We start from the raw sequence: 222969 nt of genomic DNA, 5'->3' as shown, positions 1-222969 counted from the left end.
TGCCCAGGGGCCGGCGCTTGCCCACTTCCACGGTCAGCACCTGGATCGGAAAGCTGCCGGACTGGCGGTCCAGGCAGAACGAATCCGCCCCGCTGCGCACCACCAGGAAGGCGGTGTCCCCCGTCTCGGCGCTGATGCGTGCGAGGAAGGGCGCGCACTGGTCGCGCAAATTGAAGTGGGTGGACGCCACCAGCCCGAGTTCGTAGGCGAAGTGGCCCAGCCGGTAGCGGCGCCGGGCGTCCTGCATCACCAGCCCGCCTTCGACCAGTTGCTTGAGCAGCCGGTGCACCGTGGGCTGCGCCAGGCCGCTGGCCGCCACCAGCGTGGACAGGCGGGCGCCGGACTTGTGCTCGGAGGAAATCAGCCGCAGCAGCCCGATGGCCCGGTCCAGGCTTTGAACGGTGGTCATGTCATCAAATTCACTGTAAATCCATATTGTGGACTTATTTGCTTTGGCGTCCGGCCGTGCAAAGGAATAATTCAATGAGAAATTTATTTCACTGACGACGATTTAACAATAAAAGTCCGTATTGCGGAATGTTTGCATGTACCCCATCGATTTCTTCTACCGCGCTGCCCGGATGTATCCGCAGCGGGAAGCCCTGGCCGGCGGCGGCCAGGTGCTGACCTATGCCGCGCTGGCCGCGCGCGTGGACGCCGCCGCCTGCGCGCTGCAGCAGCTGGACGCCGAACCCGGCTCGCGCGTCGGCATCTGCGCCGGCAACACCGTGGACCACGTCGTGGCGCTGCTGGCCGTGCTGGCGGCGGGCAAGGTGTGGGTGCCGCTGAACTGGCGCAACCCGGCGGCGGAGCTCAACCGCATCATCGCGTTCACCGAACCCACCATCGTGGTGGCCGAGCCCGCGCACCTGGGCACGCTCGACCTGGCCGGCGTGAAGGCCGTGCTGGCGCTGGGCGAGGGCGGTGAAGCCCGCGCCACGCTGCAGGCCGCCGAGGCTGCGCACGCGGGCCAGCGGCCCCGGCCGCACGGCCGCTCGCGCGACGAGGCCCAGGCCATCAAGTTCACGGGCGGCTCCACCGGCGTGCCCAAGGGCGTGATGCAGCCCTACCGCGCGTGGGTGGCCACGCTGGTCAACCAGATCCAGGCGTTCGGTTTCGACGCGGACGACCGCTACCTCATCTCGGCGCCCGTCACGCACGGCACCTCCACCTACCTGCTGCCCATCCTGGCGCAGGGCGGCTGCCACGTGCTGCCCGCCAGCAACAAGCCGGCCGAGCTGCTGCGCAGCTTCCGCGAGGATGGCATCACCACCAGCTTCATGCCGCCCACGCTGCTGTACATGCTGGTGGCCGAGGCGCATGGCGAGCGCCTTCGGCTGCCCCGCCTCAGGCACCTGATCTACGGCGGCGCGCCCATGCCGCCCGAGAAGATCCGCGTGGTGCGCGAATGCTTCGGCCCCGTGCTGGAGACCACCTACGGCCAGACCGAGGCGCCGCAGGTGGTCAGCGTGATGCGCGCCGAAGACTTCGCCGACGAGGCCAACTGGCGCTCCGTGGGCCGCCAGGGCCTGGTGACCGACATGGCCATCATGAGCCCGGAAGGCGCCCTGCTGCCCACGGGCGAGGCGGGCGAGATCGTGGTGCGCGGCGACCTCATCATGAACGGCTACTGGAAGATGCCGGAGAAGACCGCCGAGACCATCGTGGACGGCTGGCTGCACACGGGCGACCGGGGCTACGTGGACGAGCGCGGCTACCTGTTCCTCAAGGACCGGCTGCGCGAGGTGGTCATCACCGGCGGCTTCAACGTCTACCCCATCGATGTGGAGAGCGTGCTCGACCAGCACCCCGCCGTGCACGAGTCCGCCGTGTTTGGCATCGAGGACGACAAGTGGGGCGAGGCCGTGCACGCGGCCGTGCAGCTCAAGCCCGGCGCGCAGGTGAGCGCGCAGGAGCTCATCGCCTTCGCCAAGGAGCACCTGGGCTCCGTGAAGACCCCCAAGGCCGTGCACTTCTACGCCGACCTGCCGCGCAGCGTGGCCGGCAAGGTGCACAAGGTCACGCTCAAGGCCGACATCACGCGCCTGGTGCGCCAGGAGCAGCCCGCATGAACAAGCCCGTGGAACGCCCCTACACCGAGCTGTGCACGCACTCGGCAACGTCGATCCACTACCGGGGCGACAACCTGGCCGAGGACGTGCTGGGCCAGCGCGGCTTCACCGACGTGCTGTTCTCGCAGATCCTCAACCGCCGGCCTGACGCAGACGACCTGCGCGTGCTGGACGCCGCGCTCATCGCCATCATGGAACACGGCCTCACGCCGAGCGCCATCGCCACGCGCATGGTCTACATGAGCTCGCCCGAGAACATCCAGAGCGGCGTGGCCGCGGGCCTGCTGGCCGTGGGCAGCCAGTTCGTGGGCACGGTGGAAAATTCGGCCATCCTGCTGCGCCAGATCATCGATGCGCCCGAAGGCGTGGAGGCCGCGGCGCGCGCCACGGTGCAGCGCCACCGCGCCGAGCGCAAGCCCATCCCCGGCTTCGGCCAGCACATGCACAAGCCGGACGACCCACGCGCCGCCAGGCTGCTGGCCATCGGCCGCGAGCATCCGCGCTTCGAGGGGCGCTACCTGCAGGCCATCGAGGTCCTCTCGCGCGAGGTGGATGGCGCCTTCGGCAAGCACATCACCATCAACGCCACGGGCGCGGTGGGCACGCTGCTGGGCGAGCTGGGCGTGCCCCCGGCGATGATGCGCGGCTTTGCCGTCATCTCGCGCGCGGCGGGGCTGGTGGCGCACATCGCGGAAGAGCAGCGCATTCCGTCCGCCCGTTTCGTGTGGGACCTGGTGGACCACGAGGTGCCCTACCGTGGCACGGGCGAGGGCCACAACAAGGACCGGAGCGGCGAATGACCGGCACCACCCCTTCGCGCGACATCCTGGTCTGCGATTCGGTCACCCGCATGGGGCAGGACGTGCGGGGCCGCGTGGCCGTCGCCGCCTCGCATGGCGGCGTGTTCGCGGTGCACCTGGCGCTGCAGGAGGGCGTGGCCGGCCTGGTAGTGTGTGATGCGGGCGTGGGGCTGGAGCGCGCGGGCATCGCGGGCCTGGACCATGCCAACAGCCTGGGCGTGCCGTGCGCCGCCCTCCACCACCGCTCGGCGCGCATCGGCGACGGGGCCGACTGCGCGCGGCGCGGCCTGGTCTCGTACGCCAACGCGCGTGCCGTGCAGCTGGGCGTGCGCGTGGGCATGCCCGCCCTGCAGGCCGCGCAGTGCATGGCCGCTGCGGACCTGCAGGCCGTGGACCCGGGACCCTCGCCCGGCGAGGCGCGCAAGGTGCTGCCGGGACTGCATGGGCACCGCACAGTCGTGCTCATCGACTCGGCCTCGCTGGTGGCCGAGGAGGACCGCGACTGCGTGGTGATCACCGCCTCGCACGGCGGCTTGCTGGGTGGCCGGTTCGAGACCGCCATCAAGCTGCCCGTGTTCGCCGCGCTCTACAACGATGCGGGCATCGGCTGCGACGGCGCGGGCGTCTCGCGCCTGCCGGCGCTCGATGCGCGGGGCATCCCGGCTGCCACGGTGGCTGCCAGCAGCGCGCGCATTGGCGACGCCCGCTCCGCATGGGAGACCGGCGTGATCAGCCGCGTGAACCAGGCGGCCTATGCCCTGGGGGCGCGCGAAGGGCAGGGCGCACGCGACTGGGCCGAACTCATGGCGGCCGTGCACTGAGGCTGAAGGCCCGGCACAACCCACAAAGAAAGAGACATTCATGGCGACCACAGCATATGCAAGCAGCCCGGCAACGTCGGCCGCGTACTTCCCGCCGCTCGATGCGCTGCCCGGCCGGGGCCGTGTGGCGGGCAAGGTGGCGCTGGTGTTCGGTGGCGGTTCGGCTGGCCCCGGCTGGGGCAACGGCAAGGCCGCCGCCATGGTCTACGCCCGCGAAGGCGCGCGCGTGGCGGTGGTGGACATCCGCCGCGAGGCGGCCGAGGAAACCCGTGCCCAGCTGTACGCCGAGGGCTTCGACGCCGAGGCCTATGCCGCCGACGTCACGGACTCCGCCGCCGTGGCCGAGGTGGCGCGGCGCGTGCACGCGCGCTTTGGCGCCATCGACATCCTTCACAACAACGTGGGCATCACGCGCATGGGCAGCGTGATCGACATGGACGAAGCCACCTGGCAGCAGGTGATCGACACCAACCTGACCGGCGTGTTCCTCACCTGCAAGCACGTGGTGCCGGTGATGCTGGCGCAGGGGCGCGGCGCCATCGTCAACATCTCGTCGCTGGCCTCGCAGCAGATCAACAGCTACCCGTACATGCCGTACTACGCGGCCAAGGCCGGGCTCAACCACTTCACGCGGGCGCTGGCCGTGCAGTACGCGGCCCAGGGCATCCGCGCCAACGCGGTGCTGCCGGGCGTCATCGACACACCGCTCATCCACCAGCAGATCGCCGGCCAGTTCGCCAGCACCGAGGAGATGCTGCGCACCCGCAACGCCGCCAGCCCCATGGGCCGCATGGGCCAGGCCTGGGACGTGGCCTACACGGCGCTGTTCCTGGCGAGCGACGAGGCGCGCTACGTGACGGGCGTGTGCATTCCGGTGGATGGCGGCAAGGGCTGCACGGGCAAGTAGGCCCTTCACGTTCCAGCGTTTCAAAGTTCCATTGATTTTTTCATTCCCACATTCGCAGGAGACAACACCCATGAACAAGCACCGAATGAACCGCCGCACGGCCGCTGGCGTCGCACTGGCACTGCTGGGGGCCGCGGCGGCGCTGCCCGCCGCCGCGCAGGGCGCCTTCCCTGACAAACCCGTCAAGCTGGTGGTGCCGTTTCCGCCGGGCGGCACGTCGGACATCAGTGGCCGCGTGCTGGCCGACGCCTTGTCCAAGGAACTGGGCCAGCCGGTGATCGTGGAGAACAAGGCGGGCGCGGGCGGCTCGGTGGGCGCGCGCTTCGTGGCCGAATCCAAGGCCGACGGCTACACGCTGCTGCTGGGCACCACCAGCACCAACGGCACGAATTCGGCGGTGTACAAGAACCTGAGCTTCGATGCGCTCAAGAGCTTCACGCCCATCACCCGCATCCTGTCGGTGCCGGGGGTGCTGGCCATCAACAAGAGCTTCCCCGCCAAGAACTATGCGGAGTTCGCCAAGCTCGTGGGCCAGTCGCCCGGCAAGTATTCGTATGCCTCCTCGGGCAACGGCGGCGCCACCCACATGGCGATGGAGTACTACAAGTCGCTCAGCGGCCTGCGCGTGGTGCATGTTCCCTACCGGGGCACGGGCCCGGCGCTCAATGATGTGATCGGCGGCCAGGTCGAGATGATCTACGACACGCTCGCATCGTCCATGCCGCATATCAAGGCCGGCAACCTGGTGCCCATGGCCCTGGCCACGCCCCGGCGCCTGAAGGAATTGCCCGAGGTGCCCACCTTCGCGGAGCTGGGCCTCAAGAGCGCCAACGAAGGCTTCTGGAACGGCGTGCTGGCGCCCGCCGGCCTGCCCGCCGATGTGCTGGAGAAGCTGCACGGCGCCATCGTGCGTGCGCTGCGCACGCCGATGGTGCAGGAGAAGTTCGCCGCCGCCGGTGCCATCACGGTCGAGGACACGCCCGCGGCCTTCGCCAAGATCATTGCCGACGACATCGTGAAGTGGAAGAAGGTGGCCGAGACCAGCCACATCACGGCGGACTGACCGTCTGGCCGTCTGACTGACCGGGCCGCTGACGTGGGGGCGCACCGCGCCCTCGCGCCCCTGCATGGCCGCATTGCCCATTGGCGTCGGGCGGCGCGCCATGGGGCCGCTATAACCCCTGCATGACTCTTTCCTGGATCGCCTGGGCGTGGATACCGCTGACGCTGTGGGCCGCATTGGCACAGACCGCGCGCAACGCGGCGCAGCGCTCGCTCACCGCCGGGCTGGGCACGCTGGCGGCCACGCTGGTGCGCTTTCTGTACGGCCTGCCGCTGGCCACGGCCTGGGTGGCGGGGCTGACCTGGGCAGGGGCGGGCGGCATTCCTCAGTTCAACGGGATGTATGCCGCGTGGCTTGCCATGGGCGCGCTCACGCAGGTGGGGGCCACGGCCTTCCTGCTGCTGGCGATGAAGGAGCGCAACTTCGTGCTCGCCGTGGCGTATTCCAAGACCGAGGTGCTGCAGGTGGCCCTGTTCTCGGCCGTGCTGCTGCACGAACTGCCGGGCCCGCTGGCGCTGGGCGCCATGGCGGCGGCCACGGTGGGCGTGGTGCTGCTGTCGCTGCCGCCGGGCGGCTGGCGCGCGCTGCGCGCGGGGCCAGGGGCCGTGGACGGCCAGGGCAGCGGCCGGCTCGTGGTCTACGGGCTGGCATCGGGCGCCTGCTTCGCGCTGGCCAGCGTGGGATTTCGCGGTGCGTCGCTGGCGCTGGCAGAGGCCAATGCGGGCGTGGCGCCCTGGGTGGCCGGTGCCTGGGGCGTGTTCTGGGCGCAGCTGCTGCAGTCGGTGGTGCTGGGCGGCTGGCTGCTGGCACGCCAGCCCGGCGTGGCGGGCGCCATCGCGCGGGCCTGGCGCATGTCGGTGGTGGCGGGATCGATGGGCGCGGTCGCGTCCATCGCGTGGTTCACGGCCTACGCCATGCGGCCCGCGTCCGACGTGCGCACGCTGGGCCTGGTGGAGGTGCTTTTCAGCTACCTCGTCTCGCGCCGCGTGTTCCGCGAGAGCCTGACGCGCACCGAGGGCGTGGGGCTGGCGCTGGTGGTGGCGGGGCTCGTGGGGGTCTGCGCGCAGTGGTAGCGGTCGCAGCCGCAGCAGCGCCGCCCGGGGCGGCTTGAACGCGGCCGCCGCGCGCTGCACTCTTCGGGCCGGGCGATGAATCCAAAGCGCCCGCTGTGGCGTATTCACCCACAGAAGATCCCATTGCACCGTGAACAGAGACCAATCCCAGAGAATGGGCGCATGAGCACCCTCCACACAGACCGTGAACTGATGGACCTCCTCGACCGCATCGCCGCGCAGGACGACACCGCGCTGAAAAGCCTGTACGAGAGCACCTCGTCGCGGCTTTTTGGCCTGGCGCTGCGCGTGGTGCGCAACCGTGATGCGGCCGAGGACGTGCTGCAGGAGTCGTTCCTGACCATCTGGCGGTCGGCCGCCAGCTACCGTGCATCGCTCAGCCCGCCCATGGCGTGGCTGGGGCTCATCGTGCGCAGCCGCGCGCTCGATGCGCTGCGCAAGCGCACCAGCGACCGCGCGGACCTCATGAACGAACTGGACGATGCCCTGGCGGAAACGCTGCCGGGCGAGGGCGCCAACCCCATGGACGCCACCGAGGCGAGCGAGCAGGCCTTCGCGTTGCACCAATGCCTGGGCAAGCTGGAGACGCGGCAGCGCGAGGTGGTGAGCCTGGCCTACCTGCGCGACCTGAGCCACGGCGAGCTGGCCGAGCAGCTCAAGCTGCCGCTGGGCACCGTCAAGACCTGGATCCGGCGCGGGCTGGAACAGCTGCGCGCCTGCATGGCACGCTATGCCTGAGCCAGGAACCTCCCCATGAACCTTTCCCGACACCCCGAACTGCTGGACCGCCTGGCGGCCAGCTATGCGCTGGGCACGCTGCGGGGCGGCGCGCGCCGCCGCTTCGAAACCCTGGCCCGCGAGCAGGCCCCCGTGCGGGCTGCCGCGCTGGTGTGGCAAGGCCGCTGGTCCGGCCTGACCGAACTGCAGGAACTGGCCGAGCCGTCCTCGCATGTCTGGACCCGCATCCACAACCTGGTCGAGGCGGACAAGGCCGCGCGGGCCCTGCAGGCCGCCCATCGGCCCGCGGACCGGGTGCCGGGCGGCGGCTGGTGGCACAGCCTCTTGGTGTGGCGCGGCGCGGCCGCCGCCGGCGCGCTGGCCACCGTGGCGGCGGTGGCGATCGGCGTGCAGGTGCACGGCGCGCTCAAGGCCACGTCGGGCCGGCAGATTGCCACGCTGCAGCAGCAACTGCAGGCCGCGCCGCAGATCCAGTACGTGGCCGTGCTGTCCGACGACAAGGAGGCCGCGTCGATGCTGGTCACCTTCGACCCCAGGAACAACCAGCTGGTGCTGCAGCGCGTGGGCGGCTTCCAGGAAGGGGCCGACAAGTCGCTGCAGCTGTGGGCGCTGCCGCCCTCGGGCGGGCCGCGTTCGCTGGGGGTGCTGGGGCAGGACAGGCTGCTCACCCTGGTGGCGGGCGAGGCCGATGTGAAGCAGGTGCCAGCCCTGGCGATCAGCCTGGAGCCCAAGGGTGGCGTGCCCAGCGCGACCGGACCTACCGGGCCGGTGCTGTTCAAGGGCGCGCTGATCGAGCGCATGCTGTAAGGGGCGCCGGGGTGGAGGGCTGGCGCAGGCGCCCGTCAAAAAAAATTTATCTGTCGTTTTTGAATCCACCGGGTGCCGGGGTTCGTAAGTTGGGAGCAACATCCACTTACAACCGCGACACCGCCCTTTGGGAGAGATCACGATGGAATACAGGCTTCACTGCACGCTGCTCGCGGCACTGGCGATGGGCGCCGCCGGGCTGGCCCAGGCCGGGACGGGCAAGCTGCTGCTCACCGGCGGCGTCAGCAGCATCGGCGGGTCGGCCGGCGGCGGGCTCACGCCCTGGGCCGTGATCGGCACGAACGCCACGGCGGGCGAGACCGGCTTCAGCGGCTACGCCACGCGAGCGGCCACGCAGGACTACGGCCTCACGGGCTATGGCGTGGCGCTGGGCCTGCACGACCGGGTGGAGCTGTCGCTGGCCCGGCAGGATCTTGATGCCTCGCCTGCGCTGGCGCTCAACGGCATCGCGCCCTTTGGCGTGGCGCCCGGCCAGCACATCCGGATGGATGTGGTGGGCATCAAGGTGAAGGTGGCGGGCGATGCCGTGCTGGATGCCGACAGCCTCATGCCGCAGATCGCCGTGGGCCTGGAGCACAAGCGCACGCACGCGGGCTCCATCCGGTCGGTGCTCGACTTCCTCGGTACAAGAACCAGCGGCACCGATGTGTATGTGAGCGCCACCAAGCTGCTGCTGGCGCAGAGCCTGCTCGTCAACGGCACCCTGCGCTACACCAATGCCAACCAGAACGGCCTGCTGGGCTTTGGCTCGGCCGCGCCGGGCAGGAACAGCCGCAGCCTGCAGCCCGAGTTCTCGATGGCCTACCTGCTGAGCAAGAACCTGGCGGTCGGCGCCGAGTACCGCTTCAAGCCCAACAACCTGCAGGCGCTGGGGGCGGCGGCCGGCCTGGGCGCCGCGCTGCGCGAGGACGACTGGAAGGACATCTTCATCGCCTGGGCACCCACCAAGAACGTGTCGCTCACGCTGGCGTATGTGGACCTGGGGCGCATCGTGCCGGGCATCACCAACAACCGCCGCCAGACGGGCTACTACCTGTCGGCCCAGGTCGCTTTCTGAGCCCGCTTCGGAGACCCCCATGATGATCAAACGCAACACCTTCTCTGCCCTGGCCCTGGCCGCCGCCTGCCTGTGGGCTCCAGCTGCCCTGTCGCAGCCTGCCCCGGCCACCTCCCCGGCGGCGCCCGCGGGCCTGTACCAGGCGCTGGGCGAAAAGCCCGGCATCACCCGCCTCATGGACGACTTCGTGGACCGTGTCGTGAGAGACCCGCGCATCGGCGGCCACTTCAAGGAGGCGAAGCCCCAGGCCCTCAAGGAAAGCCTGACCGACCAGGTCTGCCAGCTCAGCGGGGGGCCTTGCAAATATGAAGGCGCTGACATGAAATCGGCCCATGCCGACATGGACATCCACAAGGGCCACTTCCATGCCCTCGTGGAGGTGCTGCAAAGCGCCATGGATGCCCAGGGCATACCCTTCGCCCAGCAAAACCGGTTGCTGGCCCTGCTCGCACCCATGCACCGGGACGTGATCACCATCCACTGACGCCATGATGAAAAATACTATTATTTTGATAGCTATCAGCGCTTTATGGGTAAGCGCTAGCGCCGGAAATGTTCAAATCCAGGTGCTGGACCGCGAGGGCCGGCCCGTGCCCGATGCGGTGGTGGTGGTGTACCCCGGCGCCACGGCCGGCACGCCCCCGAGCCTGCTGCAGGCCAGCCCCACCATCGAACAGGAGAAGATGCGCTTCGTGCCCGCCTTGACGGTGGTGGCCCCCGGCACCACCGTGCGCTTCACCAACCAGGACCGGTGGGACCACCATGTGCGCGGCAACCCCGCCACGGTCGCGGCCGCCGCGGCGCCGGGCGGCACCAACCCCGGCTTCGAGCTGCGCCTGGCGGGCAAGACCGATGGCAAGCCCTCCAACTTCGCCGACGTGAAGCTCGACACGCCCGGCGTGGTGCTGCTGGGCTGCCATCTGCACGGCTCCATGCGCGGCCATGTGTTCGTGACCGATTCGGCCTGGGCCCTCAAGACCGACGGCGACGGCATTGCCCGCTTTCCCGCCGTGCCCGAAGGTGCCGCCCAGGTCCGCGTATGGCATGCGGAGCAGCTGGTGGACCTGCCGCGCAAGGCCCTGAACGTGGCGCCCGGCCCGGTGCTCGACACCGTGCAGCTCAGCGTGGTGCCGCGCGTGCGCCGCGCCCCGCCCGCCGCGCCCCCGGGAGGCCCCATGGGTTCGTACAGCCAGGCGCCCGCGGGCGGCGCCCACCTGCACCCCGGCAGCTGACCCGCCACCACGGCGGGTGGTCCACCGGATGGCGGGCCAGCGGGCAGGCCGGCGCCCCGTGGGCCGTGCCGGCCCTTCGCTTCCTCAGCCCGGCAGCTTCAGGCCGCCCGGTCCCGAGGGAATGGTGTTGGCGCTGCTCTTGTTGCCCGCGGCCGGCGCGCCCACGTTGTCCACCTTCACGCTCCCGGCGGGGGCATTGAGGTACAGGTAGAGCGCCTGTGCATCCACATCGCTGAGCTGGCCCAGCGACTCGAACGGCATGACCTGGATGGGCGTGCCGTCCGGCCGTTTGCCGGTGCGCAGCATGGCTACGAAGCTCGCCGCCGTGGGGTAGCGCGCCAGGGCGCTGTCGGCGCCGGGGCGGATGTCGGCGGCAGCGGGCCAGTCGGGCGGTCCGCCCGGAATCTTGCCGCCCTCCAGCGTGGCGCCGTGGCAGCCGATGCACATGTTGGCCACGTACTGGCCGTTGGCCAGTGTCACGCCGGCTGGCACGGGGCGTGACGGAGCGAGCTGGTGGTCGATGCGCGCCGCCGCGTCGGGGATGGCGCCCAGGCCGTACAGCACCCAGGCGGGGCGGGGCAGCTCCACCACCGCCTGCGTGCCCTCCTGGGGCTTGAGCTGGCGCACATACGACACCAGGGCATTCAGGTCGTCGTTGGTGAAGCGGTTGTAGTCCTCGCTGGGCATCACCAGCACGGGGCGGCCGTTGGGCTTCACGCCATGGCGGATCACGCTGTTCCAGTCCTCGGGCTGGTAGCGCGCCACCACGCCGGCGGGCGTGATGTTGGGCCCGATGATGCGCGTGCCCTTGCCGTCGTTGACGAATTCGCGGCCCGTGCCCTGCGCGCCGTGGCAGTCGGTGCAGCCGCGCGATGCATACAGGTAGCGCCCGCGCTCGATGGTCTGCGCATCGGTGGTGTAGGCCACGGGCCGGGGCTTGATGTCGATGTAGCGGTTGCGCTTTTGCTCGGCCAGATACAGGCCGCTGGCCGCCGTGGCGGCAACGATGGCGCTCAGCAGCAGCGCGCCGCCGGCGGTCCATTTGATCCAGCGTTTCATGGGGGGTCCCTCTTCTTCGAATGAATGATTGGCGTGTCCAGGCGCCGGATTCTGAATTCGAAGAAGCGGTTTGTGCCACCCGCCGCCGCAAGGCGTGGCGGGGCCGGTGACATTTGTCACAAACGGCCCGCCGGTGTGGGGGGCCGCGAAGGTTCAGCGCTCGATGGTTTTGTTCCAGCGCGTGTTCCAGGCCGGGCGGTTGGCGTTCACGCTGTCCCAGTCCAGCGTCACGGCGTTCTTCATCCACTGGCTGATCTGCGCCACTTGCGCCGCGCCTTCGCCCACGGCCGGGGCCTTGGGGTTGGTGGGGATCTGCGCGCCGAACTGCAGCACGTTGGCCTGCGCCAGCGGGCTCAGCAGGAACTCGGCCAGCTTCTGCGCCAGCTCGGGCTCGCTGTTCCTGGCGATCACGCACTGGCCGGTCATCAGCACCACCGAGCCCTCCTTGGGCTGTGCGTATTCCACGGGAATGCCCTTGGACTTGAGCGCGGCCACGGCCGTGGGCGTGAGCGGGAACAGCGCGGCCTCGCCGGTCTGCACCATCTCGGAGATCTTGGCCGAGCTCGGGATGTATTCGAGCACATTGGGGCCGATGGTCTTGGCCCAGTTGTTGAAGCCCGGTTCCACGTTCTTGTCGTTGCCGCCCTGGATGCGGTTGAACATCAGGAAGCCGTGCAGCCCGAACGACGACGACGGCATGGACTGGAACACCACCTTGCCCTTGTACTTGGGGTCCGCAAAGTCCATCCACGAGGTGGGCGCAGCCCAGCCCTTTTCGGTGAACATCTTGGTGTTGTAGGCGATGCCGGTCATGCCCAGGCTCACGCCGCTGGCCAGGTCGTCCTTGAAGCGGGCGGCCGGGTATATGTCGTTCAGGTGCGGGTTGGGGCGCTGCTTCTCGCACAGGCCCATGCCCATGGCGCGCACCATGATGCCGTCATCTAGGAACATCACGTGCATCTGCGGCTTGTCCTTGTTGGCCTGGGCCTTGGCCAATATGTCCGAGGACGTGCCCGGCACCACCACGACCTTCACGCCGTGCAGCTTCTCGAATGCCGGGAACACGTACTGGGTGTACGCCTTCTCCATGGTGCCGCCGTTCATGCCGATGTACAGCGTCTTGGGGGTCTGTGCCACGGCTGCGCCGCTGGCGGCCAGGGCCGTGGCAGCGGCCGCAGCCAGCAGGCCGCGGCGCAGGGAAACGTTCGGGCGGAAAGCGAAGTTCATGGTGATTGCCTTTCGGGTGGGAGGGGGTGGGGAGAGGTCGGCGGGCTCAGTGGGCCTGCGCTGTGGTTGTTGTGGGCGTGGCGCCCGCGGCGGGCGCTGGCGGCGTGTCAAAGCGAGCCAGGGAAAACGCGTCGATCGGCGTGCTGGTGTGCCCGTCGCGCGCCAGTTCGGCCAGCACTTCGCCCACGGCGGGGCCGATCTGAAAGCCCGCGCCCGCAAAGCCGAAGCCGTGGATCAGGCCGGGCGTGGTGCGGCTCTTGCACAGCACGGGCTGGCGGTCGGGCAGGTAGCCCTCGGTGCCGCTCCAGGTGCGGATGAAGTGCGCGTGTTTCAGCGCGGGCAGCAGCTCGACCGCCTGCACGGTGAGCGACGCGATGGCACTGCGCTCCGAGCGCGCGCGGTCGCCGTCGAGCCAGAAGCCCGACCCGCCGCCCAGCACCAGGTTGCCGCGCGCCACCTGGCGGCAGTAGATGCCGCCGCCTTCCACGCCCAGGCTCCATTGCATGAAATAGGGCAGGGGCTCGGTGACCATCATCGCGGGGTGGCCGGAGCGCAGCGGCACCGGTTCGCCAAACTGCTCCGCCATCGCACCGGCCCAGGCACCCGCGCAGTTGAGCACCACCGGGGCACTGACCTCCAGTGCCGTGCCCGAGTGCAGCGTGAACAACTGCCGGCCGTCGTGTTCGATGCGTGTGAGCGGCGAGCGCTCGAAGATCTGCGCGCCGGCGCGTTGGGCTGCCAGCGCGAACGCGGGCGACACCAGGCGCGGGTTGGCCTGCCCATCGTCCACGCACAGCGAGCCGCCCACCGCCTTGCCGCCCAGCCAGGGGCACTGCGCCCGCAGGCGCTCGCCGCTGATCAGCTCGATGCCCAGGTCGAAGTCCCGGCTCAGGTGGGCGTAGTGCTCCAGCGCGGCCATGTCCGCCTCGCTGCGCGCGATCTTGAAGTGCCCGGTGCGCTGGTACTCGCCGTCGGTGCCGATGAGCGCGGGCAGCCGCGCCCAGATCTCGTGCGCGCGCTGCGCGAGCGGCAACTGGCTCAACGGCCGCCCCTGGCGGCGCACGCCGCCGTAGTTCACGCCGCTCGAGCGCGAGCCGCACAGGTCGCGCTCCAGCAGCACCACGTCCACGCCCTGGCGGCGCAGGGCCAGCGCGGCCGATGCACCCACGATGCCGCCGCCCACGATGGCGACGTCGGTCTTGATGGTTCGAGGCGTGCTGCTGCTCATGCGCTGGCTCCCGCGTCCGTGGCCTGCCGTGCCTGCAGGTGGATCGGTACCGGTTTGATCGGCGCCTGCCCGCGCAGCCGGCCCACCCGCTCCACGGGCTGGCCGGTGGCCTGCGCCAGGATCTCGGCCGCTGCCACGCCACAGCTGCGGCCCTGGCAGCGGCCCATGCCCACGCGGGTGAGCGCCTTCAGGCGGTTCATTTCATCGGCACCGGTCTCGCGCACGCAGGCGCGCAGATCGCCGGCCGTGATGTTCTCGCAGCGGCACACCACCAGCGCGTCGGGCGCGTGCGCGGCCCAGTCGGTGGGGAAGGGAAAGGCGCGTTCCAGCCCCTGGCGAAACCGCATCAGGCGGTGAAGCTGCCCCTGCAGCGCCTGCATGCGCGCCGCATCCACGGCCGTCCCGTGGTCCTGCAGCAGCGCCAGCGCGGCCAGCTCGCCGGCCCACTCGGCCGCGTCGGCGCCCAGGATGCCCGCGCCGTCGCCCGCCAGGTACACGCCTCGCACGCTGCTGCGGCCCGCGGCATCGCGCTCGGGTAGGTGGGCGCGGTGCATCGGTGCCCAGGCAAAGCGGCAGCCCAGCAGGTCGGCCAGCTGTGTTTCGGAGCGCAGCGCGTAGCCAAAACCCACGGCGTCGCAGCTGAGCGTGTGTTCGCGCCCGGCACCATCGGCCCACACCACGCCCGCCACGCGGCCGTCGCCCAGCACGCGCACGGGGCGGATGCCGCTGTGGATGGGCACGCCGTGCGCGCGCAGCCAGCCCACGTAGTAGACGCCCTTGGCGAACACCGCAGGCTGCGTGAGCATGGCGGGCACGGCGGCCAGCTGGTCGGCAAAGCGCGCGGTGTCGAGCACCGCAGCGACCATGGCGCCGGCCTTGGCGTACTGGTAGGCCACCAGGTACAGCAGCGGGCCCGTGCCCATCAGCACCACACGGCTGCCGATGGCGCAGCCCTGGAACTTGAGCGCCACCTGCGCGCCGCCCAGCGTGTAGACACCCGGCAGCGTCCAGCCCGGCACGGGCAGCACGCGGTCGGTGGCGCCGCTGGCCACGATGAGCTGGCCGTAGGGCACGGTGCGCGTGGTCTGCGTGGGGCCGTGCAACACATCCAGCAGGCCGCCCTGTGCGTTCCACACCAGGCTGTCGGGCTGGTAGTCGATCTGTGCGTGCAGGCCGTCCAGCGTGCCGTGCAATGCGGTGGCACGCGCGGCCTCGGTGCCGTACAGCGTGGCGGGGGTGCGCTTGAAGTGGGCAGGCGGGCGGCGGTAGATCTGCCCGCCGCCGCGCGCGGCTTCGTCGATCAGCACAGGGCACACGCCGTGGGCCGCCAGCGTCTGCGCGGCGCGGATGCCGGCCGGGCCCGCGCCCACGATCACGGGTTGCAAAGGGGGCGCCGCCGTCATGGCTGGCCTCCGCGCGCAAAAACCTCGGCATCCACGGGCTCGGTGCGCAGCGCCATGCCGGGTGTGACGAAGGTGCTGCAGGCGCGCAGGCGCTCGCCGCTGTCGGTCAGCACCCAGCAGTCCTGGCAGGCACCCATCAAACAGAAGCCCGCGCGCGGCTCGTGGCTGAACTCGTTGCGGCGCAGTTGCGCATGCTGCGTGAGGATGGCCGTCAGCACCGTATCGCCCTGAAGAGCGGTGGCGGATTGGCCGTTGATGGTGAAGTGCACGGGCGCACGGCTCTTCTCGGCCACGCGGTGCAGCAAGGCAGGGCTGGAACTCATGTTTTCGGTGCTCATCTACTTCCGGCCCACGAGGACGCGGTCCAGTCCATACACACGGTCCAGCAGCACCATGGCGCACGCCGTCACGGCCACCATCAGCGCCGACACGGCCGCCATCAGCGGGTCGATGGATTCGGTGGCGTACATGTACATGCGCACCGGCAGCGTCACCGTGCTGGGCGAGGTGACGAAGATCGACATGGTCACTTCGTCAAAGCTGTTGATGAAGGCCAGCATCCACCCGCCCGTCACGCCCGGCAAAATCATGGGCAGCGTGATGCGCGTGAACACCGTGGCCTGGCTGGCGCCCAGCGACAGGGCTGCGTGCTCCGCGCTGCGGTCGAACCCCACCAGCGCCGCCACCACCAGGCGCAGCGTGTACGGCGTGACGATGAGCGCGTGCGCCACCACCAGCCAGCCAAAGCTGCCCGTGCCGCCGATCAGCGCGAACAGGCGCAGCAGGGCCACGCCCAGCACCAGGTGCGGAATGATCAATGGCGACAAAAACAGGCCGTTGAGAAAGCCGCGCCCGGGAAAGTCGTAGCGCGTGATCGCAATGCCCGCGGGCACTGCCAGCACCGTGGCCAGCGTGGCCGACGCCAGGGCCAGCCACAGGCTGTTCCAGAACGACTGCATGAAGTCCGGGTGGTCGAACACCGCCTTGAACCAGCGCAGCGAGAACTCAGTGGTGGGCAGCGTCAGCGTGTTGTGCGGCGTGAAGGCGACGATGCACACCACCAGAAGCGGGGCCAGCATGAAGGAGATGACGAGCGCGTTGAACGCGAGGGCGATGGGGCCGTTTTTTTGCATGGATCAGGACTCCCGCCGGGCCGCCCCAAGGGAGGCCTGCGCCCCCTTGGGGGGCAGCGAATACACGAAGTGATGGAGCGTGGGGGTGGTCATACTTACCCGAGAGATTTCTTATAGCGGCCTTCAACCAGGCGGTTGTAGCTCAGCATCACCACCAGGTTGGCCACCAGCAAGGTCAGCGCAATGGCGGCGCCCAGCGGCCAGTTCAGCTCGTGCAGGTACTCGTCGTACACCACCGTGGCCACCATCTTCAGCCGCCGCCCGCCCAGCAGGCCGGGAATGGCGAACGAGCTGGCGGCCAGGCCGAACACGATCAGGCTGCCCGACAAGATGCCCGGCAGCACCTGCGGCAGCACGATGCGCCGCAGCGTGGTGAAGGGCGAGGCCCGCAGCGACAGCGCGGCGTTCTCCACGCCCGGGTCCAGCTTCTGCAGCGATGTCCACACGGGGATCACCATGAAGGGCAGCATCACGTGCACCAGCGCCACCACCACGGCGATCTCGGTGTAGAGCATCTTCACCGGGCCGATGCCGACCAGGCTGAAGGCAGCGTTCACCAGCCCCTCGGGGCCGAGCAGCATGCTCCAGCCAAAGGCCCGCACCACCACCGACACCAGCAAGGGCGCCAGCACCACCAGCAGCAGGATGGAGCGCCACGGGTTGCGCATGCGGCTGAGCACATAGGCCTCTGGCGCGCCGATGGCCACGCAGATCAGCGTGACCAGCCCGGCGATCCAGAACGTGCGCCAGAAGATCGCGTGGTAGTACGAATCGGCAAACACATGGCGGTAGTGCTCCAGCGTGAACTCGCCCGCCTTCACCCCCGTGGCCGGGTCGAACGCGTTGAAAGACAGCACCGCCGTGAGCGCCAGCGGCACCAGCAGCAGCACGGTGAACAGCAACAGCGCCGGCCCGGACAGCCACCAGGGCATGGCCTTCTTGCCCAGAAGTGGGTGGGGCGCCGCGGACAGGGGTGATGGAGTGGCTGTCATGGCCTGGCCTCTGCGGTGGCTTCATCGGCAGGCAGCAGGCGCATGCAGTGATCGGGCCAGTCCAGGCCCGTGCGTTCGCCTTCATCGAGAGCGCTGCGGCCGTCATTGGGTGCGAGCACCATCAGGTCGCCCATGGGGGTGCCCACGCGGTACAGCCACTGGCTGCCCAGAAAGAAGCGTTCGCGCACCTCGCCGCCGATGCGGCCCTGCACCGCAGGCACCAGCTGCAGTTTTTCGGGCCGCACGCTCAGCAGCACGGCCGCGCCGGGGCGAAACTGCGCGCCGTCCACCCGCACCTCGATGGGCCCCGCGCCCACGTGGGTGTGCGTGCCGGTCGCCGACGTCACCTTGCCGGGCACCAGGTTGGCCTTGCCCACGAAGGTGGAGATGAAGCGGGTGCGCGGGTGTTCGTACACGCGGTGCGGGTGGTCGATCTGCGTGGCGCGGCCGGCCTCCATCACCACCACGCGGTCGCTGATGGACATGGCCTCGCTCTGGTCGTGCGTGACCATCACCGTGGTGGTGCCCACCTTGCGCTGGATCTGGCGCAGCTCGAACTGCATCTCCTCGCGCAGCTTGGCGTCCAGGTTGGACAGGGGCTCGTCCAGCAGCAGCACGGGGGGCTCGATGACCAGTGCGCGCGCCAGGGCCACGCGCTGGCGCTGGCCGCCCGACAGTTCGCGCGGGTAGCGCGTGGCGTGCGCCTCCAGGTGCACGAGGCCCAGGGCCTGGGCCACGCGGTCCTTGCGCTCGGCCTTGGGCACCTTGCGCATCTCCAGGCCAAAGCTCACGTTGTCGGCCACCGTCATGTGCGGAAAAAGCGCATAGCTCTGGAACACGATGCCCAGCCCGCGCGTGTTGGCCTTGGCGTGGGTGATGTCGCGCCCGTCCAGCTGGATGCGGCCGCTGCTGACCGCCTCGAAGCCCGCCACCATCTGCAAGGTAGTGGTCTTGCCGCAGCCCGAGGGGCCGAGCAGGGAGACGAATTCGCCTTTTTCCACCGTGAGGTTCATGGACTGCACCGCGCAGGTGCTGCCGTAGAACTTGGTCACATCGCTGAGCTTCAGGAAGGACATGGGGGCCTTTCTTCGGATTCCGGTTTCCTGCCATGCGCGTGCTCCGAGCGGCGCGCGCATGGATGTCTTTGTGCCGGGCTGCCTCTGCTGAACAAGGTGGCTTGCCACTGCTGCACCGCCGTGGTGCATGGGGCCGTTCAGGATGGAGAGCCTTGGCGTTTTCAGTTCACTCTATTGCAACAACCGAACCAGATCGCACCGGGTATTCCATTAATCAGAATTTTTCTTTAAATTATTCCGATAGTTGGAATGTGATAGATAGAATGAAGCCCATCTATTCCGCAGGAGCGATGCATGGAAGCAGCAACCGCAGGCACGGGCGGCGTACCCCGGGTCTTTGCCCTCATCCGCGCCCTGGTGGCCGTGCAGGCCGAGGGCGGCCGGGTCACCCAATTGGCGCATGCCATCGGTCTCACGCAGGGCACCACGCACCGTTTGCTGCAATCGCTGGTGGCAGAAGGCATGGTCGAGCAGGATGAGCGCAGCAAGCTCTACCGCCTCAGCATGGACTTCTTCGCGCTGGCGGCCCGCGCCGGCAACCCGGGCGACCTGCGCAGCCTGTGCCGCCCGGCGCTGCTGCGTCTGTGCGGCAGCCTGGGTGACAGCATCTTTTTGCTGGCGCGCAGCGGCTTCGACGCCATCTGCCTGGACCGCAGCGAGGGGCCCTTCCCGATCCGTTCGTTCACCGGCGACATCGGTGGCCGCGTGGCGCTGGGGGTGGGGCAGGGCGCGCTGGCCATCCTCGCGTTTCTGCCCGAGGCCGAGCGCGAAGAGGTCATCCGCTTCAACCTGTCGCGCGTGCGCGAGTACGGCGTGTACGACGAGGTGTATTTGCGCACCGAGATCGAGCGCGTGCGCCAGCAGGGCTACGCGGGCCGCAACACCGGCCTGCTCGAAGGCATGGCCGGTGTGGCCGTGCCCATCTGTGACCGCGAAGGCCGCGCCGTGGCGGCGCTGAGCGTGGGCACCATCGCCGACCGCCTGAACGCCGACCGCATGCCCACCGTGGTGGAGCTGCTCAAGCGCGAGGCGGCTGCCATCGGGCCCCGGATCAACCCCTTTGACGCCACCCTGCGCCGGCCTGCACAAAGCCTGGCGGGTTCGCCGCCAGCGCAGCGGGTGGTGCCCGGCGCGGACCGGGCGAGCGCATCCGACCCCCTGGGCTGAGGTGCTGGCCTGGCGGCGCGCGGCCCGTGCTCGGCAAGTCCCGGCCGCCATCCGCGTGGCCCGCAGAAAAATGCGCTGGACAGCGTGGTGGCAGTCCGCCCCGCTATAGTCCGCGCTCCCCCTGGCGGTTTGCGTGCCGGCGATGCACGCCGTGTTGACCGACCCGCCTCTTCAAGACAAGAAAAAAACGAACACCATGGGCCTGCAGCAGACCACCCCCGAATACCTCGACCAATGCCGCGCCGCGCAGCGGGCTGAGCAGGAGCAATCCCTGGCGGCCACCAACGACTGGGCGCATGTGGACAAGCCTCAAGTGCATGCCGACTTCGCTGCGTTCTACCAGGAGCTGGGACCGCTGATCGATGCGCACGCCCCTGAATCCGAGGCCATCCAGGCCCTGATGGAAAAGCACTTTTCCATCGTCGCGCGTTTTTACGTGCCATCGCGCGACGCTTATGTGGGCACCGTGCTGTTCTATGCCGACAATGCCGACATGAAGGCGTTTCACAATGCCTACCACCCGCGCATGGTGGAGTTCCTGGGCGACGCCGCGTTCGTCTACGCGCTGCAGAACCTGCAATAGCGCTCCCTGGAGGCCCATGCAACCCCATGCCACGCCGGCGCAGCCACCCGCGAGCGGCGCACTGGAACCCTTTGCTCCCGTGTGCGGCGCCCTGGCCGAAGCGCTGCGGGACGATGCGTTCTATCAGGCCGTCACCATCGACCACGCGGCCGACCCCGCCCTGCGGCACCGTGTGCTGGCCCACTACTTCGCGCTGGCCCTGGACGAGGCCCGCGCCGTGGGCGAGGTGCATGTGTCGGGCGCCGACGGCGCCGCCCTCTGGCTGACCCAGGAGGCCACGGCCAGCGCGCAGGCCCTGCACGGCGAGCGCCGCACCCAGGGGCTTTCCCGGCTGCTCGGGCCCGCAGGTTTCGCCAACTATGTGCGCATCGCCGCCGCCATGGAGGAGCAGGTGCCCGGCGACCTGCGGGGTGCGTGGTACCTGTCCATCCTGGGCGTGCGCCCTGCTGCGCAGGGCCAGGGGCTGGCGCAGGGACTGCTGCGGCTGACGCTGGCCCGCGCAGACCTGGCGCGCGCCCTCTGCTTTCTGGAAACCTTCAACCCGCTCAGCCTGCCGTTCTACCGGCGCCTGGGGTTCACGCGCACGGTGGAGTGCGTGGAACCGGTTTCTGGCCGCACTTACTGGCTGATGGTGCGCGAGGCCGCGCGGCGCCCCTGAAGGCGCGCAAGCCCAGGCACGCACGCACGCCACCGCCCGCGCGGCGGGTTTCTGAAAGGTGGGGTTTCATCCCAGTAGCAAAGCCACCACCAATCACTTAGTATGGTCCGCAGAGGGGTAGAGGCCAGCCAGGCCGCCGATCTGTCCTGACGTTTGCTGGGTGTGCTGGTGGGTGGAAATGAATCGATGAAGCGTGATGTTCGCCTGGCAGTGCTGCTGCTGACCGTTGTGTACCTCTCGGTGTCTGCCGCCACCGCCTGGCAGATGTGGTCGGCGCGGGAGCGCTCGCTGGCCGAAATCGACACCCAGAACCTCAACCTGGCGCAGACCCTCAACACCTACACCGAAGGCGTCATCACGCAAAGCGCCATGCTGCTGCTGGGCATCGTGGAGCGGCTGGAGGAAGAGGGCACCGGCCCCCAGCACATGCAGCGCCTGCAGCGGCTGATCGACCAGCAGGAACATTTGCTGACCCAGCTCAATGGCATCGTCATCTATGGCGCCACCGGCGACTGGCTCATGTCTTCGGCCGGGCGCTTGCCGGCCCAGGCCAACAGCACGGACAGGGCCTTCTTTGCCCACCACCGCGACAGCGCGTCGCGCGAGCCCTTCATCGGGCCGGCCATCCGGAGCCGCTCCACCGGCGACTGGGTCATCACGATCAGCCAGCGCTTCGAGGACAAGGACAGGCGCTTTGGCGGCGTGGTGGTGGTGAGCCTGGGCATCAAGAGCTTTCTGGAGCTGTTCGGCAAGATCGACGTGGGCGACCAAGGCGCCATCGGGCTGTCGACCACGGGCGGGCAGATGCTCGTTCGCTATCCCTACCGCGAGCAGGACCTGGGCCGCGACTTCTCCAAATCGGCCAATTTCCAGCGCGTCTACTCCGGCGCCGTGTCCGGCACGGCCTCGTTCAAGTCCGGCATCGACGGAACGCAGCGGCTTTACGCCTTTCGCAAGAGCGACCGGTATCCCGTGGTCACCACCGTGGCGGTGGGCAAGGAAGAAGCCCTGTCCGGCTGGCGGCATCAGGCGCTGCTCACTGCGGCCGTCGTCGGTGCCTTGCTCCTGGGCATCGCGGTCATCGGCTGGCGGCTGCTGCTCGACATCCGCCGCCGGACCCGCGCCGAGGCCTCCCTCGTGGCTGCGCGCGAGGATCTGATGCGGGTGAACCAGAAGCTGGAGGCGCTGGCCGCGCAAGACCAGCTCACGGGCCTGGCCAATCGCCGCTGCTTCGACGAAACCCTGAACATGGAGTGCCGCCGCGCGAGCCGGCAGGGGACGCCGCTGTCCCTGCTGCTCATCGATATCGACTACTTCAAGGGTTTCAACGACACCTACGGCCATGTGGCGGGCGATGCCTGCCTGCAGGCGGTGTCGAAATGCCTGGTGCAGTACGCCAAACGCCCCGGTGACCTCGTGGCGCGCTACGGCGGGGAAGAACTGGCGATCATTCTTCCCGGCACGGATCTTCAGGGGGCGCGCATTGTGGCGGAGGTCGTGCGGGAGCGGATCGAGGCGCTGGCCATCGCGCACAGCGGCAGCTCGTGGGGCTGCGTCACGGTGAGCGTGGGAGCCGCCACGATGGCAGGGCCTTACGCGCAGGGGTGCGAGCGGCAACTGATCGAGGCGGCGGATGGCGGGCTGTACCGGGCCAAGGCGTCAGGGCGCAATCGGGTGGAAGCGCCGTGAAGACAGGGTTCTTTCCGGATCACAAGGTCCTGGCGTAGAACGGAATCAGCTGGCCCATCGCGGCTTCCACATACTGGGGCACCCAGTAGGTCTCGATGTGCGTGGCGCCTTCGATCTTGAACAGTTCCTTGTCCTTCGCGCCCGTGGCCTTGGCGAACGCATCTTCGGTCATGTACAAGCTGTCAGCCTTGCTGCCCGCGATCATCAGCAGCGGTTGCTGGATCAGTTCGATCTCCTCGGTGGCATCCCAGCGCATCAGGTCCATCAAGCTGCTCGTGGTGTATTTGAACGTGGAGCCCGGATGCGCATGGGTGCGCCAGTAGTATTCGTAGCCCTGCCGGTACATCTCGAATGGCAACGCCGCAATCTGCGCATCCGTCATGTCGGCATCGCCCGAATAGAGAACCTTGCCTCCCGCCTTCTCCTGGGCGCGCGCATCCGACGCGTCCTTCAAGCGCTTCTGGATCGTATCCAGCTGGGAGTCGGAAAACCCGTTGCGGCGGACCCGTCCGGAGTTGAACATGCTGAGCGTCGCCAGCGTCTTGAAGCGCTTGTCTGACTTCGCTGCCGACAGCGCATAGCCGCCGCCACCACAAATGCCGAGCAGTCCCAGGCGCGCCGCATCGACACCTGGATAGCGGGTGATGAAGTCGGCCGCACCGTGAATGTCCTCCGTGCGAAATTGCGGCTTGTCCGTGCTGCGTGGCTGGCCGCCGCTGCCGCCCTGATACGCCGCGTCCATCGCGATCGTGATGTAGCCCTGCTCCGCCAGGTGCTGGGCATACAGGCCGGCGACCTGCTCCTTCACGCCGCCGTTCGGGTGCGCCACGACGATCGCGGGGTATTTCTTCTTGGGATCGTGGTTCGCCGGGGTGTAGACGTTGGCGACGATGTCCAGGCCGTTGAGCTTGTACTTCACCGGGCGGATGTGGACCTTGCCCGGCTCGTTCTTCGTGATCGCGCCGGCATAGACCAGCGTGAAGGGATTCTTGCTGCCGCCACCAGCGGCGACAGCGGAGGTGGGTGTGGCCATGGCGGGAACACCGATGGCGGCGGCTGAGATGGCAAGGGCCGAGGTCCCAAGGAACTCGCGGCGCTTTTCGTTGACGGCTTCGTGTTTCATTCAAGCTCCAATCATTTTTGTGGTCTGCCTGCGCGGCATGGCGCGGCCGGGTACATCAGTCCAGCTTCTTGTGGGCCAGAAACTGCGACACCAGCTGCGCGATCTGCAGGTTGTTCAAGTCGGACATCAGGAAGTGCGTGTTGCCGCGCACTCCAATCTCCGGAAGGTGCACCAGCCGGGCGTCGCCGCCGTGCCTGTTGACGGCGTCGACCCACAGCCGGGCCATGGCCAGCCGCACGCGCCAGTTGTCCTGGCCGCGCTCCGGGGTGGGCTCGATCGGGAAGTTGTCGCCGTAGTAGATGGTGATCGGGAGCCGGGTGAGCTTCAGGAAGTCCGGCATCGGCACCGCCTCGGGCGACAGCGTCCCGGCCGCACTGGGCATGGCCTGGGGCAACTCGCCCCGCGGAAAGATGAAGCCGCTGCCCGGCTCGAAAGCGACGATCGCCTTGACGTTCGGGTTCTTGATTGCCGCCAGCCAGCCCGGGCCGCCGGCTTGCGAATGCGTGAACAGGATCGCCGGGCCGATTTTGGTGAACAGCGCCGACAGGGCGTCTGCTACCACGCCGGCGTCGTAGGGGCCGGTGTTGGGGGTGACCGAGCGGAAGAACTGCTCCAGCGTCTCCGGCTTGCGGTCGAACTGGACATTGCCGAAGTAGTTCGGCCACTTGCCCATCCGGAACTGGTCGAAGAACAGCTGGTCGTTGGGTGACGGCTCGATCGTTGCCGCGACCGTGCTGCTGCCGGCCCGGCCACGGCGCGGCTGGTCCACCACGTAGACCGGAAAGCCACGGCGCAGGAACAAGGTCTGAAAGCCCTCGCGCCCGTCCGCCGTGGTTTCCCAGCTGCGCGCGGACTGGAAGGCGCCATGCAGCATCACGATGGGCAATGCCTTCGGGTTCTGCGGCACCTGGTAGAAGGCATAGAGGTGGTCGCCGTGGAAACTCTGGCCCGAAGCGCCCGGCTTGTTGTTGTCGTAGTTTCCGGGGGTTTTCTGCACGGTCCCGCCGACGGCGAAGCTCCCCTGGGCCTGGATCACCAGCGGACCAGGGGCGTTGCCGGTGCCCTGGGGAGGAGGGGTTGCGCAGCCGGTGATGAGTGCCGGCAGGGCAAGGGCGGCGGCCCACAGGATTCGGTGGGTGTCCATGTTCAACCTTTCGATGCGGCGGCAACCGCCTGCGTGAGCGCGTCCTGGGCGCGATGGGCGGCATCTGGATCGCCCTGTTCTGCCAGCACCTGCACCAGTTGCCGCAGCTGCGTGGCACTCAGGCCCACGCGCAGGCTGGCCCGCAGGTGCGAGCGCAACTGGGCCTCCACGCCCGGCATGGCGGCGAGCGCGCCGACCGTGGCCAGTTCGCGGCTTTGCCAGTCGAGGTTGTCGCGCTCGAAGATGTCGCCGAACAAGTGGGCCTGCAGGAACTGGTTGATGACGGGCGCGAAGTCGAACAGCGGGCCCTGCACCGGCCCGCCGGAGATCGCGGTCTGGTTCGCCTTGCCGGCCGCCACCAGTTCATCGCCGGTGGCGATGCGGCGGCCGGGTTCGCGGCCCGGTGCGTCCTGGATGCCGCGCTGCCTGCGTTCCTGCACGACCTTCATCAGTTCGCCAAGCGCGTTGAGGCTCTTGGGGAACCCCGCATAGGCGTAAAGCTGCACCAGAACTTCCTTGGCCTCGCTGACCGTCATGCCCGCATCCAGCCCCTGGTTCAAGGCCGTGTTGAGCCGGGGCATGTTGCTGGCCGCCGCAAAGGACGCCATCAGGGGGATGGCCTGCTGCCTGGCCGACAGGACTTCGCTGGCGGGCTGTGCATGCGCCGCTGCCCGCGGGGGCACGATGTGCTGGCCGGCGTGTCCAGCCGGCATCGCGGCGGGAGCCGCCGCGGCCAGGCCCGCGCTGGCCAGGGCGGCCTCGTAGTCCTGATCGCTGACCTTGTCTTTCCAGGCCACCGAGGTGCCGTCTTCCTTTTCGGCGATGGCGACATGGGCCATGGGGCCGCCGGGGCCCGCGCCGTGCCAGTGGCGCACGTTGGCGGGGATGCCGACCACGTCGCCGGGGCGGATCCACTGGGCCGGTTGCCCCGCCTGCTGCACCAGGCCCAGGCCGGCCGTGACCACGAGCGTCTGTCCCAGGGGATGGGTGTGCCAGGCCGTGCGCGCCCGGGCCTCGAAACGCACCGTTGCGCCGCCGGCCTTTCCCGGCGGCAGCGCCTGAAACGGCGTGCTGATCTCGACGGTGCCCGTGAAGGTCTCCGGCGCCCCGGTCGCGGCGGGCGACGGCGCGGCCGTGCGGACGGCAACGGCGGGCGCGGCGCTTTCCGGTCCGGGCCGCTGCGCGCTCGCCACGGTGGCTGCGCCGCACAGGGCGAGGCAAAGCAGTGTCTTCATGCGCATGGCTCAGAGGTCGAGCTTGCGCCCGGCCATCCACTGGACGATGGCGGGATCGCGGTGGGAGAAGAAACTGCTGGTGCGGGTGTCGAGCGTGGCAATGCGCGCCATGTCCGCGGCATCGAGCTCGAAGTCGAGGATGGCGATGTTCTCCGCCATGCGTTCCCTGCGCACCGACTTGGCCAGGGTGGCGATGCCGCGCTGGGCCAGCCAGCGCAGCACGACCTGGCCCACGGATTTGCCGTGGCGCCTGCCGATGTCGGTGAGCACCTCGTTCTCGAACAGGTTGTTGCGCCCTTCCGCAAACGGTGCCCAGGCCTGGGCCTGCACGCCGATTTCCCGCATGAAGGCGGCGCTCTCGATCTGCTGCAGGAACGGGTTCACCTCCACCTGGTTGACGGCCGGTGCGATCTGGTTGAACGCCTGGATGTCCATCAGTCGGTCGGGGTGGAAATTGCTGACGCCGATGGCACGCAGCTTGCCCGCGCGGCAGGCTTCCTCCATTGCGCGCCAGGCGCCATGCACGTCGCCGAATGGCTGGTGGATGAGGTAGAGGTCCAGATAGTCCACCTGCAGGCGGCGCAGCGATGTGTCGATGGCCCGCTGTGTGCGCTCGTAGCCGGCGTCCTGAACCCAGAGCTTGGTCGTCACGAAAAGCTGGGCCCGCGCCACGCCGCTGGCCTTCAGGCCCTTGCCGACCGCTTCCTCGTTCAGGTAGGACGCCGCGGTGTCGATCAAGCGGTAGCCGGCCTGGATGGCGTCGATCACGCAGCGTTCGCATTCCTGCGCATCGGGAATCTGGAAGACACCGAAGCCCAGGACGGGCATCTGGACGCCATTGTTCAAGGTGAGGTGTTGCAAGGTGGGTTTCCGCGGGGGACGATGGGGCGAAGTCTAGGAACTGGACTCATATCCGGATAGTGGTAAATAGGTTGCTGGATTCGCATCCAAATGGAGACAATGCCGGCAGGAGGAAGCAGCCATGGCCATCAACGAACTCCGCTCCGTATCCACCTTCATCAAGGCCGCGGAGCTGGGCAGCCTGCGCAAGGCGGCACACGCGCTCGACATCAGCCCGCAGGCGGCGAGCAAGGCGCTGGCGCAACTGGAGGAACACCTGGACGCGAGGCTGTTCCATCGCACGACGCGGGTGATGTCGCTGACCGATGCAGGGCAGCGCCTGCTGGAGGACGTGCAGCCCGCATTGCTGGGCGTGCAGCGCGCCCTGCAAAACGCGCGGACGGCCAGGGACGAATTCGCCGGGCCCTTGCGCATAACCGGCCCTCGCACGGCTTTTCAGCCCATCCTCTGGCGCCTGGTGGAGGAGTTCTGTGAACGGCACCCCGGCATCCAGCCCGACGTGCTCCTGGACGACCGGGTGGGCAACTGGGTCGAGGACCGGGTGGACGTTGGCTTTCGCCTGGGCGCCTCGCCGCATGAAGGGGTCATCGCCCGCAAGCTGTTCCCGTTGCAGATGGTTATTTGCGGAGCACCGGCGTATTTGCAGCGCTTTGGCGTGCCGGACTCGCTGGCGGCCCTGGCCGCCCACCGCTGCAGCGCTTTCCGCCACCCCGGCACGGGCAAGGTCGCCCCCTGGCATGTGAAGCTGGGGGAGCAGACCGTGGACCAGCCGGTCGTGCCCGCCATCTGCAGCAATGACGAAGTCTTCGAGCTGCAGGCCGTGCTGGCGGGCAAGGTCCTGGGGCAGCTGGCGGGCGTGACCGCGGCGCCCTATATCCGTTCGGGGCAGCTGGTCCCCGTCCTGCGCGACCACATGCCCGATTTCGCCAGCTACTTTGTGTACTTCGGCAGCAGGACGTCGCAGCCTGTGCGCGCCCGGGCGTTCATCGACCTGGCCGTGGAACGCCTCACCAACAACCCGCAGTACGTATTGAACGACAAGGAACTGGCGGGGGCGCATCGCCGGGCCGGCCGCACCGCGCGTAAGCCGCCGGGAACCGCCAGTAGCCGGGCAGTGCGGCCCGCCTGAAGCCGCTGCCTGGTTTCCGCTAGGGGTTTTGTGCAGGGCCGATCGAGCCGCCCGCGCCGGGCCTTGGCGGACTTCCGCTGGTGGACGGGAACTGAATGACGGCCTGCCGGTGCGCGGCCCGGGCGCCGGGTACCCGGTGCTGCCACTTCACTTTTCATAGCTGCCAGCGCTTTAGCCACAGGGGCTGGAGGCATTTTTATTCAAAATTTCCATGTACCCGGTGGTGCAGGGACGTCGCGCCGGTCCTCAGCCTTGGGCTTGCCGCTGGCCTGCGCATTCCCCCACCACCCAGTCCCTGAACGCCTTCACCAGCGGCGTCTGCGCGCGCGCCTCCGGGTACACGAGGTAGTACGCATCGGTGCTGGTCAGTACCGTGCCCGACAGCTCCACCAGGCTGCCCGCCGCCAGCTCCTGCTCGATCAGGAAACGCGGCAGCAGCGCCGCGCCCAGGTGCGAGACGGCGGCCTGGGCGATCATGGCGAAGTGTTCGGACTGGGGGCCGCGCAGGGCCAGGGCCGTGGGGGCGCCCACCAGCTCGAACCACTCGGCCCACTGGGTGGGGCGCGTGCTTTGCTGCAGCAGCACCACGCGGGTCAGATCCTGTGGCGTGCGGATGTGGTGGCGGTCGCGGTAGGCGGGGCTGCACACGGGCACCGTCTCTTCGTGCATCAGGTATTCGCACACGGCACCCGCCCAGTGCGGCGCACCGAAGTGGATGGCCGCGTCGAACGGTGTTCCCGCGAAATCAAAGGGCTCGGTGCGGGCCGAAAAATTGACCATGGCCTCGGGGTGCTGGGCCATGAAGCCGCCCAGGCGTGGGATGAGCCAGCGGGTGCCCAGCGTGGGCAGCACGGCCAGGTTGAGCAGGCCGTCGGTGCTCGCGAACGCCATGGCCTTTTGCGTGCTGGTCGACAGCTGCTGCAGCACGGCCAGCACGTCGGCGGCGTAGACGCGGCCCGCGTCGGTGAGCACCACGCGCTGGCGCACGCGGTGGAAGAGGGCGGTGCCCAGTTGCTCCTCCAGCTGGCGGATCTGGCGCGACACGGCGCTTTGCGTGAGGTGCAGCTCCTCGGCCGCGCGCGACACGCTCTGGTGGCGGGCAGCCGTTTCAAAGGCCAGCAGGTCGGCGGTGGAAGGCAGGAAGGAGCGGCGCAGCATGGTCATGCGTGGGGGGAATGATCGGCGGTGGCCCAGGCAAGGCCTTTCAAGTCCGTGGCACTGATGCGGTGTGCGGTGCGGGCTCCTGCTATTTTCAGGTACTTCATTCCAATTTGTGATCAAGTAGTTCCATTTTTTTGCTATCCAGCGCGGCAGGATTGGCGGATATTGGCGCCTTCATTGCGTGTTTTCTCCTGCGCTGCCCCTTTTTCCTGCCCTTCTGATCCTTGCGAGCCGCCATGTCCGTCACCCCTGCCGCCACCCCCCTCGTGACCGAAGTCGATCAATTGCTGCAACGCCTGGGCGTGCCCCGCGCGGGCTACACCGGTGGCACGCTGGCCGCCCGCTCGCCCATCACGGGCGAGGTGCTGGCCCGGGTGCCGCAGCACGGCCCCGCCGAGGCGACCGCCGCCATCGGCCGTGCGCATGCGGCCTTCCAGGCGTGGCGCAACGTGCCTGCGCCGCGCCGGGGCGAGCTGGTGCGCCTGCTGGGCGAAGAGCTGCGCGCCGCCAAGGCGGACCTGGGACTGCTCGTCACCATCGAGGCGGGCAAGATTCCGTCCGAAGGCCTGGGCGAGGTGCAGGAGATGATCGACATCTGCGACTTCGCGGTGGGCCTGTCGCGCCAGCTGTATGGCCTGACGATTGCCACCGAGCGCCCCGGCCACCGCATGATGGAAACCTGGCACCCGCTGGGCGTGTGCGGCGTGATCTCGGCCTTCAACTTCCCGGTGGCCGTGTGGTCGTGGAACGCGGCGCTGGCGCTGGTGTGTGGTGATTCGGTGGTGTGGAAACCGTCCGAAAAGACCCCGCTCACGGCCCTGGCCACGCACGCCATCGCGCAGCGTGCCATCGCGCGGTTTGGTGCCGACGCGCCCGAAGGCCTGCTGGAGCTGATCGTGGGCCAGCGCGACATTGGCGAGGTGCTGGTGGATGATGCCCGCGTGCCCGTGCTGTCGGCCACGGGCTCCACCGCCATGGGCCGCGCGGTGGGCCCGCGCCTGGCGGCACGTTTTGCGCGCGGCATCCTGGAGCTGGGCGGCAACAATGCCGCCATCGTGGCCCCCACGGCCGACCTGGACCTGGCGCTGCGCGGCATCGCGTTCGCCGCCATGGGCACGGCGGGCCAGCGCTGCACCACGCTGCGCCGCCTGTTCGTGCACGACAACATTTACGACCAGCTGGTCCCCCAGCTGGCCAAGGTGTACGCCAACGTGCAGGTGGGCGACCCGCGCACCGCCGGCACGCTGGTGGGCCCGCTGATCGACCGCATGGCCTTTGAAGGCATGCAAAAGGCGCTGGAACAAAGCCGTGCGCTGGGTGCCACGGTGCACGGCGGCGGCCGCGTGGAAGGTTTGGGCGGTGCGGACGCGTACTACGTGCGCCCTGCCCTGGTGGAGCTGCAAAGGCACGACGGCCCCGCGCTGCACGAAACCTTCGCGCCCATCCTGTACGTGGTGCGCTACAGCACGCTGGACGAGGCCATCGCGATGAACAACGCCGTGGGCGCGGGCCTGTCGTCGTCGATCTTCACGCTCAATGTGCGCGAGGCCGAGCTGTTCATGTCGGCAGCCGGCTCGGACTGCGGCATTGCCAACGTGAACATCGGCCCGAGCGGCGCGGAAATCGGCGGCGCGTTTGGCGGCGAGAAGGAAACCGGCGGCGGGCGCGAGGCGGGCTCCGACAGCTGGAAAGCCTACATGCGCAGGGCGACGAACACCATCAACTATTCCACGGCACTGCCGCTGGCGCAGGGCGTGACCTTCGACGTGTGAGCAGCGCAGTGGCAAGCGCTTTCATGCAGGCTGAAACGCCACCCATCGTCGTCATCGGTGGCGGCGTCATCGGCAGCGCCATCGCGTACTTCCTCACGCTGCAGCAGCCGGGCTGCGCGGTGGTGGTGGTCGAGCGGGACCCGACCTATGCGCGCGCATCGTCCGCGCTGTCGGCCAGCTCCATCCGCCAGCAATTCTCCACCGACATCAATGTCCAGATCTCGGCCTATGGCATCGGCTTTCTGCGCAATGTGAACACACTGCTGGCCTGCAGCGGCGACGCGCCGGATGTGGGCCTGCACGAGGGCGGCTACCTGTACCTGGCCACCCAGGCGGGCGAGGCCACGCTGCGCGAGAACCATGCGCTGCAAAAGCGGCACGGCGCCGATGTGGCGCTGCTCGGCCCGCAGCAGCTGGCCGGGCGCTTTCCGTGGCTGGCGCTGCAGGACGTGGCGCTGGGGTCGCTCGGGCTGTCGGGCGAGGGATGGTTCGACGGCTACCTGCTGCTGAGCGCGCTGCGCAAGAAGGCGCAGAGCCAGGGCGTGCGCTACGTGGCCGATGAAGCCGTGGGCCTGGACGTGGTGGCTAGCGATGGCGTGCGGCATGTGCGTGCCGTCCGCCTGAAAAGCGGTGGCGAGCTGCCGTGCCGCTTTGCGGTGAACGCGGGTGGCCCCTGGGCCGCGGCCATCGCGGGCTGGGCGGGCATCGGCCTGCCCGTGGTGGGCAAGCGCCGCACGGTGTTCCACCTGGCCAGCCCCGCGGCGCTGCCCGGCTGCCCGCTGCTCATCGACACCAGCGGCATCTGGCTGCGGCCCGAGGGCCAAGGCTTCATCTGCGGTTTTGCGCCTGCGGCCGACAACGACGCCGACTTTGCCCCGCTGGAGCCCGAGTACGACGCCTTCGACAACCATGTCTGGCCTGCCTTGGCGGAGCGCATTCCGGGATTCGAGGCGCTGCGCATGCAGGGCGCCTGGGCGGGCTACTACGAGATGAACACCTTCGACCACAACGCCATCGTGGGCCTGCACCCCGCGTGCGACAACCTGGTGTTCGCCAACGGCTTCTCGGGCCATGGCCTGCAGCAGTGCCCTGCCGTGGGGCGCGGCCTGGCCGAGCTGATGCTGACGGGCCGCTACCGGAGCCTGGACCTGGCGCCGCTGTCCATCGAACGCATCGCGCGCAACCAGCCGCTGCTGGAGAAGAACGTCATCTGAACCCAGGAGCCCCGCACCGGGGCCCCGCCCATCCGGGCCTCCCTTTTTTTCGACGCTTTCCCACCTGCCAACCACAACACAACCGGAGACAACGACCATGGCAATTTCCCGCAAGACATTCACCGCGCTCGCTGCAGGGCTCGCACTGGCCTGCACGGCCTTCGTGCCCGCGCAGGCGCAAACCGCCATGCCCACGCTGGAGAAGATCAAGGCATCGGGCAAGGCGGTGCTGGGCGTGCGCGAGACCTCGCCGCCCATGGCCTACGCACTGGGGGCCAACGAGAAATATGTGGGCTACCACGTGGAGCTGTGCGAGCGCGTGCTCAAGGAAATCGTGCCCGACGCGAAGCTCGAGTACATGGCCGTGACGGCGCAGAACACGATGCCGCTGGTGCAGAACGGCACGCTGGACATCGGCTGCGGCCCCACCACCAACAACCTGGCGCGCCAGCAGCAGGTGGCTTTTGCCGTGACCACCTATGTGAGCGAGGTGCGCATGGCGGTGCGCAAGGATTCGGACCTGAAGTCCATCAGCCAGCTGGGCAACCGCACGATTGCGGCCTCCACCGGCACCACGGCCGTGCAGCTGCTGCGCAAGCAGGAGCGCACGCTGGGCGCACCCGTCAAGACGGTGCTGGGCAAGGACCACCACGAGAGCTTCATGCTGCTCGAATCCGGCCGCGCTGATGCGTTCGTGCTGGACGACAACCTGCTGGCGGGCCTGATCTCCAACTCCAAGGACCCGTCGGCCTACCGCATCGTGGGCGAGCCGCTGGGCGCCGAGCCGATCGCGCTGCTGTTCCGCAAGGACGACCCCACCTTCAAGGCCGCGGTGGACGGCGTGCTCACCCGGCTGATGCAGAGCGGCGAGATGGAAAAGATCTACACCAAGTGGTTCGTGAACCCCATTCCGCCCAAGAACATGAGCCTGAATTTGCCGCTGGGCACCACGCTGCGCCAGCTGTTCTCCGCACCCAACGACAAGCCCCTGGAGTCCTACCAGCAATGAACGCCGCCATCCCCGCCACAGCCTTTCGCGCGGCCGACCGCATCAGCGCCATCGGTGTGTCGGACATCGTGCGCATCACCCAGGCCGCCAATGAATTGAAGCGCCAGGGTCAGCCCGTGATCGTGCTGGGCCTGGGCGAGCCGGACTTCGACACGCCGATCCACATCCAGGAGGCCGCGCAGCGCGCCATGGCGCGGGGTGACACGCACTACACGGTGCTCGACGGCACGCCGGAGCTCAAGGCCGCGATCCAGCTCAAGTTCCGCCGCGACAACGGCCTCGCGTTCGCCACCAATGAGATCACGGTGGGCGCCGGTGCCAAGCAGGTCATCTACAACGCACTGATGGCCAGCCTGAACCCCGGCGACGAGGTGATCCTGCCCGCGCCGTACTGGACCTCGTATGCCGACATGGTGCTGATCGCGGGCGGTGTGCCCGTGGTGGTGCCGTGCAGCGAAGACAACGGCTTTCGCATCACGGCGCAGGAGCTCGATGCCGCCATCACGCCGCGCACGCGCTGGGTGTTCGTCAACTCGCCGTCCAACCCCAGCGGCACGGCCTACAGCGCCGAGCAACTGCGGCCCCTTCTGGAGGTGGTGCTGCGCCACCCGCAGGTATGGGTGCTGGCGGACGACATCTACGAACACATCCTGTACGACGGCCATGCGTTCGCCACGCCGGTGGTCGTGCTGCCCGCGCTGCGCGAGCGCACGCTCACGGTGAACGGCGTGTCCAAGTCGTACGCCATGACGGGCTGGCGCATCGGCTACGGCGCGGGCCCGCGTGCACTGATCGCGGCCATGGCGGTGGTGCAGAGCCAGGCGACGTCGTGCGCATCGTCCATCAGCCAGGCGGCGGCGGTGGCGGCGCTCACCGGCCCGCAGGACGTGGTGGCCGAGCGCTGCCGCGAGTTCCAGGCGCGGCGCGACCTCGTGGTGGCTTCGCTCAACGCATCGCCGGGCCTGCGCTGCCGCGTGCCCGAGGGTGCGTTCTACACGTTTGCCAGCTGCGAAGGCGTGCTGGGCCGCACCACGCCGGGCGGCGCGCTGCTGCGCACGGATGCCGATTTTTGCGACTACCTGTTGCGCGAGTTCCACGTGGCCGTGGTGCCGGGCAGCGTGCTGGGGCTGGCGCCGTATTTCCGTATCTCGTACGCTGCCAGCATGGCCGACCTGCAGGAGGCCTGCTCACGTATCCGCCGTGCGTGCGAGGCGCTGCGCTGACCCACCTGTTTTCCTTGTTTGATTTTCCCGTTCCGGACCTTTTGACATGACCACGCCTTCCACCTCCAGCCCCGCCCCAAGCCGCACCGGCGGCCAGATCCTGGTGCAGCAGCTCATCACCCATGGCGTCAAGCAGCTGTTCTGCGTGCCGGGCGAGAGCTACCTGGCTGTGCTCGATGCCCTGCACGATGCAGACATCGGCGTGACGGTGTGCCGCCAGGAAGGCGGCGCGGCCATGATGGCCGAGGCGCAGGGCAAGCTCACGGGGCAGCCAGGCATCTGCTTCGTGACGCGCGGGCCGGGCGCCACCAATGCGTCGGCCGGGGTGCACATCGCGCACCAGGACTCGACCCCGATGATCCTGTTCGTGGGCCAGGTGGCGCGCGGCGCCATGGGGCGCGAGGCGTTCCAGGAGCTCGACTACAGCGCGGTCTTCGGCACCATGGCCAAGTGGGTGGTGCAGATCGACGACCCGGCGCGCGTGCCCGAACTCATCTCGCGCGCCTTCCACGTTGCCACCTCGGGCCGCCCCGGCCCGGTGGTGGTGGCGCTGCCCGAAGACATGCTGACGGAGGCCGCCACCGTGGCCGACGCGCAGCCCTACCAGGTCACCGAGACCCACCCCGGCGCCGCGCAGATGGCAGAGCTGGCCCAGCGCCTGCAGGCCGCCCAGAGCCCCGTGGCCATCCTGGGCGGCAGCCGCTGGTCCGAGCAGGCGGTGCGCGAGTTCACGGCGTTTGCCGAGGCGTGGTCCATTCCGGTGTACTGCTCGTTCCGCCGGCAGATGCTGTTTGCCGCCACCCACGCCTGCTATGGCGGCGACCTGGGCCTGGGCGTGAACCCCAAGCTGCTGGCGCGCATCCGCGCGTCCGACCTGGTGCTGGTGGTGGGCGGGCGCCTGTCCGAAGTGCCATCGCAGGGCTACGAGCTGTTCGGCATCCCCACGCCCGCACAGCCCCTGGTGCATGTGCATGCCGATGCCGATGAACTGGGCAAGCTGTACCGCCCCACGCAGGCCATCCACGCCACGCCGCAGGCCTTCGCCGCGGCATTGGATGCCGTGCGCCCTGCGGCGCCGGTGCCGTGGAAGGCTCACACCGAAGCCGCCCATGCCGACTATCTGGCCTGGAGCGACACCGCGCCCATCCGCATCCCCGGTGATCTGCAGATGGGCCAGGTGATGCAGCACCTCAAGGACGTGCTGCCCGCCGACACCATCTTCTGCAACGGCGCGGGCAACTTCGCCACGTGGGTGCACCGCTTCTGGCCCTTCACCACCTATGCCAGCCAGCTCGCGCCCACCAGCGGGTCGATGGGTTACGGCCTGCCGGCCGGTGTGGGCGGCAAGCGCCTGTGGCCGCAGCGCGAGGTGGTGATCTTCGCGGGTGACGGCGACTTCCTGATGCACGGCCAGGAGTTCGCGACCGCCGTGCAGTACGGCCTGCCGATCATCGTGGTGCTGCTGGACAACGCCATGTACGGCACCATCCGCATGCACCAGGAGCGCGAGTACCCGGGCCGCGTGAGCGCCACGCAGCTCAAGAACCCCGACTTCAAGGCCTACGCCCAGGCCTTCGGCGGCCACGGCGAGCGGGTGGAGCGCACCGAAGACTTCGCCCCCGCGCTGGCCCGCGCGCGCGCCAGCGGCCTGCCCAGCGTGCTGCACTGCCTGATGGACCCCGAGGCGATCACGCCCACGGGAACGCTGCAGGGCCTGCGCAACGCGGCGCTCGCCAAGAAGCAATAGACACAATCAATACCGCAGCCCAAACCCTGTGGTCGGCCGGGCGGCTGACAGCAGGGTGTCTGCGCTTTTGCGCACAATGGAGGCCGTGACCTCCGCACCGCCCGACGAGCCCTCCGCACCGCGCCTGCGCCGCATCGCGCACCTCGACATGGATGCCTTCTTCGCATCCGTCGAACTGCTGCGCTACCCCCAGCTCAAGGGCTTGGCCGTGGTCATCGGCGGCGGGCGGCGCAAGGTGGACGAGCTGCTGCACCAGAGCCCCGATGGCCAGGGCCTGCGCGAGCCGCATTTCATCCCGGTGGCCGACTTTCCCCTGCTCAAGGACTATGTGGGCCGGGGCGTCATCACCACCGCCACCTACGCGGCGCGGCAGTTCGGCGTGGGCTCGGCCATGGGCATGATGAAGGCCGCCAGGCTGTGCCCCCATGCCATCGTGCTGCCCGTGGATTTCGACGAAGTGCGCCGCTTTTCGCGCCTGTTCAAGAGCACCATCACCGACATCGCTCCGGTGATGCAGGACCGGGGCGTGGACGAGGTCTACATCGACTTCACCGACGTGCCCGGGGGCCAGCGCGAAGGAGGCAGGGTGCTGGCACGGCTCATCCAGAAGAGGATCTTCGACGTGACGGGGCTGACCTGCTCCATCGGCGTGGCCCCCAACCGGCTGCTGGCCAAGATGGCCAGCGAGTTCAACAAGCCCAATGGCATCTCCATCGTCTATGAGTCGGATCTGCAGGCGAAGATCTGGCCGCTCAACGTGCGCAAGATCAACGGCATCGGCCCCAAGGCGGGTGAGAAGCTGGCGCGCCTGGGCATCGAGACCATCGGCCAGCTGGCGGCGCAGGATGAACAGTGGCTGATGGGGCACTTCGGCAAATCGACGGGAGCGTGGATGCACCGGGTGTCCTGGGGGCGGGACGACAGCCCCGTGGTGACCGAAAGCGAACCCGTGAGCATGAGCCGCGAGACCACCTTCGACCGCGACCTGCACGCCGTGCGCGACAAGGCGGAGCTGGGCGCGATCTTCACCGACCTGTGCCTGCGCCTGGCCGAAGACCTGCAGCGCAAGGGCTATGTGGCGCGCACCATCGGCATCAAGCTGCGCTACGACGACTTCAAGATCGCCACGCGCGACCACACCGCGGGCATCTACACGGCGGACGGCGCCACCATCCGCCAGCTGGCCGGGCAGTGCCTCAAGCGCGTGCCGCTGGACAAGCGCCTGCGCCTGCTGGGGGTGCGGGCCAGCACGCTGGCGCGGCGCGGGGAAGAGCCGGTGCTGGAGCCACGCACACCGGTGCCGGCCGGCGGCCGGGGGCGGCGGCCCGACGCGCAGGCCACCATGGAAACCGGTCAGCTTTTCTAGGCCCGAGGCTGCGCCCGGGGCCGCCCGTTTCTCGCGGCACCACCGCAATTCTTTTGGTGCCAGACGGTGTGATCGGCAGGTAGACTTGATCGGTATCAAGCGGTAGCGGACCGCGCCGCCTGCCGACGATGCGGGCCCATCAGGAGCTTTCCATGCGCATCAACCTGCCGGTGACCCAGCAGAATTTCGACTACCCCGGCGATGAGCTGCTGGTGTCCAGCACCAACACCAAGGGCGAGATCACGCACTGCAACCCCGCCTTCGTGCGCGTGAGCGGGTACAGCCACGACGAGCTTGTCGGCCAGCCCCACAACATCATCCGCCACCCCGACATGCCCGCCGAGGCCTACAAGGACTTGTGGCGCACCGTCGGCCGGGGGGAGCCCTGGACGGGACTGGTGAAAAACCGCCGCAAGAATGGCGACCACTACTGGGTGCGGGCCAATGTCACGCCCATCATGGAGGGGGGCAAGCCCCGCGCCTACATGTCGGTGCGCACCAAGCCCAGCGCGGCGGAGTCCGATGCCGCCGAGGTCCTGTATGCGCAAATGCGCCGCGATGCGGCCTCGGGCGCGCGCAGTTTCTACCTGGACGCCGGCAACCTGCGCTACCGCGGTGTGCGTGGCTGGCGGCAGCGCATGGCGCAAATGGCGTTGCTGCCCCGCATGGCGCTGGTGCTTGGGGTGTTGCTGCTGCTGGCGCTGGTGCCCGACATGCTGGGGCTGCAGGGCCCCGTGGCCTGGGTGACGCGCCTGGTGCTGCTGCTGGTGGGGAGCGGGTGGGCGCTGTGGCGCTACCAGGCCACCGTGCTGCGGGGCGTGCACGATGCGACCCGGTTCGCCTCCGACATCTCGGCATGCAATCTGGCCACCTCGGTCCACGTGGACTATCCACCGCCATTGGGCGCGCTCATGCAGCGGCTGCGGCAGACGCAGGTCAACCTGCGCGCGGTGGTGGGCGATGTGCGCACCGAAGTGCGCAGCTTCACCCAGTCGGCCGCCGAGATTTCGCGCGGCAGCCTGGACCTGTCGGCTCGCACCGAATCGCAGGCGAGCAGCCTGGAGGAAACCGCCGCGTCGATGGAGCAGCTGGCCAGCACCGTGCAGCAGACCGCCGACACGGCCGCCAAGGTGTCGCACGAGAGCGCGCAAAGCAGCGACATCGCCACGCGCGGCGGCCAGGCCGTGCAGGAGGTGGGCGCTGCCATGCAGGAGATGAAGCAGTCGTCCACGCGCATCAGCGAGATCGTGGGCGTGATCGAGGGCATCGCCTTCCAGACCAACCTGCTGGCGCTCAATGCCGCCGTGGAGGCGGCCCGCGCGGGCGAGCAGGGCCGGGGCTTTGCCGTGGTGGCGGGGGAGGTCCGGGCCCTGGCGCAGCGCAGCGCCAGCTCGGCCAAGGAGATCAGCGGCCTGATCGGCGCGACGGTGAACCAGATCGCCAACGGCGCGCAGCAGATGGACCATGCCGGCACCACCATCCAGGGCGTGGTCAACGCCGTGGGGCGGGTGAGCACACTGGTGCAGCAGATCAGCAGCGCGACCAAGGAGCAGTCCCAGGGCATCGCCCAGGTCAACGAGGCTGTCACGCAGCTCGACACCGTGACGCAGCAGAACGCGGCGCTGGTGGAGCAGTCGGCGGCATCGGCCCAGGGCCTCAAGGAAAGCGCCCTGTCGCTGGGCCGGTCCGTGGATGTGTTTCGCCTGGGCTAGCGGCCCTGCGCCGTGGCGGGGCGCGCGGTACTTCTTGACGAATTCTTACTGCTAACTTACAGTGAATTTCCCGTTTTCCGGGAGATTCCCATGACCCTGAACGAGCTGCAACGCATCAAGCAGTGGCATGTCGCGCACAAGGCCGAGCACCCGCTGGAGTACCACCTCTGGGACCTGGTGCTGACGATCTGGATGCTGGGGTGGGTGGGCTGGTTTCCCATCTGCGCCTTTGGCGAGCCCTGGACCGCGCCGGTGTGCCTGGTCGCCATCTTTCTGCCCAGCCTGTATGTGACCTGGCGCACCCGCGCGCATGCGCGCCACACTCTGCGGTGCGACTGGATTGACGCGCGCGGTTAGCGGATCTTTGGAGGGCCTTACTGGCGGGCGGTGCGCACGTTGTGCGGCAGGCCCTGCGGGTGGCTGGTGCGCAGCGGGTTGATGTCCAGGCCGCCCCGGCGCGTGTAGCGCGCATACACGGTGAGCTTGATGGGTTTGCAGCGGGTCCACACGTCCATGAAGATGCGCTCCACGCACTGCTCGTGGAATTCGTTGTGGTTGCGAAAGCTCACCAGGTACTGCAGCAGGCCTTCCTGGTTGATCTGCGGGCCGCTGTAGCTGATCTGCACGCTGCCCCAGTCGGGCTGGCCCGTCACCAGGCAGTTGCTCTTGAGCAGGTTGCTGGTGAGCACTTCGGACACGGGGGCCTCGCCAAACACGGCCGTCAGCAGCTCGGGCGCGGGCTGGTACTGCGTGCATTCCACGTCCAGCCGATCGAGGCTCAGGCCGTCGAGTTCGTGCACGGGCTCCTGGTCGAACAGTTCGGGGCTGAGGAGCCGCACGCCCACGGTGGCCGGGTGCTCCGCGCCGCGCCACACGGCCTCGCTGATGTCGGCACGGACGCGGGCCTGCACCTCGGCCGCATCCGTGAATCGGGTGTTGTTGAAGCTGTTGAGGTAGAGCTTGAACGACTTGCTCTCCACGATGTTGGGGGTCTCGCACGGCACGGTGATGTGCGCCAGCGCCACCTGCGGCTTGCCGCGCTGGTTGAGCCACGACAGCTCGAACGCCGTCCACAGGTCGGCGCCGAAGAACGGCGCGGCGCCGGTGACACCGATCTCGGCCCGCTTGCCCGCGCGGGGGATGGGGAACAGCAGAGAGGCGTCGTACTGGTCGATGTAGGCCGATGCCTTGCCGAGTTGGGATTGTTCCGGGGTGTTCATGGATACTATTAAATTGATAGCTGGTAGCGCAATGTGGATAAGCGCCAGGGCCTGTTTTTATTTGAATTCCCGCTCGCGCAGCCACTTGGTGGCGATCCATTTTTCGCCGGCGATCACCGGGGCGCCGCCATGCAGGGTGCGCGTGGACGGGTGCGGGCGCTCGTAGCTGAAGAACACGGCATTGCCGCGCTGCGGCGCCACTTCCACATGCACATCGGGGAAGGTGGTGCCGCCGCCTTTCTCGGGCGTGTTCAGGTACATCACGAGCGTGCCCACACGCTGGCCGCCGCGCTTGACGATGGTGGGCGTGCCCGGCTCGGCGGGGTCGAAGTAGTCGTAGTGCGGCTTGTATTCGGCGCCGGGGCGGTAGTGCAGCACCTGCAGGCCCTCGCCGTTCTCGATGGGCCAGTTCAGCAGGCGGGCGATGCGCTCCTCGATGCGCTGCAGCAGCGGGCTTTCGCCGCGCTGGAAGAACATGCCGTCGCTCGTGCGGTCGTCGTTGACTTCCTCGCCCCCCGTCTTGGTGGCCACGGTGAGCGAGCGCGCCATGCGCGGCGCGGCGGCGGCGATCAGCGCATCGCATTCTTCGGGCGACAGCAGGTTGCCGAACACCACGATGCGCGGCTGGGCGATCGCCAGCAGCACGTTCACGCTGCGGTCGCCGGCCTCAAGCTGCGCGGGGGATTCGTCCAGCCGCGGCTCGGGCACCGCCACGGCGGGTGGCTGGCCCTGCTGCACGGCCAGTTCGTTGAGGTGGTCCTGCAGCGTGATCTCCAGCGCATCGGCGGCCACGTCCTCATCCCAGCCCGCATCGCGCATGGACTGCAGCACCACGGGCGCGGCATAGCCTGCCTGGGCCTGCTCGATGATCCAGCGGCGCAGCTCGGGCGTGATGGCCTGCCGCGCGGCACCGCGGTCCTGGTGGGTTGCCGTGGTGCTGTCCGGGTGCTGTTCAGAACGCGATGTCATGGCGGTCCTTCAACGTAAGCAGGTTTCTTTCGGGGTTACGGGGCGGGTGCTGCCTTGCGCCGGAATACCAGGCGCTCGGGCCCGGATGATGCCGGGGCAAAGGCATAGCCGTCCAGATCAAACCCTTCCAGCTGGCGGGGTGTGGCAAGGCGGTGCGTGACGGCATGGCGGGCCATGAGGCCGCGCGCGCGCTTGGCGTGGAAGCTGATGATCTTGTAGCCGCCGCCTTTCCAGTCCTCGAACACGCATTCGACCACGCGTGCCTTGAGCGCCTTGCGGTCCACGGCCTTGAAATACTCCTGCGACGCCAGGTTGACCACGACGGGCGTGGTGTCGGCGCGCAGCCGGGTGTTGAGGTGCTCGGCGATCTGGCTGCCCCAGAACTGGTACAGGTTGCTGCCCGCGGCCGTGGCCAGGCGCGTGCCCATCTCCAGCCGGTAGGGCTGCATGCGGTCGAGCGGGCGCAGCACGCCGTACAGGCCGCTCAGGATCGCCACGTGGCGCTGGGCCCAGTCCAGGTCGTCGGCGGTGAGCGCGCGCGCCTGCAGGCCTTCGTACACGTCGCCGTTGAAGGCCAGCAGCGCCTGGCGCGAGTTGGCGGCGGTGAAGCGGGGGCGCCAGGCCTGGTAGCGCGCCACGTTGAGCGCGGCCAGCTTGTCGCTCAGGTCCATGAGCGAGGCGATGTCCTGGGGGGACTGGGTGCGCAGCACCTCGATCAGGGCCGTGGACTGTGGCACGAACTGGGGCGTGGAATGGGGCAGCCCCTCGGGCAGGGGGGTGTCGTAGTCAAGGGATTTGGCAGGGGACAGCAGGAACAGCATGTGGGAGTCCGGGTGGTCCGTGGGGCTCGGAAGGGGAGAAGGCTGGGCGGAGCGAGGCCGGAATGCCGGCAGCGGCCAAAATGGTACCTGCTGCAGGGCCGCCGCAGCGCCAAGGCGTTGTTCAGGGCCCCCAAAGCAAGAAGGCGGCCCAGGGCCGCCTTCTTGTTTTCAGGGCCGCAGCCGGTGGATCAGGCCGCCGGCGGCTGCTCGAAAGGCAGGGTCATCGCCGACAGGTCGCGGCGGGTTTCCACCAGCACCAGCGGGCCTTCGTCCAGCACGACCGCGGGCGGCCGTTCGCGTGGAACGCGGATGGGTTGCGGTTCGGCCGCGATCGCCGCCTGCACGGCGGCGATCTTGCCCGCGTCCGAGTTCACCCATTGCAGCCCCGACGAGGCGGCAACCTGCTGGAGCTCGTCGACCGGCAGCGTGAAGGACTGGACACGGGGCATGCCGTTGGTGGCAGCCGCCGCAGCAGCAACCGCCACCGGGGCTGGCGCGGGCGCGGCAACGGGTGCGGCCGGGGGCGCCACGGGTGCCGCGGCAGCAGGGGCCGTGGCGGCCACCGGAGCAGCCACGGGCGCTGGCGCTGCAGCCGCCACCGGGGCGGCAGCCGGAGCCTCGGCCACGGGGGCCTCTACCGGTGCGGTGGGGGCGCTGAAGTAGCTGCGGCGTGGAGCCTCATCCTGTTCCGGCGCCGGTTCGGCCTGGGGTGCGGCGACGGCGGTGGGATCGAAGTCCAGCATCGCCGGTGCCGCTGCCGTGGTCTCGGTGCTGTCACGAGGACCTCGCTCGCCGCGTTCGCGGCGGTCACGGCCGTAGCGGTCGCGCGAGCGGCGCTCGCGGCGCTGCTGCTCTTCGCTGGCCGGGGCGCCATTGCCCGCGGCCACGTCGTTGCCGGACAGGTCCAGGTCGGGCAGCGATGCCAGCGGGGCGGTGTCGACGAAGTCGCCCGCGGCCGGCGCGGTGCTCTCCTGCGCTTCGACAGCACGGGGCGTGCGTTCGCCGCGCTCTGCACGGTCTCCACGTTCGCGGCGGCCGGAGCCTTCGCCACGGTCACGGCGCGGACCGCGCTCGCCGCGCGGCTGCTGGCCCGCTTCCGCGCTGTTGCCGTTCGGACCTTCCACCTGCGCCTGCGCGGCAGCGGTGTTGTCGCCGTTCAGGCCGGCGGCCTGGTTGCGGGGCTCGGCGTCGCGGCGGCCACGGCCACCGTCACGGCCGTTGCGGCCTTCGCGTCCCTCACGGGCTTCGCCTTCGGGGCGGCGGTCGGTGTCGCGGGGTGGGCGGCCCTCGGCGTCGCGCGGAGCGCGGCCTTCGGCCGAGCGCTCGCCACGGCGGCCGCGGCCTTCGCTGGCGCCTTCGCGGTTGCCGCCATCACGGCCGCCTTCGCGTTGGCCTTCCCGGTTGCCATCGCGGCCACCACGGCGGCCACGGCCTTCGCCGTTGCGGCCATCGCGGCGGGGCTCGCCGCGGCCCGTGGTTTCAGGTGTGGCGGCGGGGGCAGGGGCTGCTGCCACCGGTGCGGGGGCTGCCGGTGCATCGCCAAAGCCGAACAGGCTCTTGAGCCAGGAAAAGAAGCCTTGCTCCTGCGGCGCGGCGGCGGCAGCGGGCGCTGGCGCAGCCACGGGGGCCTGGGCGGGTGCCGCGGGCGCGGCAGCGGGGCGCTGGCCGGCGCGGGGTGGGCGGGCCGCGCCTTCGGGGCGGGGCTCGGCCACGGGGGCGGGAGCATCGGGCAGCACGCCCTTGATGACGGGGGTCTGCTTGTTGGTGGGCTCCTGCGAGCGGCGCGTCACGGCCGTGGGGTCTTCCACTTCCTCGGCGAGCTTGTAGCTGGCTTCGATGTGGTCCAGGCGCGGATCGTCGTGCTTGAGGCGTTCCAGGCGGTAGTTGGGGGTTTCCAGCGTCTTGTTGGGCACCATCAGCACGGCCACGCGCTGCTTGAGTTCGATCTTGGCGATCTCGGTGCGCTTTTCGTTGAGCAGGAACGAGGCCACTTCCACCGGCACCTGGCAGTGCACGGCGGCCGTGTTGTCCTTCATGGACTCTTCCTGGATGATGCGCAGGATTTGCAGGGCCGAGCTTTCCGTGTCGCGGATGTGGCCCGAGCCGCCGCAGCGGGGGCAGGGGATGGACGAGCCTTCGCTCAAGGCGGGCTTCAGGCGCTGGCGGCTCATCTCCATGAGGCCGAACTTGCTGATGGTGCCGAACTGCACGCGGGCGCGGTCCTGGCGCAGCGCGTCGCGCAGGCGGTTTTCCACTTCGCGGCGGTTCTTGCTCTCCTCCATGTCGATGAAGTCGATCACGATCAGGCCGCCCAGGTCGCGCAGGCGCATCTGGCGCGCCACTTCGTCGGCGGCTTCCAGGTTGGTGCGGGTGGCGGTTTCCTCGATGTCGCCGCCCTTGATGGCGCGGGCCGAGTTCACGTCCACGCTGACCAGCGCTTCGGTGTGGTCGATCACGATGGCGCCGCCCGAGGGCAGTTGCACGGTGCGGGCGTAGGCCGATTCGATCTGGTGCTCGATCTGGAAGCGGCTGAACAGGGCGGCGTCGTCGCGGTAGCGCTTCACGCGGGCGGCATGCTCGGGCATGACGTGCGCCATGAACTGCTGCGCCTGTTCGTAGATGTCGTCGGTATCGATGAGGATGTCACCGATGTCGTTGTTGAAGTAGTCGCGGATCGCGCGGATGACGAGGCTCGATTCCTGATAGATCAGGAAGGCGCCCTTGCCGCCCTTGGCGGCGCCGTCGATGGCGTTCCACAGCTTGAGCAGGTAGTTCAGGTCCCACTGCAGCTCGGGCGCGGTGCGGCCGATGCCGGCGGTGCGCGCGATGATGGACATGCCGTTGGGGTATTCCAGCTGGTCCATCGCCTCCTTGAGCTCGGCGCGGTCCTCGCCCTCGATGCGGCGCGAAACGCCACCGCCACGGGGGTTGTTGGGCATCAGCACCACGTAGCGGCCGGCCAGCGAGACGAAGGTGGTCAGGGCCGCGCCCTTGTTGCCGCGCTCTTCCTTTTCGACCTGGACCAGCAGCTCCTGGCCCTCGCGGATCACTTCATTGATGCGTGCCTGGCTGGGCGAGACACCGGGGGTGAAGTAGCTGCGCGAGATTTCCTTGAACGGCAGGAAGCCGTGGCGGTCTTCGCCGTAGTCGACGAAACAGGCTTCCAGCGAAGGCTCGACGCGCGTGACGACGGCCTTGTAGATGTTGCCCTTGCGCTGTTCGCGCCCCTCGATTTCGATTTCGTAGTCGAGGAGCTTTTGTCCGTCGACGATGGCCAGGCGCCGTTCTTCAGGCTGCGTGGCGTTGATGAGCATCCGCTTCATGATGCGATTCCTTCAGTGTTTCGCGGACAGCAGCGGAGCAGCCAACCGTGACCCACGGAGAGGGCTGCGCGGGCTGCCGCCCACAGTTTCCAAACCAATACAACAAGCTCTACAGGAGCTGTGAATGCCTGGACTGACGCATCGAAACGAAGGGAATTGCCGGGAATGCCAAGGGTCTGCCGAGCGCTAGCGCGGCAGGAAAAGGCAGGGGCGCGTGGATGGGGGCGAGTGAGAGTGGCGCAGTTTTGCTACCAAAATAGTAGCGTGTTGCGCTTGCAGGACGGGCGCTGGGGCGGAATGTGCGTGTGCGGCCGGGGGCAACAGCCACCGCCACAAGGTCACCATCCATGCCATCAACAACCACATGCTCGCTTCGATCCGCTGGCAGGCTGCTCCCGGGTAGGGTGCGTCTGCCAGCTTGGGGATTCCGTATCAGTGTTTCAATCTGTCAGCCCGCCGAACGAAGCGCAGGCCACCGCAGGCATCTGGCCTGCAATCTGCGTGCACGACGCCCGCTGGCATCGACCTTCCTGCACGAGGGAAAGGGTTGCGTGGACTAAACTCCAGACAAATCAACCACTTACACAGCAACGCGCAGGTGAAACACATTATAGGGGCCAAACCGCCATCCGACCGCACCACGGCGGCAAGCCCTCCGGCGGCACGCCTGATCGAGGTCGATTCCGATTCCGCGGGCCAGCGGCTCGATAACTTTTTGATACGCCACTTGAAAGGTGTGCCAAAAACGCACGTCTACCGCATCATCCGCAGCGGCGAGGTGCGCATCAACAAAGGCCGCGTGAGTGCCGACACCCGCGTGGAAGCAGGGGACGTGGTGCGCCTGCCTCCTGTTCGAATTTCAGACAAGGTCGCCGAGAAGGCCGAGCGCCCGGCGCCCGCGCGCGAATTTCCCATCCTGCTCGAAGACGAGCACCTCATCGCCATCGACAAGCCGGCCGGCGTGGCGGTGCACGGTGGCAGCGGCGTGAGCTTCGGCGTGATCGAGCAGTTGCGCCAGGCGCGCCCGGCCGCGAAATTCCTGGAGCTGGTGCACCGGCTCGACCGCGAGACCTCGGGCATCCTGCTGGTGGCTAAGAAGCGCTCGGCGCTCACGCACCTGCAGGACCAGTTCCGCGAGCGCGAGACCGGCAAGACCTACCTGGCACTCGTCACGGGTGCCTGGCCCGCCAACAAGAAAGTCATCGACCTGCCGCTGCACAAGTACCTGCAGGCCGACGGGGAGCGCCGTGTGCGCGTGACCACGGCCGACGACCCGGACGGCATGCGCTCCGTCACGCTCGTCAAGGTGCGCAGTTCCGTGCCCCCGCGCCCCGCGCAGGGGCTGCCCGCCATGTCGCTGCTGGAGGTGACCATCAAGACCGGCCGCACCCACCAGATCCGCGTGCACCTGGCCAGCCAGGGGCATGCCATCGTGGGGGACGACAAGTACGGGGATTTCGACCTCAACAAGCGGCTGCAGAAGCTGGGCATGAAGCGCATGTTCCTGCATGCCTGGCGGTTACAGTTCAACCATCCCGCCTCGGGCGAGCGCGTGGCGCTCCATGCCGAGCTGCCGTCCGAACTGGCCGGCTTTGTGCCTTCTCCTGCCTGAAATGGCGCGAACAACCCCCCATGCCCTCCACCACCTCCCGCCCGCGCCGTTTCGATCTCATCGCCTTTGACTGGGACGGCACCCTGTTTGATTCCACCGCCATCATCGTGCGCTGCATCCAGGCGGCGGTTCGCGATGTCGGTGGCACGGTGCCCACCGACAAGGAGGCCGCCTACGTGATCGGCATGGGGCTCATGCAGGCCCTGGCCCATGCCGCCCCCGACGTGCCGCCCGAGAAGTACACCGACCTGGGCAACCGCTACCGGTTCCACTACATCCAGCACCAGGAGGACCTGAGCCTGTTCGACGGCGTGCTGCCGCTGCTGGCCGATCTGCGCGATCGCGGGCACCTGCTGGCGGTGGCCACGGGCAAGAGCCGCCGCGGCCTGGACGATGCGCTGCATTCGGTGGACCTGCGCGGCGTGTTCGATGGCTCGCGCACGGCCGACCAGACCGCGGGCAAGCCGCATCCGCTGATGCTGCAGGAGCTGATGGCCGAGTTCGACGTTCTGCCCGAGCGGCTGCTGATGGTGGGCGACACCACGCACGACCTGCAGATGGCGGTGAATGCCGGCTGCGCCAGCGTGGGGGTGAGCTACGGCGCGCATGAGCCCGAGGTGTTCCATGCGCTCAACCCGCTGCACGTGGCCCATTCGGTGCGCGATCTGCACGACTGGCTGCTGCAATACGCCTGACGGGCGGGCACGATGCGCAAGCGAGCATTCCCATGACGGACCTTCCTGACCGGGCCATTGCGTTGTGCAACAGCGCCGACCTGGCCGACAGCGGCCTGGCTGTTGCGTTTGACGTGGTCTATGCGGGGCAGACCTGCCGGGCCTTTGCCATCCGCTACCGCGGCACGCCCCATGCCTACCTCAACCGCTGCACGCACGTGGCGATGGAAATGGACTACCAGCCCGACCGGTTTTTCGACGATACCGGCCAGTGGCTGCTGTGCGCCACCCATGGTGCGGCCTACCTGCCCAGCACGGGGCAGTGCGCGGGGGGGCCCTGCCGGGGCGGCCTGGTGAAAATTGCCTTGTCGGAAAGCGATGGCGTGGTGCACTGGCATACTGCATACAACCTGCAACCCGTAGAGTTCTAGAAAAACTAGATGAATTACCCTTATGTGCTGTCGTCCGGTGCCTTGCCCGTGCCCTGGACAGGCCGCCCCGGCAAGGCAGGCGCAGCGCCAGGACGCATGACATGACCGACCCCCAACCGCCCGGTTCCCCGGGTTTTGACCCCAAAAGCAACCCAGCGCCCGACCTGTGGGCGCAATCAGCTACGAATTCAGGAGCATCTGTGAGCGACTCATCGCGTGAACCCGGCTGGGAACGCGCCACGCTGGAAAAGCTGGCCTTCTCTGCCCTGCAAGAGCAACGCAGCGCCCGCCGCTGGAAGATATTCTTCCGGCTGGCATGGCTGCTGCTGATCGCCGCCGTTGCCTTCGCCGCCCTGCGCCAGGCGTCGCCCAGCGCCAGCAAGAGCGCGCCGCACACGGCGGTGGTCGACATCAAGGGCGAGATCGCCGCGGGCGCCGAGGCCAGCGCCGAGTTCGTCGTGGCCGCGATGCGCAGCGCGCTGGAGGACGAAGGCTCGCAGGCGCTGGTGCTGCTCATCAATTCGCCCGGCGGCAGCCCGGTGCAGGCCGGCATCATCAACGACGAGATCGTGCGCCTGAAGGCCAAGCACAACAAGCCGATCTATGCCGTGGTGGAGGAAACCTGCGCCTCGGCCGCGTACTACATCGCCGCCGCGGCGGACGACATCTATGTGGACAAGGCCAGCATCGTGGGCAGCATCGGCGTGCTGATGGATGGCTTCGGCTTCACCGGCACCATGGAAAAGCTGGGCGTGGAGCGTCGCCTGCTGACCGCTGGCGAGAACAAGGGCTTTCTCGACCCGTTCAGCCCGCAGACCGAAAAGCAGCGCGCCTACGCGCAGACCATGCTCGACCAGATCCACCAGCAGTTCATCGCCGTGGTGAAGGCCGGGCGCGGCGACCGCCTCAAGACCACGCCCGACACGTTCAGCGGCCTGTTCTGGACCGGCCAGCAGGCCGTGGAAATGGGCCTGGCAGACAAGCTGGGCAACCTGGACTACGTGGCGCGCGAGGTGGTGAAGGCCGAGGACATCATCGACTACACCCGCCGCGACAACGTGGCCGAGCGCCTGGTCAAGCGTTTTGGCGCCGCCATCGGCGTGGGCGCGGTCAAGTCGCTGTCAGTGGCGGGGCCGCAACTGCGCTGACGCCACCTGATCTGGCCTGCGGGCCACTCGCAGCCAATGCCCTGGGTGGAGATTCCATCCGGGGCATTTTTGCGTATGGGCGTGTGTGAATGGCGCCGCTGACCGGGCCGTGCAAGCCTCAGGGGCGGCAGGAGGGTGGAGGGGCCGGGGTGTGATGCCTGCTTCAGTTGTCCAGCCCGCCGGCCCTGCGCTGGCGCGAGCCGTCTTCAAGGATGGTGTCGTCCGCCACGAGCTTGCCCGCTTCGTCCCACTGCTTGCGCGCCGTGAGGCGCGTGCGGCCGCGGGCATCGGGGGCGGAATACTGCTCTTCCATCGCCAGCCGGCCGTTGTCGTGGAACGCCTGCTGCGTTCCCACGGGCCACTGGTCCTTGGTGAGCTGGTCGCGCCGCAGGAGGCTGCCGTCGTCGCGGTGCATCTCGCGCAGCAGGCGGGCCTGCTCGCCGGTGCCGCTCCAGGTGCTGCGTTCGCGCACGGACCCGTTGAGGTACCAGCGCTCCACCTGCACCTCGCGCCCGCCGTCAAAACCGCGCTGCTCGATGAGCTGGCCCGATGCGCCGTAGCGCCGGGTGCTCCACAGAGGGCCCCGGGTGTCGCGCAGCGCGCGCTCGTCGGGGGCGAAAACGCGTTCCTCGCGCAGCACGCTCCTGCCGCCTTCGGTGTGGAAGCTGCGGTGAACGCGCCGGCCTTCTACCACGAGCTGCTGGGCGGAGACGAGGCCGTCGCCGTTCCATTCGGTGGCGCTCAGCAGGCGGCCCTGGTCGTACCGAAGCTGTGCGGTTGGGGTCCCGTTTTCCGCGTGCAGCAGGGTGTCGGTGGCGCCATCGAAGCCGCAGAGCTTGCGGTCTTCGGGCAGCACGCTGGCACGGGGGCAGAGCAGGCGCGTGGGCTGGCCCCTGCCGTTGGTCTCCACATGAAAGAGCTCCTGCCCCTCGCCATGGAACGACACCCGCTCCACGCGGCCGGTGGCATCGAAGCGGCGCACCGCGCCCTGGGTGCGGCCGTTGTCGGCGGTTTCCTCGCGCCGCACCTGGCCGTTGGGCCAGAACTCGGCCACCCGGCCGTGGCTGTTGCCGCGTTCGTTCACCGTGCGCTCGCGCTGCAGGCGGCCTTCGCGGTCGAACATGCGCTCCTGGCCGATGTACTTGCCATCGCGCAGCTCCTGCTCTCGCTGGACATGGCCCGTGTCCTCTTCGCGGCAGCGCACGAGCCCGGACTGTCCGGCCGTTTCGGCACCGTTGGAGATGTTGATGGCCTTGCCGTTCAATTCACAACGAATAATGGCCTCTGCGCTTGTCATATAAGCGCTACAAGCTATTAAAAATATAGCAATCGAGTGCGGCTGCATGTCAGCGGCCCAATGCGAACACCACGGGGGTGCGGTTGTCGGGGGGCTCGGGCTGCTGGCGCCATTGCCGCACCAGCTGGCTGCGGATGCGTGCGTCCGGCAGCGTCAGCCCGCTGGCCAGCGCCAGCCGGGTGTGGGGTTGCAGCGCCTGGACCAGCGCCTGCCACAGGGCCGCATTGCGGTACGGGGTTTCGATGAAGAGCTGGGTCTGCCCTGTCTTGAGGGCCAGGCCTTCGAGTTCCTTGATGCGCTGGGTGCGCTCCTGGCTGTCCTGTGGCAGATAACCGACGAATGCGAAGTTCTGCCCGTTCAGGCCGCTGGCCGCCAGTGCGAGGAGCAGCGACACCGGGCCCACCAGGGGGGCCACGGGGATCTGCAGATCGTGCGCGGCGCGCACCACGGACGAGCCCGGGTCGGCGACGGCGGGCATGCCCGCCTCGCTGACCAATCCCATGTCATGCCCCGCCAGCGCGGCGGCCAGCAGGGGGCGGGCATCGAAGGGGGCCGACCCCTTGTCGCCATGGTCTCCCTTCTTGTGCACCTCGCGCGGCAGTTCGGTGATCTGCTGCTGCTGCAGGGAAGCGGCCAGGGGGTGGAGGGCATCGACGCGCTTGAGGTAGGCGCGGGTGCTCTTGGCGTTCTCGCACACCCAGTGGGTGAGCCGCGCCGCGGTCTGCAAGGTGCTGGCGGGCAGCGCATCCTGCAGCGGAACCTGGCTGTCGCAGCCAAAATCGAGCGGCGCGGGCACCAGGTACAGCGTTCCGGTTCTTGCGTTCATCGCTGGGCTCCATGGGGCTGCGTGGTACCTGCCGTCCAGGCAGCTGGCGCAGCCCAGGCCGGGGCGTGCCCTTCTGCGCAAGGAGAGGGTGGCGGCGCGAAGCGGCTCGGGGGATGTTTCATCACGGCAGTACCAGCCCTGCCGCCCGCAGCATGCGGCAGGTGCGGATCAGGGGCAGCCCAATGAGCGCGGTGGGGTCGTCGCTCACGATGGCATCGAGCAGCGCGATGCCCAGGCCTTCGCTCTTGGCGCTGCCCGCGCAGTCGTAGGGCTGCTCGGCGCGCAGGTAGCGCTCTATCTCTGCGTCGGACAGGTCGCGGAATTTCACCTCCACCGCAGCCAGGTCCACCTGCTCGAAGCCCGTGGCGGCGCACACCACGGCCACGGCGGTCTGGAACACCACGGTCTGGCCCCGCATCTGGCGCAACTGCTGCACCGCGCGCTCGTGGTGGCCCGGCTTGCCCAGGGGTTCGCCCGCAAGGTCGGCGACCTGGTCGGAGCCGATCACCACGGCATCGGGGTGCTGGCGGGCCACCGCCTGGGCCTTGGCCACCGCCAGGCGCAGGGCCAGCGCGCGCGGGGCCTCGCCCGGGCGGGGCGTCTCGTCCACATCGGGGGCGGCAACGTCGAAAGGCAGGTTCAACCGCTGGAGCAATTCGCGCCGGTACCGCGAGGTGGAGCCCAATACCAGAGGGCGTTGCAGGGGAGGGGATTGATGCATGCGCCGATTCTCTTACACTGCCGCCATGACCAAGGAATTCTCCGCACAGCGCCTGGACGTGAAAGCCTTTGCACAGGCGGGCGGTCGGCTGTCGGGCCACGATTCGCTCTTGAAGTACGAACGCCTGGCCCAGGAGGCCAAGGGCCTGCACCCGGACCTGATGGTGGACTGGGAGGCGGTCGGCGAAGTGCGCACCGCGCTGGGTGGCATGGGCCAGGTGTGGCTGCATCTCAAGGTGCGGGCCAGTTTCCCCATGGAGTGCCAGCGCTGCATGACCCCGGTGGATGTCCCCTTGGAGGTGGACCGCGAGTTCCGCTTCGTGGCCGACGAAGCCACGGCCGAGGCGCTGGACGACGAGAGCGAGGAAGACCTGCTGGCCATGAGCCGCGAATTTGATCTGCGCGAGCTGATCGAAGACGAATTGCTGATGGCGCTGCCCGTGGTGCCCAAGCACGACGAATGCCCGACCTCGGTGCCCCTGGCTTCCTCGGATGAGGATTTCGAAGAGGCCAACGCCGAGAAGCCCAACCCATTTGCCGCGCTGGCGGGCCTGCGAAAACCCGGCAAAGGGTCATAAAGAGGCCGCGAGCCATTTAGGCTATAATCGAGGGCTTCGCGCGAATCCCCTCGTGTCTTTAATGGGCTGATCGCGTTTTTACCAACCTATTCAAGACCAGGAGCCATCATGGCCGTTCAGCAAAACAAAAAGTCCCCTTCCAAGCGCGGCATGCACCGCTCGCACAATGCCCTGAATGTGCCGGGCATTGCCGTGGAACCCACTACCGGTGAAACGCACCTGCGCCACCACATCAGCCCCAACGGCTTCTACCGCGGCCGCCAGGTGCTGAAGAACAAGTCTGAAGCCTGACTTTCGCCCCATCCAAAGGCCCGTTGCTACTGAAATCGTAGCGCGGGCCTTTGTTTTGACCGTTGCATTTCATCTTCCGGCCTGTCTGGCCGGTCGGACAAGTCGCCCATGATCACACTGGCTGTTGACTGCATGGGGGGCGACCATGGCCCCCGCGTCACGCTCGCGGCGTGCCGCCAGTTCCTAGATAACCACCCTGATGCCCGCCTGCTGCTCGTTGGCCTGGCGGACAGCCTGCAGTCGTTCTCGCACGACCGCGCCACCATCGTGCCCGCTTCCGAAGTGGTGGCCATGGATGACCCCGTGGAGGTGGCCCTGCGCAGGAAGAAGGACTCTTCGATGCGCGTGGCGATCCAGCAGGTCAAGGATGGCGCCGCCTCGGCGGCTGTCTCCGCAGGCAATACCGGCGCCCTGATGGCCATTGCCCGCTATCTGCTCAAGACGCTCGACGGCATCGACCGCCCGGCCATCGCCACGCAGATGCCCAATGCCGCCGGCGGCGCCACCACGGTACTGGACCTGGGCGCCAACGTGGATTGCTCTGCGGAGCACCTGCTTCAGTTCGCCGTCATGGGCTCCGCGCTGGTGTCCGCCCTCAGGGATGGCGGCGAGCCGACGGTGGGCCTCCTCAATATTGGTGAGGAAGTCATCAAGGGCAGCGAAGTGATTAAAAAAGCAGGTGAACTCCTGCGATCTGCTGCCAATTCTGGCGATCTGAATTTCTATGGAAATGTCGAAGGCAATGACATCTTCAAGGGAACGGTGGATATCGTTGTGTGTGACGGCTTTGTCGGCAACGTGGCCCTCAAGGCCAGCGAAGGCGTCGCGTCGATGATCATCGGTGCGCTCAAGACCGAGTTCTCTCGCAACATCTTCACCAAAATTGCTGCCATCACTGCCTATCCGGTCTTAAAAGCGCTGATGAAGCGCATGGACTACCGTCGGTACAACGGTGCGGCCCTTCTGGGGCTGCGTGGACTGGTGTTCAAGAGCCATGGGTCGGCTGACACAATGGCCTTCGAGCAGGCGTTGAACCGGGCGTATGATGCAGCCCGCAACAACTTGCTCGACCGTGTCCGGACCCGGATTGCGCATGCAGCGCCTCTTCTGGTGCCTGCAGATGCACAGCCCCAGCCTGGCGTTGCGGCGACGATCACACATTGATGAGACGCTACTCCCGCATTACCGGCACCGGCAGCTACCTGCCCCCGCGCCGGCTGACCAACGCTGATCTGGTGGCCGAACTGGCCCAGCGCGGCATAGAAACCTCGGACGAATGGATCGTGGAGCGCACGGGCATCCGCGCCCGCCATTTCGCGGCGCCTGATGTCGCCAGCAGCGATCTGGGGCTGGAAGCCGCGCGCAACGCCCTGGAGGCCGCGGGGCTGCAGCCCACGGACATCGATCTGATCATCGTGGCCACGTCCACGCCGGACATGGTGTTTCCTTCGGCGGCCTGCATATTGCAGAACAAGCTGGGCGCCAATGGTTGCCCGGCGTTCGATGTGCAGGCGGTGTGCAGCGGTTTTGTCTATGCCCTGTCCGTGGCGGATGCCATGATCCAGACGGGGGCCGCCAATCGCGCGCTGGTCATTGGCGCTGAGGTTTTCAGCCGTATCCTGGACTTCAACGACCGTACCACCTGCGTGCTGTTTGGCGATGGGGCGGGTGCTGTGGTGCTGGAAGCCTCTGAGACGCCCGGCATCCTGTCCAGCGACCTGCACGCCGACGGCAGGCATGTGGGAATCCTGTGCGTGCCCGGCAACGTGGCCGGTGGCCAGGTGCTGGGGGACCCGGTCCTCAAGATGGACGGGCAGGCTGTTTTCAAGCTCGCTGTCGGGGTGCTCGAAAAGGCCGCGCATGCGGTGCTCGCGAAGGCGGGCATGACGGAGGCCGACATCGACTGGCTGATCCCGCACCAGGCCAACATCCGCATCATGCAGGGCACCGCCCGCAAGCTCAAGCTGTCCATGGACAAGGTGGTGGTCACGGTGGACCAGCATGGCAATACATCGGCCGCTTCCATTCCCCTCGCGTTGGACCACGCGGTGCGCTCCGGCCAGGTCAAAAAGGGCGAGACCCTGCTGCTCGAAGGTGTGGGCGGTGGCTTTACCTGGGGCGCGGTGCTCCTGAAGTTATAGCTTTCAGCGCCTATTGAATAAGCGCTGGGACTCGATTTCAATCATATTTCTGGATTTTTCATGAAATCTTTTGCATTTGTCTTTCCGGGGCAAGGCTCGCAATCGGTGGGCATGCTCGACGGATGGGGCGATCACCCGGTGGTCGTCCAGACCCTGCAGGAGGCATCGGATGCCCTGGGCGAGAACGTCGGCCTGTTGATCAAGGACGGCCCCAAGGAGGCGCTTGCGCTGACCACCAATACGCAGCCCGTGATGCTGGTGGCGGGGGTCGCTGCATGGCGCGTGTGGCGCGCGGAGGGCGGCGCGGCTCCCGTGGCTGTGGCTGGCCATTCGCTGGGCGAATATTCGGCGCTGGTGGCGGCGGGGGTGCTGACGCTGGCCCAGGCCGCGCCACTGGTGCGCCTGCGGGCGGCCGCCATGCAGGAGGCCGTGCCCGTCGGCACCGGAGCGATGGCGGCGATTCTGGGCATGGAAGCCTCCAAGGTCATCGCGGGCTGCGCCGAGGCGCTGGCTTCGCTGGGTGCGGGCACGTCCGAGGTGGTCGAGGCGGTCAATTTCAACGACCCCATCCAGACCGTCATTGCAGGGACCAAGGCGGGTGTCGACAAGGCCTGCGAAGTTCTCAAGGCGGCGGGTGCCAAGCGTGCATTGCTGTTGCCTGTCTCCGCACCCTTTCATTCCAGCCTGATGAAGCCCGCCGCCGAGAAGCTGCGGCTGGCGCTGGCGGATGTGGCGTTTGCCGTTCCCCAGATCCCTGTGCTGAACAACGTGGATGTCGCGGTTCGCCAGGACGCGGATGCGATCCGGGATGCGCTGTACCGGCAGGCCTTTGGCCCCGTGCGCTGGGTGGAATGCGTGCAGGCCCTCAAGGCGCGCGGCGTGACCCATATTGTTGAAAGTGGCCCTGGCAAGGTGCTGGCCGGCCTGACCAAGCGCATCGACCCCGAGTTGGTGGGTGGTGCAATGTTTGATCCGGCCACGCTGGCCGAAACCCGGGAGTTGCTGGCATGACGGAAACCTCATCGGCCGCGCAGGTGGCGTTGGTGACAGGCGCATCGCGCGGCATTGGCGCGGCCATTGCGCTGGAACTGGCTGTTCGTGGCTATCAAGTGGTGGGCACGGCCACGACCGACGAGGGGGCTGAGCGCATCAGCCAGGCCCTGTCGGCCTATCCGGGCTGCCGCGGCGCCAACCTGAACGTGAACGATGCGGCCGCCGTTGATGCGCTGCTGGATGCCATCGTCAAGCAGCAGGGCGGATTGCATGTGCTGGTGAACAATGCGGGCATCACCCGCGATACGCTGGCCATGCGCATGAAGGACGACGACTGGGACGCGGTGCTCGACACCAATCTCAAGGCCGTCTTTCGCGTGAGCCGTGCGGCCATCCGTCCGATGATGAAGCAGCGTTTTGGGCGCATCATCAGCATCACCAGCGTGGTGGGCGCCTCGGGCAATCCAGGCCAGGCCAACTACGCGGCCGCCAAGGCGGGTGTGGCCGGCATGGCGCGCGCACTGGCCCGCGAACTGGGCAGCCGCGGCATCACGGTCAACTGTGTGGCGCCGGGTTTTATCGAGACCGACATGACCTCCGTGTTGCCCGAAGACCAGCAAAAGGCGCTCAATGCGCAGATTCCCCTGGGCCACATGGGCAAGCCCGCAGACATCGCCCATGCGGTGGCCTACCTGGCTTCGCGCGAGGCTGGCTATGTCACCGGGCAGGAGTTGCATGTCAATGGCGGCATGTATATGTAATTGATGGAAGATAACGCCGGTTGATCCGGACGGCGGGCTGCTGAGGGGCTTCTCCTGAAGCAGCTAGAATCGCGGATTCATTCACAACCCCCAGAGGGAAACCATGAGCGATATCGAAGCACGCGTCAAAAAAATCATTGCCGAACAACTCGGCGTGGAAGAGTCCCAAGTCACCAATGAAAAGGCCTTCGTGGCAGACCTCGGTGCCGACTCGCTTGACACGGTGGAGCTGGTGATGGCGCTGGAAGACGAATTCGGCATCGAGATTCCGGATGAAGACGCCGAGAAGATCACCACGGTGCAAAACGCCATCGACTACGCCAATACCCACCAGAAGGCCTGAGCGGCGCTTTGCGCCTGACTCAAGCGATCAGCAGAAGGTTTTTTACGCATGAGCCGTCGTCGCGTTGTCGTGACCGGCCTGGGATGCGTCAGCCCCGTGGGCAACACGGTGGCCGAATCCTGGGCCAACCTCCTTGCCGGAAAATCCGGCATTGATCTCATCACCAAGTTCGACGCGTCGAACTTCGCCTGCAAGATCGCGGGGGAGGTCAAAGGTCTTGACCTGGAGTCGTACATCAGCGCCAAGGATGCGCGCGCGATGGACAGCTTCATTCATTTCGGCATCGCGGCAGCTGCGCAGGCGGTGCAGGATGCCGGCCTGCCCACGGGTGAGGCGCTCAGCGAAGAGTTCGCCACGCGCATTGCCTGTGTGATCGGATCGGGGATTGGTGGCCTGCCACTGATCGAGAACACCCACGCGGAACTGGTCAGCCGCGGCCCCCGTCGCATCACGCCGTTCTTCGTGCCGGCGTCCATCATCAACATGGTGGCGGGCCATGTGTCCATGCGCTTTGGCTTCAAGGGCCCCAACCTGGCGGTGGTCACTGCCTGCACCACGGGCCTGCACTGCATCGGCGAGGCGGGCCGGATGATCGAGTACGGCGATGCCGACGTGGTGGTCGCCGGTGGCACGGAATCCACGGTGTCGCCGCTGGGCATCGGGGGGTTCGCGGCCATGCGTGCCCTGTCCACCCGCAACGACGACCCCAAGACAGCATCCCGCCCCTGGGACAAGGACCGCGATGGTTTTGTGCTGGGCGAGGGCGCCGGCGTGATGGTGCTGGAAGAATACGAGCATGCCAAAGCCCGGGGTGCCAAGATTTACGCAGAATTGAGCGGCTTTGGCATGAGTGCCGATGCCGGGCACATGACGGCCCCCAACATGGATGGCCCGCGCCGCGCCATGCTCAACGCCTTGCGCAATGCGGGCATGAATGCCGACCAGGTCGACTACCTGAACGCCCACGGTACTTCCACGCCCCTGGGTGACATCAACGAAACAAATGCCATCAAGGCGGCCTTGGGCGACCATGCCTACAAGACCGTGGTGAGTTCTACCAAATCCATGACCGGCCACTTGCTGGGCGGCGCGGGTGGTATCGAGAGCATCTTCACGGTGTTGGCGCTGCATGAGCAAAAGGTGCCGCCGACCATCAATTTGCTGAATCAGGATCCGGAGTGCGATCTGGATTACTGCGCCAACACGGCGCGTGACATGAAGATCGACGTGGCCGTCAAGAACAACTTCGGTTTTGGCGGCACCAACGGAACCCTGGTCTTCAAACGCGTCTGATCCTCTGGCACCACATCCTGCCGCGCTGGATGACAAGGCCTTCCTGCCTTGTTGTTGCCTTGAGCCCGAGGGCGGGCCTGCCGCGAAGCTGTGCCCCGGCCTGGGCCGTGGGCTTTTGGTGACCGGTGGCGCGCCATGGACGTGACCTCCTCGCGGCGGCCGCCGGCGGTGCTGTACCCCCTGCGGCGCAGCTGTGCGCTGGCTGGCGCGCTGCTGGCAGGCGCGGGCGGGCTCGGCGCGTGGTTCTTTCGAGGCTCGGGTGCGGGCTCCCTCTGGCCTGTTCTGGCCGGCGGCGGGCTCTGGCTCGTGGCCGCCGCCAGCGCACTGCACTTCTGGGTTCACCAGTTTTCTGGTGCCATTCGCTGGGACGGACAGTTCTGGGTTCTGGAGAGTGGGCAGCCCGGCGACACATTGGCGGCACTTTCCGCTTCCCCGGAAGTCCTTCTCGACGTGCAATCGCATCTGTGGCTGCAGGCGCGCCCCGCGGGGCGCGGCCGCATCTGGCTGTGGCTGGAGCGTTCCACCCAGCCTGAACGTTGGATGGATCTGCGCCGTGCGGTATATTCGCGCCCCAGACCGGGCGCTGGCAACGCTGACGAAACCGCCCCGGCAGCAGCCGTGGGGCGTGAATCCTGAGTATCCATGACTGTAATTCCGCCTTCCCCTTCCGAAGACAGCGATCTCCAACTGGTGGAGCGCACGGTGGCGGGCGATCAGCGCGCCTATGAGCTACTGGTCATCAAGTACCAGCGCCGCATCGAGCGCCTCATTGGACGCATGGTGCGCGACACCGACCTCGTGCAGGACATCGCACAGGAGACGTTCATCCGTGCCTACCGCGCACTGCATCAGTTCCGCGGCGATGCGCAGTTCTACACCTGGCTCTACCGGATTGCCGTCAATACCGCCAAGAAGGCGCTGATGGACATGAAACGCAATCCCGTCATTTCGGAGAATGCGCTGCGAGGGAATGAGGATGAAGATGAAACTTCCCGCCTCGGACACGAACTAACCAGCGAAGAAACCCCCGAAACCGTGCTCGCGGCCCGAGAAATCGCGCAAGCCGTCAATGCGGCCATGGAGGCGTTACCCGAAGATCTGCGCCAGGCGGTGACCTTGCGCGAGATCGAGGGACTGAGTTACGAAGAGATCGCAACGGCCATGGATTGCCCCATTGGCACGGTGCGGTCCCGGATTTTCCGGGCGCGTGAGGCCATTTCGGCAAAAGTGCGCCCCTTGCTTGAAAACCAGTCGGGCAAACGGTGGTGAGGTAATGAAATGAACAAGGCTGTACGTAGCGATGGATTGGCAGAGGGCGCCGTGGTGAATGAGATGCACAGGCGCGAACAGTTGTCTGCACTGGCCGATGGCCAGTTGCAGGGGGATGAGTTGGCCGATGCCCTGGCCTACGCGGAGCAAGCCGAGGGGCATGCGGCGTGGCAGCTCTATCACCTGGTGGGTGACGTATTGCGTTCGTCCGATCTGGCGCGGCCCTCCAGCCCGGATTTCATGGCACGGCTGCGCGATGAGCTCGCCAAGGAAGGGCCTGCCCTGGGCGTTCAGCCCCCGGTGCAGGTGGCAGTGGTGGCTCCCGTGATGGAGAGTGCCGCGAATGCGTCCGTCTTCCGCTGGAAGATGGTCGCTGGTTTTGCATCGCTGGCGGCGGTGGCAGCGATTGGATGGACCTCCTTGGCCAGCCTGCAAGGCACTGGTGCGGCGGGTCCGTCGGGCGGTGCCCAGCTCGCTCTTGCGCCGGAATCCGCGCCCAGCACCGCTGGCACGCCCGTGGTGGCCGTGGCGGATGCCGAAGGTGGGGCACAGGTGATGATTCGCGATCCCCGCCTGGACGAGTTGCTGGCGGCGCACAAGCAGTTTGGCAGCACTTCCGCCCTGCAGATGCCCGCGGGCTTCCTGCGCAATGCGACATTTGAGACACCCGGCCGCTGAGTCAAGGATGGCTCTTTGTGCTGAGACCGTGCGATGACCAATACAGGGGTTGCGGGCAATAGCGTGATTGCGCCATGTCGGTGGTTCAGGTCCGGGTGGGTGGCGGTGCTGCTGTGCGTGGCGGGGCTTTCCGCCGCGATGGGGGAGGCGCAACCGGAAAAGTCGCCTCGTCCGTTGGGAGACGCGGCCCCGGTGCCCGCGGCGCGCACCATCGTGCAATGGATTGAGCGCATGCACAGCGCGCCCTGCATCCGGCCCTATGCGGGAACCTTCGTGGTGCTTGCAGCCTCGGGCGCGATGGCCAGTTCGCGCATCTGGCACGCCTGTGAAGGGCAGCAGCAGATGGAGCGCGTGGAGGCGCTGAGCGGCACGCCGCGGACTATTTTCCGGCGCGATGACGAGGTGCGCACTTTCTGGCCCCAGTCCCGGGTGGTCCGCTCGGACCGCCGCGAAGCCTCGGGGCAGTTTCCGCGCGTTCCTGTGGTCAACGGCACGTCGATCTCCCAGTTCTATGTCTCGCGTTCGGTGGGGCAGGAGCGGGTGGCGGGTTTTGTCGCGGACGTGGTGTGGTTCAAGCCGGTGGACTCCCTGCGCTTCGGCTACAGGCTGTGGAGCGAGCGGGACACCGGCCTTGTCGTGAAGCTGCAGACACTGGCTGCGGATGGCCGCGTTCTGGAGCAGGCCGCCTTTTCAGAGCTGGATCTGAATGCGCCCGTGCGAGTGGAGCAGCTCTCGCGCCTGATGGATGCCACGGAGGGCTACAAGGTCGTGGCACCGGCCGTGGTCAAGACCACCGCGTCGGCAGAGGGGTGGGCCTTGCGCCAGCCGGTCGCGGGATTTGTTCCGGTGAGTTGCCATCGGCGCGCGGTGTCTGCCGCGGACGATGCCCAGGGCGTTCTGCAATGCCTGTACTCCGATGGCCTCGCGTCGGTCTCGCTGTTCGTGGAGCCGTTTGATCCCCAGCGGCACCCTGCGCAGCCCCAGGTGTCGAGCATGGGCGCCACCCAATTGCTGGCGATGCGGGTCTTGCCCGATGTGTGGCTCACCGCGGTCGGAGAGGTACCGCTGCAGACCCTTCGCCTGTTTGCCGGGCAACTGGAGCGCACCCGCTGATTGCACGGCTGCCACTCCGTGGGGTGGCGGGCCGCTGCGGGTTGCGGCCTGCCCCTCAGAGGGGCATGCAGACAGCACGTCAGCGCGGGAACCAAATGGCCGCACACTCTTCACAGTTACATACAGTTTGATGACTGCGTTCGTCACAATTCACGAAAGGTCGATGATGCCGAAGTTCGATGGAAATGCGCTGCGCTCCGTAGCATTTGCGTGCATGTTCGCCGGGGTTGCCGGTGGAGCGTTTTTGCCCCAGGCCGCCTTCGCGCAGCCCGCCGCGGCTGTGCGTGGCCTGCCAGACTTTACCGACCTGGTGGACCAGGTGGGCCCGTCCGTGGTCAACATACGGACCGTGGAAAAGGCCTCCAGCCGCGCGAGCGCGAATGGCATGGACGAGGAAATGCTGGAGTTCTTCCGCCGTTTCGGAGTGCCGATTCCCAACGTGCCGAGGCAGCAGCGCCCGCAGAGGCCCCAGGACGACGAGCAGCCCCGTGGCGTGGGCTCGGGCTTCATCCTGACCACGGACGGGTTTGTCATGACGAACGCGCATGTCGTGGAGGGGGCCGATGAAGTGATCGTCACGCTGACCGACAAGCGTGAGTTCAAGGCCAAGATCATCGGCGCGGACAAGCGCACGGATGTGGCCGTGGTCAAGATCGAGGCCACCGGGCTGCCCGCAGTGAAGGTGGGTGATCTGGGGCGCCTGCGTGTCGGAGAGTGGGTCATGGCGATTGGCTCGCCTTTCGGGCTGGAGAACACGGTGACCGCGGGCATCGTCAGTGCCAAGCAGCGCGATACCGGCGACTACCTGCCCTTCATCCAGACCGACGTGGCCATCAACCCTGGAAACTCGGGGGGGCCCCTGATCAACATGCGCGGCGAGGTGGTGGGGATCAACAGCCAGATCTATTCGCGCTCGGGTGGATTCATGGGTATTTCGTTTGCCATCCCGATGGATGAAGCCATCCGGGTGAGCGAACAATTGCGCGCGTCCGGGCGGGTCACGCGGGGTCGCATCGGCGTGCAGATCGGACAGGTCACCAAGGACGTGGCGGAATCGATTGGCCTGGGCAAGGCGCAGGGGGCCCTGGTGACCGGCGTGGAGGCTGGATCGCCGGCAGACAAGGCCGGGGTGGAAGCGGGGGACATCATCACCCGTTTCGATGGCAAGACCATCGAGAAGGTGGCTGATTTGCCCCGGCTGGTGGGCAACACCAAGCCCGGCACCAAGAGCACCATGACCGTATTCCGCCGGGGCGCTTCGCGGGATCTGGGCATCACCATTGCCGAGATCGAGCCTGACAAGCCCGCGGCCGCCAAAGCGGCAGAACGGGAAGAGAAGCCCAAGGCATCGGCCGCTGCGCAGCAAATCGGGCTGGCGGTGATTGAACTTTCCGATGCGCAGAAGAAGGATCTCAAGGTCAAGGGAGGGGTACTGGTGGCGACCGCCACGGAGGCTGCCGCGCGTGCCGGCCTGCGCGAAGGTGACGTGATTCTTGCGATCGCAAACACCGAGGTGTCGGGGGTCAAGGAGTTCGAAGCCGTGCTGGCAAAGGCGGACAAGAGCAAGGCTATCAATGTGCTGTACCGACGCGGAGAGTGGGCGCAATATGCCTTGATCCGGCCCGGACGCTGAGGCGTCGGATGTGCGGGTGGGGGCGCCTGGGCGGCGATTCCCCACTTTTGCAATGGGCTATTTGACCGCGGCGAAAGGTTTTTTGGCGTTTTTGCTGGAACCTCTCCGAAGGCATGAATGTTAGCTTTTGCTAACTTTTTCAAGGTCTATCAACTGGATTCGATAGAATAGAGGCTCCTGTTCAACGCTAATCTGTATATTGGCCAGGCGCGGATTCACGATGCGGGATGCGCTGGTGCAATGCACAGCTGATCCACAGCTCACCCACAAGTTGTCCAGCGTTGTTGTTGTGCAGACTGTGAATAAGTTGTGAATAAAAGCCCTGTTGCACCCTGGCAACTCCCCCTGGATGCAGTCGTATGGGCTTTTTCCTGCGGGCTTTTTGCCTACAATGAAGCTCCAACTATCGCAGTTGCCAATGATTGTTGGTTCAGGGCGCGTCGCCATTCGACGCGCCCTTTTTTCTTGTGTGCTCCGTTTTAATTCAATCACTTGACGCTTTCCGTTGATGAACCACATCAGAAATTTTTCCATCATTGCGCACATCGACCATGGCAAGTCGACGCTCGCTGATCGCTTGATCCAGCGCTGTGGCGGCCTTGCGGACCGTGAGATGGAGGCCCAGGTTCTGGACTCGATGGACATCGAAAAGGAGCGTGGGATAACCATCAAGGCGCAGACGGCGGCACTGCAATACAAGGCACAGGATGGCCAGGTCTACAACCTCAATCTGATCGACACGCCGGGTCATGTGGATTTCTCGTATGAAGTGAGCCGCTCGCTGTCTGCCTGCGAGGGCGCGTTGCTGGTGGTCGATGCATCCCAGGGCGTCGAAGCCCAGACGGTCGCGAACTGCTACACGGCGCTGGACCTGGGTGTCGAGGTCGTGCCGGTGCTCAACAAGATGGATTTGCCCAATGCGGATCCGGACAACGCCAAGGCCGAGATCGAGGACGTGATCGGCATCGACGCCACGGATGCCATTCCATGTTCCGCCAAGACGGGCATGGGCATCGAGGAGATCCTGGAAGCCATCGTCGCCAAGGTGCCCGCGCCGCGCGGCAATGCGCAGGGTCCGCTGCGGGCCATGATCATCGACAGCTGGTTTGACAGCTATGTCGGGGTCGTGATGCTGGTGCGCGTGGTGGACGGGCGGCTGCTCAAGGGCGAGCGCATCAAGATGATGGCCAGTGGCGCCGTGTACAACGCCGACAACCTGGGGGTGTTCACGCCCGCCAACGAGCCGCGCAATTCGCTGGATGCGGGGCAGGTGGGCTACATCATCGCGGGCATCAAGGAGCTGCAGGCCGCCAAGGTCGGCGACACGATCACGCTGGAAAAGAAGCTGCCCAACAACGCAGGCCCCGCCGCCGAGGCCTTGCCCGGCTTCAAGGAAATCCAGCCGCAGGTTTTCGCGGGGCTGTACCCCACCGAAGCGAGCGAGTACGACTCGCTGCGCGATGCGCTGGAAAAGCTCAAGCTCAACGACGCCTCGCTGCACTACGAACCCGAAGTGAGCCAGGCGCTGGGCTTTGGTTTTCGTTGCGGATTCCTCGGGCTCCTGCACATGGAAATCGTGCAGGAGCGCCTGGAGCGGGAGTTCGACCAGGACCTCATCACCACGGCGCCCAGCGTGGTCTACCAGGTGGTCAAGGCCGATGGCGAAGTGATCATGGTCGAGAATCCCTCCAAGATGCCGGACCAGGGGCGGCTGGAGGAGATCCGCGAGCCCATCGTCACGGTGCATCTGTACATGCCGCAGGACTATGTGGGCCCGGTGATGACACTGGCCAACCAGAAGCGCGGCGTGCAGATGAACATGGCATACCACGGCCGCCAGGTGATGCTCACCTACGAAATGCCGCTGGGCGAAATCGTGCTCGACTTCTTCGACAAGCTCAAGTCGGTGTCGCGCGGCTATGCCTCCATGGACTACGAGTTCAAGGAATACCGCGCCTCCGATGTGGTGAAGGTCGACATCCTGCTCAACGGTGAAAAGGTCGACGCGCTGTCCATCATCGTGCACCGCTCGCAATCGCAGTACCGCGGCCGTGCCGTGGTCGCCAAGATGCGCGAGATCATCAGCCGCCAGATGTACGACGTGGCCATTCAGGCCGCCATCGGTGCCAACATCATTGCGCGCGAAACCATCAAGGCATTGCGCAAGAACGTGCTGGCAAAATGTTACGGCGGTGACATCACCCGCAAGCGCAAGCTCCTCGAGAAGCAGAAAGCAGGTAAGAAACGCATGAAACAGATTGGATCGGTCGAGGTGCCCCAGGAGGCCTTCCTGGCCATTTTGCAGGTGGAAGACTGATGCAGGCCATGCAGATTCTCACCTCTGTGGTGCTGGCCGCATTTGGCGGGTATATCGGCGCTTGGTACTTTGGGGCCGTGGAAGGCAACTTTGCCCTGCTGTTGTTCCTGGCCACGGTGGTCACGGGTGCCTACTGGCTGGCCGAGCGGCTGTACTTTTTGCCGCAGCGCCGCCGGGCGGCCCAGGCCGTGGAAGATGCCGCCGTGCAGCGCCGCGCCGAACTGGACCGCATGGGCATCCAGAAGGTTGATGTGGATGTCCAGGAAGCCAAGGGGAGGCTGCTCATGCAGCCCTGGTGGCTGGACTGGACCGCAGGACTGTTCCCGGTGATCGTCGCGGTGTTCCTGCTGAGGTCATTTCTGTTCGAGCCTTTCAAGATTCCGTCGGGTTCCATGATTCCCACGCTGCTGGTGGGCGACCTGATCCTGGTGAACAAGTTCACCTACGGTGTCCGCCTGCCGGTCATCCACACCAAGATCACCGAAGGCACCAAGCCTGCGCGGGGGGATGTGCTGGTGTTTCGCTACCCGCCACAGCCCAGCCTGGACTACATCAAGCGGGTGGTCGGAGTGCCGGGGGACGAGGTCGCCTACCTCAACAAGCGCCTCACGATCAACGGCCAAGCCGTGGATACCAAGGCAGCGCCGGATTTCTTCGAAGAGGATTCGATGCGCTACTTCAAGCAGTTTGAAGAGCAACTGGGCCCGCAGCCGCATCGCTTGCTGAACAACCCCGATGTTCCTGCCTTCGTGCAGGGCGCGAGCAATTTTGCCTACCGGCAAAACTGCCGCTACAGTGTCGAAGGCGTCGTCTGCAAGGTGCCGGAAGGCCACTATTTCATGATGGGGGACAACCGGGACAACTCGCTCGATTCGCGCTACTGGGGATTCGTTCCAGAAGGCAATATCGTCGGGAAGGCCTTTTTTGTCTGGATGAATTTCGGTAACCTCAAGCGCATCGGTTCATTCCACTAAGCCACGGCCGTCAAGGCAAACAAGGAGAGGGAATACATCATGGTGAAAGTCCATCGCGTGGCCAGCCGGTCGCGCCAGCGCGGATTGTCTTTTTTTGGTCTGGTCTTCATTGGTGTCCTGGCTGTGGCCGTTTTCGCCATTGGCGGCCAGTCGGTCCCCATTTTTCTTGAATATGTGGCCATTAAAAAAGCCGTTGAAAAGGCCAAAGTAGAAAGCTCCGTGGCTGGTGTTCAGGCGGCGTTTGACCGCGCAGCGGCAATTGACAACATTGCCTCCATCCAGGGCAAGGACCTGGAGGTGGGCAAGCGTGGCGACAAGGTCGTGGTGTCCTACAAGTACTCCCGCGAAATCGCGCTGGCGGGTCCGGCCTATCTTGTCTACCGCTTTGAAGGACACACAAATTAGTGCACGCCGGCCTTCAAGCGCTGCAGTCCCGCCTGCAGCATGTTTTTTCCGATCCATCCCTTCTCCAGCGCGCCACCACGCACCGCAGCTTTTCGGCCGACCATAACGAGCGGCTGGAGTTTCTGGGTGATTCCGTGTTGAATCTGGCGGTCGCAAGCCTGCTCTATCGGCAATTGTCGGCCTTGCCGGAAGGCGATTTGTCCCGTGTCCGTGCCAACCTCGTCAAGCAGGACACCCTGCACCAGCTGGCGCTGGGCCTCAAGATTTCCGAGGTGCTGCGTTTGGGGGAGGGGGAGTCCAAATCCGGCGGCCAGCAGCGGCCGTCCATCCTGGCCGATGCGCTGGAGGCGCTCATCGGCGCGGTGTACCTTGACGCGGGGTATGGCAGCGCGGAGGCGCTGGTGCACCGCCTGTTCCAGGGTGTCGAGATCAACCCGCAGATGCAGGCGGCGTCCAAGGATGCCAAAACCGCGTTGCAGGAGTGGCTCCAGGGCCGCAAAATGAAGCTGCCGCAGTACCGCGTGGTGGCGACGGTCGGGGCGGCGCACCGCCAGACCTTCGATGTCGAATGCGACATTCCCGAGTTGGGCCTGACCGAGCGTGGCATCGGCGGCTCCCGCCGGGCCGGCGAGCAGGCCGCAGCGGTGGCCATGCTGGCCACATTGAAAGCAAAGAATCTATGAATGATGCTACCAAAGATGTAGCTGGTGACGAAGGTGCAGCAAGCGCAGGGGCGCAAAATGACCTGGAGGCCATGCTCGCGGCGGCGGGCGCCCCCGCGGCCGTCCCCGGCCAGCGCTGCGGCGTGATCGCCATCGTGGGCAAGCCCAACGTGGGCAAGTCCACGCTGCTCAATGCGCTGGTGGGGCAGAAGATCAGCATCACCTCGCGCAAGGCGCAGACCACGCGCCACCGCATCACCGGCATCCGCACCCGCGAGCAGACGCAGTTCATTTTCGTGGACACGCCGGGCTTCCAGACGCGCCACGCCACCGCGCTCAACAAGTCCCTGAACAAGACCGTGATGGGGGCGATCGGCGACGTGGACCTGATCCTGTTCGTGGTGGAGGCCGGCAACTTCACGCTGGCCGATGCCAAGGTACTCTCGCTGTTCAAGCCCGGCATTCCCACGCTCCTGGTGGCGAACAAGCTCGACATGGTGCACCGCCGCGCGGAGATCGCGCCCTGGCTCAAGAGCATGCAGGAGCGCCATCCGTTCACCGAATTCGTGCCCATGTCGGCTAAGAACAAGGGCGACATCGAGCGCCTTTTCGGCATCTGCGAAAAATACCTGCCCGAGCAGGGCTGGTGGTACGGCGAGGACGAACTGACCGACCGCAGCGAGAAATTCCTGGCCTCCGAAACCGTGCGCGAAAAGCTGTTCCGCTTCACCGGGGATGAACTGCCCTACACCTCCACCGTCGTCATCGACAAGTTCGAGGAAGAGGCGAGCAAGCAGCACAAGCGACTGGTCAAGATCGCCGCCACCATCGTGGTGGAGCGGGACAACCACAAGATGATGGTCATCGGCGACAAGGGTGAGCGGCTCAAGCGCATCGGCACCGAGGCGCGGCAGGAGCTGGAAAAGCTCATGGATGCCAAAGTGTTCCTGGAGCTGTGGGTCAAGGTCCGCTCCGGCTGGGCTGACGATGAAGCCCGGGTGCGTTCCTTCGGCTACGAGTAAGTGCATGCCATCAGCGCCCGCTGCCCGCCGGGTGGCCGGCGTTGGTTGAGCCGCCACCACACTCCATCCTCACGCCTATCCCTGCGACCCCCCACGTGGCTGCCGCCAAGCGCATCTCCGATGAACCTGCCTTCGTGCTGCACAGCTACGACTGGAGCGAGTCCAGCCTGATCCTGGAGGTCTTCAGCCGCCACTACGGCCGCGTCGCCCTGGTGGCCAAGGGCGCGAAGAAGCCCAGCTCCAACTTCCGCCCGGTGCTGCTGCCGCTGCAGCCCCTGCTGCTGACCTACACCCTGGCCGGCAATGGCGACGCGGACATCCACGGGCTCAAGGGCGCCGAGTGGGTGGGTGGCCACGTGATGCCCACGGGCGACGCCCTGCTGTCGGGCCTATACCTCAACGAACTGCTGCTGCGCCTGTTGGCCCGCGCGGACCCGCACGCCGCGCTGTTCGACGCCTACGCGGGCGTGGTGCGGGTGCTGGCCAGCGAGCATGGCGACGCCCTGGAGCCCGTGCTGCGCAGTTTCGAACTGCTGCTGCTGCGCGAGATCGGCCTGTTGCCGAGCCTCGACGTCCAGACCATGACCCTGGCCCCCCTGCAGGCCGGCACGCGCTACACGCTGGTCCCCGAAGGGGGCCTGCGCGCTGCCTCGGCGGCCGAGCGGGGCGGGCTGCCGGGCAGCCAGTGGCAGGCATTGCAGCGGGCGCTGGACGATGCCGCCAGCTATACCGCCACACTGCGGGCCTGCGTTGCCGTCTCGGCCGAACTCAAGCCCCAGCTGCGTGCCCTGCTGCAATACCATTGCGGCAGCCCGACGCTGCGCACCCGCCAGCTCATGATCGACCTGCAGGCCCTATGAACCAGCCACACCGCCCTCCGCACCCGACCACCGCCCTGTCGGTCAACGTCAACAAGGTCGCCCTGGTGCGCAACACGCGCCACCTGGGCATTCCGAGCGTCACGCGCGCGGCCGAGCTGTGCCTGCGGGCGGGCGCGCAGGGCATCACCGTGCATCCCCGGCCCGACGAGCGGCACATCCGCGGCCAGGACGTGTTCGAGCTGGCCGCCTTGATGAAGGCCTGGCCCGATCGCGAATACAACATCGAAGGCAACCCGTCGCAGAACCTGATGGACTTCATCCGCCAGGTGCGCCCCCACCAGGCGACCTTCGTGCCCGACAGCGAAGACCAGTTCACCAGCGACCACGGCTGGAGCTTTCCGCAGGATGCCGGGCGCCTGGCGCCTCTGATCGCCGAGTGCAAGGCACTGGGTGTGCGCGTGAGCCTGTTCATGGACCCGGTGCCGGAGCAGATGGCCGCCGCCAGGGCGGTGGGCGCCGACCGGGTGGAGCTGTACACCGAGCCCTATGCCGCCGCCTGGGGCACCCCGCAGCAGGAGGTTGAGCTAAAACGCTACGCTGCGGCCGCACAGGCCGCGCTGGATGCGGGCCTGGGCGTGAATGCGGGCCACGACCTGAACCGCGACAACCTCGCCGCCTTCGTGCGCGGCGTGCCCGGCGTGCTGGAGGTCTCGATTGGGCATGCACTGATCGCCGACGCGCTGGAGCTGGGCTACGCCGCCACGGTGTTGGCCTACCTGGGCTGCATCCGGTCGGGTTTCGCGGCACAGGCAGATAACTCCTGATTTGATAGCTGCTTGCGCTTGATGAATAAGCGCTGGCGGCTGATTTGACTCAAAAAAACCATGATCTACGGCATCGGCACCGACATCTGCGACGTGCGCCGCATCGCGGCCAGCCTGGAGCGCCACGGCGAGCGTTTTGCCCAGAAGGTGCTGGCCGACGGCGAACTGGTCACCTGGCGCGAGAGGAGCAGCCGCTGGCCCGACCGGGGCCTGCGCTACCTGGCCACGCGCTTTTCCGCCAAGGAAGCCTTCAGCAAGGCCATCGGCCTGGGCATGCGCATGCCCATGACCTGGCGCCACTGCGAGGTCGCCAAGCTGCCATCCGGCCAGCCAGTCATCGTGCTGCACGGCGCGCTCAAGGAATGGTTCGAGGTCCGGGGGCTGCAGGCGCACCTGAGCGTGACCGACGAGACCGACTACGCCGCCAGTTTCTGCGTGGTCGAGAGGGCTGAAGAAAAATCGGCCTCCAGCGCTTGATTGGCAAGCGCTGATAGCTATTATTTGCATAGCAAAATCATTCTTGAAACCCATGACCGAACACGCACCCCTCATCCTCGACGTGGCTGGCAAAGAGCTGACCAGCGCTGACCGCCGCCGCCTCGCGCACCCGCTGACCGGCGGCATCATCCTGTTTGCCCGCAACTGGGAGAACCGCGCGCAGCTGCTGCAGTTCACGAGCAGCATCAAGGCCGTGCGCGACGACCTGCTGATCTGCGTGGACCACGAAGGCGGCCGCGTGCAGCGCTTTCGCACCGATGGCTTCACGCACCTGCCGCCGATGCGCGCGCTGGGCGACATGTGGATGGACGACGGCAAGGGTGCCAGGGCCGTGCCCGGCAGCGGCGCGCTGCGTGCGACCAATGCGGCCACGGCGGCGGGCTATGTGCTGGGCGCCGAGCTGCGCGCCTGCGGTGTGGACTTCAGCTTCACGCCCGTGCTCGACCTCGATTGGGGTGAAAGCGGTGTGATCGGCGACCGCGCCTTTCACCGCGACCCGCGCGTGGTGGCGCTGCTCGCCAAGAGCCTCATGCATGGTCTGCTGCAGGCCGGCATGGCCAACTGCGGCAAGCACTTCCCCGGGCACGGCTTCGTCAAGGCCGACTCGCACACCGAGGTACCCGTGGACAAGCGCAGCCTCAAGGCCATCCTGGCCGACGACGCCGCCCCGTACCCCTGGCTCAGCAGCACGCTCACCAGCGTGATGCCGGCCCATGTGATCTACCCCAAGGTCGACAGCCGCCCCGCGGGTTTCTCGCAGCGCTGGCTGCAGGACATCCTGCGCCGCCAGATGCGCTTTGATGGCGCGATCTTCAGCGACGACCTCAGCATGGAAGGCGCACGCCGCCTGGACGGCCAGGTGGTCGGCTACACCGATGCGGCCGTGGCGGCGCTCCAGGCCGGCTGCGACCTCGTGCTGCTGTGCAACCAGAGCGTGGGCGATGGCCGCGCGGTGGATGAACTCATCGCCGGCCTGGACCAGGCCCGCGCCCAGGGCCGCTGGCAGCCGAGCGTGGACAGCGAGTCCCGCCGCCTGGCGCTGCTGCCCGAAACCTTGCCCCAGGCGTGGGACGAGCTGATGTACCAGCCCGCCTACCTGCAGGCGCTCGACCTGCTGCCCTGACGCAGAGCAACCGCTTTCGCGCGGCCCGGCGCAGGGCCGTGCCGCGCCCGGTTGGTTGCGCTATGGCGTGTTGAAAGGCCCGGGCGTGACCGGTGGCGGGGCCGCCGGCGCACTTTCCGCGGCATGCGCAGCGCTGGCGGGGGGCGCGGGCGGCGGTGGCACCCCCTGGAATCTGCGCACCACCCGCTGAAACACCAACGCATTCGGAATCTGCAGCCAGGCCACCTGCCCCGCTGCTGCGCCATGGTCCTCCAGCGTGGTGTACAGCAGGTTGATGTCCACCACCCGGCCCTTGGCGCCCGGTTTCTCCGCGGTGTCCAGCACCTCGATGTAGTCGCCGATGCGAAAGGGCCGTACCGTGAAGATGAGCAGCGCGCAGAACAGGTTGGAGAGCACGCTCCACGCGGCAAAGAACGCCACGGCGCCCACCGTGGCGAAGCCCGTGAATGCCGTCCAGAGCACGGTGGCGGACACTCCCATGCGCTCGAGCACCAGCAGCAGGGCGCCCGCCACGATGAACCAGCGGATGAGCCCGTTCATGGGCACGACCAGCTCGTCGGGCACCTGGTAGTGCGCACTGGCGCGGCGCACGATGCGGCGCAGCATGCGCTGCAGCAGCCAGGCGACAAACAGGATCAGCAGGATCTGCGTGCCGGGGATGATGACCTCCAGCCAGTCCTGCACCCAGTCGGGCAGGCGGGCCTTCAGGATTTGCATGCGCGAAACGGCGGTGCGCGCGCTGCGCTCGGTGGCGTCGAACGAGAAGGCGGAAAAGAAACTCAATTGCGCAATTGCTCCACGGTGTCCATCTGCATTTCAAAGCTGAAGAAGCGGTTGCGGCCCTGGGCCTTGGCGGCATACAGGGCCTGGTCGGCCCGCATGATCATGCTTTCGGCATTGGTGCTGTCGTCGGGCACGCAGGTGGTGATGCCACCCGACAGTGTCAGGATGCTGCCCAGTGGCGAATCCGCATGCGGTATGGCGCGGACCTTGAGCAGCTGCGCCAATGCCCTTGCAAAGGTCATCGCGCCCGAGCGCGGCGTGTTCGGCAGGATGAGTGCGAATTCCTCGCCGCCATAGCGCGAAGCCACATCCCGGGGGCGCACGCAGACCTCGCGCAGCAGGCGGCCCACCTCTTTCAGGCAGGCATCGCCCTGCACATGCCCGCTGGCATCGTTGAAGAGCTTGAAGTGGTCCAGGTCGCACAGCATCAGCGTGAGCGGCGTGGCATCGCGGCGTGCGGCCAGGATCTCGTTGTGCAGGATGCGGTCGAAGCCGCGGCGGTTGACCAGGCCGGTCAGCGCGTCGACCTCGACCATTTCGTTGAGGCGCTGGTTGGCCAGGTGCAGCTCGGCCGATACCGACACGAGCCTGCGGCGCATGTCCAGCAGCCGCCGCATGGCCCGCAGCTTGGCCATCAGCACGATGGGCCTCACGGGCTTGACCAGGTAGTCATCGCCCCCCACTTCGATGCCGCGCCAGACGTCGAGCTCGTTGTCCAGGCCCGACAGGAAGATGATGGGCGTCCAGTCGCCGGCCTCGCTCTCGCGCATCTGCTGCGCCACCCAATAGCCATCCTTGCCGGGCAGCTTGATGTCCAGCAGCACCAGGTCGGGCCGGTGGGCCTTGAACAGGTGCAGTGCCGCGCTGCCCTCCGGGGCCTCGAAGATGGCGGACACGCCCGCGCGCCGCAGTTCGGCCACCAGCGCGGCCCGCACGGAGCCCTGGTCCTCGACCACCAGCACCGAAAAGCCTGCGCCCGCGGGCAGTGGCGCGTTGGCCGGATAAGGGGCGGTGCTGGAGATGAATGGCACGGTGGCTCCTGGTGTGTCCTGTGAAACGGCGCGATCAGGCGGACGTGGCGGCCGGGCGCTGCGGATGCGGTCTCAGGACTCCCGGCGCAGCGCTGGGAAAAGAATCACGTCGCGGATGCTGGGGCTGTCGGTCAGCAGCATCATGAGGCGGTCGATGCCGATGCCGCAACCCCCCGTGGGGGGCATGCCGTATTCCAGCGCCCGCACGAAGTCATGGTCGTAGAACATGGCCTCGTCGTCGCCGCTGTCCTTGGCGGCCACCTGGGCATGGAAACGCGCGGCCTGGTCTTCGGCATCGTTCAGCTCGCTGAAGCCGTTGCCGAACTCGCGGCCCGTGATGTACAGCTCGAAACGCTCGGTGACCTCGGGACGGGCATCGTTGGCGCGTGCCAGTGGCGAGATCTCGGTCGGGTGCTCCATGATGAACGTAGGCTGCCAGAGCTTGTCTTCCACCGTTTCTTCGAAATACAGCACCTGCAGGCTGGCCAGCGTGCGTGCCGAGAGCTTGTCCTTCTCCTCGGTCATGCCCAGCTTCTTGAGCGCGCTGACCAGCCACGCGGCATCGTCCACGTGGGCGCCGGCTTCGGTGTACTGGAAGATCGCTTCGCGGATGGTCAGGCGCGCGAACGGCTGCGTCAGGTCCACGGCGCGGCCCTGGTAGGTCATTTGCAGCGAGCCCGTGGCCTTGAGCGCCACTTCGCGGATCAGCGTCTCGGTGAAGTCCATCAGGTCCAGGTAGTTCCAGTACGCCGCGTAGAACTCCATCATGGTGAACTCGGGGTTGTGGCGCACCGAGATGCCCTCGTTGCGGTAGCTGCGGTTGATCTCGAACACCCGCTCGAAACCGCCCACGATCAGGCGCTTCAGGTACAGCTCGGGCGCGATGCGCAGGTACATCTCCTGCTCCAGCGCGTTGTGGTGCGTGACGAACGGCTTGGCATTGGCGCCGCCCGGGATGGGGTGCAGCATGGGCGTTTCGACTTCAAGGAAGCCGTGGCCCACCATGAACTCGCGCAGGCCGCTCACCGCCTTGCTGCGCGCCATGAAGCGCTTGCGGGCCTGCTCGTCGGTGATCAGGTCCACATAGCGCTGGCGGTACTTCTGCTCCTGATCGGCCATGCCGTGGAACTTGTCGGGCAGGGGGCGCAGGCTCTTGGTCAAGAGGCGCAGGCCGGTCACCTTGACCGACAGCTCGCCCGTCTTGGTCTTCATGAGCGTGCCTTCGGCGCCCACGATGTCGCCCAGGTCCCAGTGCTTGAAGGCGGCATACAGCTCTTCGCCCACGGCGTCGCGGGTCACGTAAAGCTGGATGCGCCCGCCCACATCGCCCAGCGAACCATCCTGCACCGTGGCAAAACTGGCCTTGCCCATGACGCGCTTGAGCATCATGCGGCCGGCCACCGAGACGTTCACCGGCGTGGCTTCCAGGGCCTCGTTCGTGGCAGCGCTGTGCTCCAGGTGCAACTGGGCGGCCTTGTGGCCGGGCTTGAAGTTGTTGGGGAAGGCAACACCACCGCCGTTGGCCTGGGCCTCGCGCAGAGCGCGGAGCTTTTCGCGGCGCTCGGCGATGAGCTGGTTTTCGTCCTGGGGAGCGGGGGCGTGGTTTTGGTCTGACATAGGTGCCGTCGGTGCGGGGGCGTGAATTTTGGGGCTGGGTTCAGCCAAACCCCTGATTTTATCGGCTACGGGGTGCCGACTGGTCCTTATCCCCTGGACGGGCGGTCGCTCCACAGCGCGGATGCCGTTCCGGCGATGATCTTCAGGTCGGTCCAGAGCGTGTGCGAGCGGGCGTAGTCGGCGGCGTAGCGGAGCTTGACGGGCAGGATCTGCTCCACGTAAGTGCGCTCCGGATCGCCGCTCTGGCCCAGCAAGGTGCTTTCGTCGCGGAATTCGATGGAGGCGCGGTCTGTGATGCCCGGCCGCACGCTGAGCACCAGTTCCCGCACGGAATCCGGGTAGAGCGCGACATAGTGCGGCACCTCAGGCCGGGGGCCGACGAGGCTCATGTGGCCCAGCAGCACGTTGAAAAGCTGGGGCAATTCATCGATCTTGGTGCGCCGCAGCCAGTGGCCGGCCCGGGTAATGCGGGCATCGGCCCCTACGGTAATCGCCGGGCCAGCAGCTTCGGCGCGCGGGTGCATGGTGCGGAACTTGTAGATGCGGAACAACCTGCCTGCGCGGCCCACGCGCTGCTGGCGAAAGAATGCTGGACCGGGCGAATCCCGCACCACCCACAGTGCCACGGCCAGCAGCACGGGGGCGAGCAGCAGCAAGCCGAGGGCAGCAAAGAAAAGGTCGAACAGCCGCTTGGGCATGTCAGCGCAGCACCTCGTGCAGCGCTGCAATCACGCGGTCCTGGTCGCTGTCACTCATGGCGGTGAACAAGGGGATGCTGATCATGGCCTGGTAGGCTGCATCGGCCTGGGGGAACATCTCCGGCGTGAGCTGATAGCGGTCCCGCCAGTACGGGTGCCGGTGCAGCGGCACATAGTGCACGCTGGTGCCGATGCCCCGGCCCGACAGCGCCTGGATGACCTCGTCACGCCCCAGTGGTGCGTCCGCTCGCAGCCGGATGACATACAGGTGCCACGCATGGGTGTCGCCGTGTGGCGCATCGGCTGGCAATATCAGCGGAAGGGGCGCCAGCTGATCGTGGTAGCGGCTTGCAAGGGTTTGACGCCGCTGCACAAACTGTGGCAGCCGTGCCAGCTGCTCCACGCCCATGGCGGCGGCAACGTCCGTCATGTTGTATTTGAAGCCTGGCGCGACCACCTCGTAGTACCAAGCCGGGGTTTTGGAGGTGAAGCGGTCAAACGCATCCCGGCTCATGCCATGCAGGCGCATGGTACGCATGCGCTGCGCAAGCGCCGGGTCGTGTGTGACGGCCATGCCGCCTTCGCCGGTAGTGATGGTCTTGTTGGCGTAGAAGCTGAACACCGTGACATCGGACTGCAACTGCCCCACCAGCGTGCCGCGCCAGGTGGTGGGCAAGGCGTGGGCCGCGTCTTCCACCACCTTCAGGTGATGTTCTTTGGCGATGGCCAGGATGGCGTCCATGTCGCAGGCCAGGCCCCCGTAGTGCACGGGCACGATGGCTTTGGTGCGAGGTGTGATGGCTGCGCGCACCTTGGCCGGGTCGATATTGAGGGTCACCGGGTCCACGTCCACCAGTACCGGGTCGGCACCCAGGTAGCGCACCACCTCCACGGTGGCGGTGAAGGTCAGTGTGGGCGCGATCACTTCGTCGCCGGGGCCGATGCCCAGGGCCTCCAGCGCGAGGTGCAGGCCCGCCGTGGCGGAGTTGACGGCGATGCTCTGCAGACCACCGCCGCCCAGGAAGGCGGTGAATGCCTGCTCAAACTCTTTGGTCTTGGGCCCGGTCGTGACCCACCCCGAGCGCATGGCCGCGCTGACGGCATCGATTTCTGCCGGCCCGATGTCGGGGCGGGCGAACGGGAGAAAGGGCAGGTCGGCGGGGGAGTTCATGGGCATTGTGGTGCGTGCTAAAAGGGCCAGAGCGAGGCCGCGCTCAGCGTGGCTTTACGGCCCAGGTTAGGCGGTGGGTGCGCAGAAACCACAGCAGTGCGGATGCTGGCGCAATCGCTGGCGCGGGCAGGCGTCGTGCCAGCGGAGGTGCCAGCGTAACGCGGCGGGAGTGTATCTGTGCCCCGGGAAACAGGATGCTCAGTTCGCGCAGTGGAATGCCCTGTACATCGCTGTTGGCGGGGTTGTTGACGACAAAGTCATAGACGAGAACACCGCCGCCGGGCGCGACCCATTGCCAGATCACGTCGGCCAGATGGCGGCGATAGCCCTCGTCGAGCAAGGAGCTGAAGAGTGTGAACGCCAGCACGGCATCCTGGCTGGCGGGCTGCACCGGGGCCAAGGCGGCATCGCCTTCGGCAATGGCCACGCCCGCTGGTAGCAAGGCGCGCGCTGCGGCGGCACGTTCTGGAAGAAGCTCCAGGCCCGTCAGGCAAGCGGGCGTGGCGCCCAGCCGCACCAGATCGTGCAGATTGCCCGCACTCCCACAGCCAACCTCCAGCATGGGCCGCTGGGCCAGGCTGCTCCAGCCGTGGGCCCGCCAGATGCGTGCCATGGCGCGCAGGCGCTCCTGCTGCACCTGCAGCGCCGCAGCGTTGGCATACAGGCTGTAGCGCGCTTCGTCGGCCACTGTGTCGCGCCGGGCGTAGCGGGCCTTGACGGCCTGGGGTTCGTTGTCGGTCATCGGGTGATGCGTGCAAAGTCGGACGAAGGGGCGCGCGAGCGCGCAATGTCCCACAGTCCTCGCCAGGTGCCCAGGCCGTAGCCCACATGAAACGCCGCAATCGTCGCCGGGAGGCGGGGCAGCAGCCCCCAGTTGCGGGCCGATCGGGCTGCCGCCACCGATGCCGCCAGAAGATAGGTTGCGTAGGCGAGGCCCAGCGCGGCCCCGGGCCAAGCGGACCAGGGCAACACCACGGCGCTGGCCACCGCGCTGGCCACAAATGCTGCAGGCACCAGCTGCCGCACGGAGCCTGGCTGCCCATGTTTGCGCATCACAAAAGGCCGCCAGTAGCCGTACTGCCGTTGTTGCGCGAACAGGTGCCGCAGCGAATTGCGCGGGTGGTAGGTGGAATGGATGAGCCGACTCTGCCAGATGCGTGCCCCCCCCAGGCGCATGCGCAGGTTGTGCTCGTCGTCCTGGTTGCGCACCAAGGCTTCGTCAAACAGTCCGAACCGGTCAAACACGCTGCGGGGCCAGCATCCCAGGTAGACGGTGTCCACCTCGCCTTCGTACTGGTCATCGCGCGAGCGCGCTCCTCCCACCACCCAGCGGCACTGGAAGGCGGCGGCGATGGCGGCCCCGGTGGGGCCCGTTCCTTGGGCGACCCACGGGCCGCCCACGTTGTCAGCGCGGGTGCATTCGAGCGCCTCGATGCACTGCGCAAGGTAGTCGGGGGCAAACTGGCTGTGCACGTCCATGCGGGCAATGGTGCAGCCCCGTGCGCGGGCAATGCAGGCGTTGAGTCCGGTGGACACAATGCGGCCGGGGTTGTCCACCAGGACGAGCCTGGGGTCTGCAGCACAGCGCTGCATCAGGTGTTCGCGCGTGCCGTCATCGCTGTCGCCGTCGGCAATCAGCACTTCCATGCGCCAGCCTGCGGGCAGTTCTTGGAGCAGGGCGGAGTCGCAGAAAGCGTCGATGTGCTGGCGCTCATTGCGGCACGGCACGATGACGCTGATCAATGTGTCCAATTCAGGGCCTTTGGGCATGGGGTTCAAGGTGTACGGAGCAACTGCTGGTACAGCGCGTGCATGCGGTTCATCTGTACCGCGCGGTCGCCGTCCAGGGCGATGCGGGTGGCATTGTGCAGGCCGGCTTGTTCCGCCAGGGTGTCGTTGGCGATCAGGGCTTCCAGCCGGGCGGCGAGCGCTGTGGCGCTCCCCGCCTCAACCAGCCACTGCGGGTCGATCCAGTGCCGGTTGGCCTGCAGTTCGCTGGCGACCACCGCGAGGCCACACGCCATGCTCTCCAGCATGGCGACGGATGTTGCGTCGCTGCTGGGCACCGAGACAGATATCTTGCCTTCGCCCAGTACCCGGGTCATGCCCGCATCATCGAGTCGGCCGTGGAACTGCACCTTGTTGTCCAGCTGCGCCTTGTGCACCTGGCTGCGCAGGGCGCTTTCCATGCTGCCTCCTCCGAGCAGGTGCAAGCGCAGGTCGGCCGAGGGCAACCGCGCCTGCAGAAGAGCGAATGCCTCGATGATGGTGTCGATGTTGTAGTTGGGTTCCCAGGCGCGCAGGCTCACCAGCTGGCTGCCTTGCTTGTGGCTCCAGGGAACGGGGTGGAAGCGCTGCAGTTCCACCCCCCAGTGGATTTCCTCGGTGGTGCAGCGGGGTCGGAATTGGGCCACTGCGCTCATCAGGCTGGCGGAGTCGCCGGTGATGAGGTCGGCCTGGCGCAGTATCCAGCCGGTCAGCCAGCGCATCCAGGCGCTCTTGCCGGGGGTCACCAACAGGTCGCTTCCCCAGGCGGTCATTACCACCGGATGTTTGCCGCAACGTGCGGCCAGATAGCCGTAGGAGGTGACGTAATGGGCATGCAGGAGGTCGGGGGCCAGTTCGGCCACGTGGCGCCTGGTTTCCCGGACACGGAACAGCCAGTCGAGCGAGCGGTGCACGGGCCGGATGGCCCGCACGGTGACGCCATCGATGGACGCGGGGCGTGCCGTGATCAGCGAAACGCGGTAGCCACGCTGGAGCATTTCCCGCGCCCACCGCTGAACATGGGGGCTGGTGGCATCACCCAGGAGGCACAGGTGTGTTGCCATGTCAGATTGTCCGCGTCCAGGATTCGTAGTGCGGACGCAGTTCTGGATGCTGCGAAAGCAGGCGCTCATCCTGTTCGCGCACGTCGCCGATCTGGCGCGCCGGGACCCCCGCCACGATAGCGAAGTCGGGCACTTCGCCGCGCACCTGCGAGTAGGCACACACCACCACCCCCTTGCCGATGCGCGTGCCGGCTTCGATCAGGCTGTGGGGGCCGATGAAGGTGTAGGCGCCGATCTCGATGGGCGCGCTGATGTAGCCAGGCTTGGAGCCCTCGTGGACTGCGTAGCCGCTGCCCAGGAGGCGAATGGCGCGGTGGGAGCTGTGCGTCACGATGCTGACGAAGTTGGTGATCTGGACCCCTTGCCCAATCTGCAGGCCCGCTGTGGCGTCGATGAAATTGAATTGGCCGATGAACACGTGGTCTGCCAGCCGCAGTGCATGCTCCCCCTCGATGCAGGTGCTGGGGGCGATGCGGGTGTGTGGCAGAGGCTGGCCGAGGTGGTTGCTTTCCCCGAAGACGATGCGATGGAGCAGCGCATGCCAGAGGCGGCGGCGCCATCGGTTAAACACGGCTCTCATGGGGCACCTCCCTCCAGTTCGCCAACACCCAGAAATAATAGGCAAAGTAGGCCAGCATGCTCGCTGACACGCCCCATCCGGCACCTTGCAGGCCGCCCAGGTACAGGCCCAGCAGCAGTCCGGCGAAGAAAAGGCATTGTCCGATCAATGCCAGGCGCAGCGCCCAGGCCTGTGCATTCCAGGCCATGGTGACCACGGCAAGGGGTGACGCCACGAAGTGCAGGGCGATGTACGGGGCGATGGCCCGTGCAAGTTCCCCTGTCTGGGCCCATCTTGCCCCAAAGGCCAGGGCGAAAATATCCGGCCCCCAGAGGAGAAGGATCGCCGCGAGCGGGCAGGCCAGGGCAGCGAGCCCCAGCATGGCCCGGCGCACCAGCGCCCGGGCGTCGCCAGGGCTCTCTGCCTTCAGAAGGCGCGGGTACAGGGTTTGCGACAGCGCACCCCCGACGAGGGTTGCCGGGGCCTTGAGATAGCGCAGTGCCAAGGCCCAGAACCCCGCTGAGGCGTCCCCTGTCCACGCTGCCACCAGCACCAGCGTGAGCGTATCCTGCAGCGCACCCATGAACGCGTGTGGCGTGTTGAGCAGGGGGAAGTCCTTGTGCTGCAGGGCCATGGACCGCAGCCTGGCAAGGGGCTGGCGCCACATGGCCGTCCAGCCCCCGGCTGGCGCCGGCCGGGCCAGCATCCAAGCCCCTCCCAGGCTGGCCAGCGTGGCCCCGAGCACCAGGCCCAGGGGGCCGGCCTTCAGCAGGCCGAGCACGAGCTGCAGGATGGCGCCCCCACCTTGCTGCAGCAGCCTTGCCGCCGACAGCAGTCCAAAACGCTGCGACCGGGTGGCCCACATGGTGAGCCATTGCATGGCGCCGCCCGCCAGCACCGCGAAGGGCAGTGCCCAGGCCATCGGCATGCGTTGCCAGAGCATGAGCACGGCAGCGGTTGCGGCGGAAGCCGCCGTCACCGCGAGCAGCACGCGCGCGCACAAAGCCATGAGTTCGGCAGCCCGTGGCTCCGTGGGTTCGAGGGGGAGTGCGAATTCGTAGCGCGCGCAGCCGACCACCGCCATGTTGGTGGCCAACGCCCACAGCAGCGCGAACTGCCCGAAGGCCTCCGGGCTGTACAGGCGCGTGAGCGCCGGGCCCAGCACGAGTGGAATGGCGTGGGCCGCAACGCTGCCCGTGAGCAGGGTCAGCGTTGCCCGCAGGAGTCCCGGCTTCATGGCAGTGCTTGTGTTTCAGGACGGTAGCCCGGCACCAGCTGGCCCAGCAGGGCCGTCATGGCGGCCCGATCGCCATCGCGCGCGGCCTGCTGCAGTGACTGCAGCAGGGCCTGCAGTTCGGCCCAGGGGCGAAACTCCTCGCGGGCCCGCAGTATGCGGGGGTGGACGGTGGGCAGCGGGTTGTCTCCAATCAGCAGCTCTTCGAAGAGTTTCTCGCCGGGGCGCAATCCCGTGAAGACGATTTCGATGTCGCCCTCGGGGTGCTGGTCGTCGCGCACTGTCAGGCCCGACAGGGCCACCATGCGTTGCGCGAGGTCCAGGATCTGTAGCGGCTCGCCCATGTCCAGCAGGAATACGTCGCCCCCGTCCGCCATCGTCCCCGCCTGCAGCACGAGCTGGGCCGCTTCGGCGATGGTCATGAAATAGCGCGTGACATCGGGATGCGTCACCGTGAGGGGGCCGCCGGCCGCGATCTGCTGGCGGAACAGCGGTATCACGCTGCCGCTGGAGCCCAGCACATTGCCAAAGCGCACCATGGACAGGCGTGTCGGGCATCTCCAGCCCGGTGGGCTTTCGGCCGAGAGCCCGAAAGGCATGCGCTGGGACGCCGCGACGGCTTGCAGCACCATTTCTGCCACACGCTTGGTGGCGCCCATGATGTTGGTGGGGCGAACAGCCTTGTCTGTGGAAATCAGGACGAAGTGGCGAGCGCCATGCTTCAGCGCGACCTGCACCATATTGAGCGTGCCGAACACGTTGTTCAGGATGCCTTCGCCCGGATTGGCTTCCACCATGGGCACGTGCTTGTAGGCGGCTGCGTGGTAGATGGAGGTGGGGCTGTACTGCTGGCAGATGTCGTCCATGCGCTGCTTCTGGTTGACGCTGGCGAGCAGGGGTACCAGGGCGCACTGGTGCGCGCCCTGGTGGGCGAGCGCCTGCAGCTCGTGGTGAATGGAATACAGCGCATATTCGCTGTGATCCACGAGCAGCAGCTGGCGGGGGCCCTCGCGCACGATCTGCCGGCACAGTTCGCTGCCGATGCTGCCGCCGGCGCCGGTGACCATCACCACGGCGCTCTCGAGATCGCGCCCCAGCAAGCCAGGGTCCGGGGCCACCGGTTCGCGGCCCAGCAGGTCCTCGATCTCGAGGTCCTGGAAGTCGGTGACCGTGACCCGGCCGCTGGCGAGGTCCGACAGGCCGGGCAGGGTGCGTATCCGAACGGGCAATTGGCGCAGGCTTTCGATGATCTGCCGGCGCCGCAGGCGCGTGGTGCTGGGCAGTGCCAGCAGCACATCGGTGATCGCGAGCCGGCGCGCCACCTCGGGCAGTGCAGTGGGGGAATGCACCCGCACTCCGTTGATGCTGCGTCCGACCTTGCTCGGATCGTCATCAACAAAGCCCTTGAGCACGTACTGGCGCATGGCGCCCAGTCCCGCTGCGGTCTGGGCGCCAGCGCTGCCGGCTCCGTAGATCAGCAGGCGGTAGGGGGCATGGCTGCTGTGGCCGGCCAGCGCCAGCCACCCCAGTGCGCGGCTGGAGCCCACCAGGAGCATGAACAGCAGAGGCTGCAGAATGCCGACGCTGCGTGGCACGCCTTCCCATTGCGCTGCCAGGAGGCAGCCCAGCAGGAGTGCTCCATAGATGGCCACCGCCTTGCCGGTGGTGATGAGTGCCGTGATTCCTGTGTAGCGGAATATCGCGCGGTACAGCCCCAGTTTGGCGAAAATGGGAAACGCCAGGGCCGGGGCCAGTGCATACGCGAGCCACTGCATGCCTTCGGGCCAGTGCGGTGTCTCCAGCCTCAGCGTGAAGGCGAGCCACATGGCGACGAGGCCCAGGCAAACGTCCATCGCCACCACCACAACGCGCTTGGCTGCGCGCGACCAGCCCAGGATGCGGTTCAGCATGGGCGTTCAAAGGGGAGGCTGGGTGGGATGGCGGTGGGTTTGCGGCTCATTGTGTTGGCGCGATCCCCGTGCGCTCGAGCACGTCCCCGACCAGCTCCAGCCGCACCAGCGGGTTGTCCAGTTCCATCAGGCGCTGCTTGAGTTCCAGGGGCACGGGCAGCAGTTCGCACCAGCGGTTGGCCACCCATCCGCAGTCGTCCAGCTGCGCAGCCGTCGGGATGATCGCGGTCGGGGTGTCCGGGTCACGCTGGTGCAGGGTGTGGAGCACCTGCGCCAGCGCCGTCGCGGCCTTCTTCAGATCCTCTGGCACCGCGACGGTCAGGTCCTGGTCGATATGCCCCACATCGGCGATCCACAGGCCATGGGGCAGGTGGCTGCGCTGGGTGATGCGAAAGCGCTGGCCGCCGCGGCACAGCAACGTGATCAGGCCGGGCTGCGGCGTGTCGATCTGCTCGATGACCGCCAGGGTGCCCACGTCGTTGAATTGCTCTTCGGGCGCGCCGGCCTGACGCACTTCGCGGCCTTGCGTGAGGGCCACCACGCCAAAAGGCGCACCGGCCTGATGGCATTTGCGCACCATGTCCAGGTAGCGCACCTCGAACACGCGCAGGGCCAGCACACCGCCCGGGAACAGCACGGAACCCAGGGGGAAAAGGGGCAAGGATGACAGGGTGAGGGGTTGTGTCATGAATGGGGGAATGCCTTGGCCCGCTATCATCCCATGGCGCAGCCTGCTTTCGCAGCGGCCCCTTGCTTTTGTCTCATCCATGCTCTACCAGATCGCCTCATTCCTGCTCGACGTTGTTGGTGGCCTGCTCACGGGGGCCTGCTTGCTGCGCCTGTATATGCAATGGCAGCGCATCCCGTTCTCCAACCCTGTCGGCGGGCTGGTTTTTGCACTGACGGACTGGCTGGTCATGCCGCTGCGCAAGGTGATTCGGCCCGTGGGGCGCTGGGATGTGTCAAGCCTCGTCGCGGCCGCGCTGTTGCAACTGCTGCAGTATTTCCTGCTCACGCTCCTGCTGGGCGCGGCGTCCGCATGGGCGTGGCTGCCGTGGCTTGCCTTGTTCGGGCTGGCGCGTGTGGCGGTGTCGGGGCTGATCGGCCTCCTGATCGTCCATGCCGTGATGTCCTGGGTGCAGGCACGGTCGCAACTCTCGGACGTGATCGCCCGGCTGTGCGAACCGGTGTTGCGGCCATTTCGCCGCATCATCCCGCTGGTCGGAGGGATCGATCTGTCGCCCCTGGCCGTGCTGGTGCTGCTGCAGGTGGCCATGATCGTGCTGGGCCATCTGCAGGCCAGCGTGATGAGGTAACCCCCCCTGAGTCGCCTTCGGCGCCTTCCCCCTCAAGGGGATGAGGGGGACGCGGGCCTCGCTGCGGGGCAGCCCTTCCTTGCCCTCGCTGGCAGGCACCGCGCCGGTATCAACGGCTGCGTGCTGTGCGGGGGCTGATTAAATATGCCTCTAGCGCTTATGTGGTAAGCGCTGACAGCTATCAAAAAAGAAGCATCCCTCTCGTGGAGCACCTTTGCGGACCCGCTGTCCCGCAGATGACTTACATCACTGCGTCGGCGGGCAGACGCTGCAGCATGGCCAGGCTGCTGGCCACGGTGTTGCGCAGTTCGCGGCGGTCGCAGATGAAGTCCACGGCGCCCTTGGTCTGCAGGAACTCGGCGCGCTGAAAGCCCTCGGGCAGGGTCACGCGCACGGTGGATTCGATCACGCGCGGGCCGGCAAAGCCGATCAGGGCCTTGGGCTCGGCGATCACGATGTCGCCCACGAAGGCAAAGCCCGCGCTCACGCCGCCCATGGTCGGATCGGTCAGCACGCTGATGTAGGGCAGGCCCTTCTTGGCCAGGCGGGTCAGGGCGGCATTGGTCTTGGCCATCTGCATCAGCGACAGCAGGCCTTCCTGCATGCGCGCGCCGCCGGTGGCGGTGAAGCAGATGAAAGGCACTTTCTGTTCGATGGCGGTTTCCACGCCCCGCACGAAGCGCTCGCCCACCACGGAGCCCATGGAGCCGCCCATGAAGTCGAACTCGAAGCACGCGGCCACCACGTTGATGCTCTTGACCGCGCCGCCCATGACGATGAGGGCGTCGGTCTCGCCGGTGTTCTCCAGGGCTTCCTTCAGGCGCTCGGGGTATTTGCGGCTGTCCTTGAACTTGAGGGCGTCCACGGGCAGCACTTCCTGGCCGATTTCGTAGCGGCCTTCGGCATCCAGGAAGGCATTGAGCCGCGCGCGGGCGCCGATGCGGTGGTGGTGGCTGCAGTGGGGGCAGACGTTCTGGTTGTGCTCCAGATCGGCCTTGTAAAGCACCGTCTCGCAGCTCGGGCACTTGATCCACAGGCCTTCAGGCACCTGGCGGCGCTCGGTGGGGTCCGTTTGCTGGATCTTGGAGGGCAGAAGTTTTTCGAGCCAGGACATGGTTTTCCTCTGTATGAATGGGCCAGCAGCGGCGGCACGGCCTTGAAACTGGCGCGGCCCAAAGGCCACGGCTCCCGCGCAAGGGCCGCCCCGCCGTGCTGGGAGCGTCCCCCTTCCCGCGCGAAGCGCGAGAGAAGGGGGAAACGGCAAAGCCGCTCAGGGGGATGCTCTTTATTCTACGCGTCCAAAGCCTTGCGGATGCCGCGCAGGAAGTCGATGGTCAGGGGCACCACCTTGGCGTGTTCCTGGTCCTCGATGAGCTGGATGATGCGGCTGCCGATGACCACGGCATCCGCCACCTTGCCGATCGCCTGGGCCGTGGCCGCATCGCGGATGCCGAAGCCCACGCCCACGGGGATGGTCACATGCTGGCGGATGCGGGGCAGCATCTGCTCCACGGCCGAGGTGTCGAGCGCGCCCGAACCGGTCACGCCCTTGAGCGATACGTAGTACACATAGCCGCTGGCCACGCGCGCCACCTGGGCCATGCGTTCATCCGTGCTGGTGGGGGCCAGCAGGAAGATCAGGTCCATGCCGTGCGCGCGCAGGCTGGCCGCGAAGGCCTCGCATTCCTCGGGCGGGTAGTCCACGATGAGCACGCCATCGACACCGGCCTCGGCGCTGTCGCGCACAAAGGCGCCTGCGCCGTGGATCTGGTCATAGCGCTCCACCGGGTTCGCGTAGCCCATCAGCACCACGGGCGTGGTGCTGTTGCGCTTGCGGAACTCGCGCACGTGGTCCAGCACCTGCACCATGCCCACACCCAGGCCCAGCGCCTTTTCGCCCGCCTTCTGGATGACGGGGCCGTCGGCCATGGGGTCGGAGAAGGGCACGCCCAGTTCGATCACGTCGGCACCGGCCTCCACCATGCCGTGCATGAGGGCGGGCGTGATGTCGGCAAACGGAAAACCGGCGGTGACATAGGGAATCAGCGCCTTGCGGCCCTGGGCTTTCAGCTGTTCGAAAGTGGTGTCTATGCGGCTCATGGCTTGGCGTCTCCTGGGGCGCCCTTGACGGTCAGGCCGCGCATGGAGGGGCGGTCGTAGAAATCTTCTCCCGACAGGTCGGCCACGGTGCCGATGTCCTTGTCGCCCCGGCCCGAGAGGTTGACCAGGATGGACTGGTCGGGCCGCATCGTGGGCGCGAGCTTGAGGGCGTAGGCGAAGGCGTGGCTCGATTCCAGCGCCGGGATGATGCCTTCGGTGCGGCACAGGTGGTGGAAGGCGGACAGCGCTTCCTGGTCGGTGATGCCCACGTACTCGGCGCGTCCGATCTCCTGCAGCCATGCGTGCTCGGGACCTACGCCGGGGTAGTCCAGGCCCGCGCTGATGCTGTGCGTCTCGGTGATCTGGCCGTTGGCATCCTGCAGGATGAAGGTGCGGTTGCCGTGCAGCACGCCACTGGAGCCACGCTGCAGCGATGCCGAGTGCTTGCCGCTGTCCAGGCCTTCGCCGGCGGCCTCCACGCCGATCAGGCGCGTCTTCTCGAACGGGATGTACGGATGGAAGATGCCCATGGCATTGCTGCCGCCGCCCACGCAGGCGATCACGGCATCGGGCTGCTCGGCGGCGATCTTCTGCGCGGCGAGCATGGGGGGCATCTGTTCGATGGCTTCCTTGCCGATCACGCTCTGGAAATCGCGCACCATCATCGGGTAGGGGTGCGGGCCCGCCACCGTGCCGATGATGTAGAACGTGTTGTCCACATTGGCCACCCAGTCGCGCATGGCCTCGTTGAGCGCGTCCTTCAGGGTCTTGCTGCCCGACTCGACAGGCACGACGGTGGCGCCCAGCAGTTTCATGCGAAAGACGTTCGGGCTCTGGCGCTTCACGTCCTCGCTGCCCATGTAGACCACGCATTCCAGGCCGTAGCGCGCGCAGATCGTGGCTGTCGCCACGCCGTGCTGGCCCGCGCCCGTCTCGGCAATGATGCGCGGCTTGCCCATGCGCTTGGCGAGCATGGCCTGGCCGATCACGTTGTTGATCTTGTGGGCACCAGTGTGGTTGAGGTCTTCGCGCTTGAGGTAGATCTGCGCGCCGCTCGTTTCGCGGCTGGTGCGCGCGGCGTGGTACACGGGCGATGGGCGGCCCACGAAGTGCTTGAGCTCGTAGTGGAATTCTGCGAGGAACTCCGGGTCGTTCTGGTAGCGGGCGTACGCCTCGCGCAGTTCCTGGATGGCGTGGGTCAGTGTCTCGCTGACGAAGCTGCCGCCGTAGGAGCCGAAATGGCCTGAAGCATCAGGTTGCTGATAGGAATTCATGAGGGTTCTTTGCAAGTTGGACATCTGCCGCGCGCACGGCGGCGATGAACCGATGGATTTTTCCGGCGTCCTTGATGCCCTTCAGGGGCTTGCCATCGGGGCTGTTCGGGTCCGTGGCCTCGACGCCGGAGCTGACATCAACCGCCAGCGTCTTGCAACGCGGGCGGACTTGCAAAATGCCATCGGTCACGTTTGCAGGCGTGAGTCCACCAGACAAAACGAGGTGAGAGCCGACGCTTGGTGGAAGGAGTGACCAATTGAATGCCTTGCCGCCGCCGCCGTACCCCTCGACATGGGCGTCGAGCAGGATGGCTTGGGCGTGAGAGTAATCGTGGGCGTATTTTACGAGGTCGAAGCGGGCCGCTCCGTCGCCAAGGGGAATGCGCGCGGCCCGCAGGTAAGGCCGTGCCGCCTGGCCGGTGGCGGCCAGGCAATCCTCGGGCGTCTCGTCACCATGAAATTGTATGGTGGCGCCCGCTATCAAAGCGCTGGCAGCTATCACTTTGGGAGCGGTTTCATTCACGAAGAGCAAAACCGGCGTGACAAAAGGGGGCAGGCGCCTGGCCAGCTGTGCCGCGCGTTCGGGTGTCACGGCACGTGGGCTGGGCGCGTAGAGCACGAATCCGACGGCATCCGCGCCAGCCGCCACGGCCGCGTCGACGTCTTCTTCGCGGGTCAGGCCACAGATCTTGATGCGGGTGCGGGCCGGGGAGGGGACTTCTTTGGCTTTCATGGCAGCCAATCATACGCAGCCGTGCGCTGGGGCAGGCCCCACGAGGCGTCGTAGACAGGGCCTTGAAAATACAGTCCATCCGGAGAGAACGTGGGTGCCGCGGCGTCGCGCGATCTTGCCGCAAGTACCTGCGCTACCCACTGCGGAGGGTATTTGCCTTGGCCCACGGCCACCAGGCAGCCCATGATGTTGCGGATCATGTGGTGCAGGAACGCGTTGGCCTCGAACTCGAAGCGCCAGTAGCAGGAACTCCAACCCAGTTCCGGGTGCGGGGCGTTGAGGCCCCGGCGCGAGATATCGATGCGCTGCAGGGTCTTGACGGGCGACTTGGCCTGGCACGCGGATGCACGAAATGAGGTGAAGTCATGTTCGCCCAGCAGGTGGTCTGCGGCTTGGCGCATCGCATCGTGATGGAGCGGGTGGAATACCCATCCCACGCGCCCCGAGTCCACGCTGGGCCGCACGGGCGATTGCAGCAGCACATAGGCATAGCGCCGCGCGACTGCGCTGGCCCGGGCGTGAAAACTGTCCGGCACGGGCTGCGCCCATTGCACGGCAATGTCGGCAGGGAGGAAGGTATTGGTGCCGCGCACCCACGAAGCGCAGGGGCGGTTCAGTGGCGTGTCGAAGTGCACCACCTGCATCAGTCCATGGACGCCGGCATCCGTTCTGCCGGCGCACAGCGTGCTGACGGGGTGCGTAGCAAAGCGGCCCAGGGCCGCTTCGAGCTTGTCTTGAATGGTGTCGCCGGACAGCTGGCTTTGCCAGCCGCTGTAGGCCTGGCCGTTGTAGCTGACACCCAGCGCCACCCGGGTCATGGGGTGGCGGCCTGGGGGCGGGCGGGGGCGGCCTGCGGGGCGGGCCGCATCAACCCAGTTCGGCCAGCATGCGCTGGGCGCGGGTCTTGAGGGCGCCGCTGGACTCGGCAACCACTTCTTCGATCAGCGTGCGTGCACCATCCGTATCACCGATGGCATTGAACTCTTCGGCCAGCGCGAGCTTGGTGGCCAGTGGGTCGTCCTGCGCCGCCGCCGAGCCGTCGTCGCTCAATTCAGGGGTCGGCAGAGGGGCCTTGGCTGCGGGGGCCGCCATGGGCTTGGAGGGGGCGTTCAGGTCCAGCGACAGGTCGCCGAGGTCAAACTCCATCGGGCCGGAGTCCTGGGCATCCGCGGTGAGCGGCATGGGGCCCGAGGGTGCCATGCTCAGGTCGTCCGCCGAAGGAAAGTCCAGATTGGCCACGGGCGGAGGCGCCATCGTGCCCGAGGCTGGTGCCACGTCTGGCGCATTCCAGGCGGGAGCGGTCGCCGACGGCAACTCCGGCAGGTCCAGTTCAGGGCGCAGTGTCTGCGGCTCGTCGGCCGGGTCCGCTGCGCGGCGGGCACCGCCCGATGCCGCGGCCGCGGCCGCCGCTGCGGCAAATCCGCCGGGAGGTGCCGGGGCCACCGCTGGCGCATCGGTCAGCGCGTCGTCGGGCAGGTCCAGATCCAGGTCGAGGTCCAGGTCGGGGGGCAACGCAGCCGTCGCCGCCGCGCCGCCCACGCCCGTGAACGTGCTCGGGAATCCGCCTGGGGGCAGCGATGGCGACTCGTCCTCGGCCATGCCTGGGCGGCCGCCAGGCTGGTAAAGGCGGTTTTCGGGATCCAGATCGCGGCCAAGCTCGGCAATGCGGTTCCAGTCCGGGCCTTCGCCCTGGGTCAGCTTGAACACGTCCCCTGCCACCGCCTCCAGGGCCTTGCGGTCCTGGCGCTTGGCGTAGATCTCACCGAGCTTCACATGCACCGACACGCGGGCAGGGTTGTGGCGGATCGCCTCCTTGAGGATTTCCTCGGCCTGCAGGTCACGGCCATAGGCCAGGTACACGTCGGCTTCGGCCACAGGGTCCACGTCGCCGCCGGCATCGAGCTGGCTGGGTGAGTAGGCCATGGACGAGCCCGTGGTCATCTCGCTGTTGGCGGTATCGACGCGCTGCCCGCCGCTGGCGCCGAAGAACGAATCCGGCTGGATGCGGCTTTCCAGGAAGGAGCTGTCGACGCCCGCATTCTGGCGGCGGCGCTGAACCACGCGGTAGGCGCCATAGCCCAGCAGCAAGGCCAGGAGCCCGCCACCGGCGAGCGGCAGCAGCGGGTCGTCCATGAGGCCGGACAGGAAACCCGGCTCTTCAACTGGTGCGGGAGCCGGTGCGGGAACGCGGACTGGCTTCGCTGGCGCCGATGCGGCCGGAGCGGGTGCGGAGGCAGGCTCGGACGCGGCTTCCGCCGGCACGGCTGCATCTGCCGGCGCGCTGGCTGCGGGAGCAGGGGCTGGTGCCGGGGTTTCCGGCACGGCAGGGGCCGTGGGCGTGGCAGGAACGGCGGGTGCCTGCACTGCCACCGCGGCAGGAGCGCTGGCGGCGCCGGCGGGCGCCGGTGCGGCGCTGCCCGCAGCGGCCGACGCGGCGCCCAGCTTGTTGAGGTCCGTGATGTTCTTGGACAGCTCGGCCATGCGCGTGGCGGCCTCTCCGGCTTGCTTGTCCTTGGCGAGCTGGTCCTCGGCCGCCTTCTGGCCCTTGACGGAACCTTTGGACAGCGTGAGCTTGTCGGGCGCGGCCGTGGCAGGTTTCTTGTCCTCCACACGGGCCTGCACCGCGCCGGAGGCCGAGCGTTCTGCGGCGGCGACCGCGGCGGTGGGGGCGGCACCCGCCAGCTTGCGGCGGAATTCGTTGAAGTCCCGGGCCTGCGCGGCAAGGATCTGACGCGCCTCGGGTGCCGGCGTGGACTGCGCCGCAGCCTGGTCGGGCATCTGCAGGACCGCGCCAGCCTTCAGGCGGTTGACATTGCCCTGGATGAAAGCATCGGGGTTCGCGCGCATCATGGCGACCAGCATCTGGTCGAGGGACACGTCGGCGGGGCGGTGGGCGTTCGCAATGCGGCCCGCCGTGTCGCCTGCCTGCACCCTGACTCCATCGGCGGGGGCGGGGCGGGCGGCCACGGCTGGCGGACGCGGCGTCGGCGGTGCGGCAGGGGCCGCCGCTGCGGGAGATTCGCTGGCCCGCGGGGCGACCGGCGCGCGCACGGCAGGAGCCTGCTGGGTGGCCGGCGCAGGCAACTGCGGAGAGGCCGTCACCGCTGGCGCGGGACGGCGCAGCGCGGGCGGGTCGAACAGCATGGTGTAGCTGCGCACGATGCGGCCCGAGCCCCAGTTGGCGTCCAGCACCAGGTCGAGGAAGGGTTCGTTCACGGGCCGGCTGCTCGTCAGGCGCAGCACGGCCGTGCCATCCGGGCGGCGCTGCAGCTGGATCTGCAGATTGTTGATGGTGGGCGTGTATTCCATGCCCTGGGCGCGGAACACGTCCGGGGAGGCCGTGGTGGCCCGCAAGCTGTCCGCTTCGGCGGGAGTGATCTGGGGCAGGTCGATTTCGGCGCGCAGGGGCTCGCCCAGGGCAGACTGCACGGTGATGCGGCCCAGCGCCAGGGCCGAGGCGTCGCCCGCGTACAAGCCGGCCGACACTACGGCTGCCGCCGCCAGGGCAGAGAATTTCCAACGATGCATGTTTGCCAACAACTGAGTAGGTTTTTGTGCGGCTCGGTCGAGCGGTGCTTTTTTTCTCATGGTCTGGTCCCGCCCCGGCGCGTGAAAATATGTAAAAAGCACCATAGCATCAATGTTTTGCACTGACAAGCTGAGGTGGCGCCGAAGCTTTGAGAGGGGTCCTGGCGCCCCAACTTGGGGCGCCAAGATGTTGCCAATTGCCAACGTGGCGTAACTGAGTGTGTCAAGACCCTTGGTGCAAAAAAGCGGGCGCAGCCGGGGCTGCGCGCGCTTTTCGGGGGGCCGGAGTTCAGGCGTCGAGCAGGATGCGCAGCATGCGGCGCAGCGGTTCGGCCGCGCCCCACAGCAGCTGGTCGCCAATGGTGAACGCGCCGACATATTCAGGCCCCATGGCCAGCTTGCGGATGCGGCCCACGGGGATGTCCATGGTGCCGGTCACCGCCACGGGCGTCAGGTCCTTGATGGTGGCTTCCCGGGTGTTGGGCACGACCTTCACCCACTCGTTGTCGGCGGCGATCATTGCCTCCAGGTCCGCCAGGGGCACGTCCTTCTTCAGCTTGAAGGTCAGCGCCTGGCTATGGCAGCGCATGGCGCCCACGCGCACGCAGAAGCCGTCCACCGGCACGGCGGGGGCGCTGAAGCCCTCGCCCTGGCCCAGGATCTTGTTGGTTTCCGCCATGCCCTTCCATTCTTCCTTGGACATGCCGTTGCCCAGGTCCTTGTCGATCCAGGGGATCAGGCTGCCGCCCAGCGGCACGCCGAAGTTGGCGGTTTCAGCGCCCGTCAGGGCGCGTTGCTTGGCGATCACCTTGCGGTCGATTTCCAGGATGGCGCTCTTGGGGTCATCGAGCAGGGCCTTCACTTCGGCGTTGAGTGTGCCGTACTGCGTGAGCAGCTCGCGCATGTGCTGCGCGCCGCCGCCGGAGGCCGCCTGGTAGGTTTGCGTGCTCATCCATTCCACGAGACCCGCCTTGTACAGGGCGCTTACGCCCATCAGCATGCAGCTCACGGTGCAGTTGCCGCCAATCCAGTCCTTGCCGCCCTGGGCCAGGGCGTTCTTGATCACGGGCATGTTGACCGGGTCCAGCACGATGACGGCGTTCTTCTCCATGCGCAGGGAGGAGGCGGCGTCGATCCAGTGGCCGTTCCAGCCAGCGGCGCGCAGCTTGGGATAGACCTCGTTGGTGTAGTCGCCGCCCTGGGCGGTGATGATGATTTCGCAGCGCTTGAGGGCCTCGATGTCGAACGCGTCCTGCAGGGTGCTCTCGTTCCTTGCCTGCGCGGGAGCCTTGCCGCCTGCGTTCGAGGTGGAGAAGAACATCGGCTCGATCAGGTCGAAATCCTTCTCCTGCGCCATGCGGTCCATCAGGACCGAGCCGACCATTCCGCGCCAGCCAACCAACCCTACCAACTTGCTCATTTCAAACGCCCTTTCTAAATAAGAAACAGTGCCAGACCGGACTGCTCGCCTGGCTCGTCTGGCCAGGGAGGGCGCACGACGAACCAGGCTGAGTCAGCCCTTAATGGTCGTGGTTTTGGTGATGGTTGCGCGCGCAGCCACACCGGCCGGGGCGGCGGGTGCGATGTTCAGGGCGAACGGGCGGGCGGCAAACATAGGCGAATATTGTACCGGATACGGCCTGGATCCGGGTGCGCCGGCGGCCCTGCGGCGCGCGCCCTCCGTGGGCGGCGCAAAAAGAGCCCGCCCAGCCGGGCTGGCCGCGCGCCACGCCGGTGCGGCGGTCTACAGTGCTGCCTTTGCCTCCTTTGTTCAATTTGAAAGTAGAAATGCAAGTCATCGTTGTAGGGTCAGGCAAGCTGGCCAAGGAGCTTCTGGGGGCGCTGCCTGCCCGTGGCGAAGCGCAGGTTTTGCCATGGGCCGGTGAGGGGCCGCGTGCAGAAAAATCTGTCGTGCTGCATGCCGGTTCCGGCAGGGAGCTGGAGGCTGCCTGCGCCTTTTGCGAATCCACGCACTCCCCGTTGGTGGAACTGGCCACCGGGTCCGGGCTGGAAGGGCGTGTGGTGGGTTTTCCGGTCGTCCTGTGTCCGAACACCAACATCCTCATGCTCAAGTTCATGGCCATGCTGGAGCGCAGCGGGCCTCTGTTTCGCGGCTACCGCACCGGGCTGACCGAATCCCACCAGGCCCAGAAGTCCTCGGTGCCGGGCACGGCCGTCAGCATGGCGCAGGCGCTGGGCCTGGCGCCGGGGGACATCCGGTCCGTGCGCGATGCCGGGGTGCAACGGGACGTGCTGCACATTCCCCAGGAGCATCTCGCCCGCCACGCTTACCACCGGGTGCTGATCGAGGATGGCGCGTGCAGCGTGACGCTGGAAACCCGTGTCTATGGCGATGCACCGTATGCGGAGGGTGTCGCGCACATCGTGGCGGCCGTGCGCGAGCGGCCGCTGGAAAACCGGTGCTATTCCATCATGGAGTTCATCGACAACGCGTGGGTGTAGGCGGCACGCGGGCGCCACAACAATAAAAAAGCGCCGGAGGACCGGCGCTTTTTCGTGACCGCCGGGCGGTGGGGTTCAGGCGGCCAGCGCCTTGACCACTGCATCGCCCATCTGCGCCGTGCCCACCTTGGTGGTGCCTTCGCTGTAGATGTCGGGGGTGCGCAGGCCCTGGGCCAGCACCTTCTGCACCGCGGCTTCGATGCGCTGGGCGGCGGCTTCCTGGTTCAGGCTGAAGCGCAGCATCATCGCGGCCGACAGGATGGTGGCCAGCGGGTTGGCCACGCCCTTGCCGGCGATGTCCGGCGCACTGCCGTGGCTGGGCTCGTACAGGCCCTGGTTGGTGCTGTTCAGGCTGGCCGAGGGCAGCATGCCGATGGAGCCGGTGAGCATGGAGGCTTCGTCCGACAGGATGTCGCCGAACATGTTGCCGGTGACCACCACGTCGAACGCCTTGGGCGCCTTCACGAGCTGCATGGCGGCGTTATCGACATACATATGCTGCAGCTCGACGTCGGGGTATTCCTTGTGCACGTCGGTGACCACGTCCTTCCAGAACTGGAAGGTTTCGAGCACGTTGGCCTTGTCCACGCTGGTGACCTTCTTGTTGCGCTTGCGCGCAGCCTGGAAGGCGACGTGGGCGATGCGCTCGATCTCGGGGCGGCTGTAGCGCATGGTGTCGAAGGCTTCCTCGGCACCGGGGAAGTGGCCGTCGGTGGCCACGCGGCGGCCGCGGGGCTGGCCGAAGTAGATGTCGCCCGTCAGCTCGCGGATGATGAGGATGTCCAGGCCCGCGATCAGCTCGGGCTTGAGGCTGGATGCACCCACCAGCTGCTCGTAGCAGATGGCGGGGCGGAAGTTGGCGAACAGGCCCAGGTTCTTGCGCAGGCCCAGGATGGCTTGTTCGGGGCGCAGGGGGCGGTCGAGCTTGTCGTATTTCCAGTCGCCCACGGCGCCGAACAGGATGGCGTCGGCTTCCTTGGCGAGCTTGAGCGTGGACTCGGGCAGTGGATGGCCGTGCGCGTCGTACGCCACGCCGCCCACCAGGGCGGACTCCATCTCGAACGGGAGTTCCAGGGCCTCCAGAACCTTGACGGCTTCAGAGACGATTTCGGTGCCAATGCCGTCACCCGGCAGAACTGCGATTTTCATTGAATTTGCTTTGTTTTTGATAGCTATCAGCGCTTGTGGGTAAAGCGCTAGATGCCAATTTGACTGATATTTTGGATGCCCACGCCGTCTCACGACACCATGGTGTGCGCCAGCCAGGGCTTGGTCGCCAGGCGCTCTACTTCAAAGGCCTTGATCTTGTCGGACTGGCGCAGGGTCAGGCCGATGTCGTCAAAGCCGTTGAGCAGGCAGTATTTGCGGAAGGCCTGCACCTCGAACGGAATCTCTTGGCCCTGCGGACGCACGATGACCTGGCGCTCCAGGTCGATGGTGAGCTGGTAGCCGGGGAAGGCCAGCACTTCGTCGAACAGCTGGGCCACCGTGGCTTCGGGCAGCACGATGGGCAGCAGGCCGTTCTTGAAGCAGTTGTTGAAGAAGATGTCGGCGAAGCTGGGCGCGATCACGGCGCGAAAGCCGTACTGGTCCAGCGCCCAGGGCGCGTGCTCGCGGCTGGAGCCGCAGCCGAAGTTCTTGCGCGCCAGCAGCACGGAGGCGCCCGCGTAGCGCGGCTGGTTCAGCACGAAGTCGGGGTTGGGCTTGCGGCTGGCGGGGTCCTGGCCGGGCTCGCCGTGGTCCAGGTAGCGCCACTCGTCGAACAGGTTCACGCCAAAGCCGGTCTTCTTGATCGACTTGAGGAACTGCTTGGGGATGATCGCGTCGGTATCGACGTTCTCGCGGTCCATCGGGGCCACGAGGCCTTTGAGCAAGGTGAATTTCTGCATGGCGTTCTCTGGATTACTTGGCGGCGCGCTCGAGGGCGCCGCCGGCACGCTGTACGTCCTGGCCCACGCCCTTGACGGTGTTGCAGCCAGCCAGCACGAAGGTGATGGCGAGCACGATGAGGGTTGCGGTCTTTTTCATGACAGGGCTCCTTCAGGCAAATTGACGAATGTCCACAAAGTGGCCGTGCACGGCGGCGGCGGCGGCCATGGCGGGGCTCACCAGGTGCGTGCGGCCGCCAGCGCCCTGGCGCCCTTCGAAGTTGCGGTTGCTGGTGCTGGCGCAGCGCTCGCCGGGCTCCAGGCGGTCGGCATTCATGGCCAGGCACATGGAGCAGCCGGGTTCGCGCCACTCAAAGCCCGCGGCCACAAAGATCTTGTCCAGGCCTTCGCGCTCGGCCTGTTCCTTGACCAGGCCCGAGCCGGGCACGACCATGGCCAGCTTCACGTTGCTGGCGACCTTGCGGCCCAGGTTCTTCACCACGGCGGCGGCTTCGCGCATGTCTTCGATGCGGCTGTTGGTGCACGAACCGATGAACACCTTGTCGATGGTGATGTCGTTGATCGGCTTGCCCGGCTGCAGGCCCATGTAGGTCAGCGCGCGCTCGATGGCGCCGCGCTTGTTGGCGTCCTTTTCCTTGTCGGGGTCGGGCACGCGGGCGTCCACGCCCAGCACCATCTCGGGCGAGGTGCCCCAGGTGACCTGCGGCACGATGTCGGCGGCGTCGAGCTTGACGACGGTGTCGAACTTCGCGTCGGCATCCGAATGCAAGGTCTTCCAGTACGCCACGGCCTGGTCCCATTCCACGCCCGTGGGCGAGAGGGGGCGGCCCTTGACGTAGTCAATGGTCTTGTCGTCCACCGCCACCAGGCCCGCGCGCGCGCCGCCTTCGATGGCCATGTTGCACACGGTCATGCGGCCTTCCATGCTCATGGCGCGGAAGACGGAGCCCGCAAACTCGATGGTGTAGCCCGTGCCGCCGGCCGTGCCGATCTTGCCGATGATGGCCAGCACCACGTCCTTGGGGGTCACGCCTTTGGCCAGCGTGCCGTCCACCTGCACCAGCATGTTCTTGGCCCTCTTGGCCAGCAGGGTTTGCGTGGCCATCACGTGCTCGACCTCGCTGGTGCCGATGCCGTGGGCCAGTGCTCCGAAGGCGCCGTGCGTGCTGGTGTGGCTGTCGCCGCACACCACGGTCATGCCGGGCAGGGTGGCGCCGTTCTCCGGGCCGATCACGTGCACGATGCCCTGGCGTTTGTGCATGAACGGGAAGAACGCCGCCGGCGTGATCTGCGCCATGTTGTCGTTCAGCGTGGTGATCTGTTCCTTGCTGATTGGGTCGGTGATGCCGTCGTAACCGTTTTCCCAGCCGGTGGTGGGCGTGTTGTGGTCGGCGGTGGCCACGATGGAGCTCATGCGCCAGACCTTGCGGCCCGCCTCGCGCAGGCCTTCGAAGGCCTGCGGACTGGTGACTTCGTGCACCAGGTGCCGGTCGATGTAGAGGATGGAGGTGCCGTCCTCTTCGGTATGGACGACGTGCTCGTCCCAGATCTTGTCGTACAGGGTGCGTCCCATGGGGTGGCTCTCTTCCTTCAGGTGGGGTGATTTTAGTGTTGGGGTCTGGGCGGCATGGCCGCGGCGCGGGGAGCAAGGTGCTCCACCAGCAGCCGGGCGGTGACGGGCAGGGCATCGAAATCGCGGGCCACCACGCGCAGCTCGCGGTGGGCCCAGGCGTCCGTCAGTGCAATGGCCTGCAGCCGGCCCACGCCGCGCATGAGCTCAAAGGCGCGGTCGGGCAGCAAGCCCACGCCCAGGCCGCTGTCGATCATCCGGCACATGGCGTCCAGCCCGGTGACCTGGATGCGCTGGCGCAGCGGGCGCCCGGCCGCCGCAGCCGCCGAGCGCATGGCCAGGCTGATGCTGCTGTTGGCATGCAGGCCAACGATGTCCCAGTCCAGGATGTCTTCAAAATTGATAGCGTCACGTCCCGCCAGTTCATGCGCCTGCGGCACAACCAGCACCAGGTTGTCGGCGCGGTACGGGCGGCTTTGCAGTTCCATGGCGCCGTTGCCGCTGGCCATGCTGACATTGCAGATGCCCAGGTCCGCCGCGCCCTCCTGCACGGCATGCAGCACGTCGCTGCTCAGGTGTTCCTGCAGGTCGATCTTGATCTGGCTGTGCTCCCGGGCGAACGCGCCCAGGTCTTCCGGCAGGAACTGGAAGATGGCCGAGATGTTGGCGTGCATGCGCACATGGCCACGCACGCCGTCGGCGTATTCGCTGAGTTCACCCTGCATGCGTTCGAGCCCGAACAGCACGGTGCGCGCGTGGTGCAGCAGGCTTTCGCCCGCGGGCGTCAGCGTGACGCCGCGGCTGTGGCGGTAGAGCAGCGCGGTGTCCACGGCTGTTTCCAGGTCGGACAGGCGCTTGCTCACGGCCGATGCGGCAATGAACTCCCGCTCGGCCGCCCGGCCGATGCTGCCCAGCTCGCACACCGCCACAAACAGCTGCAGCGAGGTCAGGTCGATACGGCGCGCAAAACTGCGCTCGGAGCTTTTCATCGTGTCATTGTCTTCTCGAAAAGAGAAGGTTCTGTATTTTCTTCCTATTATGAATTGGTTGCCATCGTTGTGCGCGATGGCTGGGCTGCCGCTCCGCTGTGACCCCAGCGGGCGACGCGTGCTCAAGAAGCCCGGAGGCTCAGGCGGCGCAGGTGCTGCCGTGCTCCGGCACCCGGGCGTGCCAGCGCAGTTCGTGCTCGATGCGCTGGCGCAGCATGTCGGCAGCGCCCATTTCTCCGTGCACCACGTACACCTGGTCCGGCGCATGGCCCATGCTGCGCAGCCAGGCGATGAGCTGGTGGCCGTCCGCATGCGCCGAGGCGGACGACAGATGCACCACCTCCGCGCGCACGGCCACGTCCTGGCCGTGGATGCGGATGTTCTTTTCACCCGCCGCCAGGCGCGCGCCCCGGGTGCCGGGGGCCTGGTGGCCGGTCAGGATGACCATGTTGCGGTGGTCACCCGCGTGCAGCGCCAGGTGGTGCAGCACGCGGCCCCCCGTGGCCATGCCACTGGCCGACAGGATGACCATGGGGCCATGCAGCCTGGCCAGCCCCTTGGATTGTTCGGGCGTCTGGACCATGGTGGCGCCATGTTCCAGCGCCTGCACCTCGCGGCCGCTCAGCCGGTGTTCCTGCATGTGATGCTGGAACAGCCCCGTGGTGCTGACCGCCATGGGGCTGTCCAAAAACACCTTGAGCGAGGCGGGCACCACCCCGCGCGCCTTGAGCTGGCCGATGGCATGCAGGACCACCTGCGCGCGGCCCACGGCGAACACCGGCACCACGGCAATGCCGCCACGGGCCGCCAGGCGCTGCAGGGCGGCACCCAGCTCGCCCTGCAAGTCTTCTGCGGGGTGCTCGCGGTCGCCATAGGTGGACTCGATGAGGACCGTGTCCGCCGGGGGCGGAGCATCGGGCGGGTTCATGAGCAGGTCGTCGGGTCGCCCCAGGTCGCCCGAGAACAGGATGCGGCGGCCCCCCACTTCCAGCAGCACGCTGGCCGCCCCCAGGATGTGGCCTGCGGGGGAAAAGGTCACGCGCCAGCCCGGCAGGGGCTCGAACACCTGGTGGAAGGCATGGACCTGGAACTGCTTGAGGCAGTGCAGTGCGTCGAGCCGGGTGTACAGGGGCAGGGCGGGGGTGTGGCTGCTGAGCTGGTGCCGGTTGAGGTACGCGGCGTCTTCCTCCTGCAGGTGTCCGCTGTCGGGCAGCAGGATGGTGCACAGGTCGCGTGTGGCCGGTGTGCAGTGGATGGCGCGGGCATAGCCGTCGCGGGCCAGCAGGGGCAGGTAGCCGCTGTGGTCCAGGTGCGCATGGGTCAGCACCACCGCGTCGATCTGCCGGGGCGTGACGGGCAAGGGCTGCCAGTTGCGCAGGCGCAGCTGCTTGTACCCCTGGAACAGGCCGCAATCGACCAGCAGGCACCTGCCGTTGTGGCGGACCAGGTATTTGGACCCTGTGACCGTGCCGGAGCCGCCCAGGAAGGTGAGGTTGACGTCGTTGTTCATGCCGGATGCTCCTGCGCGATGTTCCTGGGGCCGTGGCGCCGCCCTGGAGGGCGGCAGCGTGGATTTCCATGCTACTTCGCGGGCGGGTGGGCGGGGGCGGCCTGCCGGCAGCTTCTTGCCTCAGATCAAGAAATGGCGGCTGGCAATGTTTTCCTGTTGCCATGGGGACTTCGGTGCTACCGTGGGGCGCCGCTTCCAGTCGGGGGCGGGGTTTTGGGCGGTTGTCTCCGCAGGCGGGTTCTGGCATGCAACCCTGGTTTTCCCCTCCAGCGCACGGTCCCGTGCTGGCGGCGGTCCTGATCGCCGCGGGCACGGGTGTGCACGCGCAGGTGCCGGACGAGCCGCCCGAGTGGGCCGACGAGCCCCCCGTGCTGTCGCGCTGGCTGGAAGAGGGCTACGACGCGGAGGTGCGGCGCCAGCCGCACCGCGCTGCCTCGCGGTATTGCGACGCGGCGCGCTATGGCAGCGTGGAGGCGCAGTACCGCCTGGGCCGCCTGTTGCTGCATGGACGTGACGTGATGCCCGATCCCGCGGCGGCGGCCACCCTGCTCGCCATGGCCGCCCAGCGTGGGCATGAGAAGGCCCGCAGCCTGGCGCAGGGCATGGTGCCCGGCGACCACCTCCCCGACTGCCTCACCACGGGTGAGGCCCCTCGGCTGGAGGTCAGGGACTCCGCCCAGGAGGTGGTGCCGCAGGAGGTGGTGGACCGCTACGTGAGCAACCTGCCGGACGACAAGCGCCGCCACGCGGAACTGGTGCAGCGGCTCGCGCCCCGCTTCGACGTGGACCCACGGCTGGCGCTGGCCATCGTGCGGTCGGAGTCCAACTTCCAGGCCCGTGCGCTGTCGCCCCGCAATGCGCAGGGGCTGATGCAGCTGATTCCGGAGACGGCGGAGCGTTTTGGCGTCCGGGACGCCTGGAGCCCCGAGCAGAACGTGCGGGGCGGGCTGGCCTATCTGCGCTGGCTGCTGGACCGTTTTGCCGGCGATGTCGCCCTGACATCGGCCGCCTACAACGCTGGCGAAAAGGCCGTGGAGCGCCACGGCGGTGTTCCTCCCTATGCGGAGACCCGCGAGTACGTGCGCCGCATCCTGGGTTTTTACCGCTCTGAGCAGCACGAGCGGCCTGTGGCCGGCCCGGCATCGCTGGCGTCGGCGCGCGCAAAAAAACCGCCTGGGCCGTAGATAGGCCGCAGGCGGTTTTTGGCAGGCGCTGGCGCCCGGATCAGCTGAAGAAGTTCTTCAGCCGGTCCGTCCAGCTCTCGCCGCTGGGCGAGTGGCGGGCGCCACCCTTCTTGAGGGAGTCTTCCAGCTCGCGCAACAGCTTGCGCTGGTGCTCGGTGAGCTTGACCGGCGTTTCCACCGCGATGTGGCAGTACAGGTCGCCGGGGTAGCTGGCGCGCACGCCCTTGATGCCCTTGCCGCGCAGGCGGAACTGCTTGCCGGCCTGGGTGCCTTCAGGGATGTCGATGGCCGCCTTGCCCGCGAGCGTGGGCACCTCGATCTCGCCGCCCAGCGCCGCCGTGATGAAGCTCACGGGCACCTGGCAGTGCAGGTCGTCGCCGTCGCGCTCGAAGATGTCGTGCTTCTTCAGGCGGATCTCGATGTACAGGTCGCCGGGCGGGCCGCCGTTGGTGCCCGGTTCGCCGTTGCCCGTGCTGCGGATGCGCATGCCGTCGTCGATGCCGGCGGGGATCTTCACTTCCAGCGTCTTTTGCTTCTTGAGCTTGCCCTGGCCGTGGCAGGTGGTGCAGGGTTCGGGAATGATCTTGCCCGTGCCGCGGCAGTGCGGGCAGGTCTGCTGCACGCTGAAGAAGCCCTGGCGCATCTGCACCGTGCCCGCACCCTGGCAGGTGCCGCAGGTCTTGGCGCTGGTGCCGGGCTTGGCGCCGCTGCCGTGGCAGGTGTCGCAGCTCTCCCACGAGGGGATGCGGATCTGCGCATCCTTGCCGCGTGCGGCCTCTTCCAGGGTGATCTCCATGGCGTAGCTGAGGTCGCTGCCCCGGTACACCTGGCGTCCGCCAGCACTGCGCCCACGCCCGCCCTGCTGGCCGAACATGTCGCCGAAGATGTCGCCGAAGGCCTCGGCGAACCCGCCGAAGCCTTCCGCGCCCGGGCCCCCGGGGCCGCGCATGTTGGGGTCCACCCCGGCATGGCCGTACTGGTCATACGCGGCCCGCTTTTGCGGGTCGGAGAGCATCTCGTAGGCCTCCTTGGCCTCCTTGAATTTCTCTTCGGCAGGCTTGGCCGCATCCCCCTGGTTGCGGTCAGGGTGGTGCTTCATCGCCAGCTTGCGATAGGCCTTCTTGATTTCTTCGTCCGAGGCGTTCTTGGGAACGCCCAGGATTTCGTAAAAGTCTCGTTTGGACATGGTCTTTCTGAGCCCGGTTGGAACAGGAACGCCGCGCAAGCCCCCCTGTCAGGAAACTCGCGCGGCGGCTCGGGTCAAACGGGGCGTGTTCAGCCCTTCTTGACTTCCTTCACCTCGGCATCGACCACGTTGTCGTCGTCGGGCTTGCTGCTGGAGGAGGACGATGCCTGCTGACCACCCGATGCGTCGCCCGCACCGGCGCCGGCTGCCGCCTGCGCTGCCTGTGCGTCGGCATACATCTTCTCGCCCAGCTTCTGGCTGGCGGCCATCAGGGCCGTGGTCTTTTCGTCAATCGCGGCCTTGTCCTCGCCCTTGAGGACTTCTTCCAGCGCCTTCACGGCGGCGGTGATCGCGTCCTTCTCGCCTGCGTCGAGCTTGTCGCCGTGTTCGGCCAGGCTCTTGTTCACGCTGTGCACGGCGGCCTCGCCCTGGTTGCGGGCCTGCACCAGCTCCAGCTTCTTCTTGTCGTCGGCGGCGTTGAGCTCGGCGTCCTTCACCATCTGCTGGATTTCTTCTTCCGACAGGCCGGAGTTGGCCTTGATGGTGATCTTGTTTTCCTTGCCCGTGCCCTTGTCCTTGGCGCCCACGTGCAGGATGCCGTTGGCGTCGATGTCGAACGACACCTCGATCTGCGGCACGCCGCGCGATGCGGGTGGAATGCCTTCCAGATTGAACTCGCCCAGCAGCTTGTTGCCTGTGGCCATCTCACGCTCGCCCTGGTAGACCTTGATGGTCACGGCGGGCTGGTTGTCGTCAGCCGTCGAGAAGGTCTGCGCGAACTTCGTCGGGATGGTCGTGTTCTTCGTGATCATCTTGGTCATCACGCCGCCCAGCGTCTCGATGCCCAGCGACAGTGGCGTCACGTCCAGCAGCAGCACGTCCTTGCGGTCGCCCGAGAGCACCTGGCCCTGGATGGCGGCGCCCACGGCCACGGCTTCGTCGGGGTTCACGTCCTTGCGGGGTTCCTTGCCGAAGAATTCCTTGACCTTCTCCTGCACCTTGGGCATGCGCGTCATGCCGCCCACCAGGATCACGTCATGGATGTCGGAGACCGACACGCCGGCGTCCTTGATCGCCATGCGGCAAGGCGCAATGGTGCGCTCGATCAGCTCTTCCACCAGTGCTTCGAGCTTGGAGCGCGTGAGCTTGATGTTCAGGTGCTTCGGGCCCGAGGCATCGGCGGTCACGTAGGGCAGGTTGATGTCGGTCGAGGCCGAGTTCGACAGCTCGATCTTGGCCTTCTCGGCCGCTTCCTTCAGGCGCTGCAGGGCCAGAACGTCGTTCTTGAGATTGACGCCCGACTCCTTCTTGAACTCGTCAATGATGTAGTCGATGATGCGCTGGTCGAAGTCTTCTCCGCCCAGGAAGGTGTCGCCGTTGGTCGACAGCACTTCGAACTGCTTTTCGCCGTCCACGTCGGCGATTTCGATGATGGACACGTCGAACGTGCCGCCACCCAGGTCATACACCGCGATCTTGCGGTCGCCCTTTTCCTGCTTGTCCAGGCCGAAGGCCAGTGCCGCGGCGGTGGGCTCGTTGATGATGCGCTTGACGTCCAGGCCGGCGATGCGGCCGGCGTCCTTGGTGGCCTGGCGCTGTGCGTCGTTGAAGTACGCGGGCACGGTGATGACGGCTTCCGTCACGGGCTCGCCCAGGTAGTCCTCGGCCGTCTTCTTCATCTTGCGCAGGATGTCGGCGGACACCTGCTGGGCCGACAGCTTGTTGCCGCGCACTTCGATCCAGGCGTCGCCGTTGTCGGCGGCCACAATCTTGTAGGGCATCAGGTCGATGTCCTTTTGCACTTCCTTCTCGGTGAACTTGCGGCCGATCAGGCGCTTGACGGCGTACAGCGTGTTCTTGGGGTTGGTCACGGCCTGGCGCTTGGCCGAGGCGCCGACGAGGATCTCGCCGTCTTCCTGGTAGGCCACGATGGAGGGCGTGGTCCGCGCGCCTTCGCTGTTCTCGATCACGCGCGTCGTGTTGCCTTCCATGATGGACACGCAGCTGTTGGTGGTACCGAGGTCAATGCCGATGATTCTTCCCATGATTTTTCTCCGAATGCTGGAATGGTTTGGATGGCTAGTAACTTGTGGATAACTCGTGGGGGTTCAAGTCATCCGTGCTGATTTATTTGAGGATTTACTTCGGGGCCGTGACGGTGACAAGCGCCGGGCGCAGCACGCGCTCGGCGATCACGTAGCCCTTTTGCAGCACGGCCACGACGGTATTGGCTTCCTGCTCGGCAGGCACCACGCTGATGGCTTGGTGCTGGTGGGGGTCGAACTTGGCGCCGGCGGCAGGGTTGATGGCCAGCACCTTGTTGCGCTCCAGGGCCGAGGTCAGCTGGCGCAGGGTGGCGTCGGCGCCCTCGCGCAGCTGCTGGGGCGTGGCTTCCTTGATGGCCAGCGCGGCATCCAGGCTGTCGGCCACGGGCAGCAGGCTTTCGGCAAAGCTCTCGATGCCGAATTTCCGCGCCTTGGAGACCTCGTCTTCGGCGCGGCGGCGGGCGTTCTCGGCCTCGGCCTTGGCACGCAGGAACTGGTCGGCCAGGTCAGCGCTCTTGGCCTTGAGTTCGGCCAGCTCGCCCTGCAGCCGCGCCAGCTCGTCGGAGGCGTGGGCTGCCATGGCGGCTTCAACTTCTTCGGGGGCGGGGGCGCTCTGTGGGGGGATGGGTTGGCTGGTGTCTGACATGTCGTGGTCTAAAAGTGGATAAACAAACAGTAGTACGCGCGGGAGGTGGGGACATGCCCGCGCATTTCAAGGTCTGGCGAAGGGGCATGTGGCTGTGGGCCCATGCCCGGCGTGTTTTGCTGTAAAGCATGTCGTCCCGCCCGGCGGATTTGCAAGGGCCAGGGCGCGACAAGGCCGCATTTTCGGGAGGGATGCCGCTCTTGGAAAGCTCCTGAGTGTACAAGCGGCCAGGAGCGGGCTATAATTGCCGGCTTTGCCTTGCCACACTGCTCACGACGCAGCAGGTGGTCTTACCCAAAAGGAGTATGCATGCGTCATTACGAAATCATTTTGTTGATCCATCCGGATCAAAGCGAACAGGTTCCAGCCATGCTGGAGCGCTACAAGGGCATGATCACCGCTGGCGGTGGCAAGGTGCATCGCGTGGAAGACTGGGGCCGCCGTCAACTGGCGTACCTGATCAACAAGCTGGCCAAGGCCCACTACCTGTGCGTGAACATCGAAGCCGACCAGGCCGTGATGGCTGAACTGGAGCACGCCTTCAAGTTCAACGACGCCGTGCTGCGCCACCTGACGGTTCAGAAGAAGAAGGCCGATACCGGTCCGTCTTCCATGATGAAGACCGTCGAGCGCGAAGAAGCCCGCAAGGCCAGCCAAGCTGAATACGCAGCGGCCGGCGGCGAGCGCGGCGAGCGCTGATCCTTCCTCGTTGGAGTGGAGAACCGCGTTGTCTTGACCGCCTGTATCGCAGAGGCTGAACCCTTGCGCTACACGCCTGCCGGATTGCCTGCCATCGCCCTGCGGCTCGAACACGAGTCCCAGCAAACCGAAGCAGGCCATCCCCGCGAGGTCAAGGCCACCATGAAAGCCGTCGCCTTTGGTGCGATGGCCGAGCGCCTGGCAAGGCAGAACATCGGAAGTCTCTGGACTTTCAATGGATTCCTCGCCACACCGCGCAATGGCAAGAACGCAGTGCTCCACATCCAGGATATTCAACAAAATTAATTTGCAAGGGGTCCGCAATGGCCACGTTCAAGAAGTTCAACAAAGACAAGCGCCCAAAGCGCAACACCCAGTCCCTGCTGTTCAAGCGCAAGCGCTTTTGCCGCTTCACGGTGACGGGTGTTGAAGAAATCGACTACAAGGATGTCGACACGCTGCGCGATTTCATCGCCGAAAACGGCAAGATCATCCCCGCGCGCCTGACCGGCACGCGCGCCATCTTCCAGCGTCAGCTGAACACCGCCATCAAGCGCGCCCGCTTCCTGGCCCTGGTGCCTTACAGCGACCAGCACAAGATCTAAGGAGCACAACCCATGCAAATCATCCTGCTCGACAAGGTTGTGAACCTCGGCAACCTCGGCGAAATCGTCAAGGTCAAGGACGGCTACGCCCGCAACTTCCTGATCCCCGCTGGCCGCGCCCGCCGTGCCACCGAAGCTGCCAAGGCAGAATTCGAAGCCAAGCGCGCTGAACTCGAAAAGGCAGCTGCCGCCAAGCTGGCAGAAGCCCAGGCCCAAGGCGAGAAGCTGGCTGGCACCACCGTCAAGCTGACGCAAAAGGCTGGCGTGGACGGCCGTCTGTTTGGTTCCGTGACCAACCACGACATCGCCGAAGAGCTGAACAAGCAAGGCTACAAGGTCGCGAAGTCGCAGATCCGCCTGCCCAACGGCCCTATCAAGGTCGTGAGCGAAAGCACCGTGAACGTTGCTCTGCACACCGATGTGGTGGTGGAAGTGACCGTGTCGGTCTACGGCGAAACCGCCTGATCGGCCATTTCCGGCCCTGGAGCTGGAATGTCGCAAGGCCGCCTTCGGGCGGCCTTTGTTTTTTTGGCCCCACTGCGCCATACAGGCTTGCCCACCGGCTGCCCACCCGTTATCCACAGACTTGTGCCATGACGGCGCGCCGTGCACACGCTAGCATGCAAGGCTTGCCGTGCGCTGCGGTTTGCCGCCAGACCACGCGCCCAGCCGGCCGTCGACGCATCCCTTTCCGCTTTCAAGAAACTGTTGCCCATGTCCGCCGTCTTTCCTGCCCTTGATGATGGCTTCACGCCCGTGCCCGACCGTGAAGTGGCGCAGCTGCGCGTGCCGCCGCACTCCATCGAGGCCGAATCCAGCGTGCTCGGCGGCCTGCTGCTGGACAACAACGCCTGGGACCGCGTGGGCGACCTGCTGGTGGAGAGCCACTTCTACCGGCACGAGCACCAGATGGTGTATTCGGCCATCGGTGCGCTGATCAATGCCAGCAAGCCGGCCGACGTCATCACCGTCTTCGAGCACCTGCAGAACCAGGGCAAGGCGCAGGAAATGGGCGGGCTGGCCTACCTGAACAACCTGGCCCAGTACGTACCCAGCGCCAGCAACATCCGCCGCTATGCGGAGATCGTGCGCGAGCGCGCCATCCTGCGCAAGCTGGTCACGGCCAGCGATGAAATCTCCACCAATGCGTTCAACCCGCAGGGCAAGACGGTCGAGCGCATCCTGGACGAGGCCGAGGCCAAGATCTTTGCGATCGGGGAGGAGGGTTCCCGCACCAAGCAGGGCTTCCAGTCGCTCGACACCCTGGTGATCGACCTGCTCGACCGGGTGCAGGAGATGGCGGACAACCCGGTGGACGTGACCGGCGTTCCCACCGGCTTTGCCGACCTGGACCGCATGACCTCGGGCCTGCAGGCGGGCGACATGGTGGTGCTGGCGGCGCGTCCGTCCATGGGCAAGACCTCGTTCGCGGTGAACATCGCCGAGCACGTGGCGCTCAACGAAGGCCTGCCGGTCGCCATCTTCTCGATGGAAATGGGCGCCGCCCAGCTGGCGGTGCGTATCGTGGGTTCCATCGGCCGCGTGAACCAGGGCAACCTGCGCACGGGCAAGCTGACCGACGACGAGTGGCCCCGCCTGACCGAGGCGATCGAAAAGCTGCGCACCGTGTCGCTGCACATCGACGAGACGCCGGGCCTGACACCTGGCGAGCTGCGCGCGAACGCCCGGCGCCTCGCGCGCCAATGCGGCAAGCTCGGACTGATCGTGGTGGATTACCTGCAGCTCATGAGCGGCTCGGGGGCCGGCAGCTCCGACAACCGTGCCACCGAGCTGGGCGAAATCTCCCGGGGCCTCAAGATGCTGGCCAAGGAACTGCAGTGCCCGGTGATCGCGCTGTCGCAGCTCAACCGCTCGGTGGAGCAGCGCACCGACAAACGCCCCATGATGTCCGACCTGCGCGAATCCGGCGCCATCGAGCAGGATGCCGACATCATCATGTTCATCTACCGCGACGACTACTACAACAAGGACTCGAAGGAGCCCAACGTCGCGGAGGTCATCATCGGCAAGCAGCGGAACGGCCCCACCGGCACCGTGAAACTGTTCTTCCAGAAGAACCAGACGCGTTTCGAGAACCTGGCGATGGGCTCGGGCGACGATTTCTAATAAAAATAGCTGCCAGCGCTTGTTGTATAAGCGCTGGCAGCTATTGAATTGATAGCGTTCTCTCAGTGCCCGGGTGAGGGGACTGTGCAACGCCTGCGTGGCTGCTGACGTTGTGTGGTGGTTGCCCTTACTGTCGCAGCGCCCACACCAGCAAGCCAGCGCAGCCGGCCGCCAGAACACCCATGGCCACCGTGAGCCGCCGGTGGCGCTGGCGCAGCACTTCCACCGCCTGCACCACCTGGGCGTTCTGTTCGGCCAGGGACTGGATCAGCACCGCTGATTCCTGCTGCTCCTGCTCCAGCCGCGCGACGCGGTCCCGCAGATGCTGCAACTGCAGCGCGACCGGAATGGCGGGCTCGCCGCCGGCACCCTCGAGTGCACCTGCCGCAGCATCGGCATTCCCTTTTTGCGTGGTGCCCAGCAGCTTCCTGGCCGCCTGCAGGATCTGGGGCGTCGCCTCGATGACGTCGCCCCAGGGCACCAGTTTCAGTGCCGCGACCCAGCCCGCCGCCAACTCAGAGCACCTCGCTGGCGAAGTCCGCCAGGCGCGAGCGCTCGCCGCGCGCCAGCGTGATGTGCCCGCTGTGTGGCCAGCCCTTGAAGCGGTCCACGGCGTAGGTCAGGCCTGACGAGCCTTCGGTGAGGTAGGGCGTGTCGATCTGCGCCAGATTGCCCATGCAGATGATCTTGGTGCCGGGGCCGGCCCGGGTGATCAGCGTCTTCATCTGCTTGGGCGTCAGGTTCTGTGCCTCGTCGATGATCACGTACTTGTTCAGGAAGGTGCGCCCGCGCATGAAGTTCATGCTCTTGATCTTGATGCGGCTGCGGATGAGTTCGTTGGTGGCGGCGCGGCCCCACTCGCCCGCATTGCCGCCGTCGCCCTTGGCCAGGAACTCCAGGTTGTCGTCCAGCGCGCCCATCCAGGGGCCCATCTTTTCCTCCTCGGTGCCGGGCAGGAAGCCGATGTCCTCGCCCACGCTCACCGTGGCGCGGGTCATGATGATCTCGGTGTAGCGGCGGTCGTCCAGCACCTGGGTCAGGCCCGCGGCCAGGGCCAGCAGGGTCTTGCCGGTGCCCGCCGTGCCCGTCAGGGTCACGAAGTCGATCTCGGGGTCCATGAGCAGGTTCATGGCGTAGTTCTGCTCGCGGTTGCGCGTGGTCACGCCCCACACCGCGTGCTTGGCCGAGCCGTAGTCCTTGAGCGTCTGCAGCACCGCCGTCTTCTCGCGGATCTCGCTCACGCGGGCGAACAGGCTGGGCTCGCCGGGCGCTTCGAAGTACACGAACTGGTTGATCATCAGCTGCGGCACGATGGGCCCGCCGATGCGGTAGTAGGTGTGCGCGCCGCTTTGCCAGCTTTCGACGTTCTTGCCGCTCTTGGCCCAGAAGTCCGGGGGCAGGGCCAGCACACCGGCGTAGAGCAGGTCGCCGTCCTCCAGCGTCTTGTCGTTCTGGTAGTCCTCCGCCGTCAGGCCCAGCGCGCGCGCCTTCACGCGCATGTTGATGTCCTTGGACACCAGCACCACTTCACGCGGGGCGTGCAGCTTGCGCAGGGCCTCGACCACGCCCAGGATCTGGTTGTCGGCCTTGCCCGGTGGCAGGCTGGTGGGCAGGCTGTAGTCCAGGGGCGCGGTCTGGAAATACAGGCAGCCGCCGGCCGCGCGCTGCCCCGTGGAGTCAAGTTTCAGGCCGCGCGCGATGTCGGCGCCTTGTGCGGCTGCCAGCGCATCCAGCGTGCGGCTGGCCTGGCGGCCATTGCGGGCCACTTCGGTCATGCCCTTCTTGTGGCCGTCGAGTTCTTCCAGCACGATCATCGGCAGGAAGATGTCGTGTTCCTCGAAGCGGAACAGGCTGGTCGGGTCGTGCAGCAGGACGTTGGTGTCCAGCACGAAGAGCTTGGTGGGACCTTGCGGCGCGGACTTTCTGCCGCGCGTGCTGGCGGGTGCGGCAGCAGCGCCGGCCGCCACGGAGTTGCCGCCGGTGGTGCGTGCCTTGCGGGTGCTGGTCGGGCGGGAGGCGGGCACGGCTGCGGGCTCCGGCGCGCGGGAGCGGGTCTCCACCTGGACAAGGGGTGCCGTGCTCGGTGCGGCCGTGGCCGAAGCCACGCTGTCCGCCTTGCGCCCCGAGCGGGCAGCGGGTGTGGCCGCACGTGCTGGTGGCGCCACAACGGGTTCATTGGCGGAGGCTTGCGACACCCGGGGGCGGGCTGCGACTTCAAAGGCTTCTGGCGCGAGGAGTGCGGCGCGCCGGCTGGGGGCGGGGGGCAGGGGCATGGTGGCGGGGCCTCGGTCGGTAATGGGAAAGACGGTCAGAAAGCAAAAAGCCGCCTGGAGACCAAGGCGGCTTTGGGGTGGCAGGGGGCAGGCGTTGCGGTAACCAGGGGCATAAATCCATTATGCCTACTCGCGATGTCTTGCTTGGGCAAAACCAGCGGGTTGTCGCTTTGAAGCCCCAAGGTGCGGATCAGGCGGCTTTTTTCAGGGCCTTGATGGATTTGACGGCCTTCAGGACTTCGTCCACGTGGCCCGGCACTTTCAGGCCGCGCCACTCTTGCACCAGCAGGCCATCGGGGCCGATCAGGAAGGTGCTGCGCTCGATGCCCTTGACCTTCTTGCCGTACATGATCTTGTTCTTGACCACGCCGAACATGTGGCACATCTTCTCTTCGGTGTCGGCGATCAGTTCGAAGGGCAGTTCCAGCTTTTCCTTGAAATCGTCGTGCGACTTCATGTTGTCGCGCGAAACGCCGAACACCGCGGCGCCTGCCTTCACGAAGTCCTTGTACTTGTCGCGGAACTGCATGGCCTCCGTCGTGCAGCCAGGCGTGTTGTCCTTGGGATAGAAGTAGAGAACCAGAATCTGGCCAAGGTGGGAGGTATTGGAAACCTTGATACCACCGGTTGCGTTGGCTTCAAATTCAGGGAGGGGTTTGTTGACAACGATCGCCATATCACTTCAATCTCTCAGGATGTAGTCGTTGGTAAGCCGGGGGAGCGGGTGTGTTATTGCTCTTGGAAGTGCCCCCGACCGCAACCGGTGATTTTACCCCGAAATCGATTGCCAGCCAAATGTAAGACAGTGTGTCCGCGTCGGCGTCTGCGGGTATGGAGGGAGGGGCTGCCGGGGCGCTGCGGGGCTGGGGAGCCGGGTCTTCGCCGGCGGGCGGCCTGCCCTCTGGCGGCGTTTCAGTCTTCCAGGATCAGCGCGGCCACCACGTTGCGGCCTTCGCTGGCCAGGATGTTGTAGGTGCGGCAGGCCGCGGGCGTGTCCATGGTCTCCAGGCCCAGCCTCCGCGCAATGAGGGGGGCGAGCCAGGCCGGCGGCGGAAAGCGGTTGCGCGTGCCGCTGCCGAAGATGATGAGTTCCGTCTCCAGTTGCGCCAGCTGCGCGAAGTGTTCCGGCGTCAGGTCTTCGAAGCGGGCACACGGCCACGCCTGGCGCAATCCGCCAGACCCCACGATGACGCTGTGGGTGATCTTTTCCGCGTCGATGCCGATCCAGCCGGGGCCGTAGCCGCTGATGGTCTGTGCGTTCGAGCGGTCGGGCTGGAATTTCATGGGCGTTGGTGCGGGTTGCAGGCGCTGGCGCAGCGGGTGCGCAAGGGCGCACGGCCCGGCAGCGGTGGTGATCTGTGGTCAAATTATAGGTTTCGCCAAGGTGCCAGCCGCTCTGGCCGCCACCTGACCCCACTGCACCACCGTCAGCGCATGAAAACCGTCCAAAAATCCGCCAAGCTCGCCAACGTCTGCTACGACATCCGGGGGCCCATCATGGACGCGGCCAAGCAGATGGAGGAAGACGGCCACAAGATCATCAAGCTCAACATCGGCAACCTGGCCGTGTTCGGCTTCGATGCGCCCGAGGAAATCCAGCTGGACATGATCCGCAACCTGCCCAATTCGGCGGGTTACTCGGACAGCAAGGGCATCTTCGCGGCGCGCAAGGCGGTGATGCACGAGACGCAAAAGCAGGGCATCAAGGGCGTGATGCTCGATGACATCTACCTGGGCAACGGCGCCAGCGAACTCATCGTGATGGCCACCAATGCGCTGCTGGACAACGGCGACGAGCTGCTGCTGCCGTCACCCGACTACCCGCTGTGGACGGCGGCCGCCAGCCTGTCGGGCGGTACGCCCGTGCACTACCTGTGCGACGAGGCCAATGGCTGGATGCCGGACCTCGATGACATCCGCGCGAGGATCACGCCCCGCACCAAGGGCATCGTGGTCATCAACCCGAACAATCCCACGGGCGCGCTGTATTCGGACGATCTGCTCAAGGGCATCGTGGCCATCGCGCGCGAGCATGGCCTGGTGATCTTTGCCGACGAGGTGTACGACAAGGTGCTGTACGACGGCGCCAAGCACACGGCCATTGGCTCGCTGAGCGAGGACGTGCTCACGCTCACCTTCAACTCGCTGTCCAAGAGCTACCGCTCCTGCGGCTACCGCGCCGGCTGGCTGGTGGTGTCGGGCGACAAGAAGCCCGCCAGGGACTACATCGAGGGCCTGAACATGCTTTCGAACATGCGCCTGTGCGCCAACGTGCCGGGCCAGTGGGCGGTGCAGACGGCGTTGGGTGGCTACCAGAGCATCAACGAGCTGGTGAACGAAGGCGGGCGCCTGCGCAAGCAGCGTGATCTGGCGTATGAGCTCATCACCGCCATCCCCGGCGTCACCTGCGTGAAGCCGCGTGCGGCGCTGTACATGTTTCCTCGCCTGGACCCTGCGGTCTATCCCATCGCGGACGACCAGCAGTTCTTCCTGGAGCTTCTGCAGGAGACCAAGGTCATGCTGGTGCAGGGCACGGGCTTCAACTGGGCAGCGCCGGACCATTTCCGCATCGTGTTCCTGCCCCACGAAGACGACCTGCGCGACGCCATCGGCCGCGTGGCGCGCTTCCTGGAGCAATACCGCAAGCGCGCGCAGGCGGCTTCGGTGGCCGCGTGAGGCGGCGCGCCGCCGCGTGAAGGCCTGCTCCATGCGCATCCGCTCAGCTGCCTGCCGTGCCGGGGTGTTCCTGGCGTATGCGCTGGCGCTCGCCGCCGCATTCCTGCCGCCTGCGCAGGCGGATGGCAAGGGCGCCGTCAGCTTCCAGCACAAGGACTGGGCCCTGCAATGCGACAACACCCTCGCCTGCCGGGCCGTGGGCTACCAGTCCGAGTCCGGCGACTCCGGGCCCGTCTCCATCCTCCTGGTGCGCGAAGCCGGGCCCGGCACGCCGGTGCGGGCCAATCTGCAGGTGTCCACGGAAAAAGCCAGCCCCGCCGCGCTGCACCTCAAGGTGGGCAGGCTGTCGCTGGCCGGGCTGAAAGGCGACGCCCCGCAGGTGCCCGCGGACCAGGTGCCCCGCCTGCTGCAGGAACTGCTCAAGAATGAAGAGGCCACCGTGAGCGCTGGCAAGGACCAGTGGACGCTCTCGCTCGCCGGGGCCAGTGCCGTGCTGCTCAAGATGGACGAGGCCCAGGGCCGCGTGGGCACCCCGGGCGCGCTGGTGCGCCGTGGCACGCGGCCCGAGTCTTCCGTCCTGCCACCCGTGCCGGCCCCGGTGGTCAAGGCCGTGAGCCCGCTGCCCACGCGCCCGGGGGATGCCGCCCTGGCCAAGCCCCTGCTCGCGGCGCTGGACCGTGCCAGCGTGGAAGACCAGTGCAATGGCGACCCGTTCAACCCGGCCAATGCGCAGGTGCACCGCCTGACGGAGCGCAAGGTGCTGCTGTCCTTGCCCTGCGGCATGGGAGCCTACAACTTCAGCAGCCTGCTCTGGATCGCCAGCGACCGGCCTCCCCACAAGCCAGTGTTCCTGGCCGATGTGGACGGGGACTTCGACCCCGCCACGGGCAGCGTGCATTCGGCGATGAAAGGGCGCGGCATCGGCGACTGCTGGTGGGTGCGCCAGTGGCAGTTCGATGGCCAGGGCTTTGTGCTGGCCAGCGAATCCGGAGACAGCATGTGCCGTGGCTTTGCCGGTGGCGCATGGCAATTGCCCACCTATGTCACGCGGTGATCCTGGTGCTGCACCCCATCGCTTCCTGGTTCCTTTAAAAAATCCTTAGTTACTCCACCACCATGGCTATGAAACCCATCCAAGTAGGCCTTCTGGGCATCGGCACCGTCGGCAGCGGCGTATTCAACGTGTTGCAACGCAACCAGGACGAGATCAGCCGCCGCGCTGGCCGTGGCATCGAGATCACCATGGTGGCCGATCTGGACGTGGAGCGTGCCAGATCGGTCGTGGGCGCCGGCATCCAGGTCGTCAACGATGCCCGCGCCGTCATCGCCAACCCCGAGATCGACATCGTCATCGAGCTCATCGGGGGTTATGGCATCGCCCGCGCACTGGTGCTCGAGGCCATCGCGGCCGGCAAGCACGTGGTCACCGCCAACAAGGCGTTGCTGGCCGTGCACGGCACCGAGATCTTCGCGGCCGCATCGGCCAAGGGCGTGATGGTGGCCTTCGAGGCCGCCGTGGCGGGTGGCATCCCCATCATCAAGGCGCTGCGCGAAGGCCTCACCGCCAACCGCATCCAGTGGATCGCGGGCATCATCAACGGCACCACCAACTTCATCCTGTCCGAGATGCGCAGCAAGGGCCTGGACTTCGACGTGGTGCTCAAGGAAGCCCAGCGCCTGGGCTACGCCGAGGCCGACCCCACCTTCGACATCGAAGGCGTGGACGCTGCGCACAAGGTCACGCTGATGAGCGCCATCGCCTTCGGCATCCCGGTGCAGTTCGACAAGGCTTATGTCGAAGGCATCACCAAGCTCGGTGCCGCCGACATCAGGTACGCCGAGCAACTGGGCTACCGCATCAAGCTCCTGGGCATCACCAAGCGCGCCGACAAGGGCATCGAACTGCGCGTGCACCCGAGCCTGGTGCCTTCCAAGCGCCTCATCGCCAACGTGGAGGGCGCCATGAACGCCGTGGTGGTGCAGGGGGATGCCGTGGGCACCACGCTGTACTACGGCAAGGGTGCGGGCAGCGAGCCCACCGCCAGCGCCGTGATCGCCGACCTGGTGGACATCGCGCGCCTGCACACGGCCGACCCCGAGCACCGCGTGCCGCACCTGGCCTTCCAGCCGCACACGCTGACCGACGCCATGGGCGCGTCGCCGGTGCTGCCCATGAGCGAAGTGGTCACCAGCTACTACCTGCGCCTGCGCGTGGCCGACCAGGCCGGCGTGCTCGCCAAGGTCACGGGCCTGCTGGCCGAGGCGGGCGTGAGCATCGACGCGGTGCTGCAGCGCGAGGCCGATGAAGTGGGCGGCGAAGGCTCCACCCAGACCGACCTCATCATCCTCACGCACGACACCCGCGAAGGCACCATGGACGCCGTCATCGCCCAGATGCAGGCCCTGCCCACGGTGCTGGCGCCCATCACGCGCATCCGCAAAGAGGAACTGAACTGATGCTGTACATCTCCACCCGCGGCCATGCCGACCGCAAGCATTTCTGCGACATCCTGCTCGAAGGCCTGGCCCCCGATGGCGGCCTGTACCTGCCCGAGCACTACCCGCAGGTCAACGACGCCATGCTCACGCGCCTGCGCAAGGCCTACCACGAGCAGGGCTACGCCGAGCTGGCCTTCCAGATCCTGTCGCTGTACATCGACGACATCCCCGCTGCAGACCTGAAGGCCCTGTGCGCCAAGACGTACACGGCCGAAGTCTTCGGCACGGGCGAGATCGTGCCCCTGCGCCATCTCGAAGACGGCCTGTGGCTCGAAGCCCTGTCCAACGGCCCTACGCTGGCCTTCAAGGACATGGCCATGCAGTTGCTGGGCAACCTCTTCGAATATGAACTCAAGCGCCGCGGCGAAGAGCTGAACATTCTGGGCGCCACGAGCGGTGACACCGGCAGCGCGGCCGAATATGCCATGCGCGGCAAAGAGGGCGTGCGTGTCTTCATGACCAGCCCGCATGGCCGCATGAGCGCCTTTCAGCAGGCGCAGATGTTCAGCCTGCAGGACGAGAACATCCACAACATCGCCATCGAAGGCGTGTTCGACGACTGCCAGGACATCGTCAAGGCCGTCTCGAACGACCTGGCCTTCAAGCGCAAGTACAAGATTGGCACCGTCAACTCCATCAACTGGGCGCGCCTGCTGGCGCAGGTGGTGTACTACTTCGCGGGTTACATCCAGGCCACGGAGAACAACAGCCAGAAGGTCAGCTTCACGGTGCCTTCGGGCAACTTCGGCAACGTCTGCGCCGGCCATGTGGCGCGCATGATGGGCCTGCCGATCGACAAGCTGGTGGTGGCCACCAACGAGAACGACGTGCTCGACGAGTTCTTCCGCACTGGTGCGTATCGCGTGCGCGCCGCGGCCGATACACACGAAACATCGAGCCCCTCGATGGACATCAGCAAGGCCAGCAACTTCGAGCGGTTCATCTTCGACCTGCTGGGCCGCAACGGCCAGCGCACGAACGCGTTGTTTGCCAAAGCACTGCCCGCATATGGCCGGTTCGATTTGAGCGCCGACCCGCTGTTTGCCGAGGCCGCCACCAAGTACGGCTTTGAAAGCGGCAAGAGCACCCATGCCGACCGCCTGGCCACCATCAAGGACAACTATGAGCGCCATGGCGTCACCATCGACACCCACACGGCCGACGGCGTGAAGGTGGCGCGCGAGCACCACCAGGACGCCAGCGTGCCCATGATCGTGCTGGAGACCGCGCTGCCTATCAAGTTCGCGGAAACCATCGTCGAAGCCCTGGGCCATGCGCCCGAGCGGCCCGCCAAGTTCGCGGGCATCGAAGACCTGCCCAAGCGGGTGCATGTCCTGCCTGCCAACGTGCAGTTGGTGAAGCAATACATCGAGCGCCACTGCGCGCCAGCCCTGTAGGCGGGTGGCCAGACAATCCAGGGACGTTGTGCTGCTGCGCAGGCGGTGGACGGCTTTGGATGGCTTGATTTGATATGAAAAATGCCCCTGGCGCTTGTCTGATAAGCGTTAGCAGCTATAAATACAATAGCTAACCAAGGAGCAGTGGATGAAGGTTGTCGGTTTCGCCGGTTTTTCCGGCAGTGGCAAGACCACGCTGGTCGAGCAGTTGATTCCCGAGCTGCGGCTGCGGGGGCTGCGCGTGTCGGTGGTCAAGCATGCCCACCACAGTTTTGACCTCGACCATCCGGGCAAGGACACCTACCGCCACCGCGAGGCAGGCGCCTTCGAGGTGGTGGCGGCCTCCGACAAGCGGCTCATGCTCGTGCGCGAGTTCGAGCGGCCCGCCACGCTCAGCGTGCACCACCTGATCGCGGAGCTGTACCCGGGCGTGGACTGGGTGCTGGTGGAGGGCTTCAAGGACAGCGACCTGCTCAAGGTGGAGGTGTGGCGTGCACCCGAGCCCGGGCAGGTGGCCAAGCCCGTGCGCTACCCCGAGGACGACTTCGTGGTCGCCATCGCCACCGATGCACCGCGGGGCCTGCCCGTGTCCACGCAGCTGCCCTTGCTGGACCTCAACGCGCCGGGGCAGGTGGTGGACTGGCTGATCGAGAACCAGCACCGCTTCGACTACGACTGCGAACTCTATGGAGCGGGTCTCGCATGAACCGCCCGAACAACCCCTTGAAGCCCCTCGACGCAGCGTTGGAGGACCTGCTGCCGCAGGCCGCGCCCCTGCAGGGCACCGAGACGGTCACCACCTTCGATGCGGACGGCCGCGTGCTGGCGCAGGACTGCGTCTCGGCCCTGCAGGTGCCCCCGCAGGACAACAGCTCCATGGACGGCTACGCGGTGCGCTGCGCCGATGTGGCAGCCGTGGGGGTGGTGCTGCCCGTGTCGCAGCGCATTGCGGCGGGCAGCGCGGGCGATCCGCTGGTGCCGGGCAGCGCCGCCCGCATCTTCACGGGCGCGCCCGTGCCTGCCGGGGCCGATGCGATCCTGATGCAGGAAGACTGCGAAGCCCTGGCCATGGAGGACGGCCTGGGCCAGGTGCGCATCAACGCCGTGCCCCGGCGGGGCCAATGGATCCGCAGTGCGGGCGAGGACATCACCCGGGGTGCCGTGGTGCTGCCGGCCGGCACACGCCTCACCCCGGCCGAGCTGGGGCTGGCCGCCAGCATCGGGCTGCACCAGCTGCAGGTGGCCCGCCGCCCCCGCGTGGCGCTGTTCTCCACGGGCGATGAACTCGTCATGCCCGGCGAGGTTCCGCCCGAGCTGATGCGCCCTGGCGCCATCTACAACAGCAACCGCTTCTTCCTGCGCGCCATGCTGCTGCGCCTGGGCTGCGAGGTGACCGACTTTGGCATCGTGCCCGACCGGCGCGACGCCACCATCGACGCCCTGCGCGAGGCGAGTGCCGCACACGATCTGATCCTGACCAGCGGCGGCGTGAGCGTGGGCGAGGAAGACCACATCAAGCCCGCCGTGGAGACGCTGGGCACGCTGGACCTGTGGCAGATCGCCATGAAGCCCGGCAAGCCCTTCGCCTATGGCCGCATTGGTGCGGCCCATTTCATGGGCTTGCCGGGCAATCCCGTGTCGAGCTTCCTGACCTTTGCGCTCCTCGTGCGGCCGTTTGTGCTGCGCCTGCAGGGTGTGCACGACGTCGCTCCCCAATCCCTGGCTGCTCGCGCCGATTTCACCTGGCCCAAGGCCGACAAACGCCGCGAATTTCTGCGCGTGCGGCACAACGCGGCGGGGGGGCTGGAGCTGTTCAACAACCAGAGCTCGGGCGTGCTCACCTCCGCCGCCTGGGGCGATGGCGTGGTGGACAACCCGGCGGGCCAGACCATTGCATCTGGCGATACGGTGCGATTTATCTCCTTTGCGGAGTTGTTGTCATGAGAAACCACCCCCACGCTCTCCACTGTGTGTGGTCGCTGCCCCCCGAGGGGGCCGCTTTTCATCTTGGGGCGGCCCGGCGATGAAAAAGATCACCGTGCGCTACTTCGCCTCGATCCGCGAGGCCATCGGGCAGGGCAGCGAGGCACTGGAGACCTCCGCCACCACGCTGGGTGCCTTGCGCGACGAACTCATCGCACGCGGCGGCGCCCACGCCAGCAGCCTGGCGCGCGGCAGGGCGGTGCGCATGGCGCTCAACCAGACCTTGAGCGACGAATCCGCCACCCTGGCCGAGGGGGCCGAGGTGGCGTTTTTCCCTCCGGTTACGGGCGGCTGACGCCAGGCAGCGCCCGCAGGCGCTGCTCCAATGCCTCAGAGGCCGCCGTCATGGGTGCCCGCAGGCCATTGCAGATCTCCCCTGCGTGCGCCAGCATGGCCTTGAGCGGGGCAGGGTTGGGCTCTGCAAAACACGCGTCCACCCAGGGTTGCAGGGCCTGCCACAAGTCGCGGGCCGCGGGCAGATCGCCCAGGCGCAGCAGGGCCATCAACTCCACGAAACGCGGTGTCTGCCAGTGCGCGCAGGCAGAGATGGCACCCGCGCCGCCGAGGGCCAGCGTATGGAAGATCTGCGCGTCTTCGCCCGTCAGCACCTGCAGCCGGCCATCGGCGATCAGGGCCTGCGTCTTGGCGGGGTTGCCGCCGCAGTCCTTGATGGCCTGGATGCGTGGATGCCCCGCCAGCGCCAGCAGCGTCTCGGTGGTGAGCGTGGCGCCCGTGCGGTAAGGAATGTCATAAATCAGCACGGGCGCCGCGCTGGCGTCGGCCAGCGTGCGGAACCAGTGCAGCAGGCCTTCTTGCGAGGGACGGATGTAGTGGGGGGCGGACACCAGCAGGCCCGCAACCGGGTAGTGCGCAAGGGCCTGCACCTGCTCCAGCACCTGGCCCTGGTGGCAGCCCGACACGCCCATCACCACGGGCAAACCCTGTGCGGCGCTGAGCACTGTTTCCAGCACCTGCAGTTGCTCGGCCTTGTCGAGGGCCGCAGCCTCACCGGTCGAGCCGCAGGCAACGAAGCCCGAAACACCGTCGGCACACAGCCGGGCGGTGAGGGCGGCAAGGGCCGGATGGTCCACGGCGCCGTCCTTGAACGGCGTGACCAGGGCGATCCAGAGCCCGCTGAACGGGGGCTGGTGGGAGGTGGCGGTATCGGTGGCAGACATGCGAAGCATCCTTTCAGGGTTCGACCAGGGGAAGAACCGTCCGGAGGGAGTGCGTGCGGAATGCCGGGGAGTGAAAAGAGAAAAGAAAAAAGGGAATTTCTCTACCAGGTGGTTCCGTCGCTCATCCGGACGGAACCACAGCTCCGGTCAGATGAGCTCTGGTTTTTTGGCTTTGCCCACGCACCGCAACGCCACCGCAGGTGCGGCGGTCATGGCAAAGGGGGTGTGTGTGGACATGCGCCGCAGTATAGCGAAGCGCCTGCCGTGTCCCAGGAGTGGTCAGCCTGCCTGCGGTGGCTGGGCCGCATCGTGTGCAGGTTCAGGCTGGGGCGGCACCAGCCCGGGGCATGGCCACGCCAGCAGTTCGGCCAGGCGCGTGACGATCCACGTGGCCTCGGGCACCGACACGCCGGATTCAAGGGTGCACAGCCCCGCATGGATGCGCCGCAGGATCTCGGCCTCGGAAGGCGCCTGCACGTGGTACAGCGTCTGTGCGTGTTCCACCAGGTGGCCCGCCAGGTCTTCGCACAGCTCGTAGCGGGCGCGCACGCCGTCTGCCTTTTCCGTCAGGCGTCCTCGGGTGTCGGTGTACACCGCCATGAAGGAGGGCGGCACGTGGATCTGGTTGTCGTCGTACATGGCTGGGTAGGTGGTGGGATCGATCAGGCGGCAGAAAAAAATGCCCGCCAGAGCGGTTCAGTCAGGGGCTTTGCATATCCGCGGCTTGGTGGTGCGCGGGGGCTTGCGAGCAGGTTTGCAGGTGGTTGTGCGCCATGGCCGCTGTCTCGGCAAACCAGCCCAGCAGGTGTTGCAGCCAGATTTGCAGTTCAGCCTGAAAGCGGGGCGTGAGCGCGACCAGGCCCCGGGGGGCGTCCTGGGTGAGGTGGCCCTGCGCCGTTGCCTCGTTGACCAGGTTGCGCACATGCGAGTGCGAAAAGCCCAGGCGCTGCGCAAGCTCGCTGGCGCGCAGGGCAAACGGCGTGGGCCCTTCATCGCCGGGGCGGTGCACCCGGCAGTGTTCGCGCAGCAGCAGCATGGCAATGCGCCCGCCGCCTTCGCGCTGGTCAAACCAGTCCCAGCCGCCGAAGCGGCCCCGGGTTTCGGCCAGGCGATCCAGGATGTGGTCGGCCCCGGCCAGAAAGGCGGCAAAGTAGTCCGCGTCGCTGTCCAGCCGCTGCGCATGGCCCGCGGGCAGGGCGCCCAGGGCCTCGGCGCAGTGCAGGTGGTGCCGCACCCAGGTGCGCAGGCCGTCCAGCAGCCGGGGGGTGGGCGCGAGGTAGCGGAGCCGGCGGTCGGCGGGATCGGTGTCCACCGCCACCATGCCCGCCAGCCGCAGCACGGCGAAGAACGTGGCCAGCGTGCGGGCGCCCCCCGGCATGCGTTGCTGCAGGAGCGTCAGCGTGGGGCGGGGCGCGCCCCGCAGCTGCCATTGGTAGTGCTGCACCACCAGCCGGCCCGCCGCGTGCGACTGCAGCGCCCGGCCGAAGATCTTGTTGATGAGCCGTTCGTTCCAGTGCAGGCGCAGGATGCCGTCACAGTAGGCCTCCACGGCCTGGGTGTAGGTGTCCGGAGCCTGGGAGTCGAGCGCTTCGAAGGATTCTTGCAGGTCCATGGCGCGTGTTGCGGTGCAGGGTTGCTGTTTCAGTCCGGCGTGAACAGGCGCTCGAACTTGGCCTGGTCTGCGGCCAGCTCGAAGGTCACCACCTGGCCCATTTTCATGTCCGACAGGCGGCAGGCCCCAAACAGGGTGGTTTTGCCTGCCAGCTCCATCACCTCCAGGTCGATGATGGCGTAGGGGTGGGGCACGAAGACCTGGTGCTTGAACACATCGCGGACCGTGTTGCGCGGGGACGGGTAGAGCTTGTAGAGATCGGTCTCGATCGTTTGTGTGGCCATGGGCTTAAGGTGCGAGGGTGGCTGCAGTAAGGGTACAGTGCGGGCGAATCGTACAGACAAACCTTTTTACCAATCTATGGCACGCAACAAAAGTGAATGGCCCTCCAAGGTGCTGGCGCTGGTCCGCGGCGGCAACCTGCCCGCCGCCATCGCGCAGATCAAGGTGGCACCCACCGTCGGCGACGTCACCCGGCTGCAGACCCTGCTGGCCCAGCTGCCCCCTTCGCCCGCGCTGGCGCAGCTGAACAAGGTGGTGGAAGAAGAGCGTGCCTTGCTGGCCGCGCCACGGCTGCACCGTTCGCCGTAAGCGGCCACGCCGCGCCATTCCGCCTTGCCGCCATTCGCCCTGTAGAGAGCTTCTGCCATGACCTTGCCCCGCGTTTCCATCCAGACCGAGGACTTTGACCTGTCCACCGAAATCGCCGCCCTGCGCCGCGAGAACAAGGGCGTGGGCGCGGTGTGCAGCTTTGTGGGCACGGTGCGCGACCGCAACGAAGGCGACCAGGTGTCCTCCATGGAGCTGGAACACTACCCCGGCATGACCGAAAAATCCATCGAGGCCATGGTGGAGGAGGCGTTCCGGCGTTTCGACATCTTTGGCGCCCGCGTGATCCACCGCGTGGGGCTGCTGCAACCGCTGGACCAGATCGTGCTGGTGGCCGTGACCAGCGCCCACCGGGGCCAGAGCTTTCAGGCCTGCGAGTTCCTCATGGACTACCTCAAGACCCAGGCCCCGTTCTGGAAGAAGGAAGAAACCGCCCAGGGCGCGCGCTGGGTGGACGCGCGGGTGAGCGACGACGCTGCGCTGGCGCGCTGGGGCATCGTGGCCACCAACGCCTGAACGCACCCGCCGGCCGGCCGGAATGCCCCTGCTGCCGGCGCTGCAGCCGCGCGCCAGGCCGGCGGTTTCGCAGATCGATGCAATCTTTGGACTTGTGCGGCGCTGGTCCCCTTTTGAGAATCGCCTGCTGTCCCGCTGGCACCTTTCTTCTGCCCGGCGAGGGCTGACAGGGAGGAATGTGTCATGGAACTTCAAGCGCGGGCATTTTCACGCGCGTGCCGATGGTGCCTGGCGGCCGTGGGGCTCATGCTGGCGCTTTCGGGTCCGGCCCAGGCCGACGTGGCCTTTGTCGCCGCCAGCAGCCTTTCCCTGGGGGGGCTGCTCGGCGAGACGGCGCGCGGCGACTTCAATGAAGACGGCCAGCCGGACCTTGCCGTGGTGGACCGGCAAGACAACACCGTCAGGATCCTGCTCAATACCGGCGGCGCTGCGGGCTTTTCGGCCGCGGGTTCGTTCGGCGTGGGCGCGGCCCCTTACGGCCTGGTGGCGGCCGACTTCAATGGGGATGGGCATCTGGACATCGCGGTGGCCAGCTTCAACGAAGGCACCGTCACGGTCCGCCTGGGCGACGGCCATGGCGGGCTGTCTGCAGCAACCGCCTTCGGCGCCGGCCCCAATCCTTATGGCCTGGCGGTGGCGGACTTCGATGGCGACGGGCGGCTGGACGTGGCCGTTGCGGTCTTCTCGGGCGCGGCCAAGGGGGTTTCGGTGCTGTGGGGCGACGGGACAGGCCGGCTGGATGGGCGTCCCCGCACGGAGATCGGCATGGGCGTGTCGACGACACGCATCGTCTCGGGCGACTGGAATGAAGACGGGCATGCCGACATCGTGGTGGGCTCGGGCGATGGCGTCTTCTGGCTGCGGGGAGACGGCGCGGGCGGCTTCGCGGCGGCCCAGCGCCTGACGGGCGATGAGTACGTGCCTTTCGTGGCCGTCGGCGATGCCAACGGAGACGGCCACCTGGACATCCTGGCGCTGGTGCAGAACACCTCGGCCAGCCCGATCCTCCTGACCGGGGACGGCACGGGAAACTTTTCACGCCGCGGCGTGGGCTCCCCCGGATGGTTCTCGAGCGCTGCCATCGTGGATGCCACGGGCGATGGACGGGCGGACCTGGTGCTCGCGCGCTCCAGCGGCACCGTTGTGGTGTGGCCCGGCCTCGCCGGTGGCGGGTTCGGCTTCAACGCAGGAGGCCAGGAGTACTCGGTGGGTGATGACGAAAGCACCCTGGCGGTGGCCGATTTCAACGGCGACGGCCACCCGGACATTGCCGTGGCCAACGGGTGGGGCGGGCGAATGGTCCGGTTGCTGGGAGACGGCGCGGGCCACTTTGCCGCCGCACGCAGCTACGGCATCCCCGAGCGGGACGCGCGCGCGGTGGCGGTGGCCGACTTCAACGAGGACGGGCGGATCGACCTGGCCGTCGCCTACGCGGATGAATCCAGCGTCTGGATCCTGCGGGGCGATGGCCAGGGCGGCTTCGTGTTGTCCACGCGGCTCGATACCGGGGCGCAGGTGCGCGCGCTGGCCGCTGGCGACCTCGACGGGGATGGCCACACGGACCTGGCGGTGGTCAGCGAAACCGACCGGAGCGTCATGGTCTATCTGGGCCGGGGGGCGGGCGACTTCTCCCTGGCGGGCCAGGGTTTCTTTACCGGGCTGTCGCCCAGGTCGATCGTCACCGGGACATTTCGCGGGCCGGGCTACCCTGCCCATGCCGCCGTGTGGGCGCTGGAGACGACCAGCTCGCTCGAAGCCATCCGATGGGTGGGCGTCACGCCCCAAGGCGCCGTCGACATGCTGGACATGACGGTGTGGCAGGGCGTGCGGGGCTTCGCGCCGGTCGATGTCAACCAGGATGGGCGCACCGACCTGGTGGCCGCGACCTCGGCGGGCACCGTGGGCACTTCGCTGTCCGCCGCTTCGCAGCCGCTGGAGCCGGTCTACCTGCCTGTCTCGGCCGGCCCGCTGGGCGCGGTCGCGGGGTGGGGCGTCGCGGGGCGGGCGGGGGTGTTCACGGCCGCCGGCACGCAGATCGCGTCCCTGGCCGCGGCGCCCGGGCAGGCGCTGGGCGTGGTGGGACAGTACGGCGCAGGGCTCGCGGCCAAGGCGCTCGCGGCCGCGGATTTCGATGGCGACGGGCTGCCCGACGTGGTGGGCGCCGACGCGTCGGGTGGGATCGCCATCCTGCGCGGGCAGGCCGGGGTGGGCGCGCTGGGCCTGCCTGTCGCGCGGTTCACCGGAGGCACGGCCGAGCAGATGGCGGTGGCCGATTTCAATGGCGACGGCAGGCCGGACGTCGCCATTGCCAACGGTATCGCGGGCATCACGGTGCTGATGAATGCCTCCCCGTCGGCCGATGCCGCATTGGCGTCCCTGGCGCTGTCGCAGGGTGTCCTCAGCCCCGCGTTCCAGCCGCAGGTGGCGGCGTATGCGGCTGGCGTGCCGCATGCGGTGACCGCGCTTTCCCTGACGCCCGTCGCCGCCGATGCCGGGGCCTCCATCACCGTGAACGGCACGCCCGTGGCCAGCGGCTCCGCGACGCCGCCCCTGGCCCTGGTGCCGGGTACCAATGTGATCCAGGTGGAGGTGCTCGCGCAGAACGGCGTGGCCCGCCGGACGTACACCATCACCGTGGTCCGCGACCAGACGGTCCGGCACGCGGTCACGGCCCTGGCGGGCTCGGGTGGCAGCATCGGCCCGACCGGCACGGTCGACGTGGCGCAGGGACAGACGCAGGCCTTCACCGTCACGCCCGGCGCGGGTTACCGCATCGCGTCCGTGGCGGGCTGTGGCGGCAGCCTGGCCGGTAGCACCTACACCACGGCAGCGGTGACGGCCGCCTGCACCGTGCAGGCGCGTTTTGAAACCCTGCCCACACCCACGAACACCGGGTCGGGGCCCGTCAACGTGGGCGTGGTGGATGGCAGCACAGGCTGCCAGCTGGACCTGGCGGGCACCGGCCCGGTGGCGGCGCCGGCGCCGTACCCCGGCGCCACCTTGCCGCACGGGGCGTTCCGCCTGCGGCTCATCCATTGCCAGCCGGGTGAGACGGTGCGTGTGGCGGTGACCTTTCCAGACCTCACGGGCTTCACCGTGAAGAAGTACGGGCCCACACCCGACAGCCCTTCCTCCAGCCGATACTACGACCCCGTGAACCTGCAGATCAGCGGCAACACCGTCACCTACGATGTGACGGACGGTGGCTGGGGGGACGACAGCTTTGGCGCGCAGGATGGCACCATCAACGACCCTGTCGTCCCCGTGCTGCTGGCGCCTGGTCCGGTGGCGATCCCCACGCTGTCGGCCGGGGGCCTGGGTGGGCTGGCTGCCCTTCTGGGGTTGCTGGCCTTGCGGGGCGGCCGGCGCACGGCCCTGCGGGCCCACTGGGCCGGTACCTGGTCCGGAGTTTCGAGAGAAATCAGCCGCTAGCGCTTGATGGTAAAGCGCTGGCAGCTATAAAAATGGTAGCTAATGGGGAAGCCATCGGCTGGATGATTCGCTGACGCAGGTCAATCGGTGGGCAGGGGCAGTGTCTTGAAATCAGGCATACCCCGCCTCAAGTGCTCTGCAATTCGGAGGACATCCACCATGCGTCTCGACAAATTCACCACCAAGTTCCAGGAAGCCCTGAGCGATGCCCAGAGCATCGCCCTGGGCAATGACCACGCCTACATCGAGCCCGTGCACATGCTCGTGGCCATGCTCAAGCAGGACGACGGCCCCAAGGCGCTGCTGCAGCGCGCGGGCGCCAATGTGCCCGGCCTGCTGGCAGCGGCCGAGGCCGCCGTCAAGCGCCTGCCCCAGGTGCAGGGCAACGAGCAGGTGCAGGGCGGCCCGGAGCTCGGCCGCGTGCTGCAGGCCACCGAGAAGGAGGCCATCAAGCGCGGCGACCAGTTCATCGCCAGCGAGCTGTTCCTGCTGGCCGTGATCGACAGCAAGGGCGAGGCCGCCAAGATCGCCAAGGACAACGGCCTGACGCGCAAGAGCCTGGAAGCCGCCATCGATGCGGTGCGCGGCGGCCAGAAGATGGACAGTGCCGAGGCCGAGGGCCAGCGCGGCGCCCTGGCCAAGTACTGCATCGACCTGACCGAGCGCGCGCGCATCGGCAAGCTCGACCCCGTGATCGGCCGCGACGACGAGATCCGCCGCGCCATCCAGGTGCTGCAGCGCCGCACCAAGAACAACCCGGTGCTCATCGGCGAGCCCGGCGTGGGCAAGACGGCCATCGTCGAAGGCCTGGCTCAGCGCATCGTGGCCGGCGAGGTGCCCGAGTCGCTCAAGAACAAGCGCGTGCTGTCGCTGGACATGGCGGCGCTGCTCGCGGGCGCCAAGTTCCGCGGCGAGTTCGAGGAGCGCCTGAAGACCGTGCTGAACGAACTGGCCAAGGACGAGGGGCAAACAATAGTCTTCATCGACGAGCTGCACACCATGGTGGGCGCGGGCAAGGCCGAGGGCGCGATGGACGCGGGCAACATGCTCAAGCCAGCGCTTGCGCGCGGCGAGCTGCACTGCGTGGGCGCGACCACGCTCGACGAGTACCGCAAGTACATCGAGAAGGACGCCGCGCTGGAGCGGCGCTTCCAGAAGATCCTCGTGGGCGAACCCACCGTGGAGGCGACCATCGCCATCCTGCGCGGCCTGCAGGAGAAGTACGAGGTGCACCACGGTGTGGACATCACCGATCCGGCCATCGTGGCCGCGGCCGAGCTGTCCAACCGCTACATCACCGACCGCTTCCTGCCCGACAAGGCGATTGACCTCATCGACGAGGCCGCGTCCAAGATCAAGATCGAGATGGACTCCAAGCCCGAGGTGATGGACAAGCTCGACCGCCGCCTGATCCAGCTGCAGATCGAGCGCGAGGCCGTGCGCCGCGAAAAGGACGAATCCTCGCAAAAGCGCTTTGCGCTCATCGAGGAAGAGATCGCCAAGCTGCAAAAGGAAATCGCCGACTACGACGAGATCTGGCAGTCCGAAAAGGCCCAGGCGCAGGGCAGCGCGCACGTGCGCGAAGCCATCGACAAGCTCAAGTTCCAGATCGAGGAATTCACCCGCAAGGGCGACTTCAACAAGGTGGCCGAGCTGCAGTACGGCAAGCTGCCCGACCTGGAAAAGCAGCTGAAGGAAGCGCAGGCGCAGGAGGATGGCAAGGACGGCGCCCCAGCCACCCGCCGCCTGCTGCGCACGCAGGTGGGTGCCGAAGAAATTGCCGAGGTGGTGAGCCGCGCCACGGGCATTCCGGTGGCCAAGATGATGCAGGGCGAAAAGGACAAGCTCCTGCTGATGGAGGCCAAGCTGCATGAACGCGTGGTGGGCCAGGAGGAGGCGATCGCCGCCGTGGCCAACGCCATCCGCCGTTCGCGCTCGGGCCTGAGTGACCCCAACCGCCCCACGGGCTCGTTCCTGTTCCTGGGCCCCACGGGCGTGGGCAAGACCGAGCTGTGCAAGGCGCTGGCGGGCTTCCTGTTCGACAGCGAGGACCACCTGGTGCGCATCGACATGAGCGAGTTCATGGAAAAGCACTCGGTGGCCCGCCTGATCGGCGCGCCGCCCGGCTACGTGGGCTACGAGGAGGGTGGCTACCTCACGGAGGCCGTGCGCCGCAAGCCCTACAGCGTGCTGCTGCTCGACGAGGTGGAGAAAGCCCACCCGGATGTGTTCAACGTGCTGCTGCAGGTGCTGGACGACGGCCGCCTGACCGACGGCCAGGGCCGCACCGTGGACTTCAAGAACACGGTGATCGTGATGACGAGCAACATCGGCTCGCACCTGATCCAGGCCATGGTCGGACAGGACTCCGAGGACATCAAGGAAGCGGTGTGGGGCGAGCTCAAGAACCACTTCCGGCCCGAGTTCCTCAACCGCATCGACGAGACCGTGGTGTTCCACGCGCTGGACGCGCAGCACATCGCCTCGATCGCCAGGATCCAGCTGCAGCTGCTGCAATCCCGGCTGGCCAAGATGGATTTGGAATTGCAGGTGTCGGATGCGGCCTTGGCAGAATTGGCCAAGGTGGGGTTCGACCCGGTGTTCGGCGCGCGGCCGCTCAAGCGGGCGATCCAGCAGCGCATCGAGAACCCGCTGTCCAAGTTGTTGCTGGAAGGGCGTTTCCCGCCCAAGAGCGTGATTCCGGTCACCGTGAACCCCGTGCTGGAGCCGGGTGTGTTCCAGTTCGGCGTGGCTCCGCAGGAGTGATGTGGGCCGGGAAAGGGATTGCGGCGCTGGCCAGGGCTGCAATCCCGACCCCAAGTTGTGAAGGAGAGGTGTCGTTTGAATGAATTTGTTGCGGGCGTTGTGCGCCTGTTGCTGCGGGTGGTGGTCATCGCCATGGGCTTGGTGCTGTTCGCCAGCCTGCTGGTCGCCGTGATGGTGCTGGCGCTGGTGTGGGCGCTGCGCGCAGGCTGGGCGCGCCTCACCGGCCAGCCGGTGACCCCCTGGGTGATGCGCATGGACCCCCGCACGGGTTTCAGCACCGTGTTCCGCTCCACCGAGCGCTGGTCGTCCGGCCGCCGTGGCCCGGCGCCCGCGCCCGACGATGCCGGCGGCGAGGCCGCGGCCGCGTCGCGCCGTGGCGGCATCCTGCCCGGCGCCGCCGAGGTGACCGACGTCGAGGCGCGGGACGTGCGCTGACCCGGCGCCGCACCCTGCCTTCTTGCACTGCGCAGCGCCGCCGCCTGCGCGGCCCGTCCGCGCCCTGCCTCCCCGGTTTTTTCGTGGCGCGCCTGTCGGGGCGTCTTCTATGATCCGACCATGACACCTGCCGATATCCACGCCCACTTCGATCTTCAACGCCAGGCCAGCCGCGAGCATGTCGATGTGCCGCTGCTGGTGCGCCGCGAGCGGCTGCTGCGCCTGTCCAAGATGCTCGACGAGCACGGCCCGGTGCTGGCGGCAGCGGTGCAGGCCGATTTCGGCATGCGGTCCCCGCGCCTGACCGAGGTGGCCGATTTCTTCGTGCTGCGCACCCTGCTGTCGCACACGCTGCGCCATCTGGCGAAATGGATGAAGCCCCGGAAAGTGCGCACGCCGCTGTACCTGCAGCCCGCCCGTGCCTGGATCCAGCGCCAGCCCCTGGGGGTGGTCGGTGTGATCGCGCCGTGGAACTACCCCGTCCAGCTGGCCCTGGCGCCCGCCATCACCGCGCTGGCGGCGGGCAACCGCGTGATGCTCAAGCCCAGCGAGCTCACGCCGCACACCTCGGCGCAGCTGGCGCTGCTGGTGGCGCAGTTCTTTTCGCCCGACGAGTTCTGCGTGGTGCAGGGCGATGCGAACCTGTCGGCGCTGTTCGCGTCGCTGCCGTTCGACCACTTGGTGTTCACCGGCTCCACCGCCGTGGGCCGCAAGGTGGCCCAGGCGGCGGCGCAGCACCTCACGCCCACCACGCTGGAGCTGGGCGGCAAATCGCCGTGCATCATCGACGGCCATTGCGACATGCAGGACGCGGCGCTCAAGATCGCGCACGGCAAGCTGCTCAACGCCGGCCAGACCTGCATTGCCCCCGACTATGTGCTGCTCCCCCGGGGCCGCGAGGGGGAGTTCGCGCAGGCCTACCGGGCCGCCGTGGGCCGACTGTTTCCCACCATCGAGGGCAATGCGGACTACGCCTCCATCATCACGGCGCGCCACCATGCCCGCCTGCGCACCATGCTGCAGCAGGCGCAGACCCAGGGCGCCGAGGTGCAGACCATCGAGCCGGCCGAGGGCAAGCCTGTCGTCCACACCGTGGGCACGCTGGGCGATGGCGCCAGCCGCCAGATGCTGCCCACGCTGGTGTTCGGGGCCACGTCCCAGATGCAGCTCATGCAGGAGGAGATCTTCGGCCCCATCCTGCCCGTGATTTCCTATGAACGGCTCGACGACGCCATTGCCCACATCAATGCCGGGCCGCGCCCGCTGGCGCTGTACTGGTTCGGCCAGAGCGAAGCGGTGCGCGACGACGTGCTGCGCCGCACCGTGAGCGGCGGCGTGACGGTGAACGACACGCTGATGCACATTGCCCACGACAACCTGCCGTTTGGCGGCGTGGGCGACAGCGGCTGGGGCGCCTACCATGGCGAGCAGGGCTTTCTGCGCTTTTGCCACCAGAAATCCGTGCTGGTGCAGTCGCGCTGGGCGATGGGTTCGCTGTTCTATCCGCCGTACGGCGCGAAGTTCGACCAGGTCATGGGGCTGCTGCGGCGCTGGCTGTAGCCTCCGTGCCGCCGTCCGGCGGCAAGGGCTCCATCGTGCTGGCGGTTTGAGGGTGCGTGATGAGCTGGACCATGGCGCTGCGCAGCTGGCCCGTGGACACGGGCTTGTGCAGCAGCAGCGCTGACGTGGACTGCGCATCGCGCAGGCGCTGGGGCGATGTGTCCCCCGTCATGATGATCGCGGGCACCGGCGTTCCCAGGTAGGCGCGCAGGGCCTGCAGCACCTGTTTGCCGGTTTCTTCGTGGCGCAGGCGGAAGTCCGTGATGATGATGTCCGGCGTGATGTCTTCCAGGCGCTCCAGCGCATCGGCGCTCGATTCCGCGGTGATGCACTGGCAACCCCAGCTTTGCAGCAGCGACTGCATCCCGATGCGCACGGCTTCGTCGTCGTCGATGGCCAGCACCTTCAGGCCCGCAAGGCTTCGGGCATCCGGAGCGGGGGCGGTGTCGTCTTCCAGCGCGCCCTGCCAGCGGTCCAGCCACAGCCGAAACACCGAGCCCCGTCCGGGCTGGGAGAGCACTTCCACGGAGGTGTTCATCTCCCGCGCCAGCCGCTGCACGATGGCCAGGCCCAGCCCCAGGCCCTTGCGCCGGTCGCGCTCGGGGTTCCCGAGCTGGTGGAACTCCTTGAAGATGTGTTCCCACTGGTGCTGCGGGATGCCGGCCCCCGTGTCCCACACCTCCAGTGCCAGGCGCTTGCCGCGTGTGCGGCAGGCGATCAGCACGCCGCCCCGGGCGGTGTAGCGCAGGGCGTTGGAGATGAAGTTGTGCATGACCAGCCCGACCAGCGAGCGGTCGGCATGGGCCGCGGCCGAGGTCTCCCGCGTGCGGTACACGAGGCCCGCCGTATCCGCCTGCACGCCGAATTCCTGCTCCAGCGCCGTGAGCAGCGGCTGCACGGCAAAGGCTTCGGGCCGCACCTTGACGACACCGGCTTCCAGCCGCGAGTAGTCGAGCAGGGTGGTCAGCATCTCGGCGGCGGCGCCCGAGGCCGCATGCGCGTGCCCCAGCACGGTGAGCTGGTGGTCGTTGAGCGGGCTGCGCTGCAGCGACTCCAGGAACAGGCCCATGGCATGCAGGGGCTGGCGCAGGTCGTGGCTGGCGGCGGCCAGGAAGCGGGACTTGTCGCGGTCGGCCTGCTCGGCGGCCCCCTGCGCGGCCAGGGCGCGCTGCGACTCGGCGCGCAGCTCGTTGACGAGCCGGTCGTTCTCCAGCTTGAGCGCGATGCTGCGCCGGGTGGCCCGGTCGGCGGTGCGCGCCTGCATGCCGGTGAGCGCGTAGTAGACCCCCGTGAGGAACAGCGCGGGCCACATCACGGGCCCGCCGGCCAGGGCGACGGCCATCATCACGCCGCCGATCGCGCAGGTGAGGTAGGTGACATAGGCGCGGTACAGGGGGGCGCCCAGCCCCAGCGCGCCGGACGACACCGTGCTGATGATGCCGATGGCGTAGATCACGCTGTCGGACGTGCCCCAGTAGAGCACCACATACCCCAGGCTGCCCCAGCTCAGGCCCATGGCGGCCATGCAGGCGATCAGCTTGCGCGCCGCCTGCGGCGCCGGGTCGGTGAAGGGCGCGATGCTGCGCAGGGTGAGGTACACCCCGGCCACCACCAGCGTGTGCGACACCAGCCAGACCGTGATGGCCTGCGTGTCGGCCACCCGCGCCATGACCCACAGCGTGCCCAGGGCGGTGGCCAGCGACGCCAGCAGCGTCATCGGGAAGTTTTGCCGCAGCAGGGCCACCTGTTCGCGCAGCACCTCGTCGCGCTCCCACACCGGCCACCCCCAGCGGGTGGGGGGCAGCACGGCATCGGCGGCAGGCGCCCCCCGCAGGGCCTCAGAGTGTGTCATGGAGCTGGGGGGTGGACAGGCCCAGGCGCTGCGCGGCGAGCAAGGCCGCGCTGCGGCTGTTGACGCCCAGCTGCGCGAAGATGGCGGCCACGTGCACGCGCACCGTGTTCTCGCTCAGGCCCAGGTCGCGCGCGATGACCTTGTTGGGCTTGCCGGTGCACAGCAGCGACAGCACGTCGAGCTGGCGCGCGGTCAGCGAGGGCGTGTCGGGGCCGCGCGTGGTGGCGCTGTTGCCGCTGTTGATCGGAAAACACGGCTGGCCCGACAGGGCGCAGGTGATGGCTTCCAGGATGTCTTCGGCGCTGGCGGATTTGGGCAGGAATCCATCGGCGCCGCGCGCGCGCGCCTCGTGGATCGCATCGGGCGCCACGCTGGCCGAGACCAGGACGATGCGGGCCCTGGGGCAGGCCTGGCGCAGCAGGCGCAGGCCGTCCAGGCCGCTCATGCCGGGCAACTGGATATCGAGCAGCACCAGATCCGTGTCCGCCAGCTGCTGCGCGCAGGCATCGGCGATGGAGCCCGCCTCCGCAATCGTGCCGACGCTCGGATGGTCCTGCACGATCAGGCGCAGGCCTGTGCGGAACAGGTTGTGGTCATCCACAAGCAAAAGGCGGGCAGTCATACGGCAAGTATTGCGCACAACACGCTGTTGCGGACTAGTCCATTTGTGCGATGGACGCCCGGTTATGCACTTTCTAGACTTTCCGTCAAGCATTGAAAAGCACCTGGAGTGCGCACCAATGCGCAAACCTCGTCTTCATCCTTCGTTTCTCAAAGGTGCTCCCATGACAGCCAATGCCTTCCTCGATGGTTCAGCCTCCCCCGATGCGTCCCACCACCGCGATGAGCGACGACCGGCCGCCGCAGGGGGAGGGCATGGCACGGCCTCCTCGGGCCTGGGGGGCAATACGGTGGCGCGGATCGTGGAGGAAAACTGCCCTGGCATGCTGGCATCGGCCGGGGTGGTGATCGAGCACCTGGACGCCCAGGCCGGGACCTGGCAGTTTTCGACGGACGACGGGTGCACATGGCGCGCCATCCGCACCGACCTCGTCAACCGCCCCGGCAACCTGGGCCTGGCGCTGGACCGGGATGCGCGGCTGCGCGTGCTGCCCTTTGGCGGCCACCGCGTGAGCGGGGCGCGCGTGGCATTTCACACCGTGCAGCGCAGCCATGCGCAGGGCAATGGCAGCTACCGGGCCTATGCCAGCGACGAACGCGAGGACGGGTCGCGCACGGTCACGCTGGTGCTGGGCCTTGCGGCCATCAACGGCACGCCCCCGGCGGTGCATGTGCCGCGCCCTCGCAACAAGCGTGCGCTGGTCCAGCGTGCCGCCGCCGCCGCGGCCGGTGCCTCGCTCTCGGGCTCCATGGCGCTGGCCTGACGCGCGCAGGGCTGCCAGCGTGCTGCGATGCAGCATCAGCGGTGTGCCAGCCCTGGCTGGACGCGGTGGACGCAGGGGGTGGACAGGGCGTGAATGGGGGGCCGGGCAGGGGGCCGTACAAGGGTAAAAACCGTTTGCGGCGACAATGCCGGTCCTTTCGTTTTTTCATTCCCCGTTTTCGTTCGGTTTTTCCATGTCCAGTATCCAGGTTCGTCCCGCCACGCTTCGCGATGCCAAAGCCATTGCCCAGATCCATACCGTCTCAGCCCAAGAGGTCTACAAAGGGCTGGTGCCAGACGAGCAGTTGAAATCCATGTCGGTCGAAAAGCGCCAGGCCTACTGGCGCGAGGCCATCGAATATTGCGAGCCCCAGGTCCAGGTGGCCGTGGACGGCGAGAAGATCGTCGGCTTCGTGGGCTACGACCGCTCGCGCGATGAAAAATCCCGCCCCACCACCGGTGAAATCTGGGCCATCTACGCCGCCCCCACCCACTGGAACCAGGGCGTGGGCCTGGCCTTGTGGGATGCCGCCCGCGACGGCCTGCAGGAAGAAGGCTGCACCAACGTCACGGCGTGGGTGCCCCTGCGCAACGAGCGCGCCATCCGGTTCCACGAACTGGCAGGCTTCAAGCGCGAACTCTCCACCGCCAAGACGGCCGTGGTGGGGGGCGTCAAGATCGAAGAAGTGCGCCTGAAGCGCCCCATCAACGCGTAGGATGAACAACCACCCCCTGAGCGACTTCGTCGCTTCCTCCTTCTCTCGCGCTTTGCGCGGGAAGGGGGACGCCGCCAGCGCGGCGGGGCGGCCCTTGCGCGGCGGCCTTGGCAGGGGCCGCGCCAGTTTCACGGGCTGCTGTTAACGCCCGAAGCAATAGCAATCTGATGCCCACACTTCTTCCTATGATCGAATGGAGCCGCCAGGGCCAGATTCAACAAGTCCAGTGGCGCTCCGAGAGCGGTGCCCCGGCCCCGCGCCGGGTCGTCACCGCCGACGATACCTTGGCCGCAGACACGGCCTACCGCATGGCCTGTGAAGGCACCGGCCTGTTGTGGCAGGGCGACTTTCAGAACGCCCGCATGCTGCTGCAGGCGCTGATGCGCCGGGCCGATTCCAGGTCCGGCAAGGGGGGCAAGTCGGCCAGACCCCGCAAGTCCGCCGCCAGGGCGGCCGACAAAGCCGCTGCCGCCACCCCGGCCGAGGCCTTTCACCTGCACCGCCAGGCGCAGGCGCAGCGCGCGCGGGTGCTGGCGTCGGTGCTCATCCCGCTCGAAGGCGACTACGGCATCGACCTGCGCCGTGCGCCCGACTGGCGCCAGGCGTGCACCGAGGCCTGGGGCCCGGCCACGGGCGAGCGTTCGGTGGCCACGCTGCGCGAGCTGCTGGGCCTGGTGGGCGCGCACGAGTGGCGCAAGAAAGGCGTGGAAGTGCCCGCCCTGGGTGCGCCGCCGCTCAACCGCATCCACCCGCACTACGGCGTGTTCTCGCCCGTGCGCGGCGAATATGTGGGCCTGGTGGCCGACACGGCGCTGCCCACCAAGACACTGGCCTTTGACATTGGCGTGGGCACCGGGGTGCTGTCTGCGGTGCTGGCGCGCCGTGGCGTGCAGCGCGTGGTGGCCACCGACCAGGACCCGCGCGCCCTGGCCTGCGCGCGCGAGAACCTGCAGCGCCTGGGTGTGCTTGCCCAGGTGGAACTGCTGCAGGTCGACCTGTTCCCCCCGGGGCGCGCGCCGCTGGTGGTGTGCAACCCGCCCTGGGTGCCGGCCCGCGCCAGCTCGCCCATCGAACACGCGGTGTACGACGAAGGCAGCCGCATGCTCAAGGGCTTCCTGGCGGGCCTGCCGGAGCACCTGGAGCCAGGCGGCGAAGGCTGGCTGATCCTGTCGGACCTGGCCGAGCACCTGGGCTTGCGCCCGCGTGAGCAGCTGCTGCAGTGGATTGCCGATGCGGGGCTGGTGGTGCGGGGCCGGCACGATGTGAAGCCGGGCCATGCCAAGGCGGCAGATGCGGGCGATGCGCTGCATGCGGCCCGCGCGGCCGAGGTCACGTCGCTGTGGCGCCTGGCCGCCGCCTGACGGACGGCCCGGCCCGTCTCCACTCCATTGCCCCGGGGCCTCTAGGACTGCGCGTGCCGGGGCAGCAGCTGCTCGAACCTTTCGCGCAGGCTCGCGGCCCGTTCGGCACCGGCGGCAAGCGCCACTTCCTCGAACATGGCCTCGCCCACGTCCAGCATGCTCGTGCGGTCCTTGGCGGCGCGCAGCGCCTGGCGGAACTGCTCTGCCAGCGTGGGGTCGCGGCGCGCGAACAGCCGCTCGCAGGTGTCGAAAAGGTACATGCGCGCACCGGCGAGCGAGCGCAGAGATTCGCCAGGCTCCGGGCGCTGGACCGATGGCCCGCCCGGTGGCGCGGTGCTGGGCGAGGGCGCGGCGGAGGGCAGCCCGGCCGCGGGGCCGGCCAGATAGCCCTGGCGCATGAGGTTGTCGACGATCTGCGCGCCGATGCCGTTGTACATGGCCTGCAGGTCCGACAGCGATTTGCCGTCGACCAGCAGCAGCAGAGAGCGCTCGCGCAGGCTCAGGGTGCGGACGCCGGGCAAGAGTTCCAGGCGGGCTTTTTCGGTTTTTTGTAGCAGCATGGGAGCCTCCATTCACGGGTGGATGGCGGCGATTGCATCAGTCCGCCGTGACGCGGTGATGACCTCGCTGCCGCACAATGGCGAGCTGCTCCCCGGCGTGCAGGACCCTGGGGGGTGGATGCTATATATTTAATAGCTGCTAGCGCTTGTACATCAAGCATTGCGGCCCTTTTTGACTCATATCCTGGCTGTGTGCCGGCCGCGCCCCGTGCGGGGCGCAGGGCGCGGCGGCCTTTCTCGCGATGACCTTGCTGCTTGCCCCCATGGAGGGGCTTCTGGATTTTGTGCTGCGTGATGTGTTGACCCGCGTGGGCGGGGTGGACCGCTGTGTCTCCGAGTTCATCCGCATCACCGGCACCCTGCTGCCCGACAAGGTGTTCCTGCGCTATGTGCCCGAGCTGCGCAACGGCAGCCGCACGCTCGCGGGTGTGCCGGTGCGTGCGCAGTTGCTGGGCTCCGATCCGGTCAGCATGGCCGAGAACGCGGCCCGCCTGGCGGACCTGGGGCCCGAGGGGATCGACCTGAACTTTGGATGCCCTGCCAAGGTCGTCAACCGCCATGGTGGCGGCGCCGCGCTGCTGCAGGAGCCCGAACGCATCGCCGCCGTAGTGGCCGCCGTGCGCCGCGCGGTGCCTTCGCACCTGCCGGTGTCCGCCAAGATGCGACTGGGCTTCAACGACACCGGGCTGATGCGCGAATGCGCCCAGGCGATGCAGGCGGGCGGCGCCGCCGAGCTGGTGGTGCATGCGCGCACCAAGGCCGATGGCTACCGGCCCCCGGCGTACTGGGAGCACATTCCCGCCATCCGCGCGGCAGTGCAGATACCGGTGGTGGCCAATGGCGAGATCTGGACGGTGGCCGATGCGCTGCGCTGCCGCGAGGTGTCGGGCTGCGCCACGCTCATGCTCGGGCGCGGCATGGTGGCAGACCCGGGGCTGGCCCGCGCCATCCGCGCGGCCGATGCGGGCCGGCCTGGGTCGGACACGGTGGCCTGGAGCGACCTGCTGGCGCACGTCGCGGCCTTCTGGCAACTGGTGTGCGAGGACCTGGAGCCCCGCCAGCGCGCGGGGCGTCTCAAGCAGTGGCTCAATCTGCTGCGCAGGCGCTTTCCGGAAGCCGAGGCCGCCTACCAGCACGTGCGCACGATGACGGACCAGCGGGCGATCACCGCCTGGGTGGAGGCGCTGCGGGCCGGGGACTAGCCGCGCATCGCGGCGCGGTGCCGCAAAGAGGCGCCTGGACAGGTGCCTAGAGCAGGTGGTCGGGCGCCAGCGGGCCCAGGAGCTGCAGCATCAACCGCAGCGGGGCGCTGGCGTCGGGTTCGGACGTCGCGTCCGCCAGGCCGCTGCCCTCGGGCGCGCGCCATACAAGGTGGCCGTCGTTCAGCTGCACATGCCAGGCGACCTCGCGCAATGCGGCCTCGATCTGCGCGGTGGCGCGGCGCGACAGGTCGCCGCTGCGGATCAGCAGCGCGATTTCCGTGTTCTGGCGCTGCGACCGGATGTCCAGGTTCATCGAGCCCACGGCCAGCAGGCGGCCATCCAGGATCAGAAGCTTGGAATGCAGCATGGCCCGCGAGCTGCCCACGGCACCGGAAGCGCCAGCCTTGCCGCCCCCGCCGGTGCTGCCCGTGGAGCCCAGGGCGCCCCGCAGCACGCCCGTGAGTTCGCTGCGCATCTCATACAGCTCGACGCCCATGGCCAGCAGGTCGGGGCGGTGGCGCGCATAGCCTGCGTGGGCAATGGGCGCATCGTTGGAGGCGAGCGAGTTGGTGAGCACCCGCACCCGAACGCCGCGCGCGCGCGCCGCCGCGAAGGCCTGTTTCATGTCCGGGCCGGGCACGAAGTAGGGCGAGATGATGAGCAGATCCTGCCGTGCCTGGCCCATCAGCTGCAGCAGGCCGTCCACCACGGTGTCGGTCTGGGCATCAAGGGCTTCGGCGCCGGGCACCCCGGGCGCGGCGGAGGCGGTGGTGGGTGGGTTGGGGCCGGGGAGGGTGCCGCTGGCGGTGTCCGTGGCACGTGCAGGCACTGGCGCCGATGCTACGGCGCCAGCCGTCGCCGCACGGGGCCCGCGCGAGGTGATCGCCATGGGGGATGCCCTGGCGGGGGCTTTTTCCGGCAGCGCACCCGTGGACGTACCGTCTGGGGGGATCTTGGCGGGCTTGTCCACCAGCACCGCCGCGGGGGCCCAGGTGAACTGCGCTTGCGCCAGGTCCATGGGCTGGTAGTCCCAGATGCGGGCGCGTTGCGCGGTGGTGGTCTGGCTGCCGTCTTGCACCGGCTGGCTGTCGGGCGCCAGGGTGCCGCCCTGGCCGGCGATCCGGTCCCGCCGCGCCGCGTCGGAAGTGCGCGTGCGCTCGCGCAGGGTGTCAAGCTCCTGCTGCGTGACGAGCGACTGCACGGGATAGGCGCGCTCGTTGTTCCAGTAGCTGTCGAAACTGCGGGAGAGGTCCTGCACCACCGGCCCGGCCGCCAGCACGTCCAGATCCACAAAGTTGCCGGAATCGGCGTTGCCGAAGTATGCGTCGCCCAGGTTGCGGCCACCCGTCACGCCCATGGCGTTGTCGGCGATGAAGAGCTTGTTGTGCATGCGCTGCTGCACGCGGGAGAAGTCCCCCAGCGCGCCCAGCATGCGCCCCAGGGGCGAGCCGCGCGCACCCGTGAGCGGGTTGAACATGCGCATCTCGATGTTGGGCACGAAGGCCAGCCGCATGACCTGCGCATCGCGCCCCGTGCTGTGGAAGTCGTCCAGCAGCACACGCACACGCACGCCGCGCTGGGCCGCCGCGATCACGCCCAGCAGCAGGCGCTCGGTACTGGCGTCAGCGTGGATGGCGTAGTACTGCAGGTCCAGCGTCTTCTGTGCGGCGTCGACCAGGGCGAGGCGGCTGCTGTAGGCCGCCTGGGGCCCGCTGAGCAGCAGGAACCCGGAAGGATGGCGGCCGCCCACCGACGCGCGGCGCGTTTCCACCAATTGGCCCAGGGCCGTGTCCGCAGGCGACGCCAATGCGCTCGACACCGGCCGGTCCACATCCTTGGGCAGGCCGGCGCAGCCGGTGATGGCGCTTGCAATGCACATGGCCAGGACGGCCAGCCAGCCATAGCGGGCGGTGGTGCCCAGGAACGGCGCTGGAGCGGCGGGAGCAGGGGGCAGTGCAGGCATGGCGCGATTGTGACCGTGCGGCGCCGCTCGCGCTTGTCAGACGCGGCGCCAACGCAGCCACGGTGGCGATCGGGTGGATGCGGGCGCATCGCGGTGCGGTGCCCTGGCGCCGCGGCGGCTACCAGCTCACTTCGCGATCGGGTGTGGCGCTGATCTTGTGGATCGACAGGTCCGCACCGTCGAACTCCTCTTCCTGCGAGAGCCGCAGGCCGACCGTGCTTTTGAGAATGCCATACACCACGAAGCCGCCCGCCAGTGCCCAGGCCACGCCCAGGGCGGTGCCGACAAGCTGGGCGGAAAAGCTCACCCCGCCGAGCCCGCCCAGCGCCTTGCTGCCAAAAATGCCCGCCGCCAGCCCGCCCCAGGTGCCGCACAGGCCGTGCAGCGGCCAGACACCCAGCACGTCGTCGATCTTCCATCGGTTCTGCGTGAGCGTGAACATCAGCACAAAAATGGCGCCAGCCACCGCACCCACCACGAGCGCACCCAGCGGGTGCATCAGGTCGGAGCCCGCGCACACCGCCACCAGCCCCGCCAGCGGGCCGTTGTGGACGAAGCCGGGGTCATTCTTGCCCAGCACCAGGGCGGCCAGCGTGCCGCCGACCATGGCCATCAGGGAGTTCACCGCCGCTAGGCCGGAAAGCTTGTCCACGGTCTGCGCGCTCATCACATTGAAGCCGAACCAGCCCACGACGAGCACCCATGCGCCCAGCGCCAGAAACGGAATGTTGGAAGGCGGGTGCGCGGAGATGGCGCCATCCTTGCGATACCGGTTGGCGCGGGAGCCCAGCAGGATCACGGCAGGCAGGGCGATCCAGCCGCCCATCGCGTGCACCACGATGGAGCCTGCGAAATCATGAAACTCCTCGCCGGCGAACCCTTTGATCCAGGCCTGCACGCCAAAATGCTGGTTCCAGGCAATGCCCTCGAAGAATGGATACACAAAGCCGACGATGACCGCCGTGGCCATGAGCTGCGGCCAGAACTTGGCGCGTTCCGCGATCCCCCCGGACACGATGGCCGGAATGGCCGCTGCAAAGGTAAGCAGGAAGAAGAACTTCACCAGTGCATAGCCGCTTTGCTGCACCAGCGACTCGGCCCCCACGAAAAAGTGCGTGCCGTAGGCCACGCTGTACCCCACGGCAAAGTACACGACCGTGGACACAGAAAAATCCACCAGGATCTTCACCAGCGCATTCACCTGGTTCTTCTTGCGGACCGTGCCCAGCTCCAGGAAGGCAAAACCGGCGTGCATGGCCAGCACCATGATGGCCCCCAGAAGAATGAACAGGGCATCCGTGCCCTGTTTGAGTGCTTCCATAACGTCCTCTTGCAGTAAATTGATCCGTTCTGGTGCGGTTTGAGTGGGTGCACCAGATTTGCACCAAATTGAAGCAAGAAGCGCGCCAGAGGTTGGTGCGTGGCTTTTGCACTGCCTTGGGGCGGTGCGGCCGAAGGCGATCGCGAGGGCCGGATTAAAAACTATCCCGACCCTGGACCTGTGCCAGGACGCGAAGGTCCGGTCCGATCATCTCTGCGGATGTGAACTGCAGCGCAAGCCCGTCCGCCAGCGCATGGAGCGGGTCCAGGTTCGCCATGCCCAGCCCGGGGCCCAGCAGGCGAGGGGCCAAGTACACAAGCAGTTCATCGACGAGGCCTTCTCGGACGAGGGATCCATTGAGCTTGTGGCCTGCTTCCACATGCAGCTCATTGATTCCCCGCTGGCCAAGGTCTTTCAGCATCGCTGCCAGATCCACTTTGCCGATTGCATTGGGCAGATGGATCACCGTGGCACCGCGAGCTTCCAAGGCAGCCTTCTTTTCCTTGCTTGTGTTGGCTGTGTAGACAAGGCAATCACGTCCGCCCATCAGCAGGTTGGCATGCGGGGGCAGCTGCAATTGACTATCCACCAAGACCACATGGGGCTGGCGGGGTGTAGGTACTTCCCGGACGTCCAGGCGGGGGTTGTCGTCCAGCACGGTGCCAATGCCGGTCAAAATGGCACAGGCCCTTGCCCGCCAGGCATGCCCATCCGCGCGCGCCGTGCGCGAGGTGATCCACTGGCTGGCGCCGTTGTGAAGCGCCGTGGTGCCGTCCAGGGACGCTGCCGTCTTGAGCCGCACCCATGGCGTGCCCCGAACCATGCGGCTGAAAAAACCGATGTTGAGTTCGCGTGATTCTTCTGCCCCTGGGCCCACGACAACCTCGATACCCGCCGCCCGCAATCGCTCGAATCCGTGGCCTGCGACCAGAGGGTTGGGGTCGGTGATGGATGCCACCACTTTTGCAATCCCGGCTTCGATCAATGCATCGCAGCATGGACCGGTGCGGCCATGGTGAGAGCATGGCTCCAGGGTGACATAGGCGGTGGCACCGCGCACGTCGCGGCCAGCTGCTGCGGCATCGCGCAGCGCCATGATTTCTGCATGGGGGCCACCAGCACGCTGAGTGAATCCTCGGCCCAGCACCTCACCGTCGGGAGCGGTGATGACGCAACCAACGCGAGGATTGGGGCTGGAAAGAAAAAGCGCCTGGGCGGCTAGCCCAAGCGCTTGGTTCGCATAGTGGAGCGCTGTAATGGTCATTGCTCCAGGATGGTAGCGCAGTGCTTACTTGTTCCAGCAGTCTGCTGCGGTAATGCTTGCATCGCGATTGATTGCATCGCGCGTGCCCGTATTGGTCAAAGTGAAATCTCCGCAGCGATCTGTAGCTTGGGGACCAGGGGCCTTGCGGGTGGCCACCAAGGTGAAGACAGCGTTGGTATTGCCTGCCTGAAAACCAATGGTGTAGCGCTTTGTCGGATCGGCTGTACCACCTGCAAGACGCCATTGCAGATTGTTCGGCAGGACCGTGGGATAGACACCTGTTGCAGTCGAGGCTCGTTCTAGCCATTGCTGTGCCTGCAGCAGCCCGGCGCGGGCCTCTGCTCTATGCCCGCGCCGAACGTACTCGGTATAGCTGGGATAAGCAATGGCCGAGAGGATTCCAACGATGGCGACCACGATCATAAGTTCGATGAGGGTGAAGCCATGCTGCGCTTTTCGCAGAGGTCGGTTCATGATGAATTTCTCACTTCAGTTGGCGCCAACTTGGGCGCAGTGATTGCTCGGGCATACACTGCATGTTGAAACCATTGCCCTTGGCATCGATATCCCGATTCTGGCACTTGTCTCCGGTTTCTTTTTTGATCAGCGTGTGCGAGCCTTTGGTCACCGATGCGCGCGACACGGATTTGTCATCGCCACATGTAGTGCATACTGGACTACCTCCTCCAGGAGGGGTGTAAAACGTGCCGTTCTTGTCAGAGTCGAGAATCTGCACCGTGGGTCGTTTGCCGTCCATGATGTTGACAAGAGTGAGGTACTGACGTTCTTCGTCCACCGTATTGGATTCGCAGCTTTCCACGTTAGGGTCTATATCCGATCCCTTTGCTGGTACTTGAGAGTACACAGCCAATACATTGCTGCCGTCATAGAACTCCATGGGTTTCAGCAACCGCTCGCCGACGGCTGGCAAATCCATGTACCAGCCATTGAAATTGACCCAGGTGTCCTTTTTCAATTCATCCGTGATGTCCACAGTGGCGTAGTTGGCATCCACAGCGGTAATTTTCTGGGCAGCCAGCTTAGCGTTGACTACTCCTACGCCCAAAGGCACCGGAGCAGGAATGCAGTCGCTCCCACTGGGGCAGGTACCGGCGCCCGGGTGCACCTGAAGACGTTTGCCCTTCGTTGTGTCGACAACGCGATAACGAGTGTTGTCCAGCACCGAGTACAAGGATTGCACATTTGAATCGTTCTCGTCTGCCTTGGTGACATTGCGGCCTGTACCAAAGGCGATCATCATGCCTCCTACTGATAAGGTCTTGGCGCTAGAGCCCGTTCCGATGGTCATGGTGCGATCATTGGCACGCACCGTGGGGGCGGCGGTGATTGGCTGTCTGATAGAGCCAGCAATGTCCACACGGGCGCGAGTACTGCCCAGTGTCGCAGGGCCGGTGGTCGTAAAGAGCGGCTGTCCACCCAAAGCAACGCCCCAACTGGCGTCGTCGATGTCCGTCAGGTCGAATTTCCAAAGGTTGCCCCGGTTGTCGCCAGCGTACACAACATCGGGGCGGCTGTCGCCGTTCAGATCAACCAAGCGCGGCGTCGCCAAACCGTTGTCAGTGGCTTCGCCAGTGCCCACGGTATCGGAAGCCGCGGCGGCAATGCGTTTCAGTTCCTTGTTGCCATCCAGGTACTGAATCAACAAAACGGGCCGCTGATTAGTGCTGTTATAACCGTTGCCCATGACCACGGCCCAGCGGTCATTGTTCATGCGCGTGATCTGGGTGGTGCGCATAGGGTTGTTCTCATCCAGCACAGGGCGGGCCGTGATATTGCCGATGTCCTTATCCTCATCCACGGCTTTATCGCACGCGGTCTTTTGAGCGCCAGTCATCGCCGCACAGTTGGGGGCGGTTTCGGTGCCTCTGGTGCGGTCAAGCACCACCAGCTTTTGGGCATTTCCTTCCGAGAAGCCTGGGAGGCCGGCCGGCGTATCTGCGGTGGCAGGATTAGTTACATCCAACACGAAGTAGCCTTTGCCTCCGGCACCCATCGTGCCTACCAGAAGAGTCCGCCAATCGGGCACATAGATGGCGGGATCGGCCGGGTCTGGTTGCCCTTGATCTACGTCGCCAGTCATGGGTGAACCATCCACAAAAAATCTGTGCTTATTGTTGTAAGTGGGATCGCTCAGCAGAGGAAGGTTGGCAAGCACGCCACGTGGGGCGTAGGCAATTTTCTCTGTGCCGTCTGTGGCTGAAAAGCCGTGCAGCAGGCCATCGTTGCCACCCACATAGAGCATGGGTGTCCGGGATTTGTTGGCGCGCGTGAAGGCGCTATAGCCCTTGAGTGGGTAATTGCTCACCGGGGGGCCGGAGTACCATACCACGGAATTAATAATGTCGCCTTGGCGGCTCTTGCGCTCGCGGAAGGGTTTTGCTGCGGTGTAGCCACTGGTCTCGGAACCTTCCAGAATGCGATCCCCGCGAATGAAGTTGAGCCGATTCTGACCGTTGGTGGCGACGATCACGGTGGGATCACCCGGGTCTTTGCCCAGCAGGTTCTTCTGTGCGGTACTGAGGTTGCTTTGATCGCTGGCCCATTTGAAGGGCACCCCGCCCTTGTCTTTGGTGCTGATCCACTGATCGCTCCAGCTCAGAATGACGCGACTGCTGACCGTAAAAGTGGCGTCGTCCAGCTTATCAGCTGTATTTTTCCCATCCCAACTTATAGCAGGCACAGTGGTACCATCTTTTTTCACTGTTTCTGCGATCACGAAACCCTTCCATGCATTCTTCGGTTCGTAATTGCCGGTGAATTTACCGACGTCGGTACGTGAAACATTGGAACCACTAGTGGCGGTAGAAGTGAGGTCGGGATCAACCTGTGTATTGATTTGCTGGAAAATATCGCGAAAAGCCTTTGCAAGATCTTCCCCTTTGTCCACGGCATAGAAACGTCCTCGACCATTGAGAGCCGAATGCCATAGATCCAATGACCGAACAGACTCGCCACCGCTGCTTATATTGGGCCACTTTATGTTGCCTGTAATGAAGTCAGGCAGAGTCCCGTTGGAGCCTTTGTCGTAACTGAAAGGTACCATCAGATCTGTTGTGAAGGTGGCCTTGTTGCCTGCGGCGCATCCTTGGCCCGGCGCCTTGATGACAGTACACGCCGTATCAGGTGCAGCAGGGTCCACGCTTCCAGAAATTTTGTTTCCTGGCCATGTATAGGCCATTTTGCTTAGGCCTATGGTATAAGTCACCATGTGTGGCCAATTGGCCGGGTTATAGCGTGGGTTCCAGAAGCGATCAAGAACTGCGTCTTTTCCTGCAGTGTCCTTGCCAAAATCTTCCGTTGCAGGGGCCTTGTTGTACTCTGCCGTAGGCTGTGGGGAGCCCTTCAAACCAGTAACGCCGTTGACATCTGTGGCCGTTTGCAGCTTAGTGGACCAGCTTTTGAAGGCCCAATCAGCCAAATTATCGCTGTAAGTATCTGCGTAAAGATCGTTTTTGGGGCGGCTGGCGGCGACTGTACTGCCGTAGACCGTTCCATTGGGCAATGTGATGTTCTTGGTATTGTCATCTTGCGTGCCGCCGGATACGGTGCCATTCCAACGGCCGTCAGTCATAAATATATGGTAGTTGCGTCGGCACCCTAGGTAAGGTGTGGCGGTAGTACCCGGTACAGAGGCCCAAGGTCCATTCTTGTCCAAGTTGGCGCGCATGTATTCGTCCGCCTGCTTGAACATCTTGTGCGAAGGTGTTGAATTGTTCGGGGACAGGTTAGTGACAAAAGTGAGAAAGTTGGTCCGGTGGGTACCAGCCAGTATCTGCATGGAATTGGTGGCGAGTGTGGGGGTGCTACCGGTCGTACCGGGAAGCGAGCCTGGTGTGCCATTATTGGCATTCATTGCTTGCCATGCCATACGAATTTTTTTATCCGGTAGCAAGGAACTATCGTATTTGGGATGTGTTGGGTCAAAGATAGATTTAAGCGCGTACTTGAGTACATTCATGCGGCGGCTAGTTCCCGGCCAGGTTCCATCCGCGTTTGGAGTTGTACCATTGGTCGCGCCAGATTCACTTTCTCTGTCCACGCGGTAATTCATACTGCCTGAGTCGTCGATGGAGATGATGACATTAGGCGTCACATAAGGCTGCACGGTCCCGGGAGGTGCCTGTACTAAGTCGATGGCCCAGGCTCCTGGGGACGCCAAGGCAGCGCCTATTGCCAGCGTGAGTAGATTTTTACGAAAGCGAGGTGGCGTATTGCGGTGCATGGGGTGCTCCTCTTTGTCTGGAATTTCAGGCTAAATCGTCTTTAGCTTGTATGTGAATTGAACTAGAAGCCGATTTTTGGATAGTGCAGGTGTTAATTGAGAGTTCTTTGCTGCGCATAGGTTTGCTGCAGTGCTACCAAGGTCCCTGACTTGCGGCCATAGGCTAAAGCGGTAATGCGATAAACCACGAGGGACTTCGGATTAATGGCTAGCAAGTTGGAGCGAGATGCATCCATGATGACTTTGGAGTTTTTGAGATCTAGGTAAGGCAGGACTTCGATCCAGTACCAGCCACCTGAGTTGGCTGGCGTGGTGGCGTCCCATTGCAAAATCGGATTGATTGGGGTGGAGATGCTGCCGGTTCCTGCTCCCGTGAACTGGCCGTACCGCGCTCCCGCTGCTGCGGTGGCCATCTGGGCCAGTGTGACGCCTTTGGCGGGATCGCTGTTGTTCCAGAAGTCTTGTTTGCCTAAGCGCTTTACGCACAGGCCCTTGCTGCATAAGGCGGTCTTTTCCTCTAAATCGGCGAGCAAGGGGCCCACGTCCTTGGTTTCAAGAGGGATTTTTTCATTAATTCCTGTGCGACAAACGTCAAGGGTGCCCAGGCATTCGGTTCCATCCGCTTTCTGGTTGCGGATGTCCAACTCTGCATCCTGCAGCAGGGCTTGCGCGGCTTCGTAGGCGCGCTGGTAATCGGCATCGTTGCCGACCACTAGTTCATTGAACAGCGAGGTGCGTGACGCCCACAGTGCCAACAACATGGAAAGCATGACAAAAACGATGACAACAAACAGTGCGATACCGCGTTGTGAATGGCTGCGTGGGGAGAGGGGGGGGCGCACGGAGTACATGGCGATTTTCTTGAATGGGATTCAGAGTGCAATGCCCACCAACCCTTGGCTGCGGAGTTGAAACACATTGCGATAGACAACGTGCATGCGCCGAGCGCGGGCACCGGCGAGGGTAGCCATGTCCACCGCGGTGTTGCCATCGCAGTCGGTGTAGGACGTAGCTGTTGAACTCAGGCCATTCATGTCGATGACTTCAGTGCCAAAAAGCACCAAACACACCTCTACCGCCTGCACCCGGCCCCAATCTGTACTGCCCACGTCGGTTGCCGCGACGTATCGAATGGTGGGGGCGCCAGGAAGGGTGTTGTCTTGCAGGAGGTAGCGCACCTGAAAGTTGGCGACATTCTGTGCGATAGGCTGCGCTGCGGCGCCGTTGCCCTGGCATCGCAATTCGGTGCCGTTGAGTTGGAAAATGCTTTCCACCCGCTGATCGTCACTTCCGTTGGTTGGGCCGCCAACGCAGTTTCGTGCTATGGCTTGGTCTGTGGTTGCATAGTGGACAGGCTCCTTGTAGCGGCGGTAGCCCACTGTGAGGGCCGTGGCTGTGGCGCTCAGGGTGTTGGTGGTAGGGTCGAAGCTGTTGCCTGCGCCTGAAGCGGGGGCGACAGTTTCAAATGCAACGGGAACCGCATTGGCGAGGGCTGTGGGTGCGCTGTCGGGATTGAGGTTTAGGTATAGCGAGCCGGCTTGGCGCAACTGCAGGCCAATGACTCGCATGACGTAGGCAGACTGCTGCTGAATGCTACTGGCATCACTGACTGAGCCGGAGACACCACGGGACACCATTAACGCGCCCATTGCAACCGCAACGATAAACAAGCCAATCGCGATGCCCACCATTAACTCGATCAACGTGACTCCACGCTGGCTTTTGCCCTGAAGTGGCATATTTACGGTGCGCACGTTGGGGTGTGTGTTATTAGTCTGCATTTCAGGTTCCGGGGCAGTAGTACTGTTTGACACCGCCGCCAATGTCGGTGGATGCGCATCGTGCTGAAACGGGGATGTACTGCAGATGGCAGGTGTATCCGGGGGTGCAAGATGCAGCCGCCCCACCTCCTGCGCTGAGTGTGCCGTCTGAGGCACGAACTTGCGTGGCGTCGATGTTGTCCCTGTGGATTTTTTTGTCTGCAGCGGTATCGATATCAATCTCGTTTTCACGCCAACGAATCATGATGCCCAGTTGCCGGCGATTGGTGGCATCCGTGTCGCCTGGAGCCAGAAAAATCGTGGCGTCCCCCACCGGCAGCGCGCGTTGCACTGCACGCCGCCAATCAGCGACGTCGTAAATGGTCAGTTCAGTGCTGGTGCATGCCGCACTTGCGCAATTCTTGGTGGGTGCAGTGACGGGGGTAGATGGCGTTGTCCACGCGCTGGCATAGCTGCTGAGGCTCATCAGAGCGTTGGGGTGCGCTTTCAAGCGTTCGCTGAGATCTTCAGTCAACCGAATGGCCTGGGCTCGACGCACGGTGGTCTGGGTATCGCTCAGGGTTCGCATCTGTACGCCTAGGATGCCCAGAATTCCCAGTGCGGCAATGACGATAGCGACAAGGGACTCAATCAGTGTGATACCGCGTTGGCGTTTGTGCAGTGTGATGGTCATGGTGATCAGCCGGTACATGGGACGGCTTCTTGAGGAATGACGCGAATACGGCCACCGGAACTCATACAGAGGCCGCGTACGCCTGGATGGGAAATACTCTTACCCAGCGGCACAAAGGTGAAGCTCAAATAAGGACCACTGACGAGACCCCAGCGATTGAGCACGATCCCTGCGCCGCCGCTTATGAAATTGACATGAACCCTGGCGGAAGATTCCGTGCGCTGCAACACGGGTTCGGCAGCATCGCAGATACGGTTGCCGCTGGTGTCATGGCATACCACCCAGCCACAATCCCAAGTGTCGGTATCAACAGCGCTGGAGCAGCCGTTGGTGTTGTTGGGAATTTTCTGAATAACTACTTGACCGCCACGTTTGATGGCCTCCGAGCGTGCGTAGTACAGCGTAGATTGGAGCAGTTCCACGGACTCGCGGACGCGCCACCCTTCAATCAGGGGAATGAAGCTGGGTGCCGCCAAGGCCGCTAGTACACTCATGATGGCAACCACGACCATCAACTCGACGGCGGAGAAGCCCGCAGAGGCTATTGCTGGAGGTGAGGGGCTCAGCATGCATTTGCTCCTTTCTCTGTTTTGATTCGGCCTCCGGCGCTGACGCATACACGCTGCGCGCTGACGTCGTCGTCAGCCTTCCCGTCAGGCTTAATCAGGAAGTCCGCTGCCACCGTAAGCGTGCCCCATCTGTCGACGGCAATGACGTTGGCAGGAAAGGTAATGCTTAGCCGTGGAGGAGAACTGGTGGATTGCAATACCTCGTTAGCCTCGTTGTTCCCGTTGCTATTTGCGTCAAAATACACAGCCCAGCCGTTGTTGCTGTTCTGCACAATGCTTATGCCCCCGCCACGCTTGATGGCTTCGGAGCGGGCGTAATAGAGTGTGGATTGCAATTCTTCGGTGGCCTGACGCACGCGCCAGCGTTCGATCAGGGGGGTGAAGCTGGGGGTTGCCAGTGCGGCCAATATTGCAACGATGGTGATTACGACCATCAACTCAATGGCGGTGAAACCGCTCTGTGCTTGAGGGCTTAAAGGGACGAGCGGCCTTCCTCGAAGTTGTAATGGTGGCGATGCATGCATGGGACAATCTTATTAGCCTGCTGGTGCGGCAGGCTGATGCTGCTCGACCAATGGTGCTCGCATTGGGATGAGCGGTTTGCTACTTGCGCGTATACCCCCGGCAAGCCCCCGCGTTGTGCATGCCTTTGCATTCCCGGTACATCCGGCGATCACGCTGGGCGGGTGTCTCTTCGGAGCTGCTGCGCTGATAGGTGACTTTGCTAACGCTTTTCTTCGTGGAAGAGGTGTTGGCGGTGGTGGCGGTGTCACTGGCAGAGCGCTTGGCCAGTGCGTAGCCAGGGCTTGTGATCAGGATCAAAGCGACGCCTGTGGCCAGCAAGGCATGGCGGACTGTGGTGTGTGAAAGGAAAGCGTCAAGTTGCGTCATGAAGGGGCTTTCAGGTGTGGGGCGGGAACCTGGGCAGGCAAGAATTCCACATGGGGGTTATAATCGACAAGTTTTGCATGGTGCAAGACGCACGCCTGCGGCCGTTCCAGCTGCTGGCGCAAGTAAGAACCAAGGCTCGGCAAGTCTGTCGAGACTCCATCAAGGAAAAATTATGATCGCATCCTCCATCAAGGCCGAAGTCGTCAAGGCCAATGCCCGTGCTGCCAACGACACTGGCAGTCCAGAAGTGCAAGTGGCCCTGCTGACGGCCCGCATCAACGAACTGACCCCTCACTTCAAGACGCACGCCAAGGACCACCACGGTCGCCGCGGCCTGCTGCGCATGGTGAGCCGCCGCCGCAAGCTGCTGGACTACCTGAAGGCCAAGGACGCTGACCGTTACACCGCGCTGATCGCCAAGCTGGGTCTGCGCAAGTAATCTTCATTGCATGCGAAAACGCCTGGGTTAGTCCGCTAGCTCAGGCGTTTTTTACTTCGGAGCCGCAAAACAGAGCGAAGCTGTGTCATTCCAATGGGGTTGCCGCCGCAGTGCAGCAGTCAGGCCCACTGGAATGGCATCGTGTTCTGAATTGCTCTCCGCCGCAGTCTGGTAGAGCGCTACCAGCTATTAAAAAAGGAGCTGAACATGAGCATTTTCAACAAAGTCACCAAGACCTTCCAATGGGGCGACAAAACTGTCGTCATGGAAACCGGCGAAATCGCACGCCAAGCCTCTGGCGCCGTGCTGGTGAACATTGATGACACCGTGGTGCTGGCTACCGTGGTGGCATCCAAGGGCGCCAAGCCCGGCCAGGACTTCTTCCCCCTGACGGTGGATTACATCGAGAAGACCTACGCCGCCGGCAAGATCCCCGGCAGCTTCTTCAAGCGCGAAGCGAAGCCCAGCGAGCACGAAACGCTGACCAGCCGCCTGATCGACCGCCCGATCCGCCCGCTGTTCCCCGAGGGTTTCTTCAACGAAGTGCATGTGGTGATCCACACGGTGTCGCTGAATCCCGAAGTGGATGCTGACATCGCTGCCCTCATCGCCACCAGTGCGGCGCTGGCCATCTCCGGTATCCCGTTCAACGGCCCCATCGGCGCCGCACGCGTGGGCTACATCAATGGCGAGTACGTGCTCAACCCCGGCCAGACGGCGCGCAAGAGCTCGCAGATGGATCTGGTCGTGGCCGGCACCGAAGCCGCCGTGCTGATGGTCGAATCCGAAGCCCAGCAACTGTCCGAAGAAATCATGCTCGGCGCCGTGGTGTTTGGCCATGAGCAAGGCAATGTGGCCATCAACGCCATTCATGAACTGGTGCGCGATGCTGGCAAGCCCGTGTGGCAGTGGGAAGCGCCCGCCAAGGACGAAGCCCTGATCGCCAAGGTGGTTGCGCTGGCCGACGACAAGCTGCGCGCCGCCTACCAGATCCGCAACAAGCAGGCCCGCACCCAGGCCTGCCGCGAGTCCTACGCCGCCGTGATGGCCGCGCTGAAGGCCGATGGCGTCGAGTTCGATGCCGTGAAGGTCGAAGGCATGCTGTTCGACATCGAGGCGGGCATCGTGCGCAGCCAGATCCTGGCCGGCGAGCCCCGCATCGACGGCCGAGACACGCGCACTGTGCGCCCCATCGAAATTCGCAGCAGCGTGCTGCCGCGCGCCCATGGCTCGTCGCTGTTCACGCGTGGCGAAACCCAGGCGCTGGTCGTGACCACGCTGGGTACCGAGCGCGATGCGCAGCGCATCGACGCCCTGGCTGGCGAGTACGAAGACCGCTTCATGATGCACTACAACATGCCTCCCTTCGCCACGGGCGAAGTGGGCCGCATGGGTTCGACCAAGCGCCGCGAAATCGGCCACGGCCGCCTTGCCAAGCGTGCCCTGGTGGCTGTGCTGCCCACCAAGGAAGAATTTCCCTACACCATGCGCGTGGTGTCGGAAATCACCGAATCCAATGGCTCTTCGTCCATGGCTTCGGTCTGCGGCGGCTGCCTGTCCATGATGGACGCCGGCGTGCCCATGAAGGCCCACGTGGCGGGTATCGCCATGGGCCTGATCAAGGATGCCAACCGCTTCGCCGTGCTGACCGACATCCTGGGTGATGAGGATCACCTGGGCGACATGGACTTCAAGGTGGCGGGTACCACCGGTGGCATCACCGCGCTGCAGATGGACATCAAGATCCAGGGCATCACCAAGGAGATCATGCAGGTCGCCCTGGCGCAGGCCAAGGAAGCACGCATGCACATCCTGGGCAAGATGCAGGAAGCCATGGGCGAAGCCAAGACCGAGGTGTCCACCTTCGCGCCCAAGCTCTACACCATGAAGATCAACCCCGAGAAGATCCGCGACGTGATCGGCAAGGGCGGCGCCGTGATCCGTGCGTTGACCGAGGAAACGGGCTGCCAGATCAACATCGAGGAAGACGGCACCATCACCATCGCGGCCACCGACGCTGCCAAGGCGGACGAAGCCAAGAAGCGCATCGAGCAGATCACGGCCGAGGTCGAGATCGGCAAGATCTACGAAGGTCCCGTGACCAAGATCCTGGACTTCGGCGCGCTGATCAACCTGCTGCCCGGCAAGGATGGCCTGCTGCACATCAGCCAGATCGCCCACGAGCGTGTCGAGAAGGTGTCCGATTACCTGACCGAAGGCCAGATCGTGAAGGTCAAGGTCATGGAGACCGATGAGAAGGGCCGCATCAAACTGTCGATGAAGGTGCTGGCCGACCGCCCGGCGGGTGGCAGCGATCGTCCTGCTCCCGCGGAGCGCGGTGACCGTGAGCCTCGCCGTGACCAGGGGCGCGACGGCGGCCGCCAGCCGGCGGAGCAGCAACAACAACAGCAATCCCTGCCTTCGGACAACGGTTCCGGGCAGATCGTGGGCTGAGTTGGTGATTTGCTATTGATTTTGTAGCTGCTGGCGCCTGTAAAAAGGGCGTTGGCAATCAAAATCACTCAAACCAACCAACTGTCCAAGGAATCGCAACATGCGTGCTGTCGAGATCACATCCTTTGGTGGGCCGGAGGTGTTGCAGCTGGGGGAACGCCCCATGCCGCAGCCGGGCGCCGGCGAGTTGCTGATCCGTGTTGCCGCCAGCGGGATCAACCGCCCTGACGTGCTGCAGCGACTGGGGCACTATGCTCCGCCGCCCGGCACCTCGGACCTGCCGGGCCTGGAGGTCGCGGGTGTGGTGGAGTCGGGTGATCCTGCTGCCATGGCGCAGGCGGGCATTGGCGTGGGCGACCGCGTCTGTGCCTTGGTGGCGGGCGGGGGGTATGCGCAGTGGTGCGTGGCACCTGTCGCGCAGTGCCTGCCCGTGCCCGAGGGCTTGAGCGACGTCGAGGCGGCATCGTTGCCGGAAACGTTCTTTACCGTGTGGAGCAACGTCTTCGACCGGGGGCGTCTGCAGGCGGGCGAAAGCCTGCTGGTCCAGGGGGGCACCAGCGGCATTGGCGTGACTGCCATACAGCTGGCGCGGGCGTTCGGAGCGACCGTCATTGCCACGGCGGGCAGCGACGACAAGTGCGCGGCCTGTCTGCAGTTGGGGGCCCACCATGCCATCAACTACAAGACGCAGGACTTCGTGGCGGAAGCAAAGCGCATCACGCAGGCCAAGGGCGTGGACGTGGTGCTGGACATGGTCGCTGGCGACTATGTGGCGCGCGAGGTGGAGTGCGTGGCCGAAGACGGGCGCATCGTCATCATCGCGGTGCAGGGTGGTGTCAAGAGTGACTTCAATGCGGGCCTGGTGCTGCGGCGCCGGCTCACCATCACGGGCTCCACCCTGCGCCCGCGTCCCGTGGCATTCAAGGGCGCCATCGCCCGCGCGTTGCGCGAGCATGTGTGGCCCTTGCTGGCGCAGGGGAGGGTGCGTCCCGTCATCCACAGCACGTTTGCTGCGGCGGATGCCGCCAATGCCCATGCCCTTATGGAGTCGAACCAGCACATCGGCAAGATTGTTTTGACGTGGTGACCATGAACAGCAAGAAAAAACTCATCGCAGGCAACTGGAAGATGAACGGCAGCCTGGCTGCCAACGATGCCCTGTTGAAAGGCATCATTGCCGGCCTTGAGGGCGCGGCCTGCGACGTCGCTGTCGCCGTGCCTGCTCCGTATCTGGCGCAGGCGCAGTCCGTCGCGTTCGGATCCGTGGTGGCGATTGCCACCCAGGATGTGTCGCAGCACGATGCAGGGGCGTACACCGGCGAGGTCTCGGCTGCCATGCTGAAGGAATTTGGCGTGCGCTATGCGCTGGTGGGGCACTCGGAGCGCCGCCAGTACCATGGGGAAACCGATGTCGCCGTTGCCGAAAAGGCGCAGCGGGCACTGGCCGCGGGCATCACGCCCATTGTCTGTGTCGGCGAGACCCTGCAGGAGCGCGAGGCCGGCCAGACCGAGGCCGTGGTCAAGCGTCAGCTGGCGGCGGTGATCCATCTCAATGGCCATTGCATCAGCGAAGTGGTGGTGGCATACGAACCGGTCTGGGCGATCGGCACGGGCCGCACGGCCACGCCCGAACAGGCGCAGGCCGTGCACGCGGTGCTGCGTGCGCAGCTGTCTGCGGCCAGCGAGCACGCCGACCGCATCCGCCTGCTCTACGGTGGCAGCATGAATGCCGTCAATGCGGCGCAATTGCTTGCGCAGCCTGACATCGATGGCGGCCTCGTCGGGGGGGCATCGCTGAAGGCGCCCGATTTCCTGCAAATTATTGCGGCTGCCCGTTGAGGCGGCCCTTCCAGCTATTCAATCAGGAGTGAACAGAGAATGAACGTGATCGTGAATGTGGTTTTGGCGGTGCAGATGCTGACGGCCCTGGGGATGATTGGCCTGATCCTTGTCCAGCATGGCAAGGGTGCGGACATGGGGGCGGCATTTGGCAGCGGCAGTTCCGGAAGCCTGTTCGGCGCCAGCGGCAGTGCCAATTTCCTGTCGCGCACCACGGCAGTCCTGGCTGCGGTGTTTTTTGTCGCAACGCTGGCGTTGGCCTACTTTGGCAATGCGCGTCCCGCCAGTTCGGGCAGCGTGCTGGAAAGCCCGGCTGCTGCAGTGCCCGCAGGTGCTCCTGCGGCCTCGGCTTCGGATGCTGTTGTGGCTCCTGCGGTGCCCGCTTCAGGCGCCGCGCAGATCCCCACCAAATAATCTGCACTAAATTGGGCTTCGTAAGCCGAAGCAGGGTTTTTCCGGAGTAGAATTCTGGATTGTCTGGAAAGCCAAAACCGCAAGGTTCCTCATGCCATCCAGATGCAAAAAACAGCCGTCGTGGTGAAATTGGTAGACACGCTATCTTGAGGGGGTAGTGGCGAAAGCTGTGCGAGTTCGAGTCTCGCCGACGGCACCAAAACAAAGGCCTGCCTGCATGACCCGGCTCGGGTCCTGACGGGCAAGGCCACAGCGGTGAGCACATCCTCAAGATGAACCTCGATCAGTACCTCCCCGTCCTTTTGTTCATCTTGGTCGGCATCGCCGTCGGCGTTGTCCCCCTTGTCCTCGGCTACATACTGGGCCCCAACCGCCCGGATGCCGCGAAGAACTCCCCCTACGAATGTGGCTTTGAAGCCTTCGAGGATGCGCGCATGAAGTTTGACGTGCGCTACTACCTCGTGGCCATTCTCTTCATTCTTTTCGATCTCGAAATCGCATTTCTCTTCCCATGGGCGGTGACGCTGCATGAGGTGGGTATCGCCGGCTTCGTGGCCGTCGTGATTTTCCTGGCCATCCTGGTCGTGGGCTTTGCCTACGAGTGGAAAAAGGGTGCCCTGGATTGGGAATGAGCGGGCCTCAACAAGGATGATGCAATGATTGAAGGCGTGATGAAGGAAGGCTTCATCACCACGAGCTATGACTCCGTGGTGAATTGGGCCAAGACGGGCTCTCTGTGGCCCATGACTTTTGGCCTGGCGTGCTGTGCGGTGGAGATGATGCATGCCGCCGCAGCGCGCTATGACATCGGCCGCTTCGGTGCGGAGGTGTTTCGTGCCAGCCCCCGCCAGTCCGATCTGATGATCGTGGCCGGCACGCTGTGCAACAAGATGGCGCCCGCCCTGCGCAAGGTGTACGACCAGATGTCGGAGCCCCGCTGGGTGCTGTCGATGGGTTCGTGCGCCAACGGCGGCGGCTACTACCACTACAGCTATTCCGTGGTGCGCGGCTGCGACCGCATCGTGCCCGTGGACGTGTACGTGCCCGGCTGCCCGCCCACGGCCGAAGCGTTGATCTACGGGATCATCCAGCTGCAGCAGAAGATCCGCCGCACCAACACCATTGCTCGCGTCTGAAGGGTTGATGATGACTGCTGTTGCCATTCGGCCCGAAAACCTCAAAGACAACATTGCCGCGGCGTTGGGCGCGAAAGTGCGCCAGATCACCGTGGCCCTGGATGAGGTCACGGTGGTCGTTGCTGCCGCCGACTACCTCGATGCCATGCGCGTCCTGCGTGATGCGGAGGGTTGCCGTTTCGAGCAGCTGATCGATCTGTGCGGCGTGGACTATTCCGCCTATGCAGACGCAGTGAACGAGGGAGCCCGCTATTGTGTGGTCTCGCACCTGCTGTCCGTGAGCCTGAACCAGCGCCTGCGCGTGAAGGTGTTCTGCGCGGATGACGATTTCCCTGTGGTGGCTTCGGTCTCCGATCTCTGGAACTCGGCCAACTGGTACGAGCGCGAGGCGTTCGACCTTTTTGGCATCGTGTTCGACGGCCACAACGACCTGCGCCGCATCCTGACCGACTACGGCTTCATCGGCCACCCCTTCCGCAAGGACTTCCCGCTGTCCGGCCACGTCGAGATGCGCTACGACGCAGAGCAGCGCCGGGTGGTCTACGAGCCGGTGTCGATCGAGCCGCGCGAGATCACGCCGCGCATCATCCGCGAAGACAAGTACGGAGGCCTGCACTAAGGCGCTCCGCGCCCCACGTGACCCACCATGGCTGAAATCAAGAACTACTCCCTGAACTTCGGACCGCAGCACCCTGCAGCGCACGGCGTGTTGCGCCTGGTGCTCGAGCTCGACGGCGAAGTCGTCCAGCGTGCCGATCCGCACATCGGCCTGCTGCACCGCGCGACCGAAAAGCTGGCCGAGCACAAGACCTACATCCAGTCGCTGCCCTACATGGACCGCCTGGACTACGTGTCCATGATGTGCAACGAGCACGCCTACTGCCTGGCCATCGAAAAGCTGCTGGGCCTGGAAGTGCCTGTCCGCGCCCAGTACATCCGCGTGATGTTCTCCGAGATCACGCGCCTGCTGAACCACCTGATGTGGCTGGGTTCGCACGGCAACGACTGCGGCAGCTCCACCATCCTGATCTACACCTTCCGCGAGCGCGAAGACCTGTTCGACATGTACGAAGCCGTCTCCGGCGCGCGCATGCACGCGGCGTACTTCCGTCCGGGCGGCGTGTACCGCGACCTGCCGGACTCCATGCCGCAGTACAAGGTCAGCAAGATCAAGAACGCCAAGGCCCTGGAGGCCATGAACAAGAACCGCCAGGGTTCGATGCTCGACTTCATCGACGACTTCACCCAGCGCTTCCCGGCCTGTGTGGACGAATACGAGACCCTGCTCACCGACAACCGCATCTGGAAGCAGCGCACCGTGGGCATCGGCGTGGTGCCGCCCGAACGCGCGCTGAACCTGGGCATGACCGGCCCCATGCTGCGTGGTTCCGGCATCGCCTGGGACCTGCGCAAGACCCAGCCCTACGACGTTTACGACCGCATGGACTTCGACGTGCCCGTGGGCAAGACGGGTGACTGCTACGACCGCTACCTCGTGCGCGTGCAGGAAATGCGCGAGTCCAACCGCATCATCAAGCAGTGCGTGGACTGGCTGCGCGCCAATCCCGGCCCGGTCATCACCGACAACCACAAGGTGGCTGCGCCCGACCGTGAATCCATGAAGTCCAACATGGAAGAGCTGATCCACCATTTCAAGCTCTTCACCGAAGGTTTCCATGTGCCCGAGGGTGAGGCCTATGCCGCCGTCGAGCATCCCAAGGGCGAGTTCGGCATCTACCTGGTGAGCGACGGGGCCAACAAGCCCTACCGCCTGAAGATCCGTGCGCCTGGCTTCGCGCACCTGGCCACGCTCGATGAAATGGCCCGCGGCCACATGATCGCCGACGCGGTGGCCATCATCGGCACCATGGATATCGTGTTCGGAGAGATTGACCGATGAGTACGACCGAATCGAAGAACCAGACCGCTGGCGCCACCGCCATCACCGAGACGACGCTTGCCCGTTTTGCGCGCGAAGTCGCCAAGTACCCACCCGAGCAGAAGCAGTCGGCCGTGATGGCTTGCCTGTCCATCGTGCAGCAGGAGCAGGGCTGGGTCAGTGTCGAGAGCGAGGCCGTGATCGCCGAGTACCTCGGCATGGCCCAGATCGCGGTGCACGAAGTCACCACGTTCTACAACATGTACAACCAGCAGCCGACGGGCAAGTACAAGCTCAACGTCTGCACCAACCTGCCTTGCCAGCTGCGCGACGGCCAGAAGGCGCTGCACCACCTCGAGAAGAAGCTCGGCGTGGCCATGGGCGAGACCACTTCCGACGGCCTGTTCACGCTGCAGCAGTGCGAATGCCTGGGTGCCTGTGCCGATGCGCCCGTGATGCTGGTCAACGACCGCACCATGTGCAGTTTCATGGACAACGACAAGCTTGACCAGCTTGTGGATGGCCTGCGCGCTGCGGAAGGACAAGCATGACCACCGCCGCACAGATCCTCTCGCAGTTCCAGGCCACCGGCGTCCAGACCTGCTTCCACGACCGCCACATCAACCCGCAGATCTATGCGGGCCTGGACGGCACGAACTGGAGCCTCAAGGACTACGAAGCGCGTGGCGGCTACGCCGCCCTGCGTAAGATCCTGGCGCAGGGCGAAGGCGAAGGCCTCACCCAGGACCAGGTGATCGCCACCGTCAAGGAATCGGGCCTGCGCGGCCGTGGCGGCGCGGGCTTCCCCACCGGCCTCAAGTGGAGCTTCATGCCCCGGTCGTTCCCGGGCCAGAAGTACCTGGTGTGCAACTCCGACGAAGGCGAGCCGGGCACCTGCAAGGACCGCGACATCCTGCAGTTCAACCCGCACATCGTCATCGAGGGCATGATCATCGCGGCTTACGCGATGGGCATCTCCGTGGGCTATAACTACATCCACGGCGAAATCTTCCAGACCTACGACCGTTTTGAAGAAGCGCTTGAAGAGGCACGCGCCGCAGGCTACCTGGGCGACAAGATCCTGGGCAGCAACTTCAGCTTCCAGCTGCATGCCGCGCACGGCTTCGGCGCCTATATCTGCGGCGAAGAGACCGCGCTGCTCGAATCGCTGGAAGGCAAGAAGGGCCAGCCGCGCTTCAAGCCGCCGTTCCCGGCCAGCTTCGGCCTGTACGGCAAGCCCACCACCATCAACAACACCGAGACCTTCGCGGCCGTGCCGTGGATCATCCGCAACGGCGGTGCTGCCTATCTTGAATGCGGCAAGCCCAACAACGGCGGCACCAAGATCTTCTCGGTCTCCGGCGACGTGGAAAAGCCCGGAAACTACGAAGTGCCCCTGGGCACGCCCTTCGCCAAGCTGCTCGAACTCGCTGGTGGCGTGCGCAAGGGCCGCCAGCTCAAGGCCGTGATTCCCGGCGGCTCGTCCGCACCGGTGCTGCCGGCTTCCATCATCATGGAATGCACGATGGACTACGACTCCATCGCCAAGGCCGGCTCCATGCTGGGCTCGGGCGCGGTCATCGTGATGGACGACTCCCGCAGCATGGTCGAGAGCCTGCTGCGCCTGTCCTATTTTTACTCGCACGAGTCCTGCGGCCAGTGCACGCCGTGCCGCGAAGGCACGGGCTGGATGTGGCGCGTGATCGACCGGATCCAGCATGGTCAGGGGCGCGATGGCGACCTGAACCTGCTCAATTCGGTGGCGGACAACATCCAGGGCCGCACCATCTGCGCACTGGGTGACGCAGCGGCCATGCCGGTGCGCGCCATGATCAAGCACTTCCGTCCGGAATTCGAAGCGCTGATCCGCCAAGAGAAGACCCCGCAGGCTTCCGCCTCCGCCTGATCGCGAGAAACGCATATGGTTGAAATCGAACTCGACGGGCAGAAGGTAGAAGTCGCCGAAGGCTGCATGGTGATGCATGCAGCCGAAAAGGCCGGCACCTACATTCCCCATTTCTGCTATCACAAGAAGCTCTCCATCGCCGCCAATTGCCGCATGTGCCTGGTGGACGTGGAGAAGGCCCCCAAGCCCATGCCCGCCTGCGCCACGCCGGTCACGCAGGGCATGATCGTGCGCACCAAGAGCGACAAGGCCATCAAGGCCCAGCAGTCGGTCATGGAATTCCTGCTGATCAACCACCCGCTGGATTGCCCCATCTGCGACCAGGGCGGCGAGTGCCAGCTGCAGGATCTGGCCGTGGGCTACGGCGGTTCCTCCTCGCGCTACGAGGAAGAAAAGCGCGTGGTCTTCCACAAGGATGTGGGCCCGCTGATCTCCATGGAGGAGATGAGCCGCTGCATCCACTGCACCCGCTGCGTGCGCTTCGGCCAGGAAGTGGCCGGCGTGATGGAACTCGGCATGATCCACCGCGGCGAGCACTCCGAGATCACCACCGTGGCGGGCGATACCGTGGATTCCGAGCTGTCGGGCAACATGATCGACATCTGCCCCGTGGGCGCGCTCACGAGCAAGCCGTTCCGCTACAGCGCCCGCACCTGGGAACTGTCGCGCCGCCGCTCCGTCAGCCCGCACGACTCCACCGGTGCCAACCTCATCGTGCAGGTCAAGAACCACAAGGTCATGCGTGTCGTTCCGTTCGAGAACGAAGCCGTCAACGAATGCTGGATCGCCGACCGTGATCGCTTCTCGTACGAATCGCTCAACAGCGACGAGCGGCTGACACAGCCCATGCTCAAGCAGGGCGGTGTCTGGAAGACCGTCGACTGGCAGACCGCGCTCGAATACGTGGCCAACGGCTTGAAGAACATCAAGAACGACCATGGCGCTGGCGCCATCGGTGCCCTGGTCAGCCCGCACAGCACGCTCGAAGAGCTGTACCTGGCCTCCGCCCTGATGCGCGGCCTGGGCAGCGACAACATTGACTACCGCCTGCGCAACGCCGAATTCGCGGCGCCCGAAGGCATCCGCTGGCTCGGCACGTCCATCGCCTCGCTGTCCCCGCTGCAGCGCGTGCTGGTGGTGGGCTCCAACCTGCGCAAGGACCATCCGCTGTTCGCGCAGCGCATCCGCCAGGCTGCGCGCCATGGCTGCCAGGTCAGCGTGGTCGACTCGGCCCTGGCCGATTGGGCCATGCCCGTGAAGCACTCCCTGCTGCAAGGCGCCGGTCAGTGGCTGCAGGCGCTGGGCACCATCGCCGCTGCCGTGGCACAGGAAAAGGGCACGGCCGCACCCGCAGGTTCCGGTGATCCCACCGAAGCTTCCCTGGCCATCGCCCGCTCATTGCTGGGCGGCGAACGCAAGGCCGTACTGCTGGGCAATGCCGCAGCGCACCATGCCCAGGCAACCCAGCTGCTGGCGCTTGCCAACTGGATTGGTGAACAAACCGGGGCAACCGTCGGCTACCTGACGGAAGCCGCCAACACCGTGGGCGCGCAATTCGCCGGCGCCCATCCCGTGAACGGAGGCCTGAATGCAGGCCAGATGCTGGCGGGTGGATTGAAGGCGGCCTTGCTGCTCAATACCGAGCCTGTCCATGACTCTGCAGCCGGCCTGCAGGCCGCCACGGCCCTGGGAGGGGCGGAGATGGTGGTGACCTTGAGTCCGTTCAAGGCCAATATGGAGTTCAGTGATGTGCTGCTGCCGGTGGCGCCGTTCACGGAAACCTCGGGCAGCTTCATCAATGCGGAAGGCCGCCTGCAGGGTTTCCATGCCGTGGTGCGTCCTCTGGGCGATACCCGTCCGGCCTGGAAGGTGCTGCGCGTGCTGGCCAATCTGCTGGGCGTGCCGGGTTTTGATTTCGAGACGTCGCAGGATGTGCTGGCCCGCGCCACGAATGCGCCTGCTGGCACCTTCGCGCAGGTCCCGGCCGCTCAATTGTCGAATGCCGTGAGCACTGCTGTCCCTGTCGCCACCGCAGTGGTGGGCGAGCCCGTGGTGGCCTCGATCTATCAACTGGACGGCCTGGTGCGCCGTTCCACGTCGCTGCAGCTGACCGCCGACGCGCGCTTGGCACGCGAAGGAGTGGCAGCATGATCGACGCGATCTACAACGCGGGCCTAAACCTGCTTTCCTTTGGCTGGTGGACCGGCGTGGTCTGGCCGGTGCTCTGGATCCTGCTCAAGATCGTCTGCATTCTGGCGCCCCTGATGGGGGCGGTGGCCTATCTCACGCTGTGGGAGCGCAAGCTCCTGGGCTTCATGCAGGTGCGCCATGGCCCCAACCGGGTCGGCCCGCTCGGGTTGCTGCAACCCATCGCGGACGCCTTGAAGCTGCTGACCAAGGAAATCATCCAGCCTACTGCCGCCAGCAAAGGGCTCTTCGTGCTGGGGCCGGTCATGGCGATCATGCCCGCGCTGGCTGCCTGGGTGGCGATTCCGTTCGGCCCGGACGTGGCATTGGCCAATGTCAACGCCGGCCTGCTGCTGGTGATGGCCATCACCTCCATCGAGGTGTATGGCGTGATCATTGCCGGCTGGGCATCGAACTCCAAGTACGCCTTCCTGGGCGCACTGCGGGCGTCCGCGCAGATGGTGAGCTACGAAATCGCCATGGGCTTTTGCTTCCTGGTGGTGATCATGGTTTCGGGCAGCATGAACCTCACCGAGATCGTGATGTCCCAGTCCCGCGGCATGGCCTCCAACATGGGCCTGGGCTTCCTGTCCTGGAACTGGTTGCCATTGCTGCCCATCTTCCTGGTCTATCTGATCTCGGGTGTGGCTGAGACGAACCGCCATCCGTTCGACGTGGTGGAAGGCGAAGCCGAAATCGTGGCGGGCCACATGGTGGAGTACTCCGGCATGGGTTTCGCGATCTTCTTCCTGGCGGAATACGCGAGCATGTGGCTGGTGTCCATCCTGGCCGCCCTCATGTTCCTGGGCGGCTGGCTGCCTCCGGTGGATTTCCTCTCGTTCATTCCCGGCTGGATCTGGCTCGGGATCAAGACATTCCTCGTGGTGTCCATGTTCATCTGGATCCGGGCGACATTCCCCCGTTTCCGTTATGACCAGATCATGCGTCTGGGTTGGAAGATCTTCATTCCGGTCACCCTGGTGTGGCTGCTGATCGTCGGCGGGTGGTTGCTCTCGCCTTGGAATATCTGGAAATAAGCGGGGACACAAATGACTGCTGTTGCTGCTGCTGCACCTTTCTCGTTCAAGGATTTCTTCAAGAGCTTCATGCTCGTGGAACTGCTCAAGGGCATGGCCCTCACGGGGCGCTACGCCTTTCGCCGCAAGGTGACCGTGCAGTTCCCTGAAGAGAAGACACCTCTGTCGCCACGTTTTCGTGGCCTGCACGCCTTGCGCCGTTATGAGAATGGCGAAGAGCGCTGCATCGCCTGCAAGCTGTGCGAGGCCGTGTGCCCCGCCATGGCCATCACCATTGAGTCGGACGTGCGCGACGATGGCTCCCGCCGCACCACGCGCTACGACATCGACCTGACCAAGTGCATCTTCTGCGGCTTCTGCGAAGAAAGCTGCCCGGTGGACTCGATCGTCGAGACGCACATTTTCGAGTACCACGGCGAAAAGCGTGGCGATCTGTATTTCACGAAGGACATGCTCCTGGCCGTGGGCGACCGGTACGAAGGTGAAATCGCGGCAGCCAAGGCTGCGGACGCCAAGTACCGCTGAGCGGTGCTGGGTTCAGCCTCTTTGCCAGACTTTCTATAAAGACCCGATTCATGGACGCCAAGACAGGTTTCTTCTACCTCTTCTCGGTCGTGCTGCTGTTCGCAGCCTTCCGAGTGATCACCGCGCGCAATCCCGTGCATGCGGTGCTCTACCTCATCCTCGCGTTCTCGCAGGCCGCCGCCGTCTGGCTGCTGCTCAAGGCCGAGTTCCTGGCCATTGCGCTCGTGCTGGTGTACCTGGGCGCGGTGATGGTGCTTTTCCTCTTCGTCGTGATGATGCTGGACATCCACATCGATACGGTGCGCAAGGGGTTCTGGAAGCACTTTCCCCTGGCCGCCACGGTGGGCGCACTGATCGCGCTCGAAATGGCCGCGGTGCTGATGGGTGGCTTCCGGGGCATGGATGAGCCCAAGGCTGTCGCCACGGCGGTGAATGCGGCGGGCCAGGTCGTCCAGTATTCCAACACCAAGGCGCTGGGCAAGCTGCTCTACACCGAGTATCTCTATCCCGTGGAAATCGCGGCTGTGATCCTGCTGGTGGCGATGATTGCCGCCATTGCCCTGACGCTGCGCCAGCGCAAGGACAGCAAGGCGATCAATCCGTCCGTGCAGATCCGCGTGCGCGCCAGCGACCGCCTCGAAGTGGTCAAGGTTGCCGCCACCCAGAAGGCTGAGGCGCCAGCGCCTGCAGAGGCTGTCGCCGAGGAGAAAAAAGCATGACGCTGACATTGGGCCACTTTCTCTCGCTGGGCGCGATGCTGTTCGCGCTGGCCGTGATCGGCATCTTCCTCAATCGCAAGAACCTGATCGTGCTGCTGATGGCGATCGAGTTGATGCTGCTCGCGGTCAACATGAACTTCGTGGCGTTCTCCCACTACCTGGGCGACATGCATGGGCAGGTGTTCGTGTTCTTCATCCTGACCGTGGCAGCGGCCGAATCGGCGATCGGCCTGGCCATCCTGGTGCTGCTGTTCCGCAACAAGTCCAGCATCAACGCGGAAGACCTCAACACCCTCAAGGGTTGATGAGCCACCTGTATTCCCAAGGTTCTCAAGAATGAGTCAAACCCTCTCTGCTTCAACGCTCCTGGCCGTGCCGCTGGCTCCGCTGGCGGGCGCCTTGCTGGCCGGCATCTTCGGTACGACCTTTGGTGGTAACTGGATTGGCCGCCGCCTGAGCCACACCCTGACCATCCTGGGCGTGCTCGTGGCCTTCGTCCTGTCGGCCATGACGCTCAAGAGTGTTGCGCTGGATGGCGCCCGTTTCAACGAAACGCTGTACACCTGGATGGTGGTCGGCGGCCTCAAGATGGAAGTCGGCTTCCTGATCGACAGCCTCACGGCCATGATGATGGTGGTGGTGACCTTCGTGTCGCTGATGGTGCACATCTACACGATCGGCTACATGGAAGAGGACGACGGCTACAACCGCTTCTTCGCGTACATCTCCCTGTTCACGTTCTCCATGCTCATGCTGGTCATGAGCAACAACCTGCTGCAGCTGTTCTTCGGCTGGGAAGCCGTGGGCTTGGTGTCCTACCTGCTGATCGGTTTCTGGTTCAACAAGCCCAGCGCGATCTTCGCCAACATGAAGGCCTTCCTGGTCAACCGCGTGGGGGACTTCGGCTTCATCCTGGGCATCGGCCTCATCGCGGCCTACGCAGGCACGCTGAACTACGGCGAAGTGTTTGCCAAGTCGGGTGAGCTCGGCGGCCTGGCTTTCCCCGGCACCGACTGGATGCTGATCACCGTGATCTGCATCTGCCTGTTCATCGGTGCGATGGGCAAGTCCGCCCAGTTCCCGCTGCACGTCTGGCTGCCCGACTCGATGGAAGGCCCGACCCCCATCTCGGCACTGATCCACGCGGCCACCATGGTGACGGCCGGCATCTTCATGGTCGCGCGCATGTCGCCCCTGTTCGAGCTGTCGGATACCGCCCTGAACTTCATCCTGGTGATCGGGGCCATCACGGCGCTGTTCATGGGTTTCCTGGGCATCATCCAGAACGACATCAAGCGCGTGGTGGCCTACTCCACGCTGTCGCAGCTCGGGTACATGACCGTGGCGCTGGGTGCGTCGGCCTATTCGGTCGCCGTGTTCCACCTGATGACCCACGCGTTCTTCAAGGCGCTGCTGTTCCTCGGCGCCGGCTCGGTCATCATGGGCATGCACCACAACCAGGACATCCGCTGGATGGGCGGCGTGCGCAAGTACATGCCCATCACCTGGATCACCTCGCTGCTGGGTTCGCTCGCGCTGATCGGCACCCCGCTGTTCGCGGGCTTCTATTCCAAGGACAGCATCATCGAGGCGGTCCATTTCAGCCATCTGCCCGCGGCCGGTTTTGCGCACTTCGCCGTGCTGGCGGGTGTATTCATCACGGCGTTCTATTCGTTCCGCATGTACTTCCTGGTTTTCCATGGCAAGGAGCGTTACGACCAGAATCCTGATGCGCACCATGATGACCACCATGGCCATGACGATCACCATCACGAGCCCCACGAATCGCCCTGGGTGGTGACCGTGCCTCTGGTGCTGCTGGCCATTCCGTCGGTGGTGGTGGGTTTCATGTTCATCCAGCCCATGCTGTTCGGCGACTTCTTCAAGAACGTGATCTTTGTCGATGCGGTCAAGCATCCGGCCATGGCGAAACTGGCTGAAATTTTCCACGGTCCGGTGGCCATGGCGGTGCACGGACTGCAGACCGCGCCGTTCTGGCTGGCGCTCGCTGGCGTGGTTGCTTCGTACTACATGTACATGGTCAACCCCGCGCTCCCGGCCGGCATCAAGGCCCGCGTGCAGCCCCTGTACACGCTGCTGGAGAACAAGTACTACCTCGACTGGATCAACGAGAACATCCTGGCGCGCGGCGCGCGTGCCCTGGGCGTCGGCCTGTGGAAGGGTGGCGATCAGGCCATCATCGACGGGGCCCTCGTGAATGGCTCCTGGAAGCTGGTGCGCGGGGTTTCCGGCATCGTCCGCTGGATGCAGTCGGGCTTCATCTTCCACTATGCGCTGGTGATGATTCTGGGTGTCTTCGCATTGATGACCTGGTTTGTCTGGGGCGATGCTTTCTTGCAGCTCATCAAATAAGGAAAACAACAAATGGGTCTGTTGAGTCTTGCAATCTGGACACCGATTGCCTTCGGTGTGCTGCTGCTGGCCATTGGGCGGGATGAGCATGCCCGCGCGGTGCGGTGGCTGGCGCTGGTCGGGGCCGTGATCGGCTTCCTGGTGACCTTGCCCCTGTACGATGGCTTCAAGCTGGGCACGGCGGCGATGCAGTTTGTCGAGAAGGCCGCCTGGATCGAGCGCTTCAATGTCCACTACCACCTGGGCGTGGATGGCATTTCGTTCTGGTTCGTGCCGCTGACGGCTTTCATCACCGTCATCGTGGTGGTGGCTTCCTGGGAATCCATCACCGAGCGCGTGAACCAGTACATGGGCGCGTTCCTGATCCTGTCAGGCCTCATGGTCGGAGTGTTCACGGCGCTGGACGGCATGCTGTTCTACGTGTTCTTCGAAGCCACGCTGATCCCCATGTACCTGATCATCGGGATCTGGGGCGGCCCCAACAAGATCTACGCGGCGTTCAAGTTCTTCCTGTACACGCTGCTTGGCTCGCTGCTGATGCTGATCGCGCTGATCTTCCTGTACAACCAGTCGGGTGGCAGCTTCGACATCGCGACGTGGCACCAGCTGCCATTGAGCGGCCGCGCGCAGACGCTGCTGTTCTTCGCCTTCTTCGCGGCCTTCGCCGTGAAGGTGCCCATGTGGCCAGTGCATACCTGGCTGCCCGATGTGCACGTGGAAGCCCCCACCGGCGGCTCGGCCGTGCTGGCCGCCATCATGCTCAAGCTCGGTGCCTACGGTTTCCTGCGGTTTTCGATGCCCATCGCTCCCGACGCTTCGCGCGAATGGGCGTGGCTGATGATCGCGCTGTCGCTGATCGCGGTGATCTATGTGGGCCTGGTGGCCATGGTCCAGAAGGACATGAAGAAGCTGGTGGCCTACTCGTCAGTGGCGCACATGGGATTCGTGACCCTGGGTTTTTTCATCTTCAACGACCTGGGCGTCTCCGGCGGCCTGGTGCAGATGATTGCCCACGGCTTCGTCTCGGGTGCCATGTTCCTGTCCATCGGCGTGCTGTACGACCGCGTGCACTCGCGTGAAATCGCGGCCTACGGTGGCGTGGTCAACACCATGCCCAACTTCACGGCCTTCGCGCTGCTGTTCGCCATGGCCAACTGCGGCCTTCCGGGCACCGCCGGTTTCGTCGGCGAATGGATGGTGATCCTGGGGGCCGTCAAGGCCAACTTCTGGATCGGCATGGCAGCCGCCACGGCGTTGATTTTTGGCGCCGCCTACACGCTGTGGATGTTCAAGCGGGTGTACCTGGGACCTGTCGGCAACGACAACGTCAAGGGCCTCACCGATATCGACAGCCGCGAGTTCCTGGTGCTTGCACTGCTGGGCATCGCCGTGCTGGCCATGGGCTTGTACCCGCGCCCCTTCACCGATGTGATGGACACCTCGGTGGCCGAACTGCTCAAGCATGTCGCGCTGTCCAAGCTGAACTGACCAGACTGAACTGAGAGATTCGAGATGATTGACAACATCAGCTGGCTCGCGATTTACCCCGAAATCGTGCTATTGACCATGGCCTGCGTGATCGCGCTGGTCGATCTGGGCGTGCACAGCGCACGCCGCACGGGCACCTATGTGCTGACCCTGCTCACGCTGGCCGTGGTGGCGGCATTGCAGGCCATGTACGCCAGCAGCGGCAACACCTTCTACGGCTTTGGCAACATGGTGGTCAGCGACGCCATGGGCAACTGGCTCAAGTGCTTTGCCACCGTGGCGATGATGATCACGCTGGTCTACGGCCGTCCCTATGCGGCGGACCGCGGCATGATGCGCGGCGGCGAGATGTTCACGCTGTCGATGTTTGCGCTGCTGGGCATGTTCATCATGATCTCGGGCAACAACTTCCTCGTGATCTACCTGGGCCTGGAACTCCTGACCCTGTCGAGCTACGCCCTGGTGGCCTTGCGCCGCGACAACGCCACGGCGACGGAAGCGGCGATGAAGTACTTCGTGCTCGGCGCCATGGCCAGCGGTTTCCTGCTGTACGGCCTGTCCATGATCTACGGTGCCACGGGTTCGCTCGACATCGGCCAGGTGTTCAAGGCGGTCAATTCGGGCCAGATCCGCCATCAGGTGCTGGTCTTCGGCCTGGTGTTCGTGGTGGCTGGCCTGGCTTTCAAGCTGGGCGTGGTGCCGTTCCACATGTGGATTCCCGATGTGTACCAGGGTGCCCCCACGGCCGTCACGCTCATGATCGGTGGCGCGCCCAAGCTGGCAGCCTTCGCGATCACGATCCGCCTGCTGGTGGACGGCCTGCTGCCCCTGGCCATCGACTGGCAGCAGATGCTCGCGGTGCTGGCCATCGGCTCGCTGCTCGTGGGCAACCTGGCCGCCATCGCGCAGACCAACCTCAAGCGCATGCTGGCCTACTCCACGATCTCGCAGATGGGCTTCGTGCTGCTGGGCCTGATGTCGGGTGTGGTGAATGGCAATGTGGATGCCACGGCCGTCGAGAACGCCTACAGCGCCTCCATGTTCTATGTGGTGACCTATGTGCTCACCACGCTGGCCGCGTTCGGCGTGATCCTGCTGCTGGCGCGCGAGGGCTTCGAGAGCGAAGAAATCTCGGACTTTGCGGGCCTGAACCAGCGCAGCCCCCTGTATGCGGGCGTGATGGCGGTCTGCCTGTTCTCCATGGCCGGCATTCCCCCGCTGGTGGGTTTCTACGCCAAGCTGGCGGTGCTGCAGGCGCTGGTGGCCTCCGGCCAGGGCCTGTACATCGCGATGGCGGTGTTCGCCGTGATGATGTCGCTGATTGGCGCCTTCTACTACCTGCGGGTGGTGAAGGTCATGTACTTCGACGCCCCGCTGACGGCTTCGAACGTATCGGCGCCCGTGGACGTCCGCGTGGTACTGACGCTCAACGGTGCACTTCTTCTGGTGCTGGGCCTTCTGCCCGGCGGTCTGATGGCGCTGTGCGCGGACGCTGTCGTGCGCGCGCTGGCGACCTGAGCGCCTCGCCGCTCTCGTTCGTTCCTGTGTCTCTTACCGGGTCCGTCTGGCTGGTCATCGTGGCGGCCTTCATCGCCGCCAACCTGCCGTTTGTGAACCACCGCTGGCTGGTGGTGGGGCCCGTTGCCGGGCAGCGCAAGCCGCTCGTCGGCCGGCTGGCTGAGCTCCTCCTGCTGTATGTCCTGGTCGGTGGCCTCGCGCTCTTGCTGGAGCGCCGCGCAGGGCAGATCGCGCCGCAAGGCTGGGAGTTCTATGCCATCACCGGGACGCTGTTTCTCACGCTGGCCTTTCCAGGTTTTGTCTACCGGTACCTGCTGCGCCGCCACGGGTGACGGCCGGCGCGTTCAGGTGTTGCCATGAAGGTGCTTGATCTCCAATGCCGGCTCGGCCATGTCTTTGAAGGCTGGTTTGGATCGGAGGATGATTTCCAGGGCCAGAAACAGCGCGGGCTGGTGCAATGCCCCCTGTGCGCGGATGCCCACATTGAAAAGCGTCTGAGCGCTCCGCGCTTGAATCTGGGCGCGCGAGATCCAGCCGCCACCACGCCCACCGTGACAACACCGTCTCCCGTGCCCGGAGCCGGAGGGGCGCCGGCCGATGCCGGCGTGCTTGCGCCCGCGCTGCAGGCCGCCTGGCTGGAGCTGGCCCGCAAGATCGTCGCCAGCACCGAGGATGTGGGAGGGCGTTTTGCCCAGGAAGCCCGCCGCATGCACCATGGCGAGGTGCAGGAGCGTGCGATTCGCGGTCAGGCCACCCCCGACGAGGCCCTGGAGTTGCTGGAGGAGGGCATTGCCGTCCTGCCCCTGGCATTGCCCGCGGCGTCCAAGGAAACCCTTCAATAGCCTTCCCGGCTGCCTGGCCGCCAACATGTTGTGGCCATTTTGGTCGCAAACGCTTGATGCGCAAGCGCAATAAGCTATTGTATTTATAGCGATTTCCCGAAGCCTGCGAAGCTCCGCCCGTGCCCCCGGGCGCCCGGTGCTACACCGTGAACTGCAATGCCGCCAGGCGGGCATAGACGCCGCCTTGCGCCAGCAGGGCCGTGTGGGTGCCCTGCTCGACGATGCGCCCATGGTCCAGTACCACGATGCGGTCCGCGTTCTGCACGGTGGCCAGCCGGTGGGCAATGACCAGCGTGGTGCGACGGCCTGTGTGGCGCTGCATGGCGGTGTCCAGTGCCGCCTGGACCATGCGCTCGCTCTCGGCGTCCAGCGCGCTGGTGGCCTCGTCCAGCAGCAGCAGTGGCGGGTTCTTGAGCATGGCCCTGGCGATGGCAATGCGCTGGCGCTGGCCGCCTGACAGGCGCACGCCGCGCTCTCCCAGGAAGGTGGCATACCCTTGCGGCAGCGCGGTGATGAAGTCGTGCGCGAACGCGGCGCGCGTGGCGGCAACCACCTCCTCGTCCGTCGCGTCGGGGCGCCCATAGCGGATGTTGTCCATCGCGGAGGCCGAGAAAATCACCGCGTCCTGTGGCACGGTGCCCGTGTGCGAGCGCAGGGCCTTGAGCCGCAGCCTGCGGATGTCCACGCCATTGAGGCGGATGCGCCCCTGCGGGACGCCGTCGGCATCGGAGTCCACGTCGTAAAAGCGCTGCAGCAGCTGGAACACGGTGGTCTTGCCCGCGCCGCTGGCGCCCACCAGCGCCACCGTTTCGCCGGGCGCCAGGCGCAGGGAAAAGTCGTGCAGGGCGGGTTGATCGGGGCGCGAGGGGTAGTGGAACTGCACCTGCTCGAACTCCACCTCCAGGCCGCGCTCGGAGAGCGGAAGTTCCTGGGGCTCGTCCGGGTCCGCCACGGGGGAGCGGCTCCCCAGCAGCTCCATCAGCCGCTCCGTGGCGCCCGCGGCGCGCAGCAGGTCGCCGTAGACCTCGCCCAGCACTGCCACGGCGCCGGCCAGCAGGATCACGTACACCACGGTCTGCCCCAGATGGCCTGCGGTCATCTTGCCCGCCAGCACGGCCTCCGTGCCGCGGTACAGGCCCCACAGCAGCAGCGCGGCGTTGGCAATGATGATGAAGGCCACCAGAAGGGCCCGGGCACGGGTGCGCTTGATGGCGACCTGGAACGCATTTTCGGTGGCCTGCATGAAGCGGGCGGACTCGCGGGGCTCGGCCGCGTAGCTCTGCACCACCGGCACGGCGTTGAGCACTTCCGCCGCGATGGCGCTCGAGTCCGCCACCCGGTCCTGGCTGTCGCGCGACAGGCGCCGCACCCTGCGCCCGATCCACATGGTGGGCAGCACCACCAGCACAACGGCCAGCAGCACGACCGACATGACATAGGGATTGGTCCACACCAGCATGGCCAGCGCGCCCACGCCCATGACGGCATTGCGCAGGCCCATGGACAAGGACGAACCGACCACGGTCTGGACGAGCGTCGTGTCGGCGGTCAGGCGCGACAGCACTTCCCCGGTCTGCGTGGTTTCAAAAAACTGGGGGCTTTGGCGCAGCACATGGCTGTACACGGCGTCGCGCAGGTCCGCGGTCACGCGCTCGCCCAGCCAGCTCACCATGTAGAAGCGCGCGGCGGAGAACACCCCCAGCGCCACGGCCACGGCGAACAGGGCCTCGAAATGGTTGCGCAGCGCCATGGTCTGGGCCCCCTTGTCCGCGCTGACAAGGCCGCCGTCCACTAGGTTGCGCAAGGCCAGTGGAAACGCCAGGGTGGCGAGGGCCGCGAGCACCAGGAACACCACCGCCAACGCGATGCGGGCCCGGTACGGCCCCAAAAATGGAAGCAGGCCTGTCAGAGAGCGGGGCGCCCCGCGGGCGGGTTGGGAAGGGGTGGAAGCCATGGATGCAGTGTAGGTTCCCATCCCCGGTCCCCGCACGCGGCGGGGCAATCTCCCAGGCCACGGGAATGTTTGCCAGAAGCGCGCCGGGCGGCGGCGGGCTGCCCATCCGCAGCCCTGCGGGGCCCCCGACGCTGCAGGTTGTAAGTAAAAAGTCAGTGTCTTGCCGGACCGCGCCTGCCGGACAGAACCCTCGCCATGGGGCCTGCCGAGACGGCCAGGGCGGCAAAAAGCGCGATGGCGGAAGGGCGGGTGCCTCGCCCTGGATGGAGGCGGCGCGCATGCGCTTGCCTGGTGCGCCAGAAGGCATAGGCGTTTATACATAGGCATTAGTCCCAGTATCTACCGCAGGGTAGGGGGGCATACGATGCACTGCGACAAAAACGCACGCATGAAGTCCTTGCCGCAAGGCTTCTTCCCCCAGCACCCAACGGAGCGACCCAGGCGCAATGAGCGACGTCATTCTTGAAACCCACAGCCTGACCAAAGAGTTCAAGGGCTTCACCGCCGTCAGCGATGTGAACCTGGCCGTGCGCCGGGGTTCCATCCATGCGCTGATCGGTCCCAATGGCGCAGGCAAGACCACATGCTTCAACCTGCTGACAAAATTCCTCACGCCCACGTCGGGCACCATCCGCTTCAACGGGCACGACATCACCCGTGAGCAGCCCGCGCAGATCGCCCGGCGCGGCGTCATCCGCTCGTTCCAGATCTCGGCCGTGTTCCCGCACCTCACGCTGATGGAGAACGTGCGCCTGGGCCTGCAGCGCAAGCTGGGTACCTCATTTCACTTCTGGCGCAGCGAGCGCACCCTGCACCAGCTGGACGACCGGGCCATGCAGCTGCTGACCGAGGTGGGCCTGGAGGATCTGGCCGACGAGGTCACCGTGAACCTGCCGTACGGCCGCAAGCGCGCGCTGGAGATCGCCACCACGCTGGCCATGGAGCCCGAACTCATGCTGCTGGACGAACCCACGCAGGGCATGGGCCACGAGGACGTGGACCGCGTCACCCAGCTCATCAAGAAAGTCTCGGCCGGCCGCACCATCCTGATGGTGGAACACAACATGAAGGTGGTCTCCACCATCGCCGACCGCATCACGGTGCTGCAGCGCGGCGCCGTGCTGGCCGAAGGCCCGTACGCCGAGGTGTCCAACAACCCGCAAGTGATGGAAGCCTACATGGGCACCACCGATGGCCAACTGCAGGGAGCACATTGAGATGGCGACCACCGCATCCAAGACCCCTGCCCTTGAAATCAGCAACCTCGAGGCCTGGTACGGCGAGTCGCACGTGCTGCATGGCGTGGACATCGTCGTGCAACCCGGCGAGGTGGTCACGCTGCTGGGGCGCAACGGCGCGGGCCGCACCACCACCATGCGCGCGATCATGGGGCTGACCGGCGCGCGCAAGGGCTCGGTCAAGATCAACGGCGTCGAGACGATCCACATGCCCACGCACCGCATCGCCCACCTGGGCGTGGGCTACTGCCCGGAAGAGCGCGGCATCTTCTCCAGCCTGTCGTGCGAGGAAAACCTGCTGCTGCCGCCGGCGCTGAAGACCGGCACCCCCGGCATGTCGGTGCAGGAGATCTACGCCATGTTTCCGAACCTGGCCGAACGCAGGAACAGCCAGGGCACGCGCCTGTCGGGCGGCGAGCAGCAGATGCTGGCCGTGGCCCGCATCCTGCGCACGGGGGCCAACCTGCTGCTGCTGGACGAGATTTCCGAAGGCCTGGCGCCTGTCATCGTGCAGGCGCTGGCCCGCATGATCACCATGCTGCGCGAAAAGGGCTACACGGTGGTCATGGTGGAGCAGAACTTCCGCTTCGCCGCGCCGCTGGCCGACCGCTTCTACGTCATGGAGCACGGCCGCATCGTCGAGAAGTTCAGTGCGTCCGAGCTTGAGGCAAAGATGCCCGTGCTCACCGAACTGCTGGGCGTCTGAGCTGTCCAGGTGACCTCTTTCCCGTTTTCTTCCACCACACCCACAGGAGACAATCCATGAAGAACAAACTCAAAGTGCTGGCATTGATGCTGGGCGCAGCGGGCCTGGCCACCTCGGCCGCGCACGCGCAGGACAAGGTCAAGATCGGCTTCATCACCGACATGTCCAGCCTGTACGCCGACGTGGAGGGCAAGAACGGGGCCGTGGCCATCCAGATGGCCATCGACGACTTCGGCGGCAAGGTGCTGGGCATGCCCATCGAGCTGCTCACCGCGGACCACCAGAACAAGGCCGACATCGCGGCGTCCAAGGCGCGCGAGTGGATCGACACCCAGGGCCTGACCATGCTGTTTGGCGGAACCAATTCCGGCACGGCCCTCGCGTCCGCCAAGGTGGCCGCCGAGAAGAAGCGCGTGTACATCAACAACGGCGCCGCATCCTCCGCACTGACCAACGAGCAATGCAGCCCCTACACGGTGCACTACGCCTACGACACCGTGGCGCTGGCCAAGGGCACGGGTTCGGCCATCGTGGACACCGGGGGCAAGTCGTGGTACTTCCTCACCGCCGACTATGCATTCGGCCATGCGCTGGAGGCCGACACCAGCACGGTGGTCAAGGCCAAGGGCGGCACCGTGGTGGGCACCGTGCGCCATCCGCTCAACGCGTCGGACTTCTCGTCGTTCCTGTTGCAGGCGCAGAACTCCAAGGCGCAGATCCTGGGCCTGGCCAATGCCGGTGGCGACACCATCAACGCCATCAAGGCCGCCAAGGAATTCGGCATCGGCAAGAGCATGAAGCTCGCGGGCCTGCTGATCTTCATCAGCGACGTGCACAGCCTGGGGCTGCGCAACACCGAAGGCCTGCAGTTCACCACCAGCTGGTACTGGGACCTGAACGACGACACGCGCAAGTTCGCCGCACGCTTCTTTGAAAAGACCAAGCGCATGCCCGGCGAGATCCAGGCCGCCGACTACTCCGCCACCATGAACTACCTCAAGGCCGTGGAAGCAGCCAAGAGCATCGATGCCGACAAGGTCATGACGGCCTGGCGCGGCATGAAGATGAACGACTTCTTCGCGTCTGGCCAGCTGCGTCCCGATGGCCGCTACGTGCATGACATGTACCTCATGGAAGTGAAGAAGCCCGCCGAATCCACCAAGCCATGGGACTACTACAAGCTCATCAAGAAGCTGCCGGGCGACACGGTGTTCACCACCAAGGCAGAGAGCAAGTGCGCGCTCTGGAAGTAAACCGCTGAGAAAGAAAGAAGGCCCCGGGTGCGCGTGCGCGCGCCCAGGGCCGGTCCGGTGGCCCGCAGGGGCCTGCCTGACACCTCCTTTCCTCCCGACCTGAACCGTTCACCCCCACCTGCAGCTGCCTCCCATGGAAATCTTTGGTGTCTCATTGCCGGGCCTGTTGAGCCAGCTCCTCCTGGGGCTGGTCAACGGCTCGTTCTATGCCATTCTCAGCCTGGGGCTGGCCGTGATCTTCGGCCTGCTCAACGTCATCAACTTCGCCCACGGGGCGCTGTTCATGACGGGAGCCCTGATGACCTGGATGGCGATGAATTACTTCGGTATCAACTACTGGTGGATGCTGGTGCTGGCGCCGCTGGCGGTGGGGTTGTTCGGGGTGCTGATCGAGCGCCTGCTGCTGCGCTGGATCTACAAGCTCGATCACCTGTACGGCCTGCTGCTCACGCTGGGCCTCACGCTGCTGATCGAGGGGGTGTTCCGCTCGATCTATGGCGTCTCCGGACTGGGGTATGACACGCCCGAGCTGCTGGAGGGCGCGACCAACCTGGGTTTCATGATCATGCCGAACTACCGCGCCTGGGTGGTGGTGGCCTCGGTGGTCGTGTGTCTGGCCACCTGGTACGTGATCGAGAAGACCAAGCTCGGCGCGTACCTGCGCGCCGGCACCGAGAACCCGCGCCTGGTGGAGGCCTTCGGCATCAACGTGCCCGTGATGGTGACGCTGACCTATGCCTTCGGTGCCGCGCTGGCCGCGTTTGCCGGCGTGCTGGCGGCGCCGGTCTATCAGGTCACGCCGCTCATGGGGCAGAACCTCATCATCGTGGTCTTCGCCGTGGTGGTGATTGGCGGCATGGGCTCCATCATGGGCTCCATCCTCACCGGGCTGGGCCTGGGTGTCATCGAGGGCTTCACCAAGGTGTTCTACCCCGAAGCGTCCTCCACCGTGGTGTTCGTCATCATGGTCATCGTTCTCCTCATCCGCCCCGCCGGCCTGTTCGGCAAAGAAAAATAAGGGGCCGTCCGCATGAATACCAAGAACCTTGCCTCCATCGGCTACGGCCTGCTGCTGCTGGCCCTGATCGCCGCGCCCTTCCTTGGCGCCTATCCCGTCTTCGTGATGAAGCTGATGTGCTTCGCGCTGTTCGCTTCCGCGTTCAACCTGCTGCTGGGCTACACCGGCCTGCTGTCATTCGGCCATGCCGCCTTCCTGGGGGGCGCCGCCTACGTGGCCGGCCACGCCATCAAGGTCTGGGGCCTCACGCCCGAGATCGGCCTGCTGCTGGGCACGGCCGGTGGCGCGCTGCTGGGCCTGCTGTTCGGCTGGCTGGCCATCCGCCGCCAGGGCATCTACTTCTCGATGATCACGCTGGCACTGGCGCAGATGCTGTTCTTCGCCTGCCTGCAGGCGCCCTTCACCGGGGGCGAGGACGGCCTGCAGGGCGTGCCGCGCGGCAAGCTGTTTGGCATCATCAGCCTGCAGAGCGACCTGGTCATGTACTACGTGGCGCTGGTGATCGTGGTGCTGGCGTTCCTCGTCATCGTGCGCACCATCCATTCGCCGTTCGGCCAGGTGCTCAAGGGCATCAAGGAGAACGAGCCTCGCGCCATCTCGCTGGGCTACGACACGCACCGCTTCAAGCTGCTGGCCTTCGTGCTGTCGGCGGCGCTGGCAGGCCTGGCCGGTTCGCTCAAGACGCTGGTGCTGGGTTTCGCCACGCTGTCCGACGTGCACTGGACGGCTTCGGGCCAGGTCATCCTGATGACGCTCGTGGGGGGGCTGGGCACCCTGTCGGGCCCGCTGATCGGCTCGGCCGTGGTGGTGTTGCTGGAGAACAAGATCGGCGAATTCGGCAACCTGCTCGCTGCGCTGACCAGCGTGGAGTGGTTCAAGACCCTGGGCGAATCCGTCACCATGGTCACGGGGCTGATCTTCGTCGTTTGCGTGCTCGCCTTCCGCCGCGGCATCATGGGCGAGATCATCGCGTGGCTGGCGCAGCGCCGCTCGGGCAACTCCGCCAAGCACTGAGGCGATACGGCCGCCTGTGGCGGCCCTCCCATCCCCAGCCGCTGCCGCCGTCACAGGCGCAGCGGTTTTGCATATCCGGTCATCTCCAGGTAGCCCCGGCCCACGGGCAGGCCTGCGTGGTCCACCAGCTCGGACAAGCCTTCCCAGTAGATCGCGCCCGTCGATCCGCTGCTGTCCAGCTCCTGGTTGTCCAGCACGGTGCGCACTTCAAATGCGCCAGCGGGTGTTTGCACCCGCCATTGCACCGGATAGCGCGCGCCGCTGCGCGGGCTGCTCCACCACCGCTGCGGCGTGAACACCACGGACCGCGCGTCGAATGCCTGCACGGGCTGCCCTGGCGCGCGCAGCGATCCCCCCGCCCACAGCGCCGAGCCATCGGCACGCCGCAGGCGGAACGCGGTGAGCGCGCTGCCATCGTGCAGGTTCATCCCGATCCAGTCCCAGCCCTGGGCTTCGGGGTGCAGCAGGGCCTCGCTCCATTCGTGGTCCATCCAGGCGCGGCCGGTGCCGGGTGTGACATCCATGCGGCGGCCCCCCACCGTCAGGTGGCCGCTGACCGCCAGCTGCGGCTGGCTGTAGTAGTAGCTGGCCTGCGCCGCGCCAGGCCCCTTGCGCGACAGGCCTTGCTGGCCCTGCAGCAGCACGGGCTGGGTGCTGTCGAACTGCAGCTCCATGCCGAATTCACTGCCTGCGATCCGGGCCGTGTAGCGGCTGAGCGCCAGGTGGGGCTTGCCGTGCGCCATGTCGCTGCGCTCCAGCGTCCAGTCCTGCAGCCGGATGCGGGTATCGGCCTCGCTGGCCTGCGCCACGCCAAAACCCGTGCGTGCGATGCGCTGGTCGTGCACCAGACGCTGGCCCTGCACGTCCGTGACGGCGGCATGCGCGAACAGCAGCTGCTTGGCGGCAAACGCGGACTGCAGTGGCTGCGTGGCGTCCACCCGTGACCGAAAGAACGTGAGCTGAAATCCCCAGGGCTGGCCCCGCGCCTGCACATGCCCCGTGATGTACCACCACTCGGTGCGCAGCTCCGGGTGGCTGCCATGGTCACGCGGAAAGGCCAGCGTGCGGGCCGGCAGGGCGGATGCCGGACCGGGCAGCCAGCCCGCCGCCCCTCCCGCCAGCGCCATGCCCAGCGGCAGCTGCCTGACCAGCCACTGGCGGCGCGTGGCAGCGGGGCCGGTGGATGGCCCGGCAGGGCCCGGGGACAGGGCGGTGGAGGGCATGGTGCAGTGCGTGTCTGGCATCAGCCGATCAGGCCATCTACCTTCTGCTGCGCTGCCGAGCAATCGCCGAACGTGCGGTCTACCCATTCGGTGTCGAAATACGTGGGTAAATACCGCTCGCCCGCATCACACAGCAGCGACAGGATGGAGCCGCGCTCGCCCCGCTCGCGCATCTCGCTGGCCAGCGTGAGCATGGCCACAAAGTTGGTGCCGGTGGAGGGCCCCACGCGCCGCCCCAGTAGCTGCGACAGTGCGCGCATGGCGGCAATGGATTCGCAGTCCGTCACATCGATCATGCGGTCCACCAGCGTGCGGATGAAACTGGGCTCCACCCGTGGGCGCCCAATGCCTTCAATGCGGGATCCTGGCGCCGTCAGCTGCGCATCGCCCGTGCGGTGGTAGGCACTGAACACCGAACCCGCCGGGTCGGCCACGCACACCTGCGTGGCATGGCGCTGGTAGCGTACATAGCGGCCAATGGTGGCGCTGGTGCCGCCCGTGCCCGCGCCCACCACAATCCAGCGCGGTACCGAGTGCGGCTCGCGCGCCATCTGCGTGAACATGCTCTCGGCAATGTTGTTGTTGCCGCGCCAGTCTGTCGCGCGCTCGGCATAGGTGAACTGATCCATGTAGTGGCCGCCCGTCTCCTCGGCAATCACATGGGCCGCCTCATACACCGCTCCCGCGCTGTCCACAAAATGGCAACGCCCGCCATGGAACTCGATCTGCGCGACCTTCTCGGGCGAGGTGCTGCGCGGCATCACCGCCACAAACGGCAGCCCCAGCAGCCGCGCAAAGTAGGCTTCGCTCACCGCAGTGGAGCCACTGGACGACTCGACGATGGTCGAGCCTTCACGCACCCAGCCGTTGCACAGTGCATACAAGAAAAGCGACCGCGCCAGCCGGTGCTTCAGGCTGCCCGTGGGGTGGGTGGATTCGTCCTTGAGGTACAGGTCAATGCCATGCGCGGCAAACGCGGGCAGCCGCAGCGGGATCAGGTGCGTGTCGGCGCTGCGCTGGTAGTCGGCTTCGATGCGGGCGATGGCTTCGTGGAGCCAGCGGGAAGGAGGGGAGAGAGTCTGCATGCGAGCATTGTCGCAGCGCCTCCAGCCTGGGCCGCAGAGATGGTCACAGACCGTAGAAAACCTGATTTGCTTCGATGCGTTGGGCTTGGTCCGCCGGGTATCGGCGCTCGGCCAGCAGCCGCTGCAGCGCAGCACGACCCAGGTCTCGGTGGGGGGTGTAGAAGGCGCTGACGGCCAGCTCATCCAGTGCACGCCATGTGTACACCTGTGTATCCACAAAAAGAATGTCCGCAGGTTGCGGAATCTGTGATGCCTGCAGGGCAAACACGGTGGCCAGTGCATGTTCGGCCCGTTCGCGGTGATAGCGGGCCAGTTCGCAAAGGGGCTCAGCCCTCTGCGGGCGGGCCGCGTAGGCCGCCAGATAAGCATCGCGCACGGTGGCGGGTGGGGCCTGGTTGCGCTCACGCAGCACGGCGATCTGGAACAGGGCATACCAGCGCTCTTCGTCCCATCCCCCCATGTCGACCCGGCGCTGGTACCACAGCAGGCTGGGCTCGATCTTCCCGGCATCGCGGCAGCTCTGGGCCAGATAGAACACATTGCGCGTGTTCGTGGGGTCGTCCCGCACGGCCTGTTCCAGCAGCGCCATGTCACGCAGATAGGTCTCGGGGTCGCGCGCGCGGGCGCCATCGTGAGACACATGGATGACCGGTCCCTGCAGCGTCTGCCAGGGGCCGTGCTGCGCGGCGGTCAGGTACTCGTGCAGCACACCCTCCCAGCGCCAGCCGATGCGGGTGGCCACCAGGCTGTTGCGCTGATATTCCCAGCCGTCCATGTGGCAGGTCAGGGTGTATCCATCGGCCGTGAGTTCGGGCCAGGTGAACTGCGGCGGTACACGCAGCTGCTCATCGGCATCGATGAACAGCAGATAGGCCCCATGGGGGCGCGCCAGCTCGAGCGCCTCGTTGCGGTTGTGCGCGAAGTTCTTCCAGGGCCGTTCGTGCAGCGTGCCAGGCACGTCCTGCATGAACGCGCGGATGAGGTCCTGCGTGCCGTCGGTGGAGCCCGTGTCCACAATGACCCAGTGGTCCACCCAGGGCTTGACCGAGCCGAGGCACCGGGCGATGACCGGGGCCTCGTTCTTCACGATCATGTTCAGGCAGATGCGGGGGCTGCTCACCAAGAAGCTGTGCCTTTTGCACTCGCTGGGTTCAAGGGACTCGGCGCGTCCTACTGGCAGATAGCCGATGCTTCCGCGGAGAGGTCATTGAAAACCGAGTACTGGCAGGTCCATTGATTGGGTGCGGAAGGGTATCCCCCTTCGAAATAGCTGCCACCGCGCCCCGCGGTGATGCGGCAGCCGCCGCTGACCACGGTCTTGCCCGCCGCGCAAGTGGCGGTCAACTGGACGTCCGCTGGATCGTCGGGGGGAGTGTGATTCACCAGCAGCCAGCTCCCGAGGGCGGTCGTGGTGGTGAGCGTCACTGTTCCAGCACCCGATGCTCCCGTCGCGCCCGTGGCTCCGGTTGCACCCGTTGCGCCGATCGCCCCGGTGGGACCCGCCACGCCTTGAACCCCCTGGATGCCTTGCGGTCCCTGAGGTCCGGCAACGACGCTGTCAGCGCCCGTGGCACCCGTGGCTCCGGTGGCGCCTGTCGGTCCCGTGGTGCCGGTGGCACCTGTGGCGCCTGTCGGGCCGGTGGCCCCCGTCACGCCGGTGGATCCCGTGGGTCCTGCTGCTCCCGTCACACCGGTCGCACCGGCAGCACCCGTGACCCCCGTGGGCCCTGTCACTCCGATCGCTCCGGTGGGTCCCGTGGGGCCGGTGGCGCCAGTCGCCCCGGTACCGATGCCCCCTGCACAGGGCCCCAGGCGGCCGGTGGGCCCGTCAAAGCAGGTGAGATTGTTGTTGGGTGTTGCGCCGAGCAGGCCAGGGGCCCGCACTTCGCCGCTGTCCTGCACGCGGAAGCGTTCCTGGGTGCCCGTGGAGTTCTTGATCACGAACCCGCCGCCGCTGGGGACGGTGGCGGAGATGTCGGCGGCCAGGGCCGTGGGGCTGTGCACGGCGTAGACGGCGCCCAGGGCAACGATCAGAGGCAGGGAGTGGAAGCGGTATTTCATTGTGTGGTGTTCCTGGCCTCAGTCAATCAAATGTACTGCGCTGTGCGGCTGCGGCGGTGCCGCCAGAAGGCCGCCATGCCCATCAACAGTGCCAGCAGCATCAGGCCGTACTCGCTCAGTGTGGGGATGCTGGTGGCAACCGCTGCGCCGCCGATCTGCACGTTGCCTGCCACGGAGGCGAAGCTCTGGTTCACCGTGGCGCCGGGGGCCAGGTTGATGACTGCCGTGCCGCCGCCCGAGGAGACCAGCTGGATGTTCTGCCCTGGTGCGCCCTGCAGCGTCAGGGTGCCGAGCACGGTGATGTTGGTGCCTGCGGGGATGACAAAGGTGCGGCCTGTGGCGCTGGACAGGGTCAGGTTCTGGAAGACCATGGTGCCTGACAGCTGGCTGGTGTTGCCGGTGCAGCCGTCCGTGAGGGCCACCGTGCCATTTCCGGCGTTGAAGGTGCCGGTGCTGCTCAGGTCACCGCCTACCGCGAGCACGCCGGAGCCTCCGTTGAAGGTGCCGGTGCCTGCCACATTGAGGTTGCTGGTGGTCGAGAACTGGCCCGCGATGATGTTCAGCGAGCCCTCCACCTCCACGGAGAGGCACCCCATGTCCATGGAGCCACCCGGCACGTCGAACGAACCTCCGGAGGGAATGACGAGTTGTGCCCAGGCGGGTGCGGCCAGGCCACAGCAAAGCATGGCCACGGCGGCCAGTTGGCGGACTATCGATTTCACGGATCTCCCTCTGCGTCTGCACCCTTGAACCAAGAGCTCGGCGCATCTGATGTTGGCGGGACTGGCTGCGATCCGGCACTGGACCGGGGCTGGCGAATCCCGAGGCGCTTGTTTGATGGTGGATGATCATCAATATTTGCAATGATTGCAAACAATATTTAACAGTCGTCTATGGCCGCTGACGGCGGCTACCAGTCTTCCTTTACCGCCAGAACGGCATCCCTTCCCGCCGCGGCGCGTCCAGCGAGCCACGCCGTGAGGGTGCCGGATGCGGCCACGGCCATGCACAGGGCGCCCAGCCGTCCCACCGGAACCGCCAGGTCCATGGTCCAGTGAAAGCTCTGCGGGTTGACCACGTGCACCAGGACCACTGACACGGCCAGGCCCAGCAGCAGGCCCGCCATCGCGCCCACACCCGTCCAGGCGGCGCCTTCGCCGGCCACCACGGCCAGGATCTGGCGGCGCGTGAGGCCCAGGTGCGCGAGCAGGCCGAACTCCTTGCGGCGCGCCAGGATCTGGGCGCTGAAGCTGGCGGCCACGCCAAAGAGCCCGATGCCGATCGCCACCGCCTGCAGCCAGTAGGTGACCGCGAAGCTGCGGTCGAAGATGCGCAGCGAGCGCGCGCGGATCGTGCCGGAGGAGACGAACTCCACCAGCGCCGCCGGCTGCAAGTCAGCCAGGGGCGCGGCGTCCGCCGCACCCGCCCTCCGGGGTTCGCCGGCATGCGCTGCGGCCACGGCCTGGATGGATTCCTGCAAGGCCTGCAGATCGGCCCCTTCACGGGGCCACAGGGCCAGATCGCTGGTGCGGGCATCACCGGTCAGGCGCAGCCAGACCGCACGGTCCATCACCACTGCGCCCGATTGCCGGGCATAGTCGCGCCAGACGCCTGCTATATAAAAGATAGCTTCCTGCGCTTTATCACCAAGGGCGGGAGGGCTGAAAGCCCTGGAGAGGGCTGGCCATTCCATGCCCGGGCGCATGCCATACAGGTCCACCACCGCCTCGCTCACGTACACCCCGGTGTACCCTGCGGGCACGGGCAGCGCATCGCCCACCAGGGGCAGCTGGCGCGCGGGATCATTGCCCAGCGGGCGGCTGATGACCGTGAGCGCGGGACGGGCGGCATCGAGCTGCAGCGGACTGGCCCGCAGGGGTTGAACGCGCTCCAGCCCGGGCAGCTGGGCGACCGCCTCCGCAAAGCCGGCGGGCAGCAGCGCGGCGTCGCTGCCCGGGGCGTTGATGGCCGGGCGCACATACAGGGGCGAGGGCAGCACCGCGTCCAGCCACTGCGTGACCGAGCCGCGAAAGCTCGACACCATCACCGTCAGCGCGACCGCCAGGCTCAGGCTGGCCACCACGCCCCCCACGGCGATGGCCGCCGTGCCGCGCATGCGCCGCGCACGCTCCACCGCCAGCAGTGGCAGGGCATGGCGTGCGGCCAGCGGCTGCAGGCGGCGCAGCAGCCAGGCCATGCCCCAGGGCAGCAGGGCAATGCCGCCGACGAGCAGCAGGCCGATGGCCGCATAGGCCGCCAGCGGTATGCCAAAAACAGGTGGCGCCATGGCCAGCAGCGCACCCGTTGCGGTCAAGATGAGTCCCATCGCGCCATTGGCGGATTGCCGGGATGCCGTGCCCAGGCCCTTGAGCGTCTGCGCGGGCGGCAGCGCCTGCGCGGCACGCGCGGGCCACCAGCCGCCCACCAGCGCGGCCACCACGCCCAGGGCGCCATAGGCCAGGGCCGCCGGGGCGCTCCATTGCAGCGCGGGCTGCACGCCCGCGAAGTAGCCGCCGCCCAGGTCGCCGCCCAGCAGCCGCAGCGCGGCGGCGGCCAGGGCCGAGCCCAGTGCGATGCCGGCGGCGCTGCCCACCAGCCCCAGCGTGGCCGACTCGGCCAGGACCAGCCACAGGCGCTGGCGCGGCGTTGCGCCCAGCACGGCCAGCAGCGCGAACTGCGGCGCGCGCTGCGCCACGCTGAGCGCCAGCACCGAGAACACCAGGAACGCCCCCGTGAACAGCGCCACCAGCGCCAGCACGGTGAGGTTCACCCGGTAGGCGCGCGAGAGGTTGCCGATGCGCTGGGCCGCGTCGCCTGGCTGGGCGAACACCACATCGGCGGGCCAGCCCGGCAGGGCGCGCACGGCCTGCTCCCAGGCGCTGCGGTCCGTGCCGGGCTGCAGCTGGATGTCGATGCGGCTCAACTGCCCCGTGCGGCCAAACAGGTCCTGCGCGGCGCCGATGTCCATCACCGCCAAGGGGGCGCCGCCGGCCGCCACCGTACCGGCCACGTGCACCGTCCACTGCCGCAGGCCGGCCTGCAGCAACAGCCGCGGCGCAGGGCCGGTGGGGATTGCTGGCAGCCCCAGCGCCTGGAGCGCGGCGGCGTTGAGGAACACCGTGGCGGGGGCGAAGACCGCGAGGCGATCGGCGCCCGGCCACGGCCGGGGCATCAGCGCGGGCGCCATCGTGGGCACCAGCAGCGCATCGGCGCCCAGCACCCGCAGCGGCGTGCCGGGCGGCGGGGGCGCTGGCGGCGCTTCGGCATCCTGCCGCACGGCGGCCCGTGCCACCGCCGCCAGCTCCAGCAGCGGACTGGCCCGCGCCACCTGAGGATGGGTGGCGAGCTGCCCGTACAACGCCTCGGGCAGGCTGCCCTGCATGGCGCGCAGCTCCAGGTCGGGCTGGCCGTTGACCGCCCGCACCGCCTGCGAGAACTCGTCCAGCGCGGACGCATTGATCACATGCACCGCAAAGGCCAGCGCCACGCCCAGCATCACCGCGGTCACGGCCGCGGCGCTGCGCCAGGGATGGTGGCGCAGATCCTGCCAGGAGAAGGTGCGAAGCAGTGCGAGCATGGCGGGATTGTGCGGCCTGGCCTTGCCCGAACGCATTGAAAAGGATCCGGGAACACCGCGCCCTTAAGCTGGCCCACAGCCAGCGCATGCGACCATGCCGCCATGGCACCCGCCCCGTGGTGCCGCTCAGGGAGGCGATGGAATGGCATGCTGTGATGGAACCCTTCTCCCGGCGTCCCGCCTGGCGCGGCACATCCTCGCCTCGGGAGTGCTGTGGATGGCGCTGGCGGGACATGCCGCCCCGCCGCCAGGCTTCGACTGGTCGGGACCCGCGGACACCATGGCCGCTGCCGCGCTGGGCCCGTTGCGCGGCGCCGCCGAAGTGGGGGTATGGCACGGTGGCCAGGCCCGTTTCGGCACGGCCCGCAACCGTGTGGCAGAAGCACCTGCCCAGGCGCTGTTCGAGGTGGGCTCGATCAGCAAGGTGTTCACCGGCCTGCTGCTGGCGCAGGCGGTGGAGCGTGGCGACATGGCGCTGGACGACACGCTGGGCGGGCTGCTCAATGGCACGCCCGCACTGGCGCCGGCCTTGCCCGTCCCGGTGGCCGCCATCACCCTGCGCCAGCTGGTCACGCACACCTCCTGCCTGCCACGCCTGCCGGCGGACTTCCGCCGCGATTCGGACGCCGCCAACCCCTATCTGCGCTACCACCGCCCCCGCCTGTGGCAGGCCTTGGCCGATGCACGCCTGGCGCAGTCGCCGCCGTGCGCGGGCGTGTACAGCAACCTTGGCTTTGCGGTGCTGGGCGAGGTGCTGGCGCAGCGCTATGGCCTGCCCTGGGCCACGCTCGTGCACGAGCGCATCACCGGCCCGCTGGGCATGCAGGACACGGTGCAGTCGCTGGGCGGCAAGGCGCCGCGCCTGGCTGCGCCACATGAAGGCGAGACGCCGGTGTCGGTGTGGGAGTTCGATGCCTTTGCCGGTGCGGGGGCCCTGCGCTCCACGGCGGCCGACATGCTGGTGTTCAGCCGCGCGCTGCTGGCCGGCGCGCAGGGGCCCCTGGGCCCGGCGGCCGAGCGCCTGTTCACGCCGCTGGCGGACCACGACGGCGGCCAGATCGGCTACGCCATCATGCTGCGCGAGCGCGACGGGCTGCGCACCTGGCTGCATGGCGGCGGCACGGGGGGCTTTCGCAGCGTATGGCTGCTGGCACCCGACCGGGGCGAGGCGGTGATCGCCCTGGTGGCCAACGCACGGGCCGCGCAGCAGGATGTGATGACGCCGCTGCTGGCGCTGCGCTACTCCGTGCCGCCCGGCCAGCCCGCCACCGACGCGGCTGCGTTGGCGCCGTACGAAGGGGTCTACCGCGCGTCGCCTGCGGTGGCCCTGAGCCTGGCCCTGGTGGATGGCCAGCTGCAGCTGCGGCCCACTGGCGGTGTGTTCGAGCCGCTGCAGGTGCTGGGGCCCGACGCCTTCACGCAGCCCGCATCGGGCCGGCAGCTGCGCTTCGAGCGCGACAAGGAAGGGCGGCCCGCGGTGCTGCGCTACACGCGTTTTGGCGCGCGCTTGACGGCCCTGCGCGCGGAGGAACCGCTGGTTGGCCTTGCGCCGCCACAGTCGGACGAGGTGCTGGCCCCGTACCTGGGTCGCTACCGCCTGCGCGGCGGAAATGTGCTGGATGTGCAGGCCACGGGTGGCCGCCTGCAGGTGCGCCTGGGCTCCCAACCGCGCTACACGGTGTACCCGCTTCCCGGCCAGCAGGACCGGTTTGCGTACGACGCGGTGCGGGCGGAACTGGAGTTCGAGCGTTATTCCAGCGGCGAGGTGCGTGCCGTGGTGCTGCACCAGAACGGGCGCTTCCGCGCGCCCCGCCTCGAACCGTGATGCGGGTGTTGCGGGTCAGCCGCTCGCGCTGATGCCGTCGCTGCGCAGCCGCAGCACCCGGTCGGCGCGGGCGGCAGCGGCATCCGAATGCGTGACCAGTACCAGCGACGCCCCATGCCCGCGTGTCTGCGCGAGCAGCAGGTCCATCACGCGGGCGGCGGTGGTGGGGTCGAGGTTGCCGGTGGGTTCGTCGGCCAGCAGCAGGGCGGGGCGATGGACCAGCGCGCGGGCGATGGCCACGCGCTGCAGCTGCCCGCCGCTCAGTTGTTGCGGCAGGCGCGCGCCCAGTGCGCCCATGTCGACGGCGTCCAGCATCTGCTGCACACGCGCCGGGTCGTTGCGGCCCAGCAGCATCAGCGGCAGGGCCACGTTCTGTGCCACGTCCAGGTGCGGCAGCACATGGAAGGCCTGGAAGACAAAGCCCACGTGGGCGCGGCGCCACAGGGCGCGCCCCGTGTCGTCGAGCTCGCCCAGGTCGGTGGTGCCGTGGGTGATGCGACCGGTGTCCCAGCTGTCCAGCCCGGCCAGGCAGTTGAGCAGGGTGGACTTGCCTACGCCCGAGTCGCCCACGATGGCCACGAATTCGCCGGGCGCCACGGTGAACTGCACCTGGGCGAAGACCGGCGTGTCGCCGTAGCGCTTGCCCAGCTGTTCGGCGCGCAGCAGCGTCATGGCGTGGCCTGCTCGCGCTGCGCGAGCCGCCGCAGCACGGCCTGCACGAGCCGGGCCGTGGCGTCGGGCTGGTCGCACGCAATGGTGTAGCGCCCCGGCATGCCGCGCAGCCAGGTGATCTGGCGCTTGGCGAGCTGGCGCGTGGCGGCAATGCCGCGCTCGCGCAGGTGGGCCAGGTTCAGGGGCGTGCCGGGTGCGCGGGTGGCCTGGAAGTCCAGCTCTTCCCACGCCTGGCGGTAGCCCACGCAGCGCATGGAGGGCAGGTCCGGATGCAGGTCGCCGCGTGCGCGCAAGGTCCGCACTTCGTCGAGGAAACCTCCAGCGAGCATGGCGTCAAAGCGCTGGGCAATGCGGGCGTGGAGCCAGGCGCGGTCCTCCGGTTCCAAGGAAAAGAGGGCTGTAGCGCTTGCTGGATCTGCGCCTGAAGCTCTCTTTTTTGTAGTGTGAAAGCTCGACAGGGGCTGGCCGGAGACATGCCACACCTCCAGCGCGCGCTGGATGCGCTGGCTGTCGGCAGGCGCCAGGCGGGCGGCGGTCACGGGGTCGACCGCCGCCAGTTCCGCATGCAGCGCGGGCCAGCCCAGTTCGGTGGCCCGCGCTTCGATCCGCGCGCGCACGGCGGGGTCGGCGGCGGGCATGTCGTCGATGCCGTCGAACAGCGCCTTGAAGTACAGCATGGTGCCGCCCACCAGCAGGGGCAGCGCGCCGCGCGCGCGGATCTCGCCGATGAGCCGCGCCGCGTCCTGCACGAACTCGGCCGCGCTGTAGGCCTGCAGCGGGTCGCGGATGTCGATGAGGTGGTGCGGCGCGGCGGCGCGTTCCTCGGGGGCGGGCTTGGCGGTGCCGATGTCCATGCCCCGGTAGACCAGGGCGGAGTCGACGCTGATGATCTCCACCGGCACGCCCTGGCTGCCCAGCACGGCGGCCAGCGCGAGCGCGCCCGCCGTTTTGCCGGAAGCCGTGGGACCTGCCAGGGCGATGGCGGGCAGCAGGGGCTCGGGCAGGGTCACGCGCGGGCTCCGAACTTCTGCACCAGCGTCCACGAGATGAGCGCCAGCGCGGCCGACCAGAACCAGATGCCGTTGACCAGGGGCCACACGGTGCCGTCCAGGCGCGCGCCCAGCCAGCCGCCGATGGCAAAGGCGGCCAGCATCATCATGAAACCATTGAGCGCCGACGCCACGCCCGCCGCCTGCGGAAACGGGCCGACAGCGCCGCTTTGCCCGCAGGGCTGGTGGATGCCGTGGCCCAGCATGAAGAGATAGAAGGGCAAGGTCAGCGCCCAGGGCTGGTGCCAGCCCAGGTGCGCCACCAGCGCCATCAGCGTGCCGCCGCTGATGCTCAGTGCCCCCGCGATGGCCACCGTGCGCTGCAGGCCGAAGCGGGCCAGCAGGCTGCGGCACAGGAAGGTGCCGCCAAAGTAGGCCAGGCAGGCAGACGCCATGGTCCAGCCGTACTGCGTGCGGGTGAGGCCCAGCACGTCGATGTAGACGAACGAAGAGGCTGCCAGGAAGGTGAACAGGCCGCCGTAGGTGGCCGTGGTCTGCAGCGAGAACGCCCAGAAGGTGGGGTGGCGCAGCACCTGCATCCAGGTGCCCAGCAGCACGCGCGGCTGCAGTGCCTGCGGGTTGCGCCGCGCCAGGGTCTCGGGCATGCGCAGCGCCACCAGGGCCAGCGTGACGACGGCATACACCGTGAGCGCCAGCAGCGCCGCGCGCCAGCCCAGCCATTCGCTGAGCAGCCCGCCCATGGGCGCGCAGATGCAGGCCACGATGCCCAGCCCCGTGAGCGCCTTGGACATGGCGCGCGCGCCGTCGAGCGGCGTGTACAGGTCGCGCACGATGGCCCGCGCGCACATCACCACCGCGCCCATCGCGGCGCCCTGGGCGATGCGCCACACAATGAGCAGCGCCATGGTGGGTGCAAATGCGCTGCCCAGCGATGCCAGGGTGTAGATGCCGAGCCCCGCCAGCAGGATGGGCCTGCGTCCGAAGCGGTCCGACAGCGGCCCCCATACCATCTGCGAGCAGCCAAACGCCAGCAGCAGGCCGCTGAGCGTGAGCTGCGCGGCCGCCATGGGTGCGCCCAGGCTGCGCGTGAGGGCAGGCAGGGCGGGCAGGTACAGGTCGGTGGTGACGGGCTGGATGGAGAGCAGCAGCGCGAGCACCAGGATGGCCAGGCCGGGCTGGATGGAGGCGGAAGCAGCCGTGGGCACGGCGGTGGCGGAGGGGGCAGACATATCTGTCTGAGGGTACCAGATGGGGCATGGGCGCCTTGCCGGGCGGGGCTTGTGAGAGATGGTGAGAGTTGGTGTGTGACGCGCGTCGCGCGGGTGACAGGGCGCGGGGCCGGTGGCGCAGCACCATGGTGGTGCGGCTGGCCGGACCCAGGCCGCCGCACAACAACACACAACACAACAAGCCAGGAGACATCCCATGCACAAGATCACAACCCGCCGAGGGTCCCAGGGCTGGCGCCCCGCCATGACCACCCGGCTGCGCAGTGCGCTGGCGCTGGCCGCCCTGGGCACCGCCCTGGCCGCCCAGGCACAGGCCCCGGCCCTGCCCGCGCCAGAGAGCGTGACGCTGGACAAGCTGGGCTACATGACCACCTTCCCGCCCGAGGGCGCGCAGCGTGTGGACCTGAGCAATTCTTTCAAGTACCCCCAAATGCGCTGGGCGCTGCAGCACCTGCGCGAGCTGCAGCCCACGCACAACATCCGCCGGGGTGGGGCGGCTGCATCGGCCCTGCCTGCAGACCCCAAGCCCCTGGGCGGCGTGGTGTTTGATGACGACAAGGGGCAGCCCATCACGGTGGACCAGTGGCTCACCCGCACCTACACCGATGCGCTGGTGGTGGTGCACAAGGGCCGCGTGGTGTACGAGCGCTACGACAACCAGATGAAGCCGTACACGCCGCACCTGCTGTTCTCGGTCACCAAGTCGTTCACCGGCCTCATGGCCGCGCAACTGGCGCACGAGGGCAAGATCGACCCCAGCGCGCTGGTCACCAAATATGTGCCGGAGCTGGCCGACTCGGCCTGGGGCGACATGAAGGTGCGCGAGGTGATGGACATGACGGGTGCCGTGCGTTTCCGCGAGGTCTACACCGACCCCACGACCGAAATTTTTGGCTACAGCTGGTCCAGCGGCATGCTGCCACGCCCGCCGGGCTACCAGGGGCCGACCACTGTGTATGACTTCCTGAAGACGCTCAAGAAGGAAGGCGAACACGGCGCGGGTTTTGTGTACCGCACCGTGCATTCCGAGGTGCTGGGCTGGATTGTTTCGCGCGCCACCGGCAAGCACTGGGCCGAGCTGATGAGCGAGAACATCTGGCAGAAGCTGGGCATGGAAGAAGACGCCCACGTGATGGTGGACAGCGTGGGCACGCCGCTGCAGGGCGCAGGGCTCAATGCCACGGCGCGCGACCTGGCGCGGTTTGGCGAAATGCTGCGCCTGGGCGGCAGCTACAACGGCCAGAAGATTTTTGACAAGGCCGTGATCGACGATACCGCCAAAGGCGGCGACCGCGAGAAGTTCAAGATGGGCGGCATGGCGTTTCGCCCCGGCTACAGCTATCGCAACCAGTGGTGGGTGCTGCACAACGCCGATGGCGCCTGGGAGGCCGCGGGCATCCACGGCCAGTTCATCCATGTGAACCCGGCTGCCGAGATGGTGGTGGTCAAGCTCTCGTCGCACCCGGTGGCGGGCGCGGGCTTCACCCACCCGCTCACGCTCAAGGCCTGGGCCGCGCTGGCGCAGGCGGTGCGGCGCTGAGGTTGCAGCGCCTGAGCTTCGACCTTGGCGCTTACTTCAGCTTGAAGAGGGCCACCATGGCCTCGCGGTAGAGGCCCTGGCCCACGGCGTTGGTGGTGTGGTGCGAACCACCCTCCACCAGCACAAACCGCTTGGGCTCGGCCGCCGCCTCGTACAGCTTGCGGCCCAGGCTGGGCAGGATGAGGCTGTCTTCGCTGCCATGCACCACGAGCAGGGGCGAGCCGATTTCGGAGACCTTGCGCACGGATTCGAAACGCTGGGTGATGAGGGCCGACACGGGCAGCCACCCCCATTTGAAGGTGCTGACCACCTCGGGGATGCTCGTGAACGTGCCTTCGACGATGGTGCCCTGCTCGTCGGGGACCTGGCGGGCCAGGTCGATGGCGATGGCCCCGCCCAGCGAGTGCCCGAAGATGTAGCGCGGCGTGCCCGGCGCCTGGCGGGCGAGCCAGTCCCAGGCGGCGCGGGCGTCCTCGCCGGCCGTGACCTCGGAAGGCAGCGCGGCGCTGCTCTGGCCGAACCCCCGGTAGTCGATGGCGAGCACCGAGAACCCCAGTTCCTGCATGCGGCGCACGCGGCCGGACGAGCCCGCCACGTTCCAGCGCGCCCCGTGCAGGTACAGCATCACGGGGGCGTCCGCGCGCGCATGGGCCAGCCACAGGCCGTGCAGCCGGCCAGGCTGGCCGGTGGCCTCGGACTGGAAATCGATCCACACGTCCTGCATGTCCTCGGTGGACTGGGGGCCGCCCCAGCTGCGGTCGCTGGGCTGGAAGATCCACTCGCGCTGCTTGGCGTCGAGGGTGGCGCAGCCCGCCGAGACGGCGATGGCCAGCGCCAGGGAGATCAGGAGGGGGGTGCGTTTCATGGAAAGGAGAGAGTCGCCATCGTGCCGGAAAGTTCTCGCACGGAAAGCAGGGTTTGTGCCCATCTTCCCGCAGAGCCCGCCAACTGCCCGGCAACTGCCCTTCTTTTCACCGCTTCTGAAACGTTTCCCGAAGAAAGGTCAGACCACGCCCTGCGCCAGCATCGCGTCGGCCACCTTGACGAAGCCCGCGATATTGGCGCCGTCCACGTAGCTCACGCTGCCGTCGCTGCGCTTGCCATAGTGCAGGCACGCGGCATGGATGCCCTGCATGATCTGCAGCAGCCGCGCATCGACCTCTTCGCGGGGCCACGACAGGCGGGCGGCGTTCTGGCTCATCTCCAGGCCCGAGGTCGCCACGCCGCCGGCGTTGCTGGCCTTGCCGGGGGCGTAGAGCACGCCTGCCGCCTCGAAGGCCTTGGCGGCATCGATGGTGGAAGGCATGTTGGCGCCTTCCGCCACGCAGACCACGCCGTTCCTGATCAGGGTGGCGGCGTCCTGGGCGTCCAGCTCGTTCTGCGTGGCGCAGGGCAGGGCCACGTCCACGGGCACGTGCCAGGGGCGCACACCGGCCTCGAAGCGGGAGCCCGTGCGGGCTGCGTAGTCGCTCACGCGGCCATACAGGTGGTTCTTCACCTCCATCAGCTCGGCCAGCTTCTGCGGGGTGAAACCGGCCTCGTCCACGATGGTGCCGCTCGAATCCGACACGGTGACCACCTTGGCGCCCAGCTGCAGGGCCTTTTCGACCGCGTACTGCGCCACGTTGCCCGATCCCGAGACCGAGACGCGCATGCCGTCGAGCGAGCGGCCCCGGGATTTGAGCATCTCCTGCGCGAAATACACGGTGCCATAGCCCGTGGCCTCGGGGCGGATCAGCGATCCGCCGAACGACAGGCCCTTGCCGGTGAACACGCAGTCCGCCCGGTTGCTGAGTTTCTTCATCATGCCCGCCATGAAGCCCACCTCGCGGCCGCCCACGCCGATGTCGCCCGCCGGCACGTCGGTGTCGGCACCCACGTGGCGGAACAGCTCGGAGACGAAGGCCTGGCAAAAACGCATGACTTCACCGGGGCTCTTGCCCTTGGGGTCGAAGTCGGAGCCGCCCTTGCCGCCGCCCATGGGCAGCGTGGTCAGCGCGTTCTTGAAGGTCTGCTCGAACGCCAGGAACTTGAGCACCGACAGGTTCACCGAGGGGTGAAAGCGCAGGCCGCCCTTGTAGGGGCCGATCGCCATGCTGTGCTGGATGCGGTAGCCGCGGTTGACCTGCACGGTGCCATGGTCGTCCACCCACGACACGCGGAACATCACGATGCGCTCGGGCTCGACGAGCCGCTCCAGCAGGCCATGCTCGGCATAGCGGGGGTGCTGGGCGATGAACGGCCACAGGCTTTCCATGACTTCAGTGACGGCCTGCAGGAATTCGGGCTGACCCGGATTGCGGTGGGCCACGTGGGAAAGGAAGCTGCCTGCGGACTCGTATTTCATGTTCAAAAAGCTTTCTGCGTCAAAAAGCAGGCAATGGCGCGCTGCAACATCGAATTATGTTCAAAAGTTATACGTTTATGCGCATGCCTATGCACAATGGTGGGGAATGTGGCGGGTGAGTTGCCATATGTTGGTGCGGCGGGGGGCTGGCGTGGGCTGTCACCGGCGCGCAAAACGGGAGTCATCGCCTTGTCACAGGCGGCGGCCACAGTTCGGCGGTTCTAAACACAACGAGGAGAAGAGCATGCACATTCCTGGTGCGAAGTTGGGTGCGCTGGCCTTGCTGGCCACGCTGGCGGCCTGCGGCGGCAACGATGACAACCCCTATCCCACGCTGAATGGCGACAAGCCGCTCGTGATCGGCCACCGGGGGGCCGCCGGTTACCTGCCCGACCATACGCTCGAGGGCTACAAGCGGGCCATCGACATGGGCGCCGACTTCATCGAACCCGACCTGGTGGCCACCAAGGACGGCGTGCTCGTGGCGCGCCACGAACCCAACATCACCGGCACCACCGATGTGTCCACCCGCGCCGAGTTCGCGGGCCGCAAGACCAAGAAGATGGTGGATGGCGTGGAGGAAGAGGGCTGGTTCGTGTCGGATTTCACCCTGGCCGAGATCAAGACCCTGCGCGCCGTCCAGCCCCTGTCGGACCGCGACCAGTCGCACAACGGCAAGTACCAGATCCCCACCCTGGAAGAAGTGCTGGACCTCGCCAAGAACGAAGGCGCCAAGGCCGGCCGCACCGTGGGCGTGTACCCCGAGACCAAGCACCCCACCTTCCATGCCAAGCTGGGCCTGCCGCTGGAAGACCGCCTGCTCGCCACGCTGGCCAAGTACGGCTACACCGCCAAGAGCTCGCCGGTCATCGTGCAGTCGTTCGAGGTGTCCAACCTCAAGTACCTGCGCACCAAGACGCAGATCCGCCTGGTGCAGCTGGTGGACGCGAACGACGTGAACCCCGACGGCAGCATGGACCTGACCGCCCCCTACGACAAGCCCTACGACTTTGCCGTGGCCGGCGACGCGCGCACCTTCGCCAGCCTGCTCACCCCCGCGGGCCTCAAGGAGGTCAAGACCTATGCCGACGGCATCGGCCCCTGGAAGCCGTACCTCATCCCCTCCAAGCAGGTGGACGCCAACAAGGACGGCAAGGCCGATGACCTCAATGGCGACAGCAAGATCGACGAACGCGACCGCGTGATGATGGCGCCCACCGATGTGGTGAAGAATGCCCACGCCGCGGGCCTGATGGTCCACCCCTACACCTTCCGCAGTGAGGCCAAGCGCCTGGCCTCGGACTTCAAGGGCGACCCCAAGGCCGAGTACAAGCTGTTCTACAACCTGGGTGTGGACGGCGTGTTCAGCGACTTCCCGGACACCGCCAAGGCAGCGCGCGACAACTGATGGGTTGTGACCGTGCTGGCTGACGGTGGTCCTCACAAAAAAGCGCCGTAAGGCGCTTTTTCAATTCTGCATGGTTGCGAATTAATTGATATGGGGTACTGTCTTCTCGAAAATGAAAATGACCTCTTCCTTGTTCTTGATGATCAGTCGAATTTCGAATGCAAGATTATAAATATTTTTGATTTTTGAGAACATCTCCATCATGCCATCCATTGTCCAGGCATGAAAGTGAATGCTGTAGTTGGAGGTGTTCAGTTCTCTGGAAATCTCGCTTTCGAATTGAGCCAGCGAATCTCCTGATCGGCGTGGGAAAAGTCCTTTGTCCATGCCGTTGGCTGCAAAGATCTTCGCAAATTCTGCATAGGCGAGTTCTCTCGACCAGCTTGGCCCTTCTTCATAGTCTCTATGAATGTGCTCAAAGGGCGTCTGGTTTCTTATGCTGTCAAAGCTGTGGCGCATCTCCGGCAAGCTTAGATACAGAATTCCACTGTGTTTCAAGATTCTCAGCATGTTCTTGAAGCCCTTGACTGGATCTTCAAAATGCTCAAGAACGTGATTTGCAATAACAAAATCTTGCGAATAATCTCCCAATTTCGAAAGACACTCGCCATCATCCACGATGTCGGGCCGAACTACGGCGTTTAAATCAACGCCGAAATCGCTCATTGAAAGGCCAGCCACTTTGTGGTTGGCATCGAGATCGTCGATGTTGTATTTGTCGACGTAAGTGACCTGGGCTGTTGGCGGGACGGGAAGTGGCGAGGCAAAAGCACCTATTTCAATTCCATGGCCGGAAATAAAATTGTCAGCTACCGTCTTTCGCACCTCCGTCATGGAACCACAGAGCGAACTTTTCGCTGTTGTAGTCGGAATTTTGCTTTTCTCACGAAGATCGAATTCGATTTGCATGAGCTTGTTTTGAATGCTCTGTGTTCCGAGCAGTCTGCGGATGAATGTAATGACTGAGTGCAGCAAGATTTAAGGTCCGTATTCGAATGCCCAGAAAATGCGTTGCCCGACTGTCAACGCCGGGGCGCGCTATTGCAGATTCAATTTTTTGAAAATATGGAAGATGTTGATCGGAGGTGAGGGAAGATTGGGTTTGCTTGCGGTAATTCTGTGCTATTTACGGTTTTTTTTGAAAAAGCTCCGTGTACATCCGCATTATTCGTGTCGCGCTGGGTGGATCGCTGGTGCATGTGGTTTTGACTCGGTAGTGCGTAGCTCATAAGGCTGAATCCTGAGCTTTCCGTGATTGGGTTCCCGTAGCTGTAGTGTTGCCGAAACACGCGCTGCTGGGCTGATGCTTTGTATCCGGCATCTCCCAAACCCTTCTGTCGGCTAAAGTACCGCCTTTATAAATCAACAGCTTGCGGCCCTGAACCGAGAACAAATCTTGCCTATGAATGCACCGCCTACCACCCTGCCACTGCGCTCCATCCGGCCTGGCGACTGGATTGCAGTGCTGATCCTGCTCGCCTTGAGTGTCCTTCAACTTTACTACTGTGACTTGACCTTTCACGGACCGGACCAGATTCGAGACATGGAAACGGTGCGCCAGTGGTTGCACCAGGGCCAATGGCCCCAAAGCAGTACCCCGTTCAACGGGCGTCTGTACTTTCCGCCGGGGTTCTACTATCTGCTGGGATTGCCCCTGCTGGTCATTGATAGCGAAATCAGCATCTTCGTCGCTTTTGGCCTGTTTTATGTGGCTTGCATCGGGTACGCATGGTACACACTGAGCCGGAGCCTGGGAGAACGCATCGCGCTGGCCTATTTGGTGTTGTGCATGCCGATTTTCGGGAGCGTCTACACCCACAGTGCCTGGAACCCCGCGCTGGTGATGGGTCTCTCCAGCTTGGTGCTGACACTGTGGGTGCAGGCACTGCAACAGCCTCGTCAGGGATGGTTTGCGTTGGTGCTGGCAATGTTTGTGCTATTGCAGATACATCCCTCGGCCGCACCGCTGGGTGTTGCACTGGGTCTGTATGCGCTGGTCCACCCGGCGGTGCTCAGGCACCGCGCCACCTGGGCCTCCATTGCCATCGTGGCGGCGCTCAGCGCCCTGTGGGCGGCCTGGGCTCAGCCCTGGAACATCCCACGCGTCGTTGCCGCTCCGCCCCCACCCACCCCGGGTGGCTGGTCCGCGTTGCCCGGCAGAATTCTCGATGCAGGCAAGTGGTGGGACGCACTGGCCATGCCTTACCACATGGTCGCGGGTATTAGCCCCGCTATTCCGGCGGTCACGGCCGCTGCGGCCGCGCTGCTGGGGGTCATGCTCGTCGGCGTGGCATTGGGGCTGGTGCACGCCATGCGCGCGCGCGCCATGCGCTGGGTGGCATTCGCGCTGGTGCTGTGGTGGGTCATGGCGATCGCGCTCTTGTCCCATGGAGCCTTCTGGCATCTGGATGTGATCCAGCCCTGGCTGGCCCTGGTTGCAGCCTATGGCTGGGCACGCACCAGCGAGCAATGGAACTGTTCTCCTTCGCCATGGCGGTGGTGTGCCGCTGGGGTCGGTGCCCTGGCCCTGGGTGGGCAGGTGGGGCTGTACCGGCAGTTCGAGGCACAGGGCCGGATTGACGTGTCAGCCAACGCATCGTTCTTTCCACGCATACAGGGCGTGGAACGCCTGATTCCCTCTTTCAGCTACCGGTATCTGCATGCTATGCAAACCTATTTGCAGACCGAAGGCATCTGCCAAAACCAATTGCGCGGCCTGTACTGGATGCTGGCGCGCGATATGACCAATCGCCAGTTCGATGCGCGTTGCCGCGACTCCGCCGGATACGCATCCGCCCTGCAATACCTGATCGAACCCACCCACCCCACCATGCCCTGGGCGCTAACGGGGGGACTGACTCCTGTGGCCAAGCTGCCCGGTGCCTCGGTGTATGCCTTGGCGCCATTGCCACTGCACATCAATGGGCGCGAGGGAGGAAATGTCTTTTCTGACGAAAAGGCAGACTACATGACATTTTTACCCGCCCGGCACGATCAGGGCATCAAGGTGCAGATCAATGCGCAAGGCCCTACGGTGCTCCGTGTTTCGCTGCGTTGTACCGACGAAACAACTTTGCGCCTGCCGGACAGCTGGACGCTGGCACACGCCACATCCATGGCGCCGCCGCGCGCAAGTCAAGTCAAGTACTTGGGCAGCAATTACTACACGTTTGAGTGGACTCTGCAGCCAGCCCAGGCCCACACTCCGATGACGCTGGCCACCCCACCGGTCGTGACTCACTGCGATGTGTCGGCCGCGGCGCGTGCTTTGTCATAGCGCGCCGCCGTGCACATGGTGAGGAATTGAGGTATTGGAGAAACCTTTGTCGCGGCCCATGATGGGGCTGCAGCGCCAAGGCTGCTGCTCAATGTGCTTACCTAGCGCCCGCGCAGAAACAGCGCGTCCAGTTCCTTCATGCTCAGCTGCCGCCAGGTGGGCCGCCCGTGGTTGCACTGGTCCGACCGGTCCGTGGTTTCCATCTGCCGCAGCAGGGCGTTCATCTCGTCGATGGTGAGCCTGCGGTTGGCGCGCACGGCGCCGTGGCAGGCCATGGTGCCCAGGATTTCGTTGCGTGCGCGCTGCACCACGGTGGTGGCGTCGTGCGCGGCCAGTTCGGCCAGCACGCTGCGGGCCAGTTCCACCGGGTCGCCCTGGGCCAGGGTGGTGGGCACGGCGCGCACGGCCAGCGTCTTGGGCGAGAAGGGCACCACTTCCATGCCCAGCATGGCCAGCACCTCGGCGGATGCCTCGGCCGTGGCCACTTCCTCGGGCGTGGCGGCGAAGGTGGCCGGGATCAGCAGCGGCTGGCTGGCGATGCGGGCGTCGCCATCCACCTGGGCCTTGAGGCGCTCGTAGACGATGCGCTCGTGGGCGGCGTGCATGTCCACGATGACCATGCCCTGGGCGTTCTCGGCCAGGATGTACACGCCATGCAGCTGGGCCACCGCGCGGCCCAGGGGCCAGGTGGTCTCGCTGCCGGCTGGCCCGCGGGCGGTCGCTGGCGGCACGGAAGGGGCGCCGGGCACCGCGCCGCCGGCGGGGGCGGCCGCGGGGCCGTTGCCGTGCGGGGCATCGGCCGTGCCCGGCAGGGGCTGCGATGGCGCCGCAATGGGCAACACGGCGGCTGGCGCGTCATGGCCCATGGGCCCGGTCTCCCTCCTGGGGGCCCACAGCGCCTGCAGGTCGGCCACGTGGTGGCCACGCTCTTCAAATTTGATAGCTGACTGCGCTTGCCAGTGAAGGGCTGGAGGCTGATTGGGCCTGAAGTCCTCGGTGGGGCCCTGCGCCGTGGCGCCCGCGTCTGGCGCGGCTGCCCCCGCAGCAGCCGCAGCGACGGCCGCGAGCGCGGCGGCGCGCGGTGCGGCCAGCGCGTTTTCCACGGCATGGCGCACGGCCTGGTGCACCTCGCGGCTGTCCCGAAAGCGCACCTCGATCTTGGTGGGGTGCACGTTCACGTCCACGCGGGCCGGGTCGATCTCGACATACAGCGCATAGATGGGCTGCTTGTGGCCGTGCAGCACATCCTCGTACGCGCTGCGGGCGGCATGGGTGAGTACCTTGTCGCGCACGAAGCGGCCGTTCACGTAGCAGTACTGGTGGTCGGGGCGCGAACGGGCGGCGTCGGGCAGGCCCGCGCGGCCGGTGACGGTGACGGGGCCCACGCGGTGCTGCACGGCCACGGATTGCGTGACGAAGTCCTCGCCCAGCACGTCGGACAGGCGGCGGGCCAGCGCGTCCTGGGCATCCCCCTGTCCGGGCACGAAGGTGGCGCGCCACTGCTCCACCAGCTTGCCTTCGTGCCAGATGGCAAAGCCCACATCCGGCCGCGCGAGAGCATGGCGCCGCACCGATTCGATGCAGTGCGCGAGTTCGGTGGCGTCGGTCTTCAGGAACTTGCGGCGCGCGGGGGTGGAGAAGAACAGCTCCTTCACCTCCACCGTGGTGCCGGTGCTGCGCGCGGCCGGGCGCAGCTCGCCGCTGCGTGCGTCCAGCAGGAAGGCATTGGGTTGCGCCGCCGGGCGCGAGAGCAGGGCCATCTCCGACACCGAGGCAATGGCGGCCAGCGCCTCGCCCCGAAAGCCCATGGTGGCCACGGTCTCCAGGTCGTTCAGGCTGGTGATCTTGCTGGTGGCATGGCGGCGCAGCGCCACGGGCAATTCTGCGTGTGGAATGCCCCCGCCGTCGTCTTCCACGGTGATCAGGCGCACGCCGCCAGCCGACAGGCGCACGGTGATCTGCGTGGCGCCCGCGTCCAGCGCGTTGTCCACCAGTTCGCGCACCACGGAAGCGGGGCGCTCGACCACCTCGCCGGCGGCGATCTGGCTGATGAGCTCATCGGGCAGGTCGCGGATGGGGCGCCGGGCCGTGGCGATGGGGGTGGTGGCGGGCTGCGCCGCCGCGAGGAGGGGGGTGGTGTCGTTCACCCGTGGGATTTTAGGGCGGGGGCCGCGCAGGGGTATCGGGCCGGGGCGGGGCCTGATGGGGATAATGCGCCCACCTTTTTGCTGCCCGGCGTCCGGACCCGCCCTTCCATGGAACTTGTCACTTTTCTCATCGACTTCATCCTGCACGTGGACAAGTACCTGGAGGCCTTCGTACAGGCCTACGGCATGTGGGTGTACGCCCTGCTGTTCGCCATCGTGTTCGTCGAGACAGGGCTGGTGGTGATGCCGTTCCTGCCGGGCGATTCGCTGCTGTTCATCGTGGGCGCGCTGTGCGGCGCGGGGATGATGAGCTTTCCGCTGGCCTGCGCGGTGCTGCTGGCGGCGGCCATCCTGGGCGACCAGTGCAACTACTCGCTGGGCCGCTATTTCGGGCCCAAGGTGTTCCAGTGGGAAAACTCGCGCTGGTTCAACCGCCGTGCGTTCAACCAGGCGCATGACTTTTACGAGCGCTATGGCGGCATCACCATCGTGATCGCTCGCTTCATGCCCTTCATCCGCACCTTCGCGCCGTTCGTGGCGGGTGTGGCGGAGATGGGCCGCGCCAAGTTCACCGCGTTCAACGTGGGGGGCGCGCTCCTGTGGGTCCTGGGCATCTGCTCGGCGGGGTATTTCTTTGGCAACTTTGCCTGGGTCAAGGAGAACCTGGACAAGATCATCTGGGCCATGATCTTCATCCCCGGCCTGATCGCCATCTTTGGTGCCTGGCGCGCCGGGCGGCAGGCCAGGACCGCACCTTGACCTTGAATCAACGGGTGCTATGAAAAAAGAAGCTGCCAGCGCTTGTGTGACAAGCGCTGGCAGCTTCTTTTATGCAGAACTCACCGGCAGCCTGGTTCGGCCGCAGGGGAGGTTGCCCGGCGGCCGGGGGGATCAGCGGCGATAAGGCCGGCGCTGATCGCGGTCCTCGCCGATCTCATGGCCGATCAGGGCGCCGGCGGCGGCACCGCCAATCGTGCCTGCGGGGCCCCCGAAGACGGCATTGCCGGCGACACCACCGACCACGGCGCCCACGCCGGTGCCCACCTGTGCGCTGGTGGGGTTCGAAGCGCAACCACCCAGTGCCAGGGCTGCGGTACAGGTGGTCGCAAGAAGGATGTGACGGATTTTCATGGCAAGAGTCCTTTGTGAATGGAATCAGGCCTGGGAGTCCGGCTGCGGCTGCAGACGGGCTGGACCTGTGGCTTCACTATCCGTCGCCCGGCGGGGCCCCCGCGTAGGCAGCCGTGGGATGCCGCTGTAGGACATGCGACCTCATGGGAAACGCCCGCCGCGTTGCCAAGTGCCGGCGGTTCCCGTGGTGCGCGGGCATCACGTTCCCCCTGGGGCGGGTTTACGTGGCATCGCCGGTGGTTGCCAACCGGCGGGCGGCAGCAGATCATTTCTAATGCAATCCATTCGTATAAGGACACACACCATGGACCCTCAAACATCCCGCACGGGCCCGCAGCTGACGGTGGCGCAACAGATCGGCCTGATCGTGGGGGTGGCCGTCCTGGCGCTCGTGCTCATCCTGGCGTTAAGCCTGGTGCGCGTGCAGCACCTGGGCAGGACGGTGGACGGTCTGGCCAATGAGCAGGTCGAACGCCTGCAGCTGGCCCTGCGCTGGCGCAGCAACATCGCGGTCAACTCCACGCGGGTGTTCTCGGTGGTGCAGTCCGAAGGCGACGACCTGCAGAACTTCTTCAAGGACCTGATCGCCGCCACCACGGCCGACACGTCCAAGGTTCAAAAGCGCTACAGCGAGCTGGAAACCAGCCCCGAAGGCCTGCGCATCCAGGAGGAGCTGGCGGCGGTGCGCACGCCGTACCTCGCCACGCGCGACAAGGCCCTGGCGCTCAAGAAGGCAGGCGACATGGCACAGGCCAAGTCGTTTGCCATGTCCACCTTCGTGCCGGTGGTCAACCAGTACAACGCGGTCGCGGACAAGATGGTGGAATACCAGATCCAGCGGTCGGCCGACCAGGCCGCCGAGGCCGCGGGCCTGATCGGCTCCTACCGCGCCGCCGTGCTGGCGGCGGGCATCGCGGGGCTGGCGCTGCTGGTGCTGCTGTCCTGGGTGGTGGTGCGGCGCATCCGCCGCTCGCTGGGCGAGGTGGCCGCGGTGGCCCGGCGCATCGGCGAGGGCGACCTGTCGCGGCCCATCCACGCGCAGGGGCGCGGCGAGGTGGCGCAGATGATGCAGGCCATGGAAACCATGCAGGCATCGCTGGTGCGCATCGTGGGCGACGTGCGCCACAGCAGCGACTCCATCGCCACCGGCTCCAGCGAGATCGCCTCGGGCAATGCCGACCTGAGCCAGCGCACCGAGGAGCAGGCCAGCAACCTCGAGCAGACGGCCGCGTCCATGGAGCAGATCACCAGCACCGTGAAGAACAACGCCGACACCGCGCAGCGCGCCGCCGTGCTGGCGGGCGCGGCATCGGCCGCGGCGGTGAAGGGGGGCGAGGTGGTGGGCCAGGTGGTGGCCACCATGCAGGACATCTCGGCCGCGTCGCGCAAGATCACCGACATCATCGCGGTGATCGACGGCATCGCGTTCCAGACCAACATCCTGGCGCTCAACGCGGCGGTGGAGGCGGCGCGCGCGGGCGAGCAGGGGCGCGGCTTCGCCGTGGTGGCCAGCGAGGTGCGCAGCCTGGCGCAGCGCTCTGCCTCCGCGGCCAAGGAGATCAAGGCGCTCATCAGCGACAGCGTGCAGAAGGTGGAAAACGGCACCCAGCTGGTGGGGGATGCCGGCCTCAGCATGGAAGACATCGTCGCGCAGGTCCAGCGGGTGAGCGACCTGATTGGCGAGATCTCCAGCGCCACGGGCGAGCAGACCATCGGCATCAGCCAGGTCGGCGAGGCGGTGACGCAGCTCGACCAGGTCACGCAGCAGAACGCCGCGCTGGTGGAGCAGAGCGCCGCCGCCGCCGACAGCCTCAAGCACCAGGCGGCGCGGCTTGCGGAGGTCGTGAGCGTGTTCCGCCTGGAGCGGTGAGGCGAACCCCCTCTGAGTCGATTCGTGCCTCGGCCCTCAGCCCCTCCTCGCCTCGCCTCGCCGTGCGAGCCGGGAGGGGGATGCTGCCAGCGCATGCAAGCGAAGCGCCGCATGCGCCGGCCTGGCGGCCCTTGCGCGGGGCGCACTCGCGCTGGCTGCGCCAGTTGCATTCGTCGCCGGTGGCGCATGGCCCGATGGGTAGTGGCTACGCCAAAACAGGGATCTGAAAAAACCTCAGCGCCCACCCGCCAGCAGGCACAGGGTGACCAGCAGGGACGCGTGCTCCACCGCCTTGAGCGAATGCAGCGCGCGCGGCGCCAGGTGCACGAAGTCGCCGGGATGCAGCTGCTGGATGCCGTCCTCGCTGACGAACTCGACCACGCCCTCGATGCACTGCACCGTGGCCTCGCCGGGGGTCTGGTGTTCCTTCATGGATTTGCCCACGGGGAGCACGACGCGCATGACTTCGAGCTGGCCGGCCTTCAGGATGGCGGTGGTGATGGCCTCGGGCAGGCGGTCGCCCAGGGGGCGCACGCTGACGATCTGGCCGGATTGGGCGTGGGGCAGTGCCATGGCGTTTCTCCTTCCGTCCTCCCCGGTGCGTGCCGGTGTGCAGGAAGCACATGCCTGCACGCCGGAGCGTGGGTGATGAAGGCTACTTTGCCTGCACTTGGCGGTCCGCGCAAGGCTAGACGGAACGGCTGCGCGCCAGTGGCGGGTTCTTGGCGAAGTAGCGCGTGATGCCGCGCATCAGCGCGTCGGCCAGCTGCTCCTGATAGGCGCTGCTGCGCAGGCGCTTTTCCTCGTCGGGGTTGCTGATGAAGGCGGTTTCCACCAGCACGCTGGGGATGTCGGGGGCCTTGAGCACCGCGAAGCCCGCCTGCTCCACGCGCGGCTTGTGCAGCTTGGCCATGCCGCCGATCTCGCCCAGCAGCACGGAGCCGAGCTTGAGGCTGTCGTTGATCTGCGCGGTGGTGCTCATGTCGAGCAGCGCGCGCTGCACGTGCTGGTCCTTGGACTGCACGTTGATGCCCCCCACCAGGTCGGCCTGGTTCTCCTTGTTGGCCAGCCAGCGCGCGGCGGTGCTGGAGGCGCCGCCCTGGCTCAGCGCGAACACGCTGGCGCCGCGCGCGGCCGGCGTGGTGAAGGCATCGGCGTGGATGCTCACGAACAGGTCGGCCTGCACGCGCCGGGCCTTCTGCACGCGCGTGCCCAGGGGCACGAAGTAGTCGCCGTCGCGCGTGAGGAAGGCGCGCATGGGATTGCCACCCACGGTGGTGGCGTTGATGCGGTCGCGCAGCAGGTGGGCCACGCGCAGCACCACGTCCTTCTCGCGCGTGCCCGAGGGGCCGATGGCGCCCGGGTCCTCGCCGCCGTGGCCGGGGTCGAGCGCGACGATGATGATGCGGTCGGTGTGCGTGGACGTGGCCCGGTTGCCCGGCGGGCGCGTGGTTTCGGCCGGGGCGGCCGCCACCGGGGGCGCCGCCACGGGCGGGTGCTCTGCCGGGACGGGGCGGGTGGTGCGCTGCGCGATGAGGTCGCCGAGCGGGTCGTGCTCGGCGGGCGGCGTGGGGGCTTTGGGGGTGGCGGCGGCCGTGGCCACGGGGGCATCGCGCAGGCGCTCCGCGATGAGGGCCTCCAGCGGGTCCACCGGCGCGGCGGGGTAAAGGTCGAACACCAGGCGGTGCCGGTACGCCGCCACGGGGGGCAGCGTGAACACCTGCGGCATGGCGGGCTGCTTGAGGTCCACCACCAGGCGCACCACCCCGGGCGCGTTCTGCCCCACGCGGATGCCCGCGATGTTGGGGTCGTCCGGCTTGACCTTGGCGACCAGTTCGCGCAGCTCGGGGCTGAGGTCGATGCCCTCGATGTCCACCGCCAGGCGCGGCGGCGTGGTCACGAAGAACTGCTTGGCCACCAGCGCGCCGTCGGACTCGATGGTCACGCGCGAGTATTCGGGCGCGGGCCAGACGCGCACGGCCAGGATGGTGGCGCCGCGCGCGATCTGCTGCGTGCCCAGCAGCAGCACGAGGCTGCCCGCCTGCAGCACGGCCCGGCGCGAAGCCACGCCCCGGGCTGCGGCCTGGGGCGTGCCGCTGGCGCTGCCGGGGCTCATCGCGGGCCTCCCGTGCGGGGCGCGCGGGGGCAGGCCGGGGTCGGTGCGGCCGATGGGCGGCTCATGGGTTCAGCAGCCCTTGCAGCATGTGGCGGCCGTTGGCGGTTTGGGCGTGCACCGTGATCTTCCTTTCGGTGTCGTCAATTGCTTCAATGTGTATAGCAAGGTCCGCAGGCGGCGTAAGCGCTGCAGCCTTTTCCGGCCATTCTGCCACCTTGAGCCCCGGGTTGGCAAAAATGTCCCTGAAGCCCGCGTCCTCCCATTCGCGCGGATCGTCGAAGCGATAGAAATCAAAGTGCCAGATCGCCAGGCCCGGGGCCTCGTGTGGCTCCACCACGGCGTAGGTGGGGCTCTTGATCCGGCCCTGCACGCCCAGGGCGCGCAGCAGGTGGCGCACCAGCGTGGTCTTGCCCGCGCCCAGGTCGCCGTGCAGCGTGACGAAGGCGTTGGACAGCCCCGGCTGCGCGGCCAGGCGCTGCGCGAAGGCGGCGGTGTCATCCTCGCTGTGCCAGGTGAAGGGGTGGGCGGGTTCCGCCGGGGCGGCCGTGCCGCTTCCTACAATCTGGCCGGTATGTGGTGCAACAGTCAACTCGTTCCTCAAATGCAGGAGTGGGCCCGCGAACTGGGATTTTCCCAAATCGGCGTGGCGGGGGTGGACTTGTCCGCCGCAGAGCCCGGCCTTTCGGCCTGGCTGGCGCAGGGCTTCCATGGTGACATGCATTACATGGCATCGCACGGCATGAGGCGCGCGCGCCCGGCCGAACTGGTGCCCGGCACCGTGAGCGTGATCACGGCACGCATGGATTATTTGCCGCGCGATACGGGCACGGGTGCGTCCGGCGGCTGGCAGGCTTTCGAACTGGGGCGCCTGGCCCGCCCGCAGGAAGGGATCGTCTCGGTCTATGCCCGGGGGCGCGACTACCACAAGGTGCTGCGCGCCCGCCTGCAAAAACTCAGCGACCGCATCGCCAAGGCCATCGGCCCCTTCGGCCACCGCGTATTCACCGATTCCGCGCCGGTGCTGGAGGCCGAGCTGGCCGCGCGCAGCGGCCAGGGCTGGCGCGGCAAGCACACCCTGGTGCTCAACCGCGAGGCGGGCTCGATGTTCTTCCTGGGCGAGATCTACGTGGACATGGCGTTGCCTGAAAGCGCCCCGGTCACCGCGCACTGCGGCAGCTGCAGCGCCTGCATCGACATCTGCCCCACGCAGGCCATCATCGCGCCGCACCGGCTCGATGCGCGGCGCTGCATCTCGTACCTGACCATCGAGCACGCCGGGCCCATCCCGCTGGAACTGCGGCCGCTCATGGGCAACCGCATCTACGGCTGCGACGACTGCCAGCTCATCTGCCCCTGGAACAAGTTCGCGCAGGCCAGCCGGCTGCCCGACTTCGACGAGCGCAAGGGCCTGGCGGGCCAGCAGCTGGCGCACCTGTTCGCATGGGACGAGGCCACCTTCCTGCGCATGACCGAAGGCGGCCCCATCCGCCGCATTGGCCACGAGCGCTGGCTGCGCAACGTGGCCGTGGCGCTGGGCAATGCGCTGCGGGCCACGGGCGATGGCGCGGTGCGTGCGGCGCTGCAGTCCCGTGCCCAGGAGCCCAGTGAACTCGTGCGCGAACATGTGGCCTGGGCGCTGGATTTTGAATGAAAGTGGGCTCTAGCGCTTGATGGGTAAGCGCTGGCAGCTATCAAAAAATGAGTATTCAGGCCGAGGCTCTGTGTGGCTTTACCGCGCCAGCAGCCCGGCGTCCCTGAGCGTTTCCACCAGCCCTTGCGCAAATCGCTCGTAGCCGGCCGCATTGGCGTGGATTTGGTCGGACCGCAGGCGGGCGTCGGACAGCACGCCGGACCAGCCTTTGCTGTGCAGTGGAATCTTCAGCTCGGTCGCCACTTCTTCGTACAGCGCGTGATCGCCCAGCCGGCCGGTGGAGGCCGCCAGGAGAGACAGCTCGGGCACGGCCACCAGCAGCACCTGGGCGCCGCTGGCGCGCGCCTCCGTACAGATGCGCACGATGTTGGCGCGGGTGGTGCTGGCGCTCTGGCGGCGCAGAAAGTCGTTGCCGCCGATGCCCACGATCACCAGCGCGGGCTGGTGCGATTGCAGCAGCGCTGGCAGGCGTTCGAGCGCCTGGGCCGAGGTGTCGCCCGACACGCCGGCGTTGACCACTTTCCAGCCCGTCAGGCGCGCCAGCACGGCAGGGTAGGCGGTGTCGGCCGATGCGCCCACGCCGGAGGTCAGCGAATCACCCAGCGCCAGCACCGTGGCGCCGGTGGGCACCGCCTGCGCGCGCGGGGCCTTGCGCCCGCAGCCCGCCAGCGGCACAAGCGCCACGGCCGCCACGCCCGCCATCAACGCGCGGCGGCGTGCTTGGACCAGGGCGGCGGAACGCAGGGCAGGGTGTGGATCGGTCATCGCAGAAATCCCAGGGCAAACGGCAGGCTGACCATGCCCAGCAGGGTCGATAGCGTGACCAGCCCCGCCACGTACGGTCCGTTGTAGCCCATGCGCGCCGCCAGCACATAGCAGGTGGAGGCGGTGGGCAGCGCGGAGAAGGCGAGCAGCATGGTGGTCTGCACCGGGTTCAGCCCAAAGAGGCGCGCCATGCCGAACGCGAGCAGCGGCTGCAGCAGGTGCCGGATGGACAGCACCGCCACGCTCAGCGCCTTGCCGCGCGTGAGCAGGCCAAACTGCAGGCCCGCGCCCGCGGCCATCAGCCCCAGCGCCAGCGATGCCGCGCTGATGCGGCCCACCGTGGGCGCGGCCCAGTCGGGAATCCTGAAGCCCAGCAGGTTGGCCACCAGCCCCGATACCGTGGCGACGATCAGCGGGTTGCGCACCAGCTCCCGCGCGAAGCTGTGCTGGCCGTGCCGCGCCATCGGCCACACGGCCGCCACGTTGAACAGCGGCACGCACACGCCGATCAGCACGGCGATCATGAGCAGGCCCTCGGAGCCCGCCAGGCGCTCGGCAATGGCCAGGCCAATGAACGAGTTGAAACGGAACGCGACCTGGGCACTGGCGGCATGGTCGCGCGCGTCGATGCGCCGGCCCAGCCAGGGCCAGTGCGGCAGGCTGTAGGCCAGCGCGATCCCGATCAGGCCGGAGATCAGCCCGGCGGCGATCAGCCCCGATGCGGCGCCGATGTCCACCGGGCTCTTGACGATGGACTGGAACAGCAGCACGGGGAACAGCAGGTAGTACACCAGGCTCTCCACCGGCTGCCATACCGAGCGGTTCAGGGCGGTGTAGCGGCAGATGAGGTAGCCGCACAGGATGAGGGAGAAGTCGGGAAGCAGGAGCTGGGCGTAATTCACGCACGGAGAATACTTGATCCGTGTCGTGTTCTGCGGGTTAGCCCTTATGTGGAATCCGCAGGCTGCCAGGACACCGGTTGCGCATACCATCCAGGCTGTCTGTCACCCATGAAGGAGAACTCAATGCATCGTCGTCAATGGCTCGCGCTGACCGTACTGGCCGCCGCCGCAGGGTCCGCTGCCGCCCAGGGCTACCCCAACAAGGTCATCAAGCTGCAGGTGCCCTTCGCGCCCGGCGGTACCACCGACATCATTGCGCGCGTGATCGCCGACCCGCTGGGCAAGGCCCTGGGCCAATCCGTGATCGTGGAAAACAAGGCCGGTGGCGGCGGCATCGTGGGCGCGGCGGAAACCGCCCGTTCGGCGCCGGATGGCTACACGCTGGGCGTGGCCACCGTGTCCACCACGGCGGCCAATCCCGCCATCAATCCCAAGACGCCGTACAACCCGCTGACGGACTTCACGCCCATCATCAACATCGCGGCCACGCCCAACATCATTGCGGTGCACCCCAGCTTCCCCGCCAAGGACTACAAGGCGTTCGTGGCCGAGATCAAGAAGTCGCCCGGCAAGTATTCGTACTCCTCGTCCGGCACGGGCGGCATCGGCCACCTGCAGATGGAGCTGTACAAGAACCTCTCGGGCACCTTCGTGACGCACATCCCCTACCGTGGCGCGGGCCCCGCCCTGAATGACACCGTGGCCGGCCAGGTGCCCATGATTTTCGACAACCTGCCCTCGGCGCTGCCCTTCATCAAGGAAAACCGCCTGGTGCCCATCGTGGTCGCCGCGCCGCAGCGCGTTGCCGCCCTGCCCAACGTGCCCACGTTCAAGGAAATGGGCCTGGAGCCCGTGAACCGCATGGCGTACTACGGCATCGTGGGCCCCAAGGGCCTGTCCAAGGAGGTGGTGGACAAGGTCAACGCCGCCGTGCGCAAGGCGCTGGAAGATCCGGCCGTGAAGAAGCGCATCGAAGACACCGGCTCCATCGTGCTGGGCAACACGCCCGAGCAGTTCGCCGAGCAGATCAAGGCGGAATTCGCCGTGTACAAGGACGTGGTGGTCAAGCAGAAACTGGCGCTCGAATAATTCCGTGCGCACTCCAGAAGCCGCCCGCGCCCGGGCGGCTTTTTTACGTGCTATCGTTTTTGGATGCTTGCCCCCAGCCTGAACGCGATCGATGCCTTTGTGGATGCCCTGTGGCTGGAGGACGGCCTTTCGCGCAACACGCTGGCGGCCTACCGCCGCGACCTGACGCTGTACGCGCAGTGGCTGGCCGAGCAGCAACCCGCCCTGGCGCTGGACGGCACGGCCGAACACCACCTGCAGGGCTACTTCGCGGCGCGCCACGCCGAGACCCGCGCCACGTCGGCCAACCGGCGCCTCACCGTGCTCAGGCGCTACTTTCACTGGGCGCTGCGCGAGCGGCGGATCGCCGCCGACCCCACGGTGCGGCTCACCGCCGCGCGCCAGCCCCTGCGCGTGCCCAAGACCTTGTCGCAGGCGCAGGTGGAGGCACTGCTCGCGGCGCCGGACCTGGGCAACCCCCTGGGACTGCGCGACCGCACCATGCTGGAGCTGATGTACGCCAGCGGCCTGCGCGTGACCGAACTGGTCACGCTCAAGACCTTCCAGCTGGGCCTGAACGAAGGCGTGCTGCGGGTGATGGGCAAGGGCAGCAAGGAGCGGCTGGTGCCGTTTGGCGAAGAGGCGCGGCAGTGGCTGGAACGCTACCTGCGGGAATCGCGTGGCGAGATCCTTGCGGGCCAGCAGACCGACGACCTGTTCGTGACCCAGCGCGGCAGCGGCATGACCCGCGTGATGTTCTGGGTCATCGTCAAGAAGTGGGCGGCCGTCGCCGGCATCACCACGCCGCTCTCGCCGCACACGCTGCGGCACGCGTTCGCCACGCACCTGCTCAACCATGGCGCCGACCTGCGCGTGGTGCAGCTGCTGCTGGGGCATGCGGACATTTCCACGACCACCATCTACACCCACGTGGCGCGGGAGCGGCTCAAGTCGCTGCACGCGCAGCACCATCCACGCGGCTAGCGCAGCAGGCAGACAGGCCGTGTGACCGACCCCCTCGATACCAACCAGGAGACATGCATGAAAAAAATGATTGCCGGCGCGCTGCTGCTGGGCGCCGCCACCCTGTCCATGGCGCAGGCCTGGCCCGCGGCCAAGCCCATCCGGCTCATCGTGGGCTACCCGCCAGGGGGCGGCATCGACTTTGCCGCGCGCACCGTGCAGGTGCCGCTGCAGGAAGCGCTCAAGCAGCAGATCGTGGTGGACTACAAGCCGGGCGCGGGCGGCATGCTGGCCGCCACGGAGCTCACGCGCGCGGCGCCGGACGGCTACACCATCCTGCTGGCCAATACCGGCCCTTTCGCCATCGCGCCCTACCTGCAGCGCAAGATGCCCTATGACCCGCTCAAGCAGTTCAGCTACATCGGCCAGATCAGCCAGGGCAGCTACATCGCGGTGACCCGGCTGGACCACCCGGCCAAGGACCTCAAGGAGTGGGTGGCCTGGGCCAAGGCCAACGCCGGCAAGGTGAACTTCGCCTCGGGCGGCGCGGGCACGTCCACCCACCTCAATGGCGAGCTCATGAACCAGGCCACCGGGCTGGACGTGACGCACGTGCCATACAAGGGCAGTGCGCCCGCGGTGCAGGATCTGATCGGCGGCCAGACGCAACTGCTCATCGACGCGGGTACGGTGCTGCTGCCCCAGATCAAGGGCGGCAAGCTCAAGGCGCTGGCCGTGACCGGCCCCCGGCGCGATCCACAGCTGCCCGATGTGCCCACGGTCGGTGAGCTGGGCTTCGCGGCGATGGAGTCCGTGGGCTTCCAGGGCCTGGTGGGGCCGGCCGGCATGCCCAGGGACACCGTGGACAGGCTGGCCGCCGAACTGGCGAAGGTGCTGACGCAGGCCGATGTGAAAGCCAAGTTCGCGTCCACGGGGTCCGAAGTGCATTCGCTGGGCCCTGTGGAGTTCTTCAGCTTCGTGAAGGGCGAGAACGAGAAATGGGCCAAGCTCATCCGCGAGCGCAAGCTCGAACTCGATTGATGGATTCTCCTGCCGCCCGAGGGCGCGGTCTTTTCAGCACCTGAAGGCAAGGCGGGCAGGCTCCAGCCGCTGGCGGTGGGAGCGCCCGCACGGCCCGATCTGCCGTCGCCGGTTGGCATCCATGTCCCCGCGCAGGCGCCTTCTGCGATCCTGGCCCTGGGGGACATCCGCCGCAAGCTGGATGCCGCCGGCAACGCGCGCACCCTCCGCATGGCGGGCATCCGGGGACACAATTGACCGGCATGACAACGCAGCGGGCCCTGGATGACCAGGGCCCGGGTGTGCGAATGCCGGGCCAAGGGGCCCCGCGACGGCGTGCCTCAGTCTTCGTTGAGGCTCTCGGCCCAGGTCAGGGCCTGCAGGTGGGCCCAGTTGACCTGGCGGTTGGACAGGTGCAGCGCGTCGGCCGCCTTGGCAAAGGCCACCTCATCGCCGCTCTCGCAGGCCTTGGTCAGCTCCAGGAAGGGCGCGAACACGCCGCTGCCGCGCAGCAGCGCGTCCATCACCGGTTCGGGCAGGGCCACGGATTCCAGCGCCTTATCGAGCGGCACGCCCAGCATGGTGTCGAGCAGGGAGAACACGCCCACCACGAAGGCGTTGTCGCATTCCTCGGGCGGCAGCAGTTCGGCGGCCAGCAGCTCCATCAGGCGGCCGCGCACCACGGCGGTCTGGCCCACCGCCGGCGGCACGCCGCCCGCGCGCGAGGTGGTCATCAGGAGGGCCGCCCAGCGGAACAGCTTCTTGAGGCCGAGGATCATCACCGCGTGGCGGAACGAGGTGATCTCGCACGAGAGCCCGAAGCCCGAGGAGTTGATGAAGCGCAGCAGGTTGAAGGACAGTGTGGGGTCCTTCTTGAGCAGGTCCTCGATCTCGGCGGTGGTGGCCTGCTTGCGCACCAGGTTGAGGAGCTGGATGATGGTGGCCTGCGAAGGTCGGATCGTCGTGGCCTTCACGAGCGACGGCTGGGCGAACCAGAAGCCCTGGAACAGCTTGACACCCAGTCCCCGCATCAGTTCGTACTGTTCGGCGGTCTCCACTTTTTCAGCCACCAGCGTGGCCTTGCTGTGGGTGGTGGAAAACTTGACCAGCGGCCCCGCCAGTTCGGGCTTGAAGGCCATCATGTCCAGCTTGATGAAAGCGGCCAGCGGCAGCCAGCTGGTGTAGGCGCGGCGCAGCGCCTGCTGGTCGAAGGCCAGCCGAAAGCCGCGGGTGCGCAGGGCCTCCAGGGTGGGCACCCGGCCTTCGATTTCCTCGGGGGTGGCCGTGTCGTGCAGCGGCGGTACTTCCAGCACCACCTTTTCGGGGTGGATCAGTTCCAGGTGGCCGCCGGAAAGGCTGTCGTGGGTGCAGTTGATGAACACCGTCTTCTTGCCGACCAGGGCTTCGGTGCCGGCGTACGACAGGGCGTTGAAGAGCAGCGCGGCATCGCTGGCCGCCGTGTGGGAGTCCGAGGCCGTGGACCGGTCGAACAGCTCGTAGCCATAGACGGCGCGGGATTCGTCCACGATGGCCTGTCGCGCAATGATGGCAATGTTCTCATCCACGGGTTCAACCGCGGGTGAATCAGCTTGCGGGGCGTCTTGTTCAGGTGTGCTCGACATGGGGTCCGCTGTGGTGAAGGGCTGGGGTCTGCACTGATTCTAGACCGGCATGCCACTTCGCGAACTGGCCGCGCGGATTTTGATGGCGGCCAAGGCGGCTGCAGGCCGGCGTGCCCCGTGTGGCCCCGCAGGCCGCGCTGCGGAGGCGGGACGCGAACCGGGGCTCAGTCCGCAAGCTGGTCCGCCCAGGCCAGGGCCTGCAGGTGCGCGAAGTTGATCTGCTGGCTGGTGAGGTGCAGCAAGCCGGCCGTGCGGTCGAACACCACGTCGTCGCTGGATTCGCAGGCTTCGGCCAGCGTGAGCAGGTCTCCGAGGAATCCTTCGCGACGCAGCAGCGCCGCCGCCACGGGCTCGGGCACGTTGAGCAGCCCCAGCGCGGATTCCATGGGCATGGACAGCATCACGTCGAGCAGCGAGAAGATGCCCACCACGAAGGCCTGGTCGGCTTCCTCGGGGGGCAGGGTTTCCAGGGCCAGCAGCTCCATCAGGCGGCCGCGCACCACGGCGGTCTGGCCGACGGAGGACGGGGTGCCACTGGTGCGCGACGCGGTGAGCAGCAGCGCCGCCCAGCGGAACAGCTTCTTGAGGCCCATGAGCATCACGGCCTGGCGGAAGGAGGTGATCTCGCGCGACAGGCCGAATCCCGCGGAGTTGATCAGGCGCATCAGATTGAAGGCCAGGCCCGCGTCCTTCTTAAGCACTTCCTCGATGTCGTCCGTGCTGGCCTGCTTGCGCACCTGGTTGATGAGCTCGATGATGCTCGCCTGCGAGGGCGTGAGCAGCTTGGCCTCGACCAGGGCCGGGCGCGCGAACCAGTAGCCCTGGAACATCTGCACGCCCTGGCTGGACACCATGTCGTACTGCTGGGCGGTTTCCACCTTCTCGGCGATCAGCTCGGCCTGGCAGTGGCGGCCTGCGTAGCTGATGAGCACGGCCAGCTGGTCGGGCGCCAGCACCGACAGGTCGAGCTTGATGTAGTCGGCCAGCGGCAGCCAGGGGGCATAGGCCGACTGCAGCACCGTGTGGTTGAACGCCAGGTGGAAGCCGCGCTCGCGCAGTTCGGCCAGAATGGGCATGCGCGTGGCGACCTCTTCGGCGGCGGTGTGGCCCAGGGGCGGAATCTCCAGCACCACCTTGTCGGGGTCCACCAGTTCGAGGTGGCCGCCGGAGAGGCTCTCGTGCGTGCAGTTGACGAAGATGAGCTTCTTGCCCACCAGCTCTTCGGTGCCCGCGTGCGAGAGTGCGGTGAAGACCAGGATGACGTCGGTGGCGGCCGTGTGCGCCGCGCCGCTGCGCGAGCGGTTGAACAGCTCGTAGCCGACCACCACCTGCTGCGCGTTGACGATGGCCTGCCGCGCGATCATCGCGACCGAGGACTGGGTGCCGGGGGGCGGGGCGAGGGAGGCCCCAGGGGCGGAGAGTGAAGTCATGGTCAGAGGTTCGGGTGAGTGTGTTGCCGCTTCAGCGGCCGCAGGCGCCGCGGATTGTAGGAGCCATCGCATGTCGGCGCATGGTGGTGGATCAGACCTGTTGCAGCCACCGCAGCTCGGCGTCGGTAAATCCGGCGCTGCGGCGCGCTTTTTCATTGAACGGGGGTTTCAGGCGGGGGGCCTCGTATTGCCTGACCAGGGCGCCATAGTGGGTTTCAGGGTCCACGCCCCGGCGCTCGCACAGCCAGCGGTACCAGTGGTTGCCGATGGCCACGTGGCCGACCTCCTCGCGCAGGATGGTGTCGAGAATCTCCACGGCGGCCAGCGCATCGGGCGTGCCCACCTGGCGCAGCTTGGCCTGGATCTGCGGCGTGGCGTCCAGGCCGCGCGCCTCCAGCGTGCGTGGCACCAGCGCCATGCGCGCCAGGATGTCGTGCCGCGTCTTCTCGCACATCGTCCACAGGCCTTGGTGGGCCGGGAAGTCGCCGTAGTCGTGCCCCTGGCCGCGAAGGTGGTCGCGCAGCAGGCGGAAATGCTGTGCCTCCTCGCCCGCCACGCGCATCCAGTCGGTGTAGTAGGCGCGGGGCATGCCGTCGAAACGCCAGACCGCGTCCAGCGCCAGGTTGATGGCATTGAATTCGATGTGCGCGATGGCATGGATGAGGACTGCGCGCCCCTCGGCCGTCGCGGGCGAGCGGCGGGCCACCTGCGTGTGGCGCAGCAGCAGGGGCCGCTCCGGCCGGCCGGGCAGGGCCGCGGGATCCTGCGGGGCCTCAGGGGCTTTGTCTGCTATGGAAAGAATAGCTGCTTGCGATTGCAGATCAAGCGCTGCGGCCGCTTTTTGTTCAGGGTCTGCAAGGCACAAAACCTGCAATGCACGGTGGCGAAGCTCCATCCTTACAATTCTAGGCCCTGCCACCCGGAACACTGCACACGCTTTGTAACCATTGGCAGGCCCGGTTCCGGCCTTCATTTTTCTGGAGTGTTTGCATGGCGATTTACGAACTCGACGGCGTGGCGCCGCAGCTGGCGGCTTCGGCCTGGGTGGCGGAAGGCGCCCAGGTCATGGGAAACGTCGTTCTTGGCGAGGATGCCAGTGTCTGGTTTGGGACGGTGGTGCGTGGCGACACCGAAAGCATCACCATCGGCGCGGGCTCGAATATCCAGGACGCGAGCGTGCTGCATGCCGACATCGGCAAGCCGCTGGTCATCGGCGAGCGCGTGACGGTGGGCCACCAGGTCATGCTGCACGGCTGCACCATCGGCGACGAGTCGCTGATCGGCATCGGGGCCATCGTGCTCAACGGCGCCAAGATTGGCAGGCACTGCCTGGTGGGCGCGGGCGCCCTGGTGACCGAGGGCAAGGAGTTTCCCGATGGTTCCATGATCATCGGCAGCCCGGCCAAGGCCGTGCGCGAACTCACGCCCGAGCAGATCGAGGGCCTGCGCCAGAGCGCCCAGCACTACATCGACAACGCGCGCCGCTTTCAGCGCGGCCTGCACAAAATCGGCTGAACGCCGACCCTTTCTGGAACCCTTGCGTGTCTGAACTCCACAAGTTTCTCTTCGACGGCCTGCCAGTGCGCGGCATGATCGTGCGCCTGACCGATGCCTGGACCGAGATCCTGCGCCGCCGCGCGGGCAATACCGGCACCGGTGCCTACCCCGCCCCGGTGAGCGAGCTGCTGGGCGAGATGGCCGCCGCCGGCGTGCTGATGCAGTCCAACATCAAGTTCAACGGCGCGCTGGTGCTGCAGGTGTTTGGCGACGGCCCCGTGAAGCTGGCCGTGGCCGAGGTGCAGTCGGACCTGAGCCTGCGCGCCACCGCCACGGTCAACAGCGAGGTGCCCGAGGGCGCGCCCCTGAGCCAGATGGTGAACGTGGGCGGCGGTGGCCGCTGCGCCATCACGCTCGACCCCAAGGACCGCCACCCCGGCCAGCAGCCCTACCAGGGCGTGGTGCCCCTGTATGGCGACCGGCACGAGAAGCTGGAACGCCTGTCGGATGTGCTGCAGCACTACATGCTGCAGTCCGAGCAGTTGGACACCATCCTGGTCCTGGGCGCCAACGAACAGGTGGCCGCGGGCCTGCTGATCCAGCGCATGCCGATCAAGGGCGAGGGCAACCTGGCCGAGGGCCTCACCCACCGCGAGAACGAAGACCAGATCGGCCACAACGAGGACTACAACCGCATCGCGCACCTGGCTGCCAGCCTGACGCGCGAAGAACTGCTGACCCTGGACGTGGACACCATCCTGCGCCGCCTGTTCTGGGAGGAAAAGCTGCTGCGCTTCGAGCCCCAGCAGGGTGCCAGCGGCCCGCGTTTTGCCTGCACCTGCAGCCGTGAGCGCGTGAGCAACATGCTGCGCAACCTGGGCAGCGAAGAGGCCGAGAGCATCCTGTCCGAGCGCGACGACATCGAGGTCGGCTGCGAATTCTGCGGCCAGCAGTACCGTTTCGACGCCGTGGACGCCGCGCAGATCTTCGTGCCGCCGTCCTCCAGCCAGCCGCCCGGACCGAGCGGGATCCTGCAGTAGCCCGCCGCGCCGGCTGACCATCGTTGACAATCGCCCGCCGCCATCGCGCCTAAGATCGGCGCTCTCCACACGGCCCCGGGCGTTGCCGCCCGCGATGTCCGCCGGTCGCCGCGCACTTGGGGTGCGCGTGCGCCGCCTGTCCGTGTGGCGCAGCAAGAGGGGCTATGGATTTTTTTCGTCGTGTATTTGGCGCCCGCGGGCGGGAGGCCGGGCCGTCGCTGGAGCTGTGCGACAGCGGCAGCGCAGGGGCACAGGATTCGCAACGCGCGGACACCGTGCTCGCAGCCCTCGACATCGACGCAGCCATCAATGCCCACGAACGCTGGAAGGCGCACCTCATGGACTACCTCGAAGGGCGCACCACCCAGGGCCTGGACCCTTCGGAGGTGCGACGCGGCGACCGTGGCGCGCTGGGGCGGTGGCTCCATGGCGTGGGCGGTGAACTGCTGGGCGACCAGCCCGCCTATGCCGTGCTGATGGCGCGCCACCAGTATTTTCACGAACAGGCCGCAATGCTGGTGGCACTGGCCCAGCAGGGCGAATGGGACAAGGCCGTGCAGGTGCTCAACGGCGGATACCGCTACGGCTCCAGCCAGGTCGTGCTGCTCCTCAAGGAACTCAAGCGCGGCCTGGTGCAGCAGCCACTGCCCTGACGGAATGGCCGGATGGCGGGTCAGGCGCCGCGGGCGTTCCGGCCGGTCAGGGCGGTGAACAGGCGGTGCTCGCACTCCGGATCGCTGCACTTCTCGCAGTTCCAGGCGCGCAGGCGTGCCGTGCGCGCGGGCCGAGCAGCCGGTGTGGGTGCAGAAGTGCTACCGGTGGTCCACAGACTGGCGTCCGGAGCCATGTTTTTGATGGCGTTCAGCGCATTGGCGAGCCGCTGATCGCCATGGCCATACACCACCTGATAGCCCATCTCCCGCTGGGCGAGGTCTGTGCGCAGGCGCGCATCGGCGGCTTCCTGTTCGGGCCGGTCGCGCGCGGGGCAGGGCAGATCGAGCCCCATCAGCAGCACGTGGCGGGTGGCATCGGCCTGGCCCGGAGAGTGCAGGCCGCCCAGGTCGTGGCTCCACAGAATGCGCACCGCCCCGGGGGGCAGGCGTTCCTGCAGCGCGGCGGCCAGCGCCTGCGCGCCGGTGCCGGGCGCGCCGAGCAGGACAACGAGGGTGGGCTGGGACGGCACGATGACAGGAGGGCGAGAGGTGGAGATGTGGAGAGGAGGGGGCACCCCCCTGTCCAAGGCCGGGGCCGGGATAGCGCCGCGGTGGCCGCGGCTCAGCGCGGCGTGAACTGCACGTAGACCTCGTTGGGCTTGACCATGCCCAGCTCGCTGCGTGCCTTTTCTTCCACCATGTCGAGCCCTTCCTTGAGGTCATGCACCTCGGAGGACAAGCGTTCGTTGGCCTGCCGGGCCTGGTCGTTGGCCGCCTTCTGCACGTCGATCTGCCGCTGCATCTCGTTGACGCGCGGCACGCTGCCCCGCCCGAGCCAGAGCTGGGCGTGCAGTGCTGCGAGCAAGGCCAGCAGGATGACGGGAACAATGCGGGAGACCATCGCTTACCCCTTGGCGTGGGGTTTTGCCACCGGGCCGCCCCAAGGCAACACGCGGCCCCCTGGGGAGGCAGGGAGCCACAGGCAGTGGGCGACCGTGGGGGCCATTACTTCAGGTTATAGAACGCAGCGCGGCCGGGGTAGTGCGCGATCTCGCCCAGGTCTTCCTCGATGCGCAGCAGCTGGTTGTACTTGGCGATGCGGTCCGAACGCGACAGCGAGCCGGTCTTGATCTGGCCCGCATTCGTGCCCACGGCGATGTCGGCGATGGTGCTGTCTTCGGTTTCGCCCGAGCGGTGCGAGATCA

General features: G+C 66.6%; 212 protein-coding genes and 1 tRNA gene (2 of these 213 only partly in view). 115 read left to right on the top strand and 98 right to left on the bottom strand.

The window, feature by feature from the left end; translation table 11 throughout:
* A protein-coding gene (locus AC07OD_RS05000; RefSeq protein WP_369643036.1) for an IclR family transcriptional regulator crosses the window boundary here: on the bottom strand, positions 1 to 409 show its 5' portion. It extends 335 nt beyond the left edge of the window; only the first 409 of its 744 coding nucleotides appear in the window; the start codon lies at positions 407 to 409; its stop codon lies off the left edge, out of view.
* Between the two features lie 136 nt (positions 410 to 545).
* Here AC07OD_RS05000 and AC07OD_RS04995 point away from each other — a divergent pair, with 136 nt between their 5' ends.
* The 11 genes from AC07OD_RS04995 to AC07OD_RS04945 all read left to right on the top strand — a co-directional run bounded on the left by AC07OD_RS04995 (position 546) and on the right by AC07OD_RS04945 (position 10591).
* Positions 546 to 2072, top strand: a complete 1527-nt coding sequence (locus tag AC07OD_RS04995) for a class I adenylate-forming enzyme family protein (RefSeq protein WP_494595433.1) — start codon at positions 546 to 548, stop codon at positions 2070 to 2072.
* A complete protein-coding gene (locus AC07OD_RS04990; RefSeq protein WP_218340067.1) occupies positions 2069 to 2872 on the top strand; it encodes a citryl-CoA lyase in 804 nt (267 codons plus the stop codon). Before AC07OD_RS04995 ends, AC07OD_RS04990 begins: the two co-directional genes overlap by 4 nt.
* Positions 2869 to 3693 carry a hypothetical protein gene (locus tag AC07OD_RS04985; RefSeq protein WP_492807433.1) on the top strand — a complete coding sequence of 275 codons (825 nt, stop codon included), beginning with the start codon at positions 2869 to 2871 and terminating at the stop codon, positions 3691 to 3693. Before AC07OD_RS04990 ends, AC07OD_RS04985 begins: the two co-directional genes overlap by 4 nt.
* Before the next feature lie 40 nt (positions 3694 to 3733).
* The gene (locus AC07OD_RS04980; protein WP_494595431.1) at positions 3734 to 4600 is read left to right on the top strand and encodes an SDR family NAD(P)-dependent oxidoreductase; all 867 of its coding nucleotides are present in this window, start codon (positions 3734 to 3736) and stop codon (positions 4598 to 4600) included.
* 70 nt (positions 4601 to 4670) lie between these two features.
* The gene (locus AC07OD_RS04975; RefSeq protein ID WP_494595430.1) at positions 4671 to 5663 is read left to right on the top strand and encodes a Bug family tripartite tricarboxylate transporter substrate binding protein; all 993 of its coding nucleotides are present in this window, start codon (positions 4671 to 4673) and stop codon (positions 5661 to 5663) included.
* Positions 5664 to 5785: 122 nt separating this feature from the next.
* On the top strand, positions 5786 to 6736 hold the full coding sequence (locus AC07OD_RS04970; protein ID WP_494595428.1) for a DMT family transporter: 951 nt from the start codon (positions 5786 to 5788) through the stop codon (positions 6734 to 6736).
* A 162-nt stretch (positions 6737 to 6898) separates the two neighbouring features.
* The gene (locus AC07OD_RS04965; RefSeq protein WP_218340070.1) at positions 6899 to 7474 is read left to right on the top strand and encodes a sigma-70 family RNA polymerase sigma factor; all 576 of its coding nucleotides are present in this window, start codon (positions 6899 to 6901) and stop codon (positions 7472 to 7474) included.
* A 15-nt stretch (positions 7475 to 7489) separates the two neighbouring features.
* Positions 7490 to 8281, top strand: a complete 792-nt coding sequence (locus tag AC07OD_RS04960; RefSeq protein WP_218295642.1) for an anti-sigma factor — start codon at positions 7490 to 7492, stop codon at positions 8279 to 8281.
* Positions 8282 to 8423: 142 nt separating this feature from the next.
* A complete protein-coding gene (locus AC07OD_RS04955) occupies positions 8424 to 9359 on the top strand; it encodes a DUF3034 family protein (protein ID WP_494595426.1) in 936 nt (311 codons plus the stop codon).
* 22 nt (positions 9360 to 9381) lie between these two features.
* Complete coding sequence (locus tag AC07OD_RS04950; RefSeq protein WP_494595598.1) at positions 9382 to 9843, top strand: group I truncated hemoglobin; 462 nt, start codon at positions 9382 to 9384, stop codon at positions 9841 to 9843.
* Between the two features lie 4 nt (positions 9844 to 9847).
* Positions 9848 to 10591 (top strand): cupredoxin domain-containing protein, encoded by a 744-nt coding sequence (locus AC07OD_RS04945; RefSeq protein WP_369643029.1) that lies wholly within the window; start codon positions 9848 to 9850, stop codon positions 10589 to 10591.
* Between the two features lie 84 nt (positions 10592 to 10675).
* Here AC07OD_RS04945 and AC07OD_RS04940 read toward each other — a convergent pair whose 3' ends face one another.
* The 8 genes from AC07OD_RS04940 to AC07OD_RS04905 form a co-directional block, all read right to left on the bottom strand.
* A complete protein-coding gene (locus tag AC07OD_RS04940; RefSeq protein ID WP_369643028.1) occupies positions 10676 to 11650 on the bottom strand; it encodes a c-type cytochrome in 975 nt (324 codons plus the stop codon).
* A gap of 153 nt (positions 11651 to 11803) precedes the next feature.
* Complete coding sequence (locus AC07OD_RS04935) at positions 11804 to 12877, bottom strand: ABC transporter substrate-binding protein (RefSeq protein WP_218295638.1); 1074 nt, start codon at positions 12875 to 12877, stop codon at positions 11804 to 11806.
* 46 nt (positions 12878 to 12923) lie between these two features.
* Complete coding sequence (locus tag AC07OD_RS04930; protein WP_369643027.1) at positions 12924 to 14105, bottom strand: NAD(P)/FAD-dependent oxidoreductase; 1182 nt, start codon at positions 14103 to 14105, stop codon at positions 12924 to 12926.
* The gene (locus AC07OD_RS04925) at positions 14102 to 15508 is read right to left on the bottom strand and encodes an FAD/NAD(P)-dependent oxidoreductase (protein WP_494595424.1); all 1407 of its coding nucleotides are present in this window, start codon (positions 15506 to 15508) and stop codon (positions 14102 to 14104) included. Before AC07OD_RS04925 ends, AC07OD_RS04930 begins: the two co-directional genes overlap by 4 nt.
* Complete coding sequence (locus tag AC07OD_RS04920; RefSeq protein WP_494595422.1) at positions 15505 to 15831, bottom strand: (2Fe-2S)-binding protein; 327 nt, start codon at positions 15829 to 15831, stop codon at positions 15505 to 15507. The genes AC07OD_RS04925 and AC07OD_RS04920 overlap by 4 nt, the downstream gene beginning before the upstream one ends.
* 15 nt (positions 15832 to 15846) lie before the next feature.
* Positions 15847 to 16641: an ABC transporter permease gene (locus tag AC07OD_RS04915; RefSeq protein WP_494595420.1), complete on the bottom strand. Its 795-nt coding sequence runs from the start codon at positions 16639 to 16641 to the stop codon at positions 15847 to 15849.
* A gap of 95 nt (positions 16642 to 16736) precedes the next feature.
* Positions 16737 to 17633 carry an ABC transporter permease gene (locus tag AC07OD_RS04910; RefSeq protein ID WP_494595418.1) on the bottom strand — a complete coding sequence of 299 codons (897 nt, stop codon included), beginning with the start codon at positions 17631 to 17633 and terminating at the stop codon, positions 16737 to 16739.
* The gene (locus AC07OD_RS04905; RefSeq protein WP_494595416.1) at positions 17630 to 18709 is read right to left on the bottom strand and encodes an ABC transporter ATP-binding protein; all 1080 of its coding nucleotides are present in this window, start codon (positions 18707 to 18709) and stop codon (positions 17630 to 17632) included. The genes AC07OD_RS04910 and AC07OD_RS04905 overlap by 4 nt, the downstream gene beginning before the upstream one ends.
* Before the next feature lie 294 nt (positions 18710 to 19003).
* Between AC07OD_RS04905 and AC07OD_RS04900 the strand changes: the two genes are divergently transcribed.
* The 4 genes from AC07OD_RS04900 to AC07OD_RS04885 all read left to right on the top strand — a co-directional run bounded on the left by AC07OD_RS04900 (position 19004) and on the right by AC07OD_RS04885 (position 22806).
* Positions 19004 to 19876, top strand: a complete 873-nt coding sequence (locus tag AC07OD_RS04900; RefSeq protein WP_494595414.1) for an IclR family transcriptional regulator — start codon at positions 19004 to 19006, stop codon at positions 19874 to 19876.
* Between the two features lie 196 nt (positions 19877 to 20072).
* Positions 20073 to 20459 carry a TipAS antibiotic-recognition domain-containing protein gene (locus AC07OD_RS04895; RefSeq protein WP_218295822.1) on the top strand — a complete coding sequence of 129 codons (387 nt, stop codon included), beginning with the start codon at positions 20073 to 20075 and terminating at the stop codon, positions 20457 to 20459.
* A 16-nt stretch (positions 20460 to 20475) separates the two neighbouring features.
* On the top strand, positions 20476 to 21117 hold the full coding sequence (locus tag AC07OD_RS04890) for a GNAT family N-acetyltransferase (protein ID WP_494595412.1): 642 nt from the start codon (positions 20476 to 20478) through the stop codon (positions 21115 to 21117).
* 186 nt (positions 21118 to 21303) lie between these two features.
* Positions 21304 to 22806: a sensor domain-containing diguanylate cyclase gene (locus AC07OD_RS04885; protein WP_494595411.1), complete on the top strand. Its 1503-nt coding sequence runs from the start codon at positions 21304 to 21306 to the stop codon at positions 22804 to 22806.
* 19 nt (positions 22807 to 22825) lie between these two features.
* Here AC07OD_RS04885 and AC07OD_RS04880 read toward each other — a convergent pair whose 3' ends face one another.
* The 4 genes from AC07OD_RS04880 to AC07OD_RS04865 are packed head-to-tail and all read right to left on the bottom strand — an operon-like array spanning position 22826 to position 27169.
* A complete protein-coding gene (locus AC07OD_RS04880) occupies positions 22826 to 23929 on the bottom strand; it encodes an alpha/beta hydrolase (RefSeq protein ID WP_492807411.1) in 1104 nt (367 codons plus the stop codon).
* A 55-nt stretch (positions 23930 to 23984) separates the two neighbouring features.
* Positions 23985 to 25073, bottom strand: a complete 1089-nt coding sequence (locus tag AC07OD_RS04875; protein WP_494595410.1) for an alpha/beta hydrolase — start codon at positions 25071 to 25073, stop codon at positions 23985 to 23987.
* Between the two features lie 2 nt (positions 25074 to 25075).
* Entirely contained in the window at positions 25076 to 26308 is a 1233-nt protein-coding gene (locus tag AC07OD_RS04870; protein WP_218340083.1) for a (R)-mandelonitrile lyase, read from the bottom strand.
* A gap of 9 nt (positions 26309 to 26317) precedes the next feature.
* Positions 26318 to 27169 carry an aldo/keto reductase gene (locus tag AC07OD_RS04865; protein ID WP_255591097.1) on the bottom strand — a complete coding sequence of 284 codons (852 nt, stop codon included), beginning with the start codon at positions 27167 to 27169 and terminating at the stop codon, positions 26318 to 26320.
* 121 nt (positions 27170 to 27290) lie between these two features.
* On the opposite strand from AC07OD_RS04865, the gene AC07OD_RS04860 reads away from it, so the two are divergent.
* Positions 27291 to 28298 (top strand): LysR family transcriptional regulator, encoded by a 1008-nt coding sequence (locus AC07OD_RS04860; RefSeq protein ID WP_494595408.1) that lies wholly within the window; start codon positions 27291 to 27293, stop codon positions 28296 to 28298.
* Between the two features lie 246 nt (positions 28299 to 28544).
* Here AC07OD_RS04860 and AC07OD_RS04855 read toward each other — a convergent pair whose 3' ends face one another.
* Positions 28545 to 29456 (bottom strand): LysR family transcriptional regulator, encoded by a 912-nt coding sequence (locus AC07OD_RS04855; protein WP_494595406.1) that lies wholly within the window; start codon positions 29454 to 29456, stop codon positions 28545 to 28547.
* Between the two features lie 239 nt (positions 29457 to 29695).
* Between AC07OD_RS04855 and amaB the strand changes: the two genes are divergently transcribed.
* The 8 genes from amaB (at position 29696) to AC07OD_RS04815 (ending at position 39859) form a co-directional block, all read left to right on the top strand.
* The gene (amaB, locus tag AC07OD_RS04850) at positions 29696 to 31231 is read left to right on the top strand and encodes an L-piperidine-6-carboxylate dehydrogenase (protein WP_494595404.1); all 1536 of its coding nucleotides are present in this window, start codon (positions 29696 to 29698) and stop codon (positions 31229 to 31231) included.
* 23 nt (positions 31232 to 31254) lie between these two features.
* Complete coding sequence (locus AC07OD_RS04845) at positions 31255 to 32445, top strand: NAD(P)/FAD-dependent oxidoreductase (protein ID WP_494595402.1); 1191 nt, start codon at positions 31255 to 31257, stop codon at positions 32443 to 32445.
* A 97-nt stretch (positions 32446 to 32542) separates the two neighbouring features.
* Positions 32543 to 33454, top strand: coding sequence for an amino acid ABC transporter substrate-binding protein (locus AC07OD_RS04840; protein WP_218295621.1), 912 nt, complete (start codon positions 32543 to 32545; stop codon positions 33452 to 33454).
* Complete coding sequence (locus tag AC07OD_RS04835; RefSeq protein WP_494595401.1) at positions 33451 to 34677, top strand: pyridoxal phosphate-dependent aminotransferase; 1227 nt, start codon at positions 33451 to 33453, stop codon at positions 34675 to 34677. The genes AC07OD_RS04840 and AC07OD_RS04835 overlap by 4 nt, the downstream gene beginning before the upstream one ends.
* 46 nt (positions 34678 to 34723) lie before the next feature.
* Complete coding sequence (locus tag AC07OD_RS04830) at positions 34724 to 36424, top strand: thiamine pyrophosphate-binding protein (protein ID WP_218340088.1); 1701 nt, start codon at positions 34724 to 34726, stop codon at positions 36422 to 36424.
* Positions 36425 to 36500: 76 nt separating this feature from the next.
* On the top strand, positions 36501 to 37790 hold the full coding sequence (locus tag AC07OD_RS04825) for a Y-family DNA polymerase (protein WP_218340089.1): 1290 nt from the start codon (positions 36501 to 36503) through the stop codon (positions 37788 to 37790).
* A gap of 152 nt (positions 37791 to 37942) precedes the next feature.
* The gene (locus tag AC07OD_RS04820; RefSeq protein WP_218340090.1) at positions 37943 to 39502 is read left to right on the top strand and encodes a methyl-accepting chemotaxis protein; all 1560 of its coding nucleotides are present in this window, start codon (positions 37943 to 37945) and stop codon (positions 39500 to 39502) included.
* Positions 39503 to 39592: 90 nt separating this feature from the next.
* Complete coding sequence (locus AC07OD_RS04815) at positions 39593 to 39859, top strand: hypothetical protein (RefSeq protein WP_218295616.1); 267 nt, start codon at positions 39593 to 39595, stop codon at positions 39857 to 39859.
* A gap of 17 nt (positions 39860 to 39876) precedes the next feature.
* On the opposite strand, the gene queF is transcribed toward AC07OD_RS04815, so the two are convergent.
* The 4 genes from queF to AC07OD_RS04795 all read right to left on the bottom strand — a co-directional run bounded on the left by queF (position 39877) and on the right by AC07OD_RS04795 (position 45835).
* Positions 39877 to 40722: an NADPH-dependent 7-cyano-7-deazaguanine reductase QueF gene (gene queF, locus AC07OD_RS04810; RefSeq protein WP_369643014.1), complete on the bottom strand. Its 846-nt coding sequence runs from the start codon at positions 40720 to 40722 to the stop codon at positions 39877 to 39879.
* A gap of 57 nt (positions 40723 to 40779) precedes the next feature.
* Positions 40780 to 41691, bottom strand: coding sequence for a 2OG-Fe(II) oxygenase (locus AC07OD_RS04805; protein ID WP_218340092.1), 912 nt, complete (start codon positions 41689 to 41691; stop codon positions 40780 to 40782).
* 35 nt (positions 41692 to 41726) lie between these two features.
* Positions 41727 to 42512: a peroxide stress protein YaaA gene (gene yaaA, locus AC07OD_RS04800; protein ID WP_218340093.1), complete on the bottom strand. Its 786-nt coding sequence runs from the start codon at positions 42510 to 42512 to the stop codon at positions 41727 to 41729.
* A gap of 188 nt (positions 42513 to 42700) precedes the next feature.
* Positions 42701 to 45835, bottom strand: coding sequence for an Rne/Rng family ribonuclease (locus AC07OD_RS04795; RefSeq protein ID WP_494595397.1), 3135 nt, complete (start codon positions 45833 to 45835; stop codon positions 42701 to 42703).
* 598 nt (positions 45836 to 46433) lie between these two features.
* Between AC07OD_RS04795 and AC07OD_RS04790 the strand changes: the two genes are divergently transcribed.
* From AC07OD_RS04790 to AC07OD_RS04775, 4 genes are all read left to right on the top strand, one after another.
* On the top strand, positions 46434 to 47447 hold the full coding sequence (locus tag AC07OD_RS04790) for an RluA family pseudouridine synthase (protein WP_218295611.1): 1014 nt from the start codon (positions 46434 to 46436) through the stop codon (positions 47445 to 47447).
* Between the two features lie 20 nt (positions 47448 to 47467).
* The gene (locus AC07OD_RS04785) at positions 47468 to 48142 is read left to right on the top strand and encodes an HAD family hydrolase (RefSeq protein WP_218340095.1); all 675 of its coding nucleotides are present in this window, start codon (positions 47468 to 47470) and stop codon (positions 48140 to 48142) included.
* Between the two features lie 32 nt (positions 48143 to 48174).
* Positions 48175 to 48552 (top strand): Rieske (2Fe-2S) protein, encoded by a 378-nt coding sequence (locus AC07OD_RS04780; protein ID WP_218340096.1) that lies wholly within the window; start codon positions 48175 to 48177, stop codon positions 48550 to 48552.
* A gap of 101 nt (positions 48553 to 48653) precedes the next feature.
* Entirely contained in the window at positions 48654 to 49700 is a 1047-nt protein-coding gene (locus tag AC07OD_RS04775; protein WP_218340097.1) for a S49 family peptidase, read from the top strand.
* A gap of 163 nt (positions 49701 to 49863) precedes the next feature.
* Here AC07OD_RS04775 and AC07OD_RS04770 read toward each other — a convergent pair whose 3' ends face one another.
* From AC07OD_RS04770 to AC07OD_RS04760, 3 genes are all read right to left on the bottom strand, one after another.
* On the bottom strand, positions 49864 to 50997 hold the full coding sequence (locus AC07OD_RS04770; protein ID WP_494595394.1) for a toxin-antitoxin system YwqK family antitoxin: 1134 nt from the start codon (positions 50995 to 50997) through the stop codon (positions 49864 to 49866).
* Positions 50998 to 51046: 49 nt separating this feature from the next.
* Positions 51047 to 51823 (bottom strand): SAM-dependent methyltransferase, encoded by a 777-nt coding sequence (locus tag AC07OD_RS04765; RefSeq protein ID WP_218295607.1) that lies wholly within the window; start codon positions 51821 to 51823, stop codon positions 51047 to 51049.
* A gap of 121 nt (positions 51824 to 51944) precedes the next feature.
* On the bottom strand, positions 51945 to 52544 hold the full coding sequence (locus tag AC07OD_RS04760) for a Maf family protein (protein ID WP_494595393.1): 600 nt from the start codon (positions 52542 to 52544) through the stop codon (positions 51945 to 51947).
* Positions 52545 to 52569: 25 nt separating this feature from the next.
* On the opposite strand from AC07OD_RS04760, the gene AC07OD_RS04755 reads away from it, so the two are divergent.
* From AC07OD_RS04755 to AC07OD_RS04695, 13 genes are all read left to right on the top strand, one after another.
* Positions 52570 to 53121, top strand: coding sequence for a YceD family protein (locus tag AC07OD_RS04755; protein ID WP_492244143.1), 552 nt, complete (start codon positions 52570 to 52572; stop codon positions 53119 to 53121).
* A 108-nt stretch (positions 53122 to 53229) separates the two neighbouring features.
* Entirely contained in the window at positions 53230 to 53412 is a 183-nt protein-coding gene (gene rpmF / locus AC07OD_RS04750) for a 50S ribosomal protein L32 (RefSeq protein ID WP_005794249.1), read from the top strand.
* 108 nt (positions 53413 to 53520) lie between these two features.
* Positions 53521 to 54576, top strand: a complete 1056-nt coding sequence (plsX, locus tag AC07OD_RS04745; RefSeq protein ID WP_218340100.1) for a phosphate acyltransferase PlsX — start codon at positions 53521 to 53523, stop codon at positions 54574 to 54576.
* A complete protein-coding gene (locus AC07OD_RS04740; protein WP_218295603.1) occupies positions 54576 to 55553 on the top strand; it encodes a beta-ketoacyl-ACP synthase III in 978 nt (325 codons plus the stop codon). The genes plsX and AC07OD_RS04740 overlap by 1 nt, the downstream gene beginning before the upstream one ends.
* Before the next feature lie 60 nt (positions 55554 to 55613).
* A complete protein-coding gene (gene fabD / locus AC07OD_RS04735; protein WP_218295602.1) occupies positions 55614 to 56564 on the top strand; it encodes an ACP S-malonyltransferase in 951 nt (316 codons plus the stop codon).
* On the top strand, positions 56561 to 57307 hold the full coding sequence (fabG, locus tag AC07OD_RS04730) for a 3-oxoacyl-ACP reductase FabG (RefSeq protein WP_218295601.1): 747 nt from the start codon (positions 56561 to 56563) through the stop codon (positions 57305 to 57307). The genes fabD and fabG overlap by 4 nt, the downstream gene beginning before the upstream one ends.
* Positions 57308 to 57410: 103 nt before the next feature.
* Positions 57411 to 57650: an acyl carrier protein gene (gene acpP, locus AC07OD_RS04725; protein ID WP_003058049.1), complete on the top strand. Its 240-nt coding sequence runs from the start codon at positions 57411 to 57413 to the stop codon at positions 57648 to 57650.
* Between the two features lie 48 nt (positions 57651 to 57698).
* Positions 57699 to 58943 carry a beta-ketoacyl-ACP synthase II gene (gene fabF, locus AC07OD_RS04720; protein ID WP_218295600.1) on the top strand — a complete coding sequence of 415 codons (1245 nt, stop codon included), beginning with the start codon at positions 57699 to 57701 and terminating at the stop codon, positions 58941 to 58943.
* A gap of 135 nt (positions 58944 to 59078) precedes the next feature.
* A complete protein-coding gene (locus AC07OD_RS04715; protein ID WP_494595383.1) occupies positions 59079 to 59579 on the top strand; it encodes a hypothetical protein in 501 nt (166 codons plus the stop codon).
* Between the two features lie 6 nt (positions 59580 to 59585).
* On the top strand, positions 59586 to 60212 hold the full coding sequence (gene rpoE / locus AC07OD_RS04710) for an RNA polymerase sigma factor RpoE (protein WP_218295598.1): 627 nt from the start codon (positions 59586 to 59588) through the stop codon (positions 60210 to 60212).
* Positions 60213 to 60221: 9 nt separating this feature from the next.
* Complete coding sequence (locus AC07OD_RS04705; protein ID WP_218295597.1) at positions 60222 to 60890, top strand: sigma-E factor negative regulatory protein; 669 nt, start codon at positions 60222 to 60224, stop codon at positions 60888 to 60890.
* Positions 60891 to 60923: 33 nt separating this feature from the next.
* Positions 60924 to 62003 (top strand): MucB/RseB C-terminal domain-containing protein, encoded by a 1080-nt coding sequence (locus AC07OD_RS04700; protein ID WP_255594727.1) that lies wholly within the window; start codon positions 60924 to 60926, stop codon positions 62001 to 62003.
* A 166-nt stretch (positions 62004 to 62169) separates the two neighbouring features.
* Positions 62170 to 63636 carry a Do family serine endopeptidase gene (locus AC07OD_RS04695; RefSeq protein WP_494595380.1) on the top strand — a complete coding sequence of 489 codons (1467 nt, stop codon included), beginning with the start codon at positions 62170 to 62172 and terminating at the stop codon, positions 63634 to 63636.
* Positions 63637 to 63756: 120 nt separating this feature from the next.
* Here AC07OD_RS04695 and AC07OD_RS04690 read toward each other — a convergent pair whose 3' ends face one another.
* The gene (locus AC07OD_RS04690) at positions 63757 to 64155 is read right to left on the bottom strand and encodes a hypothetical protein (RefSeq protein WP_218340104.1); all 399 of its coding nucleotides are present in this window, start codon (positions 64153 to 64155) and stop codon (positions 63757 to 63759) included.
* On the opposite strand from AC07OD_RS04690, the gene lepA reads away from it, so the two are divergent.
* The 9 genes from lepA (at position 64145) to nagZ (ending at position 72282) form a co-directional block, all read left to right on the top strand.
* Positions 64145 to 65953: a translation elongation factor 4 gene (gene lepA, locus AC07OD_RS04685; RefSeq protein ID WP_218295594.1), complete on the top strand. Its 1809-nt coding sequence runs from the start codon at positions 64145 to 64147 to the stop codon at positions 65951 to 65953. The genes AC07OD_RS04690 and lepA overlap by 11 nt on opposite strands.
* Entirely contained in the window at positions 65953 to 66927 is a 975-nt protein-coding gene (lepB, locus tag AC07OD_RS04680) for a signal peptidase I (protein ID WP_218295593.1), read from the top strand. The genes lepA and lepB overlap by 1 nt, the downstream gene beginning before the upstream one ends.
* A gap of 39 nt (positions 66928 to 66966) precedes the next feature.
* Positions 66967 to 67332 carry a DUF4845 domain-containing protein gene (locus AC07OD_RS04675; protein ID WP_218295592.1) on the top strand — a complete coding sequence of 122 codons (366 nt, stop codon included), beginning with the start codon at positions 66967 to 66969 and terminating at the stop codon, positions 67330 to 67332.
* Entirely contained in the window at positions 67332 to 68015 is a 684-nt protein-coding gene (gene rnc / locus AC07OD_RS04670) for a ribonuclease III (RefSeq protein ID WP_218295591.1), read from the top strand. Before AC07OD_RS04675 ends, rnc begins: the two co-directional genes overlap by 1 nt.
* Positions 68012 to 69016, top strand: a complete 1005-nt coding sequence (gene era, locus AC07OD_RS04665; RefSeq protein WP_218295590.1) for a GTPase Era — start codon at positions 68012 to 68014, stop codon at positions 69014 to 69016. Before rnc ends, era begins: the two co-directional genes overlap by 4 nt.
* A 95-nt stretch (positions 69017 to 69111) precedes the next feature.
* Complete coding sequence (gene recO / locus AC07OD_RS04660) at positions 69112 to 69876, top strand: DNA repair protein RecO (RefSeq protein ID WP_494595376.1); 765 nt, start codon at positions 69112 to 69114, stop codon at positions 69874 to 69876.
* The gene (locus AC07OD_RS04655) at positions 69873 to 70661 is read left to right on the top strand and encodes a pyridoxine 5'-phosphate synthase (RefSeq protein WP_494595374.1); all 789 of its coding nucleotides are present in this window, start codon (positions 69873 to 69875) and stop codon (positions 70659 to 70661) included. The genes recO and AC07OD_RS04655 overlap by 4 nt, the downstream gene beginning before the upstream one ends.
* A gap of 60 nt (positions 70662 to 70721) precedes the next feature.
* Entirely contained in the window at positions 70722 to 71138 is a 417-nt protein-coding gene (gene acpS / locus AC07OD_RS04650) for a holo-ACP synthase (protein WP_494595372.1), read from the top strand.
* A gap of 52 nt (positions 71139 to 71190) precedes the next feature.
* The gene (nagZ, locus tag AC07OD_RS04645; protein WP_494595370.1) at positions 71191 to 72282 is read left to right on the top strand and encodes a beta-N-acetylhexosaminidase; all 1092 of its coding nucleotides are present in this window, start codon (positions 71191 to 71193) and stop codon (positions 72280 to 72282) included.
* 60 nt (positions 72283 to 72342) lie between these two features.
* Here nagZ and AC07OD_RS04640 read toward each other — a convergent pair whose 3' ends face one another.
* The 12 genes from AC07OD_RS04640 to AC07OD_RS04585 all read right to left on the bottom strand — a co-directional run bounded on the left by AC07OD_RS04640 (position 72343) and on the right by AC07OD_RS04585 (position 84804).
* Entirely contained in the window at positions 72343 to 72999 is a 657-nt protein-coding gene (locus AC07OD_RS04640; RefSeq protein WP_218295818.1) for a mechanosensitive ion channel family protein, read from the bottom strand.
* Positions 73000 to 73061: 62 nt separating this feature from the next.
* Positions 73062 to 74087 (bottom strand): GGDEF domain-containing protein, encoded by a 1026-nt coding sequence (locus tag AC07OD_RS04635; RefSeq protein ID WP_369643777.1) that lies wholly within the window; start codon positions 74085 to 74087, stop codon positions 73062 to 73064.
* 81 nt (positions 74088 to 74168) lie between these two features.
* Positions 74169 to 75713, bottom strand: a complete 1545-nt coding sequence (gene lysS, locus AC07OD_RS04630; protein WP_218295584.1) for a lysine--tRNA ligase — start codon at positions 75711 to 75713, stop codon at positions 74169 to 74171.
* 86 nt (positions 75714 to 75799) lie between these two features.
* Positions 75800 to 76411 (bottom strand): sugar transferase, encoded by a 612-nt coding sequence (locus tag AC07OD_RS04625; protein WP_494595369.1) that lies wholly within the window; start codon positions 76409 to 76411, stop codon positions 75800 to 75802.
* 1 nt (position 76412) lies between these two features.
* The gene (locus AC07OD_RS04620) at positions 76413 to 77582 is read right to left on the bottom strand and encodes a DegT/DnrJ/EryC1/StrS family aminotransferase (protein ID WP_494595367.1); all 1170 of its coding nucleotides are present in this window, start codon (positions 77580 to 77582) and stop codon (positions 76413 to 76415) included.
* Between the two features lie 43 nt (positions 77583 to 77625).
* Positions 77626 to 78324, bottom strand: coding sequence for a methyltransferase domain-containing protein (locus AC07OD_RS04615; protein ID WP_494595365.1), 699 nt, complete (start codon positions 78322 to 78324; stop codon positions 77626 to 77628).
* Positions 78321 to 79352: a glycosyltransferase family 2 protein gene (locus AC07OD_RS04610; RefSeq protein ID WP_494595363.1), complete on the bottom strand. Its 1032-nt coding sequence runs from the start codon at positions 79350 to 79352 to the stop codon at positions 78321 to 78323. Before AC07OD_RS04610 ends, AC07OD_RS04615 begins: the two co-directional genes overlap by 4 nt.
* 5 nt (positions 79353 to 79357) lie before the next feature.
* The gene (locus AC07OD_RS04605; protein WP_494595361.1) at positions 79358 to 80413 is read right to left on the bottom strand and encodes a glycosyltransferase; all 1056 of its coding nucleotides are present in this window, start codon (positions 80411 to 80413) and stop codon (positions 79358 to 79360) included.
* Between the two features lies 1 nt (position 80414).
* A complete protein-coding gene (locus AC07OD_RS04600; RefSeq protein WP_218295578.1) occupies positions 80415 to 80993 on the bottom strand; it encodes an acyltransferase in 579 nt (192 codons plus the stop codon).
* Positions 80977 to 82209 carry a lipopolysaccharide biosynthesis protein gene (locus tag AC07OD_RS04595; protein WP_218295577.1) on the bottom strand — a complete coding sequence of 411 codons (1233 nt, stop codon included), beginning with the start codon at positions 82207 to 82209 and terminating at the stop codon, positions 80977 to 80979. The genes AC07OD_RS04600 and AC07OD_RS04595 overlap by 17 nt, the downstream gene beginning before the upstream one ends.
* The gene (locus tag AC07OD_RS04590) at positions 82206 to 84116 is read right to left on the bottom strand and encodes a polysaccharide biosynthesis protein (RefSeq protein WP_492253631.1); all 1911 of its coding nucleotides are present in this window, start codon (positions 84114 to 84116) and stop codon (positions 82206 to 82208) included. Before AC07OD_RS04590 ends, AC07OD_RS04595 begins: the two co-directional genes overlap by 4 nt.
* 46 nt (positions 84117 to 84162) lie before the next feature.
* Complete coding sequence (locus AC07OD_RS04585) at positions 84163 to 84804, bottom strand: LON peptidase substrate-binding domain-containing protein (RefSeq protein WP_218295575.1); 642 nt, start codon at positions 84802 to 84804, stop codon at positions 84163 to 84165.
* A 79-nt stretch (positions 84805 to 84883) separates the two neighbouring features.
* On the opposite strand from AC07OD_RS04585, the gene AC07OD_RS04580 reads away from it, so the two are divergent.
* Complete coding sequence (locus tag AC07OD_RS04580) at positions 84884 to 85432, top strand: YggT family protein (RefSeq protein WP_218295574.1); 549 nt, start codon at positions 84884 to 84886, stop codon at positions 85430 to 85432.
* A 241-nt stretch (positions 85433 to 85673) separates the two neighbouring features.
* Here the strand turns inward: AC07OD_RS04580 and accD are convergent, their stop codons facing one another.
* From accD to asd, 7 genes are all read right to left on the bottom strand, one after another.
* Complete coding sequence (accD, locus tag AC07OD_RS04575; protein WP_218295573.1) at positions 85674 to 86546, bottom strand: acetyl-CoA carboxylase, carboxyltransferase subunit beta; 873 nt, start codon at positions 86544 to 86546, stop codon at positions 85674 to 85676.
* 176 nt (positions 86547 to 86722) lie between these two features.
* On the bottom strand, positions 86723 to 87532 hold the full coding sequence (trpA, locus tag AC07OD_RS04570; protein WP_218295572.1) for a tryptophan synthase subunit alpha: 810 nt from the start codon (positions 87530 to 87532) through the stop codon (positions 86723 to 86725).
* Positions 87529 to 88806, bottom strand: coding sequence for a tryptophan synthase subunit beta (gene trpB / locus AC07OD_RS04565; RefSeq protein WP_494595358.1), 1278 nt, complete (start codon positions 88804 to 88806; stop codon positions 87529 to 87531). The genes trpA and trpB overlap by 4 nt, the downstream gene beginning before the upstream one ends.
* Positions 88784 to 89539: a phosphoribosylanthranilate isomerase gene (locus AC07OD_RS04560; RefSeq protein WP_494595356.1), complete on the bottom strand. Its 756-nt coding sequence runs from the start codon at positions 89537 to 89539 to the stop codon at positions 88784 to 88786. Before AC07OD_RS04560 ends, trpB begins: the two co-directional genes overlap by 23 nt.
* Positions 89536 to 90357, bottom strand: coding sequence for a tRNA pseudouridine(38-40) synthase TruA (gene truA, locus AC07OD_RS04555; RefSeq protein ID WP_218340120.1), 822 nt, complete (start codon positions 90355 to 90357; stop codon positions 89536 to 89538). Before truA ends, AC07OD_RS04560 begins: the two co-directional genes overlap by 4 nt.
* A gap of 49 nt (positions 90358 to 90406) precedes the next feature.
* Positions 90407 to 93067 carry a motility hub landmark protein FimV gene (locus tag AC07OD_RS04550; protein WP_494595354.1) on the bottom strand — a complete coding sequence of 887 codons (2661 nt, stop codon included), beginning with the start codon at positions 93065 to 93067 and terminating at the stop codon, positions 90407 to 90409.
* 289 nt (positions 93068 to 93356) lie between these two features.
* Complete coding sequence (gene asd / locus AC07OD_RS04545; RefSeq protein ID WP_494595352.1) at positions 93357 to 94487, bottom strand: aspartate-semialdehyde dehydrogenase; 1131 nt, start codon at positions 94485 to 94487, stop codon at positions 93357 to 93359.
* Between the two features lie 368 nt (positions 94488 to 94855).
* On the opposite strand from asd, the gene AC07OD_RS04540 reads away from it, so the two are divergent.
* Positions 94856 to 95530, top strand: coding sequence for a dihydrodipicolinate reductase (locus tag AC07OD_RS04540; RefSeq protein ID WP_494595351.1), 675 nt, complete (start codon positions 94856 to 94858; stop codon positions 95528 to 95530).
* Positions 95531 to 95605: 75 nt separating this feature from the next.
* On the opposite strand, the gene leuB is transcribed toward AC07OD_RS04540, so the two are convergent.
* The 6 genes from leuB to AC07OD_RS04510 all read right to left on the bottom strand — a co-directional run bounded on the left by leuB (position 95606) and on the right by AC07OD_RS04510 (position 101488).
* Positions 95606 to 96679, bottom strand: a complete 1074-nt coding sequence (leuB, locus tag AC07OD_RS04535; RefSeq protein WP_218295565.1) for a 3-isopropylmalate dehydrogenase — start codon at positions 96677 to 96679, stop codon at positions 95606 to 95608.
* 89 nt (positions 96680 to 96768) lie between these two features.
* Entirely contained in the window at positions 96769 to 97419 is a 651-nt protein-coding gene (leuD, locus tag AC07OD_RS04530; RefSeq protein WP_218340124.1) for a 3-isopropylmalate dehydratase small subunit, read from the bottom strand.
* Positions 97420 to 97432: 13 nt separating this feature from the next.
* Positions 97433 to 97558, bottom strand: a complete 126-nt coding sequence (locus AC07OD_RS04525; protein ID WP_010463809.1) for an entericidin A/B family lipoprotein — start codon at positions 97556 to 97558, stop codon at positions 97433 to 97435.
* Positions 97559 to 97570: 12 nt separating this feature from the next.
* The gene (leuC, locus tag AC07OD_RS04520; RefSeq protein WP_494595350.1) at positions 97571 to 98992 is read right to left on the bottom strand and encodes a 3-isopropylmalate dehydratase large subunit; all 1422 of its coding nucleotides are present in this window, start codon (positions 98990 to 98992) and stop codon (positions 97571 to 97573) included.
* Positions 98993 to 99024: 32 nt separating this feature from the next.
* Positions 99025 to 99978: a LysR family transcriptional regulator gene (locus tag AC07OD_RS04515; RefSeq protein ID WP_492807332.1), complete on the bottom strand. Its 954-nt coding sequence runs from the start codon at positions 99976 to 99978 to the stop codon at positions 99025 to 99027.
* 139 nt (positions 99979 to 100117) lie between these two features.
* Positions 100118 to 101488 (bottom strand): MBL fold metallo-hydrolase, encoded by a 1371-nt coding sequence (locus AC07OD_RS04510; RefSeq protein ID WP_494595348.1) that lies wholly within the window; start codon positions 101486 to 101488, stop codon positions 100118 to 100120.
* A gap of 245 nt (positions 101489 to 101733) precedes the next feature.
* Here AC07OD_RS04510 and AC07OD_RS04505 point away from each other — a divergent pair, with 245 nt between their 5' ends.
* On the top strand, positions 101734 to 102672 hold the full coding sequence (locus AC07OD_RS04505; RefSeq protein ID WP_494595346.1) for a lytic transglycosylase domain-containing protein: 939 nt from the start codon (positions 101734 to 101736) through the stop codon (positions 102670 to 102672).
* A 40-nt stretch (positions 102673 to 102712) separates the two neighbouring features.
* Here the strand turns inward: AC07OD_RS04505 and dnaJ are convergent, their stop codons facing one another.
* From dnaJ to grpE, 3 genes are all read right to left on the bottom strand, one after another.
* Positions 102713 to 103858 (bottom strand): molecular chaperone DnaJ, encoded by a 1146-nt coding sequence (gene dnaJ, locus AC07OD_RS04500; RefSeq protein WP_494595344.1) that lies wholly within the window; start codon positions 103856 to 103858, stop codon positions 102713 to 102715.
* 89 nt (positions 103859 to 103947) lie between these two features.
* Complete coding sequence (gene dnaK / locus AC07OD_RS04495; protein ID WP_218295558.1) at positions 103948 to 105903, bottom strand: molecular chaperone DnaK; 1956 nt, start codon at positions 105901 to 105903, stop codon at positions 103948 to 103950.
* Between the two features lie 94 nt (positions 105904 to 105997).
* Entirely contained in the window at positions 105998 to 106549 is a 552-nt protein-coding gene (grpE, locus tag AC07OD_RS04490; protein ID WP_218340129.1) for a nucleotide exchange factor GrpE, read from the bottom strand.
* Between the two features lie 309 nt (positions 106550 to 106858).
* On the opposite strand from grpE, the gene rpsF reads away from it, so the two are divergent.
* The 5 genes from rpsF to dnaB all read left to right on the top strand — a co-directional run bounded on the left by rpsF (position 106859) and on the right by dnaB (position 109980).
* A complete protein-coding gene (gene rpsF / locus AC07OD_RS04485; RefSeq protein ID WP_094285575.1) occupies positions 106859 to 107248 on the top strand; it encodes a 30S ribosomal protein S6 in 390 nt (129 codons plus the stop codon).
* Positions 107249 to 107263: 15 nt separating this feature from the next.
* Positions 107264 to 107554 carry a primosomal replication protein N gene (gene priB / locus AC07OD_RS04480; protein WP_492244119.1) on the top strand — a complete coding sequence of 97 codons (291 nt, stop codon included), beginning with the start codon at positions 107264 to 107266 and terminating at the stop codon, positions 107552 to 107554.
* A gap of 17 nt (positions 107555 to 107571) precedes the next feature.
* Entirely contained in the window at positions 107572 to 107853 is a 282-nt protein-coding gene (gene rpsR / locus AC07OD_RS04475) for a 30S ribosomal protein S18 (RefSeq protein WP_005795932.1), read from the top strand.
* A 12-nt stretch (positions 107854 to 107865) separates the two neighbouring features.
* Positions 107866 to 108318 (top strand): 50S ribosomal protein L9, encoded by a 453-nt coding sequence (gene rplI, locus AC07OD_RS04470; protein WP_218295555.1) that lies wholly within the window; start codon positions 107866 to 107868, stop codon positions 108316 to 108318.
* Between the two features lie 249 nt (positions 108319 to 108567).
* Entirely contained in the window at positions 108568 to 109980 is a 1413-nt protein-coding gene (gene dnaB, locus AC07OD_RS04465) for a replicative DNA helicase (RefSeq protein ID WP_218295554.1), read from the top strand.
* A gap of 127 nt (positions 109981 to 110107) precedes the next feature.
* Here dnaB and AC07OD_RS04460 read toward each other — a convergent pair whose 3' ends face one another.
* The 4 genes from AC07OD_RS04460 to AC07OD_RS04445 all read right to left on the bottom strand — a co-directional run bounded on the left by AC07OD_RS04460 (position 110108) and on the right by AC07OD_RS04445 (position 113537).
* Positions 110108 to 110494 carry a hypothetical protein gene (locus AC07OD_RS04460; RefSeq protein ID WP_492244118.1) on the bottom strand — a complete coding sequence of 129 codons (387 nt, stop codon included), beginning with the start codon at positions 110492 to 110494 and terminating at the stop codon, positions 110108 to 110110.
* A gap of 1 nt (position 110495) precedes the next feature.
* Positions 110496 to 112253, bottom strand: coding sequence for a PhoH family protein (locus AC07OD_RS04455; protein WP_218340131.1), 1758 nt, complete (start codon positions 112251 to 112253; stop codon positions 110496 to 110498).
* 190 nt (positions 112254 to 112443) lie between these two features.
* On the bottom strand, positions 112444 to 112929 hold the full coding sequence (locus AC07OD_RS04450; protein WP_184858228.1) for a peroxiredoxin: 486 nt from the start codon (positions 112927 to 112929) through the stop codon (positions 112444 to 112446).
* Between the two features lie 236 nt (positions 112930 to 113165).
* Positions 113166 to 113537: an Mth938-like domain-containing protein gene (locus tag AC07OD_RS04445; RefSeq protein ID WP_218295551.1), complete on the bottom strand. Its 372-nt coding sequence runs from the start codon at positions 113535 to 113537 to the stop codon at positions 113166 to 113168.
* A 150-nt stretch (positions 113538 to 113687) separates the two neighbouring features.
* On the opposite strand from AC07OD_RS04445, the gene AC07OD_RS04440 reads away from it, so the two are divergent.
* From AC07OD_RS04440 to moaD, 7 genes are all read left to right on the top strand, one after another.
* On the top strand, positions 113688 to 114929 hold the full coding sequence (locus tag AC07OD_RS04440) for a pyridoxal phosphate-dependent aminotransferase (protein WP_494595337.1): 1242 nt from the start codon (positions 113688 to 113690) through the stop codon (positions 114927 to 114929).
* A 31-nt stretch (positions 114930 to 114960) separates the two neighbouring features.
* A complete protein-coding gene (locus AC07OD_RS04435) occupies positions 114961 to 115983 on the top strand; it encodes a DUF1176 domain-containing protein (protein ID WP_494595335.1) in 1023 nt (340 codons plus the stop codon).
* Positions 115984 to 116051: 68 nt separating this feature from the next.
* Positions 116052 to 117386, top strand: coding sequence for a homoserine dehydrogenase (locus AC07OD_RS04430; protein ID WP_218295817.1), 1335 nt, complete (start codon positions 116052 to 116054; stop codon positions 117384 to 117386).
* Positions 117386 to 118825 carry a threonine synthase gene (gene thrC / locus AC07OD_RS04425; protein ID WP_494595333.1) on the top strand — a complete coding sequence of 480 codons (1440 nt, stop codon included), beginning with the start codon at positions 117386 to 117388 and terminating at the stop codon, positions 118823 to 118825. The genes AC07OD_RS04430 and thrC overlap by 1 nt, the downstream gene beginning before the upstream one ends.
* Before the next feature lie 148 nt (positions 118826 to 118973).
* Positions 118974 to 119531: a molybdopterin-guanine dinucleotide biosynthesis protein B gene (gene mobB, locus AC07OD_RS04420; protein WP_218340137.1), complete on the top strand. Its 558-nt coding sequence runs from the start codon at positions 118974 to 118976 to the stop codon at positions 119529 to 119531.
* Positions 119528 to 120769 (top strand): molybdopterin molybdotransferase MoeA, encoded by a 1242-nt coding sequence (locus AC07OD_RS04415; protein WP_494595330.1) that lies wholly within the window; start codon positions 119528 to 119530, stop codon positions 120767 to 120769. The genes mobB and AC07OD_RS04415 overlap by 4 nt, the downstream gene beginning before the upstream one ends.
* A 79-nt stretch (positions 120770 to 120848) precedes the next feature.
* A complete protein-coding gene (gene moaD, locus AC07OD_RS04410) occupies positions 120849 to 121103 on the top strand; it encodes a molybdopterin converting factor subunit 1 (RefSeq protein ID WP_218295545.1) in 255 nt (84 codons plus the stop codon).
* Here moaD and dapA read toward each other — a convergent pair.
* The 4 genes from dapA to AC07OD_RS04390 form a co-directional block, all read right to left on the bottom strand.
* On the bottom strand, positions 121090 to 121986 hold the full coding sequence (gene dapA / locus AC07OD_RS04405; RefSeq protein ID WP_494595327.1) for a 4-hydroxy-tetrahydrodipicolinate synthase: 897 nt from the start codon (positions 121984 to 121986) through the stop codon (positions 121090 to 121092). The two genes, moaD and dapA, sit on opposite strands and share 14 nt — an antisense overlap.
* Positions 121987 to 122265: 279 nt before the next feature.
* The gene (locus AC07OD_RS04400; RefSeq protein ID WP_218295543.1) at positions 122266 to 122625 is read right to left on the bottom strand and encodes a hypothetical protein; all 360 of its coding nucleotides are present in this window, start codon (positions 122623 to 122625) and stop codon (positions 122266 to 122268) included.
* A gap of 61 nt (positions 122626 to 122686) precedes the next feature.
* The gene (locus tag AC07OD_RS04395) at positions 122687 to 123598 is read right to left on the bottom strand and encodes a hypothetical protein (protein ID WP_492253621.1); all 912 of its coding nucleotides are present in this window, start codon (positions 123596 to 123598) and stop codon (positions 122687 to 122689) included.
* 29 nt (positions 123599 to 123627) lie between these two features.
* The gene (locus AC07OD_RS04390) at positions 123628 to 123882 is read right to left on the bottom strand and encodes a hypothetical protein (protein WP_218295541.1); all 255 of its coding nucleotides are present in this window, start codon (positions 123880 to 123882) and stop codon (positions 123628 to 123630) included.
* A 76-nt stretch (positions 123883 to 123958) separates the two neighbouring features.
* Between AC07OD_RS04390 and AC07OD_RS04385 the strand changes: the two genes are divergently transcribed.
* From AC07OD_RS04385 to AC07OD_RS04360, 6 genes are all read left to right on the top strand, one after another.
* Complete coding sequence (locus AC07OD_RS04385) at positions 123959 to 124189, top strand: hypothetical protein (RefSeq protein WP_218295540.1); 231 nt, start codon at positions 123959 to 123961, stop codon at positions 124187 to 124189.
* A 57-nt stretch (positions 124190 to 124246) separates the two neighbouring features.
* Positions 124247 to 124723, top strand: a complete 477-nt coding sequence (locus tag AC07OD_RS04380) for a molybdenum cofactor biosynthesis protein MoaE (protein ID WP_494595325.1) — start codon at positions 124247 to 124249, stop codon at positions 124721 to 124723.
* A gap of 183 nt (positions 124724 to 124906) precedes the next feature.
* Complete coding sequence (locus AC07OD_RS04375; protein WP_494595323.1) at positions 124907 to 128155, top strand: IPTL-CTERM sorting domain-containing protein; 3249 nt, start codon at positions 124907 to 124909, stop codon at positions 128153 to 128155.
* Positions 128156 to 128314: 159 nt separating this feature from the next.
* Positions 128315 to 130921: an ATP-dependent chaperone ClpB gene (gene clpB / locus AC07OD_RS04370; protein WP_218340143.1), complete on the top strand. Its 2607-nt coding sequence runs from the start codon at positions 128315 to 128317 to the stop codon at positions 130919 to 130921.
* Between the two features lie 75 nt (positions 130922 to 130996).
* Positions 130997 to 131356 carry a hypothetical protein gene (locus tag AC07OD_RS04365; protein ID WP_218295536.1) on the top strand — a complete coding sequence of 120 codons (360 nt, stop codon included), beginning with the start codon at positions 130997 to 130999 and terminating at the stop codon, positions 131354 to 131356.
* A gap of 120 nt (positions 131357 to 131476) precedes the next feature.
* The gene (locus AC07OD_RS04360; protein ID WP_218295535.1) at positions 131477 to 132916 is read left to right on the top strand and encodes a coniferyl aldehyde dehydrogenase; all 1440 of its coding nucleotides are present in this window, start codon (positions 131477 to 131479) and stop codon (positions 132914 to 132916) included.
* Here the strand turns inward: AC07OD_RS04360 and AC07OD_RS04355 are convergent.
* Both AC07OD_RS04355 and AC07OD_RS04350 read right to left on the bottom strand, forming a co-directional pair.
* Positions 132888 to 134768, bottom strand: a complete 1881-nt coding sequence (locus tag AC07OD_RS04355) for an ATP-binding response regulator (protein ID WP_255591106.1) — start codon at positions 134766 to 134768, stop codon at positions 132888 to 132890. The two genes, AC07OD_RS04360 and AC07OD_RS04355, sit on opposite strands and share 29 nt — an antisense overlap.
* Positions 134755 to 135390 carry a response regulator gene (locus tag AC07OD_RS04350; protein ID WP_218295534.1) on the bottom strand — a complete coding sequence of 212 codons (636 nt, stop codon included), beginning with the start codon at positions 135388 to 135390 and terminating at the stop codon, positions 134755 to 134757. The genes AC07OD_RS04355 and AC07OD_RS04350 overlap by 14 nt, the downstream gene beginning before the upstream one ends.
* A gap of 163 nt (positions 135391 to 135553) precedes the next feature.
* On the opposite strand from AC07OD_RS04350, the gene AC07OD_RS04345 reads away from it, so the two are divergent.
* The 3 genes from AC07OD_RS04345 to AC07OD_RS04335 all read left to right on the top strand — a co-directional run bounded on the left by AC07OD_RS04345 (position 135554) and on the right by AC07OD_RS04335 (position 138229).
* A complete protein-coding gene (locus AC07OD_RS04345) occupies positions 135554 to 136153 on the top strand; it encodes a hypothetical protein (protein WP_218295533.1) in 600 nt (199 codons plus the stop codon).
* Between the two features lie 193 nt (positions 136154 to 136346).
* Positions 136347 to 136868 (top strand): GNAT family N-acetyltransferase, encoded by a 522-nt coding sequence (locus AC07OD_RS04340; RefSeq protein WP_055393295.1) that lies wholly within the window; start codon positions 136347 to 136349, stop codon positions 136866 to 136868.
* 185 nt (positions 136869 to 137053) lie between these two features.
* Positions 137054 to 138229: a methyltransferase gene (locus AC07OD_RS04335; RefSeq protein WP_218295816.1), complete on the top strand. Its 1176-nt coding sequence runs from the start codon at positions 137054 to 137056 to the stop codon at positions 138227 to 138229.
* Positions 138230 to 138270: 41 nt separating this feature from the next.
* On the opposite strand, the gene AC07OD_RS04330 is transcribed toward AC07OD_RS04335, so the two are convergent.
* Positions 138271 to 138789, bottom strand: a complete 519-nt coding sequence (locus tag AC07OD_RS04330; RefSeq protein WP_218295532.1) for a hypothetical protein — start codon at positions 138787 to 138789, stop codon at positions 138271 to 138273.
* 242 nt (positions 138790 to 139031) lie between these two features.
* Here AC07OD_RS04330 and AC07OD_RS04325 point away from each other — a divergent pair, with 242 nt between their 5' ends.
* Positions 139032 to 139991 carry a tRNA dihydrouridine synthase gene (locus tag AC07OD_RS04325; protein ID WP_492807309.1) on the top strand — a complete coding sequence of 320 codons (960 nt, stop codon included), beginning with the start codon at positions 139032 to 139034 and terminating at the stop codon, positions 139989 to 139991.
* A 46-nt stretch (positions 139992 to 140037) separates the two neighbouring features.
* Here the strand turns inward: AC07OD_RS04325 and AC07OD_RS04320 are convergent, their stop codons facing one another.
* From AC07OD_RS04320 to AC07OD_RS04270, 11 genes are all read right to left on the bottom strand, one after another.
* Positions 140038 to 141954 (bottom strand): phospholipase D family protein, encoded by a 1917-nt coding sequence (locus AC07OD_RS04320; protein ID WP_494595319.1) that lies wholly within the window; start codon positions 141952 to 141954, stop codon positions 140038 to 140040.
* Between the two features lie 118 nt (positions 141955 to 142072).
* Positions 142073 to 143275, bottom strand: coding sequence for an ammonium transporter (locus tag AC07OD_RS04315; RefSeq protein WP_494595317.1), 1203 nt, complete (start codon positions 143273 to 143275; stop codon positions 142073 to 142075).
* A gap of 154 nt (positions 143276 to 143429) precedes the next feature.
* Complete coding sequence (ribD, locus tag AC07OD_RS04310) at positions 143430 to 144539, bottom strand: bifunctional diaminohydroxyphosphoribosylaminopyrimidine deaminase/5-amino-6-(5-phosphoribosylamino)uracil reductase RibD (RefSeq protein WP_494595315.1); 1110 nt, start codon at positions 144537 to 144539, stop codon at positions 143430 to 143432.
* A gap of 24 nt (positions 144540 to 144563) precedes the next feature.
* Positions 144564 to 145013, bottom strand: a complete 450-nt coding sequence (locus AC07OD_RS04305) for a type IV pilin protein (RefSeq protein WP_218295527.1) — start codon at positions 145011 to 145013, stop codon at positions 144564 to 144566.
* Positions 145014 to 145023: 10 nt separating this feature from the next.
* The gene (locus AC07OD_RS04300) at positions 145024 to 148782 is read right to left on the bottom strand and encodes a pilus assembly protein (protein ID WP_494595313.1); all 3759 of its coding nucleotides are present in this window, start codon (positions 148780 to 148782) and stop codon (positions 145024 to 145026) included.
* Positions 148783 to 148874: 92 nt separating this feature from the next.
* On the bottom strand, positions 148875 to 149633 hold the full coding sequence (locus AC07OD_RS04295) for a pilus assembly PilX family protein (protein WP_218295525.1): 759 nt from the start codon (positions 149631 to 149633) through the stop codon (positions 148875 to 148877).
* 21 nt (positions 149634 to 149654) lie between these two features.
* A complete protein-coding gene (locus tag AC07OD_RS04290) occupies positions 149655 to 150563 on the bottom strand; it encodes a PilW family protein (RefSeq protein ID WP_494595310.1) in 909 nt (302 codons plus the stop codon).
* A gap of 1 nt (position 150564) precedes the next feature.
* Positions 150565 to 151254 carry a type IV pilus modification protein PilV gene (gene pilV, locus AC07OD_RS04285; protein WP_494595308.1) on the bottom strand — a complete coding sequence of 230 codons (690 nt, stop codon included), beginning with the start codon at positions 151252 to 151254 and terminating at the stop codon, positions 150565 to 150567.
* Positions 151242 to 151805: a GspH/FimT family pseudopilin gene (locus AC07OD_RS04280; RefSeq protein ID WP_218295523.1), complete on the bottom strand. Its 564-nt coding sequence runs from the start codon at positions 151803 to 151805 to the stop codon at positions 151242 to 151244. Before AC07OD_RS04280 ends, pilV begins: the two co-directional genes overlap by 13 nt.
* A complete protein-coding gene (locus AC07OD_RS04275; protein ID WP_370628500.1) occupies positions 151799 to 152239 on the bottom strand; it encodes a GspH/FimT family pseudopilin in 441 nt (146 codons plus the stop codon). Before AC07OD_RS04275 ends, AC07OD_RS04280 begins: the two co-directional genes overlap by 7 nt.
* Before the next feature lie 169 nt (positions 152240 to 152408).
* Positions 152409 to 152696: a hypothetical protein gene (locus tag AC07OD_RS04270; RefSeq protein ID WP_218295521.1), complete on the bottom strand. Its 288-nt coding sequence runs from the start codon at positions 152694 to 152696 to the stop codon at positions 152409 to 152411.
* 172 nt (positions 152697 to 152868) lie between these two features.
* On the opposite strand from AC07OD_RS04270, the gene rpsO reads away from it, so the two are divergent.
* The 22 genes from rpsO (at position 152869) to AC07OD_RS04160 (ending at position 173452) form a co-directional block, all read left to right on the top strand.
* Complete coding sequence (gene rpsO / locus AC07OD_RS04265; RefSeq protein ID WP_005793232.1) at positions 152869 to 153135, top strand: 30S ribosomal protein S15; 267 nt, start codon at positions 152869 to 152871, stop codon at positions 153133 to 153135.
* Positions 153136 to 153342: 207 nt separating this feature from the next.
* Positions 153343 to 155589, top strand: coding sequence for a polyribonucleotide nucleotidyltransferase (gene pnp / locus AC07OD_RS04260; RefSeq protein WP_218295520.1), 2247 nt, complete (start codon positions 153343 to 153345; stop codon positions 155587 to 155589).
* A gap of 100 nt (positions 155590 to 155689) precedes the next feature.
* Complete coding sequence (locus AC07OD_RS04255) at positions 155690 to 156676, top strand: NAD(P)H-quinone oxidoreductase (protein ID WP_369642961.1); 987 nt, start codon at positions 155690 to 155692, stop codon at positions 156674 to 156676.
* 2 nt (positions 156677 to 156678) lie between these two features.
* Positions 156679 to 157428, top strand: coding sequence for a triose-phosphate isomerase (gene tpiA / locus AC07OD_RS04250; protein WP_494595304.1), 750 nt, complete (start codon positions 156679 to 156681; stop codon positions 157426 to 157428).
* Positions 157429 to 157467: 39 nt separating this feature from the next.
* Positions 157468 to 157842 (top strand): preprotein translocase subunit SecG, encoded by a 375-nt coding sequence (gene secG / locus AC07OD_RS04245; protein WP_218295517.1) that lies wholly within the window; start codon positions 157468 to 157470, stop codon positions 157840 to 157842.
* 114 nt (positions 157843 to 157956) lie between these two features.
* Positions 157957 to 158041, top strand: a tRNA-Leu gene (locus AC07OD_RS04240).
* A 73-nt stretch (positions 158042 to 158114) separates the two neighbouring features.
* Positions 158115 to 158474, top strand: coding sequence for an NADH-quinone oxidoreductase subunit A (locus AC07OD_RS04235; RefSeq protein WP_055393226.1), 360 nt, complete (start codon positions 158115 to 158117; stop codon positions 158472 to 158474).
* Positions 158475 to 158498: 24 nt separating this feature from the next.
* The gene (locus AC07OD_RS04230) at positions 158499 to 158978 is read left to right on the top strand and encodes a NuoB/complex I 20 kDa subunit family protein (RefSeq protein ID WP_007849129.1); all 480 of its coding nucleotides are present in this window, start codon (positions 158499 to 158501) and stop codon (positions 158976 to 158978) included.
* Between the two features lie 10 nt (positions 158979 to 158988).
* Positions 158989 to 159597, top strand: coding sequence for an NADH-quinone oxidoreductase subunit C (locus AC07OD_RS04225; RefSeq protein ID WP_218295516.1), 609 nt, complete (start codon positions 158989 to 158991; stop codon positions 159595 to 159597).
* Positions 159598 to 159624: 27 nt separating this feature from the next.
* Complete coding sequence (locus AC07OD_RS04220; protein WP_218295515.1) at positions 159625 to 160878, top strand: NADH-quinone oxidoreductase subunit D; 1254 nt, start codon at positions 159625 to 159627, stop codon at positions 160876 to 160878.
* Positions 160875 to 161408, top strand: coding sequence for an NADH-quinone oxidoreductase subunit NuoE (nuoE, locus tag AC07OD_RS04215; RefSeq protein WP_218340157.1), 534 nt, complete (start codon positions 160875 to 160877; stop codon positions 161406 to 161408). Before AC07OD_RS04220 ends, nuoE begins: the two co-directional genes overlap by 4 nt.
* On the top strand, positions 161405 to 162763 hold the full coding sequence (gene nuoF, locus AC07OD_RS04210) for an NADH-quinone oxidoreductase subunit NuoF (RefSeq protein WP_218340158.1): 1359 nt from the start codon (positions 161405 to 161407) through the stop codon (positions 162761 to 162763). The genes nuoE and nuoF overlap by 4 nt, the downstream gene beginning before the upstream one ends.
* 15 nt (positions 162764 to 162778) lie before the next feature.
* On the top strand, positions 162779 to 164914 hold the full coding sequence (nuoG, locus tag AC07OD_RS04205) for an NADH-quinone oxidoreductase subunit NuoG (protein ID WP_494595299.1): 2136 nt from the start codon (positions 162779 to 162781) through the stop codon (positions 164912 to 164914).
* Complete coding sequence (gene nuoH / locus AC07OD_RS04200; protein WP_218295511.1) at positions 164911 to 165987, top strand: NADH-quinone oxidoreductase subunit NuoH; 1077 nt, start codon at positions 164911 to 164913, stop codon at positions 165985 to 165987. Before nuoG ends, nuoH begins: the two co-directional genes overlap by 4 nt.
* A 12-nt stretch (positions 165988 to 165999) precedes the next feature.
* Positions 166000 to 166512, top strand: a complete 513-nt coding sequence (gene nuoI / locus AC07OD_RS04195; protein ID WP_218295510.1) for an NADH-quinone oxidoreductase subunit NuoI — start codon at positions 166000 to 166002, stop codon at positions 166510 to 166512.
* A 50-nt stretch (positions 166513 to 166562) separates the two neighbouring features.
* Entirely contained in the window at positions 166563 to 167231 is a 669-nt protein-coding gene (locus AC07OD_RS04190) for an NADH-quinone oxidoreductase subunit J (protein WP_218295509.1), read from the top strand.
* Positions 167228 to 167536 carry an NADH-quinone oxidoreductase subunit NuoK gene (nuoK, locus tag AC07OD_RS04185; RefSeq protein ID WP_005793248.1) on the top strand — a complete coding sequence of 103 codons (309 nt, stop codon included), beginning with the start codon at positions 167228 to 167230 and terminating at the stop codon, positions 167534 to 167536. The genes AC07OD_RS04190 and nuoK overlap by 4 nt, the downstream gene beginning before the upstream one ends.
* Positions 167537 to 167567: 31 nt before the next feature.
* Entirely contained in the window at positions 167568 to 169604 is a 2037-nt protein-coding gene (nuoL, locus tag AC07OD_RS04180) for an NADH-quinone oxidoreductase subunit L (protein WP_369642956.1), read from the top strand.
* Between the two features lie 12 nt (positions 169605 to 169616).
* Positions 169617 to 171092, top strand: a complete 1476-nt coding sequence (locus tag AC07OD_RS04175; protein ID WP_492253606.1) for an NADH-quinone oxidoreductase subunit M — start codon at positions 169617 to 169619, stop codon at positions 171090 to 171092.
* 24 nt (positions 171093 to 171116) lie between these two features.
* Positions 171117 to 172610: an NADH-quinone oxidoreductase subunit NuoN gene (gene nuoN / locus AC07OD_RS04170; protein ID WP_218295506.1), complete on the top strand. Its 1494-nt coding sequence runs from the start codon at positions 171117 to 171119 to the stop codon at positions 172608 to 172610.
* A gap of 26 nt (positions 172611 to 172636) precedes the next feature.
* Positions 172637 to 172942, top strand: a complete 306-nt coding sequence (locus tag AC07OD_RS04165; RefSeq protein ID WP_218340163.1) for a DUF2818 family protein — start codon at positions 172637 to 172639, stop codon at positions 172940 to 172942.
* A 24-nt stretch (positions 172943 to 172966) separates the two neighbouring features.
* On the top strand, positions 172967 to 173452 hold the full coding sequence (locus AC07OD_RS04160; protein ID WP_494595290.1) for a DUF1178 family protein: 486 nt from the start codon (positions 172967 to 172969) through the stop codon (positions 173450 to 173452).
* Positions 173453 to 173591: 139 nt separating this feature from the next.
* Here the strand turns inward: AC07OD_RS04160 and AC07OD_RS04155 are convergent, their stop codons facing one another.
* Positions 173592 to 175406: an ABC transporter transmembrane domain-containing protein gene (locus tag AC07OD_RS04155; protein WP_494595288.1), complete on the bottom strand. Its 1815-nt coding sequence runs from the start codon at positions 175404 to 175406 to the stop codon at positions 173592 to 173594.
* Positions 175407 to 175852: 446 nt separating this feature from the next.
* On the opposite strand from AC07OD_RS04155, the gene AC07OD_RS04150 reads away from it, so the two are divergent.
* The 5 genes from AC07OD_RS04150 (at position 175853) to AC07OD_RS04130 (ending at position 180635) form a co-directional block, all read left to right on the top strand.
* Positions 175853 to 176623, top strand: a complete 771-nt coding sequence (locus AC07OD_RS04150) for an ABC transporter ATP-binding protein (protein ID WP_218295502.1) — start codon at positions 175853 to 175855, stop codon at positions 176621 to 176623.
* A 1-nt stretch (position 176624) separates the two neighbouring features.
* On the top strand, positions 176625 to 177350 hold the full coding sequence (locus tag AC07OD_RS04145; protein ID WP_218295501.1) for an ABC transporter ATP-binding protein: 726 nt from the start codon (positions 176625 to 176627) through the stop codon (positions 177348 to 177350).
* 56 nt (positions 177351 to 177406) lie between these two features.
* Positions 177407 to 178603: an ABC transporter substrate-binding protein gene (locus AC07OD_RS04140; RefSeq protein WP_218295500.1), complete on the top strand. Its 1197-nt coding sequence runs from the start codon at positions 177407 to 177409 to the stop codon at positions 178601 to 178603.
* 133 nt (positions 178604 to 178736) lie between these two features.
* Entirely contained in the window at positions 178737 to 179621 is an 885-nt protein-coding gene (locus AC07OD_RS04135) for a branched-chain amino acid ABC transporter permease (protein ID WP_218295499.1), read from the top strand.
* Positions 179622 to 179633: 12 nt separating this feature from the next.
* Entirely contained in the window at positions 179634 to 180635 is a 1002-nt protein-coding gene (locus tag AC07OD_RS04130) for a branched-chain amino acid ABC transporter permease (protein ID WP_218295498.1), read from the top strand.
* 50 nt (positions 180636 to 180685) lie between these two features.
* Here the strand turns inward: AC07OD_RS04130 and AC07OD_RS04125 are convergent, their stop codons facing one another.
* The 6 genes from AC07OD_RS04125 to AC07OD_RS04100 form a co-directional block, all read right to left on the bottom strand.
* Positions 180686 to 181858 carry a lipocalin-like domain-containing protein gene (locus AC07OD_RS04125; RefSeq protein WP_494595284.1) on the bottom strand — a complete coding sequence of 391 codons (1173 nt, stop codon included), beginning with the start codon at positions 181856 to 181858 and terminating at the stop codon, positions 180686 to 180688.
* Between the two features lie 20 nt (positions 181859 to 181878).
* Entirely contained in the window at positions 181879 to 182943 is a 1065-nt protein-coding gene (locus tag AC07OD_RS04120; protein WP_494595282.1) for a PLP-dependent cysteine synthase family protein, read from the bottom strand.
* Positions 182944 to 182986: 43 nt separating this feature from the next.
* Entirely contained in the window at positions 182987 to 184036 is a 1050-nt protein-coding gene (locus tag AC07OD_RS04115) for a tetratricopeptide repeat-containing glycosyltransferase (protein WP_218295814.1), read from the bottom strand.
* Positions 184037 to 184113: 77 nt separating this feature from the next.
* On the bottom strand, positions 184114 to 185004 hold the full coding sequence (locus AC07OD_RS04110) for a collagen-like protein (protein WP_218295495.1): 891 nt from the start codon (positions 185002 to 185004) through the stop codon (positions 184114 to 184116).
* Positions 185005 to 185030: 26 nt separating this feature from the next.
* On the bottom strand, positions 185031 to 185726 hold the full coding sequence (locus AC07OD_RS04105) for an IPTL-CTERM sorting domain-containing protein (RefSeq protein WP_370627799.1): 696 nt from the start codon (positions 185724 to 185726) through the stop codon (positions 185031 to 185033).
* Positions 185727 to 185914: 188 nt separating this feature from the next.
* Positions 185915 to 188581 carry an ABC transporter permease gene (locus tag AC07OD_RS04100; RefSeq protein ID WP_494595279.1) on the bottom strand — a complete coding sequence of 889 codons (2667 nt, stop codon included), beginning with the start codon at positions 188579 to 188581 and terminating at the stop codon, positions 185915 to 185917.
* Between the two features lie 142 nt (positions 188582 to 188723).
* Here AC07OD_RS04100 and AC07OD_RS04095 point away from each other — a divergent pair, with 142 nt between their 5' ends.
* Positions 188724 to 190406, top strand: coding sequence for a serine hydrolase (locus AC07OD_RS04095; protein WP_494595277.1), 1683 nt, complete (start codon positions 188724 to 188726; stop codon positions 190404 to 190406).
* 15 nt (positions 190407 to 190421) lie between these two features.
* Here the strand turns inward: AC07OD_RS04095 and AC07OD_RS04090 are convergent, their stop codons facing one another.
* Genes AC07OD_RS04090 through AC07OD_RS04080 form a run of 3 tightly spaced genes read right to left on the bottom strand, consistent with a single transcriptional unit; the run spans position 190422 to position 193317 of the window.
* Positions 190422 to 191078, bottom strand: a complete 657-nt coding sequence (locus tag AC07OD_RS04090; RefSeq protein ID WP_218295492.1) for an ABC transporter ATP-binding protein — start codon at positions 191076 to 191078, stop codon at positions 190422 to 190424.
* The gene (miaA, locus tag AC07OD_RS04085) at positions 191075 to 192082 is read right to left on the bottom strand and encodes a tRNA (adenosine(37)-N6)-dimethylallyltransferase MiaA (protein WP_494595594.1); all 1008 of its coding nucleotides are present in this window, start codon (positions 192080 to 192082) and stop codon (positions 191075 to 191077) included. Before miaA ends, AC07OD_RS04090 begins: the two co-directional genes overlap by 4 nt.
* Positions 192083 to 192084: 2 nt before the next feature.
* Entirely contained in the window at positions 192085 to 193317 is a 1233-nt protein-coding gene (locus AC07OD_RS04080) for a multidrug effflux MFS transporter (protein WP_218295491.1), read from the bottom strand.
* Between the two features lie 244 nt (positions 193318 to 193561).
* Between AC07OD_RS04080 and AC07OD_RS04075 the strand changes: the two genes are divergently transcribed.
* A complete protein-coding gene (locus tag AC07OD_RS04075) occupies positions 193562 to 194857 on the top strand; it encodes a serine hydrolase domain-containing protein (RefSeq protein WP_218340292.1) in 1296 nt (431 codons plus the stop codon).
* 31 nt (positions 194858 to 194888) lie between these two features.
* Here AC07OD_RS04075 and AC07OD_RS04070 read toward each other — a convergent pair whose 3' ends face one another.
* Both AC07OD_RS04070 and gdhA read right to left on the bottom strand, forming a co-directional pair.
* Positions 194889 to 195722, bottom strand: coding sequence for an alpha/beta hydrolase (locus AC07OD_RS04070; protein ID WP_218340174.1), 834 nt, complete (start codon positions 195720 to 195722; stop codon positions 194889 to 194891).
* Between the two features lie 138 nt (positions 195723 to 195860).
* Positions 195861 to 197204, bottom strand: a complete 1344-nt coding sequence (gene gdhA, locus AC07OD_RS04065) for an NADP-specific glutamate dehydrogenase (protein WP_218340175.1) — start codon at positions 197202 to 197204, stop codon at positions 195861 to 195863.
* Positions 197205 to 197448: 244 nt separating this feature from the next.
* Here gdhA and AC07OD_RS04060 point away from each other — a divergent pair, with 244 nt between their 5' ends.
* Positions 197449 to 198612 carry a glycerophosphodiester phosphodiesterase gene (locus AC07OD_RS04060; RefSeq protein ID WP_494595273.1) on the top strand — a complete coding sequence of 388 codons (1164 nt, stop codon included), beginning with the start codon at positions 197449 to 197451 and terminating at the stop codon, positions 198610 to 198612.
* An 81-nt stretch (positions 198613 to 198693) separates the two neighbouring features.
* Here AC07OD_RS04060 and AC07OD_RS04055 read toward each other — a convergent pair whose 3' ends face one another.
* Positions 198694 to 199521: a methyltransferase domain-containing protein gene (locus AC07OD_RS04055; RefSeq protein WP_218295487.1), complete on the bottom strand. Its 828-nt coding sequence runs from the start codon at positions 199519 to 199521 to the stop codon at positions 198694 to 198696.
* 493 nt (positions 199522 to 200014) lie between these two features.
* Between AC07OD_RS04055 and AC07OD_RS04050 the strand changes: the two genes are divergently transcribed.
* The gene (locus tag AC07OD_RS04050; RefSeq protein WP_494595271.1) at positions 200015 to 201889 is read left to right on the top strand and encodes a glycosyltransferase family protein; all 1875 of its coding nucleotides are present in this window, start codon (positions 200015 to 200017) and stop codon (positions 201887 to 201889) included.
* Positions 201890 to 201990: 101 nt separating this feature from the next.
* On the opposite strand, the gene mutL is transcribed toward AC07OD_RS04050, so the two are convergent.
* Positions 201991 to 204036: a DNA mismatch repair endonuclease MutL gene (gene mutL, locus AC07OD_RS04045; protein ID WP_494595270.1), complete on the bottom strand. Its 2046-nt coding sequence runs from the start codon at positions 204034 to 204036 to the stop codon at positions 201991 to 201993.
* A gap of 108 nt (positions 204037 to 204144) precedes the next feature.
* On the opposite strand from mutL, the gene AC07OD_RS04040 reads away from it, so the two are divergent.
* Positions 204145 to 204795, top strand: a complete 651-nt coding sequence (locus AC07OD_RS04040) for a DedA family protein (RefSeq protein ID WP_218295484.1) — start codon at positions 204145 to 204147, stop codon at positions 204793 to 204795.
* Between the two features lie 132 nt (positions 204796 to 204927).
* Here AC07OD_RS04040 and AC07OD_RS04035 read toward each other — a convergent pair whose 3' ends face one another.
* Positions 204928 to 205167 (bottom strand): YMGG-like glycine zipper-containing protein, encoded by a 240-nt coding sequence (locus AC07OD_RS04035; RefSeq protein ID WP_218295483.1) that lies wholly within the window; start codon positions 205165 to 205167, stop codon positions 204928 to 204930.
* 304 nt (positions 205168 to 205471) lie between these two features.
* On the opposite strand from AC07OD_RS04035, the gene AC07OD_RS04030 reads away from it, so the two are divergent.
* Positions 205472 to 207037 carry a methyl-accepting chemotaxis protein gene (locus tag AC07OD_RS04030; RefSeq protein ID WP_494595267.1) on the top strand — a complete coding sequence of 522 codons (1566 nt, stop codon included), beginning with the start codon at positions 205472 to 205474 and terminating at the stop codon, positions 207035 to 207037.
* 234 nt (positions 207038 to 207271) lie between these two features.
* On the opposite strand, the gene AC07OD_RS04025 is transcribed toward AC07OD_RS04030, so the two are convergent.
* The 3 genes from AC07OD_RS04025 to tsaE form a co-directional block, all read right to left on the bottom strand.
* Positions 207272 to 207610, bottom strand: a complete 339-nt coding sequence (locus AC07OD_RS04025) for a cupin domain-containing protein (RefSeq protein ID WP_218295481.1) — start codon at positions 207608 to 207610, stop codon at positions 207272 to 207274.
* A 115-nt stretch (positions 207611 to 207725) separates the two neighbouring features.
* Positions 207726 to 209153: an N-acetylmuramoyl-L-alanine amidase gene (locus AC07OD_RS04020; RefSeq protein ID WP_494595264.1), complete on the bottom strand. Its 1428-nt coding sequence runs from the start codon at positions 209151 to 209153 to the stop codon at positions 207726 to 207728.
* A 61-nt stretch (positions 209154 to 209214) separates the two neighbouring features.
* The gene (tsaE, locus tag AC07OD_RS04015; RefSeq protein WP_494595262.1) at positions 209215 to 209742 is read right to left on the bottom strand and encodes a tRNA (adenosine(37)-N6)-threonylcarbamoyltransferase complex ATPase subunit type 1 TsaE; all 528 of its coding nucleotides are present in this window, start codon (positions 209740 to 209742) and stop codon (positions 209215 to 209217) included.
* Positions 209743 to 209754: 12 nt separating this feature from the next.
* On the opposite strand from tsaE, the gene queG reads away from it, so the two are divergent.
* Complete coding sequence (gene queG / locus AC07OD_RS04010; protein WP_494595261.1) at positions 209755 to 210804, top strand: tRNA epoxyqueuosine(34) reductase QueG; 1050 nt, start codon at positions 209755 to 209757, stop codon at positions 210802 to 210804.
* Between the two features lie 78 nt (positions 210805 to 210882).
* On the opposite strand, the gene AC07OD_RS04005 is transcribed toward queG, so the two are convergent.
* Both AC07OD_RS04005 and AC07OD_RS04000 read right to left on the bottom strand, forming a co-directional pair.
* On the bottom strand, positions 210883 to 211569 hold the full coding sequence (locus AC07OD_RS04005; protein WP_492807251.1) for a GDSL-type esterase/lipase family protein: 687 nt from the start codon (positions 211567 to 211569) through the stop codon (positions 210883 to 210885).
* Positions 211566 to 212471, bottom strand: coding sequence for an AEC family transporter (locus AC07OD_RS04000; RefSeq protein ID WP_218295476.1), 906 nt, complete (start codon positions 212469 to 212471; stop codon positions 211566 to 211568). The genes AC07OD_RS04005 and AC07OD_RS04000 overlap by 4 nt, the downstream gene beginning before the upstream one ends.
* Positions 212472 to 212594: 123 nt before the next feature.
* On the opposite strand from AC07OD_RS04000, the gene AC07OD_RS03995 reads away from it, so the two are divergent.
* The 3 genes from AC07OD_RS03995 (at position 212595) to AC07OD_RS03985 (ending at position 215543) form a co-directional block, all read left to right on the top strand.
* A complete protein-coding gene (locus tag AC07OD_RS03995) occupies positions 212595 to 213560 on the top strand; it encodes a tripartite tricarboxylate transporter substrate binding protein BugE (protein ID WP_218295475.1) in 966 nt (321 codons plus the stop codon).
* A 63-nt stretch (positions 213561 to 213623) separates the two neighbouring features.
* The gene (xerD, locus tag AC07OD_RS03990) at positions 213624 to 214523 is read left to right on the top strand and encodes a site-specific tyrosine recombinase XerD (RefSeq protein WP_494595258.1); all 900 of its coding nucleotides are present in this window, start codon (positions 213624 to 213626) and stop codon (positions 214521 to 214523) included.
* Between the two features lie 57 nt (positions 214524 to 214580).
* Positions 214581 to 215543, top strand: a complete 963-nt coding sequence (locus tag AC07OD_RS03985; RefSeq protein WP_494595256.1) for a Bug family tripartite tricarboxylate transporter substrate binding protein — start codon at positions 214581 to 214583, stop codon at positions 215541 to 215543.
* 320 nt (positions 215544 to 215863) lie between these two features.
* Here AC07OD_RS03985 and AC07OD_RS03980 read toward each other — a convergent pair whose 3' ends face one another.
* The 3 genes from AC07OD_RS03980 to AC07OD_RS03970 all read right to left on the bottom strand — a co-directional run bounded on the left by AC07OD_RS03980 (position 215864) and on the right by AC07OD_RS03970 (position 219469).
* Entirely contained in the window at positions 215864 to 217144 is a 1281-nt protein-coding gene (locus AC07OD_RS03980) for an EAL and HDOD domain-containing protein (protein ID WP_218295472.1), read from the bottom strand.
* 164 nt (positions 217145 to 217308) lie between these two features.
* Positions 217309 to 218574 (bottom strand): EAL and HDOD domain-containing protein, encoded by a 1266-nt coding sequence (locus AC07OD_RS03975; RefSeq protein ID WP_218340185.1) that lies wholly within the window; start codon positions 218572 to 218574, stop codon positions 217309 to 217311.
* Positions 218575 to 218665: 91 nt separating this feature from the next.
* Positions 218666 to 219469 (bottom strand): ferritin-like domain-containing protein, encoded by an 804-nt coding sequence (locus tag AC07OD_RS03970; protein ID WP_494595255.1) that lies wholly within the window; start codon positions 219467 to 219469, stop codon positions 218666 to 218668.
* A gap of 95 nt (positions 219470 to 219564) precedes the next feature.
* Here AC07OD_RS03970 and AC07OD_RS03965 point away from each other — a divergent pair, with 95 nt between their 5' ends.
* The 3 genes from AC07OD_RS03965 to AC07OD_RS03955 all read left to right on the top strand — a co-directional run bounded on the left by AC07OD_RS03965 (position 219565) and on the right by AC07OD_RS03955 (position 221764).
* Positions 219565 to 220089: a gamma carbonic anhydrase family protein gene (locus AC07OD_RS03965; protein WP_218340187.1), complete on the top strand. Its 525-nt coding sequence runs from the start codon at positions 219565 to 219567 to the stop codon at positions 220087 to 220089.
* Positions 220090 to 220115: 26 nt separating this feature from the next.
* Positions 220116 to 221111 (top strand): Hsp33 family molecular chaperone HslO, encoded by a 996-nt coding sequence (gene hslO, locus AC07OD_RS03960; RefSeq protein ID WP_218295468.1) that lies wholly within the window; start codon positions 220116 to 220118, stop codon positions 221109 to 221111.
* A gap of 164 nt (positions 221112 to 221275) precedes the next feature.
* Positions 221276 to 221764: a CZB domain-containing protein gene (locus AC07OD_RS03955; protein WP_369642929.1), complete on the top strand. Its 489-nt coding sequence runs from the start codon at positions 221276 to 221278 to the stop codon at positions 221762 to 221764.
* Between the two features lie 20 nt (positions 221765 to 221784).
* Here AC07OD_RS03955 and AC07OD_RS03950 read toward each other — a convergent pair whose 3' ends face one another.
* From AC07OD_RS03950 to eno, 3 genes are all read right to left on the bottom strand, one after another.
* On the bottom strand, positions 221785 to 222339 hold the full coding sequence (locus AC07OD_RS03950; RefSeq protein WP_494595252.1) for a hypothetical protein: 555 nt from the start codon (positions 222337 to 222339) through the stop codon (positions 221785 to 221787).
* A 47-nt stretch (positions 222340 to 222386) separates the two neighbouring features.
* Complete coding sequence (locus AC07OD_RS03945) at positions 222387 to 222665, bottom strand: septum formation initiator family protein (protein WP_218295465.1); 279 nt, start codon at positions 222663 to 222665, stop codon at positions 222387 to 222389.
* Between the two features lie 104 nt (positions 222666 to 222769).
* On the bottom strand, positions 222770 to 222969 hold the 3' portion of the coding sequence (gene eno / locus AC07OD_RS03940; protein ID WP_218295464.1) for a phosphopyruvate hydratase. Its footprint extends 1087 nt past the window's final position; the window shows 200 of its 1287 coding nt (coding positions 1088-1287); its start codon lies beyond the right edge, outside the window; it ends in the stop codon at positions 222770 to 222772.

This window comes from Acidovorax sp. GW821-FHT10E03 (genome assembly GCF_059415205.1).
Note: the sequence above shows the minus strand (reverse complement) of the source record. Positions and strands in the feature narration are given on the sequence as shown.

Bases quoted from the DNA above. Each gene is read 5' to 3' on its own strand.
- yaaA (WP_218340093.1), bottom strand. From the start codon at position 42,512: ATGCTGTTCCTGCTGTCCCCTGCCAAATCCCTTGACTACGACACCCCC.
- fabG (WP_218295601.1), top strand. From the start codon at position 56,561: ATGACGGAAACCTCATCGGCCGCGCAGGTGGCGTTGGTGACAGGCGCA.
- AC07OD_RS04220 (WP_218295515.1), top strand. From the start codon at position 159,625: ATGGCTGAAATCAAGAACTACTCCCTGAACTTCGGACCGCAGCACCCT.
- pnp (WP_218295520.1), top strand. From the start codon at position 153,343: ATGAGCATTTTCAACAAAGTCACCAAGACCTTCCAATGGGGCGACAAA.
- AC07OD_RS04390 (WP_218295541.1), bottom strand. From the start codon at position 123,882: ATGGCCACACAAACGATCGAGACCGATCTCTACAAGCTCTACCCGTCC.
- AC07OD_RS04150 (WP_218295502.1), top strand. From the start codon at position 175,853: ATGAGCGACGTCATTCTTGAAACCCACAGCCTGACCAAAGAGTTCAAG.
- xerD (WP_494595258.1), top strand. From the start codon at position 213,624: ATGCTTGCCCCCAGCCTGAACGCGATCGATGCCTTTGTGGATGCCCTG.
- AC07OD_RS04780 (WP_218340096.1), top strand. From the start codon at position 48,175: ATGACGGACCTTCCTGACCGGGCCATTGCGTTGTGCAACAGCGCCGAC.
- AC07OD_RS04355 (WP_255591106.1), bottom strand. From the start codon at position 134,768: ATGACACACTCTGAGGCCCTGCGGGGGGCGCCTGCCGCCGATGCCGTG.
- AC07OD_RS04740 (WP_218295603.1), top strand. From the start codon at position 54,576: ATGAGACGCTACTCCCGCATTACCGGCACCGGCAGCTACCTGCCCCCG.
- rplI (WP_218295555.1), top strand. From the start codon at position 107,866: ATGCAAATCATCCTGCTCGACAAGGTTGTGAACCTCGGCAACCTCGGC.
- secG (WP_218295517.1), top strand. From the start codon at position 157,468: ATGAACGTGATCGTGAATGTGGTTTTGGCGGTGCAGATGCTGACGGCC.
- AC07OD_RS04920 (WP_494595422.1), bottom strand. From the start codon at position 15,831: ATGAGTTCCAGCCCTGCCTTGCTGCACCGCGTGGCCGAGAAGAGCCGT.
- AC07OD_RS04130 (WP_218295498.1), top strand. From the start codon at position 179,634: ATGAATACCAAGAACCTTGCCTCCATCGGCTACGGCCTGCTGCTGCTG.
- AC07OD_RS04270 (WP_218295521.1), bottom strand. From the start codon at position 152,696: ATGACGCAACTTGACGCTTTCCTTTCACACACCACAGTCCGCCATGCC.
- AC07OD_RS04945 (WP_369643029.1), top strand. From the start codon at position 9,848: ATGATGAAAAATACTATTATTTTGATAGCTATCAGCGCTTTATGGGTA.
- AC07OD_RS04450 (WP_184858228.1), bottom strand. From the start codon at position 112,929: ATGGCGATCGTTGTCAACAAACCCCTCCCTGAATTTGAAGCCAACGCA.
- AC07OD_RS04135 (WP_218295499.1), top strand. From the start codon at position 178,737: ATGGAAATCTTTGGTGTCTCATTGCCGGGCCTGTTGAGCCAGCTCCTC.
- AC07OD_RS04155 (WP_494595288.1), bottom strand. From the start codon at position 175,406: ATGGCTTCCACCCCTTCCCAACCCGCCCGCGGGGCGCCCCGCTCTCTG.
- rpsR (WP_005795932.1), top strand. From the start codon at position 107,572: ATGGCCACGTTCAAGAAGTTCAACAAAGACAAGCGCCCAAAGCGCAAC.
- AC07OD_RS04940 (WP_369643028.1), bottom strand. From the start codon at position 11,650: ATGAAACGCTGGATCAAATGGACCGCCGGCGGCGCGCTGCTGCTGAGC.
- AC07OD_RS03975 (WP_218340185.1), bottom strand. From the start codon at position 218,574: ATGACTTCACTCTCCGCCCCTGGGGCCTCCCTCGCCCCGCCCCCCGGC.
- AC07OD_RS04455 (WP_218340131.1), bottom strand. From the start codon at position 112,253: ATGCCCCTGCCCCCCGCCCCCAGCCGGCGCGCCGCACTCCTCGCGCCA.
- AC07OD_RS04440 (WP_494595337.1), top strand. From the start codon at position 113,688: ATGAAAACCGTCCAAAAATCCGCCAAGCTCGCCAACGTCTGCTACGAC.
- AC07OD_RS04900 (WP_494595414.1), top strand. From the start codon at position 19,004: ATGGAAGCAGCAACCGCAGGCACGGGCGGCGTACCCCGGGTCTTTGCC.
- AC07OD_RS04230 (WP_007849129.1), top strand. From the start codon at position 158,499: ATGATTGAAGGCGTGATGAAGGAAGGCTTCATCACCACGAGCTATGAC.
- AC07OD_RS04605 (WP_494595361.1), bottom strand. From the start codon at position 80,413: ATGGCAACACACCTGTGCCTCCTGGGTGATGCCACCAGCCCCCATGTT.
- AC07OD_RS04820 (WP_218340090.1), top strand. From the start codon at position 37,943: ATGCGCATCAACCTGCCGGTGACCCAGCAGAATTTCGACTACCCCGGC.
- AC07OD_RS04125 (WP_494595284.1), bottom strand. From the start codon at position 181,858: ATGCCCTCCACCGCCCTGTCCCCGGGCCCTGCCGGGCCATCCACCGGC.
- AC07OD_RS04020 (WP_494595264.1), bottom strand. From the start codon at position 209,153: ATGAGCCCCGGCAGCGCCAGCGGCACGCCCCAGGCCGCAGCCCGGGGC.
- asd (WP_494595352.1), bottom strand. From the start codon at position 94,487: ATGAGCAAGTTGGTAGGGTTGGTTGGCTGGCGCGGAATGGTCGGCTCG.
- AC07OD_RS04960 (WP_218295642.1), top strand. From the start codon at position 7,490: ATGAACCTTTCCCGACACCCCGAACTGCTGGACCGCCTGGCGGCCAGC.
- AC07OD_RS04580 (WP_218295574.1), top strand. From the start codon at position 84,884: ATGCTCTACCAGATCGCCTCATTCCTGCTCGACGTTGTTGGTGGCCTG.
- nuoE (WP_218340157.1), top strand. From the start codon at position 160,875: ATGAGTACGACCGAATCGAAGAACCAGACCGCTGGCGCCACCGCCATC.
- AC07OD_RS04585 (WP_218295575.1), bottom strand. From the start codon at position 84,804: ATGACACAACCCCTCACCCTGTCATCCTTGCCCCTTTTCCCCCTGGGT.
- leuC (WP_494595350.1), bottom strand. From the start codon at position 98,992: ATGGGACGCACCCTGTACGACAAGATCTGGGACGAGCACGTCGTCCAT.
- AC07OD_RS04995 (WP_494595433.1), top strand. From the start codon at position 546: ATGTACCCCATCGATTTCTTCTACCGCGCTGCCCGGATGTATCCGCAG.
- AC07OD_RS04875 (WP_494595410.1), bottom strand. From the start codon at position 25,073: ATGGACACCCACCGAATCCTGTGGGCCGCCGCCCTTGCCCTGCCGGCA.
- AC07OD_RS04040 (WP_218295484.1), top strand. From the start codon at position 204,145: ATGGAACTTGTCACTTTTCTCATCGACTTCATCCTGCACGTGGACAAG.
- AC07OD_RS03945 (WP_218295465.1), bottom strand. From the start codon at position 222,665: ATGGTCTCCCGCATTGTTCCCGTCATCCTGCTGGCCTTGCTCGCAGCA.
- AC07OD_RS04625 (WP_494595369.1), bottom strand. From the start codon at position 76,411: ATGCCCAAGCGGCTGTTCGACCTTTTCTTTGCTGCCCTCGGCTTGCTG.
- AC07OD_RS04830 (WP_218340088.1), top strand. From the start codon at position 34,724: ATGACCACGCCTTCCACCTCCAGCCCCGCCCCAAGCCGCACCGGCGGC.
- AC07OD_RS04140 (WP_218295500.1), top strand. From the start codon at position 177,407: ATGAAGAACAAACTCAAAGTGCTGGCATTGATGCTGGGCGCAGCGGGC.
- AC07OD_RS04885 (WP_494595411.1), top strand. From the start codon at position 21,304: ATGAAGCGTGATGTTCGCCTGGCAGTGCTGCTGCTGACCGTTGTGTAC.
- AC07OD_RS04300 (WP_494595313.1), bottom strand. From the start codon at position 148,782: ATGCACCGCAATACGCCACCTCGCTTTCGTAAAAATCTACTCACGCTG.
- queF (WP_369643014.1), bottom strand. From the start codon at position 40,722: ATGAACACCCCGGAACAATCCCAACTCGGCAAGGCATCGGCCTACATC.
- AC07OD_RS04515 (WP_492807332.1), bottom strand. From the start codon at position 99,978: ATGAAAAGCTCCGAGCGCAGTTTTGCGCGCCGTATCGACCTGACCTCG.
- AC07OD_RS04775 (WP_218340097.1), top strand. From the start codon at position 48,654: ATGACCGACCCCCAACCGCCCGGTTCCCCGGGTTTTGACCCCAAAAGC.
- AC07OD_RS03965 (WP_218340187.1), top strand. From the start codon at position 219,565: ATGGCGATTTACGAACTCGACGGCGTGGCGCCGCAGCTGGCGGCTTCG.
- AC07OD_RS04765 (WP_218295607.1), bottom strand. From the start codon at position 51,823: ATGAACGCAAGAACCGGAACGCTGTACCTGGTGCCCGCGCCGCTCGAT.
- fabD (WP_218295602.1), top strand. From the start codon at position 55,614: ATGAAATCTTTTGCATTTGTCTTTCCGGGGCAAGGCTCGCAATCGGTG.
- AC07OD_RS04975 (WP_494595430.1), top strand. From the start codon at position 4,671: ATGAACAAGCACCGAATGAACCGCCGCACGGCCGCTGGCGTCGCACTG.
- AC07OD_RS04935 (WP_218295638.1), bottom strand. From the start codon at position 12,877: ATGAACTTCGCTTTCCGCCCGAACGTTTCCCTGCGCCGCGGCCTGCTG.
- AC07OD_RS04025 (WP_218295481.1), bottom strand. From the start codon at position 207,610: ATGGCACTGCCCCACGCCCAATCCGGCCAGATCGTCAGCGTGCGCCCC.
- AC07OD_RS04890 (WP_494595412.1), top strand. From the start codon at position 20,476: ATGCAACCCCATGCCACGCCGGCGCAGCCACCCGCGAGCGGCGCACTG.
- nuoL (WP_369642956.1), top strand. From the start codon at position 167,568: ATGAGTCAAACCCTCTCTGCTTCAACGCTCCTGGCCGTGCCGCTGGCT.
- AC07OD_RS04350 (WP_218295534.1), bottom strand. From the start codon at position 135,390: ATGACTGCCCGCCTTTTGCTTGTGGATGACCACAACCTGTTCCGCACA.
- AC07OD_RS04965 (WP_218340070.1), top strand. From the start codon at position 6,899: ATGAGCACCCTCCACACAGACCGTGAACTGATGGACCTCCTCGACCGC.
- AC07OD_RS04610 (WP_494595363.1), bottom strand. From the start codon at position 79,352: ATGCCCAAAGGCCCTGAATTGGACACATTGATCAGCGTCATCGTGCCG.
- AC07OD_RS04705 (WP_218295597.1), top strand. From the start codon at position 60,222: ATGAACAAGGCTGTACGTAGCGATGGATTGGCAGAGGGCGCCGTGGTG.
- AC07OD_RS04925 (WP_494595424.1), bottom strand. From the start codon at position 15,508: ATGACGGCGGCGCCCCCTTTGCAACCCGTGATCGTGGGCGCGGGCCCG.
- ribD (WP_494595315.1), bottom strand. From the start codon at position 144,539: ATGACCATTACAGCGCTCCACTATGCGAACCAAGCGCTTGGGCTAGCC.
- AC07OD_RS04815 (WP_218295616.1), top strand. From the start codon at position 39,593: ATGACCCTGAACGAGCTGCAACGCATCAAGCAGTGGCATGTCGCGCAC.
- AC07OD_RS04400 (WP_218295543.1), bottom strand. From the start codon at position 122,625: ATGTACGACGACAACCAGATCCACGTGCCGCCCTCCTTCATGGCGGTG.
- AC07OD_RS04190 (WP_218295509.1), top strand. From the start codon at position 166,563: ATGGACGCCAAGACAGGTTTCTTCTACCTCTTCTCGGTCGTGCTGCTG.
- AC07OD_RS04620 (WP_494595367.1), bottom strand. From the start codon at position 77,582: ATGAACTCCCCCGCCGACCTGCCCTTTCTCCCGTTCGCCCGCCCCGAC.
- AC07OD_RS04640 (WP_218295818.1), bottom strand. From the start codon at position 72,999: ATGCAAATCCTGAAGGCCCGCCTGCCCGACTGGGTGCAGGACTGGCTG.
- AC07OD_RS04380 (WP_494595325.1), top strand. From the start codon at position 124,247: ATGACCTTGCCCCGCGTTTCCATCCAGACCGAGGACTTTGACCTGTCC.
- AC07OD_RS03985 (WP_494595256.1), top strand. From the start codon at position 214,581: ATGAAAAAAATGATTGCCGGCGCGCTGCTGCTGGGCGCCGCCACCCTG.
- AC07OD_RS04110 (WP_218295495.1), bottom strand. From the start codon at position 185,004: ATGAAATACCGCTTCCACTCCCTGCCTCTGATCGTTGCCCTGGGCGCC.
- AC07OD_RS04055 (WP_218295487.1), bottom strand. From the start codon at position 199,521: ATGCAAATCGAATTCGATCTTCGTGAGAAAAGCAAAATTCCGACTACA.
- AC07OD_RS04325 (WP_492807309.1), top strand. From the start codon at position 139,032: ATGACCTTGCTGCTTGCCCCCATGGAGGGGCTTCTGGATTTTGTGCTG.
- truA (WP_218340120.1), bottom strand. From the start codon at position 90,357: ATGACCCGGGTGGCGCTGGGTGTCAGCTACAACGGCCAGGCCTACAGC.
- AC07OD_RS04835 (WP_494595401.1), top strand. From the start codon at position 33,451: ATGAACGCCGCCATCCCCGCCACAGCCTTTCGCGCGGCCGACCGCATC.
- dapA (WP_494595327.1), bottom strand. From the start codon at position 121,986: ATGTCTGCCACCGATACCGCCACCTCCCACCAGCCCCCGTTCAGCGGG.
- AC07OD_RS04295 (WP_218295525.1), bottom strand. From the start codon at position 149,633: ATGTACTCCGTGCGCCCCCCCCTCTCCCCACGCAGCCATTCACAACGC.
- grpE (WP_218340129.1), bottom strand. From the start codon at position 106,549: ATGTCAGACACCAGCCAACCCATCCCCCCACAGAGCGCCCCCGCCCCC.
- AC07OD_RS04955 (WP_494595426.1), top strand. From the start codon at position 8,424: ATGGAATACAGGCTTCACTGCACGCTGCTCGCGGCACTGGCGATGGGC.
- AC07OD_RS04255 (WP_369642961.1), top strand. From the start codon at position 155,690: ATGCGTGCTGTCGAGATCACATCCTTTGGTGGGCCGGAGGTGTTGCAG.
- AC07OD_RS04560 (WP_494595356.1), bottom strand. From the start codon at position 89,539: ATGAAAGCCAAAGAAGTCCCCTCCCCGGCCCGCACCCGCATCAAGATC.
- AC07OD_RS04175 (WP_492253606.1), top strand. From the start codon at position 169,617: ATGGGTCTGTTGAGTCTTGCAATCTGGACACCGATTGCCTTCGGTGTG.
- AC07OD_RS04505 (WP_494595346.1), top strand. From the start codon at position 101,734: ATGCAACCCTGGTTTTCCCCTCCAGCGCACGGTCCCGTGCTGGCGGCG.
- AC07OD_RS04590 (WP_492253631.1), bottom strand. From the start codon at position 84,116: ATGCTGAACCGCATCCTGGGCTGGTCGCGCGCAGCCAAGCGCGTTGTG.
- AC07OD_RS04280 (WP_218295523.1), bottom strand. From the start codon at position 151,805: ATGCTGAGCCCCTCACCTCCAGCAATAGCCTCTGCGGGCTTCTCCGCC.
- lysS (WP_218295584.1), bottom strand. From the start codon at position 75,713: ATGTCAGACCAAAACCACGCCCCCGCTCCCCAGGACGAAAACCAGCTC.
- AC07OD_RS03980 (WP_218295472.1), bottom strand. From the start codon at position 217,144: ATGTCGAGCACACCTGAACAAGACGCCCCGCAAGCTGATTCACCCGCG.
- gdhA (WP_218340175.1), bottom strand. From the start codon at position 197,204: ATGAAATACGAGTCCGCAGGCAGCTTCCTTTCCCACGTGGCCCACCGC.
- AC07OD_RS04145 (WP_218295501.1), top strand. From the start codon at position 176,625: ATGGCGACCACCGCATCCAAGACCCCTGCCCTTGAAATCAGCAACCTC.
- fabF (WP_218295600.1), top strand. From the start codon at position 57,699: ATGAGCCGTCGTCGCGTTGTCGTGACCGGCCTGGGATGCGTCAGCCCC.
- AC07OD_RS04970 (WP_494595428.1), top strand. From the start codon at position 5,786: ATGACTCTTTCCTGGATCGCCTGGGCGTGGATACCGCTGACGCTGTGG.
- AC07OD_RS04080 (WP_218295491.1), bottom strand. From the start codon at position 193,317: ATGTCTGCCCCCTCCGCCACCGCCGTGCCCACGGCTGCTTCCGCCTCC.
- AC07OD_RS04760 (WP_494595393.1), bottom strand. From the start codon at position 52,544: ATGCATCAATCCCCTCCCCTGCAACGCCCTCTGGTATTGGGCTCCACC.
- AC07OD_RS04980 (WP_494595431.1), top strand. From the start codon at position 3,734: ATGGCGACCACAGCATATGCAAGCAGCCCGGCAACGTCGGCCGCGTAC.
- AC07OD_RS04315 (WP_494595317.1), bottom strand. From the start codon at position 143,275: ATGGAAGCACTCAAACAGGGCACGGATGCCCTGTTCATTCTTCTGGGG.
- AC07OD_RS04305 (WP_218295527.1), bottom strand. From the start codon at position 145,013: ATGAACCGACCTCTGCGAAAAGCGCAGCATGGCTTCACCCTCATCGAA.
- accD (WP_218295573.1), bottom strand. From the start codon at position 86,546: ATGTCCTGGCTCGAAAAACTTCTGCCCTCCAAGATCCAGCAAACGGAC.
- AC07OD_RS04910 (WP_494595418.1), bottom strand. From the start codon at position 17,633: ATGACAGCCACTCCATCACCCCTGTCCGCGGCGCCCCACCCACTTCTG.
- rpsF (WP_094285575.1), top strand. From the start codon at position 106,859: ATGCGTCATTACGAAATCATTTTGTTGATCCATCCGGATCAAAGCGAA.
- leuD (WP_218340124.1), bottom strand. From the start codon at position 97,419: ATGCAGAAATTCACCTTGCTCAAAGGCCTCGTGGCCCCGATGGACCGC.
- AC07OD_RS04805 (WP_218340092.1), bottom strand. From the start codon at position 41,691: ATGACATCGCGTTCTGAACAGCACCCGGACAGCACCACGGCAACCCAC.
- AC07OD_RS04755 (WP_492244143.1), top strand. From the start codon at position 52,570: ATGACCAAGGAATTCTCCGCACAGCGCCTGGACGTGAAAGCCTTTGCA.
- AC07OD_RS03970 (WP_494595255.1), bottom strand. From the start codon at position 219,469: ATGGAGCTTCGCCACCGTGCATTGCAGGTTTTGTGCCTTGCAGACCCT.
- nuoK (WP_005793248.1), top strand. From the start codon at position 167,228: ATGACGCTGACATTGGGCCACTTTCTCTCGCTGGGCGCGATGCTGTTC.
- acpS (WP_494595372.1), top strand. From the start codon at position 70,722: ATGATCTACGGCATCGGCACCGACATCTGCGACGTGCGCCGCATCGCG.
- rpmF (WP_005794249.1), top strand. From the start codon at position 53,230: ATGGCCGTTCAGCAAAACAAAAAGTCCCCTTCCAAGCGCGGCATGCAC.
- AC07OD_RS04335 (WP_218295816.1), top strand. From the start codon at position 137,054: ATGATCGAATGGAGCCGCCAGGGCCAGATTCAACAAGTCCAGTGGCGC.
- pilV (WP_494595308.1), bottom strand. From the start codon at position 151,254: ATGTACCGGCTGATCACCATGACCATCACACTGCACAAACGCCAACGC.
- AC07OD_RS04770 (WP_494595394.1), bottom strand. From the start codon at position 50,997: ATGACAAGCGCAGAGGCCATTATTCGTTGTGAATTGAACGGCAAGGCC.
- queG (WP_494595261.1), top strand. From the start codon at position 209,755: ATGCAGGAGTGGGCCCGCGAACTGGGATTTTCCCAAATCGGCGTGGCG.
- AC07OD_RS04895 (WP_218295822.1), top strand. From the start codon at position 20,073: ATGGGCCTGCAGCAGACCACCCCCGAATACCTCGACCAATGCCGCGCC.
- plsX (WP_218340100.1), top strand. From the start codon at position 53,521: ATGATCACACTGGCTGTTGACTGCATGGGGGGCGACCATGGCCCCCGC.
- AC07OD_RS04870 (WP_218340083.1), bottom strand. From the start codon at position 26,308: ATGAAGACACTGCTTTGCCTCGCCCTGTGCGGCGCAGCCACCGTGGCG.
- AC07OD_RS04655 (WP_494595374.1), top strand. From the start codon at position 69,873: ATGAACCAGCCACACCGCCCTCCGCACCCGACCACCGCCCTGTCGGTC.
- dnaK (WP_218295558.1), bottom strand. From the start codon at position 105,903: ATGGGAAGAATCATCGGCATTGACCTCGGTACCACCAACAGCTGCGTG.
- AC07OD_RS04035 (WP_218295483.1), bottom strand. From the start codon at position 205,167: ATGAAAATCCGTCACATCCTTCTTGCGACCACCTGTACCGCAGCCCTG.
- AC07OD_RS04860 (WP_494595408.1), top strand. From the start codon at position 27,291: ATGGCCATCAACGAACTCCGCTCCGTATCCACCTTCATCAAGGCCGCG.
- lepB (WP_218295593.1), top strand. From the start codon at position 65,953: ATGCAGGCCATGCAGATTCTCACCTCTGTGGTGCTGGCCGCATTTGGC.
- nuoI (WP_218295510.1), top strand. From the start codon at position 166,000: ATGACTGCTGTTGCTGCTGCTGCACCTTTCTCGTTCAAGGATTTCTTC.
- AC07OD_RS04930 (WP_369643027.1), bottom strand. From the start codon at position 14,105: ATGAGCAGCAGCACGCCTCGAACCATCAAGACCGACGTCGCCATCGTG.
- AC07OD_RS04990 (WP_218340067.1), top strand. From the start codon at position 2,069: ATGAACAAGCCCGTGGAACGCCCCTACACCGAGCTGTGCACGCACTCG.
- AC07OD_RS04070 (WP_218340174.1), bottom strand. From the start codon at position 195,722: ATGAAACGCACCCCCCTCCTGATCTCCCTGGCGCTGGCCATCGCCGTC.
- AC07OD_RS04345 (WP_218295533.1), top strand. From the start codon at position 135,554: ATGACAGCCAATGCCTTCCTCGATGGTTCAGCCTCCCCCGATGCGTCC.
- AC07OD_RS04445 (WP_218295551.1), bottom strand. From the start codon at position 113,537: ATGAAATTCCAGCCCGACCGCTCGAACGCACAGACCATCAGCGGCTAC.
- AC07OD_RS04840 (WP_218295621.1), top strand. From the start codon at position 32,543: ATGGCAATTTCCCGCAAGACATTCACCGCGCTCGCTGCAGGGCTCGCA.
- thrC (WP_494595333.1), top strand. From the start codon at position 117,386: ATGCTGTACATCTCCACCCGCGGCCATGCCGACCGCAAGCATTTCTGC.
- AC07OD_RS04395 (WP_492253621.1), bottom strand. From the start codon at position 123,598: ATGGACCTGCAAGAATCCTTCGAAGCGCTCGACTCCCAGGCTCCGGAC.
- AC07OD_RS04060 (WP_494595273.1), top strand. From the start codon at position 197,449: ATGCACATTCCTGGTGCGAAGTTGGGTGCGCTGGCCTTGCTGGCCACG.
- AC07OD_RS03995 (WP_218295475.1), top strand. From the start codon at position 212,595: ATGCATCGTCGTCAATGGCTCGCGCTGACCGTACTGGCCGCCGCCGCA.
- AC07OD_RS04375 (WP_494595323.1), top strand. From the start codon at position 124,907: ATGGAACTTCAAGCGCGGGCATTTTCACGCGCGTGCCGATGGTGCCTG.
- AC07OD_RS04075 (WP_218340292.1), top strand. From the start codon at position 193,562: ATGACCACCCGGCTGCGCAGTGCGCTGGCGCTGGCCGCCCTGGGCACC.
- AC07OD_RS04330 (WP_218295532.1), bottom strand. From the start codon at position 138,789: ATGCTGCTACAAAAAACCGAAAAAGCCCGCCTGGAACTCTTGCCCGGC.
- AC07OD_RS04340 (WP_055393295.1), top strand. From the start codon at position 136,347: ATGTCCAGTATCCAGGTTCGTCCCGCCACGCTTCGCGATGCCAAAGCC.
- rpsO (WP_005793232.1), top strand. From the start codon at position 152,869: ATGATCGCATCCTCCATCAAGGCCGAAGTCGTCAAGGCCAATGCCCGT.
- nuoG (WP_494595299.1), top strand. From the start codon at position 162,779: ATGGTTGAAATCGAACTCGACGGGCAGAAGGTAGAAGTCGCCGAAGGC.
- rpoE (WP_218295598.1), top strand. From the start codon at position 59,586: ATGACTGTAATTCCGCCTTCCCCTTCCGAAGACAGCGATCTCCAACTG.
- era (WP_218295590.1), top strand. From the start codon at position 68,012: ATGAATGATGCTACCAAAGATGTAGCTGGTGACGAAGGTGCAGCAAGC.
- AC07OD_RS04905 (WP_494595416.1), bottom strand. From the start codon at position 18,709: ATGTCCTTCCTGAAGCTCAGCGATGTGACCAAGTTCTACGGCAGCACC.
- AC07OD_RS04915 (WP_494595420.1), bottom strand. From the start codon at position 16,641: ATGCAAAAAAACGGCCCCATCGCCCTCGCGTTCAACGCGCTCGTCATC.
- AC07OD_RS04095 (WP_494595277.1), top strand. From the start codon at position 188,724: ATGGCATGCTGTGATGGAACCCTTCTCCCGGCGTCCCGCCTGGCGCGG.
- moaD (WP_218295545.1), top strand. From the start codon at position 120,849: ATGAAAAAGATCACCGTGCGCTACTTCGCCTCGATCCGCGAGGCCATC.
- nagZ (WP_494595370.1), top strand. From the start codon at position 71,191: ATGACCGAACACGCACCCCTCATCCTCGACGTGGCTGGCAAAGAGCTG.
- AC07OD_RS04090 (WP_218295492.1), bottom strand. From the start codon at position 191,078: ATGACGCTGCTGCGCGCCGAACAGCTGGGCAAGCGCTACGGCGACACG.
- AC07OD_RS04700 (WP_255594727.1), top strand. From the start codon at position 60,924: ATGACCAATACAGGGGTTGCGGGCAATAGCGTGATTGCGCCATGTCGG.
- AC07OD_RS04115 (WP_218295814.1), bottom strand. From the start codon at position 184,036: ATGATCGTGAAGAACGAGGCCCCGGTCATCGCCCGGTGCCTCGGCTCG.
- AC07OD_RS03955 (WP_369642929.1), top strand. From the start codon at position 221,276: ATGGATTTTTTTCGTCGTGTATTTGGCGCCCGCGGGCGGGAGGCCGGG.
- AC07OD_RS04785 (WP_218340095.1), top strand. From the start codon at position 47,468: ATGCCCTCCACCACCTCCCGCCCGCGCCGTTTCGATCTCATCGCCTTT.
- AC07OD_RS04540 (WP_494595351.1), top strand. From the start codon at position 94,856: ATGCAAGTCATCGTTGTAGGGTCAGGCAAGCTGGCCAAGGAGCTTCTG.
- nuoN (WP_218295506.1), top strand. From the start codon at position 171,117: ATGATTGACAACATCAGCTGGCTCGCGATTTACCCCGAAATCGTGCTA.
- AC07OD_RS04880 (WP_492807411.1), bottom strand. From the start codon at position 23,929: ATGAAACACGAAGCCGTCAACGAAAAGCGCCGCGAGTTCCTTGGGACC.
- AC07OD_RS04855 (WP_494595406.1), bottom strand. From the start codon at position 29,456: ATGCTGCGCCGCTCCTTCCTGCCTTCCACCGCCGACCTGCTGGCCTTT.
- AC07OD_RS04320 (WP_494595319.1), bottom strand. From the start codon at position 141,954: ATGCCTGCACTGCCCCCTGCTCCCGCCGCTCCAGCGCCGTTCCTGGGC.
- AC07OD_RS04050 (WP_494595271.1), top strand. From the start codon at position 200,015: ATGAATGCACCGCCTACCACCCTGCCACTGCGCTCCATCCGGCCTGGC.
- AC07OD_RS04525 (WP_010463809.1), bottom strand. From the start codon at position 97,558: ATGAAAAAGACCGCAACCCTCATCGTGCTCGCCATCACCTTCGTGCTG.
- AC07OD_RS04100 (WP_494595279.1), bottom strand. From the start codon at position 188,581: ATGCTCGCACTGCTTCGCACCTTCTCCTGGCAGGATCTGCGCCACCAT.
- clpB (WP_218340143.1), top strand. From the start codon at position 128,315: ATGCGTCTCGACAAATTCACCACCAAGTTCCAGGAAGCCCTGAGCGAT.
- AC07OD_RS04950 (WP_494595598.1), top strand. From the start codon at position 9,382: ATGATCAAACGCAACACCTTCTCTGCCCTGGCCCTGGCCGCCGCCTGC.
- AC07OD_RS04615 (WP_494595365.1), bottom strand. From the start codon at position 78,324: ATGACCGACAACGAACCCCAGGCCGTCAAGGCCCGCTACGCCCGGCGC.
- AC07OD_RS04225 (WP_218295516.1), top strand. From the start codon at position 158,989: ATGACTGCTGTTGCCATTCGGCCCGAAAACCTCAAAGACAACATTGCC.
- AC07OD_RS04030 (WP_494595267.1), top strand. From the start codon at position 205,472: ATGGACCCTCAAACATCCCGCACGGGCCCGCAGCTGACGGTGGCGCAA.
- AC07OD_RS04235 (WP_055393226.1), top strand. From the start codon at position 158,115: ATGAACCTCGATCAGTACCTCCCCGTCCTTTTGTTCATCTTGGTCGGC.
- AC07OD_RS04595 (WP_218295577.1), bottom strand. From the start codon at position 82,209: ATGAAGCCGGGACTCCTGCGGGCAACGCTGACCCTGCTCACGGGCAGC.
- nuoH (WP_218295511.1), top strand. From the start codon at position 164,911: ATGATCGACGCGATCTACAACGCGGGCCTAAACCTGCTTTCCTTTGGC.
- AC07OD_RS04510 (WP_494595348.1), bottom strand. From the start codon at position 101,488: ATGAACAACGACGTCAACCTCACCTTCCTGGGCGGCTCCGGCACGGTC.
- nuoF (WP_218340158.1), top strand. From the start codon at position 161,405: ATGACCACCGCCGCACAGATCCTCTCGCAGTTCCAGGCCACCGGCGTC.
- dnaJ (WP_494595344.1), bottom strand. From the start codon at position 103,858: ATGTCCAAACGAGACTTTTACGAAATCCTGGGCGTTCCCAAGAACGCC.
- AC07OD_RS04985 (WP_492807433.1), top strand. From the start codon at position 2,869: ATGACCGGCACCACCCCTTCGCGCGACATCCTGGTCTGCGATTCGGTC.
- lepA (WP_218295594.1), top strand. From the start codon at position 64,145: ATGAACCACATCAGAAATTTTTCCATCATTGCGCACATCGACCATGGC.
- mobB (WP_218340137.1), top strand. From the start codon at position 118,974: ATGAAGGTTGTCGGTTTCGCCGGTTTTTCCGGCAGTGGCAAGACCACG.
- AC07OD_RS04690 (WP_218340104.1), bottom strand. From the start codon at position 64,155: ATGTGGTTCATCAACGGAAAGCGTCAAGTGATTGAATTAAAACGGAGC.
- AC07OD_RS04415 (WP_494595330.1), top strand. From the start codon at position 119,528: ATGAACCGCCCGAACAACCCCTTGAAGCCCCTCGACGCAGCGTTGGAG.
- AC07OD_RS04845 (WP_494595402.1), top strand. From the start codon at position 31,255: ATGCAGGCTGAAACGCCACCCATCGTCGTCATCGGTGGCGGCGTCATC.
- AC07OD_RS04715 (WP_494595383.1), top strand. From the start codon at position 59,079: ATGGACGTGACCTCCTCGCGGCGGCCGCCGGCGGTGCTGTACCCCCTG.
- AC07OD_RS04160 (WP_494595290.1), top strand. From the start codon at position 172,967: ATGAAGGTGCTTGATCTCCAATGCCGGCTCGGCCATGTCTTTGAAGGC.
- AC07OD_RS04550 (WP_494595354.1), bottom strand. From the start codon at position 93,067: ATGCATCGTTGGAAATTCTCTGCCCTGGCGGCGGCAGCCGTAGTGTCG.
- AC07OD_RS04275 (WP_370628500.1), bottom strand. From the start codon at position 152,239: ATGGTCGTAATCACCATCGTTGCAATATTGGCCGCACTGGCAACCCCC.
- dnaB (WP_218295554.1), top strand. From the start codon at position 108,568: ATGTCCGCCGTCTTTCCTGCCCTTGATGATGGCTTCACGCCCGTGCCC.
- tpiA (WP_494595304.1), top strand. From the start codon at position 156,679: ATGAACAGCAAGAAAAAACTCATCGCAGGCAACTGGAAGATGAACGGC.
- trpA (WP_218295572.1), bottom strand. From the start codon at position 87,532: ATGAGCCGCATAGACACCACTTTCGAACAGCTGAAAGCCCAGGGCCGC.
- AC07OD_RS04360 (WP_218295535.1), top strand. From the start codon at position 131,477: ATGACACCTGCCGATATCCACGCCCACTTCGATCTTCAACGCCAGGCC.
- AC07OD_RS04825 (WP_218340089.1), top strand. From the start codon at position 36,501: ATGGAGGCCGTGACCTCCGCACCGCCCGACGAGCCCTCCGCACCGCGC.
- acpP (WP_003058049.1), top strand. From the start codon at position 57,411: ATGAGCGATATCGAAGCACGCGTCAAAAAAATCATTGCCGAACAACTC.
- AC07OD_RS04120 (WP_494595282.1), bottom strand. From the start codon at position 182,943: ATGCAGACTCTCTCCCCTCCTTCCCGCTGGCTCCACGAAGCCATCGCC.
- trpB (WP_494595358.1), bottom strand. From the start codon at position 88,806: ATGAATTCCTATCAGCAACCTGATGCTTCAGGCCATTTCGGCTCCTAC.
- AC07OD_RS04005 (WP_492807251.1), bottom strand. From the start codon at position 211,569: ATGACCGATCCACACCCTGCCCTGCGTTCCGCCGCCCTGGTCCAAGCA.
- leuB (WP_218295565.1), bottom strand. From the start codon at position 96,679: ATGAAAATCGCAGTTCTGCCGGGTGACGGCATTGGCACCGAAATCGTC.
- AC07OD_RS04675 (WP_218295592.1), top strand. From the start codon at position 66,967: ATGGTGAAAGTCCATCGCGTGGCCAGCCGGTCGCGCCAGCGCGGATTG.
- AC07OD_RS04695 (WP_494595380.1), top strand. From the start codon at position 62,170: ATGCCGAAGTTCGATGGAAATGCGCTGCGCTCCGTAGCATTTGCGTGC.
- AC07OD_RS04795 (WP_494595397.1), bottom strand. From the start codon at position 45,835: ATGAAGCGGATGCTCATCAACGCCACGCAGCCTGAAGAACGGCGCCTG.
- AC07OD_RS04600 (WP_218295578.1), bottom strand. From the start codon at position 80,993: ATGAGAGCCGTGTTTAACCGATGGCGCCGCCGCCTCTGGCATGCGCTG.
- AC07OD_RS04435 (WP_494595335.1), top strand. From the start codon at position 114,961: ATGCGCATCCGCTCAGCTGCCTGCCGTGCCGGGGTGTTCCTGGCGTAT.
- AC07OD_RS04385 (WP_218295540.1), top strand. From the start codon at position 123,959: ATGGCACGCAACAAAAGTGAATGGCCCTCCAAGGTGCTGGCGCTGGTC.
- AC07OD_RS04430 (WP_218295817.1), top strand. From the start codon at position 116,052: ATGAAACCCATCCAAGTAGGCCTTCTGGGCATCGGCACCGTCGGCAGC.
- amaB (WP_494595404.1), top strand. From the start codon at position 29,696: ATGTCCGTCACCCCTGCCGCCACCCCCCTCGTGACCGAAGTCGATCAA.
- AC07OD_RS04290 (WP_494595310.1), bottom strand. From the start codon at position 150,563: ATGCAGACTAATAACACACACCCCAACGTGCGCACCGTAAATATGCCA.